Here is a 230,686-nt window from a genome sequence, read left to right as displayed (position 1 = left end):
CCATCGACCACAATCAACGCATTGTTATTACCGTTAATCGATCGTGCACCGCGAAGAGTTACACGCACTTGCGGATCGATGCCGTTATTAATTGTACTTACCTGCAAACCTGCAGCTTTTCCGGTGAGGCCATTGGCAATATTGGTCACGTTAGTTTGAGTAAGCTCTTTTGAGGAGACCCTGGTTGTCGAATAACCAATTTCCCGCGCTTGCCGTTTAATACCCAAAGCTCCGGTTACCACTACTTCGCCAAGTTGTTTAGTATCCGAAGTAAGCGATACAGCTAAGTTGTTACTGTTGCCAACTGCCACCTCCTGACTGGCGTAACCAATATAAGTGAATACCAGGACGGCACCCGCAGGTACGCTGATTGAGAATCTGCCATCCGGCGATGTTTGTGTACCGGTTGCGCCGCCCTTGATCTTTACGCTTACACCAGGGAGTGGTAAGCCATCCTCTTTCGCGGTAACTGTACCTGTTACAGTCCGGGTTTGTGCATGTACGTAAAAAGCCAGCACAAACAACGCGAATAAACTCAGTAAAAGTTTTTTCATTGTTAAATTGTTAAGTAGAAATGAAGAATGCTAAGGTGTATTAGGATAAGTCGAATCCGTTCGGCTCGTGACTTGGCAGGTTAATCAAATTTAACATTTTTTAACACTTCTTTAACATAATAGAGTACAGGTTATCATTTTGTGTATTTTTTTGACCAAATACGTGTAAAACAAAAAGCGGCTTGCCCGTTTCCGAGCAAGCCGCTTTTAAAGAATTTGTTAATATGCTAACCTGTGGCGAAACTCTGTTTGGCCAGACCAGCAACGCTTAATATTACTAACTTATGGAAGGTCTTCCATAAAGCCGGTTTTATGATATCCGCTAACCCGATATTGAGTGCTGTTTATCTTCAGATCAAAATAGATTGAGTCTGTTGGTGTCCCGGATTTGAAACCCTTAGTCCCGTTAGCAATAATTTTTCCAGCCACATCAAATACTGGAATCGTTGTTTTTGTTGCTGCAATATTTTGAACACCGGTAGCCGACATTACTTTGCTTGAATAATCTATCGATACCTTGCCTTTAATACCTATTGCTGTTGAACCAGACTTTAATCCTGTAGACTGTACCCACATTAAATTGGGTGCATTATCCGACGTATTAAATGTAGAGAGAGCGATATATGGTCCAGTTTCATTAACTCGAACAAACCAATCACCCGACATATCCTGCACAGCTGTGCCGCCAACTTCGGGATCTTTTTTACATGACGCCATGCTTACAACAATAATTGCAGCCATAACGCATTTAATTATATTTTTTGTCATTTTACTTCTTCTTTATAAATTATTTACCCCACCAAACTTTCGTATAAATCGGAACTTGCGCCGGTGTGTTAGTATTTCTGCTTTTCTCAAAGTCCGGGAAAACAAATCTCCTTGGGAAATTTCCACTGCCTGTTACGCCGTTAGGAGTATAAACAATTTGTCCAGGCTGATAAGACGCGTCTGTTGAGTAAACGGGACTTGTTCTAGGATATCCAGTTCTGTTTTGCTCAAAAAATGCCTCTAAAGCGTGAGATCCGAAAAGAGAAGCCCATTTTTGTACTATAATAGCTTCTACCTTGTTTTCTAACGTTCCTGTTTGAGGGTACGCGTAAGCTGTTGTTAATAATGAGCCCGGTGTTAATGAAACCTGCGCAAATGCAGTCTGAACACCTTTGTCATAGAAATCCTTCGCTCCGGCACCGCCAAAGTAACGCTCTAATGCTTCCGCTTGCATGAAATATGATTCAGCTTCGCTTATAAACCAAACCGGGTCTGTAGCTTTCACTATCGGATTTACGGCGCTATTATATTCCGGGTGCGCGGAACCTCCAAGATAATCTCCCTGGTTAATTGATGTAACGGGATTATCCTTACCAAAATAAGCTTTGGCTCTGGGATCTTTGTTAAGATTCAACCAGCTAGATAAGGTTTTACTAGCCTTTAGGTTATCAGGAGTATTTAACCTGCGGAAATTATACTCATAGAAAGGGTTACTGGAGTTAGGCACGTCTACGAAATTGTCGACTCCTGCGCTTATGTCAAGGAACTGGACTTTGTCCTGATACAGCTTCTTTATTCCAGCTTCAGCTTCGGCCGGTTTTGCATTTATCATACGCAAATACATTTTCAATTTTAATGTATTTGCGAACTTAACCCAGTTAGACATCTCATTTGAAAACCCGGCATTGCCATGATCTCCGAACACGAAGTCGGTTTTAGTTTGAGCAGCACTAAACTCAGCGCTTTTAAAATCTTTCGCTAAAGCCGCATCAATTTCTGAGATCAGTGAAGTGTAAATAGTATATCCGTCATCAAATTTTGGCTGAAGGATTGTTTCAGGTTGCAGCGCTTCAGAATAAGGAACCTTATCGAACAAATCCACAAGAACCTGGTATGTATAGGCCTTCATAACCGTGTTCATCAGGTTATATCTCCAGTCGCCTGCGGCAACTGATTTTTTTATACCTAATTGGTAATCAGTTAACGCCCCTGCAAAAAGTTCCGAATAAGGACCAGTAACAAAATTCGATGTATTTGCAACATCATAAGCGTCAACTGTACGAAACTGACTTGAATTATTATTTTGAGTCCAGTATTGCGCCCACAGACCACCAATTATTGAAAGATCGCCACCTGTTCTTCCTGCCGTGGACATAACTGCCGACGGAAAGAGCGTTTCAACCGTTGCCGCGTCTAAAGACGGATTATTCGGACTTGTGTTTATATCAAGTTTTTTACAGCCTGCAACCAAAACAAGGGTTGAAAGTGCTGCTACTTGTGTTATTTTAAATATTTTCTTCATTTTCAATTTCTCTAGAACGTTAGATTTAATGATAATCCGAAGTTGCGAGTTGACGGACCAGTTCTGAATTCACCGAATTCGCTGGTTAGGTCATTTCCGAAGTTGGATACTTCCGGATCGATAGTGCGGTTTGAACGCGGAAGCCACGTCAATAAGTTTCTTCCGTAAGCAGTAAGGGTCGCCCGATCAGCTTTAATTTTTGATGCAAAACTTTTTGGAAGAGCATAAGTAAGCGTTACATCTCTTAGCTTAAAGTATGACTTATCTAAAATTCTGTTTTGGTATGCAACAGCTTTACCTTGGCTGGTGTAATAATAAGAACTTACATTAGCCTCGGAGATAGCAGTAGTGTTTTCTGCATATCCAGTAACCTTGCCGGCAGCATCTTTTACTTCTACTACAGAATTAGGAACAATAAATGTTCTCCTGTCGTTATATAATGTTTTGTAATCGTTTCCGACAAAGTTTAGTAAGTCAGCAGTTCCTGAATAGAAGAGACCGCCCTCTCTGTAATCAAGAGTGAAAGCAAGGGTAAAGTCTTTAACACGAAGTGTATTAACTAATCCCATAATATAGTCTCTCTGTGAACTTCCATAGCTACCAAGATTGTCAGCAACAACCGGGAAGCCATTACTTGCAACGATAATATGCCCTTGCGGATCCAGTTTAGGAACAGGAGCCTGGAAAACACCTAATGGTTGACCTACCTGCGCAACGAACTGAGCATCATAAGCACTGTTCAAAACAACTTTATCAAGGCCGTTTGGCAACTCGAGCACCTTGTTTCTATTCCTACTGAATGTGTATCCAAGATCCCATGTTACATTTTGAGTCTTCACAGGAGTTCCGTTTAGCGCTAGTTCAACGCCTCGATTTCTAATCTTGCCAAAGTTTACAATTCGAGATGTAACACCAGTTGAAGGAGGTGTAACGATCGGCAGAATTTGGTTATCGGTAACACGATTATAATATGAAGCATCCAAACCTACACGATTGTTAAAAAATCTGATTTCACCACCTACTTCTGTTTCGGTGCTAATTTCAGGCTTTAAGCTACTGTTATTAAGCACATTCGATACCGAATATCCGGGTACGCCATCAATCGGGAAGGTGATATTTCCATATCCTAACGCAACGCTGGTACGTGATAATGTATTAAAAATCCGATAAGGATCTGTATCACTACCAGTTTTTCCGTAAGCTCCTCTTAATTTCAACAAGCTAATCTTAGCAGATGATAAGTCCAAAGCTTCCGATACAATCAGCGACAGGTTGGCACCTGGATAAAAGTAACTTCTGTTAGCTTCTGGTAAAGTTGAGCTCCAATCGTTACGGGCATTCAGCGTTAAATAGGCCCATGTTTTATATCCGAACGTTGCAGAAGCATAAACGCCGAACAACCTTCTTTCACTTTCAAGGCCGGTACTTACGGGATTATTCGCAGTGTTGTTAATTTGATAAAATCCAGGAATGGCTAAATTTTCAACTCCTGTATACGATGATCTTAATCCGCGATCGTTGAAGTTAGCACCAGCCAAACCATTGAATTGGAAATCATTACTGATTTTTTTGTTGAATATCGCGTTAAACTTGGAATCAAATTCGTAATATCTCTCTGATCCCTCTATAACGTTTCCTACACTTTCCTGGCGGGCATATCCTTCGTCATTGCCACCACCAGCCCAGCTTCCCGGAGCAGGATTGTTTTTAGCATTCCAAATTTTATCAGCCACATTATTAACATCGGCGCCTTGCTGGAATTGTAAGCTCAACCAGTCAGTAGCTTTTAGTTTCAAATCAACATTTCCATAAAAGCGATCACTCTTAAATCTCGATCCATTCTCATAAATTGAGTAGTACGGATTCTGTGCGTATGGAGTGAAGTAATTGTCAATATTATAAAACTTGTTATTGTAATCCTTCAGATCAGCAAACGGATAGCTTATTGGTATTTGCAGAACATCTTCATAGAACGACGAACCAACACCTGATACAGCTTGCCCAGTTTGCACAGCTCTGGTGTTCTTACCAACATAGTTTGCAGAGGCGCTTAAGGTTAATGCTTTATATTTCGTCGACCCATTTAAAGTAAGTGTGTTTCGTTTATATAAATCATTGTCGCCTGGCAAAATACCATTGCTATTGATATTACCGTAAGAAAAATGGAATGTAGAGGATTCATTGCCACCGCTAAATGCGATGTTATTATTAAATTCCTTTCCAGTATCAAAGGCATTTCTAAAGTTATCATTTACTGCAGAAAATGGCCGTGATAATTGTTCACCGTCTACGATAGACCCGTAAGGACGGACTTGGCCGTCAAGTTTTGGGCCCCAGCTACCGTTCTCAGCGATCCAGTTTTCTTTGCCCCATCCCTGACCAAATACGTCCTGAAGATTTGGAACAATAGAAACGTTTGTAAATGAAGCTGCGCTTGAGAAATCAATCTTAAATTTTCCTGCTTTTCCCTTTTTAGTAGTAATTAATATAACGCCGTTTGACGCACGTGATCCGTAAAGCGAGCTGGCTGCTGCGCCTTTCAAAATACTGATACTTTCGATATCGTTCGGGTTAATATCGTTTGCAGCATTTCCGAAATCATAGTTTTCGGAAAGATCCCCAATACTGCCGACAGGTGATGCATCACCAGGTCTGCTATTATTAACCGGAACACCGTCGATTACATACAAAGGTTGATTATTTCCTCCGATGGATGAGAAACCTCTCAATATTACTTTACTTGATCCGCCTGGTGAACCAGATGTCGAAGATATATCAACACCTGCAACCTTACCCTGTATACCAGAAACGATATTTGTAGGGGCTGCTCTGTTAATTTCTTCAGAGTTCACTTGCGTGGACGAGTACCCTAAAGTTTTCTTCTCCCTTGACATACCCAGCGCAGTTACAACAACCTCTCCCAGTTGCTTTGCATCCGTGCCTAAAACCACGTCGATTGAACTTTGGGTTCCAACTGCTATTTCCTGGCTGCCATAGCCAATGTAAGTAAATACTAAGGTCGCGTTGTCGCTTACTCGAATACTGAACTTTCCGTCAACATTCGTTTGAGTTCCTACCGATGTTCCTTTAATTTTTACGCTCACCCCCGGTAAAGGAGATTTGTCTGCCCTGTCTGTTACTCTACCGGTAACAGCTCGTTCCTGTGCAAATACAGAAAGCGATAATGCGAGCAGAGCAAATAAACTCGATAAAAGTTTTTTCATTCTGTTTGTTTGTTAATGATTTAATTATGAGGGCGTAAATCTGCAAAATGAAATTCAAAAAATCTTAACAAATTTTAACAAAATGGCAACGCAACTGCTTTGTTACGATTGGTTTATATGATTTTTACGTACTTAAATTATGAATTTGGCAAATTGTTGAAAATTATTTAATCGCTATCTTCAAGATAATCAATATGTTAAACCGCAAAACTACTATGCTAGCATAGTATTTAAGAAAATAAGTTTCAGTCATAAAAAAATTACAAACAAAAATCTGCCTTTCAACGTAGCAAATGTATTTTTTGGACCGAAATTGAATATGGTATTTGACAGGGCTCACCTGGGAATGGCCAAAAATAAAAAAGCCGCTTCAATGGAAGCGGCTTCAACTAAATTTATCAATTACCATTATCCTCCCCAACCGGCATTTTGCTGTATGCCGGGATTTGCGTCTTTCTCGCTTTGAGGAATTGGAAATACGCGCCGGTAATCCCCGTAAGGAACACTGGTTGGATTGTGCACACGACCTGTTATCGGAAGCTTCAACCGGTTTAGTTCGTGAAACCAATCGCCTTCAAATGCCATTTCTTTTCTACGTTCAAGAAGGATATCAGTTACCAATTGAGCCCCTGATGATTCATATACCAGAGACGGATCTCTCTGAGACACTAACGTATTGAGCAATGTCAGCGCCTGAGTTTCATCTCCCGTGCGGGCTGCAGCTTCGGCCGCAATTAAAAACACTTCGGACAACCTCAGGACTTTTGTATCGTCGACGTCTCCTGAAACATTCGGGAATTTACTTATTATATATGCAGGATCTTCACCTCCAGAACGCGCACCTTCCTCAATCAGGCCTTTTCTGGCGTCATCATCCGAATACAAATTATAAACTGCCGGGTTGGAAAGGATGTCTCCATAACCATCCTGGCTGAACATGTAGGAGAATCCATCAGTTCCTAAGTTGTCGACTTCATCAGAAACAACTTCAAACAATGTTTCCAATTTTACACTCTGAGGTTTAGGATCTGACCAATATGCCTGAACACGCTCGGCTGGCAGCAACAAAAATCCCCCGTTTGCAATTACGTCGTCGGCATATTCCAGCGCCAGCGCGTTTGAGGCTGTCGTACCTTTAAATAGATTTACTTTTGCTGCAAGTGCGCGCGCTGAATATTTAGATAATCTGGAACTACCGTTATAATCAGCCGTCATGGTATAAGCCTTATCCAGATCCGACAAAATTTGCGTATATACCTCCTCAACCGAACTCCTTGCGGGCTTCAGCGAGTAATCGAAAGTTAATACAATAGGAACTCCCGGAGAAGAAGGGTCATCAGTATAAGGCTTAGCGAAAAACCGAACAAGTTCAAAGTACATCAAAGCACGAATCGCATAAGCTTCCCCTTTGTATTGGTCAATGGTTGCCTGGTCGCCCGTTGGTGTTGAATTGATAATGTTATTAGCTCTTAAAATTACAGCGTAAGCGCTGTTCCACATCCCCGCCGCATCTGTGTTACTTACTGTGTAACTATACCGGTCGAAACCGGTATATCTTCCTGAGTTCCGCTGGGAAACAAACGTATTATTGGCTAATAAATCTCCTGAAACCGGTATTGTTCTTCCATAAAGATTTACGGACCGCAAACCTGCATATGCACCGGTTAATGCAGTCAGAACATCATTATCAGTGTTTAAGGCTTCGCCTGTTGGAGCCGCGTTTGAAGGAGTTTGATCCAAAAAGTCATCTTTGCACGCATTTAAAAAAACGACTCCGATAAACGTTATTATGATATATAAAATTTTCCTTTTCATGATGATCGTATTACTATAAACCTACATTTAAACCGAAGGCCCAGGTTCTGGGAACATCGATATCAAAATCCGTTAATCCGCTAGCTCCGCCTGCCTCCGGATCGTAAGGAAGGTTTTTATCACGTGTAAATGTCACAAGATTCGTTCCTCTTACAAAAATCCGCAAATTGTTTAGTTTGGCTTTTTGAACCAGGGCTTTTGGGAAATCATATCCCAACGTTACATCACGCAAACGAATGTAATCGCCACGCGTAAGTATTCTGTCGGAAACCTGGTAGGAGTTAGTGCCATCATAGTCAATGCGCGGAACAGGAGCTAAGTCACCTGGTTTTTGCCAGCGGTTTAACTCAGTCGCACGTTGATTATAACTGCCATTATAGTAACCGCCGCTATTTAAATACTGGTAATAGGGATCATAAAGCCAGCTGCCATAGCTGTAGTAAAACATAGCATCTAAGGAAATTCCTTTGTAGCTTACATTGGTACCAAAACTTCCAAAGCCTGCGGGCGACGCTTTTTTGCCGGTGAGAGCCCGCTGCGCTGCGTTATAATTGTTGGTTGTCGCGCTGCGGGTTCCATCCGTATACCATAACGGATCGCCATTTGCCGGATCAACACCAGCCCATAACCTCAGGTAGTATGACTGGTAGTCTTCACCAACCTGGCGGATAAATGGCGTTGAGATTTGTTTATCATTTACCAGCGATGTGACCTCATTCTTGTTATAGCTGTAATTTATGTAAAGTTCCAGTTTAAGGTCCTTTGTTTGAACCGGCACACCTGTCAGGCTAACTTCGATTCCCTGATTTTTCATGGCTCCGATATTATCAAGATAACTTGTGAAGCCTGTCGTAGCAGAAATTGGCGTGTAAGATAGCAGGTTGGTAGACTTCCGGGTGTACCAATCAACAGTTGTCGTAATTCGGCTTTTCAAAAATGCAGCGTCGATTGCAACGTCGAAAGCTTTATTCTTTTCCCAGGTGAGGTTTTCATTTCCAATCTGGGCCGGACCGCTTCCTACATTCCCATTATAAACAAAGTTGATGGTCGAACCTGCGTTAGGAGCACCTGTAGGAATTAAATATCTTGTATAACCATACAGCGGCTGCCAGCTGTAATTTCCGATACCAGCGTTTCCATTTATACCATACGATCCGCGTAGCTTAAGTTGGGTTATCCAGTCAACATCTTTTAAAAAGCTTTCCTGCTCTGCATTCCAGCTTGCACCAACCGACCAGAAATTTCCATAACGATTATTTGATCCAAACCGTGATGATCCGTCACGCCGGAAACTTCCGGATACTACGTAGCGGTCCTTATAGGATACATTGGCCAATGACAATAAGGATGAAAAGCTGTAACCTTCGTGGCCGCCCGACGAAATCAATGGCGTTGCACCAATGCCCGGATCGGTATAATTACCATTTAAGGGTGTTTTCGAGGCTTGTGCAGTAGATGTATATAATTTAGACTTTTGCGCTTCGTAACCAACTTTCACATTTGCACTCAATTCTTTATCAGCTGTTATATTGAAATTATAGTCAAGGAGGTTAGTCCAGACCCAGTTAAAATAGCGCGAGTAATCGCGTTGAGTTAAACCTTGGTAAGTATAACCATCGCCATATAAAGGCGAGTTATAACCATCTTCTTCAAGGGCGTTATAGTCTATCCCGTATTTGGTTGAAAATTTCAGATTAGGCAAAAATTTGTATTCGCCGTAAATACTGCCGAGGCTTTTCAGCGTACTGTTGTGGTTCTTGTCCAGCTCAAGAATTGCGGCCGGATTGAAAAGACCTGCACCGTTGGCCAGATTACCGCTTGTGTTCGGTTCGCCATTGGCATCATACGCTTCGAGGTTGGGCATTAAAAATAAATTACTTAATACCGGGTTGGCGAAGTTTCCAGAGTTAAGCGGACCGACCTGCGTTGATGATGAAGCTAGCAGATTGGCCTGGAACATCAACTTCGAATTATACTGGTGCTTGAGATTAACATTTCCGCTAAACCTATCATACTTACTTGTCCTGATGGTTCCTTCCTGTTTAAAATAGCCGCCGGAAAGGTGGAACTGAGTTTTTTCATTTCCGCCATCGGCAGAGAGATTATACTGCTGGTAAGTACCGGTTTGTTTTACAACATCGTACCAGGTTGTATTGACGTTCGGATCATATCCGAAATAATCAATTACAAAGTCGCGGATGTTGTCAGGGGTCAGGTCATACTCTTGAACATAAAACGGATTGTTTAAAAATCCTTCTTCGGATAAAGTGATATTTTCTTCCGTTGTAATCGGGCGGGTATTTTCGTTGAAGTAAGCCCTGTTTGAAAATCCCCCCTCGGCATCTGCTCTAATTTTAGTTTTGCCGGCTTTTCCACTTTTTGTTGTAACCAATATAACGCCATTGGCGGCGCGAGATCCGTAAACCGATGCGGCAGATGCATCTTTAAGTACAGAAATGCTTTCTATGTCATTGGGATTGATGCCGGACAAAGCATTTGCAGTGGTTGTGTTCCGCGACAAATCTCCGGAATTTACCGGTATTCCATCTATCACATAAAGAGGCGATGAACTTGCTGAAAAAGATCCGTTTCCACGGATCCTCACATCCTGGGAAGCTCCGGGCTGCCCCGATGCGCCGATCGATTGCAAACCTGGCACGCGTCCCTGAAGCGCTTGATCAAACGATGCCTGCGGCCTGTTCTCAATTGCAGATGACGAAACCTGGGCAACTGCACCGGTTTGCTTTACTTTACTCTGTGTACCGTATGCTACTACTACCACTTCGCCAAGCTGCCGGGCATTCGTAGTGAGAGAAACATTTAGTGTTGATGCATTTGCCTGGAGTTCCTGGGTATCGTAACCGATATAACTAAAAACCAGCGTTGCACCTTGATCAACCGAAATCCTGTAATTACCGGAAGCATCAGATTGCGTTCCAAGGGATGTTCCCTTCACCTTGATGCTTACTCCCGGTAAGGTTGTTCCATCTGATCGGTCCGTAACAGTGCCTGTTACGGTTTGTGACTGTCCATATCCCTTCAAAAAGAATAGAAGCAGAAATAAACTGGGTAAGAGTTTTTTCATAATTAAAAGATTAAGTGTATTGATGTAGTCAGGCGGGCGCCTTTTCAAAATTAATGATTTTTTTAGGCAAAAAATGTTTTTAGTAAAAAAGGGAGTGCTGAAAAACACTCCCTTTTTGGTAACAAGTTTATTATTAATATTTATCCCAGAAAATTTTGCTTTCAACAACATCGCCACCCATTGCTGAAGCCGCCTGGTTGTAATTACCGGTATTTACATTTTGCTCGGTTACCGGGTAGGTAAACCGTTGCGGATAATCACTTTGGGCATCCTCCGGAGCTTCAAGCTTTGGATAATCCAATCTCCTCACTTCTGTCCAGGCATCAAAACCCTGGTTATAAAGCGCGAGCCATTTTTGAATTCCAATTTTTTCTTTCCAGTCGCCCGCTGCTGTTGCATAATTAACCTCTGGCATTGCGAGGTAAGCCGCTGCGGTAGCTGTTGATCCTGTCCACCACTCTATAGACGCCGTTATGGCGGCATCATAGTGAGATTGGGCGGTTCCTGCTCCGATATTGAAACCTCTTTCAACCGCTTCAGCTCTTAAAAATTCAATTTGAGAGTAATCCAATATCACACTCGGGAAGTCAGGGTTGGTGATCTTTCCAACAGATCCGGCAACCAGGAGTGGGCCCGCAGGTTTTGAATAAGTTGCATAATTATTACTTGCGCCATATTCGCCCCCGGTATAAACGCCTGTCGCATCAAAGGTGAAATAATATGGCCTGCGCGGATCATCAAGCCCGTTCATTACATCAACAACGGTATTGGCTGCGACAAAGTCTTTACGGCCGCTCTGCACCAGGTCAGTCCAAACCGGATTTGTATTTGGCGGTGCCTGCGTATAATTTACTTTCGCATTATCAGCATTTGATGTAAATGCTCCTGGTGCCGCCTGCTCAATGGCAGTTCTGGCCGTTTGCGGATCATCATCAGCAATCGTCATAGCCAATTTTAATTTAATGCTGTTGGCGAATTTTAACCAGGCGGCCATATCGCCTCCATAAATTAAATCACTGCTTCCGTAACCTTCATCAACCGGGCTGATCGCAGCTATATCAGCATTCAGCCTTTTAAGTAAATCTTCATAAATAGCTTTTCCATCGTCGTACTTAGGAAAAACATTGGCAATGTTCAACGATTCTGAGTAAGGGACATTCCCGAAGGTGTTTACCAATACTGAATAGGTATAAACCTGCATGATATCGATTGCTGCAAGCTGATTGGCCTGAACAGCAGCACTCTGACCTTCGGATGGAACGAGTGTTTTGGCCTGATTGAGGTCTTCCAGCACATCCCGGTATAAACGATTCCACCAGTTATCGGGAATCGCCCGTGTATTCAGGTCGTAGTTGCTTTCGTCTGTATAAGTTGTTTCGGTCCATTGCTGGGCAAGCAATCTGAAAATGCCAATATTGACATTAGAACTCGCTAAAGCGTCGGAAAAATTTCGCTGCCCACTTGCAAATAGTGAAGCTGACGGAACTACCGCCGGCCTTTTTTGATCAACATTTAAACTGGTTAAATCTTTCTTACAAGAAGTTCCCAGGGCGATCAGTGTTATGATGATTAAAATCTTTTTCATTGGAATAATTTTTCGTTAATAGCACTTACCTGTTATCTGCACCACCTTAAAATCTAAATCTGGCATTGAAACCATACGTCCTGGTTGTCGGGTAACTTCCCACCTGATAACCCTGAGCGTTACCTGAGCTAACCCCGTCTTCCGGATCAGCATAAGGAAGATTCTTATGAATGATCCATAGATTCCTTCCGATCAGTGATAAGTCGACTCCTTTAACAGGTCCTAACTTGGCTATTACTTTTGCAGGTAATGAATAGGTTAAGGCAACCTCTCTGAGTTTCACGAAACTCGCATCATAAATAAACGCTGCCGCCGGATTCCTCACATAACCGTAGAGGCCATAATTTGTAGCGCTCACACGTTTTGCATTAGTTGATCCATCGGCAAGCACCCCTGGAAGAACCACGCCGCCTCCATCGGCAAGTGTATTTCTTTGAGGGTTACCTAAATCGTTTAATCCAGCAGTCGATGGATACAATCCTGTCGCAAGCCCATAGTATTGGTCGAGCGAGAAAATGTCACCGCCATGCCTTACATCTATCAAGAAGCTCAGATTGAAATCCCTGTATTTAAATGCGTTGTTTACGCCACCAATCCAATCCGGATTTACATTCCCAATTACCTCGTTAGACGTCGCAGACTGCTGATAATAACCATTTGCACCAATAATCTTTCGCCCCTGGTTATCATATACAAAATTTGATCCTCTGATGGTGCCGTATGGCTGCCCGAGCGTGGCATTAACTGTTACACCCCCCTGGTACGATTGAAGAACCAGGTTATCTGCTCCTTCAAAAAGTTCGGTGACTTCACTTACATTGCGTGAGAAATTCAGATTGATGTTCCAGGAAAAATCCTTCACCTTAACCGGAGTTCCGTAAAGCGATAGTTCAAAACCTTTATTTTTTACTTCGCCGGAGTTAATGTATTTAAAGCTATAACCGGTTGAACGCGAAACAGGCGCTGCAACGATTTGGTCTACAGACCGTGCATTATAGTAAGTTGCATCGAAACCTAACCTGTCTTGTAAAAAACCCATTTCTAAACCGATTTCATAGGTTTTAGTTTTTTCAGGCTTCAGCTCAGGATTGTTTTTTGTGCCTGCAACTGAAAAAATTGGCGTAGAACCAAACAGGGGGTTAGGATCAAGATTCGTGTTAATGTTATCGTAAGTGTCAGCAGTTGTCAAAGCCGGTGCGCTGTTACCAACTTCAGCATAGTTTAGCCGGAATTTACCGTTTGTAAGCCATTTCGAATCAGGTATTAACTTCGAAAACAAGAAACTGACGGCTGCTGAAGGATAATAATAAGTATTGTTATCCTTTGGCAAAGTAGATGACTGATCGCGTCTTCCGGTCAGATCGAGCGTTACGAAATCTTTATAAGTGAAAGTGGCACCGGCAAAAATACCATCAACCTCAATCTCAGTCAGTCTCTCAACTGGATAAACAGAGCTTACCGAATTTCCGAGCGAATAAATTCCGGGTACAATTAATCCACCTACAGTGGCAGCGCGGGTCGAATTAAACCTTGTCCGACGGATATTCGAACCTAGCAGACCCTTAAAGTTTATATTATCGCTAATATTAGCGTTAAAATTAAGTAGTAAATCAAAGTTGATTTCCCGGAAACCATTATCGAAACGCGCGTACTGAGGCACATTCACGTCGCCAACGGCAATCCGTTCCTGCTGATTTTCCTGGTAAGTATCCAGTGCAACCCGGCCTAAAGCTGTTAGCCATTTTGTTGCCACCCAGTTTACATTGAAATTGCCGATATAACGATTACGTTCATCGTCTTCGTAGCTTTGATACCTTACAAAATAAGGATTATCCCAGTAAATAGTACTCAGATCCGAAGGGTCGGTACGGTTCCAGGTGTTATTCTGCAGCGTCCGGAAATAAGCGTCCTTTTGCTCTTTTATATCAACATTTGTCTGCCACCATTCACGGGCATTTGTTGCGAAGTTATTTACATCATAGCCTGTTCCATATCGTCCCAAACCTTTTATGCGGCTATAGTTTATCGCAGCATTGGCTGTTAACTTACTGGTGATATTGAATGAAGCAGCCAGGTTCGCCAAATCCTTGTTTATCTTACTGTTTGGCAAGATCCCCTTGTCGCCCGAGCGGGTATAACCAAATTTAAAAGTTGCTTTATCACCGCCGCCACTTAACAGGATGTTTTCATTGTAGGAAACGGGATCTTCAAAATAGGAAGTCGGGTCATTCTTGGCTGCCACCCAAGGTGTCGCTTTTCCATAATTAGCAGATGTAGGATCAAAGGCATCCCACTGATACACCATTTGATTTGGATTAAATTTTCCTCCGTACGATGCATCCTCGCTCAATGGTGTAACCAAGTCTTCAGCTCCATCACCATTTATGTCCCTATAAAGGAAATATCCATCGGGAGATTCGTAATAAGCGCCATAACCGCCGCCATATTCCTTTTGGTATTTAGGAAATGTGCTTTTATCGATATTGCCAATGGTAAGGCCGGAGTTGATAGTGATTCCCAGGCTTTTTGTGCCTTTTTTAGTAGTTATCACGATTACGCCGTTGGCGGCCCGTGATCCATATAAAGCGGAAGCCGCCGCACCTTTTAAGACACTTATAGAAGCGATGTCATCAGGGTTAACATCGGCGGCTGCATTACCATAGTCATATCCGGCAGCACCACGCATTTGATCCACTGTATTCGTATTGTTGTTATCAATCGGAACCCCGTCGATTACAAACAAGGCCTGGTTCGACTGAGTGAAAGATTTGTTACCGCGTAATACCACATTTGTCGATCCGCCAAGCGTATTGTTTTGCCGGATTTCTAATCCTGACACCTTACCTGACAATCCGTTAACAAAATTGGAATTCCTGGTTTTGCTCACCTCTGTTCCCGAAACTTGTTGCTGTGCATAAGGAAGCTGGTTCTTATTCCGCTCAATACCCAGGGCGGTTACCACAACTTCGCCCAGTTGTTTTGAATCGGTTACCAGGCTCACGTTCATCGAATTGCTGCTCGTAACAGCAATCTCCTTTGTCACATAACCAATATAGGTAAACTGCAATGTGCTGCCGCTCGGAACAGCAATGGTAAACCGGCCATCGGCATTGGTCACCGTACCCGAGGTAGTGCCTTTAATTTTAATACTAACGCCGGGCAGTGGGGAAGCATCAGCCTGGTCGGTAACGGTTCCCGTAATAGTTCTGTCTTGTGCCATTAACCGAAAGGAAAAGACAAGCAAGACGAAGAAACTTGATAAAAGTTTTTTCATAACGATAATTTGAATGATTAAAAAGGTAAATGTGTGATTGGGCAGGTAATACCAAATTTAACATTTTTTAACGCAAATACATTTTTTTTGAGTTTTTTTTTATTTATAACCACCTGACGTTCAAATAATACCAATGTTGCACGGAAGATAAATTCTGAGTAAAATAAAATTTAACAAAATCAGTAACATGTATTGCATAGTACGGTCTAAAGCATATATCTTTGTTATATGATCGTAGAAAATACTCAAATCCAAATGCGGAAAGGTATTCTGGAATACTGCATCCTTTCTATTATATCAAAAGGTGAAATTTATGCATCAGATATAATAGCTGAACTCAAGAAAGCGAAACTGCTCGTGGTGGAAGGGACATTGTACCCATTGCTTACCCGCCTGAAAAATAACGGGCTGCTGTCTTACCAATGGGTGGAATCAAATTCGGGGCCGCCAAGAAAATATTATCTGCTCACTCCCTCCGGCCGCGAAGTGCTTTTACAGCTTGATACAACCTGGCAGGAACTAGCGTATGCTGTTAACATTTCTATCCAAAACAATCAACCTAAATAACTCAGAATCATGAATAAGACTATCATAATCAACATCAACGGCATTGTGTTTCATATTGAAGAAGATGCCTACGAAACCCTGCGACAATATATGATCAATGTCAAAAAGCATTTCGCTTACAGCCGCGACTGCGATGAGATTGTAACAGACATAGAAAACAGGATTGCGGAAATGTTTACTGAGCGACTGGCTGAGGAAAAGAAACAGGTAATTGTAGCTGCCGATGTAAACTTTGTTATTGAGCAGATGGGGCAGGTTAACGAGTTTGAAGAGGGCCATGCGGACGATGCCGAGCAAGCTGAATACGGAACTTCAAAGAAACTCTACCGGGATTTAGATGATCGTATAGTTGGCGGCGTTTGCTCGGGCATAGCCCATTATTTTAATATTGAGCCCAAATGGGTTAGAATAATTGCCGTACTTATCATTTTTCTTGGAGGTTCTGGTTTATTGATTTACGCTCTTTTATGGATCATTATCCCCAAAGCGAGAACAAGAAGTGAAAAAATGGCTATGAAAGGTGAGCCGGTAAATCTTTACAATCTGAAAAAGAACTTCGATGAAGAAGTTGATGCGCTCCGCACAAACCTGAACCGTGCACACCGGGAAGCATCACCCGCATTAAGGCGAGCCGGAGGATTTTTTGAGGAAGTTTTTCGAAGCATCGGCCGACTGATAAGTGGCGCCGGAAAAATAGTGATTAAACTTATTGGGATTTTTATCATCATTTTCGGAACAGCAGCATTTATTGCGTTCTTATGTGCAACAGTTGGGCTGGTCGGTTTTTGGGACGCTACGCAGATGTCATTTTTCCCTTTCAATGTTATCAATCCGGAATATGAGACGCCAATATATTTCAGCGCGTTTGTTCTCATTGCAATTCCCCTCATTGCGCTCACATTGTTTGCATTGCGAATTGTACTTAACCGCCAGATTGTAACCAGAACCGGCTCCTTTACTTTATTGATTATCTGGCTAACCGGTTTGATTGTAGCAATTTATTATGGCACACGCCTTGGATCTGAATTTAACCAGGAAGCTACATTTTCACAGGTTACTAACGTTAAACCAAGTAAGGTGTATTACATAAAACTGAACAATGAAAAGTATTTCACACACGATGATAGCGTTCAGCTTGATTTAAACAGCCTGAACCGTAGGAAAATCATTGTCAACGAAGATTTCGATCAATTTGATTCGCCGAGAAAATTACACTTCGTTATCGACAAAAGTGAAACAGAGTTTCCAACCATTACCCAGCTTTTCACTGCTCGTGGAAAAGATTATAAGGCCGCGCTGGCAAATGCCCAGGACATTGATTACCGTTATACGCAAAAAGATTCCGTTATTGAGTTATCAAGTGAGGTCTATTTAAAAGGTAAGTCGCTTTACCGCGGGCAGGAAGTGAGAGTGACGTTAAAACTGCCTGTAAATAGTCGCGTGATAGTAGACGGCCGGCTTAACAGCTTCCTTGAGAATCATAACCTCTGGGATTGCAAACCGGAAAACTCTTCGTACGATGAACCATCCGAATGGATCATGAGCAATGATGGCTTAAAGTGCAAGGACGACTCACTTTACAGAAAACGACATCCGGAGGAATAAAATTTAGCCCTTCTATTCGCATATTAACAAGGGTTCTCCAAGGGTTCTTCTTTGGTTATCCTACGTTTTTTATGCCTTTTTTACGAACAAGGTACGAAGATGAACGCACTGAGGTTCCTTCCAATATTCTATAATAACAATTAATCCAATCGCCTGATCAAGCCGGTGAAATTTTTACCGGTAAAATCAGGCGATTCACGGAAAATTCCCTGCCGCTGGTCCGGTTTTGTATTGCTGACTCTTTGCATGCATCATACTTTTGGTTAAACAATGAATCAAATAAATTTTAATACATGTAACCATTCGTATTCTTTCAGCGTCATAATGACGAAAACACAAAGCTTCGATACCGGGCTTTAAACAACAGACTTTAATAAAATCATTAAAAAAAAGCACAAGCAGCTTTTTACAGGAATGCTACGTGCTTTTCAAACGGGAAAAACCACAACTATGAAACAAACCCTAACATACCTCATCGCACTTGTTTGCTCGGCTACCATGTCTATTGCTCAAAACAAACTGGATGGCAGCAAAATAACCGGGAAAGTTGTTGACTCACAGCAAAAAACGCTTGATTTCGCAACCGTGAGTTTACTAAGAGCGAAAGACTCATCACTCGTCAAAACCGCATTAACCAATGAAAACGGAATTTACGAATTCACTAACCAAATAGCCGGAAATTATCTTGTTTCTTCAACCGTTGTAGGAATGAAAAAATCCTATAGCAATGTTTTTACATTGGATGAAAGTCACCAGCAAATTACTCTTCCCGCACTAACGTTAGCGTCCGAAAGCAAGAATTTGAAAGAAGTAAGTGTGACGGCAAAAAAGCCCTTTGTTGAACGGAAGCCAGATCGGATGGTAGTAAATGTAGAGGGAAGTACTGTAGCCAGCGGAAACAATGCGCTAGAAGTTCTTCAAAAATCGCCAGGAGTTACAGTAGATAATGATGACAATATCGCCTTACAGGGAAAAAAGGGTGTACTGGTAATGATTGACGGCAAACAAACGTACATGAGCAATGCCGACCTGGCAAATATGCTTCGGAATATGCAAAGTTCACAAATCGAATCCATTGAACTGATAACCAATCCTTCATCGAAATACGACGCGTCAGGAACCGCAGGCATCATTAATATCAAACTTAAAAAAGACAAAAAAATCGGCACAAACGGCACATTGACCGCTGGCGTTGGGTACGGTAAAAATCACCGGGCCAATACCGGGCTTTCTCTAAATCATCGCAATAAAAAATTCAATGCCTTTGGCGACTATAACTACAGCAATAACAGACGGGAAAACAACTTACAGATAGACCGTATTACACCTTCAAATAACCAGCCACTATATTTTGGCCAGGACGGAACGTTTGACAACCATAACCAGGGCAATAATTTCAAGGTAGGAGCCGACTATTTCATTAATAAGAATAATACACTGGGAGTATTGGTTAATGGTTACATAAACAACAGTACCGAACTATACAACAACCGCACGTTCATCGGCAATTCCTTTGCCAAGGCCGATTCGTCTATCATCGCGTTAAATGACGGCGACCATCATTACAATAACATGTCGTATAACATGAATTACAAGTCTGTTTTGGATACTGCCGGACAGGAGCTGACTGTCGATCTGGATTATTCACATTATAAAGGAAATGATGTGATGACATACGACAATAATTATTTCAATTATGCAACCGGTGCTTCGCCTGTTAATTCGTTAACGCAAAACGGCACCCCGTCCGCAATTGACATAAAAGCTTATAAAATTGATTATACGCTCCCGTTTAATAAAACACTGAAAATGGAAGCGGGAGTAAAAAGCAGCTGGGTTAAAACCGATAATAACTTTATTTCCCAAATTTGGGAAGACTCGCAGTGGGAGAATGGCCGGAACAGCAATCACTTCGTTTACGACGAAAATGTCAACGCCGGCTATTTAAATCTAAGCAAGCAGTTTAAGAAAACGAGTGTTCAGTTGGGTCTGCGCGCCGAACAAACTAATTCAAAAGGCAATTCAATTACCGAGTCGAAAGTTGTAAACCGTCATTATCTTGATCTCTTTCCAACGCTTTTTGTTAACCAGTCGCTCGGCAAAAACCATGACCTGGCATTCTCTTACAGCCGGAGGATCGACCGCCCTAGCTACGACGCGTTAAATCCGTTTGTTTTTTATCTCGATCAGTATACCTATAACCAAGGCAACCCTTATCTGAATCCCCAGTACACTAATTCATTCGAGCTAAATTACACGTTTAAGAAAACTTATACTGTCGGCTTTAATTACAGCATTATTCATGACGTAATTACCGAAGTACTTTTGCCTGACTATGAGAAAAAAGCGCTTTATCAAACCAATGCGAACTTAGATAAGCAAATCAACTACAATGTAAATCTGAATGCGCCGATTAATTTCGCCAGCTGGTGGAAGTCGACCAACAATGTAACGGTGTTTTATATGGGCTTCAGAGCAGCCGATCTAAATGGTGAAGTACTCGACAACGGTAAAGTAGCGGTGCAACTTTATAGCAATCAGAATTTTTCTATTACCAAAACATTCTCGGGTGAGCTTTCCGGAAATTACCAGTCGCCCTTATATTACGGCACACTCAAAATTCAAACTCAATACAGTATTGATGCGGGAGTTAATAAATCCTTCATGAATAAAAAACTGAATTTAAAATTTGCAGTAAGTGATATTTTCAACACCCGGAACAGCAGGATATCAAGTGCTTACAACGGACTCAATTATAGCCTTTATCAAAAGAACGAAACCCGGGTTGCACGCCTTACGCTGACTTACCGCTTTGGAAGTAATGACATTAAACCCGAGCGCAAACGCTCTACCGGCTTAGAAGCGGAGCAAAACCGGATGAAAAATTAAAAATAATCCAGCTGTATTAATCTTTCTTAAATAGAAAATAAATTTTTTACTAACTTTCAGGCTTTGATACGTCAAAGCCTGTGGTTAAATATCTGGTTACCTTTATATTTCTATCTTATTTTTTATCAAATCAGACGTTTGCGCAAAAAAACTCTGTTAATGGTAAAGTGATAGATACTTTTGGCAACGAAATCGAGGGGGCGACTATTTATCTACTACAATTACCCGATTCTGTTACGGTAAAACTTGGCGTTACTAATGAAAAAGGGAATTTTATTTTTTCCAATCTGAAAGTAAACGTCAAATATATCTTATCTGTCAGGTCTCTTGGCTTCGAAAAGACGACCAAGGGGCCTTTTTCTTTTTCTTCTGCCACTACGAGCGTTCAAACAGGAAACATCTTTCTGTTACCTTCTTTACAACAACTCAGAGAGGTGCAAGTTGAAGAGCGCCATATGCCTATAGAGAGCAAGCCCGGCAAAATAGTCCTCAACGTCGCCTCTTCACCACTGTTCAGTGGAAGCAATGCTTACGAAATACTACAAAAGGCGCCTGCAACCCATGTTACAGAAAACGGCATCAGCCTAAATGGCAAGTCGGTGCATGTAAACATAGATGGGAAATCAACTTATACTTCTGTGAGCGATCTCATCAATTTTCTTCAGGGTTTACCAGCGTCATCTGTTGATGCCATTGACCTTGTTTCAAATCCATCGTCAAATTTTGATGCCTTGGGAGCGGGTGGAATAATTAATATTCACTTGAAAAAAGATCAAAATGTAGGAACTAATTTTTCAGTGACGGCTGTTGGTGGCTTTAGCAATATAAACAGTTCATTCGATCCGAATTACCGTGACGGCGCAGGTTTTAGTATAAATAATCGCACAAAAAAATTAAACGTCTTTGCCAGTTACAATTATAATTACTCCGGACAGTATCGAACCGGTGGTGTCGACCGTAAATCGATTTATAATAACTCTTTAACAGCAATTGACCTGGCTGTTATAAACAATGTTGACAGGACAGGCAATACTTACCGCGTTGGAGTTGATTATTATATGAATTCGAAAAGCACCCTTGGATTCAATATGGGCGGCTTTTATAATATATTCAACTTCGATAAAAGCAACCGCTCCGGCTTCCGTTCTTCAACGGAAATTGATTCTGTCATAATCGGCAGTGGAATGCAAAAGCGTAAATTGGGAAACATCAATTTCGACGCCAATTATCACGCGGTATTTGACGAGATTAAAGGCGATCTGACAATCAGCGCTGATTATCTTAAATACAAAAAAACATCGAATGAAAATATTATCAACCAGTTTATCAATGGCGATGGCATTTCCTATCGAAATAATATCGACCTGATAAACTCCGCACCGGTTAATTATAACATCAAAGCGGCAGCGGTAGATTATATTCAGCCCTTAGGTAAAAAAACGAAAATAAGCGGAGGACTAAAAACCAGCCTGTTAAACAACCGCAGTAGCATGGCATTGATAAGCGTTAAGAGTAGTTCTTTCGTTCCAAACCCTGATTTCACAAGTAGTTTTCGTTACCGCGAAGATATTTATGCCGGATATGCTATGTTAAGCCATTCGCTGAAAATGCTCGACCTACAATTCGGCGTGAGAGTTGAAAAAACGATCAGCGCTGGTTTTTACGATAACAAGGACCAGGTAATAGACCGTAATTACACTGATTTTTTTCCATCTCTGACCGCAACGTACGCTTCCGGTGAAAAAGCCAATTTAACGTTTTCTTATAACCGCCGCATAAGCAGACCGGACTATGAGGACTTGGGGGTTTTTATCGCATACATTGACCAATACACATACCGTGCTGGAAATCCTTATCTCAATCCTGAATATACCAGCAATTTCGACCTATCCCATTTTTGGCCCAATAAAATATCAGCCTCTCTGAAATACTCGCAAGGAAACGATGTTTTGCTTAATGTTTTAAAGCAAGACGATCAATCAAAAACACTTACCCAGATCAGATCCAATATTGATAAAAGGTATGTGTACGGACTAAATGTAAATATGCCTTTACAGTTAGAACAGTGGTGGGATTTAACGTTAAACTTCGACGGCTTATACATGAAGTATATCGATCATTCAACTGTAGATAATTACAGTAATGCCAGTCCGGATGTTACGGTAACAGCATTGCAAAACTTCAGGCTGAAAAACAATTATTCAATTGATTTATTCGGAAGCTACGAAACGGCCAGTGTATCCGGAATTTTTTCGTTCAAGCCGATTTATTACCTGGATATCGCGTTTGCAAAATCATTTATGAATAAAAATGCGAGTTTGAAGTTAAAAGTAGATGATATTTTTAATACCCGGAAGTACAAGTACGCATCTGACTATGAAAACCTTGCACTGTCACAGTTTGAAAAATACGATTCCCGAATAGCAACGCTATCATTCAGCATGCTTATCGGTAAAAGCACCATCAAATCTGTAAAAAAGCCGGCATCAGGCATTGATGCCGACCAGCAAAAAAGATTAGGGCAACAATAATTATTGTCCAACCATAAATACGGCGTTGCTGAACAGAAGCTTGCCATTTTCCCAGAAAGACCTGAACAGCAAATCATCTGCCAGGTAAATCATGTTTCCACGGCCAATGTCTTCAGCTCCGAACAGCATCCCGTCGGTGAGTTTTTTTATCACGTTAGTTCCAACAAAACCGCTTACGAGTTCATTCCTTTTCAACACACCGACGTTCCATCCATTATCCAGGAATTTATAAATATGACTGTCGAGCTTTAACGTGTAATAGTATTTAGGGAAGCCAAAAGCCAGCGGATGCGTATTGTCCAGCTCAACCTTGTAGATCGCTCCGGGTATGCCGGAGCGGACATCGTCACGTTCCCGGTTTTGATAAGGTTTAAGGCTTGCATACAGTTCCTTTGTTTTAGTGTCCTTTTCTTCTGGCTGATCCTTTTCCTTCAATGTCAGTCCTTTCTTGCCGGCCAGCGAGGCAACAGCGTCGCCCATCGCGATCAATCTTCCGCCGCTACGCACCCATTGCATAACACGGTCGGACGCGACTTCATCGTAAGAACCGTCAGGAAAAATGAGCACGTTAATAGAACCCAGATCAGCACGTTCCAGATCGCTGTACTTAATAACGGTTGACGAGAACTTTAGCTGCTGATCAAAAAACTGCCAAACCTCTCCAAAAGCCAGGGAAGAAGTTTCTTCGCCGCTGATTATGGCAACTCTTGGCTTTTTAATGAAGCGGATGTTAGGCGATCCCAGGTCGGACCCTTTATCTACAAAACCTGAAGATATTGCCTGTATTGTCACTCCGGAAGCTTTAGCAATGTCCGCGATCGTACTGCCAAATGTATTACCCAAACTCTCATTACTTGTTTTCGCGATAAGCAGGGAGCCGGCGTTGAACGATTTGCCGCCTTGCTGAAAAGGGATTTCACTATATCGAACCTTAATATTCCTGTTAAGCAATGCTACCAGGAATTTTACATCGGCAAGTGAATTCCAATTCGCAACATATGCAACGGGATCAGACACGTTATTTGTCACGATTTCATACTCCACGGTTTTTGCTAAAGGCTGCAGATTGCTTGTAGTAGCAAATGCCTTTAAACCGTAAGCATATGGCAAAGACCATGCGGTGATATCATAGGTAATAGAATCCGACACAAATGTGCGTGGTTCAAATAAAACGTTAACAAGGACTGCTTTAGGCTGGTAAGCGTTGACGACTAAGTCGTTCTTATCGATTGAAAAATTCTCATCTTTTCCGCTAAGATAATTGAACCCATGAGCACTTTTAGAACTCCCATAACCATATTCAATCCGGTTTCTGTCAAGAAGCTCTGTAAGCGCTTTAACTTTTTCAGGGTTATCATTTTTGATAATAAAGGTTTTATACTTTCCCGGAGGAGAATTTTTGCTGTTTATAAAGTATGTCTTGAATTCGCTGATTAATTTTTCGGCGTTTTTCGAGGCAACCTCAACGGTAGACAAGCCGGTTGTATAATGATGCTGAATACGATCCTTCAAAGTTAAGGTATCGCCGGTGCGAGTAACTACTGCGAGGCCGGCGCTAATTCCGCCTTGCTCATATGTCATACCTATCGAGCCGTTGTAAATAGGATAGGTGTCTCCGTACGAAGGATATAATAAATCAAATCGCTCGCGCGTAAAATACATCCAACCGTTCTGATCGAAATACTTCGCGTTATTCTTTCCCACAACAACCTGGAATTCCCGTTGCCATTTGGTGATATTTTGGTGAAACGGCTCTGCCGCCGGAGCAAAATAATATGGCTGATCATATCCCTGCTCGTGAAAATCCACATGAATTTCGGGAAGCCACTGATTAAATAAAGCGACGCGCTGTTTACTTTCAACCTGAGTTTGCCACGCCCAGTCGCGATTTAAATCAAAGTAATAATGATTGGCTCTTCCACCCGGCCATGGTTCCCGATGTTCGCGTGAAAAAGGAGTAGCGTCCGGCTGTGAGCCACGGACAGAGTTATAAAAATTTGCGTAACGGTCGCGGCCATCAGGATTTAAACAAGGGTCGATAACCACCAAGGTATTTTTTAACCACTCTTTAGTCTGTTGATTAGCCGGATCAAGTAACGCGAAAGCTGTTTTCATTGATGCTTCCGACGAAGTAGGCTCGTTACCATGAACATTATAACTTAGCCAGGTGATAACAGGCTGTGCAGCAGCGGCACCACTTTCGATGCCTGTTAATTTTAAATTATTGTGCCGGATTTCTTCCAGCCTGTTTATATTTTCATCAGAACCAATAAAAGCAACCATCAATGGTCTGCCTTCGTTTGTTTTGCCGTACTCCTGAACCTTAATATTTTTCGATACCGAAGCGAGATATTTAAAGTATTCAACAATCTTGTAATGCGGTGTAAACTGATCGCCAAGTTTATAACCTAAAAAATCGTCGGGAGATTTGACAGATTGTGCAAAGGAGGAGGCCGAAATCAAAAAGACGGTGCAAAAAAATAGAATTTTCTTCATGTATTGTGCTTTTGAACAGTTAAATATCCACGGAACTGCTAAATAAATTACCAATTTTCTAATCTACGGTTTGAAACGCAATCGTCAAACCTCAAAACTTCACTAGAACAATTTTGTTACGCTTGGATAAATAGCTAAAACTATGGGATTTGATCAATATCACGAGCCTGCTAATGAGCTTTCAGAAGAAACCAGAACTTTTGCGCGAATGATGGCTTCGCTCGGAGAAGAAGCGGAAGCGATTAACTGGTACGAGCAGCGTATCTCGATCGAAAAGAACAAAGACGCAAAAGCAATTATGCAAAATGCGCAAAAAGAAGAATTTAAACACTTCGGCATGGACCTCGAATTCCTGCTCCGGCAAAAGCCGTTGTGGCGTGAAATTTTGCAGGGAATATTATTTAAGAATGGTGACATAGTTGAACATGGCGAGGATGCCGAAGAGTCTGCGGATTAATTAATAAAACTCTAAAGTGCTATACTTGCAGCATTGTATTATCATATGACAACAGATCATCTTTACCAGTTATTCTTGCAGAATCCTGTAATATCAACCGATACCCGGAAAATTGAAAAAGATTGCATTTTTTTTGCGTTAAAAGGCGACAACTTCGATGGCAACTTATTTGCAGGGCAGGCGATTGGTGATGGTGCTGCTTATGCAGTTATCGATGATCCATCACAAAAAAAGTCCGATCGATTTATCCTGGTTGAAGATACGCTGACCACACTGCAGAACTTAGCAAGATACCATCGTAAAAAATTAAATATCCCTTTTATCGGAATAACCGGCACGAACGGAAAAACCACTTCCAAAGAATTGATTAACGCTGTTTTAAGCGAACGGTATAAAACGTACGCAACGAAGGGAAATCTCAACAATCATATCGGCGTTCCGCTTACCATTTTGTCAATAACTAACGATATTGAAATGGCGGTGATCGAAATGGGTGCCAATCACCAGAAAGAAATTGAATTTCTGTGTTCTATATCACAGCCGACACATGGGCTTATTACCAATGTAGGAAAGGCGCACCTGGAAGGCTTCGGAAGTTTTGAAGGCGTCAAAAAAACAAAGGGCGAGTTGTATGAATTTCTGGCTGCTAACAATGGAATCGCTTTTATTAACCGCGACAACCATGAGCTGGTTGCGATGAGCCGAAAGACATCGCTTGAAAAGATTATTTATTACGGCGCCGGTGCCGACAGCTATATTAATGGTAAGATAATGTCTGCCGATCCTTGCCTGAAAATCAAATGGGGTAAAGAGTTGCAGGAGTTCGATGACAAAGGAAATGAGGTATCTTCCAATTTGACGGGAACTTATAATCTTGAAAACTTACTGGCGGCGATCACTATCGGCACCTTTTTCAATATGTATCCCGCAGAAATTAATAAGGGTATCTCATCCTATAAGCCAGCTAATAACCGGTCGCAGATTGTGAAAACGGCTAGTAATACGTTGATTTGCGATTATTATAACGCTAATCCAAGCAGTATGATTGTGGCTCTTGAAAATCTTGCGGCGATTAAGGCAGAAACAAAAGCTCTAATATTGGGTGACATGTTTGAGCTTGGTGAGGAATCGGCGTCAGAGCACCAGCTAATCCTGGAAAAAGCAATATCTGTTGATGCTGAAAGAAGAATATTTATCGGGCAACAGTTTTTCCAGCTGAGATCAGATGCCGCCGAATTTTTTGAAACAACCGAGGCAGCTCACAAAGCGTTAGCCGAAAATACCATTGAAAACTCCACAGTGCTAATTAAAGGCTCCCGGGGAATGAAACTCGAATCGCTTATTGAACTTCTTTAGCATGAGTCGTTTTTAACGACATCAAAAAAAATTGTGAGTGTCAGGCAACCTTTCTATCTTTTACTACGTGATGGTATAAAAGAAGCAGGTGACAAGCTACATTGACGAAGCAAAGGTTAAGCAATTAGTAAAGAATTGCATTGAAAAGGAACCCAATAGCCAAAAAATGCTGTACAGCTTCCTTTATTCCTTTGCTATGGGTAAATGCTTACGTTATGCCGAAAATCAATATGATGCCGCGGAAATTCTGAACGACAGTTTTTTAAAGGCATTTAAAAATATTGAAAAGTACAAATACACGATGCCCTTTCATTCGTGGTTTGGAAAAATCATTTCCAATACGGCTATCGACCGATATCGTGCCGAACTAAAACATAACAGAACAGAAGAGATAAGTTTTGCAAACGAGGTTCTGGAAGAAAGCACCGTGTTTGATTCTATCGAATATAAGGAGCTTCTCAAATTAGTGCAGCAACTTCCGGTAGCATACCGAACGGTATTTAACCTCTACGCCATTGACGGCTATTCTCACGATGAAATTTCGAAAATGCTTGGTATTTCTATCGGTACATCAAAATCAAACTTATTTAAGGCCCGGCACCGATTGCAAAAATCGGTACTCCAGCTCAGGCAAAATGAATCAAATCGCTTCGATTCCGATAACATTATCCCGATTAAGCCTATCACCAGCGTCACTTTATCAATTAACGGAGGAGGGTTAGGAAAATGAGCGATTTAAAAAGAAAAAAAATTGACGACCTGTTTCGGGAGAGCCTGGGCAATCCGAAAATTGAATTTGACGAAACACATTGGTGGGAAATGGAAAACAAGCTGCGCAATGACAAGAAGCGCCGCAGGTTTTTCTACTTCACCATAGCAACTGTAAGCGGTATTGCAGCTACGGTTTTAATAGCTTTACTTTTTTGGCCAGGAGATACTCAGGTAACAAAGAATACTATTAAGGTAAGTAAGATCCAGAAACCAACGCCTGACAAAAAAGAAGGTAACTCAATTTCGAAAGTGACCGTCGATTCTATCGAAAGTGATATACTGAAAAAACTAAAAGGCGACTATTCCACCCCGTTTTCAAAAAATAACGTTTCGTTAAAAACTGCGCGGGGTTTCAGGAATGTCGATACAGCTGCTACAAATCAAAATCCGATTAGCGAAACCACACATCTTGCGCAAAGTAACAATGAACAAAAATCATCCGGACAAGCAGCTCAACAACCTGTAGCCGGCCAACAAATACAGAAACTTACCGACAGCAGTACGCTCTCAAACAACACGAACAACACTATAAAAAAAGCAGATTCAAGTAGTTCCAGACTTGCGAAAACAGTAAAGAAATTTAAGCCTTCAATTATTTTAAGCGCAACCGCCGCACCTGGCGTCAGTTCTGTAAACTCATTTCAAAGCGGCAACTTGGACTTTGGCGGGGGCCTTTTGTTAACTGTAAGCGTTGCTCCTAAATTAAGCTTTACAACCGGCGTTACGCTCGCCAGGAAAAAATACGATTCAGGATTTGAATATTACAATCCAAACTCATCATATAAATTTCCGGTAGACCCGCAGGATGTTTCGGCAGATTGCCAGGTGATAGATATTCCGTTGAATGCTAATTATACGCTTTACAACAAGAAAAGAAATTCATTGCAGCTATCCGCCGGCCTGTCAAGCTATTTGATGCTTAAAGAGAAATATGATTATTCATACGCCGACCCGAACGTTAAGTGGCCGGCTAGCTATCAGGTCAGGAACAAAAACCAGCATTTCTTTGGCATCGGGAACCTTTCTGTTATCTACCAGCGCCAGATAAATCCTGTCACGAGCATCGGCATACAGCCATATGTAAAATTGCCGCTTACAGATATTGGCTATGGCAATGTCAAACTCCTTTCAACCGGGGCGGCTATAAATCTGAACATTAACATTTCAAAGCTCAGTACAGGCAAAAAATGAAACACTTCATAGCAATCTTATTTTGCTTTGTTTTTACACAAAGCCAGCCACCGCTTTACACTTGCCGAAGCGTGACAACCACGATTTTCTCAGAGGCACCTCTTGAAAATATCGATGCGACCTCGACAAAAGGAGTATCTGTTTTGAACCCGGCAACCGGCGAACTACAATTCAGCATTCCGATTAATTCTTACCAATTCCAAAAAAGCCTGATGCAGGAACATTTCAATGAAAATTACATGGAGAGCGACAAGTTTCCTTTTGCAAGGTTCAAAGGAAAAATAAACGAAAAAATCGACTGGAAAACTCCCGGGAATTACCAGGTTACAGTTAACGGAGACCTTGAAGTGCACGGCGTGAAACAAGCCAGATCAATTAATGGAACTGTTTCAATTACAAATAGCTCCGTGACTGTTCAATCCAAATTTACGGTACTGTGCAAAGACCACCATATCGACATCCCCAAAATTGTGTTCAAAAATATTGCCGAGAGTATCCAGGTAACAGTTAAAGCAAATTATACGCCCAGCACTGCTTCAAAATAATTCCCATGAAAACTAAACTATTAATCGCATTATGCTTCTTCTGCTATACAGCCAAGGCTCAAACCGACTCCTTGTTGGCCACCATGGAGAACAGCGAAACGAAGACGGAACCTGTAACTGCTACGTTTAAGTCGAGCCATCTCATTCTGTCACAAACTACGGCGATGGTAAAAAAGTACAACCTGGATTTTCAGGTTGGACATCGATTTGGCGATATAGGAGGAGTGGATGGGGGGTCAAAAACATTTTGGGGATTTGACAACTCAAGTGACATCTATATCGGATTCGAATATGGAATTACAGACAGATTGAATATTGGTTTTGGACGCAGCAAATATGAACAGCTGCTTGACCTTCAACTGAAGTACGCCGCCCTCCGGCAAACAACCGATGATAAAATACCGCTTTCTATGAGCCTGATTGCGAAAACAGGATTTACGCCGTATGAGGTTACCACCGATGTATTCGATAATTACGCCGACCGCTTTTCTTACTTCGTCGAAGTTCTGCTGGCGCGAAAGTTTTCACCAAGGTTTTCACTACAACTATCTCCTAATGTTTTATTCAGGAACGTAACGCTGAGCCCTGATGATGAAAAAACACTATTCTCACTTGGAGGAGCATTCCGATATAAATTCACTAAGCGTTTTGGAGTGGTGGTTGATTATAATCACGTATTTTCTCAATACCGGAAAAATAACCCCAATACCAATTATTACGATCCGCTTGGTATAGGAATTGAAATTGAAACGGGAGGCCATGTATTTACGATGAATTTCGTTAATGCTCCTGCGATCGTTGAAAACAACTTTATTCCGAATTCTACATCGTCCTGGCTTGATGGTGAGTTCCGTTTCGGATTCACTATCTCCAGGATGTTCACCTTCCATCGCACTAAAACAAATCCTAGTAATTATGAAAAGAGATGAATTTATTAAAGCATTCGGCATCGGCGTGGCGGCAGCGTGCACCGGTTGCCTGGCAGCGTGCAAAAAAAGTGGCAGCGATTCAGATGGCGGACCTCAACCTCCAACGCCTCCCGCAAATATTAATTTCTCAATTGATTTGAATAGCGAGATAAAAAATATTGGCGAATCAAAGGTTTCTAATGGTGTAATTGTTGTTCGAACTGGGCCAACAAACGATGTTTCTTCGTTCACGGCGGTCCAGGTCGCCTGCACGCATGAGGGAACATCCATTAATTACAATGCCAACCAGGCAAGATTTATTTGTCCGAATCACGGCAGCCAGTTTGCAACAACCGGAGCCGTTCTTTTGGGGCCCGCCGCTACAAGCCTGAAAGTTTATAACATCAGCATTCAAGGCAGTACTTTAACTGTCAAAAGTTAAAGACAAGAGGGTTTTGAGCGAAATAGGTTAACACGGGTTGAAATAAGTAGGTGCAAATAGCTCAAACCCTCTTTTTACTTTACTGCTAATTAGTTGGAACGACTTTTAAGCCAATGTCGCTAACCTCACGCAAAGGGTTATCTCGCATGTTTTGCTCAAATTCTATCAGGTAATTGCCCTTCTGGCTGAAATGATGATTCTTAAATATCTGGAATTGGTAACTATACAAATTTCCGGAACCCTTGCCAAGCCATTGCCCATCCGGATATGCCAGTTGAAATTCCTTCCGAACAGCCTTTGTCTTTTTGTCCGGACCAATTTCGCGGATAATTACGTAGATATTTGAATATTTATAGTTAGCCGTATGCCTCAGATTCATAAACAGGTTATAAGCTTTACCAGCATCCGTAATAGTTACAGGAATCCTGATTTTGTTATTGTATAGCCAGTTATGATTTTCAATCTCCTTGTTGCTGTCAACCAGCGTATTCTCATTGCATGAAATAAGCAGGCATGTAACGAAAAGAAGAATTATTCCTTGCGATAAATGCTTAAACCTGTGGATTGGCGTCATTATTACCTTGTGGCCTATTATTGCGATTTCTGTTGCGGTTACGATTTCTGTTGCGGCTGCGGCTTGTTCGCTCCTCATTTTCGGGCGCATTCTTAGCCGCAGCTTGTTGAGGAACTGTCCTTTGAGGCTGCTGATTTCCTGGCTTGTTCGCGGAAGTACCTGAAGCTTGCTGCCCTTGCGGCGATTGGTTCCTTTGATCCCTGCCTCCACTCTTTTGTTTGTTCCGGTTACGATTCTTGTTAATACGGCCCCGGTCGTCCAACCGCGTAAGGCTGTCCTGGCCAACTACATTTTCATAATCCAGCACTTTTTCAACCTTAACTGGTTCAATTTCCGCTGACTCATCTTTAAGATCATCAGGCTTTATTCCTTCCTTGTTAAGCTGCTGTATTTCTTTAACGCGATCAATTTCCAGCGGAATCCAGGTATCATCGTTAGGATAGCTGAACCACATCAATTTTTTAAAGATATCGGTCTTTTGTAAACGTGCGTAGCCCTTTCCGGTTTCCAGCCTATCCACATTATCCGGGATATCTTTCAGCGCATCCATATAAGTATCCAACTCATAGTTCAGGCAGCACTTAAGCTTACCGCACTGCCCGGCGAGTTTGAGGGTATTAAGAGACAGGTTTTGATAACGTGCCGCAGCGGTTGAAACCGTTTTGAAGTCGGTTAACCAGGTTGAACAGCATAATTCCCTGCCGCATGAGCCAATTCCGCCGAGCCTGCTTGCTTCCTGGCGCATACCGATCTGGCGCATTTCGATACGAATCCTGAATGCTTCTGCCATTCGCTTGATCAGTTCGCGGAAATCGACACGCCCTTCTGCAGTGTAATAAAATGTAGCTTTGGTTTTATCGCCTTGGTAATCAACGTCGCTTAACTTCATCGACAGGCCAAGCTCAAGCGCAAGTTTCCGCGCCCTGTGCATTGTTTCCCATTCCAGGTCTTTCGCCGCTTTCCATTTGTCGACATCGGCAGGCGTGGCTTTGCGATAGATTTTCTTTACCACATCTTCCACCTTCAGATGCTTCTTGTTAAGCTGCATCCTAACGAGCTCGCCGGTAACAGAAACATGCCCGATATCGTATCCGCCGGTAGCGGTTTCTACAACAACAAGTTCGCCGTTTTCCAGATAAAGGTGCTCATGGTTAATATAAAAATCTTTCCTGGACCCTTTAAATTTGACTTCGATTATATTGAAGGCTTTATAATTTGATGGCATGTCCATATCCGACAGCCAGTCGTAAACATCTAATTTGCTGCAACCATTTGTAAGGCATGAGCCATTACTTTTGCAGCCAGCAGGTGTACATCCTCCACCTGTTGAGCAGCTTCCGCATCCCATATTTATGTGAGTATATAGTGAGTCCCTTTCGGGAACGTATTAAACTTCAGAACTTTTATAAATTGTAAAGATACATCTAAAAATAAGATTTTAGGATTTGCATTTCTTTCCACGTGATAATGAGCCTTTTCCAGCTCTTCAATAATTACTTCGGCTTTCCTGAGACTTATCAGTTTACTGAATTTTGACACAAAATCCATTTCAAGAGGCGGCAAATGCACCAGGTCTGGGATGCCCGAAATCATCAGGATGCATTCACGCATCAACTTGATGCCGTACATCAACAAGTTCTTCTGATTTTCTCTGCCCAGTTTTGCTAATACTTCCACGTGTTCGGCAACTTCCAGGCCTTTATTCTGGTAAGTGTAAAGCATCAGGTTCCGAAAGTTTTCCAGATTATTGCTGCCGGTTTCCGCGAGCAGGCTTTTTGCGTTGTATAAATTTCCCTCACTCAGATAAGCTGTTCGTGCGGCCAGCGTTTCAGTTGCCTGGTTGCTATCGATTAAATACTTTTCTATGTCTTTATCCTCTAACCTGTTGATTTTAACCAGTTGTGTACGCGATAAAATTGTATTTAAAATCTGATCCTGGTTTTGAGCAACCAGCAGGAATAGTGTTTTTTGCGGCGGCTCTTCAATGATCTTCAAAAGCGCGTTACCTGTTTTGTCAAGGTATTCGGGCAGCCACATAATTAAAACCTTGTATTCGGCTTCAAACGGCTTAAGGCTTAATTTTTGAATAATCTGGTGGCATTCCGCAACATTAATATTTGCTTGTTTATTTTCAGCATCAAGCTGCCCGCGCCAGAAATCCAGGCTCAGATATGGATTTTCAAGAAATGCCTGGCGCCACTCGTTTAAAAAAGTTAACGCGGTATCGTCTTTATGTTTGGCAAAAAACGGGTAGGAAAAGTGAAGATCCGGGTGTATTAATCTCTCGTATTTCCGACAAGAGCTACATTCTCCACAGCTATCTTCGGCTTGCTTATTTTCACATGATATAAATTGGGCATATGCCAGCGCGAGCGACAAACTTCCCGAGCCTTGGGGGCCTAAAAATAATTGCGCATGGCTGATCCTGTTCTCGTGCACTGTTTGCACCAACTGCTTTTTAACTTCTTCCTGTCCTACAATGTCGCTGAAACGCATAGCCTGCAAAGTAACAAATTTGGCGAACAACTAAAATGCGCCACAGGTATTGTGACATTTATTAGCTTTGCACTATGGCGCGGATAATGGCTTTTGACTATGGAACCAAGCGTGTTGGAATAGCCGTTACCGATCCGCTTCAGATTATCGCAACCGGCCTGGAAACAATTCATCCAAAAGACTTGGTAGACTACCTGAAGAAATATATTCAAACAGAGCCGGTAGAACTCTTCGTCGTGGGCGAGCCAAAACAACTGGACGGAACAGAATCCCAATCCGCTCAGCACGTACGTGGATTTGTCCGGATCCTGAAAAAGATCTTCCCCGAAATCCCTGTGGAAATGATCGACGAACGGTTCACTTCTAAAATGGCGTCTTCCACTATCGCACAAAGCGGATTAAAAAAATCCGACAGACAAAAAAAAGAACTTATCGATACCATTTCCGCTACTATCATTTTACAATCCTATTTAAACACAACCCGCTTCTAACTGCCTGTGAGGCGGTTGCACCGTCAAAAACAAAATTCCTATCTTTGCGGCCATGGAAATCGTAAACGATGCGATCCAGGTTTATCTGGACAAACATTGTGAAGAGGAACCTGCGTTACTCAAACACATCAACCGGGAAACGCATTTAAAGGTGCCGATGCCACGCATGCTTTCTGGTCATTACCAGGGGCGCGTGTTGAGTATGCTAAGCAAAATGCTTGCACCCGAGCGCATACTCGAGATCGGAACATTTACGGGCTATGCTACCATTTGCCTGGCCGAAGGTTTGGGTCAAAATGGCCAGTTAATCACTATCGACATCAACGAAGAGCTCGAAGACAGGGTTAAAGAGTATTTTTCTGATGCCGGATTCTCGGATAAAATCAACTACATTATCGGCAACGCTGTTGATATAATTCCTACGCTTGGTGGTACCTTCGATTTAATTTTTATCGATGCCGATAAGAAAAATAATAAAACTTATTACGATCTTGTTATAGATATGCTCCGGCCAGGGGGGATTATTATCGTAGATAATGTTTTATGGAGCGGCAAAGTTATCGCCGAAAGCGACAAAGACACACAGGTTATAAATACATTTAACGACTATATAATTAACGATCCACGCGTCGAAAAGGTGATGTTACCAGTACGCGACGGATTATTTTTGATTAGAAAAAAATAAGTATGCTCAAACGATTGATCACAGTTTGCCTGATAGCAATTTCAGGCGCAACCTTCGGGCAGTCGGCAGCACAGCGGTATATTGAATTATACAAGCAGGATGCCGTAAAAAAAATGAACGAATATGGTGTTCCGGCAAGCATCATTTTGGGTGTTGCCATGCATGAATCAGGCAGCGGCACCAGTAAAATTGCCAAATATCTAAATAATCACTTTGGAGTTAAGGGGCGAAACGATAGTAAAGACATCCGATCAGCATATAAAGGATACGATTCCGTAAGCCAGTCCTATGACGACTTTATCGGAATATTAAAAAGTCATGTTCAGTTTAGCCGTTTATTTGAAAAGTACAACGACTACGATTACAAAAGCTGGGCGAGGGGCATTCAGCGCGGCGGCTATGCCCACAGCTCGACATGGGCAAGCCAGGTTATGGCGATCATAAAAAAATATAACCTCTGGCAATATGATAACAGGCCCGACAGCAGCGAACTTGCATATCTGAAGCCTGCTCAAAACCTAGTTTCTGAAAATGAAATACCCGAGACTTACAGGGTAAAAAGCGGCGACACGTTAAATATCATAGCGAAACGATTTGGGACTACCGCCCAGGCAATTAAAAATAAAAACGGCTTACGTTCAAATATTTTGCAAATTGGCCAACGGTTAAGCCTCTGATTTAATGAAACGATCTGTCTGTTTTTTACTTGGCTGTGTTGCTTTTGCATCCTGCAGCAGCAAAAAGGTTTTGGTAAAAAATTCAGCTTCTCCCCAAAAACCTCAGCAAGTTATCACAGACAATGTCCTGGTAAAAAAATATCCCACCGCGGTTGATTATATCAATCGTTTTAAGGCTATTGCTGTTGCTGAAATGAACCAGTACGGCATTCCCGCGAGTATAACACTGGCCCAGGGATTACTTGAATCCGGAAATGGAAACGGAACGTTAGCAAGGGTGGCAAATAATCATTTCGGCATCAAATGCAATACAAACTGGAAGGGTAAAACCATTTTACAGGATGATGACCAGCTCGGCGAGTGCTTCAGGGTTTACAATACTCCTGAGGAATCCTTCCGTGACCACTCAATATTTCTTCAGCGGAAACGCTACGCATCGTTGTTTCAGCTTGATAAAAACGACTACCAGGGATGGGCGTATGGACTTAAGCAAGCCGGATATGCCACCAATCCACAATATCCGCAGCTACTGATTAATTTAATAGACCGGTATCAATTAACCCAGTATGACAGGCCAGATGCCCCGGCAGATAAATCGGTGCGAGAAGAAAAAGTACTGACAGCCATTAGCCAAACCACACCGGCGGAACAAAAAAAGGAACCTGAAAAAGCGCCTGTTACGATGAAAATTTATGAAGTTCGGTCGGGCGACACGCTTTATAATATCAGCAAACGCTTTTCCATCAGTGTTGACGATTTGAAGATACTTAATAACATCCAGGGAGCGGACATCAAACTCGGGCAGCTTTTACTTGTTTCAAAATAAGTGTTAATTGGTGTTAAAGCGTTGATCGCGGTGTTATTAAAGTTGTAGTTTTAGGCCTTGAAAAAAACAATCCTTACAGTTTTACCGATTTTATTCATACTTCTCAGGGCTTATTCGCAAAGCCATGAGGTGGCAGGATTGATATATGACAGGGATTCTAAACAACGACTTACGCGCGTAAAAATCACCAATTTAAAAACCAATCAAAGCTTTTATAACAACGTAAAGGGTGAATTCACTACGAATGCATCAACCGGTGATTCTTTATCTTTCAGCTTGCCAGGCTACATTACGGAAAAAGTGGCGGTTCAATCACAACGGTCGCTGTTCGTCTATCTGCGCAGGAATAGCATTCAGCTAAGAGAAGTCGTTGTTACCGAAAACGCGATAACACCGGTAATTAAACACGATCAAAACAAGCGTGATTACAAGGATATCTATCGCCGCGGAAGTTCGAAAGACATACTTACAGTAGGCGGCGCTAATGGACTAGGTGGCGCCGGTTTGGGAATCGACGCACTTTACAATCTCATCAGTAAACAGGGCAAGGACGCACGATATCTCCAGGGAATCATTGAACGTGATTACAGAAACTCAATGATCGATTACAGGTATAATAAAACACTGGTAAATCTAACTACCGGCTTATCCGGCGAAAAATTGAACGATTTTATGCAGCAATACCGTCCATCTTATCAATTTATTTTACAGGCAACCGATTACCAGTTGATTGACTATATCAAGAACAATTATCAACGCTATCTGCTGAATCCTTCAGCCTTTAAGTTGCAGCCTTTAGTTGTCGATCCAAGATGATTTGTTTTATCAAGGTAATTCGTTGGCTTCCTGCGCAGGGAATGGCAATTTTTCCGTTGATCCTTATCAAAGAGGATAGTGATTATAAAAATGAGCAGTTGATTAATCACGAAAAAATACATTTGCAACAACAACTCGAATTATTGATTCTGCCATTTTATTTACTGTATCTGGGAAATTATCTGGTGAATCTAATTATTTATAAAAGCCATAACCAAGCGTATAGAAACATCGTTTTCGAGCGTGAGGCATTTGTAAACGACGACACCAAAAACTATCTGGAGACAAGAAGATTTTATTCATGGTTGCAGTACATCTGACTTGTTACTTTTAAAAAATGCCATTTTTCAGTTTCTTTGTTATCGATGGCTAAAAAGTGTACCTACCTGCTTCTGCTAATTTTTTGTACAATAACGGTGTCTGCGCAAGTAGATACCAGCAAAATAAAAGACCTTAAACTGTATCCGCGAAAAAATCTGCTGAGAGTGCGAAAGCCGGTCATTCAGCTTGAGCCTGTCACGATTCCCGTCTCAGATCTGGAATTAAAAATCAATTACTGGAAAACCTGGATAACTTTGGGCGCTAATTTAAATCAGGCTACCTTTAGCGATAACTGGAGCGGGGGCGGAGTAAATTCTGTGGCAGTTGGAACCTCTTTCAATTATAAAACGGATTATACAAAAGGCGATAAGAACTTCACATCCGAACTGATATTGCTTTATGGAAAATTGAAAAACAAGGATCAGCTGCAAAAGAAAACCAATGACCGGATTTTCTGGGACAATAAAGTAGCTCTAAAACTTTCGAAGAGCTGGTATTTTTTTGGATCGCTCAGTTTTGAATCGCAATTTGACGACGGATTTAATTACACAAGAGACTCGCAAGGAAATGAAGTAGCAAGCAGAATTTCCAAATTCATGGCTCCAGGTTATCTTACTGAATCGGTAGGCTTTGAGTTTAAGCCCGTTAAATACTTCAATTTGAGAATTGGTACCGGCACAGCGCGGCAAACCTTTGTACTGGATACAACTTTGTATCATAATAATGAAGGAAAAAATTATGGCGTGCCTATCGGCAACACTTTTAAAAATGAGCTTGCTTTTCAGCTTGTTGCCAATCTGGACAAAGATATTTTCGAAAATGTGAACCTGAAAAGCCGCTATATGATGTTTATTCCCTACAAGGATCCATTAAAAATTGACCACCGGCTTGATGTAACGCTGACAGCCAAGGTCAATCGTTTTATGAATGTAACATTAACGGGCATCGGTTTGTATGATGATGACGCAAGCACCCGGATCCAGGCTAGTGAAGCGCTCGCTTTGGGGTTGGTTTACAAAATACCAAAATAAAAAAGCTACCTGATACCAGATAGCTTTTCACTTCATCTTTTGAATTAATTGGGTAATTCAGTATTTAAAATTAGCGTATGAAAAAACTGAATGAAAAGAACGACTTTGTTTTCCCAGTGTTAAAACAAGATCAAGGCTCTTATTATTTAAGCGCTGCAAATGTAGCAGCCCCGGATATTTTTTTTTGTAACTTGTTTATAACAATGATTAGACGTTTTAGTTATCAGAATGTTGCAAAAAAAATTATTTTTTTTCAATTCGTTTTAGACTGCTTTTTACCCTTTAAACTCAGGTAGTCGATGTAGTAAAGCAGTTTTACCGAAAAATTATTGTTTTGCGGCGACTCAATAACTTCATTGACATTTCTGAAATAGTTATCCCGATAAAGATTCTCATTTATCAACGAAGCATTTTTCCAGGCAATGCTTAGTTCGCTGCCGGGAGAAAATACCCACGAATAAATCATATCAATATTAAACGAGTTAAAATTTCGATCGTCATCCTGTTTAATATAAGCCGGATTTGGCATCAATTCACCATCGTTAAGCAGCGTATAAAAATCCTTATTATACAGATTTGACCAGTAATGTCTAACACGCAAAGTGATTCCCATTTTATTGCTGAAGGTATATTTTGAGTTCAATGTATTAGTTATTGTCTGCCTGTCTCTGCGCGAGAAAATTATATTACCGGTTGTTTCATCTTGTCTTACATAACCTGAGTAATCAAGCCGTGGTTGTGTCATTACATCCATCCCGACGGAAAATTTATTATTTATTTGAAAATTACCCCACGTTTCAAAATCATAACCATGAGCGTCAAAGCGGTCAACCCATCGGTAATATCCAAACATTCCGCCACTGATTTTCTTAGATTTATTGGTATTGACACTTCCTCCGATACCTTTCGTTTCCGAGGCATGAAACACGCGACCGGCTACTCTCGGTTCGTAGAAATCATTTTGCTGGGGCTGCCAATCGACGTCCACTTCAGCCGACCAAAAGTTTTTGAATCTTGTCCAGAACCATCCATATAAACCGAAGCTTTGGTAAGCCCTTGGCTTATAACGTTGCGAATAAATGGCCTGAAATCCCGATTGAATTTCGTTGTACCATTTACCCGGCTTGTAAACTCCGTAAAATGCGTTAAATGTATTATCGAAAAAGTTATTATTTAACAAAATACCCAAATCGTTTGGATCATATTTTTCGTCGGTTAAGTTCGAAATGACGTTAAATGTGAAGTTACCGCTTACTTTACCTGCCTGCAGCGTATAATTCAATCCGTTTGAAGGCTCCATTCCGCCGCCCTGCAGATGGCTTAATTTCGCCCCTCCGTTTATATTATATTTATTCGTTTTATTGTTAAGATTAAACAGGAAGCCTGTTACATTGGCATCGTATGCGGACCCCTGGCGCAATACATTAGTGTTAATTAATGTAACCGAAGAATTATGCTTTAGGGACTGATCCAATACCAAAATGTTGTAATTAGTGAGCGGCTGAGCTTGCAAATTGGACTTGTAATGAGTGAGAGTATCTTCAACTACAGCATCCATCGCCTTCGTCACGGCATTAAATACACCTATTCCAAGGCCTTTTGCCGTCCTGCCCGAAACCTTGGTTGCATTGATCAGCTTACTTTCAACCGGATTTTTAAGTACCGTTTCATTGCTTTTCAGTTCAGTGCTTACATCCCTGATAAAATTAGGATTTGCGCCAACCCGTCGCGAATAAAACAAGTTTCCCTTATTGAAAAGCTCAGTACCTTCTGTAAAAAACTGGCGGTTCTCGTTATACTTTACCTCGAAAGGACTAAGGTTTAAAACTGTGTTATCTGATTGCACCTGCCCGAAGTCCGGGACCAGCGTCATATCTAGAGTAAAACTTTGATTGATACCGTATTTCACATCCATTCCGCCATTAAACGAACTCGTGGTATTTTTTAATCCCGGCTGGTTATAGGGATAGTTATTAACGTAAGAAGAAATATACGGTGAAAAAGAAAGCCTCAAGGGTGGTTTGATATCCTTAATTTCAGATAAAACGCCTTCCTGGTTAATAAACCCATTTACTTTGGGGTCCACAAAGTTCCAGAACAATTGCTCCTGTGCCTTTTGCCGCTTACGCGTAATGTTTAAACCCCAGGTTTGAACATCATGCTTGGCAAAACGTAAAGCGGAATAAGGGATTTTAAATTCGGCGGTCCATCCTTGTTTATCGATCTTCACTTCGCTTAGCCAAACAGCGTTCCATGCCGGATCTTCATTTCCGCCCAAGGAATACTTGGCATCAAACTGCACGCCGGCCGCGGTAACGAAAAAACCGCTCGCGTTAATTTTATCGTAATAAGTGTCAAAAATCACACCGATAAAGTCAGAGTTTCCTACGTTATCACGGGCCACCAATTCACGCGCAATACTGTCAGGAGTAGTTTCATACATCCGGGCGCCGATGTAAATGGCGGTATTGTCATACAAAAAACGAATCTCCGTTTTTTGCTTCGCACCCTCATGTCTTCCTGGAACCGGCCTTATGTCTATAAAATCCGTAGCAGCGGGCGCAGTTCGCCACTCCGGTTCATCCAGCGATCCATCAATTTTGATTGTGCCGCCCGATTTGACAGCGGCAACTTTCTTAGGTAATGGCTGAGCCGATGAAGAGATATAGAACAGGAACAGTATAAACGATATAAGGACGGTCAGTTTCATTCTACGCTAAGTGCTGATTAGACGCAAGTCACTACGAAATGTTGCAGGCTTTGCCGTTTTTAATCAGGAGCGCGAAGGTAGCATTAAGAAAACTTATAAATACTGATAAATAACTAATAAATTTGCGGGCTCTTACAAGCTGAAAATTACGATGTTTGAAAATTTACAGGATAAGCTCGACCGTGCCTTCAAGGTTCTTAAAGGTCAGGGAAGTATAACAGAAATCAACGTTGCCGAAACCATGAAGGAGATCCGCAAGGCTCTTTTGGATGCGGATGTTAACTATAAAACGGCCAAAGCTTTTACTGATGATGTAAAAGAAAAAGCGCTTGGACAAAACGTACTGACGAGTATATCGCCAGGTCAGCTTCTTACAAAAATCATGAATGATGAGCTGGCCGAGCTCATGGGTGGAACAACTGCAGAACTTAATATTTCTGATAACCCAACCATTATTCTGATTGCAGGATTAAACGGAGCTGGTAAGACAACCTTTTCGGGAAAGCTCGCAAACTTTCTTAAAACACAAAAAGGGAAAAAGCCTTTGCTGGTTGCCGGCGACGTTTACCGTCCCGCGGCGATTGATCAACTCCAGGTTTTAGGTCAGCAGATTGGTGTGCCGGTTTACGCCAATATCGAGTCGAAGGATCCGATCGGTATTGCACAGGAAGGTATTGCTGAAGGAAAAAAGAACGGAAACAATATTATCATCATCGATACCGCCGGCCGTTTAGCCATTGACGAGGAAATGATGAACGAGATTGCGGCTGTTAAAGCGAGTACCAATCCTCAGGAAATTTTATTTGTGGTCGACTCAATGACCGGCCAGGACGCGGTAAATACCGCCAAAGCTTTTAATGATCGCCTGGATTTTACCGGCGTGGTACTTACCAAGTTGGATGGCGATACACGCGGCGGAGCTGCCCTGTCTATTAAATCGGTTGTTGATAAACCAATCAAATTTATCGGTACCGGCGAAAAAATGGAAGCTCTGGACGTTTTCCACCCCGACCGCATGGCGTCCCGTATCCTCGGTATGGGCGACGTGGTTTCCCTGGTAGAACGTGCACAGCAGCAATTTGATGAAAAGGAAGCGGCGGAACTTCAAAAGAAGATCCGTAAAAACAAGTTCGACTTTAACGACTTTGTCAGTCAAATCCAGCAGATCAAAAAAATGGGTAATATGAAAGATCTGATGGGGATGATTCCAGGAGTAGGAAAGGCGATCAAAGATGTAGATATCGACAATAATGCTTTTACTCCGATTGAAGCGATAATCGGTTCTATGACGCCTTACGAACGTGAGAACCCGGACTCAATTAATCAAAGTCGCCGCGCGCGAATCGCTAAGGGTTCGGGAACCAATATCACTGAAGTGAACAAACTGATCAAGCAATTTGAAGATATGCGTAAGGTCATGAAACAATTTTCAAATCCGGCAGCCGCCGCGAAAATGATGCGCGGAATGCCGAAAATGCCGTTCGGAAAAAGGTAGAAGATTGTAGAATATAAGAAACCCGCCAGATAACCGGCGGGTTTTTTTGTGCCGTATAATGTTTTTTGCGTCGCATCGTTTGTGTCACAGGTTTTCTTTCTTGAAGCGCAATGTCTCAGTTCAATAATTAATCTTTGTTCCCGCTATATGCTTTTACTCCTCACTCCAACGCTACAATTCAACCCTTCGTTGTGGGGTAACCGCTACTATCGGGGCTAAAATGCAGGGGCTGTACCTTTGCTTAGCAGCTCTCCGGATAAGCTAAACTCTGGGAATTACATCGTCCCGTTAAATGAGAATCAAACCTGCTTTTCATATCCGTTCAACACATTTAAAGAAATTTTTGAAGCACAGATACAACTACGTTTATTCTTTTATCTTTACTGAGCAACCTAAACTATGCTCATAAAAACCTATGCAAGTGCCGTTTATGGCATCGAAGCGACCACTATTACTGTAGAAGTCAATATTTCTGCAGGCACTAAATACTATCTCGTCGGCTTACCGGACAATGCCGTTAAAGAAAGCTTGCAACGCGTGGAAAGCGCTATTCATGCTGCAGGCTACCGTATGCCCCGACAGAAGATTGTTGTTAACCTGGCGCCGGCCGATATCAGAAAGGAAGGTTCATCATTCGACCTGGCAATTGCCGCAGGTATATTGGCGGCCTCAGGACAAATCGAAGCAGAAAAGCTTAACGAATATATAATCATGGGCGAGCTGTCGCTTGACGGAGGCCTTCAGCCCATAAAAGGCGCTCTGCCCGTTTCCATCCAGGCAAGAAAGGAAGGATTTAAAGGAATATTCCTTCCGCGGGAAAATGCCAGGGAAGCCGGCATTGTCAGCGATTTTGAAGTTTACGGGATTGATAACATTCGTCAGGTGATCGATTTTTTTAACGGAAGCGCCGCTCCGGAAAGAACCACCATTAACACGCGCGACGAATTCCTCACAAATATCAACAAATACGACAGCGACTTTTCGGATGTAAAAGGCCAGGAAAACATAAAGCGTGCGTTAGAGATTGCCGCCGCTGGAGGACACAACGTTATCCTGATAGGCCCGCCGGGAGCAGGAAAAACAATGCTTGCCAAGCGGTTGCCAACAATACTGCCGCCGCTAAATCTTTACGAAGCGCTTGAAACGACAAAAATCCACTCGGTCGCCGGAAAGCTTGCCGCCAGTGATTCATTGATGACGATTCGGCCTTTCCGTTCGCCGCATCACACTGTAAGCGATGTAGCGCTGGTTGGAGGAGGTGCAAACCCACAACCCGGAGAGATATCACTATCTCACAACGGAGTGCTATTTTTAGATGAACTGCCTGAATTTAAACGAACGGTTTTGGAAGTTATGCGCCAGCCCCTGGAGGAGCGTCGTATTACCATTTCCAGGGCGCGGTTTACTGTCGATTATCCGGCGAGCTTTATGCTTATTGCGTCGATGAACCCTTGTCCATGCGGCTACTACAATCATCCCGAACGTGAATGCGCCTGTCCGCCCGGCGTGGTTCAAAAATATTTAAATAAAATCTCGGGACCACTGCTTGACAGGATAGACTTACATGTAGAAGTAACGCCGGTTAATTTTACTGAACTTTCATCAGAACGATTATCGGAAAAAAGTGAGGCGATACGTGACCGGGTGATCCAGGCGCGTGAAATTCAAAACACTCGTTTTGAGAAAACACCGGGATTGCACAGCAATGCCATGATGAGTCCAAAGGCGGTTCGTGATATTTGTAGGATTGACGATTCCGGACACATACTTTTAAAGAAAGCTATGGAAAAGTTAGGGCTATCTGCCCGAGCCTATGACCGGATTCTGAAAGTTGCCCGCACAATTGCAGATCTCGCCGGAAGCGAGGATATCGCTATCGAACATCTTGCCGAAGCAATCCATTACCGCAGCCTCGACCGTGAAAACTGGGCTGGTTAGTTATTTACAATCAGATTACAAGAGAGGCAAACTATCCGTACATCGTAAACGTATCTAAAGCATGAAAACAATGATTCAGTGGGCTTCCGCCCTGATTTTAATGATATCCGTTTCCTCGTGCAACGGGCAGTCGAAAACTGAAAGCGTTAAACTAAAAGCTCCTGCAAAGAAAGCAATGGCAGCTTTTGCCGAAGGTTGTTTCTGGTGCTCTGAGCATATATATGAAAGCATTCCGGGGGTTGATTCGGTAGTTTCGGGCTATGCAGGCGGCGATGTAGAACATCCAAGCTACGAGCAGGTGAGCAGCGAAACGACCGGGCATGCAGAAACCATTTTAGTTTATTACGATCCGGCAAAGGTATCCTATTCACAGTTGCTTAAGGCTTTCTTTGCTTCGCACGATCCCACAACCTTAAATCGGCAAGGCCCGGATGAAGGCACTTCTTACCGATCGGTAATTTTTTATAGCAGCCCCCAAGAGAAACTTGATGCAGAGCAAGCTGTACGAGATATAACATTGTCCGGGAGATTCAGCAAACCCATCGTGACAGAAATTTTGCCGCTTAAGAAATTTTGGAGAGCCGAAGACTATCATCAGGATTATGAAAAAAACAATCCCAATAATCCCTACATTCAATCAGTGTCAAAATCCAGGTATGAACAATTCAAGAAAAATTATAAAGGGAAGATTAAGGACAATGAGTAGACTTCCAGGGGCTTAACTGACTCATTAATCGTATCTTTGCCCCTTATGGATCACCAGATTTTTACGCTGGGAAATGGCATCAGAATACTTTTTAATCCTTTTCCATCAAATATATCACATGCCTGCGTCGTAATAAACGCCGGTTCCAGAGACGAGAAAAACACCGAAACGGGGCTTGCACATTTTATTGAACATCTTTTATTTAAACGCACCGAAAAACGGAACACCAATCAAATTTTAAACAGGCTCGAACTGGTTGGGGCGGATCTTAACGCGTATACTACCAAGGAATACACCTGTATACACGCGTCCTTTTTGAATCCTTTTCTTGACAGAACGCTGGATTTGTTTGAAGACATCCTGTTCCATTCTACTTTTCCGGAAGAAGAGATGGAAAAAGAAAAGAGTGTCATTCTGGATGAGATAGCTTCTTATCAGGATCAACCCGAAGATGCTATCAATGATGATTTTGAAGAGCTGATTTTCAAAGATCACCCTTTGGGAAAAAACATTTTAGGAACACCGGAAAGTGTGCAATCGCTGAATCAGTCAAATATCTTTGAGTTTTTAAAAAACAATTATAACACACACGAGATCATTATCGCTATCTCGGGAAATTACCCAGTCAAAAAAATAAAGACTGTTTCGGAGAAATTTTTCGGAAAGCTTGCAGAAAACAATTCTGTCAAAGATCGTGAAAAGTTAACCTCATTTATACCGGCAGAAACAACGTTGGCAAAGCCAATCTCCCAGACGCATTGTGTAATTGGAACACAAGCCTACAGTTTATACGATCCGAACCGTGTCGCCCTTTTGCTGTTAAATAACTTGTTAGGCGGACCGGGAATGAGCTCCAGGTTAAATTTGGAAATCCGTGAGAAACACGGAATCGCTTATACTATCGACTCTAACTATATTCCCTTAAGCGATACCGGGATTTTTTCAATCTACTTCGGTACAGACCAGGAAAAAACAGCAAAAGCGCTTAAACTTATTCACAGGGAGCTTCGCAAATTGCGTGAAAACAAACTGGGAAGCCTGCAACTTCACCAGGCAAAACAACGCTTTATGGGGCAGATTGCTTTAGCTGAAGAAAACAGAATGGGTTTGATTATGTCGATGGCAAAAAGCTTATTTGATTATGGCAAAGTCGATACTTTGGAAGAAGTGTTTCAAAAAATAAACGGTGTGACCACAGATCAACTAGGAGATGCCGCTAATGATATTTTTAATCCCATGAGGTTGTCTGTTTTGACGTTCGAACCTGAAAATTGACAAGAAATCGGTATTTTTGCAGCTTAGCACTTTTTATGAAACTCCCTATAATAGCATACGGCGATCCAATTTTGAGAAAAAAAGCGTCAGACATTTCACAGGATTATCCGGAATTGTCGCAATTGTTAGCAAACATGTTCGAAACCATGTATAATGCACATGGAGTCGGATTAGCTGCGCCACAAATCGGACTCTCAATTCGTTTGTTCGTAATAGACGCTAATCCGTTTGCCGAAGACGACGCAAAACTAAAAGGATTCAAAAAGGTGTTTATAAATCCACAAATCACATCTGAAAGCGGTGAAAAATGGCCATTCAATGAAGGCTGTTTAAGCATTCCGGAAATCAGGGAAGATATTAGCAGGAACGAAACGTTGACGATAACCTATTTTGATGAAAACTGGCAAAAGCACGAAGAAACTTATTCGGGCCTTGCAGCCAGGGTCATTCAACATGAATATGATCATATCGAAGGAATTTTATTTACTGACAAATTAAGTCCGCTCCGTAAAACGATGTTAAAAAGCCGGCTTGACGCCATTTCCAAAGGCCAGATAAAAGTGGAATACAGGATGAAGTTTCCTAACAAAAAAGGGAAATAAGAGGATTACTGATCGCCGTTACGGCTTTTATCACCCTGTGTAATCTGCTGAATCAACGCACCCCAGGCAAACGGATTGAATAACGGGTTAGCTCCGCGCTGATTTATGTTCTTGTTCGTTAAAGCAACGTGATTGTTTTGGAAATTGATGTTGTTCATCTCCGTAGCATCCATCGGAAGAGTTTTCGAAACGGCTAACAGTGACGCTTTGGATGTGTTCTTTTTCGCAATCTCTAAATCGTCATCCGCGATTTTCATAGTCATAAATTCGCGATTGAACTGATCCAGACTTGCCCAGGGATACACTCTTACCACCGGCAGATTTACTACTTCCGGCTTTAGTCTCACCATAACTGTATAACTATGATCCTTAATATTTGAAGGAATAACCAGGGCCTCCTTGCTATAGCCTACTGAACTAAAGATGATGGTGTCTCCCTGATGGGCGACGAATGAAAAATATCCCTGGTAATTTGAAGCCTTAACGTCGTTTCGCTGCGTTTTATTAATGATGGTAACATATGGAACAACTGAGTTACTGTCAAGGTTATACACAACTCCAGAGAACTGCACCAGGTTATCCGGTTGTTTATTCTGCGTAAATGCAGATAAGCAAGCCAATAAAAAAAGTGCAGTAAATAAGGATTTCATCATGTTTATAAACGTACAAAAATCAGGGAATGTTTTCTGTTAAAATATGTTAACCCGCCTGCTGCGGCATCACTGCGTTAGGATCATTAATGTCGGTTAGATTAATTGCCTCCACTCCTGAAACTTCAGGAACCGCTTTTTTAATAGCTTCTTCAATACCCGCTTTCAACGTCATAATACTCATCGGGCAAGATCCGCAGGCACCGAGTAAGCGCAATCTCACAAAATTTTCAGCTGTAATTTCCTCAACAGAAACATTGCCTCCATCAGCCTCCAAATAGGGCCTGATCGTATCCAATGCTTCTTCAACTTTTTGCAACAAATCCATAATTACAATTTTGATAAAGATACAAAAAATATCATTTGCTATAAACCGGCTCGCGCTGCAGGTTCACAATGGAAACCTGTTGAGCTACCTTCTGCGCTATCTCGAAAAAGGTTTTGCCGGCAGCATTTCCTTCTTCTAAAATAACCGGCAACCCGCTATCGCCGGCATCACTTATTCCTTTAACCAGTGGTATCTCACCTAAAAAGGGAGCATCGTATTGTTCTGCCAGGTGTTTGCCTCCGTCTTTTCCGAAAATATAATATTTATTTTCGGGCAGCTCGGCTGGTGTAAAGTACGACATGTTTTCAATAACGCCGAGCAGGGGAACATTGATCGTGTTCATCATAAACATTCCGATTCCCTTTTTAGCATCAGCTAGCGCAACCTGCTGTGGCGTTGTTACGATTACAGCTCCGGCAACTGGAAAATTCTGTACAAGGGTTATGTGGATGTCGCCGGTTCCCGGCGGAAGATCAACTACCAGATAATCCAATTCACCCCAATCGGCATCATTAAATAACTGCTTTACGGCGGTTGAAACCATTGGCCCGCGCCATGGAACTGGTTGGCCGGGATCAGTGAAAAATCCTATGGAAAGAATTTTAATTCCATATTTTTCGATGGGTTCGATTCTCGTTTTCCCGTCCGGCGTTTGTGTAGCCATCGGTCTGGCACCTTCTAATCCAAACATCATAGGAATTGACGGGCCATAAATATCCGCGTCTATCAATCCTACCTTAGCTCCATTTTTTGCGAGCCCGAGCGCCAGATTGGCTGATACGGTTGATTTTCCAACGCCGCCTTTACCAGATGCCACAGCAATAATATTTTTAATATTGTGCATCGTCTGGTTCTTTTGAGTGGTTACACGCGATGTCATGTTAATCGAAATCTCCGCATCCTTACTAACAAAATGGAGTATAGCGTTGCGGCAGGCATTTTCAATTAAGTTCTTCAGCGGGCATGCAGGAGTTGTTAATATAACTGAAAAGCTTACCTTGTTTTCATCAACCTTAATATCTTCTATCATGTTTAACGTAACAAGATCTTTTTTAAGATCAGGCTCTTCAACATGTCTCAGCGCATCTAATATTTGCTCACGTGTAATCATCGGCTTTCTAATTGTTGCAAATTTACGAAACCACCTGCGTTAAACACTTGTTTGATATTGGTTTTTACAGATATTTACACTCTGGAAATAAATAGACGATTTAACCGTTTTTGTGCCGTAACCTGTAATCAATGAACATCAAAAACCTGCGAATAAACATTTCGAAAAAGCATTTGAAAATAGCCGGAGTTATCGTTGCGGGAATCATCCTGTTAATGGTTATTGGTGGAGTTATCGCATATAAAAAACGTGAGGCGATTTTACAGGTTGAAATAACAAAGGCAATCGCAAAAGCAAAACGAGATTATCATCTTGACGTTAAAATACAATCCGCACATTTCGATGGGTTAAAATCTGTTCTTTTTAAAGACATTTCTATTGTACCGGAAAACCGCGACAGCCTGGCCAGCATTCAAACACTTCATGTTGGCGTTAAATTTTTTCCTTTGTTATTTGGCAACGTTTCGCTCTCTGAGGTAAAGCTATACAATGGAAAAATCACACTTATAAAAAAAGACAGCATTCGGAATTATGATTTCTTATTCCGGAACAAGAAAGATACAACTGCTCAAAAACCCAAAACCGACCTATCCGAATTAGCCGACAACCTGTTGAACCGGATGCTTAACAAAGTGCCCGACAACATGGATGTTAAAAATTTCGAGATTAGTTACCGGGGAAATAAGGGTGGCATAAGATTTTTTACACCAACAGCTACAATAGATGGCGGAGAATTAAAGTCGACGATTGACATCAATGACAAGGAATCTGTCTGGCATATTGACGGCAGCGTTGATCCAGGTGACAAGCAGTTCGATGTAAAACTCTATGCTGAAGGCAAAAAAATTGAACTACCTTTTATCGAAAAAAAGTACAATCTGAAACTGAATTTCGACACCGCACATGCCGAATTAAAAAAAATCACGCACAGTGGCGACGGACTGGTGATAACCGGATCGTGTGCGATTAAAAATCTGTTGATCAATCATCCGAAAATTGCCGCTAATGATGTCGTTGTTCCCGATGGATCCATTGATGCAGATTTGTTGATCGGTGAGAATTTTGTGTCCATTGAAAAGTCGTCGGTGATACATCTCAAAAAGATTACGGCGAATCCCTTCATGCGATATACGTTGTTTCCAAAAAAAGTATACGAAGTTAAACTGCATACCGATGAAATGGATGCCCAGCAATTGTTCGATTCCTTTCCACAGGGAATGTTTGAAAGCCTGGAAGGCGTAAAAGTAGCGGGAAAGCTCCAATATGATCTGAATTTTTACCTCGATACCACCGATCCGGACAATGTTCAGTTCGATTCACGAATGAATCAAAAAGGCTTCAGAGTGGTAAGCTATGGCAAAACCGATCTATCAAAAATTAACGGCACATTTGTTTACACGCCTTATGAATATGGCAAACCGATGCGCGATATTACGATCGGGCCGTCAAATCGCGACTTTACACCAATCGGGAATATTTCGTCAAACCTGAAAAATGCACTTCTAACTGCTGAAGACCCGTCGTTCTTTTCGCATCACGGTTTCGTAGAGGAATCAATCCGGAAATCAATCGCTACCGACTTTAAAGAGAAATCTTTTAAGCGCGGAGCGAGTACTATTTCCATGCAGTTGGTAAAGAATGTGTACCTCAACAGGCAAAAAACCATGGCGCGTAAAATCGAGGAGATATTAATTACCTGGATGATAGAAAACGGCCGTTTATCAAACAAGCAGCGCATGTTTGAGGTGTACCTAAATTTGATTGAATGGGGAAGGAACGTTTACGGCATTGGTGAGGCCTCGAGATATTATTTTGGGAAATCACCATCAGAATTAACCCAGGGCGAAGGTATATTTTTGGCAAGCATTGTTCCCCGCCCGAAAAAAGGCTTGTATTTTTTTGAGCCCGACGGCAGCCTTAGAACTGGTCTACGTGGTTACTTCAAGCTCATTGGTAATCTCATGGCGAAAAAGGGCCTCACCGAGCGCGACACCAACGCATATGGATTTTATTCGGTCCGCTTAAAAGAAAGCCTGAGGCAGCAAATTGCGCCGGCCGATACGGCAGTATCTGACTCGACGTTAATGCTTGACGACGAAGATTCACAATCATTTTTAGAGCGAATATTTACAGGTAAAAAGGAACACAAGGCTGACAGCCTTTCGAACGAAAAAACAAAGTCCCAGCCCGATACCTCGCAAACCAAGGTTGAAGAGACCCGCCAGCAACGACGTGAACGGCGCAAACTTGAAAAGGAAGAACGCAAAAAGGCACAGGAGCAAGGACACTTTTAGTCCCGGCTCGATTAGCTGTAGTCGGCTTCCAAAGCCTGCCAGTTGCGATTCCTGTAATAGTGAAACAGAGCCCAGCAAGTTCCTGCTGACAACAGGGTCATAATGTTTATCGCCCATTCCCAGCGGCTTAAGCCGTAATGAACAAAGCCAATAATGGCGATCAGAATCATTACAAGGAAATTCGCCATGAATTTTCCACCCTGCGCCTGTACATTGACCGGCTGCGAGAAAGGCAGATATTTAATGGTAAACAAAGCCATTATAATACCATAGCCGCTGATATTGAAAAACGCAAGTACTAAATCATTGATTACTTCGCTACCCCAGGTGTAAATGCAAAATGCACTGATCACAAGGAAAAACGGCAGAAGGTACTTAATCAGCAGCGCCTTATACATGCCGGCCATGATTTTACCGGGGCTATTATGTGGCGTCGAAAACATAACCCAGGCCGCCTTGTAACGCTCAGAAATCGGAACCTGGTTTAGTGTAGTCATCAAAACAAAACTCGACAAATAGACGAGAAATAGGTAAGCTTTTCCTTGAACCATGTTGTCAAAACCCGACGATTTGCGTGATATGAAAAAATAAACAAAATAAACCGGTACATAAGCAAAGGCCGGATAAACCTTCACCTTAAAATCGCGATAGCGCGACGTTAGCCACCAGGTAAGTTTAAAACCGGCGTATTCCACTGGGTCATTGGTTACTTTTTTTGCAAGATCCGATATCCAGGATTTCCCGCTTTGAGAACCACCTTTCTTTAGCAGCTTTTCGTCTGTACTGCCGGATATTTCGCTGAGCTTTTTGTTAAACCCAGGAGCAAATACTTTCACGACAAGAAACAACCCGATAAACGGCGATATCAATCCAATAATTGATAAACCAAGTTTCAGGTAACTGAAAGTTTGGGGATAAATGAGTATATCGTAAAAAGAAGCAAACCAAACCGGCGGAAGAAAACACGTCCATTTATAACTCAAAACATCGATATGTACCAGCCGAAACTGGTTCATCATGCGTGGCAGGAGTTGGTATGCAGCAAACACTACAATTGCGAAAATTATCTGAAAGTAGGAGATAAAGTCTTTAAACCGGTTAGGGCTTGTAACCTTTAACACAAGCAGGTAAACCATATTAACAAGTAAGATGGTTATAGAGGACGCGGAAAAAATTTCTATTAGAAACGCCAACAGTGCGATAAATCCTTTTGTGAAGACGACATAAAGAAGCGCTGGCAGAGTAAGGCTTATCACAAGTTTCGCTATATGGATGCCGATATGCAGTATCCGGGAAAGCGTAATGGTAACATCGTTTATGGGCCGCGGCAGAAGTATATAATTATCCCGGACATCGATTAACACACTGGTAAAATCAGCGATCAGCGTCAGGCTGATAATTGCCATGAACATCGCGAAGTAAAATGCCTGGCCGATAAGCGCACCTTGTAATGTTGCAAGGATAATGGTCATGAAAAGCCCCAAAAGTAAAAGCATGAGCATAGCCATGAAACTGCTGTTCTTAGGCTCTTTCTTTTGACGCTGCCTATTGCCCATATACATATTCGGCCGACGGTCGTCCATTTTTAATTTAACTTCCAGAATAGTATAAAGCTGGTCGGCATCAGCGCCGAAGCGCTCAAAAACGGGCCGGAAAAGAAATACGAAACGCAGTATAAGCTTGTTCATAGTTAATCAAATGCGTTTATAAAAGCCCCCGCCGCATCGCCAATATTTCCTTTTCCTGTCAGTTTGGCAAAAATTTGCTCCAGCGTTCCGCCCGAATTATTTTGAAGCTCAGTAAATGAACCGTCGGCAACGATTTCGCCGTCATTTATCAGAATAATGCGATCCGAAACTTTTTCAACCACATCCATCATATGCGAACAGTAAAAAATCGTTTTGCCTTCCTGCGCCAACCTGGAAATGATCTCCTTAACAAGGATAACTGCATTAGCGTCAAGCCCGGAAAGAGGTTCGTCGAGTATGATAATCTGCGGATTATGGATCATACCGGAAATAAGCAACACTTTCTGGCGCATACCTTTGGAGAAGGTGTCCATGCGTTGGTTCATCACATCTTTAAGGCCAAACTGCGAAAGCATAGCTTGAGAACGGTGATTGATTTGCTCCTGTTCCATTCCCTGTAGTTTACCTACGAACTCCAGATATTCCATCGGCGTCAACACCTCATACAGCTCGGCATTCTCAGGAACATAGCCGATCACTCGCTTAATGTCCAGTAAATTGTCATGAAGGCGCTGTCCGCCTATTATTATTTCACCTTCAAAATCCGGGATCAGGCCAATTAAAATTTTAACCGTGGTTGATTTTCCGGCACCATTAGGGCCGATATAACCTATAACCTGGCCGGCATTAATCTGGAGATCAATGCCTTTTAATACTTGTTTTTCACCGTAATTCTTTCGAAGATTCTTAATTGAGATTATAGGCTCACTCATTGTTCTTTCTTAGTTTGCGTATAGGGAATCGTATCAATATTACGAAAACAATCTTTTCTATTTCTTAAGCAGTTATTCTATTTTTACCGCCGCAGTTACACGATTATAATTAACGGCTAATGAAAATTCAGATCAACGATAAGGAATTTGAGGAAATGATATCTCATGACCAGATTCAAAAACGGATAAGGCTGATTGGCATCCAGATGAACGTGGATTATGAAAATAAAGTTCCGGTATTTATTGGTGTTTTAAATGGATGCTTCATCTTTATGGCCGACCTAATGAAGGAAATTACGGTATCATCTGAAGTGAATTTTATTCGTGTGTCGTCTTACGCCGGCGATTCAACAACCGGCGTAGTAAAGGAGGTTATTGGTTTGCAAAAATCTTTAAAAAACAGAGATGTTGTATTGGTAGAAGATATTGTCGATACAGGCATTACCATGGAGCATTTACTTAAAGAAGTTTATAAACACGAGCCCGCCTCCGTAAAAATTTGCACACTTCTTTTAAAACCCGATGCTTTACAGAAGCAGTTCGACGAACTTACCTACATTGCTTTTGAAATACCAAATGACTTCGTTGTAGGCTACGGACTTGATTATGATGAACTCGGCAGAAATTTGCGGGATATATACAGAGCTATAAAGGCGCCTACCGAAACATAAAATCCGGCTTAAATTAGTAATTTTGCGACGGCAACCACACTTTGGCAGCCATGTATTAATATGAAATTTCACAAAGAAGGTTATACTTCACTGGCACTTTGCATTCTTTTTATTTTTGTACTTAACGCATTCGTGCATTATTACTGGTCGGAGATAACCTGGCTAAAATGGCTCATCTACATTGTATCATTCCTCCTATTCGTTACAATCGTTCAGTTTTTCAGAAGCCCAAACAGGGCTGTTGCGCTGCATGATGATCATGTAATTTGCCCTGCCGACGGGAAAGTTGTGGTAATAGAAGAAACCGAAGAAACCGAGTATTTGAAAGACAAACGTATTCAAATCTCGATTTTTATGTCTCCGGTAAATGTTCACGTTAACCGCAACCCGGTTTCAGGAATTGTTAAATATTTCAAATACCATCCCGGAAAATATTTGGTTGCCTGGCATCCTAAATCATCTACAGAAAACGAACGCACAACCGTCGTTACTGAAACTGCAGCCGGAACTCCAGTGCTGTTCAGACAAATTGCCGGAGCGCTCGCCCGCCGGATTGTATGGTATGTAAAAGAAGGTGATAAAGTTGAGCAGGGAAATCAATTTGGTTTTATTAAATTTGGTTCCAGGGTTGACGTGTTTTTACCTCTTGGAACTAAAGTCAATGTCAATATAGGCGATGTTGTAAAAGGGGGCGTAACCGTTCTTGCTGAATTTAATCAATCAAAAAATATAAGTTAAACAAATGAAAAAATTATTTGCCATGCTGGCGCTTGCAGCTTTTGTAAGCGCTGCTTCAGCTCAAACATCGCAGCCAACGGCGAAAGCTAAAGAAACCAAAAAAGAATGCTGCAAAAAAGGTGGAAAATGCTGCAGCAAAGAAAAGAAGGAAGCTTCGGTAGCTCCTAAAAAAACCGCCGAGAAAAAAGGGTAAGTCCAGGTTATCGGCATTTTGTCACCCTGAACGGAGTCGAAATTATTCATCGACTCCGCTTTGGGTGACATTGTTATTTTACAAGGTTTTAATCGGTAAAGCCCTGGTCGCCTTCAGTGTCCTGCGTTTGATGGTGAATTACCTTACTCGTTGGATAAGCAAAGTCAGCTCCATTGGCCTGCACAATTTCCATAATCTTATAATTGATCTCTTCCCGGATTTTCAGATATTCATTAAAATCCATCATTTCTACCAGGTAGAGCACCTGCAGGTTCAGTGACCAGTCTCCGAAGCTTTCAAAAATTACTGTTACATCGTTATTGGTCAGCTCACGCTGGTTAATATAATCCGATATTTCATTATTTATTTTACGCAAGGTCTCGGGCTTCGTATCATAAGTAAGACCGATATTAAATTTAACACGACGGTAATTCCGTAACGTCATGTTTTCAAGCGCACCGTCGATCATTTTCTTGTTAGGCAGGGTAACGATCGTTTTATCTGTTGTGCGAAGCTTGGTACTTCTGAAACCAACTTTTTCAACGGTTCCCTCAATGGAATCAACCCGAATTAAATCGCCTACTACGAAGGGCCTGTCCATAAAAATCGTAAAAGAGCCCAGTAAATTCTCAAGACTTTCTTTTGCTGCAAGGGCGATGGCGATACCACCAATTCCGAGCCCGGCAATTATTGTTGCCACATTCAAGTCGAAAACCGAGCCCATTATTACAAACACACCGATGATGCCGGTAATTATTTTACTAAGTTCTTTCAAAAAGGAAACAACCTGGTCGTCGGCCTTTGATTCGGTAAGACTCGCCTTGTATGCAAAAACGTGTGAAATAAAGTCAATGATGCGAAGCAAAACCCAGAATAAGGTGATGATGATAAAGAAGAGAAACACCTTATCAACTACATCAATTAGTTTTATATGAGTGTCCCGGCGACTGAAAATAACTTCATCAAGAGGGTAGTCGAGCTGGTTAATCGACAAATAAAGCGCCGTAAGCAGAATTAAAATCTCCAGCGGTTTAATAAGAAGGTTAATAAACACTTCGGCATTTACCGACGAACCGAACTTGCCGAAAAGCTTAAGCAGTAATTTGCTCAGCAATCGCGAAACCAACCGTTTAAATGTTAAACCGGCGATTATGATCAGGGCAAATAAAACATAGTTCTTTATCTCGTTTCCGAGGAAAGTTGTATTCAAGTATGCTGAGTAGTCCATAAACAAAAAAACCTCCCTCGGATAACCGGGGAGGCCGTAATATTATGAAAAATATTAAACTCTTTTAGATTTGATACGGGCTGCTTTACCAGTAAGTTCACGCAGGTAAAACAATTTAGCGCGACGAACTTTACCGTAGCTGTTCACCTGGATTTTCTCAATATTTGGTGAGTTAACAGGAAAAATACGCTCTACACCAATACCGTTAGAAACTTTACGTACTGTGAAAGTCTCAGTTGCGCCTACACCATTACGCTGGATAACAACGCCCTGATAAATCTGCACACGTTCTTTATTTCCTTCGCGAATTTTATAGTGAACACTGATAGTATCGCCAGCTTTAAACGCAGGAATTTCCTTCTTCTCTATCGCCTGCTCTTCTACAAATTTTACTAAATCCATGATTTTAAGTAATTAAACTGATTTTTAACCCGTAAAAATCGGATTGCAATATTAGCAATTATTTTTGGGAATTAAAAGTTGTTTTTAAATTTTTCAACATTTTTATATTAATCCACATTTCGGCTTATTTCAAAAGATCGGGCCGGCGCTTTTTTGTCCTTTCCAAAGCTTGTTCATAACGCCAGTTGTCGATAAGTGATTGATTTCCGCTCAGCAATACATCAGGAACTTTTTGGCCGTTCCAGTCCGCAGGACGCGTATAAACCGGCGCATCAAGTAATTCCCCCTGGAATGAATCGGAGAGGGCGGAGGTTTCATCGGAAAGAACTCCCGGAATCAGCCGAACAACTGTGTCAACCAAAACAGCTGCCGGTAATTCTCCGCCTGAAAGCACGTAGTCGCCAATAGAAATTTCGCGGGTTACAAAAAGATCCCGGATACGCTGATCAATCCCTTTATAATGGCCGCATAGAATAATCACATTATTTTTCAGCGAAAGCTCATTGGCGATGCCCTGGTTTAAAGTTTCGCCGTCAGGCGTCATGAAAATGATCTCATCATATTCATTCTGGCCCTTTAAAGTTGTAATGCATGCTGCAAATGGCTCTACGCTCATCACCATACCGCTTCCGCCGCCATAAGGATAATCGTCGACACTTTTATGCTTATTGTTGGCATAATCGCGCAAGTTGTGAACATGTATTTCGGCAATTCCTTTTTTCTGCGCCCGTTGTAAAATAGAATGAGCAAAAGGGCTTTCCAGCAATCCGGGTAAAACTGTTATGATATCAAAGCGCATTGTTCCTATTCGTTAAGATATACATCCAATAAGCCTTCGGGCAAATCCAGTTTCACCGTTCCTTCCTCTTCATCAATTTCCACGATAAAGTCATCGTTCAAAGGAAACATTACTTCTCTGAATTTATAGGGAACAACGGCAACATATTGCTGCGGGTATTCGTGAATTTCGATGATTTCACCCAACTCGCCATGTGTTACATCGTGTGCAATGAAGCCTTTCAGGTCGGTGATAAGAAATTCGTCATCATGGCGTTCCGGCTTTTTCGAGTTTGGCAGGTAAACTTTCTTCTTTACCAATGCTGCCGCTTTTTCAATAGTATCAACATCGTCGAAAAAGAAATAGCCGGTTTGATTGTTCTGGAGTTTATAAGTGTTTACGAAATACGGAACAAGTTTTCCGTTCAGCTCGACGAATACCGAATCGAACTCAATTTCATCATACTCGCCAAATTCGAAAAACAATTGCAGTTCGCCTTTTAATCCCTTGGTTTTAGTAATGTAGCCAAGGTAGAAACAATCATCTATTTTCATAAATCGCTATAAACAACGAAAGCGAAAGCCTCTGAGAGAACCTTCGCTTTCTGTAATGTTGTATTGAATTACTCTGCAGCGGTTTCTTCTGCTGATCCTTCTTCTGTTGCCGGAGCTTCAGTTTCGTTTTCAGCCTCAACTTCTGCAACCGGAGCTTCTTCCACTTCCTCTACCGGAGGAGTGTTTTTAGCTGCGATAGCGGCTGCTCTTTCTTCTTTCTTTTTAGCTTCTGCTTCCAAAGCGGCTTTTCTAGCCTCTTCTTTAGTTTTTACTAATCCTTCTTTTTTGCCGCTTACTTTGCCTTCTTTGCCTTGTAACCACTCAGCAAATTTAGTTTCAGCTTGTTCAGCAGTTAAAGCGCCTTTTTTAACACCACCTTCTAAATGTTTTTTGTATAAAACACCTTTGTAAGAAAGGATAGCGCGGCAAGTATCGGTTGGTTGTGCACCTTTATTAACCCAGTCTAAAGTTTTATCGAAGTTGATTTCGATAGTTGCCGGGTTGGTGTTAGGATTGTATGAGCCAATACGCTCAATAAAACGTCCATCTCTTGGAGCACGTGAATCCGCCACCACGATGTGGAAAAAAGGCTTGCCTTTTTTACCGAATCTTTGCAATCTGATTTTAGTTGCCATTCTTTTGTTTTTAATTTATGTATTCAACATAGTTCCCGGAGTCTCCTGCTGCGGGGCTGCAAAGATAGGATGAATTTGTTTAAGTATCAAATGCCTGAAAAAGAAAAGTTTGGTGTTGATTATAACGCTGCGGTATAACTGAAGGGGCTCTCTGAGTTAGGATTTATTTTTAAGCTGATTTGACTTATAATATTCAATAGATTTGAAAACGAACGGAAATCTTTCTTGGCAGATGTAGATCCCGTGCTTTGCTCATACTGCACGGGCATTAGCCACAAGGCCGGTATCCGCGCCGCCCGGGTTTATAGTACTCAGGGCAGTTTTTCATCGCTACACGACAATCGCCGTACTTAGCTTTCGGCGGCTAGTGTACAGCCCATTCATTTTAAACCGGATAAAAACGGATACCGGCCTGAGCGAAATGCCTGCAGGCGTATGAGTGAATAGCCGGGCTATTTACCGATAGCAGCACTGTACGTTCATTTTCAAATAAATCAACCCGGCACATTCTCAAAAATCTGGCTTGTTAGCTTGTTTCCTCTTTCTTTGGTTTAAATCCAAATCTTTGACTGCTTTTTTATGTCTATTCCCAAAATCCCCCTTCGCCATTTCCCGCAATTCCTTACTTTTATCGCATGTCTGAAAAACTACTCCGCCTTGCCATCGACATGGACGAGGTTATCGCCGACGTTATCCCCAAATTTTTGAAACTTTATAACCGCGATTTTGGAACAGCCCTGGATATTGAGCAAACCCCGGGAAAGGAAGTGTTTGAACTGATCCCGGAGGATGTTAACCGGAAATGGTATGAGTACATTAACGAGCCAGGCTTTTTCCGGGACCTTGAACCAATTGCCGACAGCCGCGAAGTTGTAAAAAAACTTCACGAAAAGTACGACCTCTACATTGTATCCGCGGCAATGGAATTCAGAAACTCATTACAGGATAAATACGATTGGCTGAGGGATCACTTCCCGTTTATCGATTGGAAACACATCATCTTCTGCGGCAATAAAATCGTCAATGTCGACATTCTGATCGACGACCGCATTAGAAACTTCGTTGATTTTGACGGCCGTAAGCTGCTGTTTTCGTCGCCGCACAACCTGCTGATAACAGAATACGAACGGGTGAATAACTGGAAAGAAGTCGCTGAAAAGCTACTTTAATCTATATTTCGCTCTACGTAATCAATAAGCGAATGAATTACTTTAATGTGGATCTCCTGCGCCCGGTCGGCATAATTTGATTTGGGCGCGCGAACTTCTACGTCGCACAAGCCGGCCATTTTACCGCCATCTTTGCCGGTAAGCCCAATAACTTTCATCCCTTTTGCTTTTGCAGCCTGGATCGCGTTTAGTACGTTAGCTGAATTTCCGCTCGTGCTGATTCCAAAAAGGACGTCACCAGGTTGCCCAATAGCTTCTACCATCCTGGAAAAGATAAAATCATACCCATAATCATTTCCAACGCAGGAAATATGCGATGGGTCGGAGATGGACATAGCCGCCAACGCCGGCCTGTCATTGCGGTAACGGCCAGACAGTTCTTCAGCGAAATGCATTGCGTCACACATGGAGCCGCCGTTCCCGCACGAAATGATTTTCTTTCCATCCTTTAGCGCTGAGACAAGCAACTGACCGGCTTGTTCTATCGTCCGGAAATTTCCGTCGTCTGCCAAAAACGCTGCAAGCGTGTCATGGGCTTCTGTAAAATGCTTTTTAATATGTTCCATTGGTTATTATAGAGACAGGATCTCAACGATTTTGAGCAATCCCTGGTTCACCTCGCTGATATGTTTAATGGCGTGTTTGAACGGCGTGAAGGCGATCTGTCCGTTAACCAGGCCAACCATTTCGCCTTTTTGTCCAGCCATCAAAGATTCAACAGCGGCTACCCCTAAACGACTCGCTAAAACCCTGTCGCCACAGGTTGGGCTTCCGCCACGTTGAATATGCCCCAGGATTGAAACACGGGTATCATAATTAGGGAATTTTTCTTTAACCCGCTCGGCGATCTCAAAAACGTCCCCGGAATCATCGCCTTCGGCAACGATGACAATTTTTGACGCCTTATCTTTTCGGCCTTCTTCCAGCCGTTTAAACAAATGTCCGGCATCGGTTTTTGATTCCGGAATAAGAATAGCTTCCGCTCCAACCCCAATACCACTTCTTAAAGCAATTAGGCCCGAATCTCGTCCCATTACTTCAACAAAGAATAAACGGTCGTGAGACTCTGCCGTATCTCGTATTTTGTCAACGGCATTGACAACGGTATTGATCGCAGTATCGTAACCGATAGTATAATCGGTGCCAGCCAAATCATTATCTATAGTCCCGGGAAGGCCCAGAATAGGCACGTCAAACTCGTCGAGGAAAACACTTGCCCCGGTAAAAGTGCCATCGCCGCCGATTACAACCAGGGCGTCAACATTAAATTTTTTTAGCTGCTCGTATGCACGTTCTCTTCCCTCTTTCGTTCTGAAATCATCACTACGAGCCGTCTTTAAAATTGTTCCGCCACGTTGTATAATGTTGGCTACAGACTTTCTGTCCATTTTAAACATGTCACCAGTTATCATGCCTTCGTAGCCACGCATAATTCCGGTTATTTCCAGATTGTAGTATAAAGCAGTACGCACAACCGCACGAATTGCCGCGTTCATACCGGGCGAATCGCCACCCGAAGTTAAAACTCCAATATTCTTAATCGTTTCAGCCATGCTATTGGTTAAAAGCAGTTATCCCGCTTTTCAAAAAGTTTAAGTAGTTGTCAGCATTATAGTCGGCTCCCTGCGCGGGGACAAGTAAGTCGCCGTTACTATTTACAATTGCGTACAAAGGTTGTGAATTACTTCCAAATCGCGAAGCTTCAAAATCACTGTTTTTCTTACCAATTGTCGATATCTCCTTGCCGCTGTACTTCGATGTGTAACGTTCCTTTTCTGGCAACTCTGATTTGTCATCCACATAAAGTTCGGCCAGTACAAATTCTTCCTGCAACATTTTTAACACTCGCGGATCTGACCAAACATTGCTTTCCATCTTACGGCAGTTTACGCAGTTCCATCCTGTAAAATCCAGCAATACTGGTTTTTTCTGTTGCTGGGAGATTTTTAAAGCCTCCTCATAATCGAAATAAGCGTCCAAACCCAGGGCATGAGATGTGGCACGTGTAAAGATCTCTTCATTTTTCTTTTTACCGCTACCGATATGCTGAGAAGGAGCGAGGCTTCGATTAGAATATAAATCAAAATCCTGCGTGGTGGCGGGTGGCAAAAATGCACTGATAGATTTCAACGGTGCTCCCCAAAGTCCCGGTATCATGTACACGACAAATGAAAAGACAATGATCGCCAGGAACGTTCGCGCTACTGACAAATATGGCAAATCGCTATCATGCGAAAATTTAAGTTTGCCTAAAAGGTATAAACCCATAAGAGCAAAAATAATGATCCAGAGAGACAGGAAAACTTCACGGTCAAACCAATTCCAGTGATATGCTAAATCAACATTCGATAAAAACTTTAATGCGAAGGCAAGCTCCAGAAAGCCCAGCACTACCTTTACGCTGTTGAGCCATCCGCCGGATTTTGGCAAAGCCTTTAGCCATGAAGGGAACAGAGCGAACAATGTAAACGGCAAAGCTAAGGCCAGCGAGAACCCAAACATCCCCATGATCGGCGCCAGTCGCTCGCCTTTGGACGCTGCATCAACCAGCAATGTTCCGATAATCGGCCCGGTGCACGAAAACGACACTAGAGCCAATGTAAAAGCCATAAAAAATATGCCGGCAATACCGCGTGAGTCGGACTTTTCGTCCATCTTGTTTACCAGGCTGCTTGGCAGGGTGATCTCGAATGCGCCCAGAAACGAAGCGCCAAAAACAACCAGTAACAGGAAGAAAAAGAAGTTAAAGATACCGTTAGTTGACAGGTCATTTAACGCATCGGACCCAAAGATCAGTGAAACGGTAAATCCTAACAGGACATAAATAATAATGATCGATAATCCATAAAGTACAGCCTGTGATACACCCTTAGCTTTTGAACCACCCCGTTTGGTAAAAAACGATACTGTTAATGGAAGCATAGGAAAAATGCACGGCATTATAAGCGCTGCAAATCCTCCTAAAAATCCTTCCAGAAATATTGCCCAGAGAGTTTTATGCTTTTCGGAATTCTGGATTGGTTTCGCTGCAACAGCCTCGGCTTTTGGTTTAGCCGTATCTTTTTTGACCGAATCTTTTGCCGGTTCCGCACCTGAGGTTATGTCGGTAAACTCAAGACCTGCCGTCGAAGTATCATCTTGCGCAAAAAGCTTAACAGACGATATTGTTAAAAGAAAACCTACCAGTAATATAATTTGTCTGAGTTTCATGTTATTTTTAAAACGCCCGATAAGGCTACGAGCTAATCTCTGGGATCAGAAAATTTATCAAACTATTTTACCGGAACGCTAAACTTGATCTCTTCTGGCGGAAGACATTGCTTATCATTGCAAGCCATAAATTCCAAAGAGCCGCTCACGATTGCAGTCGTTGATTTTAATTTAACTTTCTGCTGAAAGATTACCGCGTTCTCAAAATAACTTACGTTCATTTTGAAAGTCTGCTCGTATTTGGTTATCGGTTTAGGCTCAATCGTTTTGCCGGCTAACAAATATGATTTTGACGGATTGAAAGTAAACGACGTTTTTATAGGCCCGCCGTCGGCGATATTCTGTGAATAGATATGCCATCCAGATTGGATAGTCGCTTTTATATAAATCGTTGCTTCTGTGGCGCTGGTTTTCTTGGCCGCATAACTCCATTTTACAGGATCAAGTATTTGCGAAAAAGACGCAACATAAAACAACATGGCGATAGCCAATAAACTCAGTTTCTTCATAATCAATTGATAAATTCTACTTCTTTAAATGTATACGTACTTATTTTCTCTCCAGTTTTAATATGCAGCAAACCCTGGTCGTCCACATCAACAATTGTTCCTTCGAATAATTTGTCATTTGCTTTAAACATGGCAAGTTCATTAAATCTGTAAAGCCTTTCCAAATATGATTCAGAAAGACCGCTAAAGTTTAATGTTCTTAATTTTAGATAACTCGCCTCTATAGCGCAGCAAATTTCAGCTAATAAACGTTCCAAATCATAATCCTCTTGTAAGATTTTCTTAATTGATGAAACTGGCCTTTCCAGGTCGGGAAATTCGATCTGATTGACGTTTAAACCAATGCCAATAATGGCATATTTCCATTGATTACCCTGAATAATATTTTCGATTAGAATTCCGCCTGATTTGCTGTTTTTAAAATAAACGTCATTGGGCCATTTTATTTTTACCTCATTGCCAATAATTTGACGCAAAACATCGTTTATACTTGTACTGATGGCTTTATTAAGAAGAAACTGTTGACCAACACTTAGAAAGCGGGGATTTAAAAGCAGGCTAACCGTTAAATTTTTTCCAGGCTCGGAGTACCAGCTGTTGGTTGATTGACCGCGGCCGGCAAACTGCTCGTCTGCCATAATTACAGTTCCTTCCGGTACTGGCGCAGAATTTGACAGAATTTCCTTTAGGTAACTATTAGTGGAATCAATTTTAGATAACCTGACAACATTTTGACCTAGAAATAATCTTGAAAAAGTGTTATTTTGCAATATTTAAAAGCTTATTAATTTTCAAAACTAAATTTTTTTAATGGCAAAAAACAAAATCCTGAAAGATTCAGCTTACATTACAGAATTGGCAATACATGGGATGCAGGAGAAAAAGGGTAATGAAATAGTAAGGCTGGACCTCAGAAACATTCATAGCTCTGTAGCAGACTACTTTGTTATTTGCCATGCTGAATCAGGCACACAAGTAAAAGCTCTCGCATTAAGTGTCGAAGAAGAAATATATAAAGCTTTGAAACAGGAGCCCGTACATAAAGAGGGTCTTGCGAATGCTGATTGGATTATATTGGATTATATAGATGTTGTTATTCATGTCTTCCGAACAGAAAAAAGGCAATTTTATGGAATCGAGGAATTGTGGGGAGATGCTGAAATGAAATATTTCCAAAGTGCCTGATCATTTATTTAAAAACGTTTTTACAATCCTGTTTGGAATTACTTAAAATGAAAGAAATTACATCCGATAAAAAGAGAAAAACCATCAAAAAGATCCCCGGTAAAAAGATAGTTCCCAAACCACCGCGCTTCAACATCATGTGGCTGTATGCGGCTATTATCATTGGTTTATTCGCCGTTCAGTACTTATTTAACAGCAACAGTGCACAGCAGATCGATTATCAGCGGTTTGAAAGCAATATGTTGCGGTCGGGAGATGTTCAAAAATTGGTTGCTTATAAAAACAACGACCTGATAGTTGTTGAGGTTTATATCAAAAAAGATAGTCTTAGCCTGCCGAAATACAGCGAAGTAAGCAAAAAGAGCAATTTCAGTATGTCATCGCAAGGGCCTCAGTTTACATTTACTGATGGTTCTTTTGATGCTTTACAAGCTAAATTGAAGGATTCAGAAAAAGATATGCCGGCTGAGATGCGGCCGCCCCTCAGCATCGAATCAAGGGAGAGCTTCTTTGGAAACTGGTTCCTGCAGGTAATTGTTCCGGTATTATTATTCATCGGCTTCTGGATATTCATCATGCGCCGTATGGGCGGAGCAGCTGGCGGTGGCGCTGGCGGACAGATATTCAGCATTGGAAAATCAAAAGCGACGCTTTTTGATAAAGAATCGCAGGTTAACGTAACTTTTAACGACGTTGCCGGCCTAGAGGAAGCAAAACAGGAAGTAATGGAAATCGTTGACTTCTTGAAAAATCCAAAAAAATACACCAACCTGGGAGGTAAAATTCCGAAGGGAGCTTTACTTGTCGGTTCGCCGGGTACGGGTAAAACATTGCTTGCAAAAGCCGTTGCCGGCGAAGCGCAGGTTCCGTTCTTCTCTCTGTCAGGTTCGGATTTCGTTGAGATGTTTGTCGGAGTCGGAGCGTCACGTGTTCGTGATTTGTTTAAACAAGCTAAGGACAAAGCACCGTGTATTATTTTCATTGATGAGATTGATGCCATTGGCCGTGCCCGTGGAAAAAACAATATTGTTGGTGGAAACGACGAGCGTGAGAACACATTGAACCAGTTATTGGTTGAAATGGATGGTTTCGGAACCGACTCGGGTATTATTATCCTGGCCGCAACCAACCGTCCGGATGTGCTGGATTCGGCATTACTTCGCCCAGGCCGCTTTGACCGCCAGATATCGATCGACAAACCGGATTTGAATGGCCGTGAGCAAATTTTCAAAGTTCACCTTCAGCCGTTAAAATTACAGGCAGACGTTGACGCGAAAAAACTTTCTGCACAAACCCCGGGATTTGCCGGAGCCGAGATTGCCAACGTTTGTAACGAGGCTGCTTTAATTGCCGCACGTAAAGATAAACAGGCTGTCGATATGCAGGATTTCCAGGACGCGATCGACCGTGTGATCGGAGGCTTGGAAAAGAAAAATAAGATTATATCTCCTGAAGAAAAACGCATTGTGGCTTATCACGAAGCGGGACATGCTATTTCTGGCTGGTTTTTGGAACACGCTGATCCATTGGTTAAGGTTTCGATTGTTCCGCGTGGCGTTGCCGCATTAGGCTATGCGCAATATCTGCCAAAAGAACAATTTCTGCATACAACGGAGCAATTACACGACGAGATGTGCGTATCCATGGGCGGCCGTGTTGCGGAAGATATCGTATTCGGTAAAATTTCTACAGGAGCGCTCAGCGATCTGGAACGTATTACCAAACTTGCTTATGCCATGACAAAAATTTATGGCATGAACGAAAAGGTCGGAAATATTTCGTTTTACGATCCGCAGGGCGAATACCAGTTTAACAAGCCGTATTCTGATACCACTGCAGAGATCATCGACGAAGAAGTTCGAAAACTGGTTGACGAAGTTTATCAACGTACCAAGGTCTTGTTAAATTCGAAACGCGACGGGCTTGAAAAACTTGCTGCCAAGCTTCTCGAAAAAGAGGTTCTGTTCCAAAGTGATCTTGAAGAGATTTTAGGGAAACGTCCATTTGACAAGCAAACGACTTACGAAAAATTCGTTAATGGCGAAGCGGTAATGAATCCGGACCACGACAATAACGCAATTCCAAAAGAGGTGGCAGAGCCGATTACCGGCGATGCTATTGAAGATAACAGCCCGACAGAGGCCACCAAGTAAAATTTTAAACATGCCACGGGGTTGAATGACTTCGTGGCTTGTTTTTTCTATGAAAGACAACACCACTCCGAAAGAGAAGCTTCTAAAGAAAATCCGCAAAGCTTTATTAGAGAAAAGGGATAACCCCTATCCTAACCTGGAAGATTTGCCCATTTATGAACCCAGTGACGAAATCCTGGAAGTTCAGTTCGCCGAGCAATTCACGGCAGTTTCGGGTAAATTTGTTTTTTGTGAAGACGAAATCCAGTTTATTGAAAACCTGCTTGCATTAGCAGATGAACGTTCCTGGCGAAAAATATATTGTTGGGAGCCTGATCTGCAGGAAATCCTTGCCCGCTACGAATTTCCTTTTTATAGTACAGATACCGATTTTCTGCAAGCCGAGGTCGGGATTACCTTATGCGAATCATTGGTAGCCCGAAATGGCAGTATAATGGTGTCCAATGGCAATGCCGCCGGCCGCCGTTTAAGTATTTATCCGCATCAACATATTGTACTGGCTTATACGTCTCAATTAGTCCCCGATTTGAAAGATGCGTTTAAGCGCATAAAAGATAAATACCAGGGAGACCTGCCTTCGATGATTTCAACTATAACGGGACCAAGCAGGACGGCAGATATTGAGAAGACGCTTGTTTTGGGAGCTCATGGACCGAAGGAGTTATTTGTATTTTTAATAGAGGCCTGAGACGGAAAATTTATTATGCCGCTTGCTATGTTATTCAAGCAAATCGGTCAAAGCGGCCTGCACCAAGACTTCACGTTGAGCCAAGCCTTTGACACGTTTCCATTTAACAAGTAAGATGTTTCCATCTGCAATTTCAATTCCGGTTATGTCTCCATCGTCGTAACAACAGCATCCGCTATTAAAATAGCTCGGCTTATACACAGGGAAATCCGGAATTAAATCGCCCTGGCCAGTAAGCAAATCTATCTTTTTCATTAATTGCTTCGACAGCTGGGAGTCGTTTGCTTTTTTAGCAGCACTTAAATCGCGATAAAGCATTTCAAGGTGAGTAAGCGAAGCAAAAACCGGTTGATGTGTATGACCGGTAATTAAAACGAGATTTTTATATCGGGCACTCCACTCATACATAAAGCGGTTGTGAAGAGTTTTTAACTGGTTATTGTTTGCCGGCGTATTTGGATTTATCCGCAAGTACGATTGAAAGGGAGCCCAAACCGTCGACACGAACCATTTACTGAACCAGTTTCCGTCACTCTGCGAATCGCCCTGATGGCCGTGCGTGAGAAAGATTTCGAGTTTGCTGCCATTAATCTCTGTTTGCAGAATCAACCCTTCGCTAATTTTAACCGGTTGCCCGTAAATTAAATTTAAACTTACAGGGGCAAGCGGATCATTGCCCCAGTAAAGATCATGATTGCCAAATATTTTAATAAAGGCACCACGTTCCAGGAATTGCTTCTCAGCTTCAAACGACTTTTTGTTATGCCGTGACACCTGTAGCAAGGTGTTTTCCCAAAGCTCTTCACTATCACCAAGACATACATAGGTGAATCCGTTTTTATTATAAAAATCCAGGGCGCTCAAAAAGTTGTGCTCCGAGCATTTGAAGTCGTCCGCACCATCTTTGGCCCCTTTGTGGTGATCCGAAAAAATGATGAATTTATCTTCAGCACTAAAGTTAACCACAAAACCCTTTCCACCTGGCTTGTTTATGATACTATGATACAACCTTGTCAGGGATCCATGCACCCGTCTTTTTACCGGATGGCTTGAAAGGCGGTTTGATAGTTTAATAACAGGGTTTCTGAAACTGCGCTGGAGAATTTTCCTTATTCCCATTAATCTTCGGAAGATAAACCCCGACCGGTTTTATGCTGCAGTTCGTCAATTCGTTTTGACGCTTCGGCCTTTGTAAGCTTATCATCAAAGGGCTCGCCGGCTTCGTCAGAAAGTGTTTTTAAATAGGAAGCTTGCGCTCCTGTCATTTGTTCGTCTCCTGTTGTCCAATCATCGGGATCTTTAATAGCATTTGATGCCTTCTGTTTGTTATTATCTGAGTTTTCCATTGTTCCTTTTCAGGAATTAACTAGCCGGACATTCGGTTTGTTTGCAATTTTTGTCAGGTATCGGTTTTCTTGTCAAAAACGGAAAATAGCTTAAGTAAGGTAGGCACACCTGCAGCAAATGCGGTAATGTAAGTGATTACCCGCGAATAGGTTTGTTGCTGTGACGCGAGCAAAAATCCTAAAATCGCTATCACAACTACAATAAGCGGCGTTTTTAGCTTATTCCAATTGCCGTTATCCAGCATTAGTTTTTTAATTTTTGCAGCCTCCGAATTTCCGATTGCAGTAAGAATAAAATTTCTGAATCCCTTGTTGAAAACCCTTAAGGTGCCCTCAACCCTTATTACAACACCTTTTGAGATCAGCATACTTAAGTTATAGTCGTCGAAAGAGTTCACGAGGCCGTCCTCCGCCAAATCATATAAAAGGAATTTTTCTTCCTTAGTCAGCGACTGCCAGATATACATGTAAAAGTAATGGGCGTTAAACTGTAATTTAAACGCCAGCTCATCAATTTGTTGCAATTCTCCGTTGGGATGCATATCGGTTGCCGCTTTTAAAACGGCAGGACGGAGATCATTTAAAAAGTGAGTGTATTCGGTTTCGCGGAAAATGACTTTTTCCCAATTTTCTTCACTTTCGATATAATCTGTTTTTAGCGGGATAAGCATGGTATGAAAATGTCCAAACAAAACATGCCAGCGCTCAAGGTCATTACCGGCAAATGACCCGGCTATAGCAGCCTGCTCATTAACGGAATCCAGGAAGGCGATAGGATGAACCGTCGACAGGATAATAACCTTTCCTATGTTGCTGAGCATTAACTGTTCCAGGATATTCAGCTTAACGCGATTGGTTGCGGCGTCCTGAATATTGTATTCAAAATGATTGAGGATAATCATTTTATTTTTGTTACTGAAAAGCTTTTTTAGCAAATCAATCCACGACCGGCTGCCTTTACGCTCTTCTTCAGAATCAGGAATATTAATCACATCGAATATGAAAACATTCTGGTTTTCGTCTCCATTAAGCCTCAGGTCTTCGCCCGAAGGGCCTTTGATAGTTCCGTTGCTTATGTGATCTGTCAGGTATTTCAATTTCCCGGAGCCCGGCAGGCCGATAATAAACATCAGCTTATTCAGACGGTTGTCCTTCAGCACCTGCTCGTCTATATCGTTCCAACGTTCGAGCTTTGGCAGGTTGTAAGCAAAAAGCTGCTGCAACACACTATAAACGAAAACATAAAAACCACATAAGGCGATGAGCAATAAGGTCCAGTACAAAAACCCTTTCAGGCTAACCATTGGCTTCAGGCTAAAGAATGTCGGCAACTTATAACTCAAATCAAATGAACTTATTCGCAGCAGCGTATCGCCGATTCCTGTTTTATAATAAGTCACCGTGCCTCCATTACCCGTTAACGCACTTTTAAAAATCCGGTTAAAAACATACGAGGAATCTGATGAAGCGGAAGTATTAAAATGTGCAATATTCGCAGCCTGATCATTTTGATAAAAGCGGAACAAGTTCAGGAAATTACTTGTTCGCAAATCTTCCAGTGAATCTCCCTGGTTGTTTTCAGATCGAATATCTTTCGCGATAACCGGCCTAACTGTCTTTATCCAGGAGTTATCTGTGAAAACCTGTTTTCCTATTTTTCCTTCCAGCGACTGGTTCATTAGCCCAGCGGCTTTTAGTTTTTCAGCGAATTGAACGTGCCTATAACGTGTGCTTAAATTTTGCTCATAATTGTATGCAATGATGTAAAAAAAGAAAACCGGAATACCGCTGGTGATTATCAACCGAAGCAACGACATCAGTGCGAAACTGCCTGTATATGAGACCCCGCTCACAATGCGCTCACCGAAAACTCTTCTCAGATCATCCGCAATTGTAAGCCGCCATCTCAATAGCACGATAAGTGAAAGCGCCGATATAGCTTCAAACACAAGCATCACCGCAAAATGCCAGACAGTTAGTTGCGTCAGCGCGATGATATCCATCACCACTACAAAAACGATGAGCCACCTTAGCGATAAAACCTTATAGGCATAATTCGTCAGGTTTTGAAGCTGCTTATACCTGGCAGCAAAAAGGCTGTTTAAAATTATGCCGACAAATGTCACCGTGAACAAAAGAATAAACAGGTAGGTAAGCACGCTCGCAATACGGCTAAACAGGCCTAACATAATTATCAGAAACAGGTAAGCCAGGCTGGCAAGTACATATTCCAAATGAGAATTTATTTTAGGCCCAACCCAGCTTGTGTCAAATAACTGCTTCTTAAAGAAAGACCGGCGTGAGGAAATAACAAAAATTGCGATGAGCTGTAAGGATAGGAAAAGGAACGCGCTAAACATTAAAGCTGTTGTAAAGCAGTAAACCTCCATATCGCGGGTTTCTTTATGAACGGTATCACCCATGATAACCAGGTAAAAGGGCAAATTTTTCAGGGGCCTGAATAAAATATTGTATTCGTTATTAAAATATTGAGTCGTGAAATCATCCTGGTTGTTAGCCTGCAAACTACTTAACAGGCGCTTGCTTTCCGAAAACTCATCAAGAAGGTTTTCATTTAAATTTTTTGACGGATCCGAGTGATACTGAACTTTTCCATTCCGGTCAATTACGGCGTACTGATATCCCAGCGGTAAAACAGCCTTTTCTAGATCGGTCATTTTAAACGACATGGCTACTACAACCGGATTCCTGTCTGTACCAAAGGCCGAACGGGTCGATATAACCGTAGTAAAAGTACCGGTAGTCCGTGAAACGACCGGTTCAATAAAAAACCGCTTATTTTTATAAGCAATCGGCGGTTGCTGTATATCCGAAATAACCTCTTTAAAATATTCCCGGTTCGCAAAATTGTTTAACGGCGCATTCATTGTGGCCGCGTTCCAGTTGGAAATCTCGTCACCTTTTTTATTCAGCCAAAAGATCTGGGCAATTTTGACTTTCGCCGTCTCTTTTTTTACCGACTGAAGAAAAGCATCTGTTACGGTATCTTTTTTACGGTAATAAGCGGTGCCCGGAGAAATACTGTCAGAACGGATATTCCGCAAGTTAAATGTTGAATGGTTATGAAGTTGATCGAGCGCAAGCATCGTTTCATAAGCTTTTTTCAATTCATAATCAAAGGCCGAACTAAGACCATTGGCAATGTTTTCCTTTGAGTTTGGAGCAATGTCTGGCCGCAGACGTACGTTGTATTTGATGAACGCAAAAAACACAAGCGACATCAATAGCATCGCTACTACGATTGCCGATACGCCATCACGAACGGTAAGCCTGTCATTGCTTCCCATCTGGTAAAGCTTCAATACAGGGAAAAATAACAGCATACCAACCGCCAGGGTCAGCATTGCCAAAACCAGTCCCGACGGCAACTGACTTTTTTCATGCTGATAGCGCCGCTCATCCACCAGGCCGGTGATCACCCACTTTTTTCCGAAACCCAGGTCAACCTCCTGTACAAACATTTTATATTCAAGGCCATTAATGGACAAGGCTTTTATCCCCTGGCTGTTTATTCCATTTTTCACGGCCTGCACCGAATCGGGATTTACGGCGTTTATGCCTGAGGGGAATGTCTGATAAACAACTTTTCCTTTGCTGTAAATGATGTATTGGTCAAAAATGGACGGGGGCAGCAGATCTGATATAAACTGGCTGAAACTGAACTTCATTCCCATTTTATACCAGGCTAAATTAGGCGACTGTTTAATTAAGGAAAGATCAAAACGATTTGTTACCGTATCAACCTGTACAACAGCGACACTGTCTGAAAGTACAGAACTGCCGGGTTTATTCGTAGGCGAGATCTGGTAAAGCCTGAAATTTTTAGACGGATACGTTTTAATGTAATGGTTGATTTGCGAGGTATCAATATCCCGCCTGAAATAAGCTGAGAGCAGATTATTCAACAGCGCAACATTATTATCAATCTTTGAATGGATATTTACATCAACATTTTGAAGCGTGCGGAAACGTTGTTTTTGAATCGTTAGTTCATTTCCCGGAAGATAGATGAAGAAATAGCTGGCCGCTAAAAAAATAACAACCAATAGTGTGATAAGCACAACTATCTGATTCCGGTCTAATGAAAATCGTTTCATTACATAACTTTAGCTTGGTTCACTATCAATCCACGAGGCTAATTTTACTTTCGGCTTAATTTGAGGTACTCCGTTAAATGCCGTTACGAGCTCGTCCCTTTTCGACGGCGTATCGTTAAGGTCGCGGGTAAATTTGTTTTTTATCATGATGTATTCAACCATTGCCTGCCCGATTTCTGTCAGAAGGTCAAACTTTGATACATCGTCCATTTGTATGGCACTCAATTCCTCCATAGTCAGCTCGCTTAACCAATCGGCATTGGTAATATTAAGCGCTTTAATATCCCTGTCGGGGATTTTATGGATCGCAAATGTATCCAGCGAAATCTGGAACCGCCTGAAATCGGTTTTCAAAAAGCCGCTTCTGAAAATATCCGACTGCATTGAGCTGGCGTCCTGGCCGGATTCGTCCATCACATACATCAGCCAGAAGTAAGCGTCTAATCCTTTGGGTTCGGCTGCTCTTTCAGGTGTAACAGACTGCACTTTTCTGCCTGTGCCCATGCTGAAAATTGTCATGTTATCCGCCACATACTTTCCGGAACCGCTGTAGCAAACCGCTTCAAGGAAGGCTGCCGTGGTTGGATTGTTGTAGGTAGTGGTGCCGCCGTCTATAAAACGTTCCAGCGGATGAAAATATGTCGGAGCAGACATGGTAGCTTCCATAACCGTCCGCAGCAGCGCATCTTTGTAAGTTCCGTTAATCGTTCCGTTGTTTTCGAAACAGGTGAAAAACGTTTCCTCGTTATCCGTTACGTCCTTCGCTGTGATCAGCAGATCGACGCCGGTAGTTTTGTGTGCTTCCTCGAGCGTAATATTTCCAATCAATGCCTTAAGCGCCGACCGGAAATTCTTTTTATCATATGCTGGCGGATTAAGAAACTGGTTAGCCAGAATTCCTCTTTTAAGAAACACTTTCGACACGAATTGCTTATACAAGCTTTCTATCTCAACGGCAGTTTTTCCGGAGCTGATCAGGCCGGCAATAATGCCCCCGGTGGACGTACCCGCTACCAGGTCGAAAAGTTCAAAACAGGGTATGCCGGCAATTTCTTCTATTTTTTTCAGCAGCTGCAGGGTTAAAATTCCGCGTACGCCGCCTCCGTCAAGGCTTAAAACCAGTCGGTTGTTTTTGTCAACTTTCAGGTTATCGTATGCCTGTTGCTGCTGAGGGGTTAATTGTTTCGGTGTCATAATCACGCTTTAATCAAAAATTTACTTGATACCCAGCCCTCCAGGTCCATAATCCCGTGAACCGTTTCCATAACTTCGACAAAGCTCCAGGTTCCTTCACTTTTGAGCAGTGATACCTTGGTTCCTTTCGGCAGCGGATCAGACAAGGTGCTGAATGCCGTGCCTGCGCCCGAGCGGATGTTCAGATCTTCCGCAGTGATAAATTCGCCGATAGTTTCATCTTTCCGCCCCATCACTTTCGACCGGAAACTGCCCGTCGGAAATGCCGGCCCGGGGTCTGACTTTCGGATAGGCGATATATCATCATGACCGACAACATCTTTCAGGCCATACGTTTTAACCAGCAGCGCTGCAATCTCTATAGCTACTTCCAGCTGTTTTCCTGAATATTGCTGCCAGGCAGCCGGAGTATTTTCATTTTTATGGGTAGCGATGATGACCTCGTCGTCGGCCACATGCTGTTGGTCGACCGGGCAAATCCACTTGTCGCCGCTTTTTTGTAAACGCCCTGCATTAACCAGCTCAATACCGATTGAAAACTGGTTCATACCAACCAGCCCGTTCCACTGACTTTTACCGGCGTGCCAGCAAATGATGTTGAAGGCGGCAAATTGTGTAACCGTGCCATCGCGGTCGATCAGCAAATGCGCCGAAGCCTGGGCAATGGGGGTCATGAACCAGCTGATAGCTGATTCGGCCGTTGTTGCCGCCGTGTAATGCATCACCAGGTATTGCGGTGTGTACCTTCCGCCTTTATTAGGGGTTGGTTTAAAGCTAACCTGTTTGCCTTCATTGTCAAAAAGTAAGTGGTTTGAGATTTTCATTATATGGAGGTTTAAATGATTGTCCAGCCAACTGCTGTATTTACAACGGCCCGAACCGCATCTAACGCGGCGTTTAATGTGTGCTCCACGATCAGCAAGCCGACCGTTTCCTGAGCCAGCAGCATCATCTTAAAAGCGTTCTTCTGCATTTCGATCAGCAGTTTCGACTGTTCTTCGGTTATCGTTCCCTTCAACTTCATCAGCTCGATCTGCACCAGGTTTTGCGAGATATTTTTGAACGACAGCGTAGCGAGATCCTTCATCACCGGCCATTTTTCCGCTGCGCTTTCCTTCGCCGCGCCGAGCATCGTATTTAACAGGTCAGAAACATTCAGTATAGCCATGGATTATTTAATTTTTTCACGTTTGAGTGCATTTTGAACCACGATCATAGAGCGGAACGAAACAACCATAGTTCGCTTTAGCAAGCCGATCGTCAACGTGTCAGTGATCCCGGCCGAGCGGTGAAATTTTTCCATCAAATGCATATTGCTGTCGAGCAGGTTTACCTGCTTCAATACCTGGTTGTATTTGGGCAAGGCGCCGCAACGGATCTGCAAACTTTCAATCTGTCCGTCAATCTGGTTGTAAGTATTCTTAAAGTTGTTGTATGAATTACTCTGCAAGTCGTTAGTAAGGATATTCTTTTCCAGCGTGACGAACAGGGATGAAACCTCGCCCTGGACCTGCTGAATGCCGAGATCTGTTACTTCATCATAAGCGCCAACCAGACGGATCTCCGAACAGGCAACCAACAGCATTGACAACAGGAACAGTCGCAAATAGCCGGAAATGAAACGCAGAGGCTCAGCAGTTCTCAAATGATTCCACATATATTTTTTACCAAAAGGCTTTTTATCGAAAGAAAATGGTGGTAAAACAGGGCTGGGGGCACGTGTGACGCTCTGTGAACCGGTTTATAATTAAGGCGACGTTAATATACACTTTATCCGCCGTTTGTTATAATTTTCAAATTTTGTTAAAAATGCAAAGCGGAAGAGGATTTTTGAGAAGTGATAACACGCTTTTTAGCTGCGTTAAAACACGGCAATTCAGGGTGGGAATTTATCCCGTGTTCGGCGGCTCTTCTGCTCTTTCGGGGTTCTGCTTCGGCTCTGATGAGCAAAACGAGCCTTTCCGCCTAACAACCGCCAAAGAAAGTACGGAGAAGAGCCCTTGCGGGTACCTTAAAAGGCAGGATAAGACATATCACATTGTCTTGTCAAAAACCGGTGATGTTTACAGGTATGAGTTTATCAACGCAGAACACCCTCTCTTACACCCGTAAAAACACGGTATTAAAAAGGGTGATTTTTTATCGTGGAAATATCTTCAGCCGAATATCTTTGGCAAAAATTAATTATGCCAGGGAAAAAAATTACGCTCGACGAAGCGAAAAAGTTGATTAAAAATTATCAGGGAGATAACACTAAAGATAAGTTGTTATCATTAACCATTGATGCGGACATGATCCGGGCAGTGATCGACCAGAAAGATTGTCAATATGTGCGCTTTTACATCGCTAAAAATACAGCCGAAGTCGCGGAAACATTTGATCCGACACATACTTTGGTTATTATAGGTGCGGACGGTGAAGAAAAAAGTATAACTGAATCCGGCGAAATCTATGAAGATCTCGGCGCATGCCCGCCAATCTGCCCAAAAGACGATTTTTAGATGACTATACTGCTTGGGATAACCTATTTTGTATTGGTATGCTCATTTATAATTGGAGTTGCTAAGTTTAGTTATATGGACCCGTTGCTAAGGCGGGTTTTTCTTATCGTGCTGATTTCTGCGATTGTTGAGCTGGGAGTTTGGGTTTCTCCTTTATTATGGAATAAAAATTATTTCATGTTCTTCTATAATCAGATAGAATTCACCACTTTTGCCTTCTTTTATTATGCGTTGCTAGACAACAAAGCGATTAGAAAAAGCATCATACTTGTCACAGTTTTATTTATTTTATTTGCTTTTTTTAATACTTTATATATCCAACGGCCTCCATATACACCGTCTTATACGGTTATATTTAAGTCGGCTTTTGTGGTTATTTGCGGCTTAACTTACATCGCCCGGTTATTTCTGCAAAAAAACATTGTCAATCCGATCAACTATCCCGTTTTTATTTCAAACACCGGTTTGCTGATATATTACTCTTTCAGCCTGGTGTTCTTCAGCATATTCAGCTATCTTGTTAAATTTCCGGAAAAACTCATGTCGCTCATACATTTAAGCCCGGTGCAATATATCATGAATATTATTATGGATATCTGCATTATTATCGCCTTTTTGCTTGTAAAAAAGAAGCTTCACCTTCTTCAATCTATTTGAAAAACCAGCTTTTTTAATACGTGAAAATTGGAATGTTTTTATAGCGACCTCCAGGTTGAAGCATGAAATAGTATCATAATTTAAAATAAAAACGCACGTTGATGGGTGCGTTTTTTTATTTAATTGCCACTTTATTCGCATTTTTGCCTGTACCTAAACACAGCAAAAATGGCCGCGGGTTCAGCCTCACCCAATAATGATCCGGATTTCCTTCTGATACTGTTGGTTACAACGGTCGTGATATTCGTGTTCGTCGCGTTTATCGTTACCATTCTTTTTCTTTACCAGCGCCGTTATTTTACCCATCAGAAAGCCATCAGCCAGCTTAAGCAGAATTTTCAGCAGGAACTGCTTCAAACCCAGCTCGAAATCCAGGAAGAAACCTTTCGTAACATCAGCGAGGAATTGCATGATAATATTGGCCAGGTATTATCTTTTGTTAAACTCACACTGAACAGCTACTCGGTTACGAAAGCTGAGCAGCGTGAAGGAAAAGTACAGGAGTGCAGCGATTTGGTGGCCAATGTGATCACCGATGTACGTGACCTGTCAAAAAGCCTCAGCACCGATTTCATTTCCAGGCTTGGCCTGGGCGGAATGATCGAACGGGAAGCTGAAAGGCTCAACAGAAGCGGCCTCATCCACACTTCTGTTACAACCGAAGGCGAGGTGTTTGAACTCAACCAGCAAAGCGAACTGATCCTTTTCAGGGTATTCCAGGAAGCCATCAATAATACACTGAAACATGCGCGTGCAAAAAGATTGACCATCGCATTGAAATATTCCCCGGATTTGTTTACTTTGACCGTTGGCGATGATGGGAAAGGATTCGATACCGCGACAGAAACGCTGGGTTCGGGCCTGACCAATATCCGCAACAGGGCCGCTCTCATAGGCGCCGAAACACACATTATTAGTCAGGTTAATCAGGGTTGCATTATCGAAATCCTGTTTAATCCACAAAAACATCAGTTGTACGCTCAATGAGTATTACGAAAATCGCGCTGGTTGACGACCATCGCCTGTTCAGAAGTGGAATAGCTACGCTGCTTAGCAACTTTGAGCGCTACCAGGTCATCCTGGAAGCCTCGAACGGACTCGACTTTAGCGATCATCTTGATCCGGAGAATAAACCGGACGTAGTGCTGCTGGACATCAACATGCCCATTATGGATGGTTTTGAAACGGCAGACTGGCTAAAGAAAAATCACCCGAAAATCAAGATCATCATCCTTTCAATGTTTGAAGACAGCGATAAAGTCATCCGCCTGTTAAAAAGTGGCATTAAAGGTTATTTGCTGAAAGATTCGGACCCGCGGGAGTTTAAGCAGGCGCTGGATCATGTTTCTTCAGGAGACGTGTACTATCCTGACTTTGTGACCAAACGGTTGGTAAATAACCTGCAGGAGCCTAATGACAGGATCTCTCTAACAGAGCGCGAAATAGAATTTTTGGAACTGGCCGGAACCGACTTATCTTACAAGGAAATCGCAGAGGAAATGTGTGTAAGTAACCGCACCATCGATGGGTACAGGGACCAGCTTTTTGAAAAATTTGGCGTTAAAACCCGTGTGGCATTGGTTCTTCATGCAGTAAAATTTAACTTCATTCAACTTTGAATTTGCTAAAAATATTAGCAAATTTGTGAATGCCATTTGAAGATAACAGTGAGTATTTTAAGGGTCGCGGCGCCCAGGTAAACACGCATAACAGGTTCCTGAAAAACCGTTATGTGACGGAACATATTGAAGGGCTGGATGAAGAGCTTCATGAAAATGTTGCCACCGAACTGATTGAGGAGCGCGCCAAAAAAATAGTCAGCATATCTGACAGCCCCGATCTTCCTTTCATGTATTCTATTAATCCTTACCAGGGATGCGAACATGGCTGTATTTACTGTTATGCCCGCAACGCTCACGAATATTGGGGATTCAGCGCAGGGCTCGACTTTGAACGCAAAATAATTTATAAGCCAAACGCGGCGTCTCTGCTTGAGGATTTCTTTAATAAAAAAAATTATGAGCCCAATCCCATCATGCTTTCCGGCAATACAGATTGCTACCAGCCAGTTGAGCGTAAACTTAAAATCACGAGATCGCTTCTTGAAGTCTTTTTTAAATACCGGCATCCGGTAAGTATTATCAGCAAGAATAACCTGGTTGTCCGGGATCTGGATATTTTAAAAGAGCTGGCCGCTCTGAACCTCGTTCATGTAACGGTCACGATCAATTCATTGAATGAAAGTCTGCGGCAACAGATGGAACCGCGTACCGTAACCGCAAGAAGCCGGCTGATGGTAATTAATAAGCTTGCTTCTGAAAATATTCCTGTTCGGTTGATGATGGCGCCGATCGTCCCAGGCCTTAACAGCAATGAAATTCCGGAATTAATGAAAGCTGCAGCAGACGAAGGTATACAAGCCGCAATTTTTACTATTGTCCGGCTTAACGGGGCTATCTCCGAAATTTTTAAAGACTGGGTACACAAAGCCTATCCCGATCGTGCGGATAAGGTACTGCATATGATTGCCGATTGTCATGGCGGCAAATTGAACGACAGCCGCTGGGGCAACCGCATGCGAGGCGACGGTAAAATAGCCGAAAGCATTCACCAGCTTTTCCGTATTTCGGTAAACAGGTTTTTAAAAGGTCGCTCATTGCCCTCGTTTGATCTGAGTCATTTTACACCGGCAGGAGGGAAGCAGCTAGGGTTGTTTTAAGATGTTTTCCAAGCTTATCAGCAAAGCTAATTGTCGCCGAAGTCCATAATCTTAATAAAAGTGTTAACCTTTATTAATTCTCTTTAAACCATCCTTTGCTTTACTTTCTATACTGCTTTGGTAATCATGATCTTTCATACTGATCGCCTGGTTATAAAAGGAGGTAGCTTTATATTTGTCCTTTTTCTGTTCATAGATCATTCCAATATGCAGTGCTGAGTTTGCGGCGAAATAATAACGCTCATTCTTGCCCATATCAAGAGAAAACTGGTAGAACTTGATGGCCGAATCATCTTTTCCCAGCGCGTCATAAATCCGGCCTAAACGATAGCAATACTCTATCTTATCGCGGTTAAGCTTGAAAGAACTTGCTTTCCTGTTGTCGAGCACGTTTAAGGCTTTTGCATAGTAACCGCCGTCAAAAAGCAACCGGGCTTTAAGTAAATCGATATCGGGTGCCGCGTCATCAACCTCCTTAATCGCCTGTTTATCCTTTTCCTGGATATCTTCACCTTTTGATTTTACCAGTGCGGCATACGTTTTATACTGATCGGAATTTCCCGATAATAAACCTAACCATGCGAGGTTGAGGTATGTATCTTTTATGAAATTGATTCCCTTGTAATTTTTAATGTACCTGTTTAAATAGTTTGCCGCAGAATTATCCAGTCGATGCATATACGCTATGCCCAGCAGGTAATCCATATACGGATAATCCTGGTAAGCGTCTCCATCGGGCCGGTTTTGAAGCGTAGTTATCGCCTGATCATTGTGAGCCGTTTTCATTCCGGCATAAGCCCTTATATAACTTTTTAACAGGCTCAGCGAATCGATTTTATTCGTATTGCTGATGATGCCATCGTATGCCTGGTAGTTATTTAAAATATCGATCTGTATGTACGACAGGTAAAAAACAACTTCATCATAGTATTGTGAATAAGCCGACTGCGGTAGAACTTTAACAAGCCTGTTGAGCATGGCGATGCCGTTATCTGTATTTCCCTTAACGCCAAAAGTTCCGAGGGTACGTTTTAAGCCATCTGGTAAAGATCCTAGAAGCGCGTTAACCAGGCCGAGACATTTTTGATTTGGCAAAAAATCCGGATACTTTTTGGCATTCTGCTGAAGCATATTAAATGCCTTGTTAATCTCAAGCCCGGCTGCGAAAAATTCTTCAAACTTTCCTCTCGTAAGCGCCCATTGAAGGTTGATTTCTGCCTGGCAGTACAGATAATAAGGGGAGTTTCTATTTTCCTTTTCAATCCGGCTTAAACGAGGCGCCTTATTGGCTTTCAACTTATTAAAGTCGGCTTTGCTTTCTGTGGTTACTAAAACGAAATAATCGACATAATTATCAAGCAGAACGGTTATCGCGTTTTCCGGATTTGTATTTTTCTCTTTGCTGATAAGGGCTCGGGCTTCATTTAGCCGGAGCTGCATGATTTTCTGGTACGCGCTAATGCAGTTTTGGTTGAAATCAAAACTGGCTTTTACCTGTAAATTTAGCAACAGCAATACCCCCAGAAAAAATGCGTATCTGAACATCCATTAAGGTTTTGGGTGTTAACGCAAAAAAAGCGACCTGGTTTTCCAAATCGCTTTTTGTTAGCTTAAAATGATATTTTTTATTGCTGCACTTCCTGCGCTTCATGAGACAAGGCCTCATCAATAAGGATACGGCCGCAATGCTCACAAACAATAACTTTTTTGTGCTGACGAATGTCCATTTGGCGCTGTGGCGGAATCTGGTTGAAACATCCTGAGCATGAATCACGCTGAATGGTTACAACAGCTAAACCGTTTTTAGCGTTATGGCGAAGTCTTTTATAAGCTATTAATAATCGCTCGTCAATACCTTGTTCTGCTTTTTCGGCACGATCAGTTAAATCCTCTTCTTCCTTTTGAGTTTCAGCAGTGATCGTGTCTAATTCAGCTTTTTTAATTTCAAGATCTTTCCGGCGCTCTTCGAGGTTGGCAAGAGCCTTTTCGTAAACTTCCGTTTTATTTGTGATCTCGAAACCAAATTCGCGGATCTTTTTCTCAGACACCTGGATGTCTAGTCCCTGAATTTCAATTTCCTTGTTGATAGCGTCGTATTCACGATTGTTCTTCACATCGTTTAGCTGAGTCTCATATTTCTTGATAGCAGCCTGAGCTTCTTTAATGGTATTTTTACGAGTTACGATAGCATCTTCTGTATCGTCGAGCTCATTTTTTATTTTCTGAATACGTGTTTCAAGCCCTGCAACTTCATCTTCCAGGTCTGCAACCTCCATTGGAAGCTCGCCGCGTGTCTGGCGAATCTTATCAACCTGGGTGTGAATGGTTTGAAGTTCGTATAAGGCTTTAAGTTTTTGCTCTACCGTTTGTTCCATTAAATCAAATAATTTATTGGGTTTGTATTTTGTTCCGTTAAATGGAGTGCAAAGTTAGGAAATTTTTTCCGAATAATTTCCAATAACAATTCTTGCGTAAATTGCTCACTTTCAAAATGTCCCACATCGGCAATAAGGGTTTTTTTATCGGCATCAAAAAACTCATGATATTTGTAATCGGCGGTGATAAAAACGTCGGCGCCGGCACTAATTGCCTGCTTCAATAAAAAGCCTCCGGCGCCGCCGCAAACTGCAACGCGTTTCACTTTTTTCCCGTTAAGCGCGGTATGCCGGATAACTTTCGCTTTGAGCTGCAGCTTAACATGGGTCAGGAAACTCATTTCATCCGTTTCCCTTTCAAGGTTGCCAATCATACCCGAACCTACCTGCTGATGCGCGTTGTCGAGCGGATAAATGTCATAAGCAACTTCTTCATAAGGATGCGACTCAAACAAGGCGATCAAAACCTGCCGTTGCTGATTAGCGGCAAATATTGTCTCGATACGAATTTCATTTTCATGATGCTGCGCGAATCTTTCGCCAACAAAAGGATTGGCTCCTTCACCCGCAGTAAATGTTCCGGTACCGTTGGCATTAAAACTGCATTCCGAATAATTGCCGATTTGCCCGGCTCCGCCATTAAACAACGCCTGTCTTACTTTTTCTGCCTGATCGACCGGGCAGAACGTTATCAGTTTCTTTAAAATATTGCCTTTGGGCATCAAAATTGTCGGATTCTTAATACCTAAGACATCACAAATTTTTTTATTTACTCCCTGCGACACATTGTCCAGATTGGTATGAATGGCATAAAGCGCGATGTTATGCTTTATAGCTTTCATGACCACCCGCTCGACATAGCTGCTGCCATTAAACTTTTTGAGCCCGCGAAAAACGATCGGGTGATGAGAGATGATCAACTGACATCCCTTACTTATGGCTTCTTCTACAACGGATTCAATACAATCCAGAGAAATAAGAGCGGCGGAGATTTCCTGATTCCTGTCACCGACGATCAGCCCTGCGTTATCATAATCTTCCTGGTAAGAAAGCGGCGCAAATGATTCGAGGTGCGCAATTAGTTCATCAAGCCTCATAGTTCCTCTGTTTTTTCCTGGTCGGCGTCATCTTTCAGTATTCTTTTATACCAGTTTATTTTCAACCAATATTGAATGAAAAAAATAAGCCCTGCTATACCGAAGACAAACTGAAGCAGCGCCGGAAAAGGGAAGATCATAATCAGCGAGGTCACTGCATAACTCATGCCGATAATATAAGCTGGTTTCTCATCCACTTCGAAATTCCGTTCGTGCAGTTCTGCCTCGATTGATTGGGAAACGCGTTGTACAACTATGAAAATCCAGATAAGGCTAAAAACGGGTATAAGAAGTAACCAGACAGTTGCCATTGGTAAGGCACGATTTTCTTCCTGAACTTGTAATAACGCATTGCGAATAGCCAGGCAGAAAAAAAAGCCAATTATGAAATTAAGCGCGAGGGCAATATAAATGGCCGTTTGTAAATTTTGCATGAAGTGCAAAATTACAGATAAGTTATGAGGATGATATTTTTGAGAAACATTTTTATCGGAAAAGCTTAACTAACCATTGCGCGGGCCATTTTTGAACACTCAACAGCCTGGCCATAATTATAGTCGTTGGCCATTGACCGGTAATTTATCAGATCCACTATTGTACCAATTAAGCAAAGGCCGCCAGTTACCAGGTATAAAATTCCCATTCCTATCTGCCCGGTCACGAAACGCTGGATGCCATTAATTCCGAGGAATCCAAGCAGGGTGAACAACAGGAGATCTTGCGGTGTTTTTCGCTTGCCCGAATAGAATAAAATAAATCTGGAGGCTTGCTGCTCACTCATTCCCTCCATAACATGTTGGAGCATTGCAAACTCTTCAGGAGAAATTCCTCTCAGATTTGATAACAGTTCCTGATACATCATTTCGTTTTATTATTTGAATATGATTTTCGGAAATTGTTACTTAAAATCCAAATTCTGTGAGTCAGTATTATTACAGCCGGCAAACCAAACCAGTGCTGTTGAAATGACTGGCGAATATTTCCGTGAAGCAAGCTGACGATTGAATGGCCTAAACCGCAACCCGGGCACCACGAAAACCCCAAATTTTTAAGAAGACATAAGTCGAGGTTTAAATGCTGGAATGGAGAGATTGCAAAAAAAAGTAAGGCGCTTAACCAGATCAATAATTCAACCGGAAACGCCCTGGTATTCACTTATAATGCTTTTTGTTTGTTCATTAAAATTAAAGAGCTGGCTAAGTTAAATAACATACCAACTATCAGCGCGCCGCCAATGCGGCCCATATAATCGCCTTTAAGAACTGAAGGAACATATGAAATATAAATCACGGCAAAAAAAGACACGATAACGCCGCTAACCACCATAATTTTAAATCCTTCGAACAATCCTTCAAAGAACTCCATTTTACCGCCATTTTCTCCGTCGCGAAAAGATTTAATGCCGGTGTATAATCCAATTAGCGGTATAATTATAGACACGTATTCTAACCAGGAAATATTTCCGGTGGGGTTTTTCTCCGGATTAAAAACTCCGGCAAAGTGCATAATCAATAGCCAGATGCCGCTTACAATTCCGATTATCAGTCCATATTTAATAAAATTGCTCATTTTAGTTTTAGTTTAAGGTTGATAAATTCTGCTTTCTTAACATAACAAACTCAAAAATTGTTCAACAGAATTCAAACAAAGCCGTTTATAATTCAGCTGGAATTTTTAGAGTAAGGCGTATATTTGTTACTAATTCAGGGCAGTGAACGTTAGAGATATTTTAGATACTTACAAGTCAGATAACCGGATTTTATCGTTAGCCAAAGCGTTAAACGTCGTTAAAAATCCAAGAATTCATCTTAAAGGCCTCGTCGGATCGAGTGATGCCATGGCGGCGCTTGCCTTATACTTTTTAAATCACCAGCATTTTGTTTTTATCCTTCCCGACAGGGAGGAAGCCGCGTTCTTCCAGAGCGACCTTGAAAGCTTGCTGGATAAGGAAATTCTTTTTTTTCCTTCGTCATATCGCAAGCCGTTTGAGTTTACCCAGCCAGACAACAGTCACGTGCTTCAGAGGGCGGAGGTTCTAAACGAGTTAAATCACTCCTCGGAATTTGGAAAGCTGATTGTAACCTATCCGGAAGCTCTTGCGGAAAAGGTTATCGACCGGAAACAGCTTGAGAAAAACACACTTGAAATAGCGGTAAGCAACAAGCTTGATATCGATTTTATCAATGATTTTTTAATTGAATACGATTTTGAGCGGGTTGATTTTGTTTACGAGCCGGGACAGTTTTCCATACGAGGCGGAATAGTCGACATTTTCTCTTTTTCACATACGCTGCCGTATCGTATCGAGTTTTTTGCTGATTTCATCGAAAGTATCCGAACATTTGAAATAGACAGCCAGCTGTCTGCCGAGTCGGTAAAAAGCATCACGATCGTTCCGAATGTCCAGTCGAAATTCCTTACTGAAAATAACATTTCGCTGCTTGAATATATCGATGCGGACTCCGTTCTTTGGTTCAAAGACGTGCAGTTTACGCTTGATATTATCAAAACAGGATACAAAAAATCGACTGAATTTTGGAAAGCCTTACCTGCTGCAGATAAGGCACAAAACCCGGAATGGATTGATCCGAAATTCAGTTTCAGTGATGAGAAGCTTCTTGCTGACCAGTTGCGCGACTTCCCCGTTATTGAATTCGGAAAGCAGTTTTTCTATTCGCCAAACGAAGCTATTCATTTTGATATAAAGCCTCAGCCTTCATTCAACAAGGATTTTAACCTGCTTATCCACAATATCAGGTTGAATGAAGCGGCAAAAATCAATAACTTCATTTTCACAGATTCATCTAAACAGGTTGAACGCCTGTACAGCATTTTTGAAGATATTGACAAAACCGTCCGGTTTACACCCGTCAATGTTTCTCTTCGCGAAGGGTTTGTAGATCACGAACAAAATATTGCTTGTTATACCGATCACCAGATTTTCGACCGCTATTACAAATACAAGCTTAAAAAAGGTTACCAACGTTCGCAGGCAATTACGCTGAAGGAACTCCGGGAGCTTAAGCCGGGCGATTTCATTACACATATTGATCACGGTGTCGGAAAATATGCCGGCCTGGAAAAAGTGGAAGTGAACGGGAAAGTTCAGGAAATGATCCGGTTGGTTTACGCCGATAATGACCTGCTGTATGTGAACATCAATTCGCTTAACAGGATTGCCAAATTTTCGGGCAAAGAGGGCGCTGTCCCTAAAATGAACAAGCTCGGATCGGACGCCTGGGACAAGCTGAAAAAAACGACGAAAAAAAAAGTTAAAGACATTGCCCGCGACCTGATCAAACTTTACGCCGTAAGAAAGGCGCAAACGGGAAATGCGTTTAACCCCGACACTTACCTGCAAACAGAACTTGAGGCGTCTTTTATCTATGAAGATACGCCCGACCAGGTAAAATCAACCGCCGACGTTAAAAAGGACATGGAGTCGCCGCATCCGATGGATCGGTTGATCTGCGGTGACGTGGGTTTCGGCAAAACTGAAATTGCGGTTCGTGCAGCATTTAAAGCAGTTGCAGATAGTAAACAGGTCGCTATTTTAGTGCCGACAACAATTCTGGCGCTGCAGCATTTTAAAACCTTCGCATCACGGTTGAAAGGATTCCCTTGTAATATCGATTACATAAACCGTTTCAAAACATCCGCACAAATCAAGGAAACGCTGCAAAAGCTGGCAGACGGAAAAGTTGATGTTATTATTGGGACCCACCGCCTTGTCAGTAAAGATGTTAAGTTTAAAGATCTTGGTTTACTGATAATAGATGAGGAACAAAAATTTGGCGTTGGGGTAAAGGAAAAATTGAAGCAGCTCCGCGCGAATGTCGATACGTTAACATTGACGGCAACGCCTATTCCCCGGACATTGCATTTTTCACTAATGGGAGCAAGGGACTTGAGCATTATCAGCACGCCACCACCGAATCGCCAGCCCGTGGTTACCGAGCTGCATGTGTTCAACGAAAAATTAATTAAAGAAGCCGTTGAATATGAATTGGATCGTGGCGGACAGGTTTTCTTAATACACAACCGCGTTGCAGATCTGCCTCAGTTAGGCGGTATGATCCAAAGGCTTGTGCCAAAAAGCAGGATTGGCATTGCCCACGGGCAGCTTGAAGGCGATGCGCTCGAAGACGTGATGCTGCAATTTATCAACGGTGAAAAAGATGTGCTGGTGGCAACCACTATCATTGAGGCAGGGCTTGATATTCCAAATGCAAATACCATTATCATCAATCATGCCCACATGTTTGGTTTAAGTGACCTGCATCAGATGCGCGGCAGGGTAGGAAGATCCAATAAAAAGGCATTCTGTTACCTACTAAGCCCACCGTTATCAACACTTACACCCGAAGCACGGAAAAGACTAAGCGCTATTGAAGAGTTTTCTGACCTTGGAAGCGGGTTCAACGTGGCGATGCGGGATCTGGACATCCGCGGAAGCGGGAACCTTTTAGGGGCCGAACAAAGCGGATTCATCGCGGAAATTGGTTTCGAAATGTATCATAAAATACTTGACGAAGCGATACAGGAACTTAAAGAGGATGAGTTTAAAGATCTGTTTAAAGACGAAAAACCTCGTTCGTTCATATCCTTTACACAAGTTGATACCGACCTGGAGGTTCTGATACCTGACCATTATGTAACCAGCGTGACGGAACGGTACAATCTGTATACCGAACTTTCTAAATTGAACAACGAAACAGAACTGGAACTTTTCTCAAAACAGCTTGTCGACCGCTTTGGCCCTCTACCGAAACAAGTGGCCGAATTGTTGAATATTATGCGGCTGCAATGGTTGGGAAAAGATATCGGATTTGAAAAGATATCGTTCAAAAAAAATTCGCTCAAAGGGTTTTTTGTATCCAACCAGCAATCGCCATATTTTGAAAGCGAACAATTTAGCAGGGTTTTACAATTCGTTCAATCTAATATGCGTAGCTGTAATTTAAAGGAAGTGAAAAACACTCTTCGCATCGCTTTTGACAATGTCCAAAGTGTCGAAGAAGCTATTTGGCTTTTATCTCAGCTAACTGAAAAAGTTCCGGCGTAATTTAGCGGCTTTAATATTGACCGTTACCGCTTTGCGATATTCGGTTTAATATCAATTATGGGAGTTTGATCTAAGAGCTCTAATGCTGAAACCTGAAATTCATTTTTACTTAAAACCGTCAGCACTTTCACAAAGTGAATACCAATGGGGTTAGGCCTGTCGGGAGAACGGGTTGAAAAAACTCCCGTGAGTGCTGCCTGACGGTTATTGCGGGGATGAGTTTTTAAAACAGACCGATTGGCCCGATGCAGCCAGCTGAATAAGATAAGTTCCAAACCTGGTTGGATATCGCTTGTACCCTCGATAAAATCATCAAACACTTCGATTGTTGCAACCGGGCTTTCTTCGTTTTCCTGCAACGGGCAGTCTTCCAGTTTCATCAATGGCGAATGAACGATACCAATGAACTGAAGATGATTTTTCATATTGGATAACTTTGCTTAAAGACGTCTGAAGCCTTACTAAGCCCATTAAAACCGTCAGAATTCAATAGGTAACACATATGATACGCGAACCGGCTTGCCTCCAATTGTTCCGGGATTCCATGATGGCGACGATCTTACAACTCTTAAAGCTTCCTCGTCAGCGCCTCCGCCAACTCCGCGGACAACATGAATATCCTTCAACTGCCCGTTTTTTTCTACCGTAAATCCAACGAAAACCTTTTCTCCTGTTACGCCGACATTTCTATTCAAATTTTTTCTAACGAACCGCGCCAGTTTTCGCTGTCCTCCGTCAAATTCAGGCGCCGCTTCTACAGACCCTAAATTGTAAACTTTGTTATCGACAACATTGCTGGCTGCATTGGTTGCTGCAGGTTCTGAAGGTACGGTTACCGGCGGAGTGCTTACTGGCGCACTCGGCTGAACGACCTGAGAAGAATCAACCAAGGAATCGGGTTCAGCCTGAATAGGCGTGGCGTCAAAATTTCGTTGGTTAAGCTCCATTAGCGATACGATTTTTCCATTTTCATCAATCGTCATTTGTACTTGAAAATCGCCGCTTTCCAATTGATTTTTTGATGGCCTCAGGTAACTTTCCTTAACCCAGTAAGTAGCCTCGATACGCTGGCCGACACGCTGGAAATCCAGGCTAGAAACAATCCAGTTCGATTTGAGATTCTCCATATCAGCCTTGCGTTTCCAGTATAGGTTTTTTAACCGCTCGTACGTCAGATTATGGAAATTATAAAACGTTTCGGTAATTGGAGCAAAATAACTAGGCGGATCGAAATAACCCCGCCGCTGGTCAAAGTAAAATGCTTCGATAAACTTGATGAGCGATTTCCGAACCTGCTCATCACTCATCTCTTCAGTTTTTTCAAGCAATTTTGAGTTATCGTCTATAACTGTTATAGGCTTATCATCGCCTCTGAATATTTTCCAGGGATCATCAACAAACAATGTTAAATAACCCATTACCATGATGATAGTACCCAAAATAATTCCCATGTATAAAAGGGATTTATCCTTTTTTAAACCGGAATTTTGAGGTTGAAATTCGTTTTCGTCGTTGATTTGTTCCATTCAGTTGAGCTTATGCATAACGCACTTTTGCAGATATGGTTTAAACCATCGTGATAAAATATAAGTAAGTAAAAACTACCGGCGCAGATAGGAATAATCCGTCGAAGCGATCAAGCAAACCGCCGTGGCCAGGAAGAATGCTGCCCGAGTCTTTTATATTCATACTTCGTTTCAACATTGATTCGGTTAAGTCGCCTATTGTTCCGAAAACTACGATTATCACCGAAACAACTGCCCAGTGAACGAAAGCAAGTTCTTTAAAATATAAACTTAAAATAAAGGCAACAACAAGGCTTGTGAGCAAGCCGCCGAAAAATCCTTCCCAAGTCTTTTTTGGCGAATGCCGTTCGAAAAGCTTATTCTTTCCCAATTTTACGCCAAAAAGGTAAGCGCCGGTATCACTTGACCAAAGCAGCAATAAAAAGCCTAAGGGCAGATGATATTCAAACGATCCATCCAAAAATGCAAGCAGCGCGAAAAAGCAAAATGGTATAACACAAAATACAATTCCGGTAAAGGTAAAAGCGATGTTAATAAATGGATTATCTTTTTTTCGATAAAGTTCTGCGATATAAATCAATGTAAGCAGGGGTACGGCCGCAAGGAAATAATGTGCCGGAAAATCAAAAACATGCCAAAATACGACAGTTACAAAAAGTGCTCCGCCAAGCAGCAATCCATTGATACGTTGTGGGCTTATCCTTTCGTTTTTAACAAGGCTATAAAACTCATTAAGGTTCAGTACACTTAAGACCAAAAAGAAGAAGGCAAAAGCATAAACACCCAAAAGCTCGGACGCCAGCATAACCACCACGAAAAAAAAACCTGTAATTGCCCTTGTCTTCATTAATAATCGTTTTTTATAATCAGCTCTATAGCCTGATGAAAGTTTTCCTGGTGAATATACACTTCTACCTCACCATGCCTGTATGGAAACCCTTGTTTGTTCATCAGCACCGCCTCCATTTCATGATCGGCAAGCAACTGCCGTATTAGTTCTGATTTGTAAAAATCATGCGAGGTATAAATTTTAATCCAATCGTTCTCCATCAGACGATAAAGCTTTTTTAGTAACCGCAAGCTGGTAAAACGCAAATAAAATCGCCCCCGTAAAAATGGCGCTGAGTAAGTAATGATACCAGTGAAACTGCGCTACCTGATCCATGTGTTCAATATCCGCACCTTTTTTCTGGTTATAATACGCCGCTAAAACACTAACCGCATTATTGGTAAAATGTGCTGCCACAGGCAACCATATGCTTTTACCCCAAACGAATAAATATCCCAGGATTGCGCCCAGAAGCATTCTGGGTATAAACCCCAGGAACTGCATATGGATGGCGCTAAAAATTATTGCAGTAACCCAAACAGCAGCATGCGTATTTTTAAACCAGCGTAATAATGTGGTTTGTAAACATCCCCTGAAAAAAAATTCTTCGCCGATAGCCGGAATAATGGCGATCATAAATAGATTAATGATGAGCTCGCCAGGTGTATGCATTACAAGCAACGCCTTAACCTGGTCATCCATCTTATCTTCCTGCGCCCGCATCCAGTTTTCCAGCCATTTTAATGAGACGGGAAAATGTATGTTTTCGTTATATGTGATGGCCCACTCAAGCAAAGGAACGGAAGCGATAATTACCAGTGCCGACAATAAAAACAGCGTTAATGGTTGTGAAAAATTAAACTTCAAATATCCAGGAATATCTTGTTCTTCAATCTTTGCAAAGATCATTGCCGGAACAATGAACGTTCCGATAGTTGACAAAACCTGAATAACTTTAAAGGCATTTAATATTTCGGAATTCTGCGCATTCAGCGGTTCGCTCAGATCAGACAATCTGAGATTGAAGAAAGCAAAACCCAACACAATACCAATAATAGCAAACACGATGGCTCCTGCGAACATCAATAAAAGCAGGTAAATCAAAGACTTTAAAGGATGGCGCTGATATGACGTATGCACAGGCATTTGATTTTTAATAATTTGTAAATTTGCAGCTGTAATTTAATGCCCTGAAAATTAAGCGTTGAAGATAGGTAATGTCTGTTAAGATAGGAAATATTGATCTGGGGAAATTCCCGCTCCTGCTCGCACCGATGGAAGATGTGAGCGATCCGCCGTTTCGTTATGTGTGTAAACAAAATGGCGTTGATATGATGTATACAGAATTTATCTCTTCCGAAGGTCTGATTCGTGACGCGGCCAAGAGCCGCCAGAAACTGGATATTTTCGAATACGAGCGCCCGATAGGCATCCAGATATTTGGAAGCAATATTGAAAGTATGCGCGAGGCAACGCGTATCGCTACCCTTGCAAACCCTGATCTGATTGACATCAATTACGGATGCCCGGTTAAAAATGTGGCGTGCAGAGGCGCCGGCGCCAGCTTACTTCAGGATATCGATAAGATGACCGCTATGACAAAAGCTGTTGTAGAATCAACCCATCTACCCGTTACTGTTAAAACCCGCCTTGGCTGGGATGATAATACAAAGAACGTTGACCAGGTGGCCGAAAGGTTGCAGGACGTCGGCATTCAAGCGCTGACTATTCATGGGCGTACACGTTCACAAATGTATAAAGGCCAGGCGGACTGGAGCATGATCCGCGATATTAAGCGTAATCCACGTATCGGCATACCGATTTTCGGAAACGGTGATGTAGACAGTATTGAAAAAGCTGCAAACTGGCGTTTAGAATACGAGGTAGACGGAATAATGATCGGTCGTGCTGCTATTGGGTATCCCTGGATATTCAGAGAAATAAAACATTTTTTCGAAACAGGTGAAACGCTTGCCGGCCCCACAATTGCAGAACGTGTTGATGTTTGCCTTACGCATCTTAACAAATCAATCGAATGGAAAGGTGAAAAAACCGGCATTTTTGAAATGCGCAGACACTATTCAAACTACTTCAAGGGAATCCCTAACTTTAAGGAGTTCCGTATGAAGCTGGTATCATCGGAAAATGTTGCAGATATTCGATCGGTGTTAGATGAAATTACTGAGACCTTTGAAGCCGAAATGGCTTGATTTTTGATAAATAAGCGTTACCCGTTTACCCAAAAATATTTTTTATGATAGCACAAATTACCAGCGGCGTAAAAGTATCTGTGGAAACCCTTTATCAGCCAGAATATTCAAATCCGGAAAACGAGCATTTTATGTTCGCCTATAAAATAAAAATTGAAAATTTAACTGATTACAGCGTACAGTTAATGCGCCGCCACTGGGATATTTTTGATTCAAACGGATCTCGCAGAGAAGTCGATGGAGAGGGCGTTGTTGGACAACAACCTGTTATTGAACCTGGTGAGAGCCATATGTATGTTTCCGGTTGTAATCTTAAATCGGATATGGGCAGCATGAAGGGAAATTATCAAATGACAAGGCTGCTTGATAATGAGAATTTTGTTGTAAAAATTCCGGAATTCCACTTAATCGCGCCTTATCGCTTAAATTAATAAGTTTTAAAAGAAAGGCCCGTCGAAAATCGACGGGCCTTTCTTTTGCATTTATATTGCTAAATCTAATCTCTTCTGCCTCCGAATAACATCATTGCCAGATAAAGCAGCTGCGCCAGTGAACCTAAAGCGGCAACTACGTAAGTCATGGCAGCCCACCATAAAGCATCCTTAGCCTGCTCATTTTCCAATCCGGTTTGCATAATACCGCGATTGGTTTGCAGCCAGGCGAGCGCACGGTTACTTGCGTCAAATTCTACCGGAAGAGTAATTAAGCTGAACAAAGTCACTACGACCATCGCACCAAAAGCGATTAGGAGCATATAATAGCCCATGCTCGAAAATGCCATAATTAAACCGAGCATAAATACCCACTGCAAAAGGTTTGAAGCTACACTCACCACAGGAACCATCGCTGTCCTAAAGCGCAGGAAACTATATGCTTTTGCATGCTGAACAGCGTGACCGCATTCGTGCGCAGCAACCGCAGCTGATGCAACACTTCGTCCGCTATAAACCTCCGGGCTTAAATTAACCGTTTTGTCTGCCGGATTATAGTGGTCGCCCAGCTGGCCGTTTACTGAAGCTACCCGAACATCAAAAATTCCATTGTCATGAAGCATTTTTTCAGCAATCTCTTTTCCGCTTAAGCCGGAAAGTATAGGTGTTTCAGAATATGTTTTGAATTTATTTTTAAAGCGCCATTGAACAGCAAAACTGGCAACAGCTATAACTACAAAAATTAATAATCCCATTTTTTTAATCTTTAGAATAAAGATATTCAAAAAGTATTCCGTTAAAAATTTAGTTAAACAGGGCCTGACATACTTGCAGTTTATTGTCACAACACTTCCACCAAAAACAGTTCATTTATAACTATTTACTTTCTGAGTAAATCGATTTTAATAATGTTCAAGGTATTCTGGGAGGAAGTTTACATTTGACATTTCTAACACTTTAAAAGTTAAATCAAATTCGTCATCAATAAATATTCATTCAAATAGCATCAAATTACTACCTTCGTTTGATAATATTTTTAGCAAAATGGATCCTGTTATTTTAGCTGTAGCTGTTATTATTTTAATCGTTGCAGTAGTGTTATTTGTGAAGAGGCCGCAACCAATCGGTTTAATTTCAGCAGAAGAGTTTAATCAACTGAAGCTTGACAATGAATCGCTAAAAATCAATCTCGCCAAGGCGGAAGAACGCGCCAGCAGTTTAAATGCCGAAAGAGAAAATATTACCGCGCTCCTGAAAGAGGAACAGGAAAGAATTTTAGCTGAGCTGAATAACGAACGTTTAAAACTAGCTGAAGCAAACAAATCCCTGGAAAGTGCCCGTTCATTTTTCCAGGCTCAAAAAGAGAAAATCGCAGAACAAAAGGAAGATATACAACGTAACCAGGAAAAATTTAACAAGGATTTTGAACTGATCGCCAATAAGATCCTTGATGAAAAAACGCAGAAATTTACTGAAGCTAACCGTAGTAACCTGGATATCCTGCTAAATCCCCTGAAAGAAAATATCAAGGCCTTTGAAGAAAAGGTTGAAAAGGTTTATAAATCCGAATCCGATGAACGCAACGTGCTGAAAGGTGAAATATCTAAACTGATGGAACTTAACAAGCAAATCAGCGAGGAAGCCAATAATTTAACCAAAGCCCTAAAAGCAGATAGTAAAAAGCAAGGAAACTGGGGAGAAGTTGTTTTAGACAGGATACTCGAAGCCTCCGGACTTATTGAAGGCGAAAGTTACAGCAAACAATCAAGCTTCACCGATGAAAACGGCAATCGCCTGCAGCCTGATGTTGTTATTTCATTGCCTGATAACAAACATGTAATTATTGATTCAAAAGTATCACTGATTGCTTACGAGCGATTGGTTAACTGCGAGACCGAGGATGATCGCGTTTTACATTTAAAAGGCCATTTAACCTCGATACGTAGTCATATCGGCGGTCTCGGTTCAAAAAATTACCAGGACCTTTACGGCATCAACTCGCCGGATTTTGTGTTACTGTTTGTACCTATCGAATCTTCTTTTGCAATCGCAATTCAAAACGATATTGACCTTTTTGATTTCGCATGGAACAAACGAGTGGTTATTGTAACACCTTCTACTTTGCTCGCGACTTTAAGAACAATAGCCTCTATCTGGAAACAGGAGCAGCAAACACGCAATGCCATTGAGATCGCTACTAAAGCGGGTGCTCTTTACGATAAATTCGTGTTGTTTACGGAGGACCTTCGCAAAGTTGGAGATTCCATTGAACGAACTGATAAATCTTACAAAGACGCAATGAACAAGCTTAGAGACGGCTCTGGAAATCTTGTTGGTCGCGTGGAAAACCTGCGTAAGCTTGGCGCAAAAGCCACTAAGCAAATTGATCAGAAGCTATTAGGCGAAGAGGAGTAGCCCATTTATTTAATAAACTTTAATTCCTTAACATTCTGTGTTTCGACCTGATTTTTTAAGGCCTCAACTTCTGCGTTTTCCCCGCCCTTAAGCGATATTATTTTCAGCGATGGATTTGACGGCGATGAAGTTCCTTTAAAATTTTTTAGCTGGAGATCCTCAAAGTTTTTAATAGTAAACGCGTTTGTAAAATAGCTTTCTTTTATAGACTTATCCCAGCTTACGTTTACATTATCCAACTGAATTCCGTTAACCTGCTGAGCATATATCGCGGATATATCGCTTTTAAAAATCTGGTTTTGTTCTCCGTTGACGCCGCGCAAATCAATATTTCCGCCGGCTACATTATTCAATTTCCCAGCCGTCATTTGTAAATTGAGACGGTTAAACGACACATCTTTTATTATACTTTCATCCGTGCCGTATATTAAAATTCCGTTTTCGCTTTTACAGCTGACGTTATCAAATGTAATGTTTCTGATCGTTCCTAATTTAACGCCTTCATTTCCTCTGATTGCAGAAATATGGATTGGTTCTCCGTTACCCCACCAGTCGCCGGTTCTCAGTCTAGTTTCGATATAAATATTTGAAAAATTTATGTTTTCCAATGATCCTTCGTCCCTCAGGAAAATTCCAATGCCCCGGGTTGAATTAGTAATATTGATATTGCTTACCTGGATATTTCTTACAGAATTCTGATCCAGAAAGCCTATACGAATCCCGCTGCTTGCAGACTGAAGATTGCAATTTGTAATAGTAAAGTTTTCCGAAATATGCCTTAAATGCTTAAATCCTGGTATTTCAAAATGATGATTATATCCACTAATTACCAATGCATCGTCTCCGGCGCGTATATCACAATCAGACACGCGAACATTATTGCAGCTTGTAAAATCGACGCCGTCGGCATTTGGTACAAGTAAATTCGACCATAATTTAATACCGTTAACTAGTATCGCGTCACAGTCGGCAAAATGGAGTGTCCAAAAAGGAGAATTTATTAAAGAAACGTCCCTTACCTGCACATTTTTACATTCCGTGAAAACGACCATTTGCCGCGGTCTGTCCTTAGGAACTACAGGGCCATCCCCGATACCGCTCTCAACTTTCCGGTAATTTTCCTTTTGCCTGGTATAGCTTTTAGTTTTATCATCAATAACTTTGGCTTTATCCCAATCGAAAAAAACAGCGCTATTTCCATCTATCGTTCCCATTCCCGTTATTGAAACATTTTCAGCGCCGGAAGTATAGATCATGCCATAATGGTTAACTCCATATTCGGGCATAGTATATTCAAAATAATCTTTAAGGTTCGGACTACCTTTTAGTATCGAACCGTTTTCGAGATGAAAATTAATATTGCTTTTTAAATTGATTGTTCCGCTTAGAAACTCGCCTGCAGGTATTAAAACTGTACCGCCGCCTGCGGCATTGCAGGCGTCAATAGCTTTTTGAATAGCTTTTGTGCTGACGGTTTTCCCATCCGGTACAGCTCCAAAATTTTTAATATTGAATTCCTGCGAAATGGCAGGTTTAAAAATAGCCAGCAAAAACGGCAGGCAAATTAAAAGTTTCTTCATTTCAGGATTTTAAACTCTGGACGAGTATTTCAACATCCGAAATTATGCCTTTATAAAGCCGTTTTCTTAATGATTATTTCGCAAATACTTGTCTGATCTTATCCTAATTTTTAAAAGCGTTCCATCCCTGCGCTTTAAGCTGATGAACATTTCCTGATTTTGATACCAGGTGGGTTCCGGCTGAACTTTCGGTTATATGGCCGATTATTGTTATGTCCGGCGAATTTTTTATCTTATCGTAATCAGATTGTTTGACTGTGAAAAGTAATTCATAATCTTCGCCGCCGCTTAATGCACAAACCGTTGGATCGAGATTAAATTCACGCGCTGTATCATAGGTCATCGGATCGATCGGAATTTTTTCTTCATACACCACACAGCCTTTATCCGAGTTTTTGCATAGATGTAAAACTTCAGATGCCAATCCGTCAGAAACATCGATCATACTGGTCGGCTTAATTTTCATTTCTTTAAGAAGATTTATCACATCAACTCGCGCATCCGGCTTAAGCTGCCTCTCCACAATGTAGTCCTTACCTTCGAGATCCGGCTGAATATTTGGATTCTCCAAGAATACTAATTTTTCACGTTCAAGCAGCTGTAATCCTACATAAGCCGCTCCTAAATCACCCGATACACATAAGAGATCGTTTTCCTGGGCGCCATTACGATAACAGATGTCCTCTTCTTTAGCATGACCGATACTTGTTACGCTTATTATTAATCCTTGCTTAGAAGCGCTTGTATCGCCTCCAATTAAATCGATTTTATAACGGTCGCACGCCAGCAGCATTCCGCTGTAAAGTTCTTCAACCGCCTCTAATGGAAATTTGCTTGATATACCAATAGAAACAGTCACCTGCGACGCTTCGCCGTTCATCGCATAAATATCACTTAAATTAACTTGTATGGATTTATAGCCAAGATGTTTTAAAGGCGTATAAGCCAGGTCAAAATGAATTCCTTCCAGTAAAAGGTCGGTTGAAACGAGTGTTCGGCGTCCAGAAAAATCAAGAACAGCTGCATCATCACCAACACCTTTTACCGTTGTTTTGTCATGAAGCTGTATATTCTTAGTCAGATGATCAATTAAACCGAATTCTCCTAGTTTATCAAGATCCGTGCGCTCGTTATTTTCAAACATAATACTCGAATGTTTTGCAAAATTGCGAAAACTTAAGGCAAGATGTATGTTTTACCGAGCTTTTTATATTCGTTGGCAGGCAACTGGATGAGCAAAGGATTCTTATTTTTATCCAGAAAACTAATGAGTTTGATGATGTTTTCTTCCGTCATAGCTGTACAGCCAGACGTAGGATTCTCACTGTTTTTCCATATATGCATAAAGATACATGAGCCCTTTCCGGGTTCAATCTCTGACGTATTGTAGGCTACAAAAACTCCGTACTTATATTCATCATCTTTTAATTTCATCGTTTCGGCAGAATTCCATTCCTTTTTAACCGTATCAGTTTTAACAATTCGGTTGTAGTATTTTGACTTGAGATCATCTACACAATAAGTTGCCGTGTCCACTTTCAACGAATTCATTTTTGAATCAAAATCATTATACCCAAATAGACCTGTTAGCTTGAAAATACCCGCTGGTGAGTTTCCGTCGCCTTCTTTCTTTTGTTTCCCTTCCGTATTCTGTGTTTTTAACAGGCTCTTTCCCCATGCCAAACCGCTTCTTCCAACAATAACAGGAATATCTTTTAACACTTCTTTCCACTTCGAATCATTCCATTCATAAGCTGTTAGACGGCCGTGTATATCGTTCCAACCGATGGTTTTTACTATCACAAGTTGTTGAGAATTATAGGTACCGCCAATTTGTACCGGCTGTGCTGTGGACAAATTATAAGTCAGAATCGAAATAATAATGAAAACTAATTTTCTTGAAATCATGAAGTAACAGTTTTAGAAAGCCAGTTTTTACCTTCCATAATCCTGGTTATAAGCATACCTGCAGCAGTGTCTCCAGTAACATTCAAAAGCGTCGCCATCGGATCAACTAGTGTTCCGATAATCATGGCCGGAGGCAATGCTTCAGGTGGTAAATGATAAGCGGATATCATCAATAATTCTCCTATATAACCGCCGTTTGGTATTCCTCCTTCAACAACACTTACAAGCACGGTTATTCCCAGAGCTAGCAAAACTGTATCCACATGCGCTAGGTCTTTTCCAAAAATGGCAAACACAACCGCTATTTTGATTACCGAACTGATACTGGAGCCGTCTTTATGTAATGTGCCACCCAGCGGCATTGTTACGTTTGCGATGTATGAAGGAATGCCCATTTTAACAGAGGCGTCGAGATTAGCCGGAATACTCGCGATGCTGCTACATGTACCAACTGAAGTTAGCGATGGGATAATATTATTTTTCCAATATCTCTTAACAGCGCTGTAGCCTCCAGCCACAAAAGCGTACAAGCTGAAAAAGACTATAAAGTAAAAAAGTCCCAAACCATAATACAAACCTAAAGCTCGGGCGTAAGTACCAAAAAGCTGCGGCCCTAAAACTCCCACCTGGTAAGCAAAATAAGCTCCTAAACCGATCGGCGCTAGCTTCATGATGATTACCACCAGTTTCTTCATCACTTCTGTTCCTGAAGTAAGAAACTTTCGGAACGATTCTCCACTTTCACCTGAATGTAATGAAGCGAAGCCAACCAGTACGGAAAAAATTATTAAAGCGAGCATGCTTTTTCTGGAAAGCAGATCCGAAAACTCGCCGACTGTCAATAGTTGGGTTAATTCTTCTCCAACTGTTTTTACTTCGTGATTTTCTATCGCTTGCTTAACAATGCTGCTGTGCTGGTTTATAGGGAACAGCCAAGTACCAACAATCGTAATAATCGCTGATATTAGTACAGTTAACAGAAAAACCGAAAACATTACGGTCATCAGTTTACCGATTTTTGTCGATCTGTCGAGGCCGGAAATTGCCGAAGAAACTGCAAAAAAGACTAACGGAATAACCGCTGTGAAAAGAAGATTTAGAAAAATATCACCAAGTGGTTTTAATACAGTGACCTTATCGCCCAGGAAAAAACCAGCTATGCTTCCAATAGTTATCCCAGTTAATAAAAGCAGTATTCCTGCGTAATTTCTAAGTATATTTTTAGGATTGTCCATTTTTAACAAGCGGACAAGTTAATAAAATATGTAAGTAAATATTCTTACAATAAAAAAGGCCGGTAAAAACCAGCCTTTTACTATAATCCTAAACGCTCAGATATTTCGAGCATGCGTTCAATCGGTTTTCTTGCTTTTTCAATCACATTCATTGGAACTGTAACTTCCGGAAGTTCATTTTTCAGGCAGAGATAAAGTTTTTCGAGCGTATTTCTCTTCATATGAGGACAATCATTACATGCGCAAGCGTTATTTGGAGGCGCGGGAATGAACACTTTATCAGGATTTGCCTTTTCCATTTGGTGGATTATTCCGCTTTCCGTTGCAACGATAAATTCCTTTGCCGGGTTATCAACAGTGTATTTCAATAAACCGGTCGTTGATCCAACGTAATCGGCCATTTTTAAAACAACGTCTTCACACTCGGGATGCGCGATAAAACGGGCATTTGGATGGCGTTCTTTTAATTTAACAATCCGCTGCTCTGAAAATATTTCATGAACCATGCACGCTCCATTCCACAAAACCATATCCCTGCCAGTTTTCTTTATCACATAAGCGCCCAGGTTTTTGTCTGGCCCGAATATAATTTTCTGGTCTTTTGGTAAGCTTTCTACAATCTGTACGGCATTGCTCGAGGTACAAACAATGTCACTTAAAGCTTTAAGTTCGGCAGTGCAGTTTACATAAGTTATTACCAGGTGATCTGGATATTTCTCTTTAAATTTTGCAAATAGATGCGGCGGGCAACTATCTGATAATGAGCATCCAGCTTTCACATCCGGCAACAGAACTGTTTTTGAGGGAGACAAAATTTTTGCTGTTTCAGCCATGAAGTGCACCCCTGCAAAAACAATAATATCCGCATCGGTTTTAGCAGCCTGCTGTGATAACCCGAGGCTATCGCCTATATAATCCGCAATATCCTGAATATCCGGTTCCTGGTAATAGTGCGCAAGTATAACAGCATTTTTTTCCTTTTTAAGTCGTTCAATTTCTTCAAACAAATCAAGTGTTGGATCGATCGGCTCATCAACAAAACCCTTGATATTTATTTCTTCTAAAATATTCATTTATCTACACTTCAATAAATACTAATTATTTAATTTAAAATATTCTTATTGTTTATTAGCATGTTGGTATTGTTAGAAAGTCGCTAAACTTTTTTAAAGGAATTTGGTTTTAAATTTCTTTTCAACAAGTTATCAACGTTATCAACTACTTAATCGATTGATAAATAATATATTATAAGTAGCAAAGAAAATTCAATTTCTTTCTGCCGTTAATTAGTAGCTGTCGGTTCTTTGTTAATATCAGACGTAACTATGCTTATAATTTAACGATAACTAGGCGACGATCAGCGATACTTAACATGTATCAGGAATCTTTAAAAATTAATTCACCTGATTTAATGCAAAATTAACATCTTTCAGCCGCTTATTAACATCTTTGTGTTTGGCTCATTAAAACATTTAAAAATTTTCCATGAGGAATGTTGATTTCTTAATTGTAGGTTCAGGAATAGCTGGTTTAAGTTTTGCACTAAAGGCGGCAAAACATGGTAAGGTACTGATAGTTACAAAAGCAAATGCCGACGAATCCAACACTAAATATGCCCAGGGTGGGGTAGCTGTAGTTGTGGATAAAGAAGATTCTTTCGACAAACATATAGAAGATACTCTTATTGCCGGTGATGGATTATGTGATAAACATATTGTGGAAGTGGTTGTAAAAGAAGGACCGGAGCGCATTCAGGAGATTATAGATTACGGCACTCACTTTGATATGACGAATCAGGGAATCTATGATTTAGCCAAAGAAGGTGGTCATTCTGAACACAGAGTGCTTCATTATAAGGATATTACGGGTTTTGAAATTGAACGTGCCTTGCTTGAAAAAGTTAAGGAGGAACCAAATATTGAGTTATTAACACATTTTTTTTCGATAGAGCTCATTACGCAGCATCATTTAGGAGATTTTGTAAGCCGTAATTCAGGAGACATTGAATGTTATGGAATTTATGCGTTAAATACGGTAACAAATGCCGTTGAGAAAATTCTGGCTCGTGTTACTGTAATGGCGACTGGAGGTGCCGGACATATTTATATGCATACAACTAATCCTGTAATTGCTACTGGTGATGGAATAGCGATGGTCTACCGTGCAAAAGGGAAAGTTCGGAATATGGAGTTCATTCAGTTTCATCCAACAGCGTTATACAATCCAGGCGAATATCCATCATTTCTTATTTCTGAAGCGGTTAGAGGATTTGGCGGTATATTAAAAACCAGGGATGGGAATGAGTTCATGCAAAATTACGATGCGCGGAAATCACTAGCGCCCAGAGATATAACAGCCCGTGCGGTCGATGCGGAAATGAAGAAATCGGGAGACGACTATGTATATTTAGATATCAGGCATCGTTCCAAGGAAGACATTCTGAAGCATTTTCCTAATATTTATGCAAAGTGTTTAAGTATAGGTATTGATATGACTAAAGATATGATACCTGTTACGCCGGCGGCTCATTACATGTGTGGTGGTATAATGGTTAATGAATATGGACAATCATCTATAGGAAGATTGTATGCTTGCGGTGAATGTTCGTCAACCGGTTTGCACGGAGCGAACAGGCTGGCTTCTAATTCGTTGCTCGAAGCAACGGTGTTTGCTCATCGTATTTATGAGGATAGCATCAGAAAGTTTAGAGATTATAATGTTCCTGATAATATACCTGAATGGGACGAAACAAATACGCAGTTATCAAACGAAGACATATTAGTAACTCATAATCTGCGTGAAACTCAACGTGTAATGAGCGATTACGTGGGAATTGTCAGGTCCGATTTCAGGCTTGAACGGGCGTTGCGCCGACTTGGTTTATTGTATGACGAAACAGAAAGTTTTTACAAAAAAACCAAGCTGTCTGTAAAGTTATGCGAACTTCGTAATGTTATTCAAACGGCTTACATAGTAATTAAATCGGCAAAATTACGTAAGGAAAGCAGGGGACTACACTACACCACAGATTACCCGGAACATCAGAAAACTTTGGAGGATACAATTTTTTAATTATGCCAGTTATTTTACCTGTAAAAGGAGTTGAGCCAAGTTTTGGAGAGAATTGTTTTATAGCAGAAAACGCAACTGTTGTTGGAAGCGTAGTTATTGGAAAAAACTGCTCGGTATGGTTCAACGCTGTGGTTAGGGGAGATGTTAACAGTATTACTATCGGAGATAATACCAATATTCAGGATGGCGCTGTGATCCATTGTACTTATTTGAAAGCGGCGACTTTTATTGGCAACAATGTATCTGTCGGCCATTTGGCGATAGTTCACGGCTGTATTATTAATGATAACGTATTAATAGGTATGCGCGCTGTAGTGATGGATCATGCCGTTATAGAACCTTATTGTATAATCGCCGCAGGTTCAGTTGTTCTTGAAAATACCCTTTGTGAGAGCGGTTATTTATATGCTGGTACGCCAGCAAAAAAGATTAAACCGATCACAGAAGAACAGCGTGAGTTGTTGAACAAATTACCTGAAAATTATAAGCTTTATTCCTCCTGGTTTACGGAACCGGCGGGATAGTTAAAACATCTTCTAGATCCCAGCTTGGGCGAAGGCTGAACTCCTTATCATTGTTCATAATAGGTTCTGGTTGTATTTGTTTGATAACATTTCCTGTGTCCCATTTACCGTTATTATTTAAATCATAAACGATCCTGGCTTTATATTTACCTGCGGGTAGCCCGATATACTGAATTTTGCCGGATTTTTTAATTAGGTTTTCTTTAACGACATCGTCTGAATTTCCCAAAAGCTGGACAATGTATTGTTTAGATGAATCAGGTACAGTAACATTTAAAAGAAGGTTTCCGAAGTTATCATCTATATAGGCGGAGAGTGATTTAGCATATGACTTATTTTTTCCGTTCATTATACTGGTAACCGCGTTGTCGGCTATTTTTAAATCATATTGCCTCTTTGAGCGCCATGGGTATGAAAGTTTATACCTTCTTTGAGATGTAGTATCTTTTGTAATTCGGAAGTTTTTTACAGGTATTGAATCTTCGGTAAGTTGAACTTTAGATTGGTCTATAGCAGATAAAGGTACAGACATAGTAAGCAATATGTCACCTTTAGTTTTGACCCGCTGGCCAGATAAGTTATCATATATCTGAACTGTTGAGTTATAAGTGTCCCGTTTATTTCTTTTAATTACAATCGTATCCAGGGGCACGCCGGCATCTGATATACTGGTAGTTAAGCTATCGAATTTTATTTCCGGAACCCAGACAAGTACTGAATCTCCTGCTTTATTAAATTCCGTTATTTTCCTGGAATCAAAATCCTGCGGATCGAGTATTTTAAAAGAGGGTTTCTCTATTGGCCTGTTAAAGGTATAGAGCAAATGCCCATCGTTAAATAACTTTCGCTCGACGGTTCTAAAGACTGAAGCAGGCTGTTTAAATGTTTGAAGTTTAATATTACTTATATTGCCCTTTAGGTTAATAGTATCTTTAAGAAACGCTACATCTTCATTTGGTGAGTTATAAATTCTATCTCCGCCACCGGTTTCTTTAACAGCATAAATTTTATACTGATTTGCTCGTAAATTATGAAGGGCAAAATTCCCTGATGAATCGGTAGTGGTAAATATACTTGCCTTGCGTTTACCGAATATGGTATCTTGTTTTACCGGTACAATAAATACCGTCGTTTCCATTTCAGGCGTTTTTGTAATCGAGTTAATAACATTACCTGAGATACTTAAGGAGTCGATGGTATTTCCCGTCGAGAAAACATAGCTGTAATTTTTAAGGATATTGCCTTCATTATAGTCAACTATAGCTTTTCCGAAATTTATTGTATAGGTAGTATTTTTCATAAGCGTGTCCTGGAACTTAATCTCAAGCACCTTTTTTACTACTTTAAATATCGGAAGCTTCTCCATCTCCGGAGAAATACTAATCTCTTTAAATTCATTACTAAGTTTTACAAATTCATCAAACTGAATATTGATCTGCTTTGCGTTGAAATTTCTTGTTTGATTCTTTGGGGCTTCACGTAAAATTTTAGGAGGAGTTTTATCTCTTGGCCCCCCTGTTGGTGATTGTATACTTGCGCACCCAAAACAGATTAAAATGCTAATAAATAAGATTAAATAAATTTCGTTAAAGTAGGTCTTCCGAAAATAAGGCATTTATAAGCTGTTTAAACGATTTTTGTTATTTTGTAAAGATTATCATTCGAAATGAAAAATAATCGATTATAATTAATTTTTTATAAAATATTGATTTTCAGTTATTTAGATACATGAACCATTAAAACTGTGATATCAGATGGTGAGACTCCGGAAATTCGTGAAGCTTGACCCAAAGTTCGGGGTTTGATTTTCATTAACTTCTCTCTTGCCTCTTTTGAAAGAGACACTAACTTATGGTAGTCAAAATCAGGATTGATTGTTTGATCTTCCATTTTTTTCATACGTGTCACGATTTCTTGTTCTTTCTCAAAATAGCTTTCGTATTTAACTTTTATCTCAGCTTCTTCAATGGTTTCTTTTTTATATCCTTCAAGCAACTGATCCAGTTCATTGCTGATTTTTCTTATATCAGAAACGGAAAGTTGAGGGCGCGATAAAAGTTGAAAAAGCTTTACATTTTGAGTAATGGGCGATGTACCAAGATTTTCCAATAAGGCGTTTACCTGGCTTGGTGAAACAGATGCCGATTTAACAAAATCAACGATACGCTGTGCGTCGGTTATTTTGCTATTTACTTTTTCAAGCCGTTCGTTATTAACTAATCCTAGTTTGTGGGCGATGGGTGTTAAGCGAATGTCGGCATTATCCTGGCGTAATAGCAATCGGTGTTCTGCTCTTGAAGTAAACATTCTATAAGGTTCTTCAGTTCCCTTCGTTACCAAATCATCAATTAATACACCAATGTAGGATTCAGATCGTTTCATGATAAGCTCATGTTGATCTGTTATTTTTTGATGGGCATTTATTCCTGCAATAAAGCCTTGACAAGCTGCTTCTTCGTAACCGGTTGTACCGTTGATCTGGCCAGCGAAAAATAGATTTGATATTAGCTTTGTTTCAAGCGTCAACGAAAGTTGGGTAGGAGGAAAGTAATCATATTCTATCGCGTACCCCGGTCTGAACATTTTAGCATTCTCGAAACCTGGTATTTTTGTTAATGCTTTATACTGCACGTCTTCAGGAAGGGAGGTAGAGAACCCGTTTACGTAAATTTCAACTGTGTTAAGTCCTTCCGGTTCTACAAATATCTGATGCCTTTCACGTTCAGCAAAGCGGTTAATTTTATCTTCGATAGATGGGCAATAGCGGGGTCCAAGGCCTTTAATCCTGCCGGTAAACATGGGCGATTTTTCAAAACCCTCCTTTAACGTCTCATGAACAGATGCATTTGTATAAGTAATCCAACAGCATCGTTGTTGTTCGATCATTTCAACCTCTGTAAAGGAAAATCTGCCTCTTTCCTCATCTCCCCACTGTTCTTCCATCTTAGTGTAATCGAGACTTCTTCCATCGATTCTGGGAGGTGTTCCTGTCTTCATTCGACCTGCTTCAAAACCCAGGTCAGTTAGCTGCTCGGTTAAACCGGTAGCCGCTTTTTCTGCGGTCCTGCCACCCCCGAATTTCTTTTCACCAATATGAATAAGGCCGTTTAAAAAAGTACCGTTTGTTAGAACAACAGCTTTAGATGCGATTTCAATTCCAAGAGATGTTCTTATACCGCGAATTGTATTTCCCTTGACCAAGACCGACGATACAGTATCCTGCCAAAAATCGATATTCGGGATCCTTTCAAGCGTTAAGCGCCATTCTTCAGCAAATCTCATTCGATCGCTTTGAGCGCGAGGGCTCCACATCGCCGGACCCTTTGATTGATTCAGCATTCGGAATTGTATACTTGTCTTATCGGTAACAATACCTGAGTAGCCACCCATTGCGTCGATTTCTCTAACAATTTGTCCCTTTGCTACTCCCCCCATTGCTGGATTGCAGCTCATTTGGGCGATCGTATTCATATTCATTGTGATCAATAACACACTCGATCCCAAATTTGCAGCAGCGGCAGCGGCCTCACATCCAGCATGGCCGGCACCAACTACTATTACATCGTATTCTTTAAACATATCAATGTTCCACGTGGAACGTGTCCACTTTGTTTTTATTAATGTTCCACGTGGAACATTAAGATTCACTTAACTCGGTTAACTCTAGCCAGCGCTCGCTTTTAACTTCAACCTCTTCTTTTAATTCGGTTATTTCCGCTGTTATTTTAGATAGTTCTTGATGATCAACAGTATTGTTCATACTTTGATGAAGAGAGGCTATTTTAGACTCCAATTCAGCCACTTCGATATCCAGGGTTTCAAGTTCTTTTTGTTCCTTATATGATAGCTTCGTTTTGCTTGCACTTGATTTGGCCTGATTAGGTTCAACTTTTTTCTCTTTACTAATCAAATCAGCGGTTTGTTTATCCGTTCTATAGCTGGTATAGTTACCTGAATAAATTTTAAGTTGAGCATTGTCTTCAAAAATGAAAAGCTGATCAGATAATTTATCCATTAAATATCTGTCGTGAGATACTAATAGAAGTACACCTTTATAAGATTCTAAAAAATCCTCGAGAACATTTAACGTATCGATATCAAGGTCGTTGGTAGGCTCATCCAGAATTAAAAAGTTTGGATTTTTCATTAAAACGCGCATAAGTTGCAGGCGTTTTTTCTCACCGCCACTTAATTTACTTACGAATTCAAATTGCCTTGCAGGCGGAAATAAAAACTGGGTAAGCAATTGGGATGCCGTAATAGTCTTTCCATCAGCCATCGGTATGAAATCAGCTATTTCTTTTACAACGTCAATAACCCGACTGTCGCTTTTTAAATTAAGGCCGCTTTGATTGTAGTATCCGAATACCGTCGTTTCTCCGATGACTATGCTACCTGAATCGGGAGACAAGCCGCCTGTTATAAGATTTAACAGTGTGGATTTTCCTGAGCCATTTCTCCCGGCAACGCCAATCCTATCACCTTTTTTGAAAACATAGGAGAAATTGGTTATAATAAGATGATCGTTAAAAGATTTTTTTACGTGTTCAAGCTCCACGATCTTGTTTCCCTGGCGGGCCACTTTCATGCTAAGCTCTACCTTTTCGTTTTTTGGCTTCGCTTTACTTTTTTCTTCCAGAGCATAAAAAGAATCTATACGGGCCTGTGATTTAGTTCCGCGTGCTTGTGGCTGCCGCCGCATCCACTCGAGTTCCTTTTTTAATAGCTGGTTGTTTTTATGATAGGCGATCTGATCAAGTTCTGCCCGTTCAGCTTTTTTCTCAAGGAAATAATTGTATTTGCCATTATAAGTAAAGAGCTTCCCGAAATCCAGTTCCAGTATTTTATTGCAGATGTTATCCAGGAAATACCTGTCGTGTGTAACCAGCAGAACAGTTTTATTTCCAGTGGTGAAATAGCTTTCCAGCCATTCTATCATCTCAATATCCAAATGGTTGGTAGGCTCATCTAATATGTAAACATCCGGTTCGTCAATTAATAACTTAGCAAGAGCTAAACGCTTTTTCTGGCCTCCAGACAAACTGGAGATCTTTTGATCCATGCGCGTTATGGACAGCCTGGAAATAATTGTCTTTATCTGATTTTCATATTCCCAAGCATTCGTTTCGCTAATTTGATTTATCAGGTCATTTAGTTTGTCCTCATCAAGGGTATCTGAATCTATCGCTTCCTCGTATTGCCGGATGAGTTGCTGTTGCAGGTTGTCCTGAGAAAAAACAAAATCCGCGACAGTGTCATAGTCTTTAAAATCCGGATCCTGATCCAGGTATCCGATATTGAGATCTTTTTCCTTTACAACTTTTCCGTTATCCGGTTTAAGCCGTTCAGCGATAATTTTCAGCAAGGTTGATTTGCCCGCACCATTATAACCCACCAAAGCAACGCGTTGACCTTTGGCAAGTCCGAAAGTAATTTCCTTAAAAAGCCATTTGTCATGAAACGAATGTCCAACCTGTTCTACCGATAGAATGCTCATGCTAATTTTTGTATTTCGTTTGAAGGGTAAATAAATACGCCCTTCAGATTTTTTAATGATTGGTTTATCATTGCTGCAGCAACTGCTTCAGCTTTTATTGGTTTGTATTTTCTTAATGATCCGATTAAAAAGACGCTCATAAGAGGCATTAGTACTTGAGCCAGACGTTCACCTACTCTAAATTCAGGCCGTTTTCCAAGCAACAACGACGGCTGGTAAATATGAGTGCTTTTGAAGCTAATCTTCTTTACACGGTCCTCTATCTCGCCCTTTAATTTTAAATAGAAGTTTGAAGAGTGCGCGTCGGCTCCAATTGACGATATAACATGAAAATCTTCCACACCATTTTGTTTTGCTATTTCAGCAATACTAAGGGTATAGTCAAGATCTACTTTTTTATAAAGGGCCTTATCGGGCGTTTTGCTGTTGGTGGAACCAAGGCATGAGAATAAAACATCCCCCTTTATAAAACTGCTATAATCTTGTATATGATCAAAATCGATAATATGCTGCGTGGTTTTAGCAGATAAACAACCGATATCCCTCCTGGCAAAAAGAATTATCTGGGCAAAATCGTCCGATGCTACCAACTGCTTAAGCAACTGACTGCCAATTAGTCCGGTTGCACCAACAATAATCGCTGTCTTTGTCATTCGTAATGGATAAAAGAAGGCAAAAATACGCAAATTAAATTACGGTATAAGAATTGTGTGTTTAAACATGTATTTAAATGAGATTAAAATGATCTCAGTTTTTAAAATCAAAAAAGATGAAAAAAATAGTTCACAAAGCAATTGAAAGGGGAATCCAGGACCATGGCTGGCTCAAAGCGGCTCACTCGTTTAGTTTTGGAGGTTTCTTTGATCCACAGAAGGTCCACTTCGGCCTACTAAGGGTTCTAAACGATGATATAGTGTCTCCTGGGATGGGATTTGGAACTCACGGGCACGACAATATGGAGATCGTTACAATCCCGCTAAAAGGAACTCTTGCGCACAAAGACAGTACCGGCTCTGAAGGCAATATTGTTCCAGGTGAAGTACAGATAATGTCGGCCGGAAGCGGCATCAGGCACTCTGAGTTTAACGCATCATCAACGGACGATGTAAATCTGCTTCAAATATGGGTATTCCCAAAGGAGCGAAATATAACTCCCCGGTATGATCAAAAGAAATACAGCGCAGACGAAACATATAACAAGTTTAAGACAGTTGTGTCACCAGACGATCAGCAGGGAGCGATGTGGATAAACCAGGATGCACATTTCTCAATAGGAGATTTCGAACCAGGCCAACAAACGTCTTATACAATCAAATTCCCCGGCAATGGCGCTTATATATTCGTTATAGAAGGAAATATATCTGTTGACGGTACAGAACTTGGAAGGAGGGACGCTGTCGGTGTATATGATGCCGAATCGTTTGATATCAAGATTAGTGAAAAGGCAAAAGTCTTAATTATCGAAATTCCGATGGAATAAAGTTTTGCTAAACAGAACTTCGAGCCGACAGGTATTGATCTTCTTTTTGAGTCATCAATGCTTTGTCGGCTTTGCTTTTGTCTTTATAGCCAATGAGATGTAAGGTTCCGTGTATGACAATTCTGCAAACCTCGTCAAATTCGGATACGCCAAATTTTACAGCATTTTCTTTTACCCGCTCAATGCTAATAAAGATATCTCCTGAAATCTCCTTTTTTTCTTCGCTGGTATCAAAGGTTATGATATCCGTGTATGTATCATGGTTGAGGTACTGGCGATTTATATTTAAAAGATAGCTGTCGCTGCAGAAAATAAAATTCAGCATCCCGGTATGTTTGCCTTCGTGCCTGATTGTTGTGTCAAGCCATTGGCGGATTTTGCCCTTGTTTTTTAAAATAAACGGAATGTCTTCAGAGAAAAATTGAATGGAACTTTTTGGCATTAAATCTTAAAGTGTAATTCAATTTCATTGCCTTGAGTATTAAAGATACACTGGTCAGCAAGATGCTTGATAATGAACACGCCTCTTCCTGAAAGATTTTCTAAATTTTCAGGTGCGGTGGGGTCCGGAAGAAGACTATAGTCAAAACCCTCACCTTCGTCGCTTATCGTGAATATCAGTTTCCTGTTTTCGACTACTTCGAGGTTGATAAATACTTTTTTCGATTTGTCCTCTTTGTTTCCGTGTAATATCGCGTTGATAGTTGCCTCGCTCAAACAAGTCAGTATATTGGCATATGTATCCTCCTGGACGTCGTATTCATCTTTTATCTTGTCAACGAAATTTTCTACTGAAGTGAGGCTTTCAAGAGTTGAGGGTAGTTGCAATGTGTAAAGAACCGTTTTCACATTGCTATCAGCACGGTTATCGATCATATTATTTACCCGAATTTAAGAATTTAAAATAATCTTCAACTTTAATTTTATAAAATGTGTTCATAGAGGGCGTTACTGTTTTAAGAAACTCTGTTTCTGACTGTTTGTTTTTTTTGTATTCCTCCAGAACTGCTTTGTAATTATAAGCATTTTGCGTGCCTTGCTTACTTTCCCTTTTTTGATCCTGATCCCGCTCTCTTTCAGCTTTTTCCGCGTCCAATAACTTGGTCAGTATATCCTGCTGGCGTTTTATTGTTTCCTGCTGTATGCGTTTGTTTACGAGATCAGTCTCGGTTTGTTCCATTTGTTTTGTTAAATCACCCAAATTACCTAGTCCACCCTTACCATCTTTATTCATTTCACGATTAATATCCTGAAGTGATTGCCGTATCATTTGCTGCTGCTGCGCCATCCTCGAAAATTGTTCGCTCATTCCTTTTCCCTGGCTACCAGGCATTTTTCCTTGTTGCTGCATTTGCTGCCGTGCCTTCTCCATATTCTTATTTAGCTGATTTTGCATTTGGCTCAGCTGTGATAATGACGGTTGTTTCCCGCTGCTTCCCGGTTTTGAATTTTTCATTGCCTGCTGCAACTTGTTTTCAACTTCACTTAACATCAACGCCAGGTTGTTTATGGCTGTCATCGCATATTGCTGGCTGCTATTTGCTTCGGCGGTTTTTCTTTCGCCCAGCAGCTCCAAGGCTTTATCCATATTGCTGTTAATAGCAGTTATTTCTTTGTTGACAACCGATTCGATTTGTGGAACCCGTTTGCTAAGCTGATATAAGCTATCCTGAACACTTTTAAGATTATCTTTCAAATCGCGCTGGCGCTCTGTTAGTTTGATATAATTCGGATCAACAGGTTTAGTTGTCCTGACCGTTTGCATAACATTTTCCTGCTGAAATGATGCCGTTAACAGCTTGCTTAATATCTGACGCAGGTTTTGAAGATTTATTTGATTCTCCTGCGACTCCTGTTTTTGTTGCATCGACTGCAGCTTTTGACTAAGCTGCTGCATTTGTTGTGCCGCTTTTTTCTGGCTTTGTGATGCCTTGCCAGCATTGTTATTGTCAAGTTCTTTTGAACTTTGCTGCTGCTGTTGCTCTATTTGCTGCTGTTCATTTTTCTGCTCATCAAAATTGTTTTTATCGCCAAGTTCATTGTCTTTTTTTTCCAAATCACTCAATTGATCTTTTAAATCTTTGAAATCCTTATTTAAGGATTCCTGTTGTAGTTTAAGATCATTAGTATTCGGATTTTTTTTGGCAGACTTATCCGATAATTGCTGCTGATCTTTTGAAAGATCGTTAAGTTTATCAATTGTTTGAGATAGTTTCTGATCAAACTCCAGTTGTTTGTATAAATCAAGAATACGATCCAATTCTTTTTGAAGTGACTTATTTTCCAGCTGCATTTTCGACAATTCCTCACGAGTTTGACTTTTGTTATTGTCATCCAGCAGCTTTTGGATATTCTTTAAAATTTCTTTCGTTTTCTCGTCCAGTACATTATTAAACAGATCCTCAATTTGTTTCTGACGTTCAACGATCTGTTGCCTTTCCTGCTGTGATTCCTGGCGCTCAAATAAATTCTGCTTGTTTTCCTTTTGAATGTCTTTTACCAGATCTTCTAATTGTTTTTGCTTCGATAACAGGTTCTCAACTTGCTTTTTGTCGTCGAAAGAAAGCTCTTTTTTATTAAGAAGTTGCTGATTTACCTTTTTCGCTTGCGACTCGACCTGGGATGCAATTGTTATCGCACGATCCATTTTTTGCTTAACCGATTCGGAGCCTTCATCCAACTTTTTCTGTGTTTCTGCAGTTGTTGGTACACTGAAAGTCCTTATTTCCGAACGGCTCATTTTCGGTCCATGTACGCCGTCATTGTCAAAAACCTCGAAATAATATTCGATGCTTTCCCCTGGTTTGGCATTCGCTGATTTAAAATCAAAAAAATGAAAAAATGAACTTTGGATATTTCCTCGATCAAAAGGGATGATTAGCTGTTTATCTCTGCCAGACTGGCCGTTGCTAACTGTCCTGTAATGAAATGTGAGACGGCTGAATCCATAATCATCTGAAATATTGCCTACGAAATACCTTACGTTAGTGTTTACAGAATCAGGTTTTTCATTTACAGAGATTACCGGGTTTAAATCGGGGATAACATCAATTTTGTAACTGATCGGCTGTTGTTTCTTTACTTCATTTTTACGGGGAATTACGTCGTAACGACTACTTTGCAAAGCTCTGAATGAATAAGATAAGTCGCCAGGCGAGATATGAGCAATGTTTTTTCCATCGTTGATATCAACCATATCAATATTCTGAGCGGCTATTTTCCAACTGATTAATGTGCCGCAAGGAACGGTTATGTCGCTAAAACTTTGGACATGTTCGCTTTTTTTATTCAGATATGATGGATATCTGAGCTCAGCTTCAATATTTATGAGGGATGGTTTTTTCTGAACGTTTAATGTATACTTCTCCGAAGTAAAATCACCGCCCTCAAGCTTAAACTCTTGTGTCTGCTGCACATTTTTAAAAGCATACTCGAAATGGATAACATCTTTTTTGTCCAATTTAAACGTATTCGGGCCGTCCTGTAAATAGATATCCTGAGGAATCTCATTTCCCGTCATTTTAACCTTCAGTACGAAATCATCACCTTGTACAGATTTTAAGGAGTTGTTCTCTATAATAAAATCGAAGGGAGCTTTTTTTACAAACACCCGATTGTAACCAATAAGCCGGGTAGTACTCTCACTGAAAATAGCAGGTGCAGTGAATGCGATAATCACAATAACGATGAGCGGCGCAACCGCGTACTTCAAATATTTTCTGTTTTCATTAATGCGAACTGCGGATGCGAAAGGAACCGGCCGTAATTCGGATACGCGCTGATTAATGCTAGCGGATATCAGTGAAACTTGTTCTGGGTTTTGTTCCGCGAGTTTTTTAAGCTGAAGAGTATTTAACAGTTTGTCACTAACATCACTGAAATGATCGCCGATAATCAGGGCTGCTTGCTCGGCTGAGATAACTTTTCCTAAGTTAAAGTACGACAAAAGCGGCCTTAGCAGTAGCAGAACGAAAATCAACAAATTGATGATGATATATCCGTAGAAAAGAAACGTTCGGACAATTGGGCTAAAGTTCCCGTAAAACTCGGTAAACGTCACCAGCAGATAAGATATAAAAAGCGACGCCGCTAAATAAATGCAGCCTCTTACAACCTGGTTGAGGTAGTATTTACGAATAAACGCATCGATTTTGATTAATAGATTCTGGTAGTTTCCTCCGAGCTCCATTGCCGAAATTTAAGAACAATGAAAATAGCGAAATTATTAATCAGTTCGGTATGTCCGCCCAATTTTCTAATGCAGCATGCAGCCCGCGACGGTTGTAAAGGCTGTTTCATCAATTAAAATAGCACCGCCATTAGCCCGGAGCGATTCATAACTGTCAAACACGATAGGAGAAGCTGTTTTTATCGTAACCTGCACTACGTCATTCAACGAAACCTGTTGAACATCCGTTAGCTTTTCCAGCGAATTGACATCAAGTTTGTAATGAATGTCACGCACAACACAGCGTACGGTTTTGCTTTGAACCTGGAGAAGATATTTGTTTCCGGCAACAAGCGGCCTGCTATCCATCCAGCATATTGTAGCGTCAAATTCCTGTTCAACTTTAGGCTGGTTTCTTGCTGTTGAAATTACGTTTCCACGATTTACGTCAATGTCGTCCTTTAATCGAATAACGGCGCTTTGGGGAGCATAAGCTTCATCCACTTCCTTCCCATGAACTTCCACGGCTTCAATTTCCGACTCAATGCCTTCAGGTAATATGGTAACCTTATCGCCCTTTTTATAAATTCCACTAACTATTTTACCGGCATAACCGCGGTAATCATGCAGATCATCCGATTGCGGACGTATTACGTATTGAACGGGAAAGCGTCCATCGGTATGATTTATATCGTTTACTAAACTGATGTTTTCAAGAAAATGCAGTAAAGTCTGGCCTTTATACCAGGGCATATAAACCGAATCGTTTACGATATTATCACCAACCAGGGCACTTATCGGAATAAACGTAACATCTTTAATATTCAACTGATTTGCCATAGATGAATAGTCAGACTTAATTGCGTTGAAGACCTCTTCTGAATAGTCAACCATGTCCATCTTGTTGATAGCAACGACCACATGCGGAATCTGCAACAGCGAAGCGATGATACTGTGCCGGCGGGTTTGTTCAACAACTCCCTGGCGGGCATCGATCAAAATGATGATCAGATCAGAATTTGATGCGCCGGTAACCATATTTCGTGTATACTGAATATGCCCCGGAGCATCAGCAATAATGAATTTACGTTTATCGGTGGAAAAATATTTATAAGCAACATCGATAGTAATTCCCTGTTCGCGCTCGGCACGCAATCCATCGGTAAAAAGTGCGAGGTCAATTTCACCTTCGCCTTTATTTTTACTCTGTTTTAGTATCGCTTGCAGCTGGTCGACCTTGATAGAGTCAGTGTCATATAGCAATCGCCCGATAAGGGTACTCTTTCCATCGTCAACGCTTCCAGCTGTTATAAATCGAAGTAAATCCATGTTGGTATTTAGTAGCAAGTATTTAGTATCAAGACTAATACTTACCGGGTTATTTTATTGTGTTGATAAGCGATATCAGTAATGTCTTGTTACTGATATCTTGCTACTGTTAAAAATATCCGTTCTTTTTACGGTCTTCCATCGCCGCTTCCGATACCTGGTCGTCGATGCGGGTTTCACCCCGTTCGCTGATTTGAGTGAGGTTGATTTCGGCTACAATATCATCTATGTTACCAGCGGTTGATTCGACGGCAGCGGTACAAGTCATGTCGCCTACCGTACGATAACGCACCTTTTTTGTAACGATGACGTCATCTTCATCAATGCGGATGAACGGCGACGTGGCAACGAGGTGTTCTCCATGAACAAGCACTTCGCGATCGTGCGAAAAATAAATGGAAGGTAAGCCGATTCCTTCGCGCTTGATATAATTCCAAACGTCAAGTTCCACCCAGTTGCTTATAGGGAAAACGCGAACGTTTTCACCTTTGTGGATTTTACCATTATAAAGATTCCAAAGTTCCGGACGTTGCTTCTTGGGATCCCACTGGCCGAACTCATCCCGCACCGAAAAAATACGCTCTTTAGCACGTGCCTTTTCTTCGTCGCGGCGGGCTCCGCCGATGCAAGCATCAAATCCGAATTCCTCAATTGTATCCAGCAAAGTAAAAGCCTGTAGTGCATTTCTGGATGCGAATTTCCCGGTAGGCTCTTTCAGTCCTTTTGCCTTAATGGTGTCTTCAACGTAACGGACGATTAATTTCGCACCTGTTTCTTCAGCGAGTTTATCGCGGTAAGCAATTGCCTCCGGAAAATTATGCCCGGTGTCGATATGCACTAATGGAAAAGGGATTTTCCCGGGCTTAAAAGCCTTAAGCGCAAGCTGTACCAATGTTATCGAATCCTTGCCACCTGAAAAAAGTAAAGCAGGACGCTCAAATTGTCCGGCAACCTCACGCATAATGTGGATTGATTCGGATTCAAGTTGATCAAGGTAATCTAATTTGTATGCAGACATAGTCAATTATATCGGATTAAGAATGTGAATGCAAGCCGCATTCTTTTGTTTCGCGATTTTCCCACCACCAGCGTCCGGCGCGAAAATCCTCGCCTTCACGAATCGCCCTTGTACATGGAGCGCAACCAATACTAATAAATCCCTTATCGTGTAATGTATTGTAAGGAATTCCGTTTTCGTGAACAAAATTTTTAACGTCTTCGGTTGTCCAGTTAAGTATCGGATGGTATTTTAAAATATGATTTGTTTCATCCCACTCAAGTTGAGGCAAGCCGGTGCGCTCTGGCGAATGTTCTGCCCGCAGTCCAGTTACCCAAACCTCATTTCCATCGAGTGCGCGCTGCAAGGGTTCAACTTTCCGGATGTAGCAGCAACCCTTCCTGTTTTCCAGGCTTTGATAAAATGAATTTGGCCCCTTGCTAGTCAAAAATTCCTCAAGCAAATTTTTATCAGGATAATAAGCCTCGATTGACGCATTATATTGTTCGTTAGTGCGGCTCCAAACATAATAGGTTTCTTCAAATAGCCGGCCTGTGTCAAGTGTAAATATTTTAACAGGGATTTTTTCTGAAAGAATAAAATGGGCAATTATCTGGTCTTCCCAGCTAAAACTTGTCGAAAAGATCACTTTCCCGGGATACTGCGCGGCTAATTTTTTTAATGCGTCAATTGACTCAAGTTGAGCCATGTCCTGAGAAAGCGTAGAATATCTATCCGGCAACATAGTTTAGTCTATAGAAAAAGTAGGCAAATTTAAAACATCCCCGGCAAGTATTAAAGTTTGTGTGTCATTTTATTGAAATACTGAAAACAAGGGCCTGTTTTTTAAGGTTTTAATTGGAGGCTGATGCAAAGTAATCTGCCGTTACATCTACAAAAATTTACTTATGAAAAAATTCAGTTTATTATTCCTATTGTTTGCAGGGCTTTCAGTAGGTTATGCTTCGGCTCAGGTAAAGACGAAAAAAGATACGTCGAAAACCTCATTGCCGACCTCAAGCGACACAAGCAAAACAAGGTTACCGAACCCGACTCCAACACCAGTTCCTAACCCCAATCCAAATCCAACGCCAACGCCAAACCCAAATCCAAACCCCAGTCCGACTCCAACACCCAATCCGACTCCAACGCCACCTTCAAGCCCAACACCACCGTCTACCACCCCGCCATCGACAAGTCCAACTCCTCCTCCGGGAAAGAGCTGATAAAAGAAAGGCCCCACAATTTGCGGGGCCTTTTTCATTTCATTTGGTTCGAATCAGTAAAATAAATTTGATAGCACATTGGACGGACTATCGGTCTTTGGCTTTAAAGATAAAAATTTAGTAAGCTGACCAGAGGTAAGTGCACCGCCAAGCTGTGACTTTAGTGACCCAAAAAGACTTCCGAACTTAGATTTGTAGGATGTAGGATTGCTGGCTTTAAGAGGTAAAATATCAGCCTTCTTTGTTAAAAATCCGCTTACGATATCTGTAATACCGGGCTTTTGAGTGCTTGTCAAATTTAGCGATGGCACTAGAGTTTGCATGACACTGTTGGTGATGCTTTTAACATCAAATCCAGCGGAAGACGCAGCTTTAACCGCTTTGTCTAACTTAACTTGCGATTGCGCATGGCCAACAATGACAAGCAATGAGGCCAGAATAAAAAATGTACGTTTCATAGAGGTATTTGTTAGTTAATTAAAGCTAGGCAAAAACCATGGTGTCGGCAAGTGTTATTTAATTGCTCCAAACGCAGCCATGCTTGAGTTTTTATGCAAAATTTCCACCTCTTTAAATCCAGTTTTCCGAAGCAAATCGAGCTGATATATTAATGATCGCGGAGTGTCTTCATATTCGACATAGTCGAGTACTTTTTTTCGGTATCCGGGTCCGCCAATAGAATCTAGATAAGCAGCATACCTGTCTTCAAACAATTGCTTTAATTGTTGATTGCCATGAGTAATCAAATCCGATATCCAGATACTTCCGCCAGGTTTCAAGAACCTGTACATCTTCTTAAATACATTTTCCCAGTCCGCATCGTCACGAAGATGATGAAACGTAGCAGCCGCGAAGATTGCATCAAACGACTCCTCGGGGAAGTCCAGATCCCGCATATCCTGCTGAATGATTTTAACAGTTCCCTTGGTTTCAGCAGAAACGCGACTTTGCGCTCTTTCCAGCATAGGCATACTTAAATCAACCAATGTGCAATTCAGATCGTTGATTTTTCTGAGCATTTTTAAAGTATAATTACCAGCCCCACAACCAATATCCAGGAGATCTTTGGCGTTGGGGTTAACGTATTTTGCCGCCTCGGTGCAAAGGTCCATAGTTAACGGCGCGTCGATCGTGGTTTGCTGTCCGGTATCAAGATTTGAAAAGCGCTCAACGTCATTGTCAAAACGTTCTCGGATCTCGTCGACGGTTGATTTGCGGGAATAATCGGGTTTCATATTGAACTTGTTTTTGTCAAAGCTAAATCGATTAATGATATTTGGAAAATATCAAATTCATCAATAAACGATAGCCAAAAGGTATCAATGGAATTGCGACACTTGCTGTATTTTAAAACGGTATCTGAAGAACTTCATTTTCGGAACGCTGCTACTAAACTATTTATTTCGCAACCACCCCTAAGCAGGCAGATTAAAGAGCTGGAGCAGGAGCTTGGGGTTAAGTTATTTGAAAGGAATAACAAACGGGTGTTATTAACCGATGCCGGCCGGTATTTCAAAAAGCAGGTAGACGAGCTTTTTGCAACTCTTGAAGAAAGCAAATCAATAGCCAAACAGATCCATGAAAATGAAAGCGGTGAATTGAACATCGGCTATATAAGTTCGGTTTATCAATCGAGGTTGGCGGATGTATTAAAACAGCTACAGCCGGTTTTTCCTTTTGTTAAGACAGGTTTGTATGAACGCCCGACCGTTAAACAGATTGAGGCACTTGAATGCGGACAGTTGGACGTAGGTATTTTGCGGGCGCCTGTTAAATCTGACAAGCTTGTAGTAAAAACATTATTCTTTGATCCATTCATGGTAGTTACACCTGCGATTGATACAATCGATTCGAGTAACCTGGCTGCAGAAATAAAAAGCAAGCCGTTTATTTTTTTTAATCAGCAATACGCACCGGATTATTTTGATAAACTGTTGGAAATTTGTCTACGACTAGGTTTTCGGCCGGATATTCGTCACGAAGCGAATAATGTGCACTCAATCATACGGCTTGTTGAAGCCGGACTTGGGGTTTCAATTTTGCCGGCTTCGATTAAGGAACAGTATAAAAATCTTAAAATTTCTTGTTTTGAACTGAGCCAAGTTCCTGTGAGAACAGAGGTGGTGCTCGCTTTTCGTAAAGAAAATAAAAACCCGGTTGTCGACTGGTTTATTGAAAAATATACCGGTTGATACAAGTCAAACGATATAGTAGGACCTAATGGTGCTTATGTTAGTAAACTGCCGGCAAGTTCCGTCTATAGCGTATTTTCTCCTGCCGGCAGTTTAATATCTTGTTAGGTTATTACCCAAGGAATCGTTTTTCTGTTTACCATTGATAAGCCGATTGATAAAATTATAGGACTTAATCAGGTTACAAATGTTTAAAGAAGAGATGAAGTTTTAATGAAGGAATACAGGTACCAAACCAAACCTCTTTTAAAGCAGGTGGAAGAGCTCCTTTATTTTTTTAGTATCGATTTTATTTCGCTTTCATCCTCTTCCTTAATTTTTGAGTTGAAAAAATTAAAAAACAGAACCAGGAACGAAAGAGAGGTAATTCCCTGACTCATGGTTAATATCTTCCCGATAGTTGTAACAGGGTGAATATCACCATATCCGATGGTAACGCCAGTCATGAGGCTAAAGTAAACGGCGTCCATATTATTTAGCGTTTCATTAAAATAATTGCCGGACCTGTAAAGTACTGCGAATGAAAATATTACCTCGAGAAAATTAATGAATAACAAAAGGAGTGAGCGCCGGTAACCATTAGATGAATAATGTTCGGAAACAAAAATCCGGTTAAAAATGATAATGAAGGTTTCAAGTAAAAAGTACACATTAATGACCTGAAAAGAAATCAGCGACTCCAGATTAAAGTGTAGTATTACGAGCGGGAGTACAGCTTTAAGTACCACATAAATTTCATCTGTAAGCTTTTTCAGGACGATACTTACACGCCCGCTTACATGAGAAAGGTAAATTCCGGGAAATAAAAACCTGGCAGTTATAAGAAATAAACGAAAGATCCGCTCAATTCCGAAATCGTCGTAATCGTTTCCGTCCCATACTTTCCGGACCTTTTTGAGGTTTCCGCCCAATATATTTACGGCGTGATTATCTGCGGGAGATACCTTTCCGAAAAATAACTTTCTTAGTCTGTGATACATTTAAGTACATAAACAAAAAAAGGCATAATGGTTTTAAGGATGGGTATAAAAGGCCGATTCCGGCCGTCAGGCAGCTAAATAGCTAGAAACCTTGTCGATTAAAATATTAATATCAAAAGGCTTGGCTATAAAATCATCGGGTGATCCGTTTTGGTTCATAGCGTCTTCAAGCTTGTGGGAAGCCGAAATTAGTATAACGGGTATATCATGTGTAGTTTCATCAGTTTTAATAGCCTGGCATATGTCGCGTCCGTCAAGGCCGTCGAGCATAATATCCAACAATATTAAATCCGGGTGGTAGGAGGCAATGCTTTCAAATACTGCGTTACCATCGGGAAGCGTCTCTACTTCATAACCATAAAATTCAAGTATGTCATGCAATGCCTGCAAAATGTCCTTGTTATCATCAACTGCTAAAATTCTCTTCGACATAGGATTGTGTATCTTCATTGTTACTTACCAATTAACATGCCAGTTATCAACATTTTAGCTAATGAAAATATATTATTCGATCACAGGCGCGGCTTCTGAAGAATCTCCGTAAACCATCGGGGCAACTTTAACAGTCAGAGCTCTTAAATTTTCAGGAGCTTCTTCGTCAGCGTTTCCGTAAATCATAGGCGCAACCGGCACGCGTTTCAAATTGACTAACTCTTCGGGTGCTGTTTCTGATGCGTCGCCATAAATCATTGGCGCAACCTTAACAGTCAAAGCTTTTAGATTTTCAGGGGCAGCCTCATCTGGATTTCCGAAACTAAACGGAGCAACAGCGATACTTTTGTTTAATGATGTTTTAGATTTAGCTGGTGTTTTTTCACTTGCAAAAGCGTTTACTGATGTGATGATTAATAAAGCTGCTGCGATGTTTTTTAAAGTTTTCATGATATAATTTTTTGTTTTTTCTTATTTGTTGACTCAAAATTATAGCTGAAAAGGCTGTGCGAAAACAAGGAATTGGCAGGTGTGGAAATAGTTCCGGTAAGCGATGGAAAATTTCCGGTGAAAAAGGATCGCTAAATTTTCACCGAAGGAAAGATTATAAACAGTCCATAGCCAGCTCAAAAACCGGCAATAACCAAACTATCATTCCTTTGCAGTATTTATCCCAGTAAGCTTTAAAAATCTTATTGGCATAAAACGACGAGCAATTACCTACTAAGGGTGTTGGGGAGAATTCACCGAATACCGCGCCTTTGCTGGTTGCATAAAAATCAATCCGAACAAAAATCTCATAAGCTTTGCTTAACCGTTTCACAGCGTTAATCATTTCATCCAGACAATTGGGTGGTGGCTGAGTTGGTCCCAGATCATGTACTCTTACCAGGCGTTTGGTCGGCTTCCAGTCTTCAGTGTACGCGGTTTGAAATCCACTCGTTGGGCTAAAACGGTTGATAACACCTACTCCGGCGATATTTCCATTAAACGTGAAAAATTTGTAGTCATTTAAAATCTCATGTCGCCCGGCTTCATTGATTAAAAATTCTTCTACCATGAATTCGAGGAAGGGGTTTGCGGCGAGTTCGCGTTTTAAGCTTGTTTTTATTTCTGAAGGGGTATGGCGCTTTTTATCAAAAAGATTAAAGCCATGTGCCATCATGTATACAGAGTTACATGAATGACCGATTGTTGGCCTGATAATATAATGATCAGGGAGAGTTTCAAAATCCAGGCTGTCGAGATTTCGGCCGTGCCAGTAAAGATCGGCAACTTTGCAACCGTGCATTTTCGCAAACTCACGTGCATTATATTTATTGCTCAGTTTCCGCTGCCAATGAACGGCGTCCGTCCACTTATGTAAAGGGTCCTGGAAATCCATCTGTGTATTTCGGATTTTTTCAGCGTCCGGATTGTTCCAAAAGGTTTTATATCTATGCCGTATACGTTTTGAATAAGCGCTGTTTCTGCTAAGCGTATTAACCAGTGTTTCAACCACCTGTTTCATATGAAGAATAATAGTGTCGAAAAATGAAGGCGGGCTTTTGTATTAGTATCATGAAACAATCATGAATACATAGTTTTTTGATAAAAATATTTATTTGCCGTCACGTTGTCAATCACAAAAAGCAGAAGTTTCAAATACTTTTGGGCGGATAAATTGTAGTTTTATATTTGCAGAATAATCAGCGGGATGTAGCGTAGCCCGGTATCGCGCCAGCATGGGGTGCTGGAGGTCGTCGGTTCAAATCCGGCCATCCCGACTAAAATTCCCTAAAAGCAGAAATATCATTCAGGACGAATAAGATTTACATTGTGCCGAGATCAGCAGTTGTTCGGTAGTTCAATGCGACGGTTGTTCCAGCTGTAATATCAATGGTAACTCCAGTTATTTTTGCAGCCATACCCGAGGCCAGAAAAACGGCGGTTGAAGCAATGTCGTTCATCGACGGGAGATCTTTTAGCATGGTATCATTTTTCATTTTTTCGATGACTTGCTCCATTCCAGGTCCATTGGCTGCGACGGCTTCTTTAAATGGCCGTGAATCAAGAGATCCTGCCGAGCGAATATTAACAACCCGAACTCCTGAAGGCCCGGTTTCAGTGGCAAGATTTTTCGAAAAGGTTTCGATAGCGCTGCATGCCGGTCCGAAGCCAGCTACTTTTGGATAGCCAATTCCACCCGGCGTCGCCGTTAAAGTTAATATTACGCCACCGCCTTGCCTGATCATAATTTTTGCCGCGGCGATTGCTGTTATGAAGTGTGTGCGCATAGCCATGGCGACGGGATCTACAAAATCGTTAACATTGATCTCGGTCAAAGAAATGTTTTGTATAACCGGAATCCCGACAAGGTTAAAAGAGATATCGACGGAACCAGCCGTTTGTGAAATTTCATCAAGATGTGTTTGAACGGACGCTTCATCCAACGCGTCGACCTGTGCGGCCTGGGCATTTCCTCCGTCTGATCTTATTTGCCGTGCTACTTCTTCAGCAAGTTCAATTCGGCGGTTGGTTACAAATAACCTGGCGCCGGCACGCGCCATTTCCCTGGCAACGGCGCCACCGAGAGAAGGACTCGCGCCGTAGATCACTGCATTTTTATTGTTCAGCATCAAATTACTGGTTAGTGGATATGATCAAGTAAAATTAGGTCAAACAAATAGGTACGCAACCGCTTTTTGCGACATTTAAGGGAGTGTTTCCGTATTACCAACCAACCAGTTTAAAAAGTAATTTGGCAACTGTTGCCTACAAAAGAGATATTTCCATCACCGTAAATTCGATGCCATCTTTGAAAAATTTTTTTCCGGTTTCGGCCAGGCCGAACTTTTCGTAAAAACCTTTTTTGTTTACCCTCGCATTGCACCAAAGCGTTTTAGCCGATTGCTGCCGGGAGTTTTCAAGCAGGAATTTCATCATAAACGATCCTAATCCCAACCCTTGTTTATCATTTAACGTAGCCAGCTTTCTAAATTGCATGCGATCATTTTCCATAAAGCAGGATACGACTGTGCATAGTTCGCCTTGGTCAAGAACACCGTAATGAAGCCCATTTCCGTCATCTTTCAATTTTATGAAATTCAAAGGCTTATCCGGCCACATAACTACCTGACGTATTTGCCAGGCTTCTTCTTTAGTTATTTGTTGTACTAACATTTATGCAAAACTAACAAAGCATAAGCAATGACGACGAGCACAAAAAGGTGAACAGATTTTTTTATTTAGATTGAAAGCTGTAAATATGCATCTGCCAATTAGAAACATTACCCACCCCAACATTTCATCGCAGAAATTGCTGCAACATGAATAAAATGGACTATCAAACTTTATCACAAAGAATGCCCAATCGGAATAAATGATTCTTGTGAATGGTAGTTTGGAGGAAAATAAGTTAAAGGGATATCGCAACCGAAGTATTTAAATAAAATCATATCAATTGAAACGCAGAACATTTATTAAGAACACAGGGATATTTGGAAGCAGTATCCTTTTTGGTAAAAACCTGGCCTTGGCCACAACCGCTCCTGAATTTAAAATAGTTAGAATAGATCCTTCCAAAAGAAAATTTACGAGCGCAGCTATCGAAAAGGCAATTTCTGACTTTAATAAAAATGTCAAGAATAAAGAGCTGGCCTGGTTATTCAACAATTGTTTCCCTAACACATTAGATACAACGGTTACTTATTCAGAAAATGGTGGTAAACCAGACACTTATGTAATCACTGGCGATATTGACGCCATGTGGCTTCGCGATAGCACGGCGCAGGTTTGGCCTTATATGCCATTTATTGAGAAAGATCCGAAACTTAAAAGCTTAATCGCAGGAGTAATATTTCGCCAGGCAAAGTGTATAAACAAAGACCCCTATGCTAACGCGTTTTATGACGATGATTCCAAAGTGGGTGAATGGAAAAACGACCTGACGGATATGAGACCAGGATTGCATGAACGCAAATGGGAGATCGACTCGCTTTGTTACCCGATACGCTTATCTTACCATTATTGGAAACATACTGGCGATGTAAAACCCTTTGATGCACACTGGCAACAAGCGGTAAAAGCGATCTTAAAGACGTTCAAAGAGCAGCAGCGAAAAAATGGTGACGGTCCCTATCATTTTCAACGAAATACTGCATGGGCAACAGATGGTGTACCGATGAACGGATATGGTTATCCCGTGAAGCCTGTCGGGCTGATTTGTTCGGCTTTCAGACCCAGTGACGACGCAACTATTTATTCGTTTTTAATTCCCTCTAATTTTTTTGCGGTAGTAAGCTTAAAGCAGGCGGCCGAGATGATGACAGTAATTGCAAATGATTCCGCCACTGCAGCTGAACTTACAGCCTTGTCAAACGAGGTTGCATCGGCTCTAAAGGAGCACGCTACAGTTACTCATAGTAAATACGGAAAAGTTTACGCTTATGAGGTAAATGGTTTTGGCAGTTATAATCTGATGGACGATGCAAATATTCCAAGTTTACTGGCAATGCCATATTTGGGAGCGGTTGAGGCCAGTGACGAAGTTTACCAAAACACTCGTAAGCTATTACTGTCGGAAGACAACCCGTTTTATTTTAAAGGAACTGCGGCCGAAGGAATAGGAGGACCGCACATCGGTAAAGATATGATATGGCCGCTTAGCCTAATAGCCCGAGGCCTGACAAGTAGTGACGATCAGGAAATCAGGTATTGCATACAAACGCTGCAGAAAACGCATGGAGGCACTGGTTTTATGCATGAATCTTTTCATAAGGATGATCCAGCGAAATTCACCCGTAGCTGGTTCGCATGGGCGAATACAATTTTCGGCGAATTTTTATGGAAGACTTATCAGACTAAGCCTCAGTTGTTATCATGATGATGCTTTCGGCACAAGTAGTGTTTAAAACGATATTGTTCGAGGGGTAATTCCGATTGATATTCTTTTTGTTATTTTTTTGAACAAGTTATAACTCGCTGAATATCAAAAAATTTATATACAAATTCCTAAAAATGAAATTTTAAATCTAAATGGGCAAATCAATATCGGGAAGGTCGTCACCTTTTTAGTTTAACAACACCTAAATAGTTCATAATTTTTATTATAAAATATGTGGCGTCAAATTCAAACCATCTGATAGCATTATTTGCTCTTGCGGGATATTTGTGATGATTGTTATGGTAAGCCTCACCTACAAACAATAAGTCGATCGGGAGGATATTTTTCGATGTGTTACCAGTATCAAAATTCTCGTAACCGAATTTGTGCGCCCACCAGTTTACCGCCAGTCCCTGTAATGCTCCCATAGCCAGGCTCAATGGAAGAAAAAGATACATCCACCACTGCGTTGCAAGGGCAACATAAATCGCGACATAAACTACTGCCCATAAAACACGGCTTTGCCAGTTGTGCACCAATTTATCGAAGGTGTCCCACTCGGGCAGATCCTTGTAATATTTCTGCTCGATATCGGTTCTTCCTACATATATGTCATTATAACTATTACGTGTTTTCCATAATAACATGAAAACATTGGTTGTGTAATGCGGAGAATGTGGATCATGTTCTGTGTCGGTGTGAGCATGATGGAGGCGGTGCATCAATCCATAAGTTTTTGCGCTTATATAAGATGAGCCTTGCGTAACGAAGCAACAAATGTGAAAAGCTTTTTCCCAGGCTTTGCTCATCGTAAATAAGCCATGAGCAGCATAACGGTGATGAAAAAACGATTGGAAAAACAATGAGGCGTACCAATGGCACACGATAAAAGTTAACAAGAGCATATTTAAATTACGTAATTAGTACGACTGTAGATTTTTAGCCGTAACAAATTGCGTTACTCAAAATGCCGCGCACATATCTCGCTCGCTCAAAAACCTGCTGCAATATAGTGTTTATTATCGGTCCGCCTGCGAATATCGTTGATACTGCTATCCTTAACGAGTTATTTAAAATGCTACGGAGGCATGGATCAGAAACCTGTCGCCAGCCTTTACGCTGCCGCCGGCAAGGTTTTGTGAAGCCACATTTTGGTAGTTTCCGCCAACTGAAAAGCGGTTAAAACTAGCTTCAAGGCCCCCGATGAGTGATAATGAATAGCCACCGGAAACGTCAATTTTATATATTTTTTCTTCGGTATCCTGAGCAGATGTTTCGTAAAGCACTCCCGCGTTTGGTGCAATTGTTAACGTTTTCGCGACACGAAACTTGTAATATGCAAGTGCGTTAGTTGTGAACTTGTTGCCATACCGGTAGTCATATCTGTTGTTAGTGTTAATTTTGTAATTAAGATTTACGTCGACCCCGAAATCCATTAAGCGGATATCATATGCCGCGTTTAAAGTAAAATCCGTGCTGCCGGTACCTAACTGGAAATTATTTGGTGATTCGTCAACCAGATCTTTTTCAAGAGGCTCGTATTTCCCGGTCGGCAATTTTATCCCTGCACCCACCCAGAGAGATTGCACAAGCAGGCTACTGCCGAGAGTTTGTTTCTTATCCAGCAGATTGTAATATCCCATAAAGGCGACATCGCCCAATCCGTTTTTACTACCGCTTAACTCAATGCTTTGCCGTTCATTAAAGTTGTAAGGAATGAAATATAAAAGGCGAAACTTGCTGCCGAAATTAAATCCTCCCCAAAGCTCCGCTGTCTGATATTTTTCGTCGGAAGTGAGATAGCTGGTTTGTCCGTCCGGGCTGATGTGGGTGGTTAGTGTTTTATATTGATAGCGGAGGCCGATAAATCGTTTATTAAACTGAGGTAGAATGCCCAGATAATAACTCCCAACGCCGCAACCGCAAATGTCGCAAGCGAAAGTCGAAGCAAAACTAAAGCTTAATATGATAGTAAAAATCCATTTCTTTTTCATCTGTATCATTGTTCTGACAAATCTTTTCTACTGACAAAATCAGGATCGTCAAGTGTTTTTAAAAAGGAGAGGAGTTTGATTTTGTCGTCATCACTTAAAGCGACCCCCGGTTTATTACCTGTGTTTAAAAGAGGGTCTAATGTCGGGGATACCTTAACTTCATTGGCGTAGTGGTCAAGCACTGCATTAATAGTTAAAAAACGGCCGTCGTGCATATATGGCGCCGTATAACTCAGGTTCCGCAAACTTGGCACTTTAAATTTATAGCGGTCGTCCGGATTGAGTGTAACTGCGTAACGGCCTTCATCATTATTTGGCCCAGCCCCAATTCCGTTATTTCTGAACGAGCCGTCGGTAAATAATGGTTCGGCGTGACAACTGCTGCATCGTGACTTAAAAATGGTGTACCCTGCCTGTTCCTCTGCCGTGAAGCTTTCGCCCTCGTTGCGTGTAACCTTATCGTATTTTGAATTGGCACTAACGCACATGACCATAAACTGGGATAGCGCTTTAAAAATCCGTATACCGTTTATTTCTTCCGTTCCGAAAGCCTTTTTAAATAATTCATTGTACTTAGGAAGCTGTTTAAGTTTACTGATCACGCTCTCCATTTTTTCATCCATCTCAACCGGGTTGGTGATTGGATTTATTGGCTGAAGATCCAGGTCAAATACGCCGCCGTCCCAGAAAAATGTTTTATTCCAGGCAAGGTTCATAATAGGAGGCGAATTCCGGCTACCAAGTTTGTCGTCAATACCGTGACTCACATCGTGCCCATGCTGAGTGAATCCCGAAGACTGGATATGGCAAGACCCGCAGGAAATAGTATTATCCCGTGATAATCTTGGTTCATAAAACAAAGTTCGCCCGAGCAAAAATCCGGCTTCATTAACGGGATTGTTTGACAACTTATAAACCGGCTCCGGAAAATTAGCCGGTTGCTGGAAGCCTAAAAATTCGGAAACAGTTTTCTGAATATCATCTTCCTTTTTACAAGCGTAAATGAATAAGCAGAAACCAGCAAGAACAGTCCAAAATGCTTTATTCCTCATTAATTTTCTGTGTGATCATGCCTGAACATGCCAGCAAAGTTGTTGGCAACATTTACACTAAATGCGCTGAACATCACCTGGGGATTAGCTGCAATACTGATAGTAGATGGGCCGCTAAACATTTTAAGCGCATCGACCATCAGGTGAATATTGCTTTCCCGTCCTGCACGGACACGCGCCACACCGGCTTTAGAAAGATCGAGTGTTACGGTTTTAATATTGTTAATGGTTGGAGCCGAGTAACCGCCGAATCCGCCGATGTGATAGCGGAATTTATTAGCCCCAGTTGGATCAACAGGAGCCTGCGGAGATGTCCCCTCCATTTTGAAGAAAATATAGCCGCTGTTCCAGCCCCAGTACATGCCATCGTCCATGCTTCCGGATGGATCAAGAACGCCTGTTCTTTTCGAAATATCCATCGTATTTCTCAAGCTGTCTACGCCAATGGTAAAGGTCAGCGACTTGTAATCTGCTTCCGGCACCTGAACTTTACATTCCTGTGTTTCGGGTTTGCTCTCATCAACAAGGAAATAACTGCTGTCTTGTGGCACAACATATTCCACGCCTTCCGCGTTGGTTACTTTAATGTTTGAGATAAAATATTTCAACGTCTGAATCGTCAGTTGTTCACCCGATGAATTTGTATAGGTTCCGGTGCCTAACTGCAAGTTTCTGTCGCCGGCAATGTTATCAAATTCAACGCTAAGAGTCGCTTTTTTGGATGTTTGAGGCTTATTGTCGTCCTTTTTTGAACATGATTGTAAAGAGAAAATCAGCGCACAGCCGATAGCTATATGTTGAAGAGACAGTTTCATAATAAATTAATTGTAACGGAGATAATCCGGTAATTCAAGTTCAGCAAGGGCTATCGACTGATGCGTGCATAAGTTGAAACTAGCCGTTGCAATAAATTTTTAAGGAAGTGGATGATCTGCGTTAACAGGGCGGCTGTAAAATAGCCGAAACTATTTGGGGGAGAAATAGGGATTTCTCAAAAGTATTGCGGTTTGGTAAATCAAAAGAAGATATGGACAACATGATCTTTGTGGTAATCATCGCTTCCTGAAAATTCGTTTTTTGACCGGATTTCTCCTGGCTTTTTTCCCGCTCTTCTGATTGCTTAATTTTTTTGGCGTAATAACACTTTCCATTACACATCAAAATCGGTTTGCTGCGGTTTTCACAAAGTTTTTGGCTGATGTAATTTTTATTGAGTTCGAATCCCGCATATATAAACAATCTGCTGAAGTTAGCAGCGAGCATTGTTATAATAAGTAATATAGCGGTAATCCTTCTTCGCATAAATCACCGCAAAGGTATACCACAGAGTTTAAGTAAGCAATTTATTTTGAGATTCTTAAAATCAGTGTGTTGAATGCCTGGCAAATTAGCTATTAATCAGATTTCTTTTCGGAATGGCCCAAATCTTTTCCGGGATTCACCTGATCGCGAATTAATTGTTTTAACTCTTTAATTTCCGGGAAGCGTCCTTCACGCTTCCTGTCAAAAACTGTGTCGTCATTTACCCGGATCGAATAACGACCGCTTACCTCACTTGGCTGTAGGGTCACGCTGTGTAAATCATCAGCAAAGGTGGTCAATAACTCCTGAGCCATATAAGCTGCTCGCAACATCCAGCCACATTTCGGGCAATATTCTATTGTGATCGAGGGTTTCATGTTACTGTGAATACAGATGCTTGTCCGGATCTCCTGTAATTTCCGCGCAATTGCAGTTATTTCCCCAACTGTATTCGCCGTTTGTATAATATTCGCATTTCCAGATCGGCGTTTCATGTTTAATACGATCAATTATGTAACGGTTCGCGACGAATGCTTCCGATCTGTGGGCAGAAGCCGTTATAACAACAACTGCGCTTTCCAATATAGCCACTTTGCCTAGCCGGTGCTGTGCTGCCGCGATATTCAATGGCCATTTTTCCTTTGCGTCCTCTAAAATTTTCCGGATGGATTTTTCTGCAAGTTCGTTATGCGCTTCATATTCCAGATAAGAAACTTCGCGACCAATGTTATGATTTCGGACATCGCCGCTAAATAAAACAACAGCCCCGGCCTGTTCGTGGTGTGATGATGCAAGCAGGCCCGGAAGGTCAATCGGTTTATCGGTAAGAACTTCAACCGCCGCTGCTTGGTGGGATAACGCTGATAATGTCATGATCTGTTAATAAGTAATCATTTGCAACAAACTCATCTTTTACGGCAAAACGGCAGCTTTTAAGCAAACTTGCCGATTGCGGGTTTTGGGTTTCAAGAAATTGCCGCAATGATTCGACACTTGAAATGGATTGGTCGATATCGAGCTCTTTTCCAAAAAAATCTTTAAGTGATGCAAAGAGTTGAATCTTCATAAGTATAGATGTTTAAAGCTAGCCGCCGATATGGAGCATGCTCATGTCACTGCCTGTAAATCTGAAAGTTTGTTTTTGGTTCATTGCCAGTTGCAGGTTTTGACGTAATGTTTCATCGTTTTCATCACCTGAGAAGGAGATGGGATGATTTGAACTGAGACAACCAAATAAGTTTCCAAATGAATCCATTCGTAGCCGGTTACAATCGCCGCAAAACGGGTGACTGTTGTTAGCTATAATTCCAAATGTGTTCCCATGCGATGTTTTCCAATAATTTGCCGTCGATGATGATTTGCGAGGCATTGGAGTAATCTGATAATACATGCTGATTTTTTCCAACATATCAGTTTGCGAGAAAAAATACTTTTCAGATTGGTTGTAAAGATGCCCCATAGCCATAATCTCAAGAAAACGGATAGCAATATTTCTTTCAAAAGCAAAGTCTAGTAATGGAAGGAGCTGATCATCATTCATCCCGCGCATAATTACCGAATTGATTTTTACATCTAAACCGCAGTCTAGAGCGCTATCAATGCCGTCAAGAGTTTGCTTCAAATTTTTACGTTTACTCACCTTGAAAAAAGCGGCGTCCTCCACAGCATCCAGCGAGACGTTTATGCACTGAAGTCCGGCATGCTTTAAATCGGCAGCCTTTTGTTTCAGAAGCGTGCCGTTGCTGGTCATTTTAATTTGTGGAATGCCAAGATTTTTTAACGATTTAATCAAGGGAATGATTTCGCGAAAAAGGAGAGGTTCACCGCCTGTTAGCCGGATAGTTTCAAAGTTCAAATGCCCGTGCAGTTTACCGATCAACTTTGCAAAGTGACTTGCTGATTGTTGCGGCGATCTGTTAATTTTTTCCTGCTCATCGCCGCCCATCGTGCAATACACGCATGCCAGATTGCAAACGTCCAACAGGCTAACCCGCAGAGTTTTAAATTTCCGTTGAAATGTATCTTCCAGCAACATTATCGTCTTCAGTTAAAAGCAACAACCACCAATATTCAAATATACACCGAATAAAATTTACTATAAAGCCAGCCCGGTCTAGAACTTGGGCAGATTGAATGAAAGCAGCCATAAACCTAACTTTGTGCCGCGGGAAATGTTTTGACGCTTTCGCCGATAAAACCTGACGTGAAATATGCTTTATGTAAAGAGCGAAAAGTAGCTAACGCTTTCTCCGCTTTCAACTTGTTTCCGGTCTGCCGGATGTAAAGCGATAGAATTTGCATGGAGACCGAGTTTAATATCTCCGGAACTGTTGATAGCAATTTGCTCCAGCGATTTGCCGTCTTTGGCAAGTTTCGTCGGAAAAAATTCATCGAAGGGCACTTTCTTTGTTCTGCCGCCAGTCAAGGGCAGGGTAAAAACGGCGCGCGGAGAAAATCCAAGGCATTTTCTTAAATACTCTTCAATGAAAATCTTAAAGGTTATCAGGCAGGAAAAAGGATTTCCGGGCAATGCAAAAACCATTGTTCCTGTTGGAGAAATCCCGCACCAGATAGGTTTCCCGGGCTTAATAGCAACTTTATGGAATAACTTTTTAACGCCAAGCTTTTCTAAAGTTTCCGGCACATAATCAGCATCACCGGCTGATACGCCGCCACATAAAATCATTACATCACAATCAAGTCCGGATTCTATTGCTGAATATAAGTCTTCTCTACTATCGCTGATATGTTCCGACCGCTGAACATCAATACCTAATTTTTTTAAAAGAGATGTTAAGAGCCATTTATTGCTATTCCTTATTTCTACTGGTCCGGGAATTGAATCGATTGATTTAACTTCGTTTCCGGTAGTAAAAAGAACAACATCGGGTAAGCGTTTCACTTTCACTTTACCTTTTCCGAGACTGGCTAAAATGCTGATAACATTCGGCTGGCAAATCAAGCCTTGTCCCAGAATTAAATCTCCCTTTTTAGCGTCTTCTCCCTGCTTCGATATATTTTGCTGTTCCTCAATATTTTCGACGTTTATTGTTACGGAGCCACTATCTTCAAAAACATCTTCACGCCGTATAACAGCACTGGCGCTTTTCGGAACAGAAGCACCTGTCATAATTTTATAACATTGGCCGGAGGCCAACGCAACTTCGGAGACATTTCCGGCAAAAATGGTTTCGGCGATTCGGTAATTTTTAAGGCCGGCCCGCCATTCCTCAATGTTTATTGCATAACCGTCAACTGTTGAACGATTGAACGGCGGATAGTCGCGGTCGGCAAAGATGTCTTCTGCCAATACCCGGCCATCAGCGTTTTCAAGAAGCACAGTTTCGTCTCCGAAAGAACGGGCATGAGACAGAATAATTTGCAGTGCTTCCTGGTAGGTTATCAATGGCCGCCTCCTTTCATCATCTTTCTCGCGTGAAAAATTGCCGGAAGGATTGCTTCCAGTGATTCCCTGGCGCCATCTGAACTTCCCGGAAGTGTAACTATTAATGTTTCCGCAATAGAACCGGCAACGCCGCGGCTCATCATCGCAAACGGCGTACGTTGCTGACCATAACTTCGCATAGCTTCCGTAATACCGTCAGCATCTCGCTCAAGAATTTCCTTAACCGCGCTGATGGTGTTATCCCTTGGCCCAAGGCCGGTGCCGCCAGTTGTGAAAATGAAATGAATGTCTTCCGAAACCCAGTCTTTGATATACTGCTGTATTTTTTCCTTCTCGTCAGGGACAACTGCGTAATGAACAACCTGTGCATTGACATCTTTAAGCATCTGGCTGATAATTTTTCCGCTTTTATCTTCACGTTCGCCTTTCGCTGTTGAATCAGAGCAGACTAAAACAGCGCAGGTTGGCATATTGTCGAGAAATTTCTGTCGATCGCTTTTACCGCCTTTCTTGTCGAGAAGCTTAATATGGCCAATTTCCAGGATTTTATCAACGGGCTTCAACATGTCATAAAGCTCAAGCGCTGCGATGGAAACAGCCGTAAGCGTTTCAATTTCTATCCCGGTTCGCCCGATCGATTTAGTGTCAGCAGTGATTACTATACCTGATCTTTGAAAATCAATCTCTGGAAAAACTCCCGAATGGGCCTCACTTTCCAGGAAGTTAAACTGAATATCCATACCGTCAATTGCTACGGGATGGCAATGGGGCAGGAGCTGAGGCGTTAGTTTTGCTCCGATAAATCCGGCTGCCCTGGCGACATCAAAAAGGTTGCCTTTGGGTAACTCGTTGTTTTGTATAAGACGGATTGTTTCTGCCGAACAGAAAACGATGCCGGTGGCTTTCGCGGTTCTGAGAGTATTGGTTTTATGAGTAATATCCCGCATTAATTAGCCTTTTTGACCTCAATCCTGTTCAGCCATTTTACAAAACGTAAGCCATTGATTTTATCTTTCAGGCAGAGAAGCGCAAATTTTCCGTCTTTGTTCAACGGTTGCCCGTCCTCTTCGGTGACTACAAAAACCTGGTCACTTGCTGAATTAAACACCTCTGACCAAGAGCATAAAACGTTGTAATCGTCGGTAGCAGAAGCGATGAAATAAATCATGCCGTTCTCTTTAAAATTTGGCTCGGCAATGCCTGCCATGTTAATAATGTCTTTTAACAAATATCCTTTTAGAGATGGGATGGTCCGTTTAACGTCACCGCCTTTTCCGATAATCTTAACATTTTTTAGTTCCACCGTTTTTAATTCTTTCAGATCAGATAATGTCAGCGATAATTGCTTGTTGACCAATCCAGAGATGGCAAGCTTTTCACTGATTTTCCCTTCGGGATGATCCTGGCTAAAGGCGAAATGGCTTATGAGTAGCAGGATGAATAAAACGTATATCTTCATATGTTAGGCAAAACGGGTTCTTTTTCTTTGACAATGGCGATTTGATCGGCAACGGCAATCTTTCCCAGTCCGCCATGTAGAAGATTTTGGCCAAAAAGAATTTTATGACCTTTTAACCGGTAAGACGAAAGTGTCTTCAAAGGCTCCTTCCCTTTCTGAGCATTGTCCTGATTGATGGTGGTAACAATGCAGCGGGCGCATGGCTTTACGCCAAAAAATGAAATACCGTTAATTGAAAACTCTTCCATTTCGTCTTCCTGAAATGGGAATGCGCCTTTGATCACAATGTTGGGCCTGAAACGGTCCATGGGTAATTTTTCAGCCAGCTTATTATTGAGATCTTCGAGCGAGGCTTCGCTGATCAGCAAAAACGGGTAAGCATCAGAAAGAGACGTGATTTCATCGTAGTTAATAGCATAACGCTCATCGACAGCGCGATGTGTCTCATCGGGCATATAAACCAATCTGCAATCAAAGCCAAGCATCATGGAAAACCATTTATCCGCTTCAGGGTCGACACGGATGGTTTCAAACTGATCATCCCACACGCTAGCAAAAATACTTTGGTTTGTTTTCGGTACGATTGGAATGTTTAGTTTCTTTTGTAACTCATGCTTATGGGAAACAACCAACTCGTTATCGTTTATTTCTACAGTCAATAGCGCCATTTGAGCAAACTCACGCTGAGATAAAAATCGATCATTCTTATCAATCAGCATCCAGCGGCGGTCGTGCTTAAAGCCGCGGTCCGTTATTTCAGCTTCGGAAACCGAAATCCCGCCCAGTGACTTAATCGGATAAATAAACAACTGGCTTACCTGTAACATGCAACGCTAAATTACGTGCTTTTTACGGCTTATGCCATGTCGTTATATAGTTTTATCATCCGCGGAATTTAAACATCGTTGTTTGGTACTCTTGTTAGACTTAAATGATGTTTATCCAGTTTGACATTGAACCGCGGAGACAGAACGTTTTATTAAATCCGAGTTTTCGTAAGAATTTAACGGCTTCGTAGCTTCTGAATCCCTGTTGGCAGTAAAAAATCGCGGTGGCTTTAGGGTCGAAATCTAAAACTTTGCCAGATATTAAATCATCGAAGGGAATATTGGTGCCGCCTAGGTTAAATGTATCGTGTTCGGTCTCCGTGCGGACATCGATGAGTTGGTAACTTGTGTTTTTAAGCTTTGACGTGAAAGCTTCATTCGAAAGAACAAATAGCGCAGGATTTTCGGAAAAGCGTTTGATACTTTCCGTTAAACTTTCATTATTTTTTTTATAATTTATTTTAGTGAATGTACCGTCTAACGAATCTAAAGTTAGCAGCGTACCTGACAGAACGTTGGGATTTTCCAATGCAATCTTCAGTGTCTCGTTTGCCATCATCGTTCCAATAAGCGCGGTGGTAACATTGTAGGCGCCAATGTCAGCACAACTTTGAATTGCTCCATGCTCCGGCTCGGGAAACAAGCACCTTAATGTTCCAGAATTTTCATAATTGAAAACCGTTAAGTGGCCTTCCGCCTGATGAATGGCTCCATAAACCAGTGGCTTATCCATATAAACACATGCATCGTTGATCAGGTACCTGGCAAGAAAATTATCGGTACAATCAACAACAATGTCGTACGGATCGATCAGATCAAGAACGTTATCCTGCCCGACAATGATCGAATGGTTAACAAAAAGTGTTTCAGGATTATGAGATTTTAACCGCTCGATAGCTGCCCCCGTTTTAAGTCGGCCGGAATCATTGATGGTGAAAAGAGTTTGCCGGTGCAAGTTTGAAATGCTGACAATATCAAAGTCTGCGATACCAATAGTTCCGATTCCGCTGGTGGTTAAATTTAAAAGACAAGGGCAGCCAAGTCCGCCGGCTCCAATAACCAACACTTTCGCATCCTTTAGCTTTTGCTGGCCATGATAACCGATAAAACTTAACTTGCTATGACTAGAATAATATTCGCGGCTGTTAAAGTCCATAAACAAATTTAGCTATTTAGAGTGAACGGTGATTTCAATAGCGACCGGCAGAAGAGTCTTCGAAAAAATAGTTACCAGAAATAGTCATGATAGAAAACATCGGTTATTTTAGCGATATGAATAAGCCCAAAGCCATACTTTTCGACCTTGACGGAACCCTGATCGACTCAGAACGCTTTCATATGGAATGCTGGAACGAAATTTTGAGAGAACATGGAAATCAATTAACGTATGCTGACTGGTTAAAATCATATTCAGGAATTCCTCTGCCAACAAACGCTAAAAACATCATCGAACAATTTAATTTGCCGTATGAAAGCGGGGAATTGATCAGTCGCCGCGAGACTTTGACGCTCGAACGATTAAAAACAACTAAAGTAGCGCTAATGCCCTATGCAGAAGATATTTTAGAGTTTTTTACAGAAAAAGGATTGATACTAGCATTGGTAACAGGCAGCCCGAGATATGATGTCGATGCAACCTTCGAGCATAATAACCTTAAAAAATATTTCCGAGTAATTGTTACCAGAAGTGACGTAACAAACAGCAAACCAGATCCGGAAAGCTATAACTTGTGCGTAGATAGATTAGGACTATCTAAAGAAAATTGTATCGTTTTTGAAGATACCGTTAACGGTATAAGATCAGCTAAAGCTGCCGGACTAATGTGTTACGCCATTCAAAGTAACCTGGACGAGCACCACAAACTAAGTATAGCCGATAACTTATTCCTTGATTTTAACGCGGCGAAATTATTTATGCTTGAAAATGATTTGATTGACTAACGACGTTTTATCACTCGCCAGTGTAAAAATCAATCAGGTCGCCGAAATATGTGGTGTTCCAGCCGTCGACCATGTCCTCATAGTCCGCATCCGGAATGTTTGTGTGATGAAGTTCGGCTGAGGTGCCCTGTTTATGCGGATGTAGTTTGATCGTTACGATAGAGGCTGTATCCTGATCTCCGAAATACCATTGCTGAACGATTTTCTTACCTTCTTCAAATTCCAGGTTTTTTCCGACAATGCTGCCGTCCCAAAGTGAAAATTCTGATCCTGGCTCGGTTGACATTTCTACCTCATCGCCAGTCCACAGATGCAAAGTTGCCGGGTTGGTAAGCGCCAGGTAAACTTCTTCCGGCGCAGCAGGTATGGTATAATATTTTTTGAAATCCTTCATATTTTATACGAAGGTAGATATTTCTCTGTCAAATTATTTAAGATCCGAAGGTGCAGCGTCATTAGGGTTTCCGTAAACCATTGGAGCAACCGGAACTGTTTGCAATCTTAAGTCTTCAGGTGCTTCTTCATTTGGATTTCCATAAACCATTGGAGCAACTTTTACTGTCATGAGTCTTAAATCCTCAGGCGCTTTTTCGTCAGGATTTCCATAAGTCATTGGCGCTACTTTTACAGCCATTAATCTTAACTCTTCAGGCGCCTTTTCGTTAGGATTACCCCAAATCATAGGAGCCGTGGCAACAGATAAACGGTGTTTCGCATTTTTTCCAAAAGCTTTGTTTTTTTCGTCAGCTCTGCTTGCTGTAGAAATTGTTATCAGAATTGCTGCGGTGATGATGCTTAAAGTTTTCATTTTGAGTATGTTTTAGTTTAGTTTTTGTTATTTGTTGACTCAAAACTACCTCAGATTTCAAGGCTTGTAAATGACTTTTGGGCTAGCGAAGGAAAGATTTCGGTAAACGAGCTTTTCATGTCGGCGAAAATCTAATTTGAACTTTTCACCGGTTAGGCGGCCTGTCAAACTGTTTAGGAATCCGGCAAAACTTGCCAGAAAAGATTTTGTTGATCAAGCATGATCTCATTTAAACAAACAGCTGCCTGTTTAGGGTTTGCCATGATATTGGCGATATCGTGTTCACAGCCGGCAAAACATGAGCGTGCTGGGCAAGATTCCTTAACAGCCACAACTTCAATTGAGTCGGGGCCAGCCGATGATTCAATACCTCCAAGCCGTTCCATAATTCCGGGAGATAGAATCGGCCTTACCAGGTTAAATGATCGCGCCGATTCAATAGTTAATAATCTCGGTAAGCCCGATTCGGGAGATGCTGCAATGGGGAAATCAGTTTCGTATTGGTTTTCGAAACCCAGGAAAGAAGTTACAATGGTTTACTTTACAACAAATATGGGCGCCCCCAATGCAGTACCAAGGGCAAAGCAGGTAAGTGTTACATCCAGTTTCTTTACAACAAAAAGTAAGGTATCAACTGGAGCATCGCTTGATTTTATAAAAAAGAAATTTCCTCTATTGAAAATTCTGGGTGAGTACAGCGATAAGGCCAGAAAGATTTCAGTTTACAATGACCCGTCAGGTATTGCTTTTAACGTGGATGATAGCGGCCGATGCATTGCAATTACGATTTATGAAGCGGGCAAAGACCCTTCACAAACTTATCTAAGCATTCATCCGGGTTGGAAGAAGCAAGGCTAGATCCTCCGTCTTAAAGTTAAAATAACGTGTACACGATTTTTTTGCCCATGCGGTAAAACGTCCATTATAAAACTACGATCGTTACGAGATCGGAACATAGCGTCAATTTCTTCCATGGTCATCTCTTTAACAGGTTTGAAGTTGATACTTAATATCTCGTCGTCATTTTCAAGGCCGGCGTCAACTGCGGCAGAACCGGGTTCAACCCTGCTTACGATGATGCGATTGAAGTCGTCGCCAGCGGCCATTAGCTCAAGTCCGCTCATATCATGTTCAAACGGCTCTGAATAAGATGACGTGCGTCTCAGATACATGCATTGTCTTTCGTAATCAAATACAAGTTCAAAGCGCTTGAGCACATTATTTCCGATATTTCCGTTCCTCGTTTGTGAATTTACTTTTGCGCCAACATCGTTGTAGTTCGGAAATGCGCTTATTATGTTATCAAGCTGAAACTTGCCAAGCTTTATTGACTTAAGGCGTGCCAGATAGCCATTAATTGGTCCGGAAAGCCCGATACCGAGATTTGCCGGAATATTAACAGCAGGCACTACGATTGGCTGACCGTTGTCCGACTCGAGCGATAACGGATGCCCGGCGCCGGTATCAATTATAAGTTTGGCCATCATTTTCCTGTTATAGTCGAGATCTATAGCCGCCGTAACATAAGGCTTATGTTCCTCGATTGTTATAGGAACCTTAAATCCTTTTTTAGGAATGTACCCAACCTTTGAGTCATATGCTACAATGGTCTTTTGGGCGTAATTTATCCGTACAATAAAGCTGCTGAAGAATTCGTAGCCTATTAGTCCGTGAATCGGCATGCCTGTATATTCTGATAGATTAAAGCGATCCTTTTTCAAAATTGCAGCGGCACAGTTTCCGGATATCGAATTGCCGATGTCGATTTGTATGGAAGGGCTGATATATGCTGAGAGATCGCCGCCTTCGCCAAAACCATTGATGTTGATGCTGCGCAAATTGTTGATGCCGACGCTATCAACAAGCTTAGGATCTGTTATGATAAAGAGGCCAACGCCGGTATCTAGAACAAAGTTGAACGGTCCCTGTCCGTTAATTTCCAAGGGAATTACGATGAGATTTTTTATGAATTTGAAGTCGATGGTTTCTCTTTTGCGGTTGTTTTTAAACTGCAGGGACTGCGCCTCCAATGATGAATTCAGAAAAGAAAAAAGCATGGACATAAACAGCCATAGCGTTCTTCTGCGGTTTTTAAAAATCATCATTTTATAATTGGTGGCCGGTGATCAGTTCACCGCTTTTATTAGATTTACACATGAAATTAAGAAGAATTTATTTCTATATACTCATCCTCTGCGCATTTTTTAACCAGTACAATGCTGTTGCCGGCCCGGGTAAGTTGAGGCGGATGATACGTAAATCATCAATTCTTAAAAGTCAACACACCGGTTTCGCTTTGTACAATATCGGTGATAAAAAATGGCTTAAGGGATATCAGGACGACAAATATTTTCAACCAGCTTCTAATACCAAATTATATACGTTTTATGGCGGGTTGTGTATTTTAAAAGATTCTGTTCCCGCGCTGAAATACATTATTCGTAATGATTCATTGATTTTTTGGGGAACCGGCGATCCCAGTTTATTAAACCGGGCCTATAAAACCGAGGAGGTTTTTAACTTCCTGAAAAGCACCAAGCAAAAGCTGTTTTTTGCCGACGGGCAGTATACAGGTAAAAAGTTCGGGCCGGGGTGGGCGTGGGATGATTATAACGATGACTATCAGTCTGAAATAAACGAATTTCCATTGTATGGAAATGGTGTTTGGTTTAATGCCGGAACAGATGGTCGTATATCGATGGTTCCGGATATGTTTTCGCTAATTAAAACTAACAAAAAAGGACCATTTGAGATCAGGCGGGATGTGGATCAAAATGTATTTTTTTATCCTCGTGACACAACGGGGTACAAGCAGTTTGTTCCATTTGAAACGGATGAAGCCGAAATCGCTTGTTTATTACAAGATACTCTTAAAAGAGCTGTCGGGTTTTTACATGAGCCAATTCCGCAAAATGTGAAAGCAATAAATAGCTTGCCGGCCGATTCATTATATAAGTATATGCTGCATGTGAGCGATAATTTCACTGCCGAGCAATTGCATTTAGTTTATGCGGCGCGATTGGGCATAGAAATGAATACGGCCCAAACAATTGCTTATATTATAAAAAACTATTTGCCAGATCTGCCGGACAAGCCGAGTTGGGTTGATGGCTCCGGACTTTCACGGTATAACTTATTTACTCCGAGAGATAATGTTAAACTTCTTGAAAAAATATATGAAAAGGTGAATGACCAAAGCCGGCTGTTCGCTTTGCTGCCAAACGGTGGAAAAAGCGGAACGTTGAAAAACTACTTCAAAAGTGAAATTCCTTATGTATTTGCAAAAACCGGAAGTTTCTCGAACAATTACAACCTTGCAGGCTATTTAGTTTCAAAGCGGGGTAAGATCTACGCTTTTAGCTTTATGAACAATAACTTCACGCTTCCATCAAATCAAATCCGACAGGAGGTTGAGCGTATTTTATCTTATCTGCATACTCACGGATAACTCCGGCTTATTAATTGTCATTTGATTTTGCAATATCAGGATGCTTGGGAGTTAACGTATCGACATCTTTTTCCCGTTCAACCTGGTCAATGTGTACAGCATAGTCTTCCGGTTCGATACTATCGCAAGTACTTTCAGCGTAAACCTGGGTAAATTCAGCGCCAAAATATAATATTGCTGAAGTATAGTAAATCCACAAAAGGATAACAATAATGGAGCCGGCGGCGCCATACGTTGAGGCTGTTCCCGTATTTTGTATGTAAAGCCCGATTGCATATCTTCCGAGCATAAACAGAATCGCTGTGAAGAAGGCGCCGGCCCTCACTGTTTTCCATTTTATTTTTACATCTGGTAAAAACTTGAAAATTATGCCGAAAAGAAATGAGATGACAAAAAAGGTGATAGCGAGATTGACGATATCGGTAACTATAACCGTCATCCCGGGAAACAATCGTGTCAATTTATTTTGAAGCGCAAGTATTATCGCATTAATAAGTAAGGATACCAGCAACAAAAAGCCCAGGCTAATTATCAACGAGAACGATAAAAACCTGTTTTTAAGCATTTGCAGCCAACCCTTTTTTGGTTTTGCTTTTACACGCCAGATCATATTTAGTGAGTCTTGTATTTCGAGAAAAACACTGGTGGCGCCCAAAACCAGGGTTACTATACCAATAACTAAAGCGAATGAAGTTTTTCCCGAAAGTTCCTGGCTTTTTATAATGCTTTGAATTTGTGCCGCTGCGCCGGGGCCAACGAAAGATTTAATTTGAGGATATAGTTCACCTTCAATCGCCTCTCTGCCGTAAACGGCACTAACCAGCGATATGATGATTATGAAAAGCGGGCCGATTGAAAATATCGTATAGTACGCCAAAGACGCACTTAATTTAAGTCCTTTATCATTTGAAAAACCCGTGAAGGTTGTTTGCAGGATTTTCCATACATCTTTCCAGTATTCTTTGGTAAAAAACTTTTTCATAGCAGTAGTTTGTTTGTTAGCAACAACCTACCGTTACATTTCGTTTCAATTAGTTTTAGATCATAGATTGTTAAATGGAATATCCATTAAAGCGAATTTTTCCCAACCGGTAAAATCAAAATGCCACCATTCGTTATCGATCACCTTAAAGCCGTGGGATTCCATTACGCTTCGAAGCATATCGCGGTTAGCTTTTTGAACAGCCGGCAGGTCGCTGTAATCCGGACTTGCTTTTTCAGAAAAGCTGTCATAGCCGGTTGGCATATCTATTTCCTTTCCGGTTTTTAGATCAATAATGGTCAGATCAACAGCGCAGCCGCGGTTATGGCGTGATCCGTTTTTCGGATTGGCGACAAATTCCTTTTTATCTGTAGCGTTCCAGAATTTAATCGTAATCGCATAAGGGCGATATCCGTCAAATATTTTCAAACCAAGACCTTTTTTCTGTAACTCTGCCTGGACTTGCTTTAAGGCCTTTACTACCGGCATTCGCGCAAACGCCCTCGGCGCATCATACATTACCTTTCCTGTGAAATTGTTGGTCGTTGCATAGCGTATATCCAACCGGATTGATGGAATTGCCTTTTTTATTTCAACCAAGCGATTGGCTGGGTTTTCTTTCAGAGATTGATTGTATAGCTGTAACGAGTTGTCGATTGGTAGATTATAAGGATTATTTGCTTGAGAAAACGATTTTTGGCTGACACCGCATAAGAATAATACCACTACAGCACGGGTAAATACTCTCATCTTTATCTCTGTGAAACAATCAATAGGTCAAGGTCTTTAGGAACTAAGTTGAATCTTACAGCCAAGTCTTTGTTTGTTAATTGGCCCTGGTAAAGGTATATAGCGTTACGAACTCCCGGTTTCTCCCAGATTACGTTCATGATTCCGCCCATTTCGCCAATGTCTACCAGGATTGGCGTGAAGATATTTGTCAGCGCATAGGTTGCGGTCCTCGCCACGCGAGATGCAATGTTAGGAACGCAATAATGAATCACATCATACTTTCTGAAAACGGGATGTGTATGATTGGTGACCTTTGATGTTTCAAAACAGCCACCCTGATCAATGCTTACATCGATAACTACTGAGTGGGCTTTCATTTTGCTAACGGTTTCTTCTGAAACAATACAAGGGCTGCGGCCGTTCGTTGCGCGAATTGCCCCGATTACCACATCGCAGGTTGTAATGGCTTTATGTAACACGATTGGCTGAATAACTGAGGTGAAAACTCTTGCTCCGATATTAGTTTGAAGCCGGCGAAGTCGATAGATAGAGCTGTCAAAAACTTTTACTTCCGCGCCAAGAGCAATAGCAGTTCTGGCGGCGTATTCACCAACGGTCCCTGCCCCAAGAATAACGATTTCTGTGGGAGGAACTCCTGTGATACCGCCAAGCATCAAACCTTTCCCTTCAAAAACGTTGCTTAAATACTCGGCTGCAATTAATATGGAAGTTGCTCCAACGATCTCGCTCATAGCCCTCACAACGCTTAGTGATCCGCCTTCATCGCGAAGATATTCAAAAGATAAGGCTGTGATTTTTTTCTTCATCATCGCTTCGAGCAGATCCGTTTTCATCGACGACATCTGCAAAGTAGAGAAGAGTACTTGGCCGGATTTCATCATACTGACCTCATCCATGGTCGGTGGTCCGATTTTAATAATGATATCGGCCTGGAAAACCTCTTTTCGGTCGTGGATGATCCGTGCCCCCTGTTCGCTGTAATCGCTATCGGTAAAGTTAGCTGCAAGCCCGGCGTTCGACTCGATAAAAACCTGGTGGCCGTTATTAACCAGTAAAGCGACCGATAAAGGGGTTAACGCGATGCGGTTTTCCTGGAAGGATGTCTCTTTAGGTATACCGATAAATAACGAATTCTTCCTGGCACGTGTTTCCAGCATAGCCTCCTGTGGCTGTAGCATAGCTTGCCTGGCAATGTCAGATAGTTCACTTATCATGTTTCCGGTTAAGTCAAAGGTGGGTGAAGATAGAAAATTACCATGTATTTTAAAAGAGCTTAAACCTCATCAGCTTTAATTAACCTAGAACTGTCAGGCTGGATAGTAATCGTAACCTTCACGGCACCGGCAGGAATTAAGTCGGGGATTTTTTCCGGCCACTCAACGAAGCAGTAATGACTCGAATAGAAATACTCTTCGATACCTATATCTAAAGCTTCTTCCTGCGTCTTTATCCGGTAAAAATCAAAATGATATACAGGCCCGGCTTCAGATGGATATTCATTGACAATGGAAAAGGTAGGGCTGGAAACAGAAGCCTGTACTCCCAGGCTTTGGCAAAGAGCTTTTATGAAAGTGGTTTTACCTGCGCCCATATCCCCGTAAAAAAGGAACACCCGTTCGGATGGAAATTTATTCAGCAATGAAGCGGCAGCGACCGGTAAATCTTCCGGTGCCGGCGCCAGAAATTCTGTATTCATTAACTGCAAAATAAAGTGAAAATCACACTAAGTTCAACTAAATGTATTACTGCTATTTTGAGCTGTAAATAGCAAACGGGATAATCATTTCTTCAAGAGAGATTCCGCCATGCTGAAACGTTTCGTTGAAGTAGTTAACAAACTGATTATAGTTATTGGGGTAAACAAAGTAGGTGTCTTCTTTTGCAAAAATGAAGCTTGAACTTACATGAAGCTTTGGCAACATGGCGTCGTGCGGATTTTTTATCAGAAATACATCTTTACCGATATAATTAAGATTCTTCCCTTGCTTGTAACGAAGATTCGTGTTTGTGTTCCTGTCGCCGATAACTTTACTTGGGTGCTTTACCCGGATGGTGCCGTGATCGGTTGTGACGATGATTTTTACATTTTTCTGCGACAGCTTTTTTAGGGTGTCCAGCAGTGGAGAATGTTCAAACCACGACAGTGTAAGTGAACGATAGGCAGCTTCATCATTGGCCAGCTCCCTGATCATCGCCATATCTGTACGCGCATGCGACAGCATATCCACAAAGTTGTAAACGAGCACATTCAGATCGTTGCCCAAAAGATTGTTTACAGTGTCTGTAATGTCGCGGCCTTGTTCATAAGTAAGGATTTTATTGTATGAAACTTTGCAGTCTTTTCTAAGCCCCCGCTGAACCTGGTCGAGCAGGAACTGCTCTTCAAATAAATTCTTGCCACCTTCATCTTCATCATTTTGCCACATAGAAGGAAAGCGTTTTTCCATGTCAAGCGGCATTAACCCCGAAAAAATAGCGTTACGTGCGTATTGCGTAGCTGTTGGAAGAATACTGTAATAGTTGTCTTCTTCATCCATTCTGAAATAGTCGGTAATGATAGAATTTATCATTTTCCATTGGTCATATCGCAGGTTATCTATCAGGATGAAAAATACCGGTTTATTCGTCTCAAGAGCTGGAAAAACCTTCCGCTTAAAAAGCTGGTGCGACATCACCGGAGCCGTTGCGTTATCCTTTAGCCAGCCGAGATAGCTTTTTTCAATAAACTTTGAAAATTGCATGTTGGCTTCGGCTTTTTGCATAGTTAATATTTCATGCATGCCTTCATCTTCAAGTTTTTCAAGCGAAAGCTCCCAATAGATCAGCTTCTTGTATACGTCCACCCATTCCTGGTGAGAGAGGTTGTCGTTAAGGGTCATTCCCAGGTTTCTGAAATCCTGCTGATAGGCCATAGTGGTTTTCTCACTGACAAGCCGCTTATTGTCGGTCAGCTTTTTGATGGTCAATAAAACTTGTTTTGGATTCACAGGTTTTATCAGATAGTCGTCGATTTTTGAACCGATGGCATCTTCCATCAAATGTTCCTCTTCGTTCTTGGTAATTAATACGATAGGTATTTCAGGGTTGACGTTTTTAATTTCGGCGAGTGTTTCAAGACCGGTTAGTCCCGGCATGTTTTCATCTAAAAAAACAAGATCAAAGTGGCCGGATTTAAAAGTTTCGAGTGCATCATTGCCGTTGGTCACCGTTTTCACGGTATAACCTTTGTCATTTAAAAATAAAATATGCGGTTTTAATAAGTCGATTTCGTCATCGGCCCATAAAATTATAGTTTCCTGCATTCTAAAGCTTTTTACAATAAGTCATATATAACAATAAAAGCTCACTTTTGTATTGTTAAAAAATGCTAAATTTTTGAATACGAAAAACTTTCCGACCCTAAACAAGAAAAAAATCATCAACGATCCGGTTTATGGTTTTATAAGCATTCCTTCGGATCTGATATATGATCTTATTCAGCACCCTTATTTTCAACGGCTTCGCAATATTAAACAGCTCGGATTAACTTATTTGGTATATCCCGGAGCAATTCACAGTCGTTTTCATCATGCATTAGGTGCCCTGCACTTGATGTGCCTTGCAATCGAAACATTGCGCAACAAGGGGCATGTTATCACCGAAGAAGAGGAAAGAGGGGTGACCGCTGCGATTCTGCTTCATGACATTGGCCATGGACCGTATTCGCATGCCCTCGAACATACAATTGTTGAAGGTGTATCTCACGAAGATATTTCCATCATGTTGATGGACGAGCTGAATAAAGAGTTTAAGGGACAATTAGACATTGCCATTCAAATATTCAAAAAAGAGTATCCGAAGAAATTCCTTTCGCAGTTAGTGTCCGGACAACTGGATATAGACAGGATGGACTACCTGAACCGGGATAGCTTTTTTACCGGCGTTTCCGAAGGCGTGATCAGCTTCGACCGGATTATCAAAATGCTGGATGTGGTTAATGACGAGCTTGTTGTGGAAGAAAAGGGAATCTATTCGGTAGAAAAGTTTCTTATTGCGCGCAGGCTGATGTACTGGCAGGTTTACCTTCATAAAACCGTTTTGGCAGCCGAATTACTACTGGTAAAAATTCTTGAAAGAGCGCGGGAGCTTGCTTTGCAGGGAACGGAGTTGTTCGCCACACCTGATTTTAAATATTTCCTGTATCAAAATATATCGACAGGGGATTTCCGCTTAGAGAATCTAAACCGTTTCTCAACGCTGGATGATTTTGACATTTACACATCGGTTAAAGTCTGGGCTAACCATGAAGATAAAATCCTTGCTATACTTTGCAGTAAACTACTAAACCGTAATTTATATCAGGTTGAGCTTTCCAGTATACCACCTCCTGTCGAGCTGGTTGAGCAGCTTGCAACAAAGGCGAAAAAGAAATATAAACTAACGGACGAGGAAACTACGTATTTCGTTTTTATGGAGACAGTACAAAACAACGCGTATAAACCGGGTGATGGAAATATCAATATTTTAAAGAAAAACGGCATCATTGAAGATATTGCCGCGGCCTCTGATAACTCAAACCTGGAGGCTTTAGGCAAGACGGTTGAGAAATTTATACTTTGTTATGATAAGGACTTGAAACTTTTCGCGTGATCAATAGTCAAATGTTAAGCTCTTGTTAAATCAATTTGTGCATTCACTTTTAACCTATAAATTTGCCGCATGCAATTTACTGCACATCAGATTGGAATTTTGTTAAATGGTACCGTCGAGGGGAATCCGGATGTTACAGTAAACAAATTAGCCAGGATCGAAGAAGCTAAGGCAGGTTCACTGTCGTTTCTTGCCAATCCAAAGTATGAGCCCTTCCTTTATCAAACGGAGGCGTCGGTTGTTATTGTGAACGAAGATTTTACGCCTTCGCAAACAATACAGTCAACCCTGGTAAAAGTAGCTGATCCTTATAGCGCGTTTTCGGTTTTGCTGGAAAAATATAATACGATCCGGCTGGACAAAAAAGGAATTGAAACACCGTCTTTTATACACCCCGAAGCCCAGATTGGCGCTAATGTATTTATCGGCGCCTTCGCGTACATCAGTGCAGGAGCTGTGATCGGCGATAACAGCAAAATTTATCCGCAAGCTTTTGTCGGTGATAATGTTCAGATTGGATCCGACTGTACATTATTTCCGGGTGTAAAGATCTATTCGGATTGTGTACTGGGAAATCGCATAGTTATCCACTCAAACGCGGTGATAGGCAGTGACGGTTTTGGCTTTGCTCCGCAACCTGACGGGAGCTATTCAAAAGTAAGCCAGATTGGAAATGTGGTCATTGAAGATGATGTGGAGGTTGGTTCAAACACATCAATCGATCGTGCAACAATGGGTTCTACGTTCATCCGGAAAGGAGTGAAGCTTGATAATCTTATTCAAATAGCCCACAACGCGGAAATTGGCGCAAATACCGTTATCGCATCCCAAACTGGAATTTCAGGGAGTTCAAAAATCGGAGAAAATGCCGTGATTGGCGGCCAGGTTGGTGTCGTTGGCCATATCTCGATAGCCAAAGGATCTCAAATACAGGCAAAATCCGGTATAAACCGATCTATCGAAGAAGAGGGTAAGAAATGGGCAGGAGCCCCGGCTACCTCGTATCATAATAATCTCCGCTCACAGGTGGTATTGCAGCGTTTGCCAGATCTGGAAAGAAAAATTGAAGAATTAAACCGCGCCATTGCGGAATTGAAAAATAATAAATCATAGCTGCTATCGTGCCTATTTATATGGAAGTAAAACAAAGAACGATCAAGTCTGACGTTGTAGTATCAGGTGTCGGGTTACATACCGGCGAAGCTGTTACTATGACCTTTAAACCGGCGCCGGAAAATCATGGATACAAGTTCAGGCGTGTTGATGTTGAAGGCCAGCCTGTTATTGATGCTGATGTTGACAATGTTACCGATACTTCACGCGGCACAACTATCTCACAAAATGGGGCAAGTGTAAGCACTGTCGAACATGTCTTGGCTGCGTTAGTGGGATTGGAAGTTGATAACGTGATGATTGAACTTGACGGCCCCGAAACGCCTATAATGGACGGCAGCTCGATTAAGTTTATCGATGCTTTGGAAGATATTGGCTTCCGTGAGCAGGATGCGAACCGTGAATATTATAACATACCATATAACATCCATTATTCCGAGGCCGACAGAAAGGTAGAGATGGTAGCTATGCCATTAGAAGGTGATTACCGCTTTACCTGCATGATCGATTATAATTCGCCGATTTTAGGCAGCCAGCATGCAGCTATTTCGTCACTGGCAGATTTCAAACGCGAAATAAGTTCAAGCCGTACTTTTTGTTTTCTTCATGAACTGGAGATGTTGCTGAAACATAACCTGATCAAAGGCGGTGATCTAAATAATGCGATCGTTGTAGTCGATAAAGAGGTTAGCAAAGATGAATTAAAGCATCTGGCCAAGCTTTTTAACAGGGAAGATATCGATGTTGCCCGCGAGGGAATCCTAAATAATATAGAACTTCGTCATCAGAACGAACCGGCAAGACACAAGTTGCTTGATATGATCGGCGACCTTGCTTTGGTCGGCGTTCCGCTGCGCGGGCATATTATGGCGGCTCGTCCGGGACACGCGGCAAACGTTGCTTTTGCGAAAAAAATTAAGGCGCAAATCAAGAAAGAGAAGAGCAAAAAAAGTTTGCACATCTATAATCCAAACACCAAGCCGGTATATGATACGGTACAGATAATGGAAATACTGCCGCACCGGCAACCATTTCTCATGATCGATAAGATCCTGGAGCTTACCAAAACTCACGTGGTTGGTGTGAAGAATGTAACCATGAACGAAGACCTTTTTCAGGGACATTTCCCTGGTTCTCCCATTTTTCCCGGTGTTCTGCAAATTGAGGCGATGGCCCAAACAGGTGGCATTTTAGTTTTAAATACGGTTCCTGATCCAGAAAATTATCTGACACTTTTCCTTAAAATAGAGAATGCCAGGTTTAAAGATAAAGTCGTTCCCGGAGACACCATTATTTTCGTATGTGATCTTTTAGCGCCGATACGTCGCGGAATTGCCCAGATGAAAGGTGTTGGCATGGTTGGCGAACGGATAGTTGTTGAAGCTGAATTGATGGCACAGATTGTAAAAGTAAAAAATAACGAAGCATGATTCAGCCACTAGCATACATTCATCCACAGGCAAAGATTGCGGATAATGTTGTCATCGAGCCCTTCTCGACCATTCAAGGCGATGTAATTATCGGCGAAGGAACATGGATTGGCCCGAATGTGACAATTATGAACGGTGCGCGGATCGGAAAAAACTGCAAAATATTCCCGGGGTCTGTTATATCCGGAGTTCCTCAGGATCTGAAATTTGCCGGCGAAGAGACGACCGTTGAGATTGGCGATAATACAACTATCCGCGAGTGCTGCACAATTAACCGTGGAACAAAAGACCGCTGGAAAACTGTTGTTGGAAAAAACTGCCTGATCCAGGCTTATTGCCATATTGCTCACGACTGCTTTGTTGGAGATAACTGTATTTTTTCGAACAGCACTACACTGGCCGGCCACATCACCATTGGCGATTATGTCGTTTTAGCAGGATTAGTAGCGATACATCAATTTGTACACGTTGGTTCACACGCTTTTGTAACCGGTGGTTCATTAGTTCGCAAGGATGTTCCACCTTACGTAAAAGCAGCACGTGAGCCGCTTTCATATGTTGGAATTAACTCTGTTGGGTTGCGGAGGAGAGGTTTTTCTTCAGATCAGATCAACGAAATACAGGATATTTACCGCACCATTTTTGTGAAAAAGCATAATATTACTACTGCTTTGGATATCATTGAGGCGGAAAAACAACCGACCGAAATCCGCGATGAGATCCTGGATTTTATCAGGGATTCAAACCGTGGAATTATGCGGGGATTTGCCAGCTCCTAACTGGAATGGAAATCGTTCTGGAAAATATCGGCAGGAGATTCAACCGTGAATGGATATTCCGCGGGATTAGCCAAACCTTTATTCAGGGCGATTCTTATGCAATTTTGGGTCCTAACGGATCGGGTAAGTCAACTTTTCTGCAGGTACTTTCAGGTAGTTTAAGCGAATCCGAGGGAAAAATAACTTATCGTAGAAATGATGTAGAAATTTCGACAGATCATATTTTTCATTCGCTTAGTATAGCTGCACCATATCTCGAACTGATCGAAGAGTTCACGCTTTCAGAGCTCATTGATTTTCATTTTAAGTTTAAGGCTTATGTCCCCGGATTTGACAGAGGCAGATTAATTGAATTGCTTGGTTTTGAACGTGCAAAAAACAAAAATATCCGGTTTTTTTCTTCCGGAATGAAGCAACGGACTAAGCTTGCCCTTGCAATGGCGTCCGACACCCCGGTTTTGCTGTTAGATGAGCCGACGTCAAATCTTGACAAAGAAGGACTAAAGTGGTACCACATGCTAATCCAGCAATTCACAGCAAACCGTTTACTAATAATCTGCTCCAACCAGGAAAATGAGTATGATTTCTGCGGCAGCTGTTTGAATATTGCTGATTATAAGTGATATTGCGGCTGATAATAAACCAGTTAAAATAATTTATTTTTTCACTTGCGAGTTCGTGCAAATGTTTTTACCTTTGCGGCTCGAAAAACCTATCCATTATGGCTAAGGCATCAGATATTAAAAACGGAAACATATTACGCTTTAACGGCGATTTGGTGAACGTAGAAGAGTTTATCCACCGTACACCCGGGAACCTTCGTGCTTTTTACCAGGCTCGCATGCGTAATATTAAATCAGGAAAATTGGTTGAATATCGTTTCCGTACTGATGAAGAAGTTGAAATATGCCGCGTAGAAACAAACGATTACCAGTATTTATATGAAGACGGTGATTATTACGTAGTAATGGATAATAATAGTTATGAGCAGTTCAATGTTCCGAAATCATTGTTTGGCAATGCAACCAAATTTATGAAAGAGGGAATGAATGTAATCGTAGCGTTCGAAAGTGATGAGCCGATCATGGGACAAGCCCCTGCCAGCGTTGAGTTAGAAATAACTTATACAGAGCCGGCGGTAAAAGGCGACACTTCAACAAACGCGTTAAAAAATGCGACTGTTGAAACCGGTGTCGAAATTAAAGTTCCTATGTTCATCAACCAGGGTGACAAAGTAAAAGTTGATACACGTACCGGTGACTACATCGAGCGTGTGAAATAATAAAGATCTTTTTTTCATACATTAAGTTTAAGGTTTAGGTTGATTATGAAACGGCTCCAATTGGAGCCGTTTTTTTTATTTTAGCTAATCCAACAATGAATAAAGCAGAACTACGAAAATCCTACCTTGAAAAGCGTCGAGCCTTATCCGAAATGGAACGTGGCGCATTGAGCGTTCAAATCCTGGCTAATTTTAAAACGCTTGATTTTACAGTGATCAGATATTTTCATACGTATTACCCAATGATAGGGCGATCCGAGTTTGATACCCTTATTTTAACAGACTGGCTAAAGAAGTCATATCCCGAAGTTATACTTGTTCTTCCGCAAAGCAATTTAGAAACAGGAACCATGCAGCATGTTGTGTGGAATAGCGAAACGCGCCTTGCGATGAATAGCTGGGGAATAACTGAGCCTGAAAACGGCCGTGTCGTTGATCCTGTGAAAATTGATGCCGTTTTAATTCCCCTGCTCGCTTATGACAAAAAAGGCAATCGTGTTGGTTATGGAAAGGGTTTTTACGATCGGTTTTTAATAGAGTGCCGGACCGGTGTTTTAAAAATTGGCGTATCTTTTTTCGGATCCGAGGATGAAATCCAGGATGCGGATGACCATGACATTCCGTTAGATCTGTGTATTACTCCTTATGAAATCAGGAAGTTCTAATGCATTAGTCATCCAATTACTTAAGCCATTGGATGGGTGACCAATGAGCTTTCGTTAAAACGCCAGCTCCAGCAATACCGGGCAATGGTCCGAGTGTTTTGCTTCGGGCAAAATAACCGCCCGCTTAAGATTATCTTTCAGATCGCTTGATGCCAGGTTATAATCGATGCGCCAGCCCAGATTTTTAGCCCTGGAATTCGCTCTGAAACTCCACCAGGTATAATTATGCGGTTCCGGATTGAAATGCCGGAAGGTGTCAATATATCCGGAGTTCAAAAATTCTTCCATCCATTCCCGCTCTGCCGGTAAAAATCCGGATGAATTGGCATTAGATTTCGGATTATGGATGTCAATAGCGCGATGGCAAATGTTAAGGTCGCCGGAGATTATCAATTTCGGAAACTCAATTTTCAGATGGTCGATGTATTCCTGGAAATCGTCAAGAAAGCGGTATTTAAATGCCTGCCGTTCGTCGCCGCTTGAGCCGGAAGGAAAATACGTGCTCATCACGGAGAAGTTGTCGAAATCTGCGCGAAGGACACGGCCTTCACGGTCGTAATCGCCGATCCCACAGCCATATTCAACCCGGTTTGGTGATTTTTTCGTAAAGATCGCCGTTCCGCTGTACCCTTTCTTTTCAGCCGGATTCCAGTAATGTTCATAGCCCATTTGCTCAATCAGAAGAATATCCATTAGCTGATCCGGCGAACACTTAATCTCCTGCAGGCAAACAATATCTGCATCAACTGCCTGCAGCCAGCTTAGCCAGTTTTTATTAATTGCCGAACGGATTCCATTGACATTATAGGTAACAATCTTCATAAGCTAGCTAGATTATTTCTTCGAATCCATAATCAGATTCTTTTTGAACGAGCTTTGAACCAGTTCCTTTTCAAGTTGCTTTACCTCTTTCTTTTTTAGCACGGAAACCTCCATTTTAACGTCTTGCAGCGGACGGTTATTTTCATCTGTCGGAACAACCGCAATAGCGTCGACCATTTCAATGCCTTTCACAACTTCGCCGAATACAGTGTAATTTTGATCGAGCCATGGCGTTCCGCCAGCAGTTTTGTAAACATCGCGTTGCCATACTGGAATTTTTCGTCCTTTTAAACGTGTTTGTTCAAGCCGATCCAACTCTTCGTCGGTATATTTTTTCCCCTGAACAATGTAGAATTGAGTAGAGCTCGACTCTTTTCCGGGGTTATCATCGCGGGCAGCTGCCAGCGCACCTTTTTTGTGGAATAAGCTGTCGCGGAATTCAGCAGGAATGGTGTATTTCAATCCACCTTCTCCCAAAGCCTGCTTTGGTTTGGCTGTTTTTGAATCAGGGTCTCCGCCCTGAATCATAAAGTTTTTAATAACACGGTGAAACAATGTTCCGTCGTAAAAGCTGGGCTTTGGCTTGCTTAAAAAGCTGAAAATTCCGGTGCTTTTGCGTTCAGACAGCTTTAAAAAGTTATCCCGATGCAGGGGCGTTTCGTTGTAAAGCAATAGGGTACATTCGCCTTTTGATGTTGTTATACGGACATATTGGTGTGACTGGCTTTGCGCAGAAGCAACCACCACCGCGAACAGAAGAAAAGATGTTAAAACAAGCTTGGTAATGCGAATCATGAACAGAAATTATAGGGTTTCAAAATACGTAATAATTAAGGATTTCATAAGCATTTCCTGCTCAAGCAGGGTGTAGTTCGGAAGTGTTTTAACACGTTTCCAATGTGGCCAACCATCCTGGTCAAGGCCTTCCAGTTCATAAAATCCCAGCTCGCTGAACAACCTGCAAGTAGCAATATGCATAAGCTCTTCCTTTTGACGCTTGCTGAATTTCCTTGGTCCCTGGCCCAGTTCCTGTACGCCAATTAAGAAAAGGAACACCTTAATATCCGGCGTGTCCGTGTCGAAATCGGTCGCTATTTTAGTTTGGAGTTCTTTCCATTTCGTATTGATTTCCGCTGGCGTCATAGCTGCAAAGGTAACAGCATCATCGTTATTGTTACACTGAGCCGACGAAATTACTTTCAGTTTATCTATTTTTGTGCAACAAAATGCTTCGGTTAAAAAAATCGTTTGGAACAGGCATAAGCGCGTTATTGCTGCTGATTTTTTCGGTAACAATTTTGCCGCTCGATTTTTTGCATAATCATAAGCAAGAGCAGTTATGCCGTGAGGCAAGAGCAACCGGAACCTGCCATCATAAACTACACGTTTCAGACAGAGGCTCATTTTGCTGGGTATGTGCCATCCACGTTGATAAAACATTCAATAAGGCTGATACAAAGTATTCGATTGAAAACATTCCCGTTGTAAGTTTTTTCAAGGAGTTGAAAATTACGGCTCCAATCGTTGAACTTCTTCTAAGCACACTTCGCGGACCTCCCGGAAATCCTTAAACGTCAAGGGTTAATTATTAGAATTTCTTATCAGGATGCCTCATGCATCTGCATTAAATTTTTATGAAGAATAAGATATTATTCAGCATTTTACTTTTATTATTCAGCTCCTATTCAGTTTTTCCGAACGTAATTTCCATCAAAGGTAAAGTTGTTGACGCAAATTCAAATGACCCGTTGCCTGGTGCGACGGTTTCGGTTCCAGATTTGCGCACTTCTGCAATAACCAACTCCAATGGAGAGTTCCTGCTGACTAATATTCCGGCGAAAGGAACTTATTTGGTGGAGATCAAATATATCGGTTATAAGGTATTCACTCAGGTGGTTGATCTTGCAAATGTCTCGGAGCTGCAGTTTAAACTTCAGCCAACATCCATCGAAACAAAAGAAGTTGTTGTTACAGGAACCGCTGTAAGTGGTAGTAATAAACGTACTAGCACATCGGCAACAGTGTTAAATAGAGCGGAGTTGCTGCAACCGTCTACCAATCTCGTCGACGCGTTGGCAAAACAAGTTCCGGGTGTTTCGCAAATTTCTACCGGGTTGGCTATTTCAAAACCTGTCATCCGTGGTTTGGGATATAACCGTATCGTAACGCTGGATAATGGCGTGAAGCAGCAAGGGCAGCAATGGGGCGACGAGCATGGAATCGAAATAGATCAGTTTAAAGCCGAACGCGTTGAGGTTTTGCGTGGCGCGGCGTCATTGCAATATGGGTCGGATGCATTGGGTGGTGTTATCAATTTGCTTGAGCCGCTTCCGGCACCGGAAGGCCAGGTCAAAGGCGAAGTCATTACAAATTATTCGGGTAATAATGGTTTAAGCGCCAACTCCGTCATGCTTGAAGGCAACCAAAATGGTTTTGTATGGCAGGGCCGGGGTTCTTACAAAAATGCTTATTCCTTCAAAACGCCAACCGGTTATTTTCCTAATTCCGGGTATAACGAAACCGACGTAAATGGAATGGTTGGGCTGAACAAAAGTTGGGGATATTCACATCTGAATGTTTCAAGTTTCCGAAATAACATCGGATTTTACGATCCTGTTGTTAACGCGGATGGAAGTTTTGTAAATGAAGATGGCGAAGTGTACACGAATACACAATTTAAAGATCGCTCCCTGGATTTTCCGCGACAGGACATTCGCCATTTCAAAATCTCGCTGAATAACAATTTTGCGCTCGGATCATCCGGCAATTTGAAAGCGGATTTCGGTTACCAGGATAATCAGCGGCGCGAACTGGAAGACGGGCCGACGCCTTCTTTGTTCTTTGATTTGAAAACTTATAGCGCCGACCTTAAATATTATCTCCACGAAACCAGCGGCTGGCAACCAGTTTTCGGCTTAAGCGGAGATGCCGGCCACAGTGAAAACAAAGGTGTAGAGTTATTAATTCCGGCTTACGATACCTATGGTTTTGGGGCTTTCGCTTATGCTAAGAAAAGCTGGGAAAAAAGTACGCTCAGTTTAGGTGCGCGTTATGATTTTAGAAAAAATGACGGTAAGCAAGCGTTTGATGATGACGGAAATTCGAAATTTCCGTTGTTCAGCAACCAGTTTTCAAACGTCAGCGGAGCGCTGGGTTTTACTCACCAATTTACTGATGCTCTCAACTTTAAGGCAAACGCGGGAACTGCTTTTCGTTCACCCAATCCTGCTGAGCTTGGCTCAAATGGCGTCCATGAAGGTACATTCCGTTACGAGGTAGGCAATCCGAACCTCACTCCTGAGCGGAGTTATCAGGCTGATTTAAACCTGGAATACGACGGGAAATTTGTTACAGCGAACATCGGTGTTTACGAAAATTATGTTCATAACTACATTTATGCATCCAATATGGCTGGAGATAATATTGATGTAACAGACGAAGATGGAAACGTGAGTAATTATCCTGTTTATAGATATGGCCAGGTAAATGCCAACTTATATGGAGCCGAAGCCAGCCTGACTATTCATCCGGTAGCGTTTATCCATTTTGAGAACACGTTAGGCTATACCCACGCTCAAAATCTAACGATGGATAAACCGCTGCCTTTTATTCCCGCTGCAAATATCAAGAACGAGCTTCGTTTCGAGCCGAAGATTAAAGATACCCGTGATTCCTATTTTTCTGTCGGGGTAAACAGCGCGTTTCAGCAAAATCGTGTTGACTCGGAATTCGAAACCCGAACAAGTGGTTATACCTTATTGAATGCGGGTATTGGAACAACATTATTATTTGGCAAGCAACCATTGAAATTATCCGTTTCGGCAAACAACTTACTTGATCAGAAATACTATGACGCTCTTAGTAGGCTAAAACCCGGCAGACTTGACCAAAACGACCCAACATTCGGAATTTACAATCCCGGAAGAAATGTAACTTTTGGATTATATCTTCCATTTGTATTAAAAAAATAAGGACCCGAATAGTCCCTTATGATTGAAAGCTATCTGCCGTTTGGGGGATGGCTTTCTTTTTTAGAGATTAAAATTAAGACGATCAAGCTTTATCTTTATTGCATGGTTGATGACAAAACAATTATACGCTGCGGCTGGTGTGGCACCGATCCGCTATACATAAAATATCATGACGAGGAGTGGGGTAAAGAAGTTCATGATGATAAAACCCTGTTTGAATTTCTGATTCTTGAAGCAGCACAGGCCGGCCTTAGCTGGATTACTATCTTAAAACGGCGCGAAAATTATCGCAAAGCATTCGCTGATTTCGATGCTGAAAAAGTTGCTGCTTTCACAGAGAAGGATGTTGAACGACTTATGAACGATTCAGGGATTATCCGTAACCGTTTAAAAATTACAGGTGCAATTACCAACGCCAAATTATTCCTTAAAATACAGAAAGAGTTCGGATCGTTCGATAAATATTTGTATTCATTCATGCCAGACGGAAAACCGATTAAAAATGAACTGACTGATTACAAGAGCGCGCCTGCAACGACGGAAATTTCAGATATCATCTCAAAGGACATGAAAAAGCGCGGATTCAAATTTTTTGGGTCAACCATTTGTTATGCGCATATGCAGGCAACTGGTATGGTAAATGATCATATTAGTGGTTGTAGGTTTCGATAATAGCTTGCAGTCTTAATTTTAAAATATTTATATATTGCGACAGGAAAAAACTAAACCTTTTTATGAAAAAGTCGCAATTCTCTTTAATTGCCCTTCTTGGGCTTTTTGCAATCGTTTCTTCTTGTAAAAAAGATGATTCGAGTCCCGATGACAAACGAAAACTTTTAATTGGCGTCTGGCACGGCGTAACACTTCAGTATAAAGTTTACGAAAATGGCAACCTTGATAATTCAGCCAGCGGAACAGAAGATTTATCAGATGAGACAATCGAGCTAAAAGAAAATGGCTCTTACATATCCCGGTATGAAACTGGTACATGGACGTTGAGCGGAGATAAAATCACAGTAGATAACGGAACTCCAGATGAGCATACAGCTACAATTACTAAATTGACTTCGTCTGATCTGGTATTATACGAGTCAGATGAAGCGACGGTTAGCGGCGTCAAATATAAATATGAAGACATTCAAACATACAAACGTTAATACTACCAAATTTGATTAAGGGCCGGATAAAACGTTTATCCGGCCCTTTTTATTTAGTTGGTTAATAATAAACTTTTAACCTCTGATCCGTATTTTTGACCGAGCCGGTTAACACCACGTACATGAAAAAACTTTTTTTATTAGACGGAATGGCGCTCATTTACCGGGCGCATTTTGCATTAAGTAAGAATCCGCGGTTTGCATCAAATGGATTGAATACATCCGCAGTGATGGGTTTTGCCAACACGCTGATGGAAGTTATCCGCAAGGAGAATCCGACGCATATGGCCGTGGTTTTTGATACTGATGCTCCAACCGAACGGCATATTGATTTTACAGATTACAAAGCACATCGCGAAGCAATGCCGGAAGATCTTTCCGCTGCTTTGCCCTACGTTGTTAAACTTATCGAAGGTTTCCGCATTCCGGTGATAACATCAGATGGTTACGAAGCTGACGATATTATCGGAACGCTTGCTAAAAAGGCTGAACAGGTTGGTTTTACAGTGTACTGTATGACACCGGACAAAGATTTCGCGCAGTTGGTTTCCGACAATATTTTTATTTACAAGCCAGCTCGCATGGGCAACGACATGGAGATTTTGGGTGTTAAAGAAGTTTTGGCTAAATGGGAAATCGATCGTGTTGATCAGGTTGTAGACATCCTGGGACTTTGGGGCGATGCTGTTGACAACATTCCCGGGATTCCCGGCATTGGTGAAAAAACAGCCAAATCATTGATCAAAACTTATGGATCAGTCGAAAATATTATTGCCAACAGTCATGAACTAAAAGGGAAACAGCGTGAAAATGTCGAAACGTTTGCCGAGCAGGGGCTGATCTCAAAAAAGCTGGCCAGAATACTTTTAAATGCTCCGGTTGAACTTGATGAAGAGGCGTTAAAAATGGAGCAACCAAGCCGCGAGCTTCTTGAGCCGTTATTTGCCGAACTTGAATTCCGTACTATCGGCCGCCGTGTTTTTGGCGAGGAGTTCAATGTTACCGATGTAAGAGTTTCGCACGTTAGCGGGCAGATGGATTTATTCGGTCAGCCGGTCGAAGTCGACATCACTACAGAAACTGCTGTTATTGAAGAAGTAGTTCCCGGGAAAAATATAGAGAATACACCGCATACTTATCATTTATTGACCACGTCTGACCAGCGTGCGGAGCTTATCAAATTATTAAATGAGCAAACCGTTATCTGCTTTGATACCGAGACTACCGGGATGGATGCTAACAGCTCGGAGCTGGTTGGCTTGTCGTTTTCTATAAAGCCGGGAGAGGGTTGGTACATTCCTGTGCCGGCTGATCAGAACCAATGCAGCGAAATCGTTAAAGAGTTTAAGCAGGTTCTGGAAAATGAAAACATAAAAAAGATCGGCCAGAATCTGAAGTATGATATCCTGATGCTGAGCTGGTGCGGCGTTGAAGTGAAGGGTGAATTATTTGATACCATGCTGGCTCATTACCTGCTGGAGCCTGATTCGCGACATAACATGGACCTGTTATCGCAAAACTATCTCAATTATATTCCCGTTTCAATTACAACGTTGATTGGCGCGAAAGGAAAGAACCAGGGAACAATGCGCGATGTAGAGCTGGAAAAGATAAAGGAATACGCAGCTGAGGACGCCGATATCACACTTCAGCTTGCTCATACTTTTACGCCGCTTTTAAAAAACGCGCAGGCAGATCAGCTTGCGGCGGAAATAGAAAATCCGCTGATTTATGTTCTAGCCGGAATGGAACGTGAAGGTGTACGTATAGACGAACCGACCTTACGCGATTTCTCCAAACAACTCGAAACAGACCTGGTACAGTTAGAGAAAACAGTATATGAAAAAGCCGGTGTACGTTTCAATATCGCGTCGCCCAAGCAGTTAGGTGAAGTGTTGTTCGATAAGCTCCAGCTGGATCCGAAAGCCAAAAAAACAAAAACCGGCCAATATCAAACCGGGGAAGATGTGTTGATGGCCCTGGCAAATAAAAGTGATATCGTAAAAGATATCCTGGATTTTCGCCAGTTACAGAAGCTTAAATCGACTTATGTAGATGCTTTGCCTACGATGATCAATCCAAAGACAGGACGTGTTCATACATCTTACAATCAGGCAGTAGCATCAACCGGAAGATTAAGTTCAAATAACCCGAACCTGCAAAACATTCCTATAAGAACTGAACGCGGCCGGGAAGTGCGTAAAGCTTTTATCCCGCGGGATGAAAATCACATATTGCTTTCGGCGGATTATTCACAGATCGAATTGAGATTGATCGCCGAGATCAGTAAAGACGAAAACATGATGGATGCTTTTGCAAAAGGGCTTGATATTCACACCGCCACTGCTGCGAAAGTGTATGGTAAATCCCTGGATGAAGTCACATCAGATATGCGTCGAAATGCCAAGGCTGTAAACTTTGGTATTATTTACGGACAGTCGGCTTTCGGATTGTCGCAAAGTTTGGGTATCCCGCGAAAAGAAGCGGGGGAAATTATCGAAAGTTATTTTGAGCAATATTCAGGAATCAAACGTTATATGGCCGATACGATGAATTTTGCCCGCGAAAATGGTTTCGTGGAAACTATTAAAAAACGCCGGCGCTATTTACGTGATATTAACTCCGCTAACGCAACGGTCCGGGGCTTTGCAGAACGAAACGCGATCAATGCACCAATCCAGGGGTCGGCTGCAGATATGATTAAAATCGCGATGATCGATATTCATAAAGACATTATCAGCCAAAATTTGTTAGCCAGAATGACTATGCAGGTGCATGATGAGTTGGTGTTCGATGTTCCAGTAGGCGAAGTTGAAATCATGAAAGAGATCATTGAGAACCGAATGAAGCATGCGATAAAGACAGAAGTGCCAATTCTTGTAGAAATCGGGCAGGGATTAAACTGGCTGGAAGCGCATTAGAAAGAACTCACTTAAAGTATTGACTGTACTTTTCAGGAATGCCTGTGATCGGCCTGATCTTCACATCTTTGAAATATACTTCGCCAGCCTCGCTTTGTAACTGAATTTTACCTTTGGAAAGCGGTTTTAGTTGGCCGGTCTCATTATAAACCAGATTTGAAAGCGCCATCACCACTTTGCCGTTTACTATGTGCAGGCTTTTGTCGCCAAAGCAGATCAGCTCAAGTTGGTTCCATTCACCGTACGGCTTTTCAGAATTCGAATTGCGCTGGCAGTAATAGTCCGGCGCGCCGGCGCCCATTTTTACCAACGGCGCTTTGGGGTTGAAAATATAGTTTGTAGAATCTTTTCGCTTTTCGGCATGAACAGATACCCCTGCGCTGGCAATCGGCCACCAATCGCCCGTTCCGTTTTCCATAATCTGAAACTCCTGGCCTAACAGCCAGGATCTGAAATAATCAACTCCGGCTTCACCCTGCGAATGATATAGAATTCCTGAATCCATGGGTTCGTTTAAGCGTGGCTCCCATTTCTTTGTCCCCCATTTTACCTGAGCCGTCAAATGGTAATTTTCAAAGTCTTGTTTCGTGAAAATGCACCCGTAAATCTCTCCGCTGATATGCAGTATCGGTTGCCCGTCCTCAATTTTTACAGTAAAAACATTAGCTTCATTTTTACCATAGCCTATTGGTTTAATGGGTTGGCCTTGCTCATCAGTCGGCATTTTGCCGGAATATCCGTTTTTGTGCCGGTAACTTTGGTACATCGACCACTTGCTTAAATTTTTATCTAAAAGATTTTCCCAAGCATCGTCAGGTTTAAAAGATGTTGAAATAGAAAACAGCAATGCAGACAGGCTGAACAAAACAAGGCTTTTCATAGATGCTTTTTAGTAAATGTAATAAAAAACATTTCGTTTTATTTAAGCAACACAACATTGCGCAAACGATGTTTTGTAATAATAAATATGTTTTAGGATATTACACAAGAAACGATTTTGTATGCAGGTTATTCATCTTAGTGCGGAATGTTATCCGGTTGCCAAGGTAGGCGGATTAGGCGACGTGGTTGGGGCATTGCCGAAATATCAGCGTTTTGCAGGCGTCGAAGCATCGGTAGTTATTCCTTACTATGATAGAAAATTTGTTCAGGAGCACAGCTTCGAAACCGTTTTTGAAGGCAGTGAGCTGTTGGGGAACCGCCCATTTCAGTTCAAAATATTGCGGGAGGAAACACAAGTCCTTGGATTTGATTTGTACCTGGTTTATAGTGCCGGGCTTTTAGACCGCCCCGAAATTTATAGCTACAATGATGAAACAGAACAATTTGTAGCCTATCAGCTGGCTGTTTTAAACTGGCTGTCACAGCGTGAAGTTAAGCCAGACGTAATTCACTGCCACGATCATCACAGTGGCCTGGTGCCGTTTCTGGTCAGCCACTCGGCCAAATACAAAGCGCTTTCGACGATACCAACAATTTGCACGATTCATAACGGGCAATACCAGGGCTGGTTCGGGTGGGAAAAACTGAGCTATCTTCCGCAGATTGATTTGTCGAAAACGGGGCTTTTGGACTGGGGTGGTACCATTAATCCACTTGCTGCCGCCATTAAGTGTTGCTGGGCGTTTACCACTGTTTCCCCATCGTATCTTAAAGAGCTGTCCGTAAACTCCAACGGCCTTGAGTACCTTTTCGAAATGGAAAAAGCTAAGGGCTACGGAATTATCAATGGCATTGACACGGAAGTTTGGGATCCCTCTACTGACCCGATGATTTTTACATCGTTTAATAGTATTACAGCAAAAATTGGAAAGCTTGGGAACAAAAGGAAGCTATGTGAAGAGTTTAATCTTGATCCTAAAAAGCCATTGCTTACATTTATTGGACGTTTAGTGGGTGAAAAAGGGGCGGATCTGCTCCCCGCTGCATTGCGGTTAAGTCTAGAAAAGTATAAGAAGCAACTAAACGTTATTGTTTTGGGGTCGGGGGAGCCGGAGACCGAGAGTGAACTGAAAGCGTTGAAAAGTGAATTTGAAGGATATTACAATGTTTTTATAGGATATAACGAAATGTTGGCGCATCGGATTTACGCGGGTGCCGATTTCCTTTTGATGCCATCGCGTGTTGAGCCTTGCGGTTTAAATCAGTTATATTCATTGCGATATGCTACGGTTCCGGTTGTAAGGAAAACGGGTGGGTTGATCGATACCGTGATCGATTATTCGGAAAGCGAGGGATACGGAATCACATTCGATCAAACTACTGTTGAAGATATTTGTTCAGCAATAGACCGTTCTGTTACGTTATTTAAAAACAGCAAACTCTTACAATTGTTAACGAAGAGAATGATGGCTCTTGATTTTTCATGGGACCGGTCAGCCGAATTATATATAAACCTGTATAAGACTTTAAATTCAAAATAGCATATGACGTCAAAAGTTATTGCCGTGATACTGGGCGGTGGTGCCGGCACCCGCCTGCATCCGCTTACAGCAACCCGCTCAAAGCCAGCAGTTCCCATAGCCGGGAACTATCGTTTGGTTGACATTCCTATTTCAAATTGTCTTAATTCGGGCATTGACCGAATATTTGTCTTAACGCAGTTTAATTCGGCGTCATTAAACAAGCACATTAAAAACACGTATCACTTTAACGTTTTTAGCAGTGCTTTTGTTGACATTCTGGCCGCAGAACAAACGCCGCACAATACAACCTGGTACCAAGGAACCGCCGATGCCGTCAGGCAGTCAATGAGGCACCTGGAACCGTTTGAATATGAGTACATTCTTATTCTTTCCGGAGATCAGCTTTACCAGATGGATTTTGATGATATGATAAGGAATCATCAGGACGCCGGCGCTGACGTTACTGTAGCAACTATTCCGGTTAATGCTAAAGATGCTACAAGTTTCGGCATAATGAAATCGGATGAGAATCAAAATATTACCTCATTTATTGAAAAGCCCAAATCGGAGCTGTTGAAAGACTGGCCATCAGAAGTTGGTGACGAGATGAAGGCGCAGGGTCGCGTTTACCAGGCGTCGATGGGGATTTATATTTTCGGTAAAAAGGTTTTGACCGACATTCTTAACAATGATCCGCATACTGATTTCGGCAAAGAAATTATTCCGGATGCGATAAATACCTACAAGGTTATCAGTTACCAATACGATGGATATTGGACAGATATCGGTACGATACCATCGTTTTTCGAAGCCAACCTCGGATTGACTGATGATATACCGAGCTTTAATTTATTCGATAAGCGCAGTATTTATTCGAGGGCACGAATGCTTCCACCCTCTAAAATATCCGGCACTACGTTAGAGAAAACGATCATCGCTGAAGGCTGCATAATTAACGCGAGCCGTATCGAGCGTTCGGTTATTGGTATCCGTACCAGGATTGGCCGTGGAACAACCATCATTTGCAGTTATATTATGGGAAGCGATTATTATCAAACCCTGGAACAGCTTGAAGAAGCGAAAGCAACGGGAACACCGATCATGGGAATCGGCGACCGCTGTTACATTAACAATGCCATACTCGATAAAAACTGTATGATCGGCAGCGATGTTCGCATCAACGGCGGCCCCCATCTTCCAAATGGTGATTATGAAAAATATACTGTCCAGGACGGTATCGTCGTTATAAAAAAGATGGCTGTTATTCCAAACGGTACGGTGATATAGTCATCCGAGTTAGTGATATTCACACGTTTTTCTAAGGAGCTTTTTATGAGCTCCTTTTTGTTATAATATGATTATCGTTTTCCGAATTTTTATTCCTGTGAGTGCTGCGTGACCCTGAGATCGACGAAATCGTAAGTACTCAATTCGTATTGACCAGGAATTTCAATCGAAAGAAAACAGATATCCAGAAATTCATCAATCTCGCTTTCCGGGATGTGAAACTCACGGGGATGTTCCAGTTTATTTCTTTCGAGTATCCGTTCCCGCAAAACTTCACGGGGTGCATCGAGATAGTAAAATCTCACCATTGCTCCAACAGACTTCGCTTCATCCCTCAGTTTTTCACGTTCGTTCTGCCACCATGTTCCCCACTCAATAATAACATCGATTCCTTGCTTAAGAATGCTTTTCGCCAATTCCCATTGTAATTGCTCGATGTTTGATCTGAACGTGTTTCCTTCTGTTTCGGCGGTTTCTTTCCAGATCGTTTTTATCCATTCATCGGGGCAAAACCTGATGGCATTATATTCTCTCGCTATTTCTTTCGCTAAAGTGCTTTTGCCCGAACCTGGTAATCCGCAGATTAAGTGTAAAGCGGATTTATCGCCTGCTGCCTCTGGCATGTTAAAAAATTATAAGGGAATATAAGAATTCGAATCGTGCTTTTAAACGAGTAAAATAAAATAGCTAAAAATCATTGTTGAATAGATGGCTGGATAATGTAAACAGAGTTGATCGTTTGCTGTTACCTGTTTAATGATCTGACAATCCTAAGGTTGGCAGAATTCATTTGTTCTTCATGTTCAAAAACTAGCTTTAATCAATAAATTAAATGAATGTATTATGAAAAAATTAATGTCAATCGTTGCAATAGCAGCAATTTCAATGAGCTCGCTATTCGCTGTTGCTCAAACAACGCCAGCTAAAAAGACAACCACTACAAAAACAACCAAATCGGCTACCACACATTTAAAAAGCGACGGTACGCCAGACAAACGTTACAAAGAAAATAAAACGAGTTCGACCACCACTACTGCTGGTCCGAAGAAAAAAGACGGCACACCAGATATGCGTTACAAAGAGAATAAAAAAACGACCACTACAACTAAGTCGACAAAGGCTGTAAAAAAACCTTAGAAAAAAAAGAGCCGGAATTTCGGTTCCGGCTCTTTTTTAAAGTTCGATTATTTGGCCGAGTTCCGGTAAAACTAAATTTAAGCCGGCATCAGCAAATTTTTTCCGGGCTTCTTCATGATCTATTTTGATAGCAGGAAATGTATCGAAATGTATCCCGATAATGTTTTTGCAGTTTATAAATTTCGCAGCCTTGACCGCATCGTCAATGCCCATGGTATAATAATCGCCAATCGGAAGGAAAGCCCAATCGAGGTTTTCATCTTCCAACAGCTTCATGTCCATTGTTAAAGCGGTGTCACCCGCGAAATAAACCTTCTTTTCATTAGTGGTAATTACATAACCCGCCGGGTTGCCTCCGTATGAACCATCTGGCAATGCGCTTGAATGAATGGCATTTACCATTTTCACCTTTCCGAAATCCAGTTTAAGGGACCCACCAATATTCATACCTTCAGCTTTGTCAACGCCATTTTGAGAAAGCCACCTGGTAATATCGGCAATACAAATGACGGTCGCATCGGAATTTTTTTGAATAGGGATCAGGTCGGCAACATGATCTCCATGTGCATGTGAAACCAGGATGTAATCAGGTTTCAGCGAATAGATATCGATGTGTTTTGCTGCTGGATTCGGCGTTATAAACGGGTCAAATAGTAGCTTTTTACCGTCAGCCAGTTGGAGCTCAACGGTTGATTGTCCATAATAAGTTGCTTTCATAAATTATTGATTTCCGAAAAGGCCCTCCAATCCGCCAAACATATCACGTGTTGCAGCCTGCATTTCGCTTTGGCTGATGTTTTCGGCCTGTTCCATCGCCTTGTTAACAGCTACGGTAACTAGTTCTTCGAGTTCTTCGCGATCGGAATTTGCATAAAAATCAGGATCGATCTGTATTGATCGAATGGTTTTATTTGCAGTAGCGGTTACGGTTATTTTGCCGCCTTCTGCAGTTCCCGTTACAGTAATCGCATCCAGCCGCTTTTTTATCTCATCGGCTTTTTGTTGTGCCTGAAAAAGTTTGTCGAACATAATATTTACATTTTGTACAAATGTATAAACATCCCGCCTGGCGAAAAGTTCAGAGCGTACTTCTGATAATATCTGGCGACAATGGCTTAGAAATAAAGCCGTTTACGAAGGGGTAATTTTTAGAACGGAGCTTATCTTTCTCATCAATCGACGAACTGACGATAAAAATTCTCACTTTTTTTTGCAGCAGGTTTATAAATTTTTCAATGCCTGAAAGAAAATCCCACCCATCAAAAACCGGCATATTCAAATCCAGCAAAATAACGTCAGGCAATATGGCCGCTTCATGCTTGTTCTCTTCCAGGAATTCAAGCGCTTTTACCGGCTCGGTAAAACTCCGGTAATCGTTGAAGATCGCATGCTTTTCAATCATTATCTGGGCAATTCTCTGATGTATCGGATCGTCATCTATAATAAATACCTTACTCATAATATTGCCTTTGGTGGCTGGGTGCATTGTTCGCGATCTAAATTACTGTAAAGAATAAAGAAATAAATTAGCCAATCGGAAAATGTGCTGAAACAGTGAAAATGTTACATTAATCAATCTTCGGCCGTTTCGCCCGATCCGGTATAAGCACTTTTTCTTACAACAGGCATGCCAACAATGTTAAAAAGTCCGTCGAGTTTTAACAAACTTCCATTTGAAAGGTTAGTTAATAGTACAATCGTTACGTCATTTTTCAAGTCGCGGAGATAGATATGTCTGAAACCATGCCACCAACCGGTATGATAAACAACTTTTTCCCCCGGCGAATCAAATATTCTCCAACCATAGCCATAGTTGAAATGGCCGCGAATGGCCGGATTGTGTCCGGTATAAGCAGAATCAAGAGTTTGCTGTTTTAATAGCCTGCCTGTTTTTAGCGCGTGATCAAAAAGATACAGATCGTTGACCGTGCTATAAACGCCTTTATCGCCAACCGGCCCGTCTAAAAAGTTTTGAACAACAGAATACCTCCATTGTCCGCGATCGTGACCAACAACATCAACCGGTATTTTGTCATAAACGGCTTTAGAATAGACCGCGGTGTGTTTCATTCCTGCTGGATTAAAAACGTTTTCCTTCATAAATTCAGCATAGGATTTTCCTGTCACCTTTTCGATGATAGCTCCCAAAATCATGAAATTGGAATTATTGTAGTGAAAAACGCGGTTTGGCTGTGTGTAAGGTGCCGGTTTATATTCGGCTATCAGATTCATTACATCCATATTAGTGATGCCTTTGCGCTCATCTTTGTGGTTTTTCTTCCAGATGTTATCTACGAAATAAACATAGTTCATCAGCCCCGAGCGGTGCGTTAAAAGAAGCTTTATAGTTATACCATCATATGGAAAATCCGGGAAAAAGTCCTTTACATTTTGGTCGAGTTTTAGCTTTCCACGTTCCATCAGCATGAGTATGGCTGTGGCGGTCATGGTTTTTGATACAGAAGCAAGCTCGAATTGTGAGCCAAGTTTCAAACTGTCGCGATGCAGATAATCGGCCCAGCCGATAGCATTTTCATATAATATTTTGCCCTTTTTGGCTACCAGTACATTGCCGTTAAAAGCACGGGTGCGATGGAGTTCTTTCATAAACGCATCAATGCGTTGATCGGCTTTCGCAGGATCGTAAACCAGCAATAAACTGTCAGTTTTGTCGTCGGTTGGTTTCCTTGCAAAATTTGTGTCTTGTTTTGAATTATTTTGACATGCTGTGAACATGCTGATTAGCAAACAAATAGGTAGAATGGATTTTAAAATACGCGTCATATCTCGGCCTCATAAAAGAAAGGCTGAAAATAGAAATTATTGCTTGGTCATATAAAAAGAGTTTTAAACAATATTCGGGTGAAATTAATCCGTGTTTTCAGTGACTAAACGCCAATGTAACAGGTTCGACAAAGACTTTCCTGCTTGTACAGAATAATATAACTTTGCGCATAATTAAACGATGAACAATGGCTTACAGAATTGAACACGATACTATGGGAGAAGTGCAGGTACCAGCCGATAAATACTGGGGCGCACAGACAGAAAGATCACGTAATAACTTTAAAATAGGGCCCGAGGCTTCGATGCCTAAAGAGATTATAGAAGCTTTCGCTTATCTTAAAAAGGCGGCGGCTTATACAAATACAGACTGTGGCGTGTTGCCGGCAGAAAAGCGGGATTTAATCGCCCAGGTTTGTGACGAAATTCTGGCAGGCGGCTTAGCGGAAGAATTCCCTCTCGTGATCTGGCAGACAGGTTCCGGAACCCAGTCAAACATGAATGTAAACGAGGTCGTTGCAAACCGTTCGCATGTTCTGCAGGGAGATAAGCTTGGTGAGGGCAAAACGTTTATCCATCCAAATGATGATGTAAACAAGTCGCAATCGTCTAACGACACGTATCCAACTGCTATGCATATCGCTGCATATAAGATGGTCATCGGCACCACAATCCCAGGCGTTGAAAAATTAAGAGACACTTTAAAAGCCAAATCCGATGCATTTAAAGACGTAGTTAAAATTGGCCGTACTCATTTAATGGATGCAACTCCGCTAACACTTGGCCAGGAGTTTTCAGGATATGTCTCACAACTTAATCACGGATTAAAGGCACTGCGCAATACGCTTGATCATTTATCAGAACTTGCTCTTGGGGGAACCGCCGTTGGAACCGGAATTAACACACCAAAAGGTTATGACGTGAAAGTTGCAGAATATATTGCTCAGTTCACTGCGTTGCCATTCCGTACAGCCGAAAATAAATTTGAAGCGCTTGCATCTCACGATGCCATCGTTGAAACCCACGGCGCCTTAAAGCAACTTGCCGTTTCGTTAATGAAAATTGCCAACGATATCAGGATGCTTGCATCTGGCCCACGTTCAGGAATCGGCGAGATTTTTATCCCGGAAAATGAACCCGGCTCGTCGATCATGCCCGGGAAAGTAAACCCTACGCAAAATGAGGCGATGACAATGGTCGCTGCCCAGGTTATGGGTAATGACGTGACCATTTCCATCGGTGGATCAAACGGCCATTACGAATTGAACGTGTTTAAGCCGGTTATGGCGGCAAACTTTCTCCAGTCGGCGCGCTTGTTAGGCGATGCTTGTGTTTCATTTAACGATCATTGTGCCGTAGGTATCGAGCCTAATTACGAAGGTATTAAGAAGCATGTTGAAAATTCGTTAATGCTTGTAACAGCTCTTAATCCGCATATAGGGTATGAAAATGCTGCTAAAATCGCTAAAACAGCCCATAAGCAAAATAAATCATTACGTGAAGTCGCCGTTGAACTTGGACTGCTTACCAGCGAGCAGTTTGACCAATGGGTAAAGCCGGAAGATATGATCGGAGGTTTGAAATAGTACATACATTTCAAACAGGCACCGGGTTTATGAAGCCGTTAGATAAGTTAGGGAAGTTTCCTTTTTTGCTGTTTGTATTGCTAGGAGCAACACAGGCTTGTACGTTCAATAAAAACGTTCAGGGAAGAGGTGACCAGGCATTGCAGGGGATTTGGGTTCAGCAAACAATACCTTATAAGGAGCAGCTTATGGAGTATACGGAAACTAGCTATACCTTTACCTGTGATTCATTTTATGCAAGTTTTGTAACACACGGAAAACACAATCGTTATGAAGATCAGTGTTTTAACGAGGGTATCTGGAAAGAATACGCCAGGGGAACTTATGCTGCAAGCCACGATACCGTATACCTCAACGGAACCTTTACAAAACCCAACTGGAAACAAAAAATAACCGGTTGCTACCGGATCGGGCAATATTTGGATGCCTTGCATATAATAAAAAATGATGGCGACACACTTTCATTTCAAAGCGCTCAAAGTCACGTTCCTGTTTCGCTAATTTTAAAAAAAAGGATTACCTGTGATCCTAAACCAATAGAATGAATATGAAAAAAAGAATTTTTAAGCTAATCCTAATCGTCACATTATTTTACGTACCATCAAAATCTATGGCCTGGGGCATGCTGGGCCATCGCATCGTGGGACAAATTGCAGAAAGCTACCTGACAGACAAAGCACGCTTGCAGATAAAGCAAATCCTGGGCAATGAATCTATGGCAATGGCAAGCAACTGGCCCGACTTTATTAAATCTGATAAAGCTTACAGTTACCTGAGTCCCTGGCACTATGTTGATTTCGACAAGCAGTACTCGTACCCTGAAATGCAACAGTATTTACAAAGGGATACTGCTACAGACGCCTATACGAAGCTTAATTTCCTGGTGGCAGAATTAAAAAAGAAAAATCTTCCCCAGGATAAAAAAGTAATGTATCTGCGATTAGTAATCCATATCGTAGGCGATATTCATCAGCCAATGCATACAGGTCACACAGAAGATAAAGGCGGAAACGATATCAAAGTTACCTGGTTTGGCCAGCCAAGCAATCTTCATTCGGTTTGGGATTCAGGGTTAATTGAATACCAGCAGTTAAGTTACACAGAGTATGTAAAGGCCATAAATTTCCCGACCCAGCTCCAACTAAAAGAATGGAAAAAAGTCAATGTGAGTAAATGGCTTTATGATTCGAGTCTTGAAGCTGACAAAATTTATAAAGGAGTAAAGGATGGAGATAAGTTAAGTTACCGCTACAATTTTGACTATGTGGAAACGTTGAACAGGCAATTACTAAAAGGCGGGGTTCATTTAGCCGCAATCCTGAACCAGATTTTCGCTTAGGATGAAAATCTTAATGGTTTGCCTGGGGAACATATGCCGCTCACCGTTGGCGCATGGTATTATGGAAAGTCTTGTTGAAAAGCATGGCTTAAACTGGGAGGTGGATTCGGCCGGTACAGGAAATTGGCATATTGGGGAAGCTCCGGATTCCCGGTCTATTGCTATAGCAAAGAAATATGGCGTAGATATTTCCAAGCAGTGCTGTCGCCAGTTCCGCGTTAGCGATTTCGATTACTACGACAGGATATACGTGATGGATAAGAGTAATCTGGCAGACGTGCTAAATCTCGCCAGAAACATGGCTGATGAGGAAAAAGTAAAGTTATTATTAGATACGGAAGTTGTACCAGACCCTTATTATGATCACAAATTATTTGATCCGGTGTATCAAATGATAAAAAGAGGATGTGAAAGAATCATTCCAGGTAATTAACTAAGGTGTAAATTCGAAAAAGGGTCAATATTTTAAATATTGGCCCTTTTTATTTTTACTAATACAAAATGTTGCATCGTATTGTAAAAAACTATTAAAAAAAACTTGGATTTGCATTTTCTTAATTTCATATTTACGATTCAAACAAAAATAAGATTAGCGTATGAAAAGAATTTTACAAAGCTTAATGCTTTTTATGAGCATTTTGCTGTCACAAGCTTTTGCCCAGGAGCGTGTGATAACAGGAACTGTTACCGACCAGGCTGACGGAACTCCACTGCCTGGAGTCAGCGTCGTAATTAAAGGCACCAAAACCGGCACCCAGACAAATGCGGATGGTAAATTTTCGATCACTTTGCCGCGTGGTCAGGAGTCATTGACATTTTCTTACATCGGTTATACAGCTCAAACCGTTGCGGTAAAAGGAAGTATTCTAAATGTTGAATTAGGAGGTGATGCAAAGCAACTTGGCGAGGTTATCGTGACAGGCTACGGCACTCAGTCGAGAAGAGACGTTACCGGATCTGTTGCCAGTGTAAGTGGTGAAAAATTAAGAAACCAACCTGTACAGAGCTTCGAGCAGGCTTTACAGGGTAAAGCGACCGGCGTTAGCGTAATACAGCCCAATGGTGTATTGAATAATCCTCCTGTCTTCAGAGTAAGAGGATTCAATTCAATTTCTCTTGGTTCTTACCCGTTAATTGTTGTGGATGGCTTGCCGGTATTTACAGGAGATCAATCTCAGACAAATGCGCCAAGTAATCCGCTGGGTGATATTAACCCTGAAGATATTCAATCTATTGATATTCTAAAGGATGCAGCTTCGACAGCTATTTATGGTTCAAGAGCTGCAAACGGAGTAGTGGTAATAACCACGAAAAAAGGAACGCAGGGGAAAGTAAAAGTAAATTACGACGGCTGGGTTGGTATCTCAAATACTCAACGGCTTCCCGAACTTCTTAATGCCGAACAATATGTGACACTTAAAAACGAAGCGCGGACTAACGCCGGCCAAAGTCAGGCATTTGCACTGCAGAAGCTAGACGACGGCAGCACATTAAATACTGACTGGTACGATTTCGCTTATCGTACAGGTGTTTCGCAAAACCACAATTTAAACTTTGCGGGTGCTTCATCCTCAACCAGCTATTATATCTCGGTAGGTTATACAGATCAGCAAGGTATTATCCGGAAAAACGACTATAAACGTATGATCGGCCGGGCTAATCTTGATCATAACATTACAGATAAAATCAAAGTTGGAACGAATTTCAATTTTAGCAATAGTTTTAACCAGGCACCTTCGACAGGATCGCTTCCTGGACAGGCTTTTAACACTGGCGGTTTAGGACGTTTGGCAATAGTATTGCCACCTAACGTTGCCGCATATAACGCCGATGGTTCTTATAACGTATCCGGATCAGCAATTGGTTATGGTGCAAACAGCTCAGCTGTGGCGCCGAGCTATCCAAATGCCGCAGTATTGGTTAATGAGGATAAGTTTACTTCTGAAAATAACAACTTAATTGCAACGCTTTACGGCCAATATGAGATATTAAAAGGACTTACATTTAAAACGAACTACGGTTTAAATAATTTAAATGTAGAAAGTATTGGCTTTAACAACCGTATAAATGGTGACGGATATGCATCTAACGGTATTTCAACTAATGGAACTGTAAAAAGTAAGAGGTGGGATTGGTTTAATACTTTATCCTACAATGGAACCATCGGAAAGGATCATAGTATCAACGCATATGTTGGTTACGAAGAACAACATACATCAGTTGATGGTTGGGGCGCGCAGCGTTCAAATGTAATTGACCCTTTTATTGATGTTTTCCAGGGATCATATGGAACAATCGTTCCCGCAAACCTTGTACAGGGCGAAAACTCTTTCAGATCGTTTTTTACCAATCTTAATTACGATTATAAAAAGAGATATTTTATCAGCGGAAGTTTCCGTCGCGACGGCTTATCGGCATTAGCAGAAGGAAACAAGTATGGTAATTTCGGGGGTGCATCTGCCGGATGGGCTATTTCTGAGGAAAACTTTTTCAAAAATTCGGGAATAAGCAAGCTCGTTAGCATGTTGAAAATCCGGGGAAGTTTTGGTAAGGTTGGTAACGCTGGTTTAAGCGATTTTGCGGCACTTTATTTATATAACCCAGGATTGTATGGAACAAGTGCTGCGCTGGCATTTAACCAAGCCGGCAATCCGAATCTAAAATGGGAAACCAGTAAAAAGTATGATGGTGGCTTAACTATTGGCTTTCTGGATGGTCGTATTAATTTTGATGCGGATTATTATCGTAACAATATTGATGGCCTCATATTAAATTCACCACAATCTCCATCGAAAGGTATTCCTAATAACTCGATTGCAGCGAACATTGGTTCAATGTACAACCAAGGATTCGAATTCTCGGTAAATTCGACCAATATCCGTAAAGGTTCTTTCACATGGTCTTCAACTCTTTCATTTAGCACTAATAAAAATAGGGTTACAGCTTTGGCAAACAACAATGCTGATTTATTTGGACCAAGTGGGCTTGAGACTGCAAATATTACACGTGTAGGCTATTCTTTAGGATCAATTTTTACAGTTCCGACAGCGGGCGTTGACCCTGCTACTGGCGAGCGTATATTTATTAACAGGAACGGAGATAAAGTGCGATTCAGTTTCGCACGTCCCACAGCTTCCAGATGGTTATATTTAGAAGGTGCAAATGCAGGTGCCGTCGCTCCTGCGATTGATGCAACACTCGATGGAAAAATTACAGGTAATGCAATTCCAACCTGGTATGGCGGTTTTGACAATAACTTCCGTTATAAAGCATTTGACATGAATCTTGGAATAACCTTTTCAGGCGGCAACAAGGTTTATTACGGAACGCTCGCCGGACTTCGTGACCAACGTTTCTGGAACAATGAAGTTGGAATGTTAGACAGGTGGACTACACCAGGCCAGGTTACCGATATCCCGAAAGTGGTTTATGGTGATAATACTTCTAACGGATCTGCACTTCCAGAATCACAAAACGTTTTCAGCGGAGACTTTCTTAAGCTTAGAAATATTGCTTTCGGCTATAGCTTTCCTAAAAGCTTATTACCAGCAAAGGGCTTAAGTTCTGTAAGAGTGTATGCGCAGGCCACCAATTTGGTAATAATAACAAAATATCCAGGACCGGATCCTGAAGTATCAGTAAACGGTAACGCAACCGCAAGTGGTAACAGCGGAAACCTTGCTCCAAGTGTTGACAGAAATGCTACACCATCAGGAAGAGTTTTCACGTTTGGTCTCAATGTTGGTTTTTAATGGAACTATGAAAATGAAAAAGAATAATTTAAATAAAATTGTAATAGGAAGCATCGCCATTTTACCCTTATTTATGGAGATGTCGTGTAAGAAGGATTTTTTGGATATTACGCCTAAAACCCAACTTGCGCAAGCCGATGCATTCGCTACTCCGGCGCGCGTTGAATCACAAGTAAATAGCGTTTATAATGGTTTGAAAAGCGGTCAGTTCCTCGGCGGAAGATATCAGATTTACATGGATATCAGAGGAGAGGAGTTTATTAATAATTTAAGCAATGGGGTGACCGGGCTTGATACCTGGCGCTTTAACGTAAACTCTAATACCAATGAGGTTGTGAACTTATGGTCCGCAGCATATACAGCAATCAATCGTGCGAATTTACTTATCGATGGGTTAGTAGCCAATCCCAATTCTGTTAGCGCCGATTTAGCGAAACAATATACTGCAGAAGCTAAGTTTTGCCGCGCATTAGCATATTTCGAGTTAATTCAATTGTATGCTAAACCATTCTTAGCGGATAACGGCGCAAGCCCAGCTGTTCCTCTTCGTCTGAAAGGCGAATTGACTGCTGAAAACAACGATCTTAAGCGAAGTACTGTCGCCGAAATTTATACACAGATCCTTAAAGATCTAAATGAGGCTGAAGCTGATCTCCCTTTGACAGCTATTCCAACTCGAGCTCATCGGAATGCCGCTATAGCTCTGAAAACAAGGGTTTATCTTGCGCAGGGAAATTATGCGCAGGTTGTTACTGAAGCAAATAAGATTGTAAGTGCTGCTGCACCTTTTACTGCCGCAACAGGCAATATAAATACTCTTGAGGCAAAAATTTCCGCGGTCTTCGAAGGATCTTATGTCGGATCGGAAGCAATATTATCATTGCCAATGACCGATCTTAGCGCACCGGGAACTCAGAATCAACTTGCCTATTATTATAATGTTGCAGCAGGGGGTGGCAATGAGGAATATTATTTCAACACTGCTGCGAACGGAATTTATTCTAATCCGGCTTTAAGCGGTGCTACGTCATTAGATGCCAGGAAGGGTTTTGTGGGCATAAGTAAAACGAAATTCTTCCTTACAAAATTCAAAAAGCCGTCACCTTATACCGATTATGTCCCAGTAATTCGATACGCTGAAGTATTACTTAACCTTGCTGAGGCGTCGGTCCGTACTGGTGATGTTGTTAGGGCAACAGCGCTGTTGAATGCAGTTAGACATAGATCTGATCCTGCATATACTTTTTCTGCAGCTGAGACGAGCACGCCAGCTACTTTGTTAATCACCATTTCAACAGAAAAGAGATTAGAACTACTAGGCGAGGGCTTTCGATCGTTTGACATTACCCGGCTAAATCTGCCGTTTCCTGCTAAAGGAGCTGCTCCTGCTGTGGAATCTACGTCGCCAGCATATATATGGCCGATATCTTCAGGAGAAATTCAAAATAATAAATCACTCTAAGGGTTTACCGGTGATTTAATTATGAGCCTTGGAACTATGTTCCAGGGCTCTTCTTTTTAGTGTCATTTCCGTTCTAACTCGACCTCTACCCTCAAGTTCTTCATTCCTGCTACCGGATCTTTTGTTTGGATTAACGGCGTTTTTCCACCTACACCTAGGCAGGTGATCCTTGTCTCAGGAATCGCATTACGGACGAGATATTGTTTCACGGCTACAGCCCTTTCAAAAGAGAGTTTTTGCAGGTACTTGTTATCGGCAAAAACGTTGTTGTTGGTATGGCCGGTGAGTTTTACTTCCCATTCGGGTTTAGTTTGAAGAAAGTTCTTCAGGCGTATAAGTTCTGTTTCTGAATTTGGCAAAATTTCATTGCTGTTTGGCAAAAAGTGAATGTTAAACAGAACCATTTTGCTGCCGGCCGCTATTGTATCAAGCAACAGATTAACGGTTTTTGTGTCAACGGTATCCAGCATGACCTTGTCTGAAGCAAAAATATACCTTTTGCTATCTGCAATAACGTTTAAAGGTCTGGCGAGTGGTGCGCTGATTCTATAGTTGCCCCTGGAATCTGTTTTAGCTTTGCTCAGCACAAATCCGGTCGAGTCGTCTTCTAATGTTACATCTGCTTTTAATGGTAGACCGGACAACTTTGATTTAACAGAACCAATTAATTGACCGGTCAAACTGAAAGACGGCTTGAGATTGACAGTTATGTCGAAGCCATCGCCCAAATCATAAATATTGTCAACCAATAAGGCAAGCCTCTCACCGCTTTTCACTTCCAGTGGTTTAGAGAAACTTTTTCCAGGTCCGGGATTTTCAAACAAATTTCTAATTCCTTCTTTTAGCCCGGTTTTACTCGCTGAACTTTTATTGTTTCGTGCGTTATTGGTTCTTACGGGCTTTGCGGTTCCGTTACTGATTTGCGATTTCAGCAAAGGGGTATAATTGAAAAGCATCCAGTCATAATCGTCGTTGATATTTTTTGGGCTAATTTCAAATGTTAGCGTGCCACTAATCGGAATCGATATAGAAAACCATATGGTATTTCTTTCTTTTTCAAAATAGATATTGCTTCGTGTTTGATTTAAAGGAAACTCCTGGATATTTCCAAATCCCGCAGGAGATTTGTCGAAATGATAGGTTTTATTTAAGCTGATTGCCTGCGCGCCATCCAAATCGGCCGGCGAAGTTTTATTTTGTGCCGAACAAATTTTCGCAAGCAGTAAAAGGCCGATTACGACGGGCCGATTCATATCATTTTTTGTCTACACTGTATTTTCCCGGGCCAACGAAGGTCAGGCCAAGAAAAACAATACCCGCTTCAATAGCATGTGAAGCGCCTGACAAACCATCGCCGGAGGCCAGGTGGTTAAGGCATGCGATAAGCATCACAAATGTTAGCAATAAACAAACCGGCCTGAAAAAAAGACCGATTAAAAGCAAAAATCCGCCGAATGTTTCGGTCACTGCAGCCATTAAGCCCCAAAAAACCGGGAGGAAGTCAATGTGTATGTTCTTCATAGATCCTCCAATTGCCGTCCACTTATCCGGGCCGCCGAGTAATTTAGGGTAACCATGATAAATAAACATGATTCCCAGTCCAATACGGATTATTAACAGGCCCGTGTTTTTATAGTTTCCTAATTTAGATAATGCCGCCATTAGCTGTATTTAAGTGATGTTTCGGTTAAGTTAACTGTTAAATTTACTATTTTCCCTAATATCAAAGCATGGTTGTCGGAAATATGGCCAGCAGGGAAATCAAAACAAACCGGATACTCATAATCCTTTACATGTTCATGAATGATTTGCTGAGGTGTTTTTCCGAAGGGAATATCGTTGTCTTTGCTATCGGTAAAAGCTCCGACAATTAAACCGGCTAACCGGGCTAATTTCCCTGACCGTTTCAAATTCCACAACATCCGGTCGATAGAATATAAGTATTCACCGACATCTTCGATGAAAAGAATTTTTCCGTCGAAATTCATTTCTGAAACAGAGCCACTTAACATGGTTAATAGCGTTAGATTCCCGCCAATAAGAATTCCCTCGCCGTATCCGGGTTTATTTAGCGGTGATGTACTTACAGAATACCCTATGTTTTCACCAAAAAGTGCTTTTTTAAGTGTTACTAACGACGTGCCTGTCGCATCCGGAACATTTAAAGGCATTTGGCCATGTATCGTTGCGATTTCAAAATTGGCATGAACATGACTATGAAGCACGGTAATATCGCTGAACCCGGCGATCCATTTTGGCTGCTTAATGTAAGATGAAAAGTCCAGTCGGTCAATTATGCGGATGGAACCATAACCTCCACGCGCAGCAATGATCGCTTTAATTTCCGGATCGTCTAAAAAGCGCTGGAAATCGTGTGTTCTTAAATCATCGGTTCCGGCATATTGGTGAAAACTTGCTCCAACCGTTTTACCCAGAACAACTTCCAAACCCCATGACTCCAATAAGCTTACAGCATCATCAATCGGATGGGGAAGACTTTTTGCCGGACAAGTAATTGCTATTTTATCGCCTTTTTGTAAATAAGGAGGTGTTATCATGTTCAAACTGATCCGATAATTTCGGATCTCATATCTATGTTTATCTTTGCAAATTAAAGAATATCCCCTCTAATAATTTGGAAACTAAGAATTTTAAAAGATATACTATCACTTCAGCTCTTCCGTATGCGAACGGGCCTTTACACATAGGTCATCTGGCCGGTGCCTATATTCCGGCTGACATCTTCGTGCGCTTTCTCCGGTTGAAGAAAAAGGACGTGGTGTATGTTTGCGGATCCGATGAACACGGCGCTGCGATAACTATCAAAGCAAAAAAGGAAGGTATAACTCCGCAGGAAATTATAGATAAGTACCATACCCAGATAAAAGACAGTTTCGAGAAATTTGGTATTTCATTTGATATTTATCACCGCACTTCATCACCGATTCATCACGAGCTTTCACAGGAATTTTTCCTGAACCTGTATAACAAGGGTGAGTTTATTGAAAAGTACTCGGAACAATACTATGATGAGGACTTCGATCAGTTTCTTGCAGACAGGTATATCGTTGGAACCTGCCCTGTTTGCGGAAATGAGAACGCTTATGGCGACCAGTGCGAGAAATGCGGAAGCTCTCTTAACCCGACAGACCTGATTAACCCAAAATCGACACTTAGCGGAAAATCGCCTGTTCTGCGGGAAACCAAGCACTGGTATCTGCCATTGGATAAATACCAACCCTGGCTTGAAAAATGGTTGTTGGAAGGCAAAAAGGACATCCTGAAAGCCAACGTTTACGGCCAATGCAGTTCATGGCTGAAGCAGGGGCTGCAGCCCCGTTCGATGACACGCGACCTTGACTGGGGTATCGATGTTCCGCTGGCGGAGGCGAAAGGCAAAAAGTTGTATGTGTGGCTGGATGCACCTATCGGATATATTTCTGCTACCAAACAATGGGCAATTGATCAGGGTAAAGACTGGGAAAAATACTGGAAAAAGCAGGCAAATTCTGACGACGATGCATGTCTGATTCACTTCATAGGCAAGGATAACATCGTGTTCCATTGCATAACGTTCCCCTCGATCCTGAATGCTCACGGCGACTATATTTTACCGGAAAATATCCCGGCTAATGAATTTTTAAACTTGGAAGGCGACAAACTTTCCACATCGCGCAATCATGCGGTCTGGCTGCATGAATACCTTGATGAATTACCAAACAAGCAGGATGAGCTTCGTTACGTATTAACGTCTATTTTGCCGGAAACCAGTGATAGTGAGTTTACATGGAAAGATTACCAGGCGCGGGTGAACAATGAGCTGGTTGCCATTCTTGGTAATTTTGTTAACCGCGTGATGGTTTTGATGCATAAGTTTTTCGACGGTAAAATTGAAACAGGAGGAGCGCAATTAATGTTGAAAGACGAGAGCCTAAACGACGAAATTGGACGAATATATGATGAGCTTGATTCAAACGTTTCAGATTACCGATTCCGCCAGGCTTTGCAAAACGTAATCGATCTCGCCCGTCTCGGTAATAAATATTTGACGGAAAAAGAACCCTGGAAAACTATTAAATCTGACCCCGATGCGGCACGGGAAGCTTTGCACAATTGTGTTGTCCTCATTGGGCACCTGGCAACCTGTATGCAGCCGTTCCTTCCGGTATCTGCAAAAAAGATATTTGGAATGCTGAACCTTGAAAAAGATGTGGTAACGTTTGATGAAGAAATGACCTTTGAGAACGGTCACCAGCTCGGCGCGGTAAGTTTATTGTTTGAAAAGGTCGAGGACGATGTAATTGAAAAGCAATTGCAAAAACTTGCTGATAAAAAGCATGCTACCGCACAAACTGAAAAGCAGGTTTCGGTCGCTCCGGCGAAACCCAATATAAGCTTTGACGAGTTTGCAGGCATGGATATCCGTGTGGGAACGATCCTGGAAGCGGAAAAAGTGGCTAAAACAAAAAAGCTGATGAAGCTTAAAATTGATACCGGGATCGATCAGCGAACTGTTGTTTCTGGTATCGCGGAATATTTTGAACCCGAAAATATCATTGGTAAACAGGTAAGCATCCTGGTCAATCTAGAGCCAAGGGAAATTAAAGGAATCCTTTCACAGGGAATGATTTTGATGGCCGAAAATTCGGATGGAAAGTTAACTTTTGTAAAACCGGAAGAAGGATTTAATAACGGAAGTGGTATTAAATAATTATGGGCACTCGTAGCTGAATGAATATTTCCGCATCCTATCGTCTACTGTTTCGTTGATAGTCAAAACGTTGGATTTTGAATCTTTTTCGTAATTAAACAGAATATCCTGAGGTGTGATGGGCAAATATGTAATTCCGTCAAAACGGAAATAAGGGTCATAATTTGTAGATCTGTTAATTTTAGCAATTAGTTTTTTGGATTTCTTGCCGAAATATTTTCCTAGAAAAGTGTTGCCGACAAGATCTACACTAATGAGCTTCCATAAATAAAACTCGTCAATTAAATCATTATTAAAGTCATCATTTGAATACTCGATTTCGGTTGTAAACGACGAAGTTTTGTTGTATACGTAGTAAACTTTGTTTCTATTTTATTAAGGTTGCCATTATTGTATTTAAAAGAATGAAATGTAACAGTTTGATAAGGTACATCGCCGGATTTAATCGTTACTGAAATTAAATACCCGCTGGCGTCGTAGTCAAAAAAATACTCGTCATAAAGACCAGAAAGTCTCTGTATTTGCCCGCTATTATCAAGATAGACAGTATCTCGGAAAGTGTTTAAATAACCGTTTTGGCGAAGTTCTTCAAAATAGGTAGTGATTTTATCACTATCATATTTGATTGTTTTGAATGATGTTGAATTCGCTTTATTATAATCAATTCTTGTAATTCGTTCTTTACTATCATATTTAAAGAATTCTTTTACTCCAGAATCGTAGTCTCTTACAAAAGGCTGAAATGTATTTACTTTACAAGACTCCGTTTCAATTATTGCACCTTCTTTATTTTTTTTACAGGCAACAATTAGTAAAGCAGAGGCTAAGCAAATAGAAACTGGTTTCATTTAATTTGTGATTAAGAGGTAAATCTCTAAGATATATCTAAATGATGGAATACCAGTGCTGATTAAATAATTCTTCCTTGAAAGAAAGGCTGGGTAAAATTGAATAATTGCGTTATTTTTGAAATCTTTGCACCAGATATCCGGCCCTGTAGTTCAACGGATAGAATAGGCGTTTCCTAAACTCTAGATGTGGGTTCGATTCCCGCCGGGGCTACCAAACAAGAAGCATAAGAAATCTGGTGCTTTTTTGTTTTAACCTGTCTAACAGATTGTTAATTTACTAGATAGCGCTAGCAGTTTGCTGATTAGCGGATAGTTGTTCAGCCAAAGCACAAATTTGTACTACGATATTTGTATTTGTTGTTAGGTTAATGGGTTTATATCTAACCGGATAAATTTAGTCCACCTGACAGCGGATAATCAAATTAACTTATTTGTAAAGAAGTATTGTTCAAACATCAAGCGGACGATCGCTTCATTCAACTTCCGGCTTTGGGAAAATCGAACGTTTCTTGAGCATATTTTTGGACGAACGAAATATAATTCTTTTATTTGTCTACTTAATCGATAGACAATATAGATTTATGAAACAATGCCTCTTTTATACGGCCCGATCGCTTGATATGCTAATTTCAAAGCCGGAAAGCGTCTTTAAATCTGCCGCCGAAAAACTCATCCATGTACTTCCAATGTACATGTTCGGTAGTTGTTGTTGCTGATTGCATCGTATTGATTGCAGGTATATATCAGTCTGAATTTTCCCTATCTCGTGTGCACCGCGTTGGAGCACATGGTTTTTAGCTCAAATAATCAAATTATCATGAAACACCTTTACAAAAGAGTCGTTCTGTTGTTGCTTTGGGTAATTATTACCAAAGTTGTGACCGCACAGCCCGGTAGCCAGGCGACAGTTAAATCTAAGCTGGTTGGCGTAGTTACCGACGCCGCTAACAAACAGCCCGTTGCCGGCGCTTCCGTTAAAATCAAAGGAACAACACATGCTGTTTCGACAGATTCCGACGGAAAATTCAGCTTTGTTACCGGCCAAAGCTTTCCTTATACGTTAATCATCAGCTCTATCGGGTATGTTGAGCAAGAGGTCAGAGTAGATGGCAGCCCTGTCGAAATTCAATTAAAAGAAAACGTCAGCCAGCTGAGTGAGGTCGTGATTACCGGTTACACTACACAGGAACGCAGATATGTGGCAAGTGCTATCACCAGTGTGAAGGGCGATGTGATTAAAGATCAACCCGCGGCAGGCTTTAACCAATTATTGCAAGGTAAAGCAACCGGCGTGCAGGTGCTGGCGAGCAACGGCGTTCCGGGCGGTGGCATCACATTAAGGGTTAGAGGTAACAATTCTATAAACGCCTCGGTTGATCCCCTGTATATTATTGACGGGGTTTTTGTGAGCAATGCCGATCCGATACAAACCAGCCTGGGCAATCAGCAGGGATCCAATCCACTCGCTGATCTTAATCCCAATGATATTGAAAGCATCCAGATATTAAAAGATGCCAATGCGACGGCCATCTATGGTTCTTTAGGCGCTAATGGTGTTGTGATTGTTACAACTAAACGTGGACGGCGCAATACGACGGCAAATATCAGTTTAAATACTTATCAAGGTTGGTCAGCGGCAATCAATAAGTTCAACGTTGCAAGCGGTCCTGAAACGGCTTTATTAACTAATGAGTCGCGCCTGAATACCGTTAAAGATAATCCGGCGCTACCTGCGCCCGTACTTCTTCCTGATCCTTCAACACAACCTACTTACGACCGCTTTGCCGATCTTTTTCGAACCGGGCGTACTCAAAACTATGAATTGGCTGCCCAGGGCGGTGGCGAGAAAAGCAATTATTATATTGGTTTAGGTTATTTAAGCCAGGATGCGGTAGTAAAGCCGTCTGGCTATTCGCGATACACAGGGCGATTGAATTATGATACCTATCTGACTAACAAATTGAAGATAGGTACCAGCGTCAATATCAGCCGTTCGGACCGCAACTTAAGCGGAAGCGATAATAACCCCACCGGTGTAATCAATTCGGCTTTATTCCCCAGATCATATCTGCCTATTTACAATGCAGATGGCAGCTATGCCCGCTATGGTAGTTTTGATAACCACATTGCCCTCATTGAAAACCTGGACAATGACGCGGTCGGATGGCGAACTATCGGAAATATTTATGGTGAGTTTACCTTCATCCCTGGTTTGAAACTACGCAGCAGCTGGAGCCTGGATAATGGAAGTGAATACGAGAACAACTATGCCAATACGCTGATCAGCGCAGGCATAGCATCCAACGGTTCCGCAGCATCGTATGAAACCAAAAATCTGGTGCTAACCAATGAACAAGTCCTGAACTACATTAAAACCTTCGGGTCAACCGGCAAGCATAATGTCAACGCATTAATTGGCAATACCATCAATACCGTATTATCTCAAAACACCACAGCTACCGGAACAGGCTTTGCTGCAAACAGCTTAAAGTCTGTAGCGGTGGCGGCTACGCGATCGGGCTCATCTTCGCGGACAGAATCAACGCTTTTATCATTCTTCAGCAAGGTAAGCTACACCTACGATAACAAGTACACGATAGACGGAAGCATCCGGGCCGATGGCTCTTCCAAATTTGGTGTAAATAAAAAATGGGGATATTTTCCGTCGGGAGGTGTTGCATGGAGAGCAGGGCAGGAAGAGTTTATTAAAAAACTGAATGTATTTGATGAACTGAAATTCCGTGCCAGCATCGGATTATCAGGTAACCAAAATGGTATTGGCGCTTATGCGGCGCAAGGGCTGTGGGCATCGGGTTCGAACTATCTCGAACTGCCTGGTACGGCGCCGTCACAACTGGCTAATCCGGATCTGACCTGGGAAACAACCCGCCAGGTGGACTTTGGAGCTGAATTTGGCTTCCTGAAAAACAGGCTGAACATTGAGGTTGATTATTATAACAAATATACCTATGACCTGTTGCTGAACGTTCCGGTTCCGTCACGTTCAGGCTTCACTTCTTACCTTCAAAACTATGGTGCGGTTCGTAACAAGGGTGTTGAACTAGCTGTCAATTCCTCTAACATCCAGTCGACGGCTTTTAAATGGACGACCAATTTTAATATTTCGTTCAATAAAAATAAAATTGAAAAACTGGCATCAGATATTGCCCTGGGTGCTTCTGGCCGAAATATTTCGATCCTGAGACAAGGATTTGAGGTTAATTCGTTCCAGTTGTATAAACAATTATATGTTGATCCGCAGACAGGTAACGCTGTTTACCAGGATGTCAACAACGACGGGCTGATCACCTCGGCGGACCGCCAAATCGTTGGCAATGCGCTGCCTAAGTTTACGGGAGGCCTTACAAATAATCTGAGCTACAGAAATGTCGATCTGAGCTTCTTCTTTTATTTCCAGCAGGGAAATAAGATCATGAACATGAACGACTTCTTTATGGTTCATGGCGGGCTCCAGGCAAATATCGGTTTCCTTCCGAGACAACTGGAGCGTTGGCAAAAACCGGGCGACGAAACTGATATTCCCCGTTTAACCGCTGATAGCCGAAATCCTGCAGTTAATGGAGGTCCGGCTAACAATTACGGAGGTAATGTCGCTAACCTGAGTTCTCGTTATCTAGAAGATGGTTCATTCATCAGATTAAAAACTCTCACGCTTGGCTACAACCTGCCGGCGTCTGTGGTACAAAAGATTAAGATAAGCAAGATCAGACTTTATGCACAGGCGACTAACCTGATCACATTTACTGACTATGGTGGCCTTGATCCTGAGGTAAGCTCACAAAGCAATAACCAGAATACCGCAGGGTACGACTGGGCGACGGTACCGCAGCCCAAAACATTTCAGATCGGTGCTAATGTAACTTTCTAACCCTTTAAAAGAGTATCATGAAAACTTCATATATCAAAAATATATTTCTTGCTGCTGTGGTAGTTGTAACGACCTCCTGCAAAAAATATCTGGAAGAAACACCCAATAATGCGCTTCCCGCCGAAAGTGCCATAACCGACGCCGTTACAGCGAGGGCGGCGATAGCAGGCGCTTATGATCGTGTACAGGGATATTATGCTTCAAGTTATCCAACTTTGGGTACCATCACTACAGATAATGTGGCTTTTAACGGCACACTAAGCGAATATCTGCAATTAGATCAGAACGCAGTTCCCACAGATAATGTCATTACGGTGGCCGTCTACCAGGGCATATACCGTGCAATTAACTCGGCTAACAGCGTAATCGCCTATGTGCCAGCTGTAACCGATGTCCAGTTAACTGCTGCGGAAAAAAATAAAATACTGGGTGAGGCTTACTTTATCAGGGCGTTGGGTTACTTTGATCTGGCGCGAGGCTGGGGAGGTGTGCAATTACAACTAAAGCCGACTACCGACCTTTCGGTACTAAAAGGCATAAAACGCAGCACTCTCGATCAAACGTATGATCAGGTGCTGGCCGATCTGACACAGGCGGAACAATTGTTACCTGAGGACGCAACTACACGGAACCGGGCTCAGAAGAGTGCCGCCCGTGCACTTAGAGCAAGGTTACACTTATATCGCCGCCAGTGGGTTGATGCGGAGAATTATGCCACCCAGGTGATCAGTAATGCTAAATATTCTTTGGTAAAGCCGTATAAAACTTTTTTCACAGCGCCATTTCAAACTGCCGAATCCGTGTTGGAGCTGGCGTATTCAGTAAACGATCGTAATACCTATTGGAACCTTTGGTACCCGAGTTCTGCAGGCGGACAATACACCTTGAAACCATCCGATGCTTTGGTGACCAAGCTCAACAATCCAGCTATAGGTGGCACCCGCAACACGTTGATCGCAGGTACAGGCAGCTCCGTATACGGAGTGTTGTACAACACTACAGCGACGGGTACCGATCCGTCTTACCTGATCCGTATAGCTGAATTGTACTTGATACGCGCTGAAGCAAGGGCACAACAAAACAAGCTGGCTGAAGCTGCGGGAGACCTGAATACAATAAGGGCAAGAGCAGATGTTGGCGCCACAACGGCAATCACACAAGCACAACTCTTGCAAGCCATCGAAGATGAAAACGGCATCGAGTTTGCCTTTGAGGCGCACCGCTGGTTTGATCTGGTGCGCACGGAACGTGCAGGAGCCGTTCTGGGCCTTACAAACCGCAATTATTGGCTGTTTCCCATCCCATATTCTGACATTTTATCTGACCCGGACGTTACACAAAATCCTGGTTATTAATCGAGTTAAACTTTATTTATTTTTTCTAGAAGTTATGAAAATATTACGACAGATTTTCCCTTTGCTTGCTGCTTTTCTGCTGATATCTACACAGCAAGTATCGGCGCAAAACAATTATTATTTTCCTAAAGCTACCGCATTGGATAGTAAAATACCTACGCCTGAACAGTTTTTGGGTTATCCTATAGGATCTTACTTTACACGTATAGAGCAGGTGCATGCCTATTTCCGGGAGCTTGCCCGGCTGAGCGACCGTGTGCATGTACAAACAATTGGCAGAACGTATGAGCAGCGTGAGCAAATTATTGTCACTATTACTTCTCCAACTAATTATGGCAGACTGGAACAAATCAGGCAGGAGCACCTGAACCAAATTGACCCGGCTAAACCTGTATTAAGCAGCAGTGCGCCGATCATCATTAACCTGGGCTATGGTGTGCATGGCAACGAAACATCAAGTACCGAGGTGAGTTTGCTGACCGGGTACTACCTGGCTGCCAGCCAGGATGCCGAAACACAGAAATGGCTGAATGAATCGGTGATATTTATCGATCCATGTTTGAACCCGGATGGCCGCGACCGTGCCGCTAACTGGCATAATGCGTACCACTCTTTTCCACCCGTGGGCGACCCTGTGGATAAAGAACATGTTGAAGGCTGGCCTGCCGGACGTACCAACCATTATTTTACCGATTTGAACCGCGACTGGCTGAACCTGGTACAAGTTGAAAGCCGTAACCGTATTGAGTTCTTTCACAAATGGTACCCAAATGTGCAGATCGATTTTCATGAACAGGGAACTAATGCCACTTATTACTTTGAACCAACTCCTAAACGCCACGAGAGTCCTATTGTACCGCAGTTTCTATACGATTATCAGGCTATTCTGGCGAAGTATCATGCGCAGGCTCTGGATGATATCGGGTCGTTTTATTTTACAAAAGAGAACTATGATAACCTTTCGCCGATATATGGTTCAACGTATCCAAAGTTTTTTGGGTCTGTGGCGGCTACCTTTGAGCAGGCCAGTTCAAGAGGAATTCAGCAGGAATCAACCAACGGACTGGTTACGTTCGCATTTACTATTCGTAATCACTTAGCAACCAGTTTTTCTACCATCAGGGGTGCCGTTGCTGAAAAAGGCGGATTATTTAAAGTACAAAAGGATTTTTTTAAATATGCTTTAGAGCAGGGGCAGAAGAATCCGGTCAAATCCTATGTCTTTGGCGATAGTAGAGATGTAAACCTCACCCAGCGTTTCCTTGGACTTTTACTTCAGCACCGAATTAAGGTTTATGAGTTGAACAGTAACTACACCCAGGATGGCAAAACTTTTGAAAAAGGAAAAGCTTATGTAGTACCCGCAGGGCAACCGAACTTTTTGCTGGTGCATTCTTTATTTGAAGAAAATATTTTAAAGGACAGTGTTTATTACGATAACACCGGCTGGAGCGTTATTCATGCATATGGTTTGAAATATGTCAAAGCTGTCGCACCGGTAGCTAAAGCGGCCGAGATAAACAGTTTAAACCTGCCCAAAGGTGAAATTGAGGGAGGTAAATCAGCGTATGCTTACCTGCTCAATTACAGCGACTATAATGCCAGCAGGGCGTTGTATAAGCTACTTACTAAAAATATATTGGTAAAAACAGCTTTCAAATCATTTACCGTAAATACTGCCGCAGGCAAGCGTGTTTACAGCTCGGGGTCGTTGGTTGTACCGGTTGTCGGACAAACTATTTCTGCCGATTCACTCTACAAAGCTGTTAGCGAAATAGCCGGAGATACGCATATCAATGTCTTGTCAGTGAACGGCGGTTTCAGTGCTGAAGGTATTGACTTGGGAAGCAGTAACATAAAAGCTATTCGCAAGCCGGAAGTAGCACTTGCATTCGGACAGGGAGTAACAGCTTCCGAAGCCGGACAGGTTTGGTTCCTTCTTAACCAGCAGCTGGATCTGCCGGTTGTCAAAATCGATCTAAGCAACTTTGCACGGGCCTCATTGAAAAAATACACCGTACTGGTGCTTCCCGCCGGAAATTACAGTGTATGGGATAATACTGTAATAGAAAAACTCAAAGGCTGGGTAAACGATGGGGGAACCTTAATCACTTTCCAAACCGCAACGGCCTGGGCTATTCAGCAAGGTTTAGTGAAAGAAAAACTGGTCGAAGCTGATTTTGCCAATCGTGCTGGTCGTAGCGATATTCCGGCCTCGGCTCCTGAACAAAATAGCACAGCTAAATCTGGCAGCCCTGCACAAACAGCCGCGGCAACTCGCCGCTCGAACACACCGGCCTCAATTGGCGGTGAGGAGGCTCTTGTTAAAAAAGAAATACCAAACCGTTTAGACTATGCCCGTCAGGAGGATGTTGAGGGCTCGAGAAGAATAAACGGTGCAATATTCCAGGCGGATTTAGATATTACAAATCCCATTGCTTTTGGAGTTAACAGCCGCAAATTATACATCAATAAAAACGGGCCGACTATCCTGGTTCCAAGCACAAATAAATATGCGACGATAGCCCAATACACTGGTAAACCGTTCGTTAACGGTTATTCGTCAAAAACAAATATCAACAAAGTGGCTAATTCGGCGGCTATTATCGCCACCACCAGTGGTACCGGCGAGGTGGTGCTTTTTGCAGATGATCCAACTTATCGTGGCTACTGGTTAGGTACGAACCGCTTGTTTTTGAATGCCATTTTTTTCGCTAATCTGCTGAATAACGGGGGTGGATTTAGTGGCGAGTAAGGTTAATTGCATCTCCTGAAAACAGATGCAGCCTTCAGGCGGAGTGGCCGAGGGGCTAGGCGGAGGTCTGCAAAACCTTTTACGACGGTTCGAGTCCGTCCTCACGCCTCGAATAAAAATTTGTTTTATAAAAACCTGGACATGTGAAGTTCAGCTAAAAATATTCAGCTAAAAATTTACCTTTACATTCTCTATTAAATTTATAGACTATAATGAGCAAGATTGTTATATCACATGAACATCCAGACTGGTTTAAGCCTCTTTTTGCTGAACTTGAAGCTAGAGAAATAGTATATGAAACGGTTGACCCTACCCGGCACCATTTTTCTATTGATGACGAAACGCCCGGCATAACGTTGTTTTTTAACCGCATGAGTCCCTCCGCTTATTTACGAGACGGAGTACAGGGAACTTTTTACACGTTAAATTACCTGAAGTATCTGGAAGACCATGGCGTCAGGGTAATTAATGGTTACCGTGCCTTTACATACGAAACTTCGAAAGCCCTTCAGCTAATGCTATTGCAAAAGCTAGGTATTAAATATCCTAAATCAAGAGTGGTCAATCACCCATCGCAAATAGAAGCAGCCGCCGAAGGTTTGCGCTTCCCGATCGTGGTAAAAGCTAATATTGGCGGGAGCGGGGCGGGTATTGAGAAATTTGATACTATCGAAGAAGTTCGCGAAGCCATAAAAAGCAACCAGGTTGATTTAGGTATCGACCATACAGCGTTGGTACAGGAATTTATTCCGGCCCGTGGCGGATTTATCACCCGCGTTGAAACCTTGGGAGGAAAATATTTATATGCCATCAAAGTATTTACCAGCGGCGAAAGCTTCAACCTTTGCCCTGCAGATATTTGCCAAACCACCACGGGTCAGGATTTAGTGCGTAACGCTTGCGCTGTTGATGCGCCTAAAAACGGTCTGAAGGTGGAAGCTTATAGTCCTCCTGATGAGGTAATTCAAAAGATTGAAACTATTGTACAGCGAAGCGGAATAGAGGTGGGAGGGGTTGAATATATCATTGATGACCGGGACGGGGAAATATTATATTACGATGTAAATGCGCTATCTAACTTCGTAGCCGATGCTGTCAATGTCATCGGCTTTAACCCGCACGAACGCCTTGTTGACTACCTTGAACAGCAGGCCGTTCAGGAGGGTGAAAATATTACGGTCATTTAACATCCTTTAATCTGAAAATACCAAATTATGAACTATGGATATTGGCTGCCGGTATTCGGTGGCTGGCTGCGAAACGTTGAAGATGAGCACATGCCCACAACCTGGGATTATGTTAAAAAACTTGCTATCCGAAGTGAGGAAATAGGTTTTGACCTGGCATTGATTGCCGAGTTGTATCTGAATGACATTAAAGGTGAAGAGGAGCCCTCGCTTGACGCCTGGTCCACAGCAGCAGCATTAGCCGCGGTAACTCATAGGCAGGAATTAATGGTCGCAGTAAGGCCGACATTTCACAATCCTGCCCAGCTTGCCAAACAAGCTGCAAACATTGATCACATCAGTAACGGTCGTATTTCGCTTAACGTAGTATCATCATGGTGGAAGGATGAGGCTGAAAAATACGGTATTCAGTTCGAGCAGCACGACGACCGTTATGCCAGATCCGCCGAATGGCTGGAAATTGTAGATAAAGTTTGGAAACATGATCATTTTAGCTTTGAAGGAAGGTATTATAAAGTAAAAGACAACGTGCTGCGGCCTAAGCCGGTTCCAAACAGGCCGCGTCCTAAAATTTATGCTGGCGGTGAATCAGAAGCTGCAAAAGATTTAATTTCATCCACCTGCGATGGCTATGTGATGCATGGCGATTCGCCCGAACTAGTAGGCCGACGCATTGCCGATTTGCGTGAACGGCGCGAAAGGAAAGGGTTACCGCCAATGTCGTTTGGTGTAGCGGCATACAGCATAGTTCGCGATAATGAAGCGGACGTCAAAAAGGAACTTGACCGTATCACCGACGTTAAAGAGGGTTCATCGGGATATAAAAACTATCAGCAATGGCTGTCTGGCACTCAACTCGAGCAGCAGGTGTCGTTGCAGGATTATTCGGTATCGAACCGGGGATTACGTTCGGGGCTCATCGGGACACCCTGGCAAGTGCAAGACAGAATCGCCGAATTTGAAAAAGTCGGCGTAGATTTCTTTTTGCTTCAGTGCAGCCCTCAGTTGGAAGAAATGGAACGATTTTCAGATCACGTTATCGCGGCTAAAGTTCAAGGGTGAAAGGCTCAATCTTTATGTTTTTGATACACCCGCAACGGTTTTGAAGTTTGCATTTTTTTCTTCGGTTTTAGTTTTACGGTTTGGCAATGAATCCCAGTTTGTTCTATCTATTAATTAGGATAATCAAAACGCCTAACATTCGTTATCTTTCATAATGCAGCACCAAGAATTTGAACCTCCAGCAGATCTGAGAGATACCATAAAATGCTTTTGGTATAACAGAAGAGGACATGACGAAGATGAATCAACCTTTGAGGTAATTCCTGACGGTTACGCTGAAATTATTTTTTATTTCGGACGCCTTTGCGGCGTATCTTATGATGGAAGCTGGCAGCAATTACCGTCGCCGTTTATGATAGGACTGCTCAATCAGCCAGCCAATTTTTATGCGGAAAGTAATTTAGAGATCATTGGTATCAGGTGTTTCCCCTGGACTGTGTTCAATTTGCTCGGATTGCCATCCGGTAAAGGTGGAGTCCGCATTTCTGAGCATCCGATCGCAGGGCTTCACGCTGCCCTGGAAGAGTTTATCAATGCTGGCAAAATAGAGGATGCTCTGGCTCAGGTGAAACGGTATTTTCTTACGGTGCGGTCGAAAATTGCAACTGATAGCATAATATCTAAAGCTGGGTTTGCCATGAGGGAATCGAATGGCACCATGCCGGTAAGTCTGGTAGCGAATGCGGCTCATTCCACCGTTCGTACACTGGAAAGAAAGTTCAGGCAATCTTCTGGCTATAGCGTTAAAGACGTGTCGGGGCTGATGCGCTTTGAGCAAGTACGAAATAAATTATGGCATTATCCGGAATCCAACCTTGTCAGTTTGGCCCATGAGCTGGGCTATGCCGATCAATCCCACTTAAGCAAAGAATTCAAACGTTACAGCGGAACTACGCCGGCAGCATTCGCACGAAAAGCAAAGAAGTCGGCATAAGACAGCGCGTGAGGGATTGCAGCGAAAATCCTTTTTGTCCCGGAGGGCAAAAAGATTGCAGCGGAAAGCCCGACCCAAAGGGGCACGCCCAATATATCTACACCTATTAATTGAAATACTCACACTTTAAATTATTCGGACCTAGGCAATGATTTTGTCGCGTTTATACAAGCCTGTTGAACGAGGATTGCGGAATTTTGTGTTTGGTAACCAGAATACAAATCATGTTATTAAAAAATAAGAAAGTAGCCATTATCGGCGCAGGACCAGTTGGCCTGACGATGGCAAAATTACTACAACAAAAAGGAGCGGACGTAACCGTTTACGAAAGAGACAAAGACGCACATGCGAGAATCTGGGGTGGTACCCTTGACCTGCATAAAGGGTCGGGCCAGGACGCCTTAAAAAAAGCGGGACTGCTTGAAAGTTACTATAACATTGCCACACCTATGGGAATAATCATTGCCGACGAACAAGGCAAGGTATTGCTCACTAAAAAACCCACACCCGAAGACCAGTACGACAATCCGGAGATCAACAGAAATGATTTAAGGAAAATGCTGCTTGGCAGTTTAATAAACGATACAGTTGTATGGGACAGAAAATGCACAGGGCTTGAACCGCAGGGCGAAAAATGGCTGTTACATTTTGAAAATGGGATGCAGGGGACTGCAGACCTGGTTATCGCAGCGAATGGCGGAATGTCCAAATTACGGAATTATGTAACGAATACGGAAGCTGAAGACACCGGAACGTTTATTATTCAGGGAGATGTTCCCCAGCCTGAAATAAACTGCCCGGAATTTTATCAGTTATGCGATGGTAACCGGCTAATGGCTGCTAAACAGGGTAATTTATTAGTTGCAAATCCTTACAACAACGGCGTATTAAGCTATGGTATAATTTTTAAAAAGCCTGAAGAATGGGCACATCACAACGGACTGGACTATCAAAATACTAACAGTGTTGTTACTTTCCTTTCAAATAGGTTTGTTAATTGGGATGAACGATACAAACTGTTATTCCGTTCAACGTCTTCTTTTTGGGGATTGCAGACGAGAAAACTTCCTTTAAATGAAGCCTGGAAAAGCAATCGCCCTTTGCCCATAACGCTCATCGGAGATGCCGCTCATCTGATGCCGCCTTTTGCAGGTAAGGGTGTGAATACCGGATTGATGGACGCAATGATCTTATCTGAAAGCTTTACTAACGAAAAACATGAAACCTTGCACGATGCCATCGAATATTACGAACAGCAAATGTTTGTTTATGCAGCTGAAGCGCAAAGTGAATCAAGCAGGAACGAGATTGAAATGCGTCATCCGGACTTTTCTTTCCGGAAGTTTATTCAGTAAAATAATCAATGATTTTTTACTGAACATCGTTTAAATAACGTTGGCATTTCCTGTAGCTGCTATAAGCCATTTCACAGGCGATACGATCGCGGTAACTTCCTCGATTAGTATCATCTTGTCGATTTTTTTTCTCAAGGTACCGCATATACTGGATTGAGAAAAATGCTTTTCTATTTTTGCCGGATGATTAAAGAAACAGGGGCAGATCTTTTAAAAACGAAGCAGCATTTTGAAATTTTAGATGGACTGAGAGGTGTTGCCGCAGTTGCGGTGGTGATCTTTCATTTTATGGAAATTGCCGTTCCGGATTATACCAAAAGTTTTATCGCGCATGCTTACCTGGCCGTCGATTTTTTCTTTTGCTTATCGGGTTTTGTAATTGCTTACGCTTATGACACCAGGCTAAAAAAAATAGGTGTTTTGGCATTTCTTAAACTAAGACTTATCCGGTTACATCCACTGGTCATTATCGGGTCTGTTATTGGCTTACTGGCATTTTATTTGACCCTTTCAGTAATCTTTACCAGGCCTATTCCGGGAAAATCGTAGCCATGTTCATAGCGTCCTGCCTGATGATCCCTTACCCGATCGTGCCTGAACGGTACTACAATCTTTTTCATCTTAATCCGCCAGCGTGGTCATTGTTTTGGGAGTACGTGGCCAATATTGTTTATGCGCTGGTGCTTGTTAAATTGCGAAATAAAGCCTTGTGGATTTTAACAGTGATTGCTGCGCTTGCAATTTGCTATGAGGCTCATAAGTCGGGAAACCTGGGTGTGGGATGGAGCGGAGAAAATATAACAGGTGGAGGTATACGGGTGTTTTACTCTTTTCTGATAGGAATGCTGGTTTACCGTTCCAACTGGATTATTAAAAATAGCCTCGGTTTTCTTTCTGTAGGAGTTTTGCTGATCATTGCTTTTTTAATCCCTTATTCCGATAAAACCAACTGGATTGCAGATCCGTTAATTGTACTTTTCTATTTTCCTTTTTTGGTTGCCCTTGGTTCGGGGGCACGTTTAAGGCCGGTGCTTGCAAAGCTTTGTCGTTTCTCAGGCGAAATATCCTATCCTTTATATATGGTTCATTATCCGTTTATATGGATTTTTATGAGCTATGTAGAGAAAACGAAGCCTTCGATGAATTTAATGACGTTAATTATGTTAGCAGGCGCTGTCCTGCTGATCGGGCTGGCATATTTTACAATGATATTTTTAGACATCCCAATTCGGAAATACCTGAAAAACAGGATGGCAAAAAGTGTATAGGGTTGAATCCAAACAAAAAAAGCGGACTGCTAGCACCCGCTTTTTTTATTAAAAAACACTGTTATTTAATCTTCGTTGAAGTTTCCCCTTCAATTTCGGTAAGAAGGGAAGATTTTGTTAACAGGATGTTATTCTGTTTGCGGGCTTTCGTCCAGCGGCCGAGAGCCGGGTTATACTCACCGCCGAGCTGATTAAAGAATCCTGCATCAGCAGGTGTGGTATAGTCGAGATGCAGAGTGTTTGTACCGCTGCTGTAAAACGGCTGATCTGTTAAAGTGATTGGATTCTTGACATCATACCAGTCGTTATTGGTAATCCGGTAGCCAACCGCCGGCGGACCTGCGGTAAATAAGCTGCCACCTGTTGCTACGAAAATCACATCGACAGGCTTAGTGGCTGCGTTCACCTGCGTTCCCTGGAAGACAGCCACCCCCGACGCGTTTCCGCTATTGGCAAATAAACCCGAGGTTTTCGTACCAACCCCGTCATCTCCGTTTGTGGTTGAGTAGTTAAAGGACCGGATCCAGTTGGATGATGCCATGCTCGTCGAATTTGCACCGTTAATCATTAATCCCGTGCCTCCGACGTAGAAGAAAGTTCCTTTTTTAGCGGTACCCGATGTCAGATTAAATTTATAAGTACGAAGGCCGCCTGTTGCCCATCCGTTAGCCGGGTAACCGGTCGGAGTAGAGGCATTTGCATTATTTGTTACAAACACTGAAAACGGTGTCGCCGCAAAGTTTATATCACGGGTTGCCATCAATTGTATGTATTCGTAATTGCCGTCGGCACCCTGTAAGTCGGCCATAAAGCCAGAAATAACCACGGGGGCAATTTCAATAGTGGAGCTCAGTACGGCTAAGTCTTTAATGGTACGGAGGCGCTGTTGTGGTACTAGTGCTCCATTTTCTCCGGTCGTGGTGAAAATTATTCCGTAATAATTTGCTAAAACCGGCAAAGGGGTACTGGCGAAAGACGCCTTCGCCTCGGTATGCAACGTAATGTTTCCAAACCCATCGTTGATGATCTTGTTTCCTGACAATACATCCTCAGGAGAAGGCAGCGGATTAAAACCGGCTTTTACAATTGCTACAAAGGTGCTTTCGTAAGCATCAGGGTTAGCGAGAATAGCATTTTCCGTTACCTTATTTACTGGTATAGACTTTCCAGAAGCTACTTTGCTGATAGCTCCTGATTTAACATTTGACACTTGCAGCGTACCATTCTCTCTTTTTAGAACAGCACCGACAATATCAACGATAATTGAGTCGCCGGGAACGTATTTAGTCGCTTCGTCTCCAACGGAAAGCGCGATGCCCCTGATCTTTCCGAGCCTGCGGCTATCCTGCATAATAAGCAGGTTGGCAGGTAAATTTCCGCCTGAATGATCGGATGTTACCACGCCGGTTAACTTGCTGCATCCATACATATTATCTTCATTCAGTGTAATATCCGTGCCTTTATAAAGTGCGCGCAAATCAAATATTCCCAGGTAAGGGCTGACAGCTCCGCCGGGATAATTTCCTTTTTTACACCCGGTTTGGCAAAGTGCCGCCGCCAGTAAAAATATGATAAGTGATAGTTTATTTTTCATTTCGAATCTCCTTTGCTATTAGCTTATGGCTTTTGCCACCAAACTTGTGTTGCTATATCGTCGGTTCCCTGTGCTGAGACCGCTGTTTTATAATTTGTAGGGTTGGATGACTGAACATATATCGGGTAGTTCAGGCGGGCGGGCATTACGCCATTATTCTTTAGGCCGGCACCTTTTGGCAATACCGGATGTCCGGTTCGCCGGTATTCAAACCATTGTTCCAGATCTTCTAAAAATGTAGCGTAATATTTTTGCAGATGAATTTTCTCCATTTTCCGATCAATTGTTTCCGACTCAACCCACTGGATGTCTGCATTGGCAAGAAAGGTATTAATGTCTTCTGGCCAGGTTGGAATCCATTGCGTGATACTGCTTTTAGCACCATTTGTATAGTAAGAAGCGGCTGAACCAGATATCCATCCCTTGGCAGCGGCTTCCGCGAGGATCAATTGGAGTTCGGCATAGTTCATGATCATTCCGGTCATCGGATCTACCTGTAAGGATTGCGGATATTGATCTGATGAATAAAAATAAGATTGTTTAGCCGGAGCATTGTTCGGCGCATAGCCGCTTGGAACACCCAGAAACTGGCCGCTAATCGGCGCAATTGACCAGCGGTTTACTGTACCGTTTCCGTAAGGCAGCGGAATACTGATACGAGGATCATTCCAGGCTACCAGGTGGTCGATGAAGAAATCTGCAATAGCGATAGCTCTAAAATCCTGTACGCGCACGCCAACGTATGGTGATGTGTACGGCGCTGTACCTGTCCATTTTAAGATCGCCGACTCGTCGTTGCTGGCCATGATAGGATAATTAGCAGCATTTGTGTCGACGATTTCTTTAATCTTGGCGATCATATCTGCAGAAACTTCTTTTTTTCCGGATAATCTCAGAAGGAGACGCAGATACAAAGAATTGCCGAATTTGCGCCATTTAGTAACATTGCCGCCATAAACAGGATCAGAATTAGCTGTAACATTCGTCGCCGCTGTTAACAAAGTATTTGCAGTTTCAAGCTGTTTGAAGATGTCCAGGTAGATGTCTTTCTGTTTGTCAAACTTGGGCTCGAAATTTAAATCAGATCTGCCTTTTATAGCCTCGGAATATGGAATGTCGCCATAGGTATCCGTTAGCATCGAGAATATCCATGACTGCAAAATCAGTGAGATACCCATATACGATTTATCATTTACTTCAGGCCTGCTTGCTGAAGCATATAGATCTTTTAAATTGGTTAGCTGACTATACCATCCGTTCCAAAGATAATCGGCCTGGTTTTTCCGGATATCGTAACGAAAGTTGGCACCTTCCGCATCGGTCATATCAACGGTCACCTGCATCAGCTCATTGTTGAAATTCCGGTTACGGATCATGTTATAGGTTAACGTATTTACCAATGCAGGAGCAAGCAACTGCGAAGGAAGTGCATTTGGTGTCCCGTTGGGATCCGTATTGATTTCTGTGAAATCCTTTTTACACGAGCTCATTGCAGCAGCAGCCAACATCGCCGTGGATAGAATTACTTTATATAGTGTTCTTTTCATTGTTTTTGAGATTAAAGGCCGACAACTAAATTGAATCCAAAAGTTCTGGTTGAAGGAAACTGGGCAGTTTCGAATCCTCTTACGATATCGCTTCCTGCGAGTGTTCCAAATTCAGGATCAAAGATTGGCCACTTTGTCCAGATATACAGATCGCGGCCGTAAACGCCGATCGTGGCGCGCGAAAGCCCCAGTTTTTTGGTTAGTTTGTTACCTAGTGTATAGTCGAAACGCGCCTCTCTGAACTTGATAAAGTCGGTCGAGAATGTATTACCTTCTGCATTGTCAATACCGTAATGAGAACGATAATAGTTATCGATATCGGTTGCGGTCACATCGTTGGGGCGGTATGAGCCGTCTTCGTTCATTATAACTCCGTTTCCGATGATGCCATTGTACCTTCCGGGAAGCGTGTTCGTTGTTTTACCCTGTTCGGCGAGTTTATAATTAGTCAGGGAATAGGCAACAGCTCCGAACTGTGCATCAAACAGCAGGTTTAAACGGAATTGTTTATACCCAAATGAACTGTTTATACCGCCGCGCCATTTCGGTGTGGTATTGCCAAGGTAAACCAGATCATCCGAAAGTTTTGCGAACCCGGTTTTCGAGTCGTAAATAATCTGGCCGTCTGGCGAGCGCAGGTAGCCTCTTCCATACATGTCGCCCATGCTGCCGCCAACTTTTGCAACAATCTGTCCGTTACCTGTTGGTCCGTATTGAAGTACCAATGTAGAGTCGCTCAGCTCTTCAATTTTATTTTTGTTTGCCGAGAACGTCAGGTTAAGGTTCCAATTGAAGCCATTTTTTGTCTTGATCGGTGTTCCGTTAACGGCGAGCTCAATTCCTTTATTATTAACTTTGCCAGCATTGATAACGGCCTTTTCATAGCCAGAGGACCGGTCGACAACGCGATTAAGTATCTGATCTTTGGTGGTACCCGAATACAGTGCAAGATCGAAACCTAACCTGCTTTGAAAAAAGCGTACATCTGCACCAACTTCCACCGAGCTGGTTCTTAGCGGACTGAGGTTAACGTTTGGAAGAAGTGTCGGATTGACCAATGCGCCGGAATAAACACTTCCGGGAGAAACATAATTGAATGAGGTAGTGTACGGGTTCAAACCTCCGCTGCCCACGCTGGCGTATGATGCTCTCAACTTGGCATAGGAAATCGCCTTTGGTAATGTAAAGATTGATGAGGGAATAAAGCTGGCGCTGAACGAGGGGTAAAAGAAACCGGCTTCATCGGTACGTGTCGGCGTCGCTAAAACACTGTTCCAGTCCTGGCGACCAGTTGCATCAAAAAATAAGTAATCACGATAATTTAACGATAGTAGTCCGTAAAAGCTGTTTAACGAATATTTTGATTTATAAGGTACAGTTGCCAGAGGACCGGCAGCATTCGAAAAGATATAAGAACCCGGATATACCAGAGAATCCGCTCTCGTCTCGTCGCGATTATAATTGTTTTTAAGCATGCTCCCACCAGCGGTAGCAGTCAGCGTTAGATCATGGGTGATCTGTTTGTTATAACGCAACAGGAAATCGCTGCTCGCCTCCTGTGAGTAAATGTTTTGAGTTCTGTATGAGCCTTTAGGTAGTTTAGATCCCGAGTCGTAAGGCCGCTGTTGCGAACGCTGGTCGTAAGAAAAATCGAGTGATGTTCTGACCTGGAGGCTTAAATCTTTTGTAAAGTTATAGCTTGCCTGAACGTTCCCCGTTACACCATTGCGGTTTGTTTTGTTCAGGAACTGGTAGGCAACGGCGTATGGATTTTCCGGGAAGGTGCTGTATGGATAGAATATTTGCCTGTCTTCTTTTCCGTTTACCCAATAATTCTTCAGCCAGTCAAGGTCCGCATTTGGCTGCCAGAAGATAAACCAGTACATGATGGATTGATTTCCGTAACCGGCACCGGGAAGATTGTCGGCCCATTTATTGGTATAATCAACCTTCGCGGCAATATTAAGCTTATCGCTGATCTTAGAGTTAACCGACATTGATACCGAGTTCCGGTTATAGCCGGTGTTAGGGGTGATCCATTTATTGGTTACGTTAGTTGCTGAGAAACGTGCGCTGGTTTTGTCGGTTCCGCCATCAACGCTGATGGAGTTCGTATAGGTTTGTCCGGTTTGAAAATAGTCGTGAATTTTGTCAGTGTAAGGAACCCATGGCGTCCGTGTTGCCCCGGTGGTTTGAGTAGCTGGATCAAGCTGGTAAAACATCTGGCCGTCGAATTTAGGACCGTAAGCCGAGCTTGTTCCTTTAGTACTTACCCCATCTTCGGTATTGTTGAACGAGTAATAATCGGCTCCCGCGAGGCCCTGGCCGTATTCAAATTGCAGGTCCGGCCAGCGGTTTACACTTTCAAAGGACGCATTAGAGTTGAACGTTATGCCCAAACCTTTGTGTTTGCTTCCGGATTTAGTTGTGATGATGATTGCGCCATTAGCTCCACGCTGCCCATACAGCGCTGCCGCCGCCGGACCTTTTAACACGTTTACGCTTTCGATATCTTCCGCGTTGATATCGTTAATGCCGCTTCCGTAATCGGCCGGCATGTTGTCGCTGCCGGTTCCATAAGCTTTATCGCTGTCATTTGCTGAGCGACGGCCGCTGCCGTTGTTAATCACAACACCGTCGACAACAATCAGGGCTTCGTTCTCACCGGTTAGGTTATTTTCTCCGCGCAGAATGATTTTGTTTGATCCGGTTGGACCGCTGTTCGAGCGGATCATGTTCAGCCCGGCAACTTTACCCGACAGAGCGTCCGTCCAGTTTGCCGATGGTGCATCCGTTAGTTGTTGGCCGTTGACAACGGTGTTGGCATAGCCAAGCGATTTTTCATCACGCTTAATACCTAGGGCAGTTACTACGACTTCAGTGAGTTCACTTGATTTCGGCTTCAGACGTATAATCACTTTTTCCTGAGCGGAAACGAAGTTTTTTGACAGCGCATTGTAACCGAGATAGCTGAAAGTTATCTCCGAACCTTTGCTGGTTCTTATGGTAAATTCGCCATTGGAATTAGTGGTTCCAAGATTTTTTTTCTGAGCATCAGCGATACTCACTCCGGGCAGCGGATCATTGCTAAGGTCGTCAACCACAACGCCTTTAACGGTTAGTACATCGGTTTGTGCATTCACATTTTTCGGCAGCAGTGCAGTAAATGTGATCGCCATTAGGGAAAAGAGAAGCGAAATCCCAGGCCGTTTTAGCCTTTTGAAATGACTTTTCTTTGAGAAGTAAGTAAAATTAATCTCCATATTTTTTTGTTTTTTACCGGCTGATTGACGGTATGGGCATTTAAAATCGGGCGCAAGTTTTAAACTGCATATTAACTGCAGTTTAAGTGCATGTTATGAAAATGAACACTGCGAGGGAGGTAAAGTAACTGATGGGACTAATCAATGATAAATGACTGATTAGTGGCTGCTAAGCAGATTAATGATTTAATCGACTTAAAGAATGGTAACAAAAAAATTACCAGGCGCCATCGGCGAAACGTTGGATAATAAAAGCAGTTAGGCGGCGGAGATATCGGCTCGGAAAATTTGTTATCTTGCTTGCAGTATTAACCTGTTAAACTCGCCGGGTGCAGTCTAAACTTAAATCAAAACGAACGCTGATAAAGCTTGTAAGTAAGGTTTTATTTGTTTTTCTGTCTTCTCAGTACTGCTTCGGACAGGCATCAAAATCGCTGTTATCGGTCATTCCTCAGCCCGTCAGTATTACTGTAGGCTCAGGGAGTTTTACGATAAACAGGTCGACCGTCATCAATCTTCAACCCGGAGTTAACAGGCAGAGTCTTGTTTTTTTCCAACGTTATGTCGAATCCTATGCGGGATATAGTTTAACAGTATCAAATGCATTTTCTGGTAAGAATGTCATCTCCCTGCGAATAGACAGCAACCTGGCTGCTCAAAAAGAAGGCTATCGGTTGACAGTTACCCCGCAGCTTATTGAATTAACAGGTCATGACGAAGCCGGCGTTTTTTATGGATTACAAACGCTGATACAATTAATCCATGTTTCAACAAATAAAATGGTATCTGTACCAGGATGCTCGATAACGGATTATCCACGCTTTTCATATCGTGGGATGCACCTGGATGTTAGCCGCAATATGTTTCCGGTAAGTGCCATAAAAAAATGGATAGACGTTCTGGCACTGTATAAGATCAACACGTTTCACTGGCATTTGACCGATGACCAGGGATGGCGGATTGAAATCAAGCGGTTTCCGAAACTGCAGACAATTTCCGCCTACCGGGATGAAACCCTGATCGGGCACAAAAAAGAATTGCCTCGTCAGTTCGACGGGAAACGCTATGGCGGATATTACACACAGGAAGATGCCCGCGAAATTGTAAGATACGCGAAGGAACGACATATTACGGTGATTCCGGAAATTGAGATGCCCGGCCATGCATCGGCTGCATTAACCGCCTATCCAAATCTGGGATGCAACGGCGGCCCTTATCAAACCGCAAAATTCTGGGGAATATTTGACGATGTCTTTTGTGCCGGCAACGATGACACCTTTAACTTTTTAGAACAGGTTTTGGACGAAGTGATAGCGATTTTTCCTTCGGAATACATTCACATAGGCGGCGATGAATGCCCTAAAACAAGATGGAAATCCTGCCCAAAATGCCAAAAGAGAATTTCCGACCAGCATTTAAAAGATGAGCATGAACTTCAAAGCTATTTTATACAGCGCATCAGTAACTACCTACTAAGCAAAAACAGAAAAATTATCGGCTGGGACGAAATCCGGGAAGGCGGATTAACTACCGGAGCGACAGTTATGAGCTGGACCGGCGAAGAAGGAGGCATCGCTGCTGCCAGGCTGAAGCATGATGTGGTGATGACACCGGAAAAATATGTTTACCTAGACTATTATCAATCATTAAATCCCAACGAGCCGCTCGCCGCTGGCGGGTATCTGCCCTTAAGTAAGATTTATAGCTACGAACCTGTACCGGCTGTGTTGAGCAGCGAAGATGCTAAGTACATTAAAGGGGTACAGGCTAATGTATGGACAGAATATATGTCAACTATCGAGCACGCGGAATACATGATCTTTCCACGTCTTCTTGCACTGGCGGAATTGGGATGGACATCGAAAGCAAATCGTTCTCTTCCTGATTTTTTAAAACGTGTGCGGGTAAACGAGCCGCTTTTAAAGAAGCTGGCTGTTAATTATTCGACTAATTATGATGAAATAACTGACAGCATAATTCAATCGCCTAATAACATTCCGCTGGTGAAATTACAAAGTACAAGTCCAAACGCGGAAATACACTACACCTTAGACGGAAGCGAGCCTGCTATTGAAAGTGCCATTTACCAAATCCCGGTTAAAATAGCTGAATCGTGTATATTGAAGGCATCACTTTTCGAAGGAGGCTTAAAAGTACAGCGAGCCTATCAGCGTCAATTTGTAATACATAAAGCCACGGGTAAACCAGTTAAACTAAAATACGAAGCCTCCGGCAACTTCAATCCAGGGAATACCCTTGCTTTGACCAATGGTGTTTCTGGAACTAACAGATATAATGATAGCCAATGGTATGGCTTTAGTGGCAGCGATTTTGAGGCGGTGGTCGATTTAGGAACAATCCAGCCAGTGACTTTGGTTGGAACAAATATCCTAAAGTATCATTGGCAGAAAATGTGGGAACCTTCCGAACTCGTGTTTTATTTATCTCAGGATGGAAAAGATTATAAGCCGGTGTATCGCCAAAAGGAATTCCCGGTAAACGGTATAAATAAGATCAGGTCAACTATTCCAGCCACTGAAGCCAGATTTGTTAAAGTAAGGGCGGTTAACAAAGGAATTATTCCCGAAGGTGAATATGGCGCGGGCGGCAAAGCCTGGTTATTGGTGGATGAACTGATTGTAAACTAAGATTATGACTATACTGATTGTTGTTATCGCGATTATCGCTTTGATCATTCTGATCTCGACCTTTAAGGTAAATGCTTTTCTTTCGTTTCTGATCGTTTCCATTTTAGCCGGATTAGCGCTGGGCGTGCCGGCAGACCAGGTGACAAAATCCGTTGAAAAGGGTTTGGGCGATACGCTTGGCTCACTTGTCATCATACTCTGTACAGGTGCTATGCTTGGAAAATTGATTGCGGAAAGCGGAGCCGCCAGGCAGCTTGCAAATGCTATGATGAATGTTTTTGGCGTGAAATACATCCAGTGGGCAATGGTTGTAACCGGTTTCATTATCGGAATCCCCCTTTTTTATGGCATCGGTTTCGTATTAATGGTGCCATTGATCTTTTCGATCACTTATCAGTATAAGCTTCACCCCATTTTTATCGGCTTGCCAATGCTAGCTGCTTTGTCTGTCACTCACGGTTTTTTGCCGCCACACCCATCGCCTTCTGCATTGGTAGTTCAATTTAACGCAAACATGGGGTTGACGTTAATTTATGGGATTATCGTCGCTATACCCACAATTATACTGGCAGGGCCGATCTTCGCAAAATCGTTAAAAGGAATACAGTCTCACCCACTCGAAACTTTTATTCCAGTACAATCAACGGAATTCAAAACACCTTCGGTAGCCGTGAGTTTCGCTACGGCGCTTTTGCCCGTTGTATTGCTTATGCTGGAAACGGCGCTACCTTATCTGATTACCGGTAGTTCTTTTAAAAATATCATTACGCTGATAGGACAGCCATCGATCGTTATGATCATTGCGCTGATCGTAGCGACGATTTCTTTAGGATTGAACACCGGTAGAAACATGACTAAAATTATGTCGATCTACGTCGACGCCGTTAAAGATATCGGTATGATCTTGTTAATCATCGCCGGTTCGGGAGCGTTGAAGCAAGTGCTGACAGACAGCGGGGCCAGCAACGCGATTGCCGCAAGTTTGCAGCATGTAAGCTTGCCACCATTGGTTTTGGGCTGGCTGATTGCGGCAATCATAAGGGCATGTGTCGGTTCGGCCACTGTTGCCGGCCTTACAACAGCAGGTATTATTGCACCTTTAATGCAACAAACTCATACGGACCCCAATCTAATGGTTTTGGCAGTCGGAGCCGGCAGTTTAATGTTTTCACATGTCAACGATTCCGGCTTTTGGTTGTTTAAAGAATACTTTAATATCAGTGTAAAGGATACCGTCAAATCCTGGTCGGTTATGGAATCGCTAGTTTCGGTTATTGGTATTCTGTGTGTGTTACTTTTGAATTTTGTAATTAAATAACGATATGAGTTCTGCAGACGAAAATTTTGAAAAACTTGGTTTATCACTTCCGCCCGCGCCTTCACCTTTAGGTGTATACAAGCCATTTCTGATAGATGGAAAGTATCTGTACGTGTCGGGACATGGCCCGGTACAGGACGATAAAAGCCTGATTATTGGCCGTATTGGTGATTCAATCGATATGGAAAACGGAAAGCTCGCTGCAAGGCAGGTTGGGCTTACAATCTTGTCTACCATTAAAACGAATCTGGGTTCCTTCAATAAAGTTAAACGGGTTATCAAGGTTCTCGGGATGGTTAACTGTACGCCCGATTTTGAGAAGCATCCTTATATCATCAACGGCTGCAGCGAACTTTTTGCTTCAGTCTGGGGACCTGAAAATGGAGTTGGTGTTAGAAGTGCTGTTGGCTTCGGATCGCTTCCCGATAATATTCCGGTTGAAATCGAGGCTTTGTTCGAATTAGAATAACATGGAGGCATCTGAATCGTCCTGGTTTTCAATCGCTGATGTTGACAAATTAGATACGCCGGCATTAGTAGTTTTTCCTGAAAGGATTAAACACAATATCAATCTGTTAAAAACGATGATCGGCGATGTCAATCGCCTGAGGCCGCATGTCAAAACCCATAAAAGTCAAAGCGCAACTGAACTGTGTCTCGCAGTGGGAATCAATAAGTTTAAATGCGCTACTATTGCCGAAGCAGAGATGCTGGGAATGAGTAAGGCCAACGATGTGCTTCTGGCATATCAGCCCGCTGGTCCAAAACTCGAACGATTCATTGCGCTTATAAAAAACTATCATGGTACAATGTTTTCCTGTTTGATCGATAACAAAGAGACCGCCGCTCATATCTCGGATGTAGCCTATAAAAATGGCATCAAGATCCCGGTGTTTATCGACTTGAACGTTGGGATGAACAGAACCGGAATTGCGCCCGACGAGCGTGCACTCGAGCTGTTTTTAGCTGTCAGAGGCTTTCCGGGAATAATTGTCAAGGGCCTCCATGCTTATGACGGACATATTCACGATGCCGATTGCGAAATCAGAAAATTTAAATATTTGCAGGCTTTTAGCCCGGTTGAAAAATTGGTTGCGGAGTTAAAGGCGAATAACATATTCCCAATAATTATTGCCGGAGGAACGCCAACGTTTCCGTTTTTCGCCGCGAGAAACGATGTCGAATGCAGCCCGGGTACTTTTATTTACTGGGATGCAGGTTATGAGCAGGCATTCAGCGAGCAGACTTTTTTGCCTTCGGCGGTATTGGTTAGCCGGATAATTTCGTTGCCCGATTCAACGAAGATATGTCTCGACTTAGGTCATAAATCTGTCGCCTCAGAAAATGTGCTGGAAAAGCGGGTTGTGTTTTTAAACGCCGGCAATTTGAAATTCGTCGGGCATAGTGAAGAACACCTGATTTTAGATGCCGGTGAAGGCCATTCTTTTAAAACAGGCGATGTCTTGTACGGAATACCCTATCATGTTTGCCCGACTGTTGCCTTATATGAGCGGGCAGTTATTATAGAAAATCATCAAATTTTGGGAGAATGGCCAACCATTGCCCGCGATCGTAAAATTAATTTTTGACGAATGTTTATAGTAGATGCCCATCTCGATTTAAGCATGAATGCGCTCGAATGGAACCGTGATCTAACCCGGCCAATTGAAGAAATTAATAAACGGGAAGAGGGGCTGTCTGACAAACCCGATCGAGCCAAGGCTGTCGTGTCGTTACCTGATCTGCGAAAAGGAAATATCGGCCTGGTAGTGGCGACGCAGATCGCACGATATGTCGCGCCCGGAAATCCGCTTCCCGGCTGGCACTCCGCCGAACAAGCATGGGCGCAGACTCAAGGCCAGCTCGCCTGGTATAAAGCGATGGAAGATGTCGGGGAAATGGTGCAGATCATTGATCTGGCAAGCCTGGATAAACATCTTGGCTTGTGGTTCGGCCAGACAGATAATTCCAAAAATCCGGTTGGTTATATTTTAAGCCTCGAAGGAGCAGATTCACTCGTTAATGTGTCGTATCTCGAAAGAGCTTATAAGTACGGACTTCGTGCTGTTGGCCCAGCTCATTACGGACCGGGACGATACGCACAGGGAACTGATGCAACAGGTTTTATGGGAACAAAAGGTCATGAACTTCTAAAAGAAATGGAACGGCTGAATATTATCCTTGACGCCACTCATCTTTGCGACGATAGTTTTTGGGAAGCTCTTGATCACTTTAATGGCCATGTTTGGGCCAGTCATAACAATTGTCGTGCGTTGGTGAATCACAACCGGCAGTATAGTGATGAGCAAATCAAAGCGCTGATAGATCGCGGCGCCGTTATCGGAGCTGCATTGGATGCGTGGATGATGGTGCCAAACTGGGTTCGTGGTAAATCGACACCCCAAGGAATGAATTGTAACCTGGAAGTGATGATAAACCACATTGATCATATTTGCCAGCTGGCTGGAAACACGCTGCATGTTGGCATTGGATCTGATCTGGATGGCGCATTTGGAAAAGAGCAATGCCCGTATGACCTGGAAACAATAGCAGATATTCAGAAAGTAAAAATGTCACTTAACAACCGGGGTTATTCCGAAGCCGATATAGAAAACATTATGCACAGAAACTGGATACGTTTTTTAAGAAAGGCCTGGGCATAAAAAAACCGGATATGACCTCCACATATCCGGCTCCATAGGTAGATGGAAAAAAAACTTAATAACCTTTCGAATTTACGATGAAGAAATGCTTTCATCTTATTCTATTTGGAACAACAAGCCTTGCTGCCTTGGGTTCTATGGAAAAATACCTGTTTTGGCCGGAATTAATACCTGTTCTTCATCGGCTGAACTGGATGGCGCCGTTAATTAGCAGAGAACAGGCTAGGTAAACGTAAAAGTCGATTCTTTGTCAATTTCCCTATCCACCCAAAGCTACCCACTGTGCTTCCGTATTATTTCATGTGATATGAAAAGCCCTGGCCCAACTCCTGGTATATTTTTTCGGTAACAGCGTCTGTGCAGCCCACCAGGCTTATCCGGGCAAATAAACTTTCAATAATGGTATTTGATAATTTTTTCTGTACCAATCTATTGCTGCAATCAGTTCTTGTTTTTGCACCGAATTGTTGCTGATATTTTCAAAAATATACATACAATGGTTAGCGACGCCACAAATTAACTTCGACCGAAGCAATGAAAGCTTAATTTCATTAATGCGGCTTACCTTTATCCGTAACTCACCCTGATTTTCACAAATAAATTCCGTGTCAGGCATGCTTGAATAAGATAAAAGCAAGAAATTTTTTAAACTGGTCCTCATGACAAATCGTAATGTGAGATGTAAAAGAACAATTAATTAAAGAAATCAAACAGGGATTAAATACCTGTTTAGTACGATATAACTACCTGTTTTATAAGGTGTACCAGTCGGAGCTTCTTAAAAAATGGCAGGTAAATATTAGATATTAATTAAACCAGGATTGAAATTGATCAATATCATTTTAGGGCAGCCGGATAATACTTAATTTTAGTCAATGCAATCAGTAGGTGTTTCGTGGCTCGGAAAAATTGAAATACTTAAGGATGTTCCTTATGAACAACTTCAGTGGTTTTTAGATAATAGTGTGTATCGCGAGTTTCGTGCCGGTGAATTTTTGTTCGAACCGGGTGATACTATCCTGGGAACCCACATCATGATAACCGGTAAAGTGCGCTTGTACATTTATCAGGGTAACAACAAAAGAGAATTGGTTACTTATGAGGCCGGAAGTATTTCTGGTTATCTCCCATATTCCCGTGGGAAAATCGCTGCTGCTTACGGCGAATTTATTACTGACGGTGCGCTGATGACTTTTCCGATCGAAAAAATCCCGGAGCTGGTAAAGTTTCATTTCGAGCTTACGCAGGCACTGGTGCATATGATGACAAATCGTGTAAGAGAATATACCGCTTTCCAGCAGCAAAATGAAAAAATGATGGCGTTGGGAAAACTCTCAGCCGGACTTGCCCACGAACTCAATAATCCTGCAGCTGCCATTGTTCGTGATTCGCATACCTTGAAGAAACATCTGCGGCTACAGCCGGAAGCGTTTAAAGATGTGATTTCAATCCGGATGGATGCTGCACAGGTTGACGCCGTAAATAATGAGTTGTTCAAAATTCTTAACAAGGAAAAGCCGGCGCCACTTACTTTGATGCAGCGAAGCCGCAAGGAAGATGAACTCGATGATTGGTTTGAAGACCATGCGGTTGCTAACGCTGAGGAACTTGCCGGAAACTTCGTTGAGTTTGGTTTTAATCTCGACGATCTCGAAGGATTTAGTCGTAGAATTCCGGCCGCTCATTTAAGCCCGATATTAAACTGGATGAACAATAATCTGGTCACAGAAAAAATCGTGATGGACATCGAGGAAGCTTCGAACCGCATTTCGCAGCTGGTTAGTTCTGTTAAAACGTTTACCCATATGGATCAGGCTTCCGATAAGCAGCTAACCGATATCCATACCGGGATAAAAAACACCATCACCATGCTCAGCCATAAGCTGAGGAAAAATAATATCTCACTGGTTGAAGACTACGGGCAGGAGGTGCCCAAAATAATGGCTCTTGTCGGCGAACTTAACCAGGTCTGGACAAACATCATCGATAATGCTATCGACGCATTGGAGCCGAACAAAAAAGGAACGATAACTATTAAAACCCGTCTGGACGGAGAGTTTATTGAGATCACCATTACTGATGACGGCCCCGGCATTCCGGCTGAGATTCAGTCAAGGATTTACGATCCGTTTTTCACCACAAAAGAAATTGGCAAAGGAACTGGTATGGGGCTCGAGGTCGTCCATCGTATAATCAATCAGCACCGGGGAACGATTAAGTTTAAATCTATTCCGGGACAAACGAGTTTTATCATTTGCCTCCCTGTAAATTCTGAAAAGTTAAACTGACAATATGTATCTGCCATGAACAAACCAATTCTTTTATCAATAGATGACGATCCGCAGGTATTACGGGCAATTAGCCGCGACCTTAAAGCGCATTTTAACAATAACTATAAAATTATCAGCACCACCTCAGCTAACGAAGCGCTTGAAAGCCTGACGGAATTTAAAAATTCGGGTGAAGTAGTTGCGATGTTTCTCTGCGACCAGCGCATGCCCGATATGGAAGGCGTAGATTTTTTAGCTAAAGCAATTGCATTTTATCCGGACGCCAGGCGTGTTCTGTTAACGGCATATTCAGATACGGAAGCGGCGATTAAAGCAATAAACGACGTTCGGCTTGACTATTATTTAATGAAGCCATGGAATCCGCCGGAAGAAAAGCTTTATCCGGTACTGGAGGATCTTTTGAACGAATGGCAAAGCGGCTACGTTCCGGATATTAGCAGAATCAAGCTTATCGGGTTTCAGTTTTCGCCAAAATCTCATACGATTAAAGATTTCCTCGCGGGTAACCTGATCCCGTATAAATGGCTCGATATAGAAAAAAGCGATGAAGCGTCGCAGTTGCTAAGCATTAATAATCTAACGAATGAAGATCTTCCGGTTGTAATTTTTGAAGATGGCGATGTGATAAGCCAGCCATCAATACGCGCTATCGCTCAAAAGACAGGGTTAAATCCGCAGGCGAAAAATGAAGTTTATGATGTGGTGATTATCGGTGCCGGTCCGGCGGGATTAGCTGCTGCCGTATACGGAGCTTCGGAAGGATTGAAAACGTTATTGATTGAGCGTAAAGCGCCGGGCGGGCAAGCTGGAACAAGTTCGCGGATTGAAAATTACCTGGGTTTCCCATCGGGATTGAGCGGCGCTGATCTTACACGCCGAGCAATAAGCCAGGCAGTAAGGCTGGGCGCAGAATTTCTTTCGCCTACCGGCGTAAAAGACATCAAACAAAAAGACGGCTATAAAACGATCATATTGGATGACGGGCCGGAGGTAATAAGCCGTGCGATAGTCATTACGACGGGCGTTGATTACCGCAAACTCGATGTGCCGGGAATAGAGAATTTTACCGGCGCAGGTGTTTATTATGGCGCTGCTGTTACCGAAGCTTCGGAATGTAAAGACAAACAGGTATATGTTATTGGCGGTGGCAACTCGGCCGGGCAAGCGGCGATGTATCTTTCAAAATTTGCCAAAAGCGTTTACATCCTCATCAGAAAGAATAGCCTTCAAAGCACCATGTCGGCCTATCTGATCAAGCAGATCAGTGACACGGAGAACATCGAAATAATTCCTGAGACCGAGGTTGTGGAAGTTTGCGGAACTAAATCGCTTGAGCGTATCTCGATTTCAAATATCGTTACAAAGAACACTGAAGTTAGAGCGGCCGACGCGCTTTATATTTTCATCGGCGCCAAACCTTATACCGATTGGATTGAACTGGATATTATAAAGGATAAGCGTGAATTTATCGAAACGGGACGCGAACTTATCAACTACGATGAATTTGGAAAAACCTGGAAGCTGACCCGGGATCCGTATCTGCTCGAAACAAGCTGTCCGGGGATATTTGCGGCTGGCGACGTTAGGGCAGGAGCAATGAACCGCGTGGCATCAGCCGTAGGCGAAGGTTCAATGGCAATTAGTTTTGTACATAAATATTTAGCGGAAGTATAACATCATCTACTATGAACCAGGAAATATGCGATCACATAAAATCTCTTACCGAAGTTAATGTTGGTGAGAACTACGTTTGTGAAGAATGTGTTAAAATAAACGGAAACTGGGTTCATTTACGAACCTGCCAGGAATGCGGAGCGACTTTATGCTGTGACGATTCACCATCTACACACATGACCAAACATTTTCATAAAACAGGTCATCCGGTTGTGGCATCTGCAGAGCCGGGAGAACGCTGGCTTTGGTGCTATAAAGACGAGGCTTTCGCGGAATATTAAGCACATAAAAAAATCCGGCCAATCGACCGGATTTTTTTATGGTGATTGCTCAACGCTTACGAAAGCGTCGCTTCCGAAGTTATTTCTGTATCGAGTAATTTGGAAATAGGGCAATTCTCTTCGGCATCTTTAACCGCTTCCTGGAACTGCTCTTGGCTGATGCCCGGCACGCTTGCAGTAACAATTAAATGCGATTTTGTTATAGCGCCATTTTCAAAAGTTATCTCACATCTGGTGTTTAGGTTATCGGCGGTGAAGCCCTTTTCATTTAAAACAAAGCTTAGTTTCATGGTAAAACAGCCGGCATGTGCTGCGGCCACGAGCTCTTCAGGGTTTGTGCCTACGCCGTCAGCAAAACGTGTATTAAACGAGTACTGCGTTTTGTTTAGTACGGTGCTTTGGGTTGTTAAATTACCTTTACCTTCTTTACCTGAACCTTGCCATTCGGCCGTTGCATTTCTGATCATGATTATGAGTTTAATTTTCTGATTTTATAAACAGATAGCTTGTCATTGAGTTTGAACGAAGTTATAAAGCCGGCAGGGTATGTTCAAATGAAATTAGTCAAAATGGCTAAAAATAGCTATTGCAATACAAGCCAAGGATGCTGAATTTAGACAAAAGCAAAAGTATCCATCAACGATTTTTGATTGCCCTAACAAAATTGGTACTTGCTGTTACGGTACTAAACCGGATCTAAAACCTCTCAAATTTCAAGCTTTATTACAACCTCTCCGAGGGTGAAATGAAGTTTAAAAAATTAGGTCGATTAAATCTTTACGGTAATGCAAGCTGAACTTAAAAGTAACTGGTATATTATTTATACATTCCCAAACCTTGAAAAACGGATATACAATGAACTGGTAAAAAAATGTATACATGCATACTTGCCTATGCAACGTGTTATCAGGCAATGGAGCGATCGGAAAAAAGAGTTGCAGATTCCACTATTTCCGAATTATGTTTTCATCAACACTACTGAAAAAGAAAGATTTAAGCTTTTTAATATCAGCGGTATACTTAAATTTATTTCTTTTGAAGGCAAGCCCGCAGTAGTTTCCGAGGATGAAATTCTTCAGATCAAACAATTTGAAAATACAGAGTTTGAGGTAGAGCCGCACCTCGTTCAGGGCGATGATGTAATGATTGTTAAAGGGCCGTTTACAGGGATGCGTGGGAAACTATTTTCTAAAAGAGGAAAAGAGCGGTTCGGTATTCGGCTGAATTCCATTAATCAGTCGTTATCACTGGAAATCAGCACAGCCAACGTCAGGAAAGTTTAAGATTTTAAACCAGGCTTTCTTTACTTAACTGGCTCCATTCCTCGTAACCTTTCCTGAAAACGAATTCGTTTGTATTTTCCAAAATAGCTGAAGGGAAAAGATATTGAAGTGACTCGCCGTATCGAGCTTCCGATTCTCTCGGGGCCCAGGGCTTGGTTGCGCCGGCTACAAAAACCGGATTCAGCAGATCGTAAAGTTTAACCATCACCTGTGACAGCGTTTCCGCGTCCAGCGTTTGGATGAATTTGTCTTTCAAAAAAACAGCGAACAAGCCGTCGTAACGGGTTTCGTCACCGGAAGATTTTATGTAAGCCTTGATAACCATATCCGGAGTTGATTTCGACGCTTTAAATTTCGATGGTCCTGGGAAAAACGCTTCAACATTTTCAAATTGAAAATTATCGGACGATTGTTCTTTACCAGCCCATTTTTTTAAATCATCGTTGTTCCATTGCAGGCTTTTAAATTCAATCCAGTCTTTTCTTTGTTTATCGTAAACTGACGGATGAACGGCACTATCGGAACCTGCTTTAGCAGTTAATGGCTCAATTGTTTTCACGATATTTTCCCAAAAGGACAATGATTTCAATTGTTCGCCTTTGAAAAAGAACACACGAAGCTTAAATTCTGAATCGTAATCTGTTTGCATTTTTATGGTATTGCTGATTCTTCTACAAGTTTTACAAGCGAAACCTTAAATTTACTCATATCAGGCCAAACTTGTGCAGCTTTGTCGCCGATAGCTTCTAACAACTCTGTTTTTTCCTGCGCCATCAATTCATAAACTTTTTTCTGTGCGGGTGAAAGAACCGCATCGCCTGACTTAAATTCCCTGAATAGAATACTTCCGTTGTCTTTAATAACAGCATCAATAACGGCTTCTGTATCGGTTCCTTTTATCCTAATGGTAACCTGGGTAATAACATTGTCTTTTCCGTAAACCTTTTTGAAGGCTGCGACATTGGTTTTATCCCACATTTCGCCCAGGATGTGATTCCTGATAGGACCAGGCAAATCCGTTTTGTCGATGGTCTTTCTGAATATTTTCCATTTAGTAGAATCCAGATTGCCTGAACTGTCAAGCAAGGCGCTGATAATGTCATCGGACTTACCTTTAATGTAAGCAATTGCCCTGCTGCCGGAAACTTTTCCACTTGCCTCATCAATAAACATTTTACCAACCTGCCACTTGTCGCCGGTTCTCGAAGCACCCCAAATGGCGTCGCCCATGTTGTCGCCCGCAGCGGCGATCCTTTCCGCCAGCTGTTGAGCTTCGACGATGCGCGCTTCCACCGCCGCAACCGAGTGACTGCCCTTCGGCATGCCATCTACAATAGAAGCCAGCTTTACAATATCAGCTTCTGATCCTCCGCCAGCCTTTGTTGCTAGTCGGATTATATCTTCGCTCGAGCCGTTGATTTTATTAACAAGTGTTCCAAACAACTCGATCCCCGCCACCGAAACATCGCCTGTTGCTTTTGCAACATCGGCTGAAAGTTTTGCAGACGATCCGTAGCGCAGCTTGGTAATTTCATTGATATCAAATACAGAAAATATCTTTTCAACCATATCCACGCCGGCCCCGGACGAGTAATCGCCGATTCGGCGCATAAAGTGATAGGCTGTTTCAAATTTCTGCGGATTGGTACTCGATAATCCGTTTAGAATTCCACTGATGTTGTCGAGCGGGCGTGCACCGAGCTTGTTGGACGCGCGGCTCAGTTGTTCCATAAACTCGTTGGCATCTATTTTATTGATATTTGCCTGAACGAGAATGTCTTCCAGTTGCTTCGGAGCAAATCCGCGTTTTATCAACACATCAAGCTTGCGGGCGGCATCTTTAAGCGGAGTCGCGCCGCCGAGCTGGAATCGCGGAGGCAGACTGATATCGGCGCCTTTAGGCATTTCAACACCTTTCATGGTTCCTTTGAAATCGTTTGCCAGGTTATCAATGGACGATTTCCACTTGGCCATTTCCGCGGCGGTGGCGTTGCGCGGCCTGTTCACATACATATATTGGTTCAAGCGCGAGAAGTCGACCGAGCCGCCGTTGTCTTGAATAGCTTTTAGAATTTTTTCGATGTCTTCCGGGTCAGCATGTATCGGGAAACACGGCGAAGCACATTTCTTGAGCGCCCGCACCAGCACCGGATTATCGGCAATCAGTTTGCGGATCTTGTTATTTCCAAGCAGCCATTTAAAGGTATCATCATCAGTAAACGGACCGATCTTCAGGAAGTCGTCCATGATTTTTGAATCGGCGGAAAGCTCTTTGCTGTATTTCGTAAACAGAGCCACGTATTCTTCGTGGCCGGCAATGCTGGTGGCTTTTTCAAAGAATGCCATTTTTCCCTCCGTGCTTTTTATCATACGGATGAGCAATTGGTATTCGGCCTGGCTTTCAACACTTGCTCCCAACAGCCTGAGCGAAGCTTTCATCCGTTGCTGTGCACGCGCCAGGTTTATCGTTTCGCCGATAAGGTCTGATTCAAGTATTTTGGTGAGAGTATCCTGGATCTTCTTCGGCAAATTACCCTCGATAAAGGCATTGGCTAGTTCCGGTTCAATCGTACGGAGGATTTGCTGATTTTTAGTGAGCATTGATTTGCCGGCAAACTCGGCACCCAGTTCAGCTGCAATTGTCTTTGTCGGTTTAAGCTCAGTTACGAAGCCTTTTGCTTTAAGGTGTTCGGCGAAGGTTGGCGCTTTTCCTGCAGCTTTCAGTGCGCTCCATTCTTCCCAAAGTTTGAGGAACTGATCCTGGTTCTCACCAAAATCAAGCATTACTTTTTGGGATTTCGGATTTTTGAGAAGTTCCTTGAGCAATTCAGGCTTTGCCGACATCTCGGCTTTCTCTGCCAAGCGCATAAACTCAGGCAGTTCGGCAACGAAGTCATTTCCCGGACCGGCATAAAATTTCAGGATATCCTTGTAAACGTCGTCGGCGTGACCGGCCTTTTTCAGCACGGCTCCCATGGACTCGAACGCTTTTAATATTTCAGGATGATCAAGCGATTCGGATAAACGCACAACGGCTTGCGGCACATCGTTCAGATGTTTAAGTACATTGATTTGCTTAGCGAGCTTAGTTGCGTCAACGGCAGTTATTGCGGCGTTGAGTTTTTGAAGTTTTGTAGTCAGCTCGGCAATATTGTCGCCGCCTTGCGCGATCAGTTCCTGCAAGGCTTTCTTATCCTCGTTCATCGCGTTGATAAGTTTAGTAGCAAGCTGCGCACCTTCTTCTGTTGCTTTGGCAGCTTTCGCGGCAGCGGCAATCGCTTTGAAGCCCTGGAACACATCGAGGCCAACAAATACAACGCTAACGTAAAACCAGAAATATCCGGGTTCAACATCAGAAAGCGCTTTCGCCGGATCAAAGGCGGTGTTATATGCGGTGCGGCGGAACTTAATGTCCTGGTACTGCATATAAGCGTCAACGCTTCCAACTACGATGCTGCCGGCCAGCGCAGCCCAACCAACTGGTCCGCTCAGAAGTGCCAGCAAGCCTAAGCCAAGTCCCAAGGCGGCCATCCCGATATTTTTCCAGAATTCCCTGTCTTCGAAATCTTTTAACGCTTTAGCCACCAGTCCCTCCTGAATCGTATCCGGGAAAATTCCCATCTGGAACTTGGCGAGTTCAATAACCGGTTTAAGCTTGTAAACGTTCATCGGATCGTCAGCAATAGCTTTTCTCGTTTTTTGAACGTTTTCGCGGACATTCTCAGCCGTAGCATACAGTTTTTCTTCAATTGCTGCAGGAGAAAGCTCTTTGAATTTGGATATGTTGGCTCGGAGTTCAAGCTTTGGATAAGCCAATACGCGATGATCTTTTGCCGATTCGGTGAGGTACTTGTGGGCCTCCATATTTGAATCATACGCCTTGACGAAATAGCTGTTGCCTTCCCGTTTCTGGAACTTCACATTTTCATAGGCCGGTAACACCAGGTCAGACGGTTCGGTACATTCACCTTTGAAACAATGAGATCGTTGTCCTTTCTTTTCTTTAAGATATTTATTCAATGAACCTTCACTGGTTATTTCGCCAGGCGCTGCGCCTTGGGCTACACTCAGGCCTTCCCACCATTCCTTCTCGGCCCGGTTCCATAATTCATCCAGGTGAACGAAAATGTTTTTAATTTCTATTCCCTGTTCGAGTGCGTTGGGATCACTACTTTTTTTGTAGTGAATCATTTCCAGCGATGCCTCTTTTTCATTGGAATCGAGCATTTGCATGGCTACCCTCACCGCGTATGATGCAAAAAGCCTTTTAAATTCTTCGCCCTTGGCAGTGTAAATATCCTCCGTAATATTCAGCCGGGAAAGTTCAGCAGCGCGCTCGGCTTTCTTCACTTTGATCTGTGCATCGAGCCCGGCATTAGTAATTGCCGATCCCATCGGATCAACAGCCTGTTTAATAATGCCTTTTTTCTTGTCTTCCAGCTCCTCAATTTCCTTGCTTAGCTGGTATACCTTTTCAAATCCGCTTAGCTCAATCGACAGTTCTTTCAATCTTGGTTCAACTGGGTCACCGTAGCTCGGCTTCTTTTTAATGGTTGTAATAATGGAATCATAATCCTTCACCGGAACACCGATATATTCGTAACCGCGATTTAGTTCCGCTTCAGTTGTTTCATGGAAACCGTCTTTAAGCCAGTTCCATTTATTTTCACTGTCTTTATTATTAACCAGGTCAAGCGCGTCTTTCTCGGAAATACCGAAAATTTCAGTTATAGAATGCACCAACTTCTCTTCCCTGGTCATCATCCGCGGGATGGAAACTTTGAACATTCGCACGTCACCGTTGGGCACTGAGATGAAAAAGTCAGTGCTAGCAGTTGACATCCGTTTATCCAGCGCGCGAAGTGTTTTGTAACCAAAGTTGCCGTCGGCTTCCCATTTTTTCATTCCGGATTCGATCTGGAATGCCTTAAGTGCCTTAACGGTATCATCGCCGTAAACACCATCCGGGCCTTTTTCGCCAATGTTATAATTCAGCCGCATCAATACGCGCTGCAATATTTGAACAGCGCCATTCTGGTCTCCTTTCGTTAACAGGAAAGTTGCGTTGATGTTAATCAGGTGAAAAAGCTCGTGATTGTTAAAGTCGCGGGAGAGGAGGGGTTCGTCGCCAACATTTTTCGAGGCAATCTTCGCGAATTTTTCCAGGATCTCTTTGTCGATGCCATATTTGATAAACAGGCTTTTTGAGTCAGCATCAGTTTCTGATTCACCACCGAAATCTGTTAGCCAGTTGATGGTGCTCATACCAAGCGCGCCGTTTGGTGTTAACGGGTACTTTTGCCTGTCGGCCTCCGGTATGATGTTGAGTATTGCTTCCTGGATTTTAAATACTTCATTGGCATAGGCGTTCGGCGTGTCAAAAGGATTTAATTCCTTGTGTTTGAAGAGATTGATGTAGTTGAAGCCGAATTCCTTCCAATTACCCTTATTGATTTCTATAACCTCCGGATATTTGATATTTACGTTGTCTCCTGATTGGTCCTTGGGTGGTTTTCTTCGTATTATATCACCCGAGCCGACTGCGCTGCCGACCTGGAGTTTGCGCTGCACATGTTCATGCTTTTTTTCCTCTTCTTCACAATGCGCACATTTTCGCTGCAGGAAAGATTGGGTTCGATTGGTGTTATTTCCGCTGATCTTTCTCTGCAAAGTGCCGCCGCTTTGCTGCAGGGTGTGAGTTAGTTCGTGAGCCAGCAGCTGTTTTCCTTCGGAAGTAGAAGGTTGATATTGACCATGATTAAAATAAATATCGTTGCCAACAGTAAAAGCTTTCGCATTTAAATCACGGCTTAGCTGGACTGCGCTTGAATCTGTGTGAATATTAACATTGCTGAAATCACTGCCAAACCGATCGGACATGAAGGTGTTCGTTTGATGATCGATTGAATCTCCACGGCCCCTGGATGAATCAATTGCCTGTGAAACGGAGTCAGACGCGGACGATGGCGATTCGCTTTTCGTTTGTATTAAGGGCGTTATTGAATCGGCCAGAGGTTTCCTGTTAAGCTTTTGTTCTTTCTCCTCTTCTTCACAATGCGCACATTTTCGCTGAATGAAGCTATCGGCTGAACGGGTAGTAGTATCGAGCGCTTTTGGTTGCAGAAATGGGAGGGGGCGCCAATTTCTAAATCCGGCATCAAAATCAAATAGCGGAACAGTTCCAACAATTGATGAAGTGTTTAGCTGTCTGTCCGTCACTTCCCACCATGTTGGATTACTGGCTTTCAGCTGCGAATCGATAAATAAAGGTGTTGTAAAGTTAGCTGCTTTGCCCGACAGGTCGTCGCTTAAGCCAAGTCTCCGAAAGAAATTCTGGTTGTAATTCCAAACGCCGAGCGCCGAGTCAGGATCCCATAATTGTAAAGCATTTCTTTGAAAGAAAGGGCCACGCATGCTCAGAAAATCAGGTCGCGTTAATTGCAGATTAAACCTGCTGGAGTCGTTACCGGCGGGCTGATCGGCTGGTGCCGGCGCCGGCGTTGGACTTTCGCCCTCATTAGTAGCTGTTGGCGTATCTTCATCGCGTTGAATATGTTCTTCGCATTTACGCTGAACGAAGGAAGCCTCCGGCATACGCATAACCCGGTCGGCCATGTCGTCAGCTTCTTTTTCAAGCGGATCATCGGGTGCACCCACACTTAATTTAGCCTGATAAAATAAACCGGAGCTTCTTTCGTCAGGCAATATTTCGCTTTGTTGATTGCCTTGCTGCTGAATTTGTGCAGCAGGGGATGCAACGGCAGATTCTGAGACTACAGTTTCCTTCACAAAAAGAGTTGATGAATTTATTTAAAATCTATATCTTAAATCTGCTTGCGCGGATCCGAAAACGGGAAGGTTTGTGCCGTCGCCAACGGTCAGATACGTCATTAATTCCAGGTTTGAAACAATCCGGTAGGAAACCCAACCATTAAGTTCACTATAAAAGAATGTTTGCGAGGCCGGGCGTGTTTGAATAGGGTTTCTCAGGGATGCTGTTCCAAAACCAAGACCGACCTGACGAGATACTGGGTTACGATTATTTAACCGAGAAATACTGATCGGTCTTCGGTAGCCGCATTGTTAGATCTTTATTTAAAATTGAGGATTGTCTTATCACACCAGGTTTTGTTTTACATTCCGAACGCTGAAGTAGCCGGCGCTGGAACTATTTTACCCCACAGCTGAACATACTTGTAAAGCTCAAATGCAGGCTGATCATTAAACAACGATGATTCTATAGCTGACGGATCGTCAGTAAGATCGAATAAATGATTACCTGAGGGAGTGTTTTCCGGTTCATACATCTTAATATGGCTGTTCGCCGCGTCTTTGTAAATAAGCATCTGATGTCCGGATTTACGATCCCTGTTTAGGTCAATCTGGCTTGCCCTGGGCTTACGGCTCGCATCGATCCGTCTGATCGTAACCTGCCGGGGATGATGCCCTTCTTCATCAGTAAGTTCAATCGTACCAGAGCGCTGAGTGAGCGGAAATCCGGCTTCATCGAAATTAAAGTTGAAACTGACACTCCAGGTATTTAACATCAACTGCTCTCCGGCATTTAATCTTGAAGCCTGGGCCAAAAGCTCCGCCCGGTCGGCGCACCAAACATCCATATTCACCATACTTTGCGATAGATCCATTGAAGGTGTTATCTGGGCCCGCACCGGATCTGCAGTGCCTGCCGGGGTTCCGCTGGTATCGTTTAAAAACAAATCATGGACAGCTTCCATCGCCCAATACATATTTCCGTAGGTAGCTTGCCTGTTTTCGATTCTGCGCCTGACAAAATAGATTACCTGTCTCGCTGTTCTTTTCCTGTTTTCGGGTTGACTGGATTGCAAAAGCCCCTGCAACGCGATAGCATTTAGATAGGCATTTGCTGCAGAAGGCCCAATTAAAATGTGACTCATAAGAGCTACCGATTGAACGCACCTCACAGCATCACTGTCGGTTCCTGGTATGCGGTCATACTGGCCGAGTTTACTGGCAATGTCGTTTCCATCCCAGCCGCTTGCTGTGAATGGCAAGGGCGTTTCTGGCAATTGTGTGTTCGCCGGATTCGCGGTAATAGTGGCAGACATCCCGCCTGCGGGAACCGGCGTGCTCAGCGGAGCTGTATCTGGCATTCCAGCGGTCACAGTCAGAGGCGGCATGTTCACAACATCCGTATCCCGTTGCACTGACTGCACAGAGCCGCTTTGCTGAATAGTATGTGTCAATTCATGCGCGAGCAATTTTCTTCCTTCGGCAGAGCCTGGATTATAATTCCCTTCTTTAAAATAGATATCGTCGCCAACCGTAAAGGCCTTTGCGTTAAGCGATCTTGCAAGTTGACCGGAATTGGTATCTGTATGGACATGAACATTATCGAAGCTCTCGCCAAAACGGTGTTGCATAAAACTTTTTGTTTCATGGTCTATTGTTTGTCCGGATCCACGGCTCGACTCAATTTGATTGTCAATACTATCGGTTACAGGCGTAGCCGAATGCTCGCTCTTTCTTTGAATGAACGAAGAGACTGCAGGCGTTTTTGCGGTATTTTCGCTTTCCGAATCGGACAATTGGTTCGATTCACCGACATGTAATGCGGTTTGCACTGAAGCAAGTTTTTCTGATTGATTTATTGTTCTTTGCTCAGATGAACCCGCAGGAGCAGTTTGATTCTCCAACGGTTTTGATGTGTTTTTGGTAATGCGCATAGATCGGTTAAGCGTATCTGGTATCTCCGGAAGGCACCGGGAAATCGCCTTGTGGCGGTCTGATGTAAGCCGGTGCAGTTTGCCTCATCCGGTTTGCCCAGGCAGCCATGTTACTGTTTATGAAATTATACCTGGCCGGCGACCGTTGCTGCAACGACGACGGGTTTGTTATATAGGCAGCTATGGCTTCCGCGAAATCTTCCCCGGGGCCGCCGGCTACCGAATACCGTGACATTGGCTGATCGATAACTGTCGGGTCGGACCAACGCCGCGGCGTGATTATATACTGGGCCGGAGGAGTGGTCGAATTACTGATAGCGTCGATCACATCCTGCTGCCCTATATCGTACAAAACAGGCGGACTACCAACCCATCCAACTGCTGCCCGGTACTGGTTAAACATTTGCGGACCGCCATTGGACGCGGCCTCACCGATTCCGTGTCCTAATTCATGTGTAATGATATAACCAATGTTTTCACTGCGGCTTTGAGATCTTAGCGGTGTGCCCGCACTGGTGCTTCTGCCAGTCGCCGGATCGGTTGTGCCGTTAAAAGCTTCATAAATGACCAGCTCGCCAGCGCCAAATGAAGCGCCGGTGTCGGTACGGGGTGTTCCTACTCCGGTTGCAGGGTCTGGTTCATAATCCATCTGGAAAAATATGATCCTGTTTATTTGTGGCATGGCGCCAACGGATACCAATATATTTTCCATCGCATCGACGATGCTGGTATAATCGTCAGAAGCGGTACCAGGATCCCAAGATTGCCAGTTGGGGATAGTTGGTGCGGGTACTCCATGCCGTGTAAGTCTGCCTTCCTGTTCTGTTTGTGTTCCTGTATGAACATCTGCTACACCATAATAGGTTTTCACATAGTCATCAAACTGCCTGCGCGTCATAACGCCGGTTGGTCGAAACCTGATCTGCGATGCGATCGAACTGGTAGCGCCGGACGTAGTTACTTGCTGGCGCTGAATAAAAGAAGTGGTTAATTGAGGCGCAGATGCAACAGTTGTCGTTGTAGATGCAAAATTGTCTGACTTGTTTCTGATAAAATTCGAATCAGGCATACGCATAACCCGGTCGGCGATATCATTTGCCTCATGTTCAAGCGGATCATCGGGTGAACCAACGGTTAACTTACATTGTATCGCCGACGGCTGTGTCTTTAAGAAGTCAGAAATGTCAGTTGCTGGCGCCTTCTGGCTTACGGGGCCGGTATGTTGCGTGTCAGGTAAAGCGGCTTCCATCAATTACAATTGCTTACCGTTAATGCCTCGGTATAATAAGCCGTGTTCCGGTAGTTATCGTTGAAGAAGTAAGATTATTTGCTCTCATTATTTCATACGGCGTCACGCCGTTTTGTACGGCAATTGAAATTAAAGAATCATCGTTGTGGATATAAACATGTCTTACCCCTGGAATTTTAACCGTGGCCGGAAGTGCCTCTCCCGGTGCGAGAACAACGTTGTTTAAACGCCTTATTTCTGTTCCGTTTGTTCTTAAAAGAAGCTGTTCACGGGTTTCACCGGCTATGACATTCACCTGGTCCATGTTAGCTGCGTCGGAGGTGGTATAAAATGAAGACGTGGCTAATGAGCCTCCCGGCGAAAGTGTAGATCCTGTACCCAGGCCGAGATATTCTGTTTGTCCAAGGAAGTAGGCTAGTTTAATATTCTGACGGCCGACAGTCGATACAATCCGTTCGGCATCCGGCAAATTATCATAGTAACCGTGGCTGCAAACTTGCGCCGTGTTCAACGGAAAAGTACCGCCTTCGATAACTGTTCGGTTTGCCGTTCCTGAAGTTGAAATTAAACGGTTTTTTAGGTTGCCGGTTCCTTCCCATAATTCTTTTCTTAAAACATCGTCCAGGCCTTCCTTTAGCGTTTCCATTGCATTGTTAGGCAAGGCATTTCTGGCTGTTTCAAAATTTGGATGGGCGAGCAGATGGATAAATTCGTGAATAATTGTTGTGAACGTATCCCAGCGGCTGCATACCAAATTACTCGCATCCAGGTAAGGCTGAATGTTAATGCCTCCCGTAGCCTCCGCCGGCCAGCTTTGCACGTAGTCGTCGATCAATGGAATCAGGGTAGTGTCCCTTGCCATCGGCGTTAACGCTGCTGTTATCTGGGCATCATCGCAATGCAATGTATCATTCAAATTTCCGGTAAGATGATCGTACCAGTATTTTAGCCAGCCGAGCCTGCCGCCTTCGGTTTGCCAACGGGTTGTCGTCGACTGATCTCTTAACAGCGAGCTTGCCCTTGTTCCGCCACCTAAACTATATGATCCGGCTGCCCCCGACCTGGACGCCCGCGCCAAAAAAGGCCGGAAGTAGCTTTCAACTTCCGCTTGCGCGAGATCCGCCATTGTATTAGCCTGGCTTATTGGAAATGTGGCAG

204 protein-coding genes and 3 tRNA genes (2 of these 207 only partly in view) are annotated in these 230,686 nt (G+C 42.2%); 92 read left to right on the top strand and 115 right to left on the bottom strand.

The features are described 5' to 3' along the window. The 8 genes from GS399_RS02775 to GS399_RS02740 all read right to left on the bottom strand — a co-directional run. Positions 1 to 554, bottom strand: partial view of a SusC/RagA family TonB-linked outer membrane protein gene (locus tag GS399_RS02775; RefSeq protein WP_160843044.1) — the start only. Its footprint begins 2,683 nt before the window's first position; the window shows 554 of its 3,237 coding nt (coding positions 1–554); the start codon lies at positions 552 to 554; its stop codon lies off the left edge, out of view. Positions 555 to 836: 282 nt separating this feature from the next. After that, complete coding sequence (locus GS399_RS02770; protein ID WP_160843043.1) at positions 837 to 1,295, bottom strand: lipid-binding protein; 459 nt, start codon at positions 1,293 to 1,295, stop codon at positions 837 to 839. Positions 1,296 to 1,341: 46 nt separating this feature from the next. Next, positions 1,342 to 2,844: a SusD/RagB family nutrient-binding outer membrane lipoprotein gene (locus tag GS399_RS02765; protein WP_160843042.1), complete on the bottom strand. Its 1,503-nt coding sequence runs from the start codon at positions 2,842 to 2,844 to the stop codon at positions 1,342 to 1,344. 11 nt (positions 2,845 to 2,855) lie between these two features. Then, positions 2,856 to 6,068, bottom strand: coding sequence for a SusC/RagA family TonB-linked outer membrane protein (locus GS399_RS02760; RefSeq protein WP_160843041.1), 3,213 nt, complete (start codon positions 6,066 to 6,068; stop codon positions 2,856 to 2,858). A 408-nt stretch (positions 6,069 to 6,476) separates the two neighbouring features. Continuing rightward, positions 6,477 to 7,883: a RagB/SusD family nutrient uptake outer membrane protein gene (locus tag GS399_RS02755; protein WP_160843040.1), complete on the bottom strand. Its 1,407-nt coding sequence runs from the start codon at positions 7,881 to 7,883 to the stop codon at positions 6,477 to 6,479. 13 nt (positions 7,884 to 7,896) lie between these two features. After that, a complete protein-coding gene (locus GS399_RS02750; protein WP_160843039.1) occupies positions 7,897 to 10,968 on the bottom strand; it encodes a SusC/RagA family TonB-linked outer membrane protein in 3,072 nt (1,023 codons plus the stop codon). Positions 10,969 to 11,101: 133 nt separating this feature from the next. After that, positions 11,102 to 12,553: a SusD/RagB family nutrient-binding outer membrane lipoprotein gene (locus GS399_RS02745; RefSeq protein ID WP_160843038.1), complete on the bottom strand. Its 1,452-nt coding sequence runs from the start codon at positions 12,551 to 12,553 to the stop codon at positions 11,102 to 11,104. Between the two features lie 46 nt (positions 12,554 to 12,599). Next, positions 12,600 to 15,827, bottom strand: coding sequence for a SusC/RagA family TonB-linked outer membrane protein (locus tag GS399_RS02740; RefSeq protein ID WP_160843037.1), 3,228 nt, complete (start codon positions 15,825 to 15,827; stop codon positions 12,600 to 12,602). A gap of 228 nt (positions 15,828 to 16,055) precedes the next feature. Here GS399_RS02740 and GS399_RS02735 point away from each other — a divergent pair, with 228 nt between their 5' ends. From GS399_RS02735 to GS399_RS02720, 4 genes are all read left to right on the top strand, one after another. After that, complete coding sequence (locus tag GS399_RS02735; protein WP_160843036.1) at positions 16,056 to 16,394, top strand: PadR family transcriptional regulator; 339 nt, start codon at positions 16,056 to 16,058, stop codon at positions 16,392 to 16,394. Positions 16,395 to 16,403: 9 nt separating this feature from the next. Continuing rightward, on the top strand, positions 16,404 to 17,999 hold the full coding sequence (locus GS399_RS02730; RefSeq protein WP_160843035.1) for a PspC domain-containing protein: 1,596 nt from the start codon (positions 16,404 to 16,406) through the stop codon (positions 17,997 to 17,999). Between the two features lie 450 nt (positions 18,000 to 18,449). Next, entirely contained in the window at positions 18,450 to 20,888 is a 2,439-nt protein-coding gene (locus GS399_RS02725) for a TonB-dependent receptor (RefSeq protein ID WP_160843034.1), read from the top strand. A gap of 80 nt (positions 20,889 to 20,968) precedes the next feature. Then, complete coding sequence (locus tag GS399_RS02720; protein ID WP_369410093.1) at positions 20,969 to 23,419, top strand: outer membrane beta-barrel protein; 2,451 nt, start codon at positions 20,969 to 20,971, stop codon at positions 23,417 to 23,419. Here the strand turns inward: GS399_RS02720 and GS399_RS02715 are convergent, their stop codons facing one another. Further along, positions 23,420 to 25,915 (bottom strand): M14 family metallopeptidase, encoded by a 2,496-nt coding sequence (locus tag GS399_RS02715; protein WP_160843032.1) that lies wholly within the window; start codon positions 25,913 to 25,915, stop codon positions 23,420 to 23,422. A gap of 142 nt (positions 25,916 to 26,057) precedes the next feature. Here GS399_RS02715 and GS399_RS02710 point away from each other — a divergent pair, with 142 nt between their 5' ends. From GS399_RS02710 to GS399_RS02680, 7 genes are all read left to right on the top strand, one after another. Beyond that, positions 26,058 to 26,372 (top strand): ferritin family protein, encoded by a 315-nt coding sequence (locus GS399_RS02710; protein ID WP_160843031.1) that lies wholly within the window; start codon positions 26,058 to 26,060, stop codon positions 26,370 to 26,372. A gap of 45 nt (positions 26,373 to 26,417) precedes the next feature. Next, positions 26,418 to 27,728, top strand: a complete 1,311-nt coding sequence (locus GS399_RS02705; protein WP_160843030.1) for a UDP-N-acetylmuramoyl-tripeptide--D-alanyl-D-alanine ligase — start codon at positions 26,418 to 26,420, stop codon at positions 27,726 to 27,728. A gap of 88 nt (positions 27,729 to 27,816) precedes the next feature. Further along, on the top strand, positions 27,817 to 28,458 hold the full coding sequence (locus GS399_RS02700) for an RNA polymerase sigma factor (RefSeq protein ID WP_160843029.1): 642 nt from the start codon (positions 27,817 to 27,819) through the stop codon (positions 28,456 to 28,458). Further along, positions 28,455 to 29,690, top strand: coding sequence for a hypothetical protein (locus GS399_RS02695; protein WP_160843028.1), 1,236 nt, complete (start codon positions 28,455 to 28,457; stop codon positions 29,688 to 29,690). The genes GS399_RS02700 and GS399_RS02695 overlap by 4 nt, the downstream gene beginning before the upstream one ends. Then, complete coding sequence (locus tag GS399_RS02690; RefSeq protein ID WP_160843027.1) at positions 29,687 to 30,235, top strand: YceI family protein; 549 nt, start codon at positions 29,687 to 29,689, stop codon at positions 30,233 to 30,235. Before GS399_RS02695 ends, GS399_RS02690 begins: the two co-directional genes overlap by 4 nt. A gap of 5 nt (positions 30,236 to 30,240) precedes the next feature. Next, the gene (locus GS399_RS02685; protein ID WP_160843026.1) at positions 30,241 to 31,164 is read left to right on the top strand and encodes a DUF5777 family beta-barrel protein; all 924 of its coding nucleotides are present in this window, start codon (positions 30,241 to 30,243) and stop codon (positions 31,162 to 31,164) included. Beyond that, positions 31,151 to 31,585: a QcrA and Rieske domain-containing protein gene (locus GS399_RS02680; protein ID WP_160843025.1), complete on the top strand. Its 435-nt coding sequence runs from the start codon at positions 31,151 to 31,153 to the stop codon at positions 31,583 to 31,585. Before GS399_RS02685 ends, GS399_RS02680 begins: the two co-directional genes overlap by 14 nt. Positions 31,586 to 31,670: 85 nt before the next feature. On the opposite strand, the gene GS399_RS02675 is transcribed toward GS399_RS02680, so the two are convergent. Genes GS399_RS02675 through GS399_RS02665 form a run of 3 tightly spaced genes read right to left on the bottom strand, consistent with a single transcriptional unit; the run spans position 31,671 to position 34,655 of the window. Next, positions 31,671 to 32,159 (bottom strand): gliding motility lipoprotein GldH, encoded by a 489-nt coding sequence (locus tag GS399_RS02675; RefSeq protein WP_160843024.1) that lies wholly within the window; start codon positions 32,157 to 32,159, stop codon positions 31,671 to 31,673. Continuing rightward, positions 32,137 to 33,507, bottom strand: coding sequence for a PSP1 domain-containing protein (locus GS399_RS02670; protein ID WP_160843023.1), 1,371 nt, complete (start codon positions 33,505 to 33,507; stop codon positions 32,137 to 32,139). Before GS399_RS02670 ends, GS399_RS02675 begins: the two co-directional genes overlap by 23 nt. A gap of 2 nt (positions 33,508 to 33,509) precedes the next feature. Further along, on the bottom strand, positions 33,510 to 34,655 hold the full coding sequence (locus GS399_RS02665) for a DNA polymerase III subunit (protein ID WP_160843022.1): 1,146 nt from the start codon (positions 34,653 to 34,655) through the stop codon (positions 33,510 to 33,512). Between the two features lie 74 nt (positions 34,656 to 34,729). On the opposite strand from GS399_RS02665, the gene ruvX reads away from it, so the two are divergent. Genes ruvX through GS399_RS02630 form a run of 7 tightly spaced genes read left to right on the top strand, consistent with a single transcriptional unit; the run spans position 34,730 to position 39,502 of the window. Beyond that, positions 34,730 to 35,146: a Holliday junction resolvase RuvX gene (gene ruvX / locus GS399_RS02660; protein ID WP_160843021.1), complete on the top strand. Its 417-nt coding sequence runs from the start codon at positions 34,730 to 34,732 to the stop codon at positions 35,144 to 35,146. Positions 35,147 to 35,198: 52 nt separating this feature from the next. Then, positions 35,199 to 35,831 (top strand): O-methyltransferase, encoded by a 633-nt coding sequence (locus GS399_RS02655; RefSeq protein WP_160843020.1) that lies wholly within the window; start codon positions 35,199 to 35,201, stop codon positions 35,829 to 35,831. Between the two features lie 2 nt (positions 35,832 to 35,833). Next, positions 35,834 to 36,508, top strand: a complete 675-nt coding sequence (locus tag GS399_RS02650) for a glucosaminidase domain and LysM peptidoglycan-binding domain-containing protein (protein ID WP_160843019.1) — start codon at positions 35,834 to 35,836, stop codon at positions 36,506 to 36,508. 4 nt (positions 36,509 to 36,512) lie between these two features. Then, positions 36,513 to 37,334, top strand: coding sequence for a glucosaminidase domain-containing protein (locus GS399_RS02645; protein WP_160843018.1), 822 nt, complete (start codon positions 36,513 to 36,515; stop codon positions 37,332 to 37,334). A 57-nt stretch (positions 37,335 to 37,391) separates the two neighbouring features. Further along, positions 37,392 to 38,150, top strand: a complete 759-nt coding sequence (locus GS399_RS02640; protein WP_160843017.1) for a hypothetical protein — start codon at positions 37,392 to 37,394, stop codon at positions 38,148 to 38,150. Further along, positions 38,147 to 38,470 (top strand): hypothetical protein, encoded by a 324-nt coding sequence (locus GS399_RS02635; protein ID WP_160843016.1) that lies wholly within the window; start codon positions 38,147 to 38,149, stop codon positions 38,468 to 38,470. The genes GS399_RS02640 and GS399_RS02635 overlap by 4 nt, the downstream gene beginning before the upstream one ends. Before the next feature lie 45 nt (positions 38,471 to 38,515). Next, a complete protein-coding gene (locus GS399_RS02630; RefSeq protein ID WP_160843015.1) occupies positions 38,516 to 39,502 on the top strand; it encodes a DUF3078 domain-containing protein in 987 nt (328 codons plus the stop codon). 253 nt (positions 39,503 to 39,755) lie between these two features. Here GS399_RS02630 and GS399_RS02625 read toward each other — a convergent pair whose 3' ends face one another. Further along, positions 39,756 to 42,212 carry a DUF5916 domain-containing protein gene (locus GS399_RS02625; protein ID WP_160843014.1) on the bottom strand — a complete coding sequence of 819 codons (2,457 nt, stop codon included), beginning with the start codon at positions 42,210 to 42,212 and terminating at the stop codon, positions 39,756 to 39,758. Between the two features lie 151 nt (positions 42,213 to 42,363). On the opposite strand from GS399_RS02625, the gene ffh reads away from it, so the two are divergent. The 5 genes from ffh (at position 42,364) to def (ending at position 48,228) form a co-directional block, all read left to right on the top strand. Beyond that, positions 42,364 to 43,707: a signal recognition particle protein gene (gene ffh / locus GS399_RS02620; RefSeq protein ID WP_160843013.1), complete on the top strand. Its 1,344-nt coding sequence runs from the start codon at positions 42,364 to 42,366 to the stop codon at positions 43,705 to 43,707. Between the two features lie 399 nt (positions 43,708 to 44,106). Next, a complete protein-coding gene (locus tag GS399_RS02615; protein WP_160843012.1) occupies positions 44,107 to 45,645 on the top strand; it encodes a YifB family Mg chelatase-like AAA ATPase in 1,539 nt (512 codons plus the stop codon). Positions 45,646 to 45,706: 61 nt separating this feature from the next. Further along, on the top strand, positions 45,707 to 46,351 hold the full coding sequence (gene msrA, locus GS399_RS02610; protein ID WP_160843011.1) for a peptide-methionine (S)-S-oxide reductase MsrA: 645 nt from the start codon (positions 45,707 to 45,709) through the stop codon (positions 46,349 to 46,351). Positions 46,352 to 46,396: 45 nt separating this feature from the next. Continuing rightward, a complete protein-coding gene (locus tag GS399_RS02605) occupies positions 46,397 to 47,626 on the top strand; it encodes a M16 family metallopeptidase (protein WP_202409359.1) in 1,230 nt (409 codons plus the stop codon). 35 nt (positions 47,627 to 47,661) lie between these two features. After that, positions 47,662 to 48,228 (top strand): peptide deformylase, encoded by a 567-nt coding sequence (def, locus tag GS399_RS02600; protein ID WP_160843009.1) that lies wholly within the window; start codon positions 47,662 to 47,664, stop codon positions 48,226 to 48,228. Positions 48,229 to 48,233: 5 nt separating this feature from the next. On the opposite strand, the gene GS399_RS02595 is transcribed toward def, so the two are convergent. From GS399_RS02595 to GS399_RS02585, 3 genes are read right to left on the bottom strand one after another with little or no spacing between them, the layout of a single operon-like run. Further along, positions 48,234 to 48,881, bottom strand: a complete 648-nt coding sequence (locus GS399_RS02595) for a carboxypeptidase-like regulatory domain-containing protein (protein WP_237487843.1) — start codon at positions 48,879 to 48,881, stop codon at positions 48,234 to 48,236. 46 nt (positions 48,882 to 48,927) lie between these two features. Then, on the bottom strand, positions 48,928 to 49,206 hold the full coding sequence (locus tag GS399_RS02590) for a NifU family protein (protein WP_160843008.1): 279 nt from the start codon (positions 49,204 to 49,206) through the stop codon (positions 48,928 to 48,930). Positions 49,207 to 49,237: 31 nt separating this feature from the next. Next, positions 49,238 to 50,317 (bottom strand): Mrp/NBP35 family ATP-binding protein, encoded by a 1,080-nt coding sequence (locus GS399_RS02585; protein WP_160843007.1) that lies wholly within the window; start codon positions 50,315 to 50,317, stop codon positions 49,238 to 49,240. A 131-nt stretch (positions 50,318 to 50,448) separates the two neighbouring features. Between GS399_RS02585 and GS399_RS02580 the strand changes: the two genes are divergently transcribed. Beyond that, positions 50,449 to 52,611: a transglycosylase domain-containing protein gene (locus GS399_RS02580; protein WP_160843006.1), complete on the top strand. Its 2,163-nt coding sequence runs from the start codon at positions 50,449 to 50,451 to the stop codon at positions 52,609 to 52,611. A gap of 11 nt (positions 52,612 to 52,622) precedes the next feature. Here GS399_RS02580 and GS399_RS02575 read toward each other — a convergent pair whose 3' ends face one another. Together GS399_RS02575 and GS399_RS02570 are read right to left on the bottom strand one after the other, a co-directional pair. After that, positions 52,623 to 54,299: a hypothetical protein gene (locus GS399_RS02575; RefSeq protein ID WP_160843005.1), complete on the bottom strand. Its 1,677-nt coding sequence runs from the start codon at positions 54,297 to 54,299 to the stop codon at positions 52,623 to 52,625. Between the two features lie 2 nt (positions 54,300 to 54,301). Further along, on the bottom strand, positions 54,302 to 55,072 hold the full coding sequence (locus tag GS399_RS02570) for an ABC transporter ATP-binding protein (protein ID WP_160843004.1): 771 nt from the start codon (positions 55,070 to 55,072) through the stop codon (positions 54,302 to 54,304). Positions 55,073 to 55,191: 119 nt separating this feature from the next. Here GS399_RS02570 and hpt point away from each other — a divergent pair, with 119 nt between their 5' ends. From hpt to GS399_RS02555, 3 genes are read left to right on the top strand one after another with little or no spacing between them, the layout of a single operon-like run. Then, positions 55,192 to 55,743, top strand: coding sequence for a hypoxanthine phosphoribosyltransferase (gene hpt / locus GS399_RS02565; RefSeq protein WP_160843003.1), 552 nt, complete (start codon positions 55,192 to 55,194; stop codon positions 55,741 to 55,743). A 60-nt stretch (positions 55,744 to 55,803) separates the two neighbouring features. After that, complete coding sequence (locus tag GS399_RS02560) at positions 55,804 to 56,481, top strand: phosphatidylserine decarboxylase family protein (protein WP_160843002.1); 678 nt, start codon at positions 55,804 to 55,806, stop codon at positions 56,479 to 56,481. Between the two features lie 4 nt (positions 56,482 to 56,485). Next, positions 56,486 to 56,674 (top strand): hypothetical protein, encoded by a 189-nt coding sequence (locus tag GS399_RS02555; RefSeq protein WP_160843001.1) that lies wholly within the window; start codon positions 56,486 to 56,488, stop codon positions 56,672 to 56,674. 88 nt (positions 56,675 to 56,762) lie between these two features. Here GS399_RS02555 and GS399_RS02550 read toward each other — a convergent pair whose 3' ends face one another. The 5 genes from GS399_RS02550 to GS399_RS02530 form a co-directional block, all read right to left on the bottom strand. Beyond that, on the bottom strand, positions 56,763 to 57,902 hold the full coding sequence (locus GS399_RS02550) for a mechanosensitive ion channel family protein (RefSeq protein ID WP_160843000.1): 1,140 nt from the start codon (positions 57,900 to 57,902) through the stop codon (positions 56,763 to 56,765). A gap of 54 nt (positions 57,903 to 57,956) precedes the next feature. Continuing rightward, positions 57,957 to 58,304 (bottom strand): 50S ribosomal protein L19, encoded by a 348-nt coding sequence (rplS, locus tag GS399_RS02545; RefSeq protein WP_160842999.1) that lies wholly within the window; start codon positions 58,302 to 58,304, stop codon positions 57,957 to 57,959. Between the two features lie 124 nt (positions 58,305 to 58,428). Beyond that, positions 58,429 to 59,103, bottom strand: coding sequence for a tRNA (guanosine(37)-N1)-methyltransferase TrmD (gene trmD, locus GS399_RS02540; protein WP_160842998.1), 675 nt, complete (start codon positions 59,101 to 59,103; stop codon positions 58,429 to 58,431). A gap of 5 nt (positions 59,104 to 59,108) precedes the next feature. Then, positions 59,109 to 59,636 (bottom strand): ribosome maturation factor RimM, encoded by a 528-nt coding sequence (rimM, locus tag GS399_RS02535; RefSeq protein ID WP_160842997.1) that lies wholly within the window; start codon positions 59,634 to 59,636, stop codon positions 59,109 to 59,111. A 68-nt stretch (positions 59,637 to 59,704) separates the two neighbouring features. Continuing rightward, complete coding sequence (locus GS399_RS02530; RefSeq protein WP_160842996.1) at positions 59,705 to 60,271, bottom strand: 30S ribosomal protein S16; 567 nt, start codon at positions 60,269 to 60,271, stop codon at positions 59,705 to 59,707. 635 nt (positions 60,272 to 60,906) lie between these two features. On the opposite strand from GS399_RS02530, the gene GS399_RS02525 reads away from it, so the two are divergent. Continuing rightward, positions 60,907 to 61,440, top strand: a complete 534-nt coding sequence (locus GS399_RS02525) for a 5' nucleotidase, NT5C type (RefSeq protein WP_237487842.1) — start codon at positions 60,907 to 60,909, stop codon at positions 61,438 to 61,440. Here the strand turns inward: GS399_RS02525 and lpcA are convergent. From lpcA to GS399_RS02500, 5 genes are all read right to left on the bottom strand, one after another. Beyond that, positions 61,437 to 62,006 (bottom strand): D-sedoheptulose 7-phosphate isomerase, encoded by a 570-nt coding sequence (gene lpcA, locus GS399_RS02520; protein WP_160842995.1) that lies wholly within the window; start codon positions 62,004 to 62,006, stop codon positions 61,437 to 61,439. The two genes, GS399_RS02525 and lpcA, sit on opposite strands and share 4 nt — an antisense overlap. A gap of 6 nt (positions 62,007 to 62,012) precedes the next feature. Then, positions 62,013 to 62,993: a 6-phosphofructokinase gene (pfkA, locus tag GS399_RS02515; protein ID WP_160842994.1), complete on the bottom strand. Its 981-nt coding sequence runs from the start codon at positions 62,991 to 62,993 to the stop codon at positions 62,013 to 62,015. Position 62,994: 1 nt separating this feature from the next. Next, the gene (locus GS399_RS02510; RefSeq protein WP_160842993.1) at positions 62,995 to 64,650 is read right to left on the bottom strand and encodes a protein-disulfide reductase DsbD family protein; all 1,656 of its coding nucleotides are present in this window, start codon (positions 64,648 to 64,650) and stop codon (positions 62,995 to 62,997) included. Positions 64,651 to 64,712: 62 nt separating this feature from the next. Then, positions 64,713 to 65,159, bottom strand: coding sequence for a protein-disulfide reductase DsbD N-terminal domain-containing protein (locus tag GS399_RS02505; protein ID WP_160842992.1), 447 nt, complete (start codon positions 65,157 to 65,159; stop codon positions 64,713 to 64,715). A 2-nt stretch (positions 65,160 to 65,161) separates the two neighbouring features. Beyond that, the gene (locus GS399_RS02500) at positions 65,162 to 65,929 is read right to left on the bottom strand and encodes a biotin--[acetyl-CoA-carboxylase] ligase (RefSeq protein ID WP_160842991.1); all 768 of its coding nucleotides are present in this window, start codon (positions 65,927 to 65,929) and stop codon (positions 65,162 to 65,164) included. 40 nt (positions 65,930 to 65,969) lie between these two features. Between GS399_RS02500 and rsfS the strand changes: the two genes are divergently transcribed. From rsfS to GS399_RS02485, 3 genes are read left to right on the top strand one after another with little or no spacing between them, the layout of a single operon-like run. Then, positions 65,970 to 66,344: a ribosome silencing factor gene (rsfS, locus tag GS399_RS02495; protein ID WP_160842990.1), complete on the top strand. Its 375-nt coding sequence runs from the start codon at positions 65,970 to 65,972 to the stop codon at positions 66,342 to 66,344. 47 nt (positions 66,345 to 66,391) lie between these two features. After that, a complete protein-coding gene (ftsH, locus tag GS399_RS02490) occupies positions 66,392 to 68,497 on the top strand; it encodes an ATP-dependent zinc metalloprotease FtsH (protein WP_160842989.1) in 2,106 nt (701 codons plus the stop codon). A gap of 49 nt (positions 68,498 to 68,546) precedes the next feature. Further along, positions 68,547 to 69,185: a LutC/YkgG family protein gene (locus GS399_RS02485; RefSeq protein ID WP_160842988.1), complete on the top strand. Its 639-nt coding sequence runs from the start codon at positions 68,547 to 68,549 to the stop codon at positions 69,183 to 69,185. Between the two features lie 30 nt (positions 69,186 to 69,215). Here the strand turns inward: GS399_RS02485 and GS399_RS02480 are convergent, their stop codons facing one another. From GS399_RS02480 to GS399_RS02450, 7 genes are read right to left on the bottom strand one after another with little or no spacing between them, the layout of a single operon-like run. Next, positions 69,216 to 70,304: a metallophosphoesterase gene (locus GS399_RS02480; RefSeq protein WP_160842987.1), complete on the bottom strand. Its 1,089-nt coding sequence runs from the start codon at positions 70,302 to 70,304 to the stop codon at positions 69,216 to 69,218. Continuing rightward, the gene (locus GS399_RS02475) at positions 70,304 to 70,531 is read right to left on the bottom strand and encodes a DUF3072 domain-containing protein (RefSeq protein WP_160842986.1); all 228 of its coding nucleotides are present in this window, start codon (positions 70,529 to 70,531) and stop codon (positions 70,304 to 70,306) included. Before GS399_RS02475 ends, GS399_RS02480 begins: the two co-directional genes overlap by 1 nt. Before the next feature lie 53 nt (positions 70,532 to 70,584). Next, positions 70,585 to 74,649 carry a PDC sensor domain-containing protein gene (locus GS399_RS02470; RefSeq protein WP_160842985.1) on the bottom strand — a complete coding sequence of 1,355 codons (4,065 nt, stop codon included), beginning with the start codon at positions 74,647 to 74,649 and terminating at the stop codon, positions 70,585 to 70,587. Between the two features lie 9 nt (positions 74,650 to 74,658). After that, on the bottom strand, positions 74,659 to 75,843 hold the full coding sequence (locus GS399_RS02465) for a patatin-like phospholipase family protein (RefSeq protein WP_160842984.1): 1,185 nt from the start codon (positions 75,841 to 75,843) through the stop codon (positions 74,659 to 74,661). A 2-nt stretch (positions 75,844 to 75,845) separates the two neighbouring features. Next, positions 75,846 to 76,667, bottom strand: coding sequence for an N-acetylmuramoyl-L-alanine amidase (locus GS399_RS02460; RefSeq protein ID WP_160842983.1), 822 nt, complete (start codon positions 76,665 to 76,667; stop codon positions 75,846 to 75,848). An 11-nt stretch (positions 76,668 to 76,678) separates the two neighbouring features. After that, positions 76,679 to 77,011, bottom strand: a complete 333-nt coding sequence (locus GS399_RS02455) for a hypothetical protein (RefSeq protein WP_160842982.1) — start codon at positions 77,009 to 77,011, stop codon at positions 76,679 to 76,681. A gap of 3 nt (positions 77,012 to 77,014) precedes the next feature. Then, the gene (locus GS399_RS02450) at positions 77,015 to 77,500 is read right to left on the bottom strand and encodes a hypothetical protein (protein ID WP_160842981.1); all 486 of its coding nucleotides are present in this window, start codon (positions 77,498 to 77,500) and stop codon (positions 77,015 to 77,017) included. A 152-nt stretch (positions 77,501 to 77,652) separates the two neighbouring features. On the opposite strand from GS399_RS02450, the gene GS399_RS02445 reads away from it, so the two are divergent. From GS399_RS02445 to GS399_RS02420, 6 genes are all read left to right on the top strand, one after another. Then, entirely contained in the window at positions 77,653 to 77,955 is a 303-nt protein-coding gene (locus GS399_RS02445) for a hypothetical protein (RefSeq protein WP_160842980.1), read from the top strand. Between the two features lie 74 nt (positions 77,956 to 78,029). Then, positions 78,030 to 78,344, top strand: coding sequence for a hypothetical protein (locus GS399_RS02440; RefSeq protein ID WP_160842979.1), 315 nt, complete (start codon positions 78,030 to 78,032; stop codon positions 78,342 to 78,344). Beyond that, on the top strand, positions 78,345 to 79,001 hold the full coding sequence (locus GS399_RS02435) for a hypothetical protein (protein WP_160842978.1): 657 nt from the start codon (positions 78,345 to 78,347) through the stop codon (positions 78,999 to 79,001). It begins immediately after the preceding gene. A 168-nt stretch (positions 79,002 to 79,169) separates the two neighbouring features. Then, on the top strand, positions 79,170 to 79,988 hold the full coding sequence (locus GS399_RS02430) for a sensor histidine kinase (protein ID WP_160842977.1): 819 nt from the start codon (positions 79,170 to 79,172) through the stop codon (positions 79,986 to 79,988). After that, the gene (locus tag GS399_RS02425; RefSeq protein WP_160842976.1) at positions 79,985 to 80,620 is read left to right on the top strand and encodes a response regulator transcription factor; all 636 of its coding nucleotides are present in this window, start codon (positions 79,985 to 79,987) and stop codon (positions 80,618 to 80,620) included. Before GS399_RS02430 ends, GS399_RS02425 begins: the two co-directional genes overlap by 4 nt. A 29-nt stretch (positions 80,621 to 80,649) precedes the next feature. Then, entirely contained in the window at positions 80,650 to 81,720 is a 1,071-nt protein-coding gene (locus GS399_RS02420) for a PA0069 family radical SAM protein (RefSeq protein WP_160842975.1), read from the top strand. Positions 81,721 to 81,783: 63 nt separating this feature from the next. Here GS399_RS02420 and GS399_RS02415 read toward each other — a convergent pair whose 3' ends face one another. From GS399_RS02415 to GS399_RS02385, 7 genes are all read right to left on the bottom strand, one after another. Beyond that, the gene (locus tag GS399_RS02415) at positions 81,784 to 83,265 is read right to left on the bottom strand and encodes a tetratricopeptide repeat protein (RefSeq protein ID WP_160842974.1); all 1,482 of its coding nucleotides are present in this window, start codon (positions 83,263 to 83,265) and stop codon (positions 81,784 to 81,786) included. Positions 83,266 to 83,345: 80 nt separating this feature from the next. Then, positions 83,346 to 84,095, bottom strand: coding sequence for a zinc ribbon domain-containing protein (locus GS399_RS02410; RefSeq protein ID WP_160842973.1), 750 nt, complete (start codon positions 84,093 to 84,095; stop codon positions 83,346 to 83,348). Then, positions 84,095 to 85,192: a Nif3-like dinuclear metal center hexameric protein gene (locus GS399_RS02405; protein ID WP_160842972.1), complete on the bottom strand. Its 1,098-nt coding sequence runs from the start codon at positions 85,190 to 85,192 to the stop codon at positions 84,095 to 84,097. Before GS399_RS02405 ends, GS399_RS02410 begins: the two co-directional genes overlap by 1 nt. Next, positions 85,189 to 85,626 (bottom strand): hypothetical protein, encoded by a 438-nt coding sequence (locus GS399_RS02400; RefSeq protein ID WP_160842971.1) that lies wholly within the window; start codon positions 85,624 to 85,626, stop codon positions 85,189 to 85,191. Before GS399_RS02400 ends, GS399_RS02405 begins: the two co-directional genes overlap by 4 nt. Before the next feature lie 65 nt (positions 85,627 to 85,691). Continuing rightward, positions 85,692 to 86,054 (bottom strand): NINE protein, encoded by a 363-nt coding sequence (locus GS399_RS02395; protein ID WP_160842970.1) that lies wholly within the window; start codon positions 86,052 to 86,054, stop codon positions 85,692 to 85,694. Beyond that, positions 86,051 to 86,347 (bottom strand): DUF2752 domain-containing protein, encoded by a 297-nt coding sequence (locus GS399_RS02390; RefSeq protein WP_160842969.1) that lies wholly within the window; start codon positions 86,345 to 86,347, stop codon positions 86,051 to 86,053. Before GS399_RS02390 ends, GS399_RS02395 begins: the two co-directional genes overlap by 4 nt. Further along, positions 86,348 to 86,761: a DUF4199 domain-containing protein gene (locus GS399_RS02385; RefSeq protein WP_160842968.1), complete on the bottom strand. Its 414-nt coding sequence runs from the start codon at positions 86,759 to 86,761 to the stop codon at positions 86,348 to 86,350. 142 nt (positions 86,762 to 86,903) lie between these two features. Here GS399_RS02385 and mfd point away from each other — a divergent pair, with 142 nt between their 5' ends. Beyond that, complete coding sequence (mfd, locus tag GS399_RS02380; protein ID WP_160842967.1) at positions 86,904 to 90,257, top strand: transcription-repair coupling factor; 3,354 nt, start codon at positions 86,904 to 86,906, stop codon at positions 90,255 to 90,257. Positions 90,258 to 90,280: 23 nt separating this feature from the next. Here the strand turns inward: mfd and tsaA are convergent, their stop codons facing one another. Genes tsaA through GS399_RS02355 form a run of 5 tightly spaced genes read right to left on the bottom strand, consistent with a single transcriptional unit; the run spans position 90,281 to position 93,758 of the window. Then, positions 90,281 to 90,682: a tRNA (N6-threonylcarbamoyladenosine(37)-N6)-methyltransferase TrmO gene (gene tsaA / locus GS399_RS02375; RefSeq protein WP_160842966.1), complete on the bottom strand. Its 402-nt coding sequence runs from the start codon at positions 90,680 to 90,682 to the stop codon at positions 90,281 to 90,283. Positions 90,683 to 90,736: 54 nt separating this feature from the next. Further along, the gene (locus tag GS399_RS02370; protein ID WP_160842965.1) at positions 90,737 to 91,783 is read right to left on the bottom strand and encodes an energy transducer TonB; all 1,047 of its coding nucleotides are present in this window, start codon (positions 91,781 to 91,783) and stop codon (positions 90,737 to 90,739) included. A gap of 40 nt (positions 91,784 to 91,823) precedes the next feature. Continuing rightward, complete coding sequence (locus GS399_RS02365; protein ID WP_160842964.1) at positions 91,824 to 92,630, bottom strand: phosphatidate cytidylyltransferase; 807 nt, start codon at positions 92,628 to 92,630, stop codon at positions 91,824 to 91,826. Then, positions 92,630 to 92,833, bottom strand: a complete 204-nt coding sequence (locus GS399_RS02360; protein WP_160842963.1) for a hypothetical protein — start codon at positions 92,831 to 92,833, stop codon at positions 92,630 to 92,632. The genes GS399_RS02365 and GS399_RS02360 overlap by 1 nt, the downstream gene beginning before the upstream one ends. After that, the gene (locus GS399_RS02355) at positions 92,814 to 93,758 is read right to left on the bottom strand and encodes a CPBP family intramembrane glutamic endopeptidase (RefSeq protein WP_160842962.1); all 945 of its coding nucleotides are present in this window, start codon (positions 93,756 to 93,758) and stop codon (positions 92,814 to 92,816) included. Before GS399_RS02355 ends, GS399_RS02360 begins: the two co-directional genes overlap by 20 nt. Before the next feature lie 71 nt (positions 93,759 to 93,829). Between GS399_RS02355 and dusB the strand changes: the two genes are divergently transcribed. Beyond that, the gene (gene dusB, locus GS399_RS02350; protein WP_160842961.1) at positions 93,830 to 94,822 is read left to right on the top strand and encodes a tRNA dihydrouridine synthase DusB; all 993 of its coding nucleotides are present in this window, start codon (positions 93,830 to 93,832) and stop codon (positions 94,820 to 94,822) included. Positions 94,823 to 94,866: 44 nt separating this feature from the next. Further along, positions 94,867 to 95,253 carry a Co2+/Mg2+ efflux facilitator ApaG/CorD gene (gene apaG / locus GS399_RS02345; protein ID WP_160842960.1) on the top strand — a complete coding sequence of 129 codons (387 nt, stop codon included), beginning with the start codon at positions 94,867 to 94,869 and terminating at the stop codon, positions 95,251 to 95,253. A gap of 65 nt (positions 95,254 to 95,318) precedes the next feature. Here apaG and GS399_RS02340 read toward each other — a convergent pair whose 3' ends face one another. Then, positions 95,319 to 96,008 (bottom strand): zinc metallopeptidase, encoded by a 690-nt coding sequence (locus GS399_RS02340; RefSeq protein ID WP_160842959.1) that lies wholly within the window; start codon positions 96,006 to 96,008, stop codon positions 95,319 to 95,321. Positions 96,009 to 96,297: 289 nt separating this feature from the next. On the opposite strand from GS399_RS02340, the gene GS399_RS02335 reads away from it, so the two are divergent. Then, positions 96,298 to 97,668 (top strand): DNA recombination protein RmuC, encoded by a 1,371-nt coding sequence (locus tag GS399_RS02335; RefSeq protein ID WP_160842958.1) that lies wholly within the window; start codon positions 96,298 to 96,300, stop codon positions 97,666 to 97,668. A 5-nt stretch (positions 97,669 to 97,673) separates the two neighbouring features. Here the strand turns inward: GS399_RS02335 and GS399_RS02330 are convergent, their stop codons facing one another. The 5 genes from GS399_RS02330 to nadA form a co-directional block, all read right to left on the bottom strand. Then, on the bottom strand, positions 97,674 to 99,248 hold the full coding sequence (locus GS399_RS02330; RefSeq protein WP_160842957.1) for a glycoside hydrolase family 28 protein: 1,575 nt from the start codon (positions 99,246 to 99,248) through the stop codon (positions 97,674 to 97,676). Positions 99,249 to 99,351: 103 nt separating this feature from the next. Continuing rightward, entirely contained in the window at positions 99,352 to 100,392 is a 1,041-nt protein-coding gene (gene thiL / locus GS399_RS02325) for a thiamine-phosphate kinase (protein ID WP_160842956.1), read from the bottom strand. A 32-nt stretch (positions 100,393 to 100,424) separates the two neighbouring features. Beyond that, positions 100,425 to 101,156 carry a L,D-transpeptidase family protein gene (locus GS399_RS02320; RefSeq protein ID WP_160842955.1) on the bottom strand — a complete coding sequence of 244 codons (732 nt, stop codon included), beginning with the start codon at positions 101,154 to 101,156 and terminating at the stop codon, positions 100,425 to 100,427. Then, a complete protein-coding gene (locus tag GS399_RS02315; RefSeq protein ID WP_160842954.1) occupies positions 101,153 to 102,391 on the bottom strand; it encodes a dicarboxylate/amino acid:cation symporter in 1,239 nt (412 codons plus the stop codon). Before GS399_RS02315 ends, GS399_RS02320 begins: the two co-directional genes overlap by 4 nt. A gap of 80 nt (positions 102,392 to 102,471) precedes the next feature. Next, entirely contained in the window at positions 102,472 to 103,464 is a 993-nt protein-coding gene (gene nadA / locus GS399_RS02310) for a quinolinate synthase NadA (RefSeq protein ID WP_160842953.1), read from the bottom strand. A 412-nt stretch (positions 103,465 to 103,876) separates the two neighbouring features. On the opposite strand from nadA, the gene nadB reads away from it, so the two are divergent. Next, positions 103,877 to 105,463 (top strand): L-aspartate oxidase, encoded by a 1,587-nt coding sequence (gene nadB, locus GS399_RS02305; RefSeq protein WP_160842952.1) that lies wholly within the window; start codon positions 103,877 to 103,879, stop codon positions 105,461 to 105,463. 2 nt (positions 105,464 to 105,465) lie between these two features. Further along, positions 105,466 to 105,987: a gamma carbonic anhydrase family protein gene (locus GS399_RS02300; protein ID WP_160842951.1), complete on the top strand. Its 522-nt coding sequence runs from the start codon at positions 105,466 to 105,468 to the stop codon at positions 105,985 to 105,987. Here the strand turns inward: GS399_RS02300 and GS399_RS02295 are convergent. The 4 genes from GS399_RS02295 to GS399_RS02280 all read right to left on the bottom strand — a co-directional run bounded on the left by GS399_RS02295 (position 105,968) and on the right by GS399_RS02280 (position 112,137). Further along, positions 105,968 to 107,602 carry an Ig-like domain-containing domain gene (locus GS399_RS02295; RefSeq protein WP_160842950.1) on the bottom strand — a complete coding sequence of 545 codons (1,635 nt, stop codon included), beginning with the start codon at positions 107,600 to 107,602 and terminating at the stop codon, positions 105,968 to 105,970. The genes GS399_RS02300 and GS399_RS02295 overlap by 20 nt on opposite strands. 101 nt (positions 107,603 to 107,703) lie before the next feature. Continuing rightward, complete coding sequence (gene mnmG / locus GS399_RS02290; protein ID WP_160843250.1) at positions 107,704 to 109,566, bottom strand: tRNA uridine-5-carboxymethylaminomethyl(34) synthesis enzyme MnmG; 1,863 nt, start codon at positions 109,564 to 109,566, stop codon at positions 107,704 to 107,706. 58 nt (positions 109,567 to 109,624) lie between these two features. Further along, positions 109,625 to 111,484, bottom strand: a complete 1,860-nt coding sequence (locus GS399_RS02285) for an ABC-F family ATP-binding cassette domain-containing protein (protein WP_160842949.1) — start codon at positions 111,482 to 111,484, stop codon at positions 109,625 to 109,627. Beyond that, positions 111,481 to 112,137, bottom strand: a complete 657-nt coding sequence (locus GS399_RS02280) for an NAD(P)H-binding protein (RefSeq protein WP_160842948.1) — start codon at positions 112,135 to 112,137, stop codon at positions 111,481 to 111,483. Before GS399_RS02280 ends, GS399_RS02285 begins: the two co-directional genes overlap by 4 nt. A 116-nt stretch (positions 112,138 to 112,253) precedes the next feature. Here GS399_RS02280 and GS399_RS02275 point away from each other — a divergent pair, with 116 nt between their 5' ends. Then, entirely contained in the window at positions 112,254 to 112,964 is a 711-nt protein-coding gene (locus tag GS399_RS02275; protein ID WP_160842947.1) for a pirin family protein, read from the top strand. 7 nt (positions 112,965 to 112,971) lie between these two features. Here GS399_RS02275 and ybeY read toward each other — a convergent pair whose 3' ends face one another. The 9 genes from ybeY to GS399_RS02230 form a co-directional block, all read right to left on the bottom strand. After that, positions 112,972 to 113,406 carry an rRNA maturation RNase YbeY gene (gene ybeY, locus GS399_RS02270; RefSeq protein WP_160842946.1) on the bottom strand — a complete coding sequence of 145 codons (435 nt, stop codon included), beginning with the start codon at positions 113,404 to 113,406 and terminating at the stop codon, positions 112,972 to 112,974. Further along, the gene (locus tag GS399_RS02265; RefSeq protein WP_160842945.1) at positions 113,406 to 113,840 is read right to left on the bottom strand and encodes an ATP-binding protein; all 435 of its coding nucleotides are present in this window, start codon (positions 113,838 to 113,840) and stop codon (positions 113,406 to 113,408) included. The genes ybeY and GS399_RS02265 overlap by 1 nt, the downstream gene beginning before the upstream one ends. 1 nt (position 113,841) lies before the next feature. Then, the gene (locus GS399_RS02260; protein ID WP_160842944.1) at positions 113,842 to 117,153 is read right to left on the bottom strand and encodes a DUF4175 family protein; all 3,312 of its coding nucleotides are present in this window, start codon (positions 117,151 to 117,153) and stop codon (positions 113,842 to 113,844) included. Positions 117,154 to 117,219: 66 nt separating this feature from the next. Beyond that, on the bottom strand, positions 117,220 to 118,461 hold the full coding sequence (locus tag GS399_RS02255) for a sulfate adenylyltransferase subunit 1 (RefSeq protein ID WP_160842943.1): 1,242 nt from the start codon (positions 118,459 to 118,461) through the stop codon (positions 117,220 to 117,222). A gap of 109 nt (positions 118,462 to 118,570) precedes the next feature. Continuing rightward, positions 118,571 to 119,479, bottom strand: coding sequence for a sulfate adenylyltransferase subunit CysD (cysD, locus tag GS399_RS02250; protein ID WP_160842942.1), 909 nt, complete (start codon positions 119,477 to 119,479; stop codon positions 118,571 to 118,573). Between the two features lie 16 nt (positions 119,480 to 119,495). Then, entirely contained in the window at positions 119,496 to 120,203 is a 708-nt protein-coding gene (locus GS399_RS02245) for a phosphoadenylyl-sulfate reductase (RefSeq protein ID WP_160842941.1), read from the bottom strand. A 225-nt stretch (positions 120,204 to 120,428) separates the two neighbouring features. Beyond that, positions 120,429 to 120,722 (bottom strand): hypothetical protein, encoded by a 294-nt coding sequence (locus GS399_RS20620; protein ID WP_202409358.1) that lies wholly within the window; start codon positions 120,720 to 120,722, stop codon positions 120,429 to 120,431. 15 nt (positions 120,723 to 120,737) lie between these two features. Continuing rightward, positions 120,738 to 121,142 carry a hypothetical protein gene (locus GS399_RS02235; protein WP_160842940.1) on the bottom strand — a complete coding sequence of 135 codons (405 nt, stop codon included), beginning with the start codon at positions 121,140 to 121,142 and terminating at the stop codon, positions 120,738 to 120,740. A 54-nt stretch (positions 121,143 to 121,196) separates the two neighbouring features. Then, entirely contained in the window at positions 121,197 to 121,919 is a 723-nt protein-coding gene (locus GS399_RS02230; RefSeq protein WP_160842939.1) for a class I SAM-dependent methyltransferase, read from the bottom strand. Positions 121,920 to 122,006: 87 nt separating this feature from the next. Between GS399_RS02230 and GS399_RS02225 the strand changes: the two genes are divergently transcribed. Beyond that, positions 122,007 to 122,876: a LysR family transcriptional regulator gene (locus GS399_RS02225; RefSeq protein ID WP_160842938.1), complete on the top strand. Its 870-nt coding sequence runs from the start codon at positions 122,007 to 122,009 to the stop codon at positions 122,874 to 122,876. A gap of 269 nt (positions 122,877 to 123,145) precedes the next feature. Here GS399_RS02225 and GS399_RS02220 read toward each other — a convergent pair whose 3' ends face one another. From GS399_RS02220 to GS399_RS02205, 4 genes are all read right to left on the bottom strand, one after another. Continuing rightward, positions 123,146 to 123,856 carry a potassium channel family protein gene (locus tag GS399_RS02220; protein ID WP_160842937.1) on the bottom strand — a complete coding sequence of 237 codons (711 nt, stop codon included), beginning with the start codon at positions 123,854 to 123,856 and terminating at the stop codon, positions 123,146 to 123,148. Positions 123,857 to 123,922: 66 nt separating this feature from the next. Then, positions 123,923 to 124,288, bottom strand: coding sequence for a response regulator transcription factor (locus tag GS399_RS02215; protein WP_160842936.1), 366 nt, complete (start codon positions 124,286 to 124,288; stop codon positions 123,923 to 123,925). 72 nt (positions 124,289 to 124,360) lie between these two features. Next, positions 124,361 to 124,738: a hypothetical protein gene (locus tag GS399_RS02210; protein ID WP_160842935.1), complete on the bottom strand. Its 378-nt coding sequence runs from the start codon at positions 124,736 to 124,738 to the stop codon at positions 124,361 to 124,363. Positions 124,739 to 124,892: 154 nt separating this feature from the next. Continuing rightward, positions 124,893 to 125,798, bottom strand: a complete 906-nt coding sequence (locus GS399_RS02205; RefSeq protein ID WP_160842934.1) for an ATP-grasp fold amidoligase family protein — start codon at positions 125,796 to 125,798, stop codon at positions 124,893 to 124,895. Positions 125,799 to 125,980: 182 nt separating this feature from the next. On the opposite strand from GS399_RS02205, the gene GS399_RS02200 reads away from it, so the two are divergent. Continuing rightward, positions 125,981 to 126,054, top strand: a tRNA-Pro gene (locus GS399_RS02200). 45 nt (positions 126,055 to 126,099) lie between these two features. Here GS399_RS02200 and GS399_RS02195 read toward each other — a convergent pair. Both GS399_RS02195 and GS399_RS02190 read right to left on the bottom strand, forming a co-directional pair. Next, positions 126,100 to 126,906 (bottom strand): SDR family NAD(P)-dependent oxidoreductase, encoded by an 807-nt coding sequence (locus GS399_RS02195; protein WP_160842933.1) that lies wholly within the window; start codon positions 126,904 to 126,906, stop codon positions 126,100 to 126,102. A gap of 136 nt (positions 126,907 to 127,042) precedes the next feature. After that, entirely contained in the window at positions 127,043 to 127,450 is a 408-nt protein-coding gene (locus GS399_RS02190) for a GNAT family N-acetyltransferase (protein ID WP_160842932.1), read from the bottom strand. A gap of 280 nt (positions 127,451 to 127,730) precedes the next feature. Between GS399_RS02190 and GS399_RS02185 the strand changes: the two genes are divergently transcribed. After that, entirely contained in the window at positions 127,731 to 129,152 is a 1,422-nt protein-coding gene (locus GS399_RS02185; RefSeq protein ID WP_160842931.1) for a glycoside hydrolase family 125 protein, read from the top strand. A gap of 179 nt (positions 129,153 to 129,331) precedes the next feature. On the opposite strand, the gene GS399_RS02180 is transcribed toward GS399_RS02185, so the two are convergent. The 13 genes from GS399_RS02180 to GS399_RS02120 all read right to left on the bottom strand — a co-directional run bounded on the left by GS399_RS02180 (position 129,332) and on the right by GS399_RS02120 (position 140,348). Further along, positions 129,332 to 130,057 (bottom strand): acyl-CoA desaturase, encoded by a 726-nt coding sequence (locus GS399_RS02180; protein WP_160842930.1) that lies wholly within the window; start codon positions 130,055 to 130,057, stop codon positions 129,332 to 129,334. Between the two features lie 165 nt (positions 130,058 to 130,222). Beyond that, positions 130,223 to 131,155, bottom strand: coding sequence for a transporter (locus GS399_RS02175; protein WP_369410092.1), 933 nt, complete (start codon positions 131,153 to 131,155; stop codon positions 130,223 to 130,225). After that, on the bottom strand, positions 131,152 to 132,198 hold the full coding sequence (locus GS399_RS02170) for a cytochrome-c peroxidase (protein ID WP_160842929.1): 1,047 nt from the start codon (positions 132,196 to 132,198) through the stop codon (positions 131,152 to 131,154). Before GS399_RS02170 ends, GS399_RS02175 begins: the two co-directional genes overlap by 4 nt. Continuing rightward, complete coding sequence (locus GS399_RS02165) at positions 132,198 to 133,013, bottom strand: MbnP family protein (RefSeq protein ID WP_160842928.1); 816 nt, start codon at positions 133,011 to 133,013, stop codon at positions 132,198 to 132,200. Before GS399_RS02165 ends, GS399_RS02170 begins: the two co-directional genes overlap by 1 nt. 579 nt (positions 133,014 to 133,592) lie before the next feature. Then, positions 133,593 to 133,877, bottom strand: a complete 285-nt coding sequence (locus tag GS399_RS02160; RefSeq protein WP_160842927.1) for an Rdx family protein — start codon at positions 133,875 to 133,877, stop codon at positions 133,593 to 133,595. 1 nt (position 133,878) lies between these two features. Continuing rightward, positions 133,879 to 134,373, bottom strand: a complete 495-nt coding sequence (locus tag GS399_RS02155) for a molybdenum cofactor biosynthesis protein MoaE (protein ID WP_160842926.1) — start codon at positions 134,371 to 134,373, stop codon at positions 133,879 to 133,881. Further along, entirely contained in the window at positions 134,333 to 134,566 is a 234-nt protein-coding gene (locus GS399_RS02150) for a MoaD/ThiS family protein (RefSeq protein WP_160842925.1), read from the bottom strand. The genes GS399_RS02155 and GS399_RS02150 overlap by 41 nt, the downstream gene beginning before the upstream one ends. Positions 134,567 to 134,584: 18 nt before the next feature. Then, complete coding sequence (locus GS399_RS02145) at positions 134,585 to 135,535, bottom strand: GTP 3',8-cyclase MoaA (protein ID WP_202409357.1); 951 nt, start codon at positions 135,533 to 135,535, stop codon at positions 134,585 to 134,587. 180 nt (positions 135,536 to 135,715) lie between these two features. Next, positions 135,716 to 136,906, bottom strand: coding sequence for a molybdopterin molybdotransferase MoeA (locus tag GS399_RS02140; RefSeq protein WP_160842924.1), 1,191 nt, complete (start codon positions 136,904 to 136,906; stop codon positions 135,716 to 135,718). Further along, complete coding sequence (moaCB, locus tag GS399_RS02135; RefSeq protein WP_160842923.1) at positions 136,903 to 137,853, bottom strand: bifunctional molybdenum cofactor biosynthesis protein MoaC/MoaB; 951 nt, start codon at positions 137,851 to 137,853, stop codon at positions 136,903 to 136,905. Before moaCB ends, GS399_RS02140 begins: the two co-directional genes overlap by 4 nt. Beyond that, positions 137,853 to 138,365: a molybdopterin-dependent oxidoreductase gene (locus GS399_RS02130; RefSeq protein WP_160842922.1), complete on the bottom strand. Its 513-nt coding sequence runs from the start codon at positions 138,363 to 138,365 to the stop codon at positions 137,853 to 137,855. The genes moaCB and GS399_RS02130 overlap by 1 nt, the downstream gene beginning before the upstream one ends. Then, positions 138,362 to 139,192 (bottom strand): MOSC domain-containing protein, encoded by an 831-nt coding sequence (locus tag GS399_RS02125; protein WP_160842921.1) that lies wholly within the window; start codon positions 139,190 to 139,192, stop codon positions 138,362 to 138,364. Before GS399_RS02125 ends, GS399_RS02130 begins: the two co-directional genes overlap by 4 nt. Positions 139,193 to 139,292: 100 nt before the next feature. Next, positions 139,293 to 140,348 (bottom strand): HesA/MoeB/ThiF family protein, encoded by a 1,056-nt coding sequence (locus GS399_RS02120; RefSeq protein ID WP_160842920.1) that lies wholly within the window; start codon positions 140,346 to 140,348, stop codon positions 139,293 to 139,295. Between the two features lie 116 nt (positions 140,349 to 140,464). Here GS399_RS02120 and GS399_RS02115 point away from each other — a divergent pair, with 116 nt between their 5' ends. Continuing rightward, positions 140,465 to 141,133, top strand: a complete 669-nt coding sequence (locus GS399_RS02115; protein ID WP_237487841.1) for an HAD family hydrolase — start codon at positions 140,465 to 140,467, stop codon at positions 141,131 to 141,133. A gap of 10 nt (positions 141,134 to 141,143) precedes the next feature. Here the strand turns inward: GS399_RS02115 and GS399_RS02110 are convergent, their stop codons facing one another. Both GS399_RS02110 and GS399_RS02105 read right to left on the bottom strand, forming a co-directional pair. Further along, positions 141,144 to 141,527 carry an SRPBCC domain-containing protein gene (locus tag GS399_RS02110; RefSeq protein WP_160842918.1) on the bottom strand — a complete coding sequence of 128 codons (384 nt, stop codon included), beginning with the start codon at positions 141,525 to 141,527 and terminating at the stop codon, positions 141,144 to 141,146. A gap of 33 nt (positions 141,528 to 141,560) precedes the next feature. Further along, positions 141,561 to 141,941: a hypothetical protein gene (locus GS399_RS02105; protein ID WP_160842917.1), complete on the bottom strand. Its 381-nt coding sequence runs from the start codon at positions 141,939 to 141,941 to the stop codon at positions 141,561 to 141,563. Positions 141,942 to 142,160: 219 nt separating this feature from the next. On the opposite strand from GS399_RS02105, the gene GS399_RS02100 reads away from it, so the two are divergent. Further along, the gene (locus GS399_RS02100; protein WP_160842916.1) at positions 142,161 to 142,799 is read left to right on the top strand and encodes a hypothetical protein; all 639 of its coding nucleotides are present in this window, start codon (positions 142,161 to 142,163) and stop codon (positions 142,797 to 142,799) included. Here the strand turns inward: GS399_RS02100 and GS399_RS02095 are convergent. Further along, on the bottom strand, positions 142,796 to 144,046 hold the full coding sequence (locus GS399_RS02095) for an aspartyl protease family protein (protein ID WP_160842915.1): 1,251 nt from the start codon (positions 144,044 to 144,046) through the stop codon (positions 142,796 to 142,798). The two genes, GS399_RS02100 and GS399_RS02095, sit on opposite strands and share 4 nt — an antisense overlap. A 50-nt stretch (positions 144,047 to 144,096) precedes the next feature. Between GS399_RS02095 and GS399_RS02090 the strand changes: the two genes are divergently transcribed. After that, positions 144,097 to 145,389: a D-alanyl-D-alanine carboxypeptidase gene (locus GS399_RS02090; protein ID WP_160842914.1), complete on the top strand. Its 1,293-nt coding sequence runs from the start codon at positions 144,097 to 144,099 to the stop codon at positions 145,387 to 145,389. Positions 145,390 to 145,399: 10 nt separating this feature from the next. Here GS399_RS02090 and GS399_RS02085 read toward each other — a convergent pair whose 3' ends face one another. From GS399_RS02085 to porX, 5 genes are read right to left on the bottom strand one after another with little or no spacing between them, the layout of a single operon-like run. Then, positions 145,400 to 146,371: a YihY/virulence factor BrkB family protein gene (locus GS399_RS02085; RefSeq protein WP_160842913.1), complete on the bottom strand. Its 972-nt coding sequence runs from the start codon at positions 146,369 to 146,371 to the stop codon at positions 145,400 to 145,402. Positions 146,372 to 146,431: 60 nt separating this feature from the next. After that, positions 146,432 to 147,121: a M15 family metallopeptidase gene (locus GS399_RS02080; protein WP_160842912.1), complete on the bottom strand. Its 690-nt coding sequence runs from the start codon at positions 147,119 to 147,121 to the stop codon at positions 146,432 to 146,434. Positions 147,122 to 147,123: 2 nt separating this feature from the next. Further along, positions 147,124 to 148,338, bottom strand: a complete 1,215-nt coding sequence (locus tag GS399_RS02075) for an alanine dehydrogenase (RefSeq protein WP_202409356.1) — start codon at positions 148,336 to 148,338, stop codon at positions 147,124 to 147,126. Positions 148,339 to 148,397: 59 nt separating this feature from the next. After that, the gene (gene tsaE, locus GS399_RS02070; protein ID WP_160842911.1) at positions 148,398 to 148,820 is read right to left on the bottom strand and encodes a tRNA (adenosine(37)-N6)-threonylcarbamoyltransferase complex ATPase subunit type 1 TsaE; all 423 of its coding nucleotides are present in this window, start codon (positions 148,818 to 148,820) and stop codon (positions 148,398 to 148,400) included. Between the two features lie 52 nt (positions 148,821 to 148,872). Next, positions 148,873 to 150,426: a T9SS response regulator signal transducer PorX gene (gene porX, locus GS399_RS02065; RefSeq protein WP_160842910.1), complete on the bottom strand. Its 1,554-nt coding sequence runs from the start codon at positions 150,424 to 150,426 to the stop codon at positions 148,873 to 148,875. A gap of 73 nt (positions 150,427 to 150,499) precedes the next feature. Between porX and GS399_RS02060 the strand changes: the two genes are divergently transcribed. The 7 genes from GS399_RS02060 to GS399_RS02030 all read left to right on the top strand — a co-directional run bounded on the left by GS399_RS02060 (position 150,500) and on the right by GS399_RS02030 (position 157,022). Beyond that, positions 150,500 to 151,753 carry an HD domain-containing protein gene (locus GS399_RS02060; protein ID WP_160842909.1) on the top strand — a complete coding sequence of 418 codons (1,254 nt, stop codon included), beginning with the start codon at positions 150,500 to 150,502 and terminating at the stop codon, positions 151,751 to 151,753. Positions 151,754 to 151,822: 69 nt separating this feature from the next. Next, positions 151,823 to 152,866, top strand: coding sequence for a UDP-3-O-(3-hydroxymyristoyl)glucosamine N-acyltransferase (gene lpxD / locus GS399_RS02055; protein ID WP_160842908.1), 1,044 nt, complete (start codon positions 151,823 to 151,825; stop codon positions 152,864 to 152,866). Positions 152,867 to 152,886: 20 nt separating this feature from the next. Further along, complete coding sequence (locus tag GS399_RS02050) at positions 152,887 to 154,296, top strand: bifunctional UDP-3-O-[3-hydroxymyristoyl] N-acetylglucosamine deacetylase/3-hydroxyacyl-ACP dehydratase (protein ID WP_160842907.1); 1,410 nt, start codon at positions 152,887 to 152,889, stop codon at positions 154,294 to 154,296. Beyond that, positions 154,293 to 155,075 carry an acyl-ACP--UDP-N-acetylglucosamine O-acyltransferase gene (gene lpxA, locus GS399_RS02045; RefSeq protein ID WP_160842906.1) on the top strand — a complete coding sequence of 261 codons (783 nt, stop codon included), beginning with the start codon at positions 154,293 to 154,295 and terminating at the stop codon, positions 155,073 to 155,075. The genes GS399_RS02050 and lpxA overlap by 4 nt, the downstream gene beginning before the upstream one ends. A 5-nt stretch (positions 155,076 to 155,080) precedes the next feature. Further along, entirely contained in the window at positions 155,081 to 155,698 is a 618-nt protein-coding gene (locus GS399_RS02040) for an ABC transporter ATP-binding protein (RefSeq protein ID WP_160842905.1), read from the top strand. Between the two features lie 98 nt (positions 155,699 to 155,796). Then, on the top strand, positions 155,797 to 156,357 hold the full coding sequence (gene efp / locus GS399_RS02035) for an elongation factor P (RefSeq protein WP_160842904.1): 561 nt from the start codon (positions 155,797 to 155,799) through the stop codon (positions 156,355 to 156,357). 95 nt (positions 156,358 to 156,452) lie between these two features. Next, entirely contained in the window at positions 156,453 to 157,022 is a 570-nt protein-coding gene (locus GS399_RS02030) for a 5-formyltetrahydrofolate cyclo-ligase (protein WP_160842903.1), read from the top strand. A gap of 54 nt (positions 157,023 to 157,076) precedes the next feature. On the opposite strand, the gene GS399_RS02025 is transcribed toward GS399_RS02030, so the two are convergent. From GS399_RS02025 to GS399_RS02015, 3 genes are read right to left on the bottom strand one after another with little or no spacing between them, the layout of a single operon-like run. Continuing rightward, the gene (locus GS399_RS02025; RefSeq protein ID WP_160842902.1) at positions 157,077 to 157,844 is read right to left on the bottom strand and encodes an exodeoxyribonuclease III; all 768 of its coding nucleotides are present in this window, start codon (positions 157,842 to 157,844) and stop codon (positions 157,077 to 157,079) included. A gap of 12 nt (positions 157,845 to 157,856) precedes the next feature. Beyond that, positions 157,857 to 158,639 carry a peptidylprolyl isomerase gene (locus tag GS399_RS02020; RefSeq protein WP_160842901.1) on the bottom strand — a complete coding sequence of 261 codons (783 nt, stop codon included), beginning with the start codon at positions 158,637 to 158,639 and terminating at the stop codon, positions 157,857 to 157,859. A 9-nt stretch (positions 158,640 to 158,648) separates the two neighbouring features. Then, a complete protein-coding gene (locus GS399_RS02015; RefSeq protein ID WP_160842900.1) occupies positions 158,649 to 158,987 on the bottom strand; it encodes a hypothetical protein in 339 nt (112 codons plus the stop codon). Positions 158,988 to 159,070: 83 nt separating this feature from the next. Here GS399_RS02015 and GS399_RS02010 point away from each other — a divergent pair, with 83 nt between their 5' ends. The 5 genes from GS399_RS02010 (at position 159,071) to polA (ending at position 165,893) form a co-directional block, all read left to right on the top strand. Continuing rightward, on the top strand, positions 159,071 to 159,415 hold the full coding sequence (locus GS399_RS02010; RefSeq protein ID WP_160842899.1) for a hypothetical protein: 345 nt from the start codon (positions 159,071 to 159,073) through the stop codon (positions 159,413 to 159,415). A 63-nt stretch (positions 159,416 to 159,478) separates the two neighbouring features. Continuing rightward, positions 159,479 to 161,815: a TonB-dependent receptor gene (locus tag GS399_RS02005; RefSeq protein ID WP_160842898.1), complete on the top strand. Its 2,337-nt coding sequence runs from the start codon at positions 159,479 to 159,481 to the stop codon at positions 161,813 to 161,815. Between the two features lie 102 nt (positions 161,816 to 161,917). Continuing rightward, on the top strand, positions 161,918 to 162,487 hold the full coding sequence (locus GS399_RS02000) for a DNA-3-methyladenine glycosylase I (RefSeq protein WP_160843246.1): 570 nt from the start codon (positions 161,918 to 161,920) through the stop codon (positions 162,485 to 162,487). Positions 162,488 to 162,549: 62 nt separating this feature from the next. After that, positions 162,550 to 162,972 (top strand): lipocalin-like domain-containing protein, encoded by a 423-nt coding sequence (locus GS399_RS01995; protein ID WP_160842897.1) that lies wholly within the window; start codon positions 162,550 to 162,552, stop codon positions 162,970 to 162,972. Between the two features lie 122 nt (positions 162,973 to 163,094). Next, positions 163,095 to 165,893 (top strand): DNA polymerase I, encoded by a 2,799-nt coding sequence (polA, locus tag GS399_RS01990; RefSeq protein ID WP_160842896.1) that lies wholly within the window; start codon positions 163,095 to 163,097, stop codon positions 165,891 to 165,893. A 7-nt stretch (positions 165,894 to 165,900) separates the two neighbouring features. Here polA and GS399_RS01985 read toward each other — a convergent pair whose 3' ends face one another. Beyond that, positions 165,901 to 166,773 (bottom strand): 3-keto-disaccharide hydrolase, encoded by an 873-nt coding sequence (locus GS399_RS01985; RefSeq protein WP_160842895.1) that lies wholly within the window; start codon positions 166,771 to 166,773, stop codon positions 165,901 to 165,903. Between the two features lie 121 nt (positions 166,774 to 166,894). Between GS399_RS01985 and GS399_RS01980 the strand changes: the two genes are divergently transcribed. Then, complete coding sequence (locus tag GS399_RS01980) at positions 166,895 to 168,316, top strand: glycogen synthase (RefSeq protein ID WP_160842894.1); 1,422 nt, start codon at positions 166,895 to 166,897, stop codon at positions 168,314 to 168,316. 3 nt (positions 168,317 to 168,319) lie between these two features. After that, on the top strand, positions 168,320 to 169,585 hold the full coding sequence (locus tag GS399_RS01975; RefSeq protein WP_160842893.1) for a glucose-1-phosphate adenylyltransferase: 1,266 nt from the start codon (positions 168,320 to 168,322) through the stop codon (positions 169,583 to 169,585). 89 nt (positions 169,586 to 169,674) lie between these two features. Here GS399_RS01975 and GS399_RS01970 read toward each other — a convergent pair whose 3' ends face one another. Beyond that, the gene (locus GS399_RS01970; RefSeq protein ID WP_160842892.1) at positions 169,675 to 170,208 is read right to left on the bottom strand and encodes a P-loop nucleotide/nucleoside kinase family protein; all 534 of its coding nucleotides are present in this window, start codon (positions 170,206 to 170,208) and stop codon (positions 169,675 to 169,677) included. 220 nt (positions 170,209 to 170,428) lie between these two features. Between GS399_RS01970 and GS399_RS01965 the strand changes: the two genes are divergently transcribed. Further along, positions 170,429 to 170,722 (top strand): hypothetical protein, encoded by a 294-nt coding sequence (locus tag GS399_RS01965; protein ID WP_160842891.1) that lies wholly within the window; start codon positions 170,429 to 170,431, stop codon positions 170,720 to 170,722. 36 nt (positions 170,723 to 170,758) lie between these two features. Here the strand turns inward: GS399_RS01965 and GS399_RS01960 are convergent, their stop codons facing one another. From GS399_RS01960 to GS399_RS01945, 4 genes are all read right to left on the bottom strand, one after another. Continuing rightward, positions 170,759 to 171,439: a metal-dependent hydrolase gene (locus GS399_RS01960; RefSeq protein ID WP_160842890.1), complete on the bottom strand. Its 681-nt coding sequence runs from the start codon at positions 171,437 to 171,439 to the stop codon at positions 170,759 to 170,761. A 3-nt stretch (positions 171,440 to 171,442) separates the two neighbouring features. Further along, positions 171,443 to 171,751: a YbaB/EbfC family nucleoid-associated protein gene (locus tag GS399_RS01955; RefSeq protein ID WP_160842889.1), complete on the bottom strand. Its 309-nt coding sequence runs from the start codon at positions 171,749 to 171,751 to the stop codon at positions 171,443 to 171,445. Between the two features lie 49 nt (positions 171,752 to 171,800). Then, positions 171,801 to 172,181 carry a response regulator gene (locus GS399_RS01950; protein WP_160842888.1) on the bottom strand — a complete coding sequence of 127 codons (381 nt, stop codon included), beginning with the start codon at positions 172,179 to 172,181 and terminating at the stop codon, positions 171,801 to 171,803. 113 nt (positions 172,182 to 172,294) lie between these two features. Then, a complete protein-coding gene (locus GS399_RS01945) occupies positions 172,295 to 173,458 on the bottom strand; it encodes a serine hydrolase domain-containing protein (protein ID WP_237487840.1) in 1,164 nt (387 codons plus the stop codon). Positions 173,459 to 173,694: 236 nt separating this feature from the next. Between GS399_RS01945 and fumC the strand changes: the two genes are divergently transcribed. The 6 genes from fumC to GS399_RS01915 all read left to right on the top strand — a co-directional run bounded on the left by fumC (position 173,695) and on the right by GS399_RS01915 (position 181,645). Next, entirely contained in the window at positions 173,695 to 175,092 is a 1,398-nt protein-coding gene (gene fumC, locus GS399_RS01940; protein WP_160842886.1) for a class II fumarate hydratase, read from the top strand. A 29-nt stretch (positions 175,093 to 175,121) separates the two neighbouring features. Then, positions 175,122 to 175,637, top strand: a complete 516-nt coding sequence (locus GS399_RS01935) for a fumarate hydratase (protein WP_160842885.1) — start codon at positions 175,122 to 175,124, stop codon at positions 175,635 to 175,637. A gap of 2 nt (positions 175,638 to 175,639) precedes the next feature. Then, positions 175,640 to 176,431: a S1/P1 nuclease gene (locus tag GS399_RS01930; protein WP_237487839.1), complete on the top strand. Its 792-nt coding sequence runs from the start codon at positions 175,640 to 175,642 to the stop codon at positions 176,429 to 176,431. A 1-nt stretch (position 176,432) separates the two neighbouring features. Beyond that, the gene (locus tag GS399_RS01925; protein WP_160842883.1) at positions 176,433 to 176,864 is read left to right on the top strand and encodes a low molecular weight protein-tyrosine-phosphatase; all 432 of its coding nucleotides are present in this window, start codon (positions 176,433 to 176,435) and stop codon (positions 176,862 to 176,864) included. A 163-nt stretch (positions 176,865 to 177,027) separates the two neighbouring features. After that, a complete protein-coding gene (locus GS399_RS01920) occupies positions 177,028 to 180,183 on the top strand; it encodes a SusC/RagA family TonB-linked outer membrane protein (RefSeq protein WP_160842882.1) in 3,156 nt (1,051 codons plus the stop codon). Between the two features lie 13 nt (positions 180,184 to 180,196). Beyond that, positions 180,197 to 181,645: a RagB/SusD family nutrient uptake outer membrane protein gene (locus GS399_RS01915; protein ID WP_237487838.1), complete on the top strand. Its 1,449-nt coding sequence runs from the start codon at positions 180,197 to 180,199 to the stop codon at positions 181,643 to 181,645. Between the two features lie 62 nt (positions 181,646 to 181,707). Here GS399_RS01915 and GS399_RS01910 read toward each other — a convergent pair whose 3' ends face one another. Genes GS399_RS01910 through GS399_RS01900 form a run of 3 tightly spaced genes read right to left on the bottom strand, consistent with a single transcriptional unit; the run spans position 181,708 to position 184,203 of the window. Continuing rightward, positions 181,708 to 182,898: an OmpA family protein gene (locus GS399_RS01910; RefSeq protein WP_160842881.1), complete on the bottom strand. Its 1,191-nt coding sequence runs from the start codon at positions 182,896 to 182,898 to the stop codon at positions 181,708 to 181,710. A gap of 1 nt (position 182,899) precedes the next feature. Next, on the bottom strand, positions 182,900 to 183,307 hold the full coding sequence (locus GS399_RS01905) for a DoxX family protein (protein ID WP_160842880.1): 408 nt from the start codon (positions 183,305 to 183,307) through the stop codon (positions 182,900 to 182,902). Further along, complete coding sequence (locus tag GS399_RS01900) at positions 183,307 to 184,203, bottom strand: S66 peptidase family protein (protein WP_160842879.1); 897 nt, start codon at positions 184,201 to 184,203, stop codon at positions 183,307 to 183,309. Before GS399_RS01900 ends, GS399_RS01905 begins: the two co-directional genes overlap by 1 nt. 77 nt (positions 184,204 to 184,280) lie before the next feature. Here GS399_RS01900 and metG point away from each other — a divergent pair, with 77 nt between their 5' ends. Beyond that, positions 184,281 to 186,356 (top strand): methionine--tRNA ligase, encoded by a 2,076-nt coding sequence (gene metG / locus GS399_RS01895; RefSeq protein ID WP_160842878.1) that lies wholly within the window; start codon positions 184,281 to 184,283, stop codon positions 186,354 to 186,356. A 281-nt stretch (positions 186,357 to 186,637) separates the two neighbouring features. On the opposite strand, the gene GS399_RS01890 is transcribed toward metG, so the two are convergent. Then, entirely contained in the window at positions 186,638 to 187,204 is a 567-nt protein-coding gene (locus GS399_RS01890; protein WP_160842877.1) for a hypothetical protein, read from the bottom strand. Between the two features lie 142 nt (positions 187,205 to 187,346). Here GS399_RS01890 and GS399_RS01885 point away from each other — a divergent pair. The 11 genes from GS399_RS01885 to GS399_RS01840 all read left to right on the top strand — a co-directional run bounded on the left by GS399_RS01885 (position 187,347) and on the right by GS399_RS01840 (position 201,012). Beyond that, positions 187,347 to 187,421 (top strand) — tRNA-Arg (locus GS399_RS01885). A gap of 603 nt (positions 187,422 to 188,024) precedes the next feature. Continuing rightward, a complete protein-coding gene (locus GS399_RS01880) occupies positions 188,025 to 191,096 on the top strand; it encodes a SusC/RagA family TonB-linked outer membrane protein (protein WP_160842876.1) in 3,072 nt (1,023 codons plus the stop codon). A 17-nt stretch (positions 191,097 to 191,113) separates the two neighbouring features. Then, positions 191,114 to 192,451 (top strand): RagB/SusD family nutrient uptake outer membrane protein, encoded by a 1,338-nt coding sequence (locus tag GS399_RS01875; protein WP_160842875.1) that lies wholly within the window; start codon positions 191,114 to 191,116, stop codon positions 192,449 to 192,451. 34 nt (positions 192,452 to 192,485) lie between these two features. Then, positions 192,486 to 195,206 (top strand): M14 family zinc carboxypeptidase, encoded by a 2,721-nt coding sequence (locus GS399_RS01870; RefSeq protein ID WP_160842874.1) that lies wholly within the window; start codon positions 192,486 to 192,488, stop codon positions 195,204 to 195,206. Positions 195,207 to 195,243: 37 nt separating this feature from the next. After that, a tRNA-Cys gene (locus tag GS399_RS01865) sits at positions 195,244 to 195,315 on the top strand. Positions 195,316 to 195,418: 103 nt separating this feature from the next. Next, complete coding sequence (locus GS399_RS01860; RefSeq protein ID WP_160842873.1) at positions 195,419 to 196,393, top strand: ATP-grasp domain-containing protein; 975 nt, start codon at positions 195,419 to 195,421, stop codon at positions 196,391 to 196,393. Positions 196,394 to 196,420: 27 nt separating this feature from the next. Continuing rightward, positions 196,421 to 197,455: an LLM class flavin-dependent oxidoreductase gene (locus tag GS399_RS01855; RefSeq protein ID WP_160842872.1), complete on the top strand. Its 1,035-nt coding sequence runs from the start codon at positions 196,421 to 196,423 to the stop codon at positions 197,453 to 197,455. Positions 197,456 to 197,609: 154 nt separating this feature from the next. Further along, positions 197,610 to 198,389: an AraC family transcriptional regulator gene (locus GS399_RS01850; RefSeq protein WP_160842871.1), complete on the top strand. Its 780-nt coding sequence runs from the start codon at positions 197,610 to 197,612 to the stop codon at positions 198,387 to 198,389. Positions 198,390 to 198,613: 224 nt separating this feature from the next. Continuing rightward, on the top strand, positions 198,614 to 199,744 hold the full coding sequence (locus tag GS399_RS01845; RefSeq protein ID WP_160842870.1) for an FAD-dependent oxidoreductase: 1,131 nt from the start codon (positions 198,614 to 198,616) through the stop codon (positions 199,742 to 199,744). Between the two features lie 183 nt (positions 199,745 to 199,927). Then, positions 199,928 to 200,293, top strand: a complete 366-nt coding sequence (locus GS399_RS21050) for an acyltransferase family protein (protein WP_369410091.1) — start codon at positions 199,928 to 199,930, stop codon at positions 200,291 to 200,293. Positions 200,294 to 200,295: 2 nt separating this feature from the next. Beyond that, on the top strand, positions 200,296 to 201,012 hold the full coding sequence (locus GS399_RS01840; protein ID WP_369410090.1) for an acyltransferase family protein: 717 nt from the start codon (positions 200,296 to 200,298) through the stop codon (positions 201,010 to 201,012). 61 nt (positions 201,013 to 201,073) lie between these two features. Here GS399_RS01840 and GS399_RS01835 read toward each other — a convergent pair whose 3' ends face one another. From GS399_RS01835 to GS399_RS01825, 3 genes are read right to left on the bottom strand one after another with little or no spacing between them, the layout of a single operon-like run. Then, complete coding sequence (locus GS399_RS01835) at positions 201,074 to 202,606, bottom strand: DUF5689 domain-containing protein (RefSeq protein ID WP_160842869.1); 1,533 nt, start codon at positions 202,604 to 202,606, stop codon at positions 201,074 to 201,076. Between the two features lie 23 nt (positions 202,607 to 202,629). Then, complete coding sequence (locus GS399_RS01830; RefSeq protein WP_160842868.1) at positions 202,630 to 204,153, bottom strand: SusD/RagB family nutrient-binding outer membrane lipoprotein; 1,524 nt, start codon at positions 204,151 to 204,153, stop codon at positions 202,630 to 202,632. Positions 204,154 to 204,164: 11 nt separating this feature from the next. After that, positions 204,165 to 207,416 (bottom strand): SusC/RagA family TonB-linked outer membrane protein, encoded by a 3,252-nt coding sequence (locus tag GS399_RS01825; RefSeq protein ID WP_160842867.1) that lies wholly within the window; start codon positions 207,414 to 207,416, stop codon positions 204,165 to 204,167. A 329-nt stretch (positions 207,417 to 207,745) separates the two neighbouring features. Here GS399_RS01825 and GS399_RS01820 point away from each other — a divergent pair, with 329 nt between their 5' ends. The 8 genes from GS399_RS01820 (at position 207,746) to GS399_RS01785 (ending at position 218,291) form a co-directional block, all read left to right on the top strand. Then, positions 207,746 to 210,064, top strand: a complete 2,319-nt coding sequence (locus tag GS399_RS01820; RefSeq protein WP_369410089.1) for a glycoside hydrolase family 20 protein — start codon at positions 207,746 to 207,748, stop codon at positions 210,062 to 210,064. A 4-nt stretch (positions 210,065 to 210,068) separates the two neighbouring features. Beyond that, positions 210,069 to 211,382 (top strand): gluconate:H+ symporter, encoded by a 1,314-nt coding sequence (locus GS399_RS01815; protein WP_160842866.1) that lies wholly within the window; start codon positions 210,069 to 210,071, stop codon positions 211,380 to 211,382. Positions 211,383 to 211,386: 4 nt separating this feature from the next. Next, a complete protein-coding gene (locus GS399_RS01810) occupies positions 211,387 to 211,851 on the top strand; it encodes a RidA family protein (protein ID WP_160842865.1) in 465 nt (154 codons plus the stop codon). Position 211,852: 1 nt separating this feature from the next. Beyond that, positions 211,853 to 212,971, top strand: a complete 1,119-nt coding sequence (locus GS399_RS01805; RefSeq protein ID WP_160842864.1) for a D-TA family PLP-dependent enzyme — start codon at positions 211,853 to 211,855, stop codon at positions 212,969 to 212,971. A 3-nt stretch (positions 212,972 to 212,974) separates the two neighbouring features. Further along, complete coding sequence (locus GS399_RS01800) at positions 212,975 to 214,045, top strand: dipeptidase (protein ID WP_160842863.1); 1,071 nt, start codon at positions 212,975 to 212,977, stop codon at positions 214,043 to 214,045. 875 nt (positions 214,046 to 214,920) lie between these two features. Then, entirely contained in the window at positions 214,921 to 216,333 is a 1,413-nt protein-coding gene (locus GS399_RS01795) for an ATP-binding protein (RefSeq protein ID WP_160842862.1), read from the top strand. Between the two features lie 15 nt (positions 216,334 to 216,348). Beyond that, positions 216,349 to 218,010, top strand: coding sequence for an FAD-dependent oxidoreductase (locus GS399_RS01790; protein WP_160842861.1), 1,662 nt, complete (start codon positions 216,349 to 216,351; stop codon positions 218,008 to 218,010). 11 nt (positions 218,011 to 218,021) lie between these two features. Continuing rightward, positions 218,022 to 218,291 (top strand): UBP-type zinc finger domain-containing protein, encoded by a 270-nt coding sequence (locus GS399_RS01785; protein ID WP_160842860.1) that lies wholly within the window; start codon positions 218,022 to 218,024, stop codon positions 218,289 to 218,291. 56 nt (positions 218,292 to 218,347) lie between these two features. Here the strand turns inward: GS399_RS01785 and GS399_RS01780 are convergent, their stop codons facing one another. Further along, positions 218,348 to 218,758 carry an OsmC family protein gene (locus tag GS399_RS01780; protein WP_202409355.1) on the bottom strand — a complete coding sequence of 137 codons (411 nt, stop codon included), beginning with the start codon at positions 218,756 to 218,758 and terminating at the stop codon, positions 218,348 to 218,350. Positions 218,759 to 219,076: 318 nt separating this feature from the next. On the opposite strand from GS399_RS01780, the gene GS399_RS01775 reads away from it, so the two are divergent. Then, positions 219,077 to 219,574 (top strand): UpxY family transcription antiterminator, encoded by a 498-nt coding sequence (locus tag GS399_RS01775; protein ID WP_160842859.1) that lies wholly within the window; start codon positions 219,077 to 219,079, stop codon positions 219,572 to 219,574. Positions 219,575 to 219,578: 4 nt separating this feature from the next. On the opposite strand, the gene GS399_RS01770 is transcribed toward GS399_RS01775, so the two are convergent. The 5 genes from GS399_RS01770 to GS399_RS01750 all read right to left on the bottom strand — a co-directional run. Continuing rightward, positions 219,579 to 220,223, bottom strand: coding sequence for a hypothetical protein (locus GS399_RS01770; protein WP_160842858.1), 645 nt, complete (start codon positions 220,221 to 220,223; stop codon positions 219,579 to 219,581). A gap of 2 nt (positions 220,224 to 220,225) precedes the next feature. Beyond that, complete coding sequence (locus GS399_RS01765; RefSeq protein ID WP_160842857.1) at positions 220,226 to 226,363, bottom strand: eCIS core domain-containing protein; 6,138 nt, start codon at positions 226,361 to 226,363, stop codon at positions 220,226 to 220,228. Positions 226,364 to 226,707: 344 nt separating this feature from the next. After that, positions 226,708 to 228,279, bottom strand: coding sequence for an eCIS core domain-containing protein (locus GS399_RS01760; protein WP_160842856.1), 1,572 nt, complete (start codon positions 228,277 to 228,279; stop codon positions 226,708 to 226,710). 7 nt (positions 228,280 to 228,286) lie between these two features. Continuing rightward, complete coding sequence (locus tag GS399_RS01755; RefSeq protein ID WP_160842855.1) at positions 228,287 to 229,528, bottom strand: hypothetical protein; 1,242 nt, start codon at positions 229,526 to 229,528, stop codon at positions 228,287 to 228,289. A 19-nt stretch (positions 229,529 to 229,547) separates the two neighbouring features. After that, positions 229,548 to 230,686 carry the end of an eCIS core domain-containing protein gene (locus GS399_RS01750; protein ID WP_160842854.1) on the bottom strand. It continues 1,210 nt past the right edge of the window, so 1,139 of the gene's 2,349 nt are visible here — the last part of the coding sequence; the start codon falls outside the window, past its right edge; the stop codon is at positions 229,548 to 229,550.

Source organism: Hufsiella arboris (assembly GCF_009834875.1).
GTDB classification, from domain to species: domain Bacteria; phylum Bacteroidota; class Bacteroidia; order Sphingobacteriales; family Sphingobacteriaceae; genus Hufsiella_A; species Hufsiella_A arboris.
This window is presented reverse-complemented; position numbering and strand designations above follow the sequence as displayed.

What these genes read in the sequence shown, in the direction of transcription:
- GS399_RS02440 (WP_160842979.1), top strand. Translation starts at nt 78,030, where the DNA reads ATGCCAGGGAAAAAAATTACGCTCGACGAAGCGAAAAAGTTGATTAAA.
- GS399_RS02155 (WP_160842926.1), bottom strand. Translation starts at nt 134,373, where the DNA reads ATGACATTATCAGCGTTATCCCACCAAGCAGCGGCGGTTGAAGTTCTT.
- GS399_RS01795 (WP_160842862.1), top strand. Translation starts at nt 214,921, where the DNA reads ATGCAATCAGTAGGTGTTTCGTGGCTCGGAAAAATTGAAATACTTAAG.
- lpxD (WP_160842908.1), top strand. Translation starts at nt 151,823, where the DNA reads ATGCAATTTACTGCACATCAGATTGGAATTTTGTTAAATGGTACCGTC.
- GS399_RS02655 (WP_160843020.1), top strand. Translation starts at nt 35,199, where the DNA reads ATGGAAATCGTAAACGATGCGATCCAGGTTTATCTGGACAAACATTGT.
- GS399_RS02030 (WP_160842903.1), top strand. Translation starts at nt 156,453, where the DNA reads ATGAATAAAGCAGAACTACGAAAATCCTACCTTGAAAAGCGTCGAGCC.
- fumC (WP_160842886.1), top strand. Translation starts at nt 173,695, where the DNA reads ATGGCTTACAGAATTGAACACGATACTATGGGAGAAGTGCAGGTACCA.
- nadA (WP_160842953.1), bottom strand. Translation starts at nt 103,464, where the DNA reads ATGAATATTTTAGAAGAAATAAATATCAAGGGTTTTGTTGATGAGCCG.
- GS399_RS02355 (WP_160842962.1), bottom strand. Translation starts at nt 93,758, where the DNA reads ATGCCTGTGCATACGTCATATCAGCGCCATCCTTTAAAGTCTTTGATT.
- GS399_RS20620 (WP_202409358.1), bottom strand. Translation starts at nt 120,722, where the DNA reads ATGAAAAAGGCCCCGCAAATTGTGGGGCCTTTCTTTTATCAGCTCTTT.
- GS399_RS01845 (WP_160842870.1), top strand. Translation starts at nt 198,614, where the DNA reads ATGTTATTAAAAAATAAGAAAGTAGCCATTATCGGCGCAGGACCAGTT.
- thiL (WP_160842956.1), bottom strand. Translation starts at nt 100,392, where the DNA reads ATGTTTGAAAATAACGAGCGCACGGATCTTGATAAACTAGGAGAATTC.
- GS399_RS02510 (WP_160842993.1), bottom strand. Translation starts at nt 64,650, where the DNA reads ATGAAACTCAGACAAATTATATTACTGGTAGGTTTTCTTTTAACAATA.
- GS399_RS02605 (WP_202409359.1), top strand. Translation starts at nt 46,397, where the DNA reads ATGGATCACCAGATTTTTACGCTGGGAAATGGCATCAGAATACTTTTT.
- GS399_RS01920 (WP_160842882.1), top strand. Translation starts at nt 177,028, where the DNA reads ATGAAAAGAATTTTACAAAGCTTAATGCTTTTTATGAGCATTTTGCTG.
- GS399_RS02255 (WP_160842943.1), bottom strand. Translation starts at nt 118,461, where the DNA reads ATGGATTTACTTCGATTTATAACAGCTGGAAGCGTTGACGATGGAAAG.
- GS399_RS02280 (WP_160842948.1), bottom strand. Translation starts at nt 112,137, where the DNA reads ATGACAAAGACAGCGATTATTGTTGGTGCAACCGGACTAATTGGCAGT.
- GS399_RS02475 (WP_160842986.1), bottom strand. Translation starts at nt 70,531, where the DNA reads ATGGAAAACTCAGATAATAACAAACAGAAGGCATCAAATGCTATTAAA.
- GS399_RS02190 (WP_160842932.1), bottom strand. Translation starts at nt 127,450, where the DNA reads ATGTTAGTACAACAAATAACTAAAGAAGAAGCCTGGCAAATACGTCAG.
- GS399_RS02425 (WP_160842976.1), top strand. Translation starts at nt 79,985, where the DNA reads ATGAGTATTACGAAAATCGCGCTGGTTGACGACCATCGCCTGTTCAGA.
- GS399_RS01805 (WP_160842864.1), top strand. Translation starts at nt 211,853, where the DNA reads ATGGAGGCATCTGAATCGTCCTGGTTTTCAATCGCTGATGTTGACAAA.
- GS399_RS02010 (WP_160842899.1), top strand. Translation starts at nt 159,071, where the DNA reads ATGCTTCGGTTAAAAAAATCGTTTGGAACAGGCATAAGCGCGTTATTG.
- GS399_RS02395 (WP_160842970.1), bottom strand. Translation starts at nt 86,054, where the DNA reads ATGATGTATCAGGAACTGTTATCAAATCTGAGAGGAATTTCTCCTGAA.
- GS399_RS01860 (WP_160842873.1), top strand. Translation starts at nt 195,419, where the DNA reads ATGAGCAAGATTGTTATATCACATGAACATCCAGACTGGTTTAAGCCT.
- GS399_RS01945 (WP_237487840.1), bottom strand. Translation starts at nt 173,458, where the DNA reads ATGTTCACAGCATGTCAAAATAATTCAAAACAAGACACAAATTTTGCA.
- ybeY (WP_160842946.1), bottom strand. Translation starts at nt 113,406, where the DNA reads ATGCCAAAAAGTTCCATTCAATTTTTCTCTGAAGACATTCCGTTTATT.
- GS399_RS01880 (WP_160842876.1), top strand. Translation starts at nt 188,025, where the DNA reads ATGAAACACCTTTACAAAAGAGTCGTTCTGTTGTTGCTTTGGGTAATT.
- GS399_RS02260 (WP_160842944.1), bottom strand. Translation starts at nt 117,153, where the DNA reads ATGGAGCTCGGAGGAAACTACCAGAATCTATTAATCAAAATCGATGCG.
- GS399_RS01935 (WP_160842885.1), top strand. Translation starts at nt 175,122, where the DNA reads ATGAAGCCGTTAGATAAGTTAGGGAAGTTTCCTTTTTTGCTGTTTGTA.
- GS399_RS01835 (WP_160842869.1), bottom strand. Translation starts at nt 202,606, where the DNA reads ATGAAAAATAAACTATCACTTATCATATTTTTACTGGCGGCGGCACTT.
- GS399_RS02330 (WP_160842957.1), bottom strand. Translation starts at nt 99,248, where the DNA reads ATGAAGAAACTTTTAATTTGCCTGCCGTTTTTGCTGGCTATTTTTAAA.
- GS399_RS02455 (WP_160842982.1), bottom strand. Translation starts at nt 77,011, where the DNA reads ATGGCTATACTGAATGTTTCTGACCTGTTAAATACGATGCTCGGCGCG.
- GS399_RS02130 (WP_160842922.1), bottom strand. Translation starts at nt 138,365, where the DNA reads ATGAAGATATACGTTTTATTCATCCTGCTACTCATAAGCCATTTCGCC.
- GS399_RS02710 (WP_160843031.1), top strand. Translation starts at nt 26,058, where the DNA reads ATGGGATTTGATCAATATCACGAGCCTGCTAATGAGCTTTCAGAAGAA.
- GS399_RS02405 (WP_160842972.1), bottom strand. Translation starts at nt 85,192, where the DNA reads ATGAGGCTTGATGAACTAATTGCGCACCTCGAATCATTTGCGCCGCTT.
- GS399_RS01770 (WP_160842858.1), bottom strand. Translation starts at nt 220,223, where the DNA reads ATGCAAACAGATTACGATTCAGAATTTAAGCTTCGTGTGTTCTTTTTC.
- GS399_RS02165 (WP_160842928.1), bottom strand. Translation starts at nt 133,013, where the DNA reads ATGAAACTGTCTCTTCAACATATAGCTATCGGCTGTGCGCTGATTTTC.
- GS399_RS02025 (WP_160842902.1), bottom strand. Translation starts at nt 157,844, where the DNA reads ATGAAGATTGTTACCTATAATGTCAATGGAATCCGTTCGGCAATTAAT.
- GS399_RS02430 (WP_160842977.1), top strand. Translation starts at nt 79,170, where the DNA reads ATGGCCGCGGGTTCAGCCTCACCCAATAATGATCCGGATTTCCTTCTG.
- GS399_RS02160 (WP_160842927.1), bottom strand. Translation starts at nt 133,877, where the DNA reads ATGAAACCCTCGATCACAATAGAATATTGCCCGAAATGTGGCTGGATG.
- GS399_RS01915 (WP_237487838.1), top strand. Translation starts at nt 180,197, where the DNA reads ATGAAAAAGAATAATTTAAATAAAATTGTAATAGGAAGCATCGCCATT.
- GS399_RS02525 (WP_237487842.1), top strand. Translation starts at nt 60,907, where the DNA reads ATGTCTGAAAAACTACTCCGCCTTGCCATCGACATGGACGAGGTTATC.
- cysD (WP_160842942.1), bottom strand. Translation starts at nt 119,479, where the DNA reads ATGTCTGCATACAAATTAGATTACCTTGATCAACTTGAATCCGAATCA.
- GS399_RS02730 (WP_160843035.1), top strand. Translation starts at nt 16,404, where the DNA reads ATGAATAAGACTATCATAATCAACATCAACGGCATTGTGTTTCATATT.
- GS399_RS02750 (WP_160843039.1), bottom strand. Translation starts at nt 10,968, where the DNA reads ATGAAAAAACTCTTACCCAGTTTATTTCTGCTTCTATTCTTTTTGAAG.
- GS399_RS02020 (WP_160842901.1), bottom strand. Translation starts at nt 158,639, where the DNA reads ATGATTCGCATTACCAAGCTTGTTTTAACATCTTTTCTTCTGTTCGCG.
- GS399_RS02100 (WP_160842916.1), top strand. Translation starts at nt 142,161, where the DNA reads ATGATCTCATTTAAACAAACAGCTGCCTGTTTAGGGTTTGCCATGATA.
- GS399_RS02480 (WP_160842987.1), bottom strand. Translation starts at nt 70,304, where the DNA reads ATGGGAATAAGGAAAATTCTCCAGCGCAGTTTCAGAAACCCTGTTATT.
- GS399_RS02180 (WP_160842930.1), bottom strand. Translation starts at nt 130,057, where the DNA reads ATGCTCTTGTTAACTTTTATCGTGTGCCATTGGTACGCCTCATTGTTT.
- GS399_RS02470 (WP_160842985.1), bottom strand. Translation starts at nt 74,649, where the DNA reads ATGAAACGATTTTCATTAGACCGGAATCAGATAGTTGTGCTTATCACA.
- GS399_RS01905 (WP_160842880.1), bottom strand. Translation starts at nt 183,307, where the DNA reads ATGGCGGCATTATCTAAATTAGGAAACTATAAAAACACGGGCCTGTTA.
- GS399_RS02050 (WP_160842907.1), top strand. Translation starts at nt 152,887, where the DNA reads ATGGAAGTAAAACAAAGAACGATCAAGTCTGACGTTGTAGTATCAGGT.
- GS399_RS02615 (WP_160843012.1), top strand. Translation starts at nt 44,107, where the DNA reads ATGCTCATAAAAACCTATGCAAGTGCCGTTTATGGCATCGAAGCGACC.
- GS399_RS01875 (WP_160842875.1), top strand. Translation starts at nt 191,114, where the DNA reads ATGAAAACTTCATATATCAAAAATATATTTCTTGCTGCTGTGGTAGTT.
- GS399_RS02115 (WP_237487841.1), top strand. Translation starts at nt 140,465, where the DNA reads ATGAATAAGCCCAAAGCCATACTTTTCGACCTTGACGGAACCCTGATC.
- GS399_RS02630 (WP_160843015.1), top strand. Translation starts at nt 38,516, where the DNA reads ATGGCTAAAAAGTGTACCTACCTGCTTCTGCTAATTTTTTGTACAATA.
- GS399_RS01815 (WP_160842866.1), top strand. Translation starts at nt 210,069, where the DNA reads ATGACTATACTGATTGTTGTTATCGCGATTATCGCTTTGATCATTCTG.
- GS399_RS01910 (WP_160842881.1), bottom strand. Translation starts at nt 182,898, where the DNA reads ATGAATCGGCCCGTCGTAATCGGCCTTTTACTGCTTGCGAAAATTTGT.
- GS399_RS02715 (WP_160843032.1), bottom strand. Translation starts at nt 25,915, where the DNA reads ATGAAGAAAATTCTATTTTTTTGCACCGTCTTTTTGATTTCGGCCTCC.
- GS399_RS02410 (WP_160842973.1), bottom strand. Translation starts at nt 84,095, where the DNA reads ATGGAACAAACGGTAGAGCAAAAACTTAAAGCCTTATACGAACTTCAA.
- GS399_RS02125 (WP_160842921.1), bottom strand. Translation starts at nt 139,192, where the DNA reads ATGTTACAGGTAAGCCAGTTGTTTATTTATCCGATTAAGTCACTGGGC.
- polA (WP_160842896.1), top strand. Translation starts at nt 163,095, where the DNA reads ATGAAAAAACTTTTTTTATTAGACGGAATGGCGCTCATTTACCGGGCG.
- GS399_RS02385 (WP_160842968.1), bottom strand. Translation starts at nt 86,761, where the DNA reads ATGAGCAATTTTATTAAATATGGACTGATAATCGGAATTGTAAGCGGC.
- GS399_RS02505 (WP_160842992.1), bottom strand. Translation starts at nt 65,159, where the DNA reads ATGAAGAAACTGAGTTTATTGGCTATCGCCATGTTGTTTTATGTTGCG.
- GS399_RS02175 (WP_369410092.1), bottom strand. Translation starts at nt 131,155, where the DNA reads ATGATACAGATGAAAAAGAAATGGATTTTTACTATCATATTAAGCTTT.
- GS399_RS02015 (WP_160842900.1), bottom strand. Translation starts at nt 158,987, where the DNA reads ATGACGCCAGCGGAAATCAATACGAAATGGAAAGAACTCCAAACTAAA.
- porX (WP_160842910.1), bottom strand. Translation starts at nt 150,426, where the DNA reads ATGCAGGAAACTATAATTTTATGGGCCGATGACGAAATCGACTTATTA.
- GS399_RS02295 (WP_160842950.1), bottom strand. Translation starts at nt 107,602, where the DNA reads ATGCCTTATTTTCGGAAGACCTACTTTAACGAAATTTATTTAATCTTA.
- GS399_RS02690 (WP_160843027.1), top strand. Translation starts at nt 29,687, where the DNA reads ATGAAACACTTCATAGCAATCTTATTTTGCTTTGTTTTTACACAAAGC.
- rplS (WP_160842999.1), bottom strand. Translation starts at nt 58,304, where the DNA reads ATGGATTTAGTAAAATTTGTAGAAGAGCAGGCGATAGAGAAGAAGGAA.
- GS399_RS02675 (WP_160843024.1), bottom strand. Translation starts at nt 32,159, where the DNA reads ATGACGCCAATCCACAGGTTTAAGCATTTATCGCAAGGAATAATTCTT.
- GS399_RS01995 (WP_160842897.1), top strand. Translation starts at nt 162,550, where the DNA reads ATGAAAAAGTCGCAATTCTCTTTAATTGCCCTTCTTGGGCTTTTTGCA.
- GS399_RS02745 (WP_160843038.1), bottom strand. Translation starts at nt 12,553, where the DNA reads ATGAAAAAGATTTTAATCATCATAACACTGATCGCCCTGGGAACTTCT.
- GS399_RS02760 (WP_160843041.1), bottom strand. Translation starts at nt 6,068, where the DNA reads ATGAAAAAACTTTTATCGAGTTTATTTGCTCTGCTCGCATTATCGCTT.
- GS399_RS02370 (WP_160842965.1), bottom strand. Translation starts at nt 91,783, where the DNA reads ATGGAACAAATCAACGACGAAAACGAATTTCAACCTCAAAATTCCGGT.
- lpxA (WP_160842906.1), top strand. Translation starts at nt 154,293, where the DNA reads ATGATTCAGCCACTAGCATACATTCATCCACAGGCAAAGATTGCGGAT.
- GS399_RS02320 (WP_160842955.1), bottom strand. Translation starts at nt 101,156, where the DNA reads ATGATTTCAAGAAAATTAGTTTTCATTATTATTTCGATTCTGACTTAT.
- GS399_RS02755 (WP_160843040.1), bottom strand. Translation starts at nt 7,883, where the DNA reads ATGAAAAGGAAAATTTTATATATCATAATAACGTTTATCGGAGTCGTT.
- GS399_RS01930 (WP_237487839.1), top strand. Translation starts at nt 175,640, where the DNA reads ATGAAAAAAAGAATTTTTAAGCTAATCCTAATCGTCACATTATTTTAC.
- GS399_RS02580 (WP_160843006.1), top strand. Translation starts at nt 50,449, where the DNA reads ATGAACATCAAAAACCTGCGAATAAACATTTCGAAAAAGCATTTGAAA.
- GS399_RS21050 (WP_369410091.1), top strand. Translation starts at nt 199,928, where the DNA reads ATGATTAAAGAAACAGGGGCAGATCTTTTAAAAACGAAGCAGCATTTT.
- GS399_RS01775 (WP_160842859.1), top strand. Translation starts at nt 219,077, where the DNA reads ATGCAAGCTGAACTTAAAAGTAACTGGTATATTATTTATACATTCCCA.
- GS399_RS02585 (WP_160843007.1), bottom strand. Translation starts at nt 50,317, where the DNA reads ATGATTACACGTGAGCAAATATTAGATGCGCTGAGACATGTTGAAGAG.
- GS399_RS01960 (WP_160842890.1), bottom strand. Translation starts at nt 171,439, where the DNA reads ATGAAAGCAACTTATTATGGACAATCAACCGTTGAGCTCCAACTGGCT.
- GS399_RS02095 (WP_160842915.1), bottom strand. Translation starts at nt 144,046, where the DNA reads ATGATGATTTTTAAAAACCGCAGAAGAACGCTATGGCTGTTTATGTCC.
- GS399_RS02150 (WP_160842925.1), bottom strand. Translation starts at nt 134,566, where the DNA reads ATGAAGATTCAACTCTTTGCATCACTTAAAGATTTTTTTGGAAAAGAG.
- GS399_RS02110 (WP_160842918.1), bottom strand. Translation starts at nt 141,527, where the DNA reads ATGAAGGATTTCAAAAAATATTATACCATACCTGCTGCGCCGGAAGAA.
- GS399_RS01830 (WP_160842868.1), bottom strand. Translation starts at nt 204,153, where the DNA reads ATGAAAAGAACACTATATAAAGTAATTCTATCCACGGCGATGTTGGCT.
- GS399_RS01800 (WP_160842863.1), top strand. Translation starts at nt 212,975, where the DNA reads ATGTTTATAGTAGATGCCCATCTCGATTTAAGCATGAATGCGCTCGAA.
- GS399_RS02365 (WP_160842964.1), bottom strand. Translation starts at nt 92,630, where the DNA reads ATGAAGACAAGGGCAATTACAGGTTTTTTTTTCGTGGTGGTTATGCTG.
- GS399_RS02435 (WP_160842978.1), top strand. Translation starts at nt 78,345, where the DNA reads ATGACTATACTGCTTGGGATAACCTATTTTGTATTGGTATGCTCATTT.
- GS399_RS02195 (WP_160842933.1), bottom strand. Translation starts at nt 126,906, where the DNA reads ATGCTGAACAATAAAAATGCAGTGATCTACGGCGCGAGTCCTTCTCTC.
- GS399_RS01955 (WP_160842889.1), bottom strand. Translation starts at nt 171,751, where the DNA reads ATGTTCGACAAACTTTTTCAGGCACAACAAAAAGCCGATGAGATAAAA.
- GS399_RS02230 (WP_160842939.1), bottom strand. Translation starts at nt 121,919, where the DNA reads ATGAAACCCGATTATTCCCGCAAATCAACCGTCGACGAGATCCGAGAA.
- GS399_RS02415 (WP_160842974.1), bottom strand. Translation starts at nt 83,265, where the DNA reads ATGTTCAGATACGCATTTTTTCTGGGGGTATTGCTGTTGCTAAATTTA.
- ruvX (WP_160843021.1), top strand. Translation starts at nt 34,730, where the DNA reads ATGGCGCGGATAATGGCTTTTGACTATGGAACCAAGCGTGTTGGAATA.
- GS399_RS01900 (WP_160842879.1), bottom strand. Translation starts at nt 184,203, where the DNA reads ATGATAACACCTCCTTATTTACAAAAAGGCGATAAAATAGCAATTACT.
- GS399_RS02665 (WP_160843022.1), bottom strand. Translation starts at nt 34,655, where the DNA reads ATGCGTTTCAGCGACATTGTAGGACAGGAAGAAGTTAAAAAGCAGTTG.
- GS399_RS02170 (WP_160842929.1), bottom strand. Translation starts at nt 132,198, where the DNA reads ATGAGGAATAAAGCATTTTGGACTGTTCTTGCTGGTTTCTGCTTATTC.
- GS399_RS02315 (WP_160842954.1), bottom strand. Translation starts at nt 102,391, where the DNA reads ATGGACAATCCTAAAAATATACTTAGAAATTACGCAGGAATACTGCTT.
- GS399_RS02400 (WP_160842971.1), bottom strand. Translation starts at nt 85,626, where the DNA reads ATGCAAAATTTACAAACGGCCATTTATATTGCCCTCGCGCTTAATTTC.
- GS399_RS02560 (WP_160843002.1), top strand. Translation starts at nt 55,804, where the DNA reads ATGAAATTTCACAAAGAAGGTTATACTTCACTGGCACTTTGCATTCTT.
- GS399_RS02725 (WP_160843034.1), top strand. Translation starts at nt 18,450, where the DNA reads ATGAAACAAACCCTAACATACCTCATCGCACTTGTTTGCTCGGCTACC.
- tsaA (WP_160842966.1), bottom strand. Translation starts at nt 90,682, where the DNA reads ATGAAAAATCATCTTCAGTTCATTGGTATCGTTCATTCGCCATTGATG.
- GS399_RS02740 (WP_160843037.1), bottom strand. Translation starts at nt 15,827, where the DNA reads ATGAAAAAACTTTTATCAAGTTTCTTCGTCTTGCTTGTCTTTTCCTTT.
- tsaE (WP_160842911.1), bottom strand. Translation starts at nt 148,820, where the DNA reads ATGAATACAGAATTTCTGGCGCCGGCACCGGAAGATTTACCGGTCGCT.
- GS399_RS01755 (WP_160842855.1), bottom strand. Translation starts at nt 229,528, where the DNA reads ATGGAAGCCGCTTTACCTGACACGCAACATACCGGCCCCGTAAGCCAG.
- GS399_RS02550 (WP_160843000.1), bottom strand. Translation starts at nt 57,902, where the DNA reads ATGGACTACTCAGCATACTTGAATACAACTTTCCTCGGAAACGAGATA.
- lpcA (WP_160842995.1), bottom strand. Translation starts at nt 62,006, where the DNA reads ATGGAACATATTAAAAAGCATTTTACAGAAGCCCATGACACGCTTGCA.
- GS399_RS02220 (WP_160842937.1), bottom strand. Translation starts at nt 123,856, where the DNA reads ATGTATCACAGACTAAGAAAGTTATTTTTCGGAAAGGTATCTCCCGCA.
- GS399_RS02770 (WP_160843043.1), bottom strand. Translation starts at nt 1,295, where the DNA reads ATGGCTGCAATTATTGTTGTAAGCATGGCGTCATGTAAAAAAGATCCC.
- GS399_RS02215 (WP_160842936.1), bottom strand. Translation starts at nt 124,288, where the DNA reads ATGTCGAAGAGAATTTTAGCAGTTGATGATAACAAGGACATTTTGCAG.
- trmD (WP_160842998.1), bottom strand. Translation starts at nt 59,103, where the DNA reads ATGCGCTTTGATATCATAACAGTTTTACCCGGATTGCTGGAAAGCCCT.
- GS399_RS01785 (WP_160842860.1), top strand. Translation starts at nt 218,022, where the DNA reads ATGAACCAGGAAATATGCGATCACATAAAATCTCTTACCGAAGTTAAT.
- GS399_RS02765 (WP_160843042.1), bottom strand. Translation starts at nt 2,844, where the DNA reads ATGAAGAAAATATTTAAAATAACACAAGTAGCAGCACTTTCAACCCTT.
- GS399_RS02570 (WP_160843004.1), bottom strand. Translation starts at nt 55,072, where the DNA reads ATGAGTGAGCCTATAATCTCAATTAAGAATCTTCGAAAGAATTACGGT.
- GS399_RS02235 (WP_160842940.1), bottom strand. Translation starts at nt 121,142, where the DNA reads ATGAAACGTACATTTTTTATTCTGGCCTCATTGCTTGTCATTGTTGGC.
- nadB (WP_160842952.1), top strand. Translation starts at nt 103,877, where the DNA reads ATGAGGAATGTTGATTTCTTAATTGTAGGTTCAGGAATAGCTGGTTTA.
- GS399_RS02000 (WP_160843246.1), top strand. Translation starts at nt 161,918, where the DNA reads ATGGTTGATGACAAAACAATTATACGCTGCGGCTGGTGTGGCACCGAT.
- dusB (WP_160842961.1), top strand. Translation starts at nt 93,830, where the DNA reads ATGTCTGTTAAGATAGGAAATATTGATCTGGGGAAATTCCCGCTCCTG.
- def (WP_160843009.1), top strand. Translation starts at nt 47,662, where the DNA reads ATGAAACTCCCTATAATAGCATACGGCGATCCAATTTTGAGAAAAAAA.
- mnmG (WP_160843250.1), bottom strand. Translation starts at nt 109,566, where the DNA reads ATGTTTAAAGAATACGATGTAATAGTAGTTGGTGCCGGCCATGCTGGA.
- GS399_RS01840 (WP_369410090.1), top strand. Translation starts at nt 200,296, where the DNA reads ATGTTCATAGCGTCCTGCCTGATGATCCCTTACCCGATCGTGCCTGAA.
- hpt (WP_160843003.1), top strand. Translation starts at nt 55,192, where the DNA reads ATGAAAATTCAGATCAACGATAAGGAATTTGAGGAAATGATATCTCAT.
- GS399_RS02485 (WP_160842988.1), top strand. Translation starts at nt 68,547, where the DNA reads ATGAAAGACAACACCACTCCGAAAGAGAAGCTTCTAAAGAAAATCCGC.
- GS399_RS02705 (WP_160843030.1), top strand. Translation starts at nt 26,418, where the DNA reads ATGACAACAGATCATCTTTACCAGTTATTCTTGCAGAATCCTGTAATA.
- GS399_RS02120 (WP_160842920.1), bottom strand. Translation starts at nt 140,348, where the DNA reads ATGGACTTTAACAGCCGCGAATATTATTCTAGTCATAGCAAGTTAAGT.
- GS399_RS02555 (WP_160843001.1), top strand. Translation starts at nt 56,486, where the DNA reads ATGAAAAAATTATTTGCCATGCTGGCGCTTGCAGCTTTTGTAAGCGCT.
- GS399_RS02265 (WP_160842945.1), bottom strand. Translation starts at nt 113,840, where the DNA reads ATGATCGATAACCGTGCTGATAGCAATGTGAAAACGGTTCTTTACACA.
- GS399_RS02145 (WP_202409357.1), bottom strand. Translation starts at nt 135,535, where the DNA reads ATGTTGCTGGAAGATACATTTCAACGGAAATTTAAAACTCTGCGGGTT.
- GS399_RS02210 (WP_160842935.1), bottom strand. Translation starts at nt 124,738, where the DNA reads ATGAAAACTTTAAAAAACATCGCAGCAGCTTTATTAATCATCACATCA.
- GS399_RS01870 (WP_160842874.1), top strand. Translation starts at nt 192,486, where the DNA reads ATGAAAATATTACGACAGATTTTCCCTTTGCTTGCTGCTTTTCTGCTG.
- GS399_RS01980 (WP_160842894.1), top strand. Translation starts at nt 166,895, where the DNA reads ATGCAGGTTATTCATCTTAGTGCGGAATGTTATCCGGTTGCCAAGGTA.
- GS399_RS02285 (WP_160842949.1), bottom strand. Translation starts at nt 111,484, where the DNA reads ATGAGCATTCTATCGGTAGAACAGGTTGGACATTCGTTTCATGACAAA.
- GS399_RS02090 (WP_160842914.1), top strand. Translation starts at nt 144,097, where the DNA reads ATGAAATTAAGAAGAATTTATTTCTATATACTCATCCTCTGCGCATTT.
- GS399_RS01925 (WP_160842883.1), top strand. Translation starts at nt 176,433, where the DNA reads ATGAAAATCTTAATGGTTTGCCTGGGGAACATATGCCGCTCACCGTTG.
- GS399_RS02105 (WP_160842917.1), bottom strand. Translation starts at nt 141,941, where the DNA reads ATGAAAACTTTAAGCATCATCACCGCAGCAATTCTGATAACAATTTCT.
- GS399_RS02685 (WP_160843026.1), top strand. Translation starts at nt 30,241, where the DNA reads ATGAAAACTAAACTATTAATCGCATTATGCTTCTTCTGCTATACAGCC.
- msrA (WP_160843011.1), top strand. Translation starts at nt 45,707, where the DNA reads ATGAAAACAATGATTCAGTGGGCTTCCGCCCTGATTTTAATGATATCC.
- GS399_RS01985 (WP_160842895.1), bottom strand. Translation starts at nt 166,773, where the DNA reads ATGAAAAGCCTTGTTTTGTTCAGCCTGTCTGCATTGCTGTTTTCTATT.
- GS399_RS02590 (WP_160843008.1), bottom strand. Translation starts at nt 49,206, where the DNA reads ATGGATTTGTTGCAAAAAGTTGAAGAAGCATTGGATACGATCAGGCCC.
- GS399_RS02650 (WP_160843019.1), top strand. Translation starts at nt 35,834, where the DNA reads ATGCTCAAACGATTGATCACAGTTTGCCTGATAGCAATTTCAGGCGCA.
- GS399_RS02445 (WP_160842980.1), top strand. Translation starts at nt 77,653, where the DNA reads ATGCAAAGCGGAAGAGGATTTTTGAGAAGTGATAACACGCTTTTTAGC.
- GS399_RS02575 (WP_160843005.1), bottom strand. Translation starts at nt 54,299, where the DNA reads ATGAACAAGCTTATACTGCGTTTCGTATTTCTTTTCCGGCCCGTTTTT.
- GS399_RS02670 (WP_160843023.1), bottom strand. Translation starts at nt 33,507, where the DNA reads ATGGGATGCGGAAGCTGCTCAACAGGTGGAGGATGTACACCTGCTGGC.
- GS399_RS02680 (WP_160843025.1), top strand. Translation starts at nt 31,151, where the DNA reads ATGAAAAGAGATGAATTTATTAAAGCATTCGGCATCGGCGTGGCGGCA.
- GS399_RS01975 (WP_160842893.1), top strand. Translation starts at nt 168,320, where the DNA reads ATGACGTCAAAAGTTATTGCCGTGATACTGGGCGGTGGTGCCGGCACC.
- ffh (WP_160843013.1), top strand. Translation starts at nt 42,364, where the DNA reads ATGTTTGAAAATTTACAGGATAAGCTCGACCGTGCCTTCAAGGTTCTT.
- GS399_RS01970 (WP_160842892.1), bottom strand. Translation starts at nt 170,208, where the DNA reads ATGCCAGAGGCAGCAGGCGATAAATCCGCTTTACACTTAATCTGCGGA.
- GS399_RS02420 (WP_160842975.1), top strand. Translation starts at nt 80,650, where the DNA reads ATGCCATTTGAAGATAACAGTGAGTATTTTAAGGGTCGCGGCGCCCAG.
- GS399_RS02595 (WP_237487843.1), bottom strand. Translation starts at nt 48,881, where the DNA reads ATGATGAAATCCTTATTTACTGCACTTTTTTTATTGGCTTGCTTATCT.
- GS399_RS02075 (WP_202409356.1), bottom strand. Translation starts at nt 148,338, where the DNA reads ATGATAAGTGAACTATCTGACATTGCCAGGCAAGCTATGCTACAGCCA.
- GS399_RS02245 (WP_160842941.1), bottom strand. Translation starts at nt 120,203, where the DNA reads ATGTTGCCGGATAGATATTCTACGCTTTCTCAGGACATGGCTCAACTT.
- GS399_RS01825 (WP_160842867.1), bottom strand. Translation starts at nt 207,416, where the DNA reads ATGGAGATTAATTTTACTTACTTCTCAAAGAAAAGTCATTTCAAAAGG.
- GS399_RS02625 (WP_160843014.1), bottom strand. Translation starts at nt 42,212, where the DNA reads ATGAAACTGACCGTCCTTATATCGTTTATACTGTTCCTGTTCTATATC.
- GS399_RS02645 (WP_160843018.1), top strand. Translation starts at nt 36,513, where the DNA reads ATGAAACGATCTGTCTGTTTTTTACTTGGCTGTGTTGCTTTTGCATCC.
- GS399_RS02300 (WP_160842951.1), top strand. Translation starts at nt 105,466, where the DNA reads ATGCCAGTTATTTTACCTGTAAAAGGAGTTGAGCCAAGTTTTGGAGAG.
- GS399_RS02450 (WP_160842981.1), bottom strand. Translation starts at nt 77,500, where the DNA reads ATGTGGAATCATTTGAGAACTGCTGAGCCTCTGCGTTTCATTTCCGGC.
- pfkA (WP_160842994.1), bottom strand. Translation starts at nt 62,993, where the DNA reads ATGGCTGAAACGATTAAGAATATTGGAGTTTTAACTTCGGGTGGCGAT.
- GS399_RS02735 (WP_160843036.1), top strand. Translation starts at nt 16,056, where the DNA reads ATGATCGTAGAAAATACTCAAATCCAAATGCGGAAAGGTATTCTGGAA.
- GS399_RS01810 (WP_160842865.1), top strand. Translation starts at nt 211,387, where the DNA reads ATGAGTTCTGCAGACGAAAATTTTGAAAAACTTGGTTTATCACTTCCG.
- GS399_RS01950 (WP_160842888.1), bottom strand. Translation starts at nt 172,181, where the DNA reads ATGAGTAAGGTATTTATTATAGATGACGATCCGATACATCAGAGAATT.
- GS399_RS01965 (WP_160842891.1), top strand. Translation starts at nt 170,429, where the DNA reads ATGAAAAAATTAATGTCAATCGTTGCAATAGCAGCAATTTCAATGAGC.
- GS399_RS02205 (WP_160842934.1), bottom strand. Translation starts at nt 125,798, where the DNA reads ATGAAACAGGTGGTTGAAACACTGGTTAATACGCTTAGCAGAAACAGC.
- ftsH (WP_160842989.1), top strand. Translation starts at nt 66,392, where the DNA reads ATGAAAGAAATTACATCCGATAAAAAGAGAAAAACCATCAAAAAGATC.
- GS399_RS01855 (WP_160842872.1), top strand. Translation starts at nt 196,421, where the DNA reads ATGAACTATGGATATTGGCTGCCGGTATTCGGTGGCTGGCTGCGAAAC.
- GS399_RS02530 (WP_160842996.1), bottom strand. Translation starts at nt 60,271, where the DNA reads ATGGCAACTAAAATCAGATTGCAAAGATTCGGTAAAAAAGGCAAGCCT.
- GS399_RS02340 (WP_160842959.1), bottom strand. Translation starts at nt 96,008, where the DNA reads ATGGGATTATTAATTTTTGTAGTTATAGCTGTTGCCAGTTTTGCTGTT.
- GS399_RS01760 (WP_160842856.1), bottom strand. Translation starts at nt 228,279, where the DNA reads ATGCGCATTACCAAAAACACATCAAAACCGTTGGAGAATCAAACTGCT.
- GS399_RS02225 (WP_160842938.1), top strand. Translation starts at nt 122,007, where the DNA reads ATGGAATTGCGACACTTGCTGTATTTTAAAACGGTATCTGAAGAACTT.
- efp (WP_160842904.1), top strand. Translation starts at nt 155,797, where the DNA reads ATGGCTAAGGCATCAGATATTAAAAACGGAAACATATTACGCTTTAAC.
- GS399_RS02080 (WP_160842912.1), bottom strand. Translation starts at nt 147,121, where the DNA reads ATGAGAGTATTTACCCGTGCTGTAGTGGTATTATTCTTATGCGGTGTC.
- moaCB (WP_160842923.1), bottom strand. Translation starts at nt 137,853, where the DNA reads ATGCGGGATATTACTCATAAAACCAATACTCTCAGAACCGCGAAAGCC.
- GS399_RS02085 (WP_160842913.1), bottom strand. Translation starts at nt 146,371, where the DNA reads ATGAAAAAGTTTTTTACCAAAGAATACTGGAAAGATGTATGGAAAATC.
- GS399_RS01890 (WP_160842877.1), bottom strand. Translation starts at nt 187,204, where the DNA reads ATGAAACCAGTTTCTATTTGCTTAGCCTCTGCTTTACTAATTGTTGCC.
- GS399_RS02465 (WP_160842984.1), bottom strand. Translation starts at nt 75,843, where the DNA reads ATGACACCGAAACAATTAACCCCTCAGCAGCAACAGGCATACGATAAC.
- GS399_RS01850 (WP_160842871.1), top strand. Translation starts at nt 197,610, where the DNA reads ATGCAGCACCAAGAATTTGAACCTCCAGCAGATCTGAGAGATACCATA.
- GS399_RS02005 (WP_160842898.1), top strand. Translation starts at nt 159,479, where the DNA reads ATGAAGAATAAGATATTATTCAGCATTTTACTTTTATTATTCAGCTCC.
- GS399_RS02460 (WP_160842983.1), bottom strand. Translation starts at nt 76,667, where the DNA reads ATGAAAATCTCAAACCACTTACTTTTTGACAATGAAGGCAAACAGGTT.
- GS399_RS02040 (WP_160842905.1), top strand. Translation starts at nt 155,081, where the DNA reads ATGGAAATCGTTCTGGAAAATATCGGCAGGAGATTCAACCGTGAATGG.
- rimM (WP_160842997.1), bottom strand. Translation starts at nt 59,636, where the DNA reads ATGAAAATAGATGATTGTTTCTACCTTGGCTACATTACTAAAACCAAG.
- GS399_RS02695 (WP_160843028.1), top strand. Translation starts at nt 28,455, where the DNA reads ATGAGCGATTTAAAAAGAAAAAAAATTGACGACCTGTTTCGGGAGAGC.
- GS399_RS01790 (WP_160842861.1), top strand. Translation starts at nt 216,349, where the DNA reads ATGAACAAACCAATTCTTTTATCAATAGATGACGATCCGCAGGTATTA.
- GS399_RS02360 (WP_160842963.1), bottom strand. Translation starts at nt 92,833, where the DNA reads ATGGAGAACGATTGGATTAAAATTTATACCTCGCATGATTTTTACAAA.
- rsfS (WP_160842990.1), top strand. Translation starts at nt 65,970, where the DNA reads ATGGCAAAAAACAAAATCCTGAAAGATTCAGCTTACATTACAGAATTG.
- apaG (WP_160842960.1), top strand. Translation starts at nt 94,867, where the DNA reads ATGATAGCACAAATTACCAGCGGCGTAAAAGTATCTGTGGAAACCCTT.
- GS399_RS01780 (WP_202409355.1), bottom strand. Translation starts at nt 218,758, where the DNA reads ATGATCAGAAATGCAACGGCCGAATGGCAAGGTTCAGGTAAAGAAGGT.
- GS399_RS02275 (WP_160842947.1), top strand. Translation starts at nt 112,254, where the DNA reads ATGAAAAAAATAGTTCACAAAGCAATTGAAAGGGGAATCCAGGACCAT.
- GS399_RS02635 (WP_160843016.1), top strand. Translation starts at nt 38,147, where the DNA reads ATGATTTGTTTTATCAAGGTAATTCGTTGGCTTCCTGCGCAGGGAATG.
- GS399_RS02335 (WP_160842958.1), top strand. Translation starts at nt 96,298, where the DNA reads ATGGATCCTGTTATTTTAGCTGTAGCTGTTATTATTTTAATCGTTGCA.